209 protein-coding genes, 2 tRNA genes and 8 pseudogenes (2 of these 219 only partly in view) are annotated in these 228,457 nt (G+C 68.2%); 146 read left to right on the forward strand and 73 right to left on the reverse strand.

Features of this window, described 5'->3' with window-relative positions; all coding sequences use genetic code 11:
- Together BN1186_RS10730 and BN1186_RS10735 are read left to right on the forward strand one after the other, a co-directional pair.
- Window positions 1-227 carry the 3' portion of a hypothetical protein gene (locus BN1186_RS10730; RefSeq protein WP_040284108.1) on the forward strand. The gene continues 13 nt to the left of window position 1, outside the view, so only the last 227 of its 240 coding nucleotides appear in the window; its start codon lies beyond the left edge, outside the window; the stop codon is at window positions 225-227.
- A gap of 29 nt (window positions 228-256) precedes the next feature.
- Window positions 257-601 (forward strand): PIN domain-containing protein, encoded by a 345-nt coding sequence (locus BN1186_RS10735; protein WP_246043330.1) that lies wholly within the window; start codon window positions 257-259, stop codon window positions 599-601.
- On the opposite strand, the pseudogene BN1186_RS16085 reads toward BN1186_RS10735, so the two are convergent.
- Window positions 556-846, reverse strand: a pseudogene (locus BN1186_RS16085) (IS110 family transposase); the annotation flags it as partial. The gene BN1186_RS10735 and the pseudogene BN1186_RS16085 overlap by 46 nt on opposite strands.
- Window positions 847-1,149: 303 nt before the next feature.
- Between BN1186_RS16085 and BN1186_RS10745 the strand changes: the two are divergent.
- Window positions 1,150-1,223 (forward strand) — tRNA-Met (locus tag BN1186_RS10745).
- Between the two features lie 183 nt (window positions 1,224-1,406).
- Window positions 1,407-1,568: a transposase gene (locus tag BN1186_RS16530; RefSeq protein WP_425471523.1), complete on the forward strand. Its 162-nt coding sequence runs from the start codon at window positions 1,407-1,409 to the stop codon at window positions 1,566-1,568.
- 52 nt (window positions 1,569-1,620) lie between these two features.
- On the opposite strand, the gene BN1186_RS10755 is transcribed toward BN1186_RS16530, so the two are convergent.
- Window positions 1,621-2,788, reverse strand: a protein-coding gene (locus BN1186_RS10755; RefSeq protein ID WP_425471524.1) for an IS3 family transposase whose coding sequence is annotated in 2 segments (ribosomal slippage) — window positions 1,621-2,505 and window positions 2,507-2,788 — 1,167 coding nt in all. Because the reading frame shifts where the segments join, the coding sequence is not laid out codon by codon here.
- Between the two features lie 74 nt (window positions 2,789-2,862).
- Between BN1186_RS10755 and BN1186_RS10760 the strand changes: the two are divergent.
- From BN1186_RS10760 to BN1186_RS10775, 4 genes and pseudogenes are all read left to right on the forward strand, one after another.
- A pseudogene (locus tag BN1186_RS10760) lies at window positions 2,863-3,132 on the forward strand (transposase); the annotation flags it as partial.
- Window positions 3,133-3,896: 764 nt separating this feature from the next.
- Window positions 3,897-5,297, forward strand: coding sequence for an HNH endonuclease signature motif containing protein (locus tag BN1186_RS10765; RefSeq protein ID WP_052460066.1), 1,401 nt, complete (start codon window positions 3,897-3,899; stop codon window positions 5,295-5,297).
- Window positions 5,298-5,449: 152 nt separating this feature from the next.
- Window positions 5,450-6,661 carry a glycosyltransferase gene (locus BN1186_RS10770; RefSeq protein WP_180349068.1) on the forward strand — a complete coding sequence of 404 codons (1,212 nt, stop codon included), beginning with the start codon at window positions 5,450-5,452 and terminating at the stop codon, window positions 6,659-6,661.
- The gene (locus tag BN1186_RS10775; RefSeq protein WP_139651059.1) at window positions 6,658-8,070 is read left to right on the forward strand and encodes an ArnT family glycosyltransferase; all 1,413 of its coding nucleotides are present in this window, start codon (window positions 6,658-6,660) and stop codon (window positions 8,068-8,070) included. Before BN1186_RS10770 ends, BN1186_RS10775 begins: the two co-directional genes overlap by 4 nt.
- Here BN1186_RS10775 and BN1186_RS10780 read toward each other — a convergent pair.
- Window positions 8,060-8,707: a DUF998 domain-containing protein gene (locus tag BN1186_RS10780; RefSeq protein ID WP_052460067.1), complete on the reverse strand. Its 648-nt coding sequence runs from the start codon at window positions 8,705-8,707 to the stop codon at window positions 8,060-8,062. The two genes, BN1186_RS10775 and BN1186_RS10780, sit on opposite strands and share 11 nt — an antisense overlap.
- 122 nt (window positions 8,708-8,829) lie before the next feature.
- Between BN1186_RS10780 and BN1186_RS10785 the strand changes: the two genes are divergently transcribed.
- From BN1186_RS10785 to serA, 7 genes are read left to right on the forward strand one after another with little or no spacing between them, the layout of a single operon-like run.
- Window positions 8,830-9,828 (forward strand): LacI family DNA-binding transcriptional regulator, encoded by a 999-nt coding sequence (locus BN1186_RS10785; protein ID WP_040284112.1) that lies wholly within the window; start codon window positions 8,830-8,832, stop codon window positions 9,826-9,828.
- Window positions 9,829-9,880: 52 nt separating this feature from the next.
- Window positions 9,881-11,383: an ABC transporter substrate-binding protein gene (locus tag BN1186_RS10790; RefSeq protein WP_040284113.1), complete on the forward strand. Its 1,503-nt coding sequence runs from the start codon at window positions 9,881-9,883 to the stop codon at window positions 11,381-11,383.
- A gap of 6 nt (window positions 11,384-11,389) precedes the next feature.
- A complete protein-coding gene (locus BN1186_RS10795) occupies window positions 11,390-12,349 on the forward strand; it encodes an ABC transporter permease (RefSeq protein WP_218975467.1) in 960 nt (319 codons plus the stop codon).
- Window positions 12,346-13,155 (forward strand): ABC transporter permease, encoded by an 810-nt coding sequence (locus tag BN1186_RS10800; RefSeq protein ID WP_040284114.1) that lies wholly within the window; start codon window positions 12,346-12,348, stop codon window positions 13,153-13,155. The genes BN1186_RS10795 and BN1186_RS10800 overlap by 4 nt, the downstream gene beginning before the upstream one ends.
- The gene (locus BN1186_RS10805) at window positions 13,152-13,979 is read left to right on the forward strand and encodes an ABC transporter ATP-binding protein (RefSeq protein WP_040284115.1); all 828 of its coding nucleotides are present in this window, start codon (window positions 13,152-13,154) and stop codon (window positions 13,977-13,979) included. Before BN1186_RS10800 ends, BN1186_RS10805 begins: the two co-directional genes overlap by 4 nt.
- Entirely contained in the window at window positions 13,976-14,749 is a 774-nt protein-coding gene (locus BN1186_RS10810) for an ABC transporter ATP-binding protein (protein WP_052460068.1), read from the forward strand. Before BN1186_RS10805 ends, BN1186_RS10810 begins: the two co-directional genes overlap by 4 nt.
- A gap of 2 nt (window positions 14,750-14,751) precedes the next feature.
- Entirely contained in the window at window positions 14,752-15,990 is a 1,239-nt protein-coding gene (gene serA / locus BN1186_RS10815; protein WP_281278468.1) for a phosphoglycerate dehydrogenase, read from the forward strand.
- A gap of 3 nt (window positions 15,991-15,993) precedes the next feature.
- On the opposite strand, the gene BN1186_RS10820 is transcribed toward serA, so the two are convergent.
- From BN1186_RS10820 to BN1186_RS10835, 4 genes are read right to left on the reverse strand one after another with little or no spacing between them, the layout of a single operon-like run.
- Complete coding sequence (locus BN1186_RS10820; protein WP_040284116.1) at window positions 15,994-16,782, reverse strand: inositol monophosphatase family protein; 789 nt, start codon at window positions 16,780-16,782, stop codon at window positions 15,994-15,996.
- A gap of 54 nt (window positions 16,783-16,836) precedes the next feature.
- Window positions 16,837-17,835: a ribosome small subunit-dependent GTPase A gene (rsgA, locus tag BN1186_RS10825; protein ID WP_040284117.1), complete on the reverse strand. Its 999-nt coding sequence runs from the start codon at window positions 17,833-17,835 to the stop codon at window positions 16,837-16,839.
- Window positions 17,832-19,088 carry a 3-phosphoshikimate 1-carboxyvinyltransferase gene (aroA, locus tag BN1186_RS10830; protein ID WP_040284118.1) on the reverse strand — a complete coding sequence of 419 codons (1,257 nt, stop codon included), beginning with the start codon at window positions 19,086-19,088 and terminating at the stop codon, window positions 17,832-17,834. Before aroA ends, rsgA begins: the two co-directional genes overlap by 4 nt.
- Window positions 19,085-19,699, reverse strand: a complete 615-nt coding sequence (locus BN1186_RS10835) for a DoxX family protein (RefSeq protein WP_180349069.1) — start codon at window positions 19,697-19,699, stop codon at window positions 19,085-19,087. The genes aroA and BN1186_RS10835 overlap by 4 nt, the downstream gene beginning before the upstream one ends.
- Window positions 19,700-19,725: 26 nt before the next feature.
- On the opposite strand from BN1186_RS10835, the gene BN1186_RS10840 reads away from it, so the two are divergent.
- From BN1186_RS10840 to BN1186_RS10850, 3 genes are all read left to right on the forward strand, one after another.
- Window positions 19,726-20,424, forward strand: a complete 699-nt coding sequence (locus BN1186_RS10840) for an SOS response-associated peptidase (RefSeq protein ID WP_040284120.1) — start codon at window positions 19,726-19,728, stop codon at window positions 20,422-20,424.
- Window positions 20,425-20,439: 15 nt separating this feature from the next.
- Window positions 20,440-22,038 carry a ribosomal protection-like ABC-F family protein gene (gene abc-f, locus BN1186_RS10845; RefSeq protein ID WP_040284121.1) on the forward strand — a complete coding sequence of 533 codons (1,599 nt, stop codon included), beginning with the start codon at window positions 20,440-20,442 and terminating at the stop codon, window positions 22,036-22,038.
- Window positions 22,039-22,138: 100 nt separating this feature from the next.
- The gene (locus BN1186_RS10850; protein WP_052460069.1) at window positions 22,139-23,566 is read left to right on the forward strand and encodes a phosphoglucomutase/phosphomannomutase family protein; all 1,428 of its coding nucleotides are present in this window, start codon (window positions 22,139-22,141) and stop codon (window positions 23,564-23,566) included.
- 105 nt (window positions 23,567-23,671) lie between these two features.
- Here BN1186_RS10850 and BN1186_RS10855 read toward each other — a convergent pair whose 3' ends face one another.
- The 6 genes from BN1186_RS10855 to BN1186_RS10880 are packed head-to-tail and all read right to left on the reverse strand — an operon-like array spanning window position 23,672 to window position 30,374.
- Entirely contained in the window at window positions 23,672-25,642 is a 1,971-nt protein-coding gene (locus tag BN1186_RS10855; RefSeq protein WP_040284122.1) for an alpha-glucosidase, read from the reverse strand.
- Entirely contained in the window at window positions 25,620-26,978 is a 1,359-nt protein-coding gene (locus BN1186_RS10860) for a glycoside-pentoside-hexuronide (GPH):cation symporter (protein ID WP_040284123.1), read from the reverse strand. The genes BN1186_RS10855 and BN1186_RS10860 overlap by 23 nt, the downstream gene beginning before the upstream one ends.
- A gap of 1 nt (window position 26,979) precedes the next feature.
- Window positions 26,980-28,413, reverse strand: a complete 1,434-nt coding sequence (locus BN1186_RS10865) for an AAA family ATPase (protein ID WP_052460070.1) — start codon at window positions 28,411-28,413, stop codon at window positions 26,980-26,982.
- A gap of 28 nt (window positions 28,414-28,441) precedes the next feature.
- The gene (locus BN1186_RS10870) at window positions 28,442-29,227 is read right to left on the reverse strand and encodes a putative RNA methyltransferase (protein ID WP_040284780.1); all 786 of its coding nucleotides are present in this window, start codon (window positions 29,225-29,227) and stop codon (window positions 28,442-28,444) included.
- A 5-nt stretch (window positions 29,228-29,232) separates the two neighbouring features.
- Window positions 29,233-30,057: an SURF1 family cytochrome oxidase biogenesis protein gene (locus BN1186_RS10875; RefSeq protein WP_052460072.1), complete on the reverse strand. Its 825-nt coding sequence runs from the start codon at window positions 30,055-30,057 to the stop codon at window positions 29,233-29,235.
- The gene (locus tag BN1186_RS10880) at window positions 30,054-30,374 is read right to left on the reverse strand and encodes a DUF3099 domain-containing protein (RefSeq protein ID WP_040284124.1); all 321 of its coding nucleotides are present in this window, start codon (window positions 30,372-30,374) and stop codon (window positions 30,054-30,056) included. The genes BN1186_RS10875 and BN1186_RS10880 overlap by 4 nt, the downstream gene beginning before the upstream one ends.
- A gap of 46 nt (window positions 30,375-30,420) precedes the next feature.
- On the opposite strand from BN1186_RS10880, the gene fabG reads away from it, so the two are divergent.
- The 5 genes from fabG to BN1186_RS10905 are packed head-to-tail and all read left to right on the forward strand — an operon-like array spanning window position 30,421 to window position 34,440.
- Window positions 30,421-31,137 (forward strand): 3-oxoacyl-ACP reductase FabG, encoded by a 717-nt coding sequence (gene fabG / locus BN1186_RS10885; protein ID WP_040284125.1) that lies wholly within the window; start codon window positions 30,421-30,423, stop codon window positions 31,135-31,137.
- Window positions 31,138-31,152: 15 nt separating this feature from the next.
- On the forward strand, window positions 31,153-31,926 hold the full coding sequence (gene fabI / locus BN1186_RS10890) for an enoyl-ACP reductase FabI (RefSeq protein WP_040284126.1): 774 nt from the start codon (window positions 31,153-31,155) through the stop codon (window positions 31,924-31,926).
- Window positions 31,927-31,946: 20 nt separating this feature from the next.
- A complete protein-coding gene (locus BN1186_RS10895; protein ID WP_040284127.1) occupies window positions 31,947-32,735 on the forward strand; it encodes an ABC transporter ATP-binding protein in 789 nt (262 codons plus the stop codon).
- The gene (locus BN1186_RS10900; protein WP_425471494.1) at window positions 32,728-33,216 is read left to right on the forward strand and encodes an NfeD family protein; all 489 of its coding nucleotides are present in this window, start codon (window positions 32,728-32,730) and stop codon (window positions 33,214-33,216) included. Before BN1186_RS10895 ends, BN1186_RS10900 begins: the two co-directional genes overlap by 8 nt.
- A 9-nt stretch (window positions 33,217-33,225) precedes the next feature.
- The gene (locus BN1186_RS10905) at window positions 33,226-34,440 is read left to right on the forward strand and encodes an SPFH domain-containing protein (protein ID WP_052460073.1); all 1,215 of its coding nucleotides are present in this window, start codon (window positions 33,226-33,228) and stop codon (window positions 34,438-34,440) included.
- Window positions 34,441-34,480: 40 nt separating this feature from the next.
- Here the strand turns inward: BN1186_RS10905 and BN1186_RS10910 are convergent, their stop codons facing one another.
- The 3 genes from BN1186_RS10910 to BN1186_RS10920 are packed head-to-tail and all read right to left on the reverse strand — an operon-like array spanning window position 34,481 to window position 37,762.
- On the reverse strand, window positions 34,481-35,077 hold the full coding sequence (locus tag BN1186_RS10910) for a pentapeptide repeat-containing protein (protein WP_052460074.1): 597 nt from the start codon (window positions 35,075-35,077) through the stop codon (window positions 34,481-34,483).
- Window positions 35,070-36,038, reverse strand: a complete 969-nt coding sequence (locus BN1186_RS10915) for a bile acid:sodium symporter family protein (RefSeq protein ID WP_040284128.1) — start codon at window positions 36,036-36,038, stop codon at window positions 35,070-35,072. The genes BN1186_RS10910 and BN1186_RS10915 overlap by 8 nt, the downstream gene beginning before the upstream one ends.
- Window positions 36,035-37,762, reverse strand: a complete 1,728-nt coding sequence (locus tag BN1186_RS10920) for a bifunctional chorismate-binding protein/class IV aminotransferase (protein WP_052460075.1) — start codon at window positions 37,760-37,762, stop codon at window positions 36,035-36,037. Before BN1186_RS10920 ends, BN1186_RS10915 begins: the two co-directional genes overlap by 4 nt.
- Window positions 37,763-37,787: 25 nt before the next feature.
- On the opposite strand from BN1186_RS10920, the gene BN1186_RS10925 reads away from it, so the two are divergent.
- A complete protein-coding gene (locus BN1186_RS10925) occupies window positions 37,788-38,561 on the forward strand; it encodes a TrmH family RNA methyltransferase (RefSeq protein ID WP_040284130.1) in 774 nt (257 codons plus the stop codon).
- Between the two features lies 1 nt (window position 38,562).
- Here BN1186_RS10925 and BN1186_RS10930 read toward each other — a convergent pair whose 3' ends face one another.
- A complete protein-coding gene (locus tag BN1186_RS10930) occupies window positions 38,563-40,893 on the reverse strand; it encodes a metallophosphoesterase (RefSeq protein ID WP_074437025.1) in 2,331 nt (776 codons plus the stop codon).
- A 147-nt stretch (window positions 40,894-41,040) separates the two neighbouring features.
- On the opposite strand from BN1186_RS10930, the gene BN1186_RS15810 reads away from it, so the two are divergent.
- Entirely contained in the window at window positions 41,041-41,517 is a 477-nt protein-coding gene (locus BN1186_RS15810) for a transporter substrate-binding domain-containing protein (protein WP_218975468.1), read from the forward strand.
- Window positions 41,514-42,485: a cation diffusion facilitator family transporter gene (locus BN1186_RS10940; RefSeq protein ID WP_040284133.1), complete on the forward strand. Its 972-nt coding sequence runs from the start codon at window positions 41,514-41,516 to the stop codon at window positions 42,483-42,485. The genes BN1186_RS15810 and BN1186_RS10940 overlap by 4 nt, the downstream gene beginning before the upstream one ends.
- Window position 42,486: 1 nt before the next feature.
- Here the strand turns inward: BN1186_RS10940 and def are convergent, their stop codons facing one another.
- Entirely contained in the window at window positions 42,487-43,098 is a 612-nt protein-coding gene (gene def, locus BN1186_RS10945; protein WP_040284134.1) for a peptide deformylase, read from the reverse strand.
- Between the two features lie 93 nt (window positions 43,099-43,191).
- On the opposite strand from def, the gene BN1186_RS10950 reads away from it, so the two are divergent.
- Entirely contained in the window at window positions 43,192-44,097 is a 906-nt protein-coding gene (locus tag BN1186_RS10950; protein ID WP_040284135.1) for a tyrosine recombinase XerC, read from the forward strand.
- On the opposite strand, the gene BN1186_RS10955 is transcribed toward BN1186_RS10950, so the two are convergent.
- The 3 genes from BN1186_RS10955 to BN1186_RS10965 are packed head-to-tail and all read right to left on the reverse strand — an operon-like array spanning window position 44,094 to window position 46,691.
- A complete protein-coding gene (locus BN1186_RS10955; RefSeq protein WP_040284136.1) occupies window positions 44,094-45,767 on the reverse strand; it encodes an AMP-binding protein in 1,674 nt (557 codons plus the stop codon). The two genes, BN1186_RS10950 and BN1186_RS10955, sit on opposite strands and share 4 nt — an antisense overlap.
- Window positions 45,768-45,791: 24 nt before the next feature.
- Window positions 45,792-46,439, reverse strand: a complete 648-nt coding sequence (locus BN1186_RS10960; protein WP_342777375.1) for a M23 family metallopeptidase — start codon at window positions 46,437-46,439, stop codon at window positions 45,792-45,794.
- Window positions 46,440-46,691, reverse strand: a complete 252-nt coding sequence (locus tag BN1186_RS10965; protein ID WP_052460079.1) for a M23 family metallopeptidase — start codon at window positions 46,689-46,691, stop codon at window positions 46,440-46,442.
- Between the two features lie 297 nt (window positions 46,692-46,988).
- Here BN1186_RS10965 and rpsB point away from each other — a divergent pair, with 297 nt between their 5' ends.
- From rpsB to gdhA, 7 genes are all read left to right on the forward strand, one after another.
- Entirely contained in the window at window positions 46,989-47,972 is a 984-nt protein-coding gene (gene rpsB, locus BN1186_RS10970) for a 30S ribosomal protein S2 (RefSeq protein ID WP_040284137.1), read from the forward strand.
- Window positions 47,973-48,003: 31 nt separating this feature from the next.
- Complete coding sequence (gene tsf, locus BN1186_RS10975; protein ID WP_040284138.1) at window positions 48,004-48,813, forward strand: translation elongation factor Ts; 810 nt, start codon at window positions 48,004-48,006, stop codon at window positions 48,811-48,813.
- 98 nt (window positions 48,814-48,911) lie between these two features.
- A complete protein-coding gene (gene pyrH, locus BN1186_RS10980) occupies window positions 48,912-49,619 on the forward strand; it encodes a UMP kinase (protein WP_040284139.1) in 708 nt (235 codons plus the stop codon).
- Between the two features lie 40 nt (window positions 49,620-49,659).
- Window positions 49,660-50,217 carry a ribosome recycling factor gene (frr, locus tag BN1186_RS10985; RefSeq protein ID WP_040284140.1) on the forward strand — a complete coding sequence of 186 codons (558 nt, stop codon included), beginning with the start codon at window positions 49,660-49,662 and terminating at the stop codon, window positions 50,215-50,217.
- Complete coding sequence (locus tag BN1186_RS10990) at window positions 50,217-51,080, forward strand: phosphatidate cytidylyltransferase (protein WP_040284141.1); 864 nt, start codon at window positions 50,217-50,219, stop codon at window positions 51,078-51,080. Before frr ends, BN1186_RS10990 begins: the two co-directional genes overlap by 1 nt.
- Window positions 51,081-51,111: 31 nt before the next feature.
- Entirely contained in the window at window positions 51,112-52,236 is a 1,125-nt protein-coding gene (gene rlmN, locus BN1186_RS10995) for a dual-specificity RNA methyltransferase RlmN (protein WP_040284142.1), read from the forward strand.
- Window positions 52,237-52,352: 116 nt separating this feature from the next.
- A complete protein-coding gene (gene gdhA, locus BN1186_RS11000; RefSeq protein ID WP_040284143.1) occupies window positions 52,353-53,693 on the forward strand; it encodes an NADP-specific glutamate dehydrogenase in 1,341 nt (446 codons plus the stop codon).
- On the opposite strand, the gene BN1186_RS11005 is transcribed toward gdhA, so the two are convergent.
- Window positions 53,694-54,377, reverse strand: a complete 684-nt coding sequence (locus tag BN1186_RS11005; protein WP_052460080.1) for a phosphotransferase — start codon at window positions 54,375-54,377, stop codon at window positions 53,694-53,696.
- Window positions 54,378-54,444: 67 nt separating this feature from the next.
- Between BN1186_RS11005 and dxr the strand changes: the two genes are divergently transcribed.
- The 5 genes from dxr to BN1186_RS11030 all read left to right on the forward strand — a co-directional run bounded on the left by dxr (window position 54,445) and on the right by BN1186_RS11030 (window position 61,121).
- Complete coding sequence (dxr, locus tag BN1186_RS11010) at window positions 54,445-55,647, forward strand: 1-deoxy-D-xylulose-5-phosphate reductoisomerase (RefSeq protein ID WP_040284144.1); 1,203 nt, start codon at window positions 54,445-54,447, stop codon at window positions 55,645-55,647.
- Window positions 55,644-56,927 (forward strand): M50 family metallopeptidase, encoded by a 1,284-nt coding sequence (locus BN1186_RS11015; protein ID WP_040284145.1) that lies wholly within the window; start codon window positions 55,644-55,646, stop codon window positions 56,925-56,927. The genes dxr and BN1186_RS11015 overlap by 4 nt, the downstream gene beginning before the upstream one ends.
- A gap of 22 nt (window positions 56,928-56,949) precedes the next feature.
- Entirely contained in the window at window positions 56,950-58,092 is a 1,143-nt protein-coding gene (gene ispG, locus BN1186_RS11020) for a flavodoxin-dependent (E)-4-hydroxy-3-methylbut-2-enyl-diphosphate synthase (RefSeq protein WP_040284146.1), read from the forward strand.
- 42 nt (window positions 58,093-58,134) lie between these two features.
- Window positions 58,135-58,971 carry a GNAT family N-acetyltransferase gene (locus BN1186_RS11025; protein ID WP_074437026.1) on the forward strand — a complete coding sequence of 279 codons (837 nt, stop codon included), beginning with the start codon at window positions 58,135-58,137 and terminating at the stop codon, window positions 58,969-58,971.
- Between the two features lie 365 nt (window positions 58,972-59,336).
- A complete protein-coding gene (locus tag BN1186_RS11030) occupies window positions 59,337-61,121 on the forward strand; it encodes a proline--tRNA ligase (protein WP_040284148.1) in 1,785 nt (594 codons plus the stop codon).
- Window positions 61,122-61,143: 22 nt separating this feature from the next.
- On the opposite strand, the gene BN1186_RS11035 is transcribed toward BN1186_RS11030, so the two are convergent.
- A complete protein-coding gene (locus tag BN1186_RS11035; RefSeq protein WP_139651065.1) occupies window positions 61,144-62,085 on the reverse strand; it encodes a hypothetical protein in 942 nt (313 codons plus the stop codon).
- A gap of 103 nt (window positions 62,086-62,188) precedes the next feature.
- Between BN1186_RS11035 and rimP the strand changes: the two genes are divergently transcribed.
- The 10 genes and pseudogenes from rimP to BN1186_RS11085 all read left to right on the forward strand — a co-directional run bounded on the left by rimP (window position 62,189) and on the right by BN1186_RS11085 (window position 72,701).
- Window positions 62,189-62,674 carry a ribosome maturation factor RimP gene (gene rimP / locus BN1186_RS11040; protein ID WP_040284150.1) on the forward strand — a complete coding sequence of 162 codons (486 nt, stop codon included), beginning with the start codon at window positions 62,189-62,191 and terminating at the stop codon, window positions 62,672-62,674.
- Between the two features lie 2 nt (window positions 62,675-62,676).
- The gene (nusA, locus tag BN1186_RS11045; RefSeq protein WP_040284151.1) at window positions 62,677-63,660 is read left to right on the forward strand and encodes a transcription termination factor NusA; all 984 of its coding nucleotides are present in this window, start codon (window positions 62,677-62,679) and stop codon (window positions 63,658-63,660) included.
- Window positions 63,661-63,759: 99 nt separating this feature from the next.
- Entirely contained in the window at window positions 63,760-64,908 is a 1,149-nt protein-coding gene (locus tag BN1186_RS11050) for a resuscitation-promoting factor (RefSeq protein ID WP_040284152.1), read from the forward strand.
- Between the two features lie 106 nt (window positions 64,909-65,014).
- Window positions 65,015-65,473: pseudogene (locus BN1186_RS11055) on the forward strand (baeRF3 domain-containing protein); the annotation flags it as partial.
- A gap of 45 nt (window positions 65,474-65,518) precedes the next feature.
- Window positions 65,519-67,384, forward strand: a complete 1,866-nt coding sequence (locus tag BN1186_RS11060; protein WP_040284154.1) for an LTA synthase family protein — start codon at window positions 65,519-65,521, stop codon at window positions 67,382-67,384.
- 21 nt (window positions 67,385-67,405) lie between these two features.
- Window positions 67,406-67,669 (forward strand): YlxR family protein, encoded by a 264-nt coding sequence (locus BN1186_RS11065; RefSeq protein WP_074437027.1) that lies wholly within the window; start codon window positions 67,406-67,408, stop codon window positions 67,667-67,669.
- 160 nt (window positions 67,670-67,829) lie between these two features.
- Window positions 67,830-70,432: pseudogene (gene infB / locus BN1186_RS15815) on the forward strand (translation initiation factor IF-2).
- Window positions 70,432-70,866, forward strand: coding sequence for a 30S ribosome-binding factor RbfA (gene rbfA / locus BN1186_RS11075; RefSeq protein ID WP_040284156.1), 435 nt, complete (start codon window positions 70,432-70,434; stop codon window positions 70,864-70,866). The pseudogene infB and the gene rbfA overlap by 1 nt, the downstream one beginning before the upstream one ends.
- On the forward strand, window positions 70,863-71,741 hold the full coding sequence (truB, locus tag BN1186_RS11080) for a tRNA pseudouridine(55) synthase TruB (protein WP_040284157.1): 879 nt from the start codon (window positions 70,863-70,865) through the stop codon (window positions 71,739-71,741). Before rbfA ends, truB begins: the two co-directional genes overlap by 4 nt.
- A 33-nt stretch (window positions 71,742-71,774) precedes the next feature.
- Window positions 71,775-72,701 carry a bifunctional riboflavin kinase/FAD synthetase gene (locus tag BN1186_RS11085; RefSeq protein WP_040284158.1) on the forward strand — a complete coding sequence of 309 codons (927 nt, stop codon included), beginning with the start codon at window positions 71,775-71,777 and terminating at the stop codon, window positions 72,699-72,701.
- On the opposite strand, the gene BN1186_RS11090 is transcribed toward BN1186_RS11085, so the two are convergent.
- Together BN1186_RS11090 and BN1186_RS11095 are read right to left on the reverse strand one after the other, a co-directional pair.
- The gene (locus tag BN1186_RS11090) at window positions 72,656-73,249 is read right to left on the reverse strand and encodes a TetR/AcrR family transcriptional regulator (protein ID WP_052460082.1); all 594 of its coding nucleotides are present in this window, start codon (window positions 73,247-73,249) and stop codon (window positions 72,656-72,658) included. The genes BN1186_RS11085 and BN1186_RS11090 overlap by 46 nt on opposite strands.
- 153 nt (window positions 73,250-73,402) lie before the next feature.
- A complete protein-coding gene (locus BN1186_RS11095) occupies window positions 73,403-73,882 on the reverse strand; it encodes a GNAT family N-acetyltransferase (protein WP_052460083.1) in 480 nt (159 codons plus the stop codon).
- A gap of 148 nt (window positions 73,883-74,030) precedes the next feature.
- Here BN1186_RS11095 and rpsO point away from each other — a divergent pair, with 148 nt between their 5' ends.
- Window positions 74,031-74,294 carry a 30S ribosomal protein S15 gene (rpsO, locus tag BN1186_RS11100; protein WP_040284159.1) on the forward strand — a complete coding sequence of 88 codons (264 nt, stop codon included), beginning with the start codon at window positions 74,031-74,033 and terminating at the stop codon, window positions 74,292-74,294.
- A 69-nt stretch (window positions 74,295-74,363) separates the two neighbouring features.
- On the opposite strand, the gene BN1186_RS11105 is transcribed toward rpsO, so the two are convergent.
- Window positions 74,364-77,609, reverse strand: coding sequence for a bifunctional proline dehydrogenase/L-glutamate gamma-semialdehyde dehydrogenase (locus BN1186_RS11105; RefSeq protein ID WP_040284160.1), 3,246 nt, complete (start codon window positions 77,607-77,609; stop codon window positions 74,364-74,366).
- 254 nt (window positions 77,610-77,863) lie between these two features.
- On the opposite strand from BN1186_RS11105, the gene BN1186_RS11110 reads away from it, so the two are divergent.
- Together BN1186_RS11110 and dapB are read left to right on the forward strand one after the other, a co-directional pair.
- Window positions 77,864-80,080, forward strand: coding sequence for a polyribonucleotide nucleotidyltransferase (locus BN1186_RS11110; protein ID WP_040284161.1), 2,217 nt, complete (start codon window positions 77,864-77,866; stop codon window positions 80,078-80,080).
- A gap of 93 nt (window positions 80,081-80,173) precedes the next feature.
- Window positions 80,174-80,914, forward strand: a complete 741-nt coding sequence (gene dapB, locus BN1186_RS11115) for a 4-hydroxy-tetrahydrodipicolinate reductase (RefSeq protein ID WP_040284162.1) — start codon at window positions 80,174-80,176, stop codon at window positions 80,912-80,914.
- Window positions 80,915-80,980: 66 nt separating this feature from the next.
- On the opposite strand, the gene BN1186_RS11120 is transcribed toward dapB, so the two are convergent.
- Both BN1186_RS11120 and BN1186_RS11125 read right to left on the reverse strand, forming a co-directional pair.
- Window positions 80,981-83,359 carry a lamin tail domain-containing protein gene (locus BN1186_RS11120; RefSeq protein WP_052460084.1) on the reverse strand — a complete coding sequence of 793 codons (2,379 nt, stop codon included), beginning with the start codon at window positions 83,357-83,359 and terminating at the stop codon, window positions 80,981-80,983.
- A 105-nt stretch (window positions 83,360-83,464) separates the two neighbouring features.
- Entirely contained in the window at window positions 83,465-84,001 is a 537-nt protein-coding gene (locus BN1186_RS11125; protein WP_082031350.1) for a GNAT family N-acetyltransferase, read from the reverse strand.
- Between the two features lie 47 nt (window positions 84,002-84,048).
- On the opposite strand from BN1186_RS11125, the gene BN1186_RS11130 reads away from it, so the two are divergent.
- The 11 genes from BN1186_RS11130 (at window position 84,049) to BN1186_RS11175 (ending at window position 92,815) form a co-directional block, all read left to right on the forward strand.
- Complete coding sequence (locus BN1186_RS11130; RefSeq protein WP_040284164.1) at window positions 84,049-85,725, forward strand: ribonuclease J; 1,677 nt, start codon at window positions 84,049-84,051, stop codon at window positions 85,723-85,725.
- A 126-nt stretch (window positions 85,726-85,851) separates the two neighbouring features.
- The gene (gene rplU, locus BN1186_RS11135; protein WP_040284165.1) at window positions 85,852-86,160 is read left to right on the forward strand and encodes a 50S ribosomal protein L21; all 309 of its coding nucleotides are present in this window, start codon (window positions 85,852-85,854) and stop codon (window positions 86,158-86,160) included.
- Between the two features lie 11 nt (window positions 86,161-86,171).
- Entirely contained in the window at window positions 86,172-86,423 is a 252-nt protein-coding gene (gene rpmA / locus BN1186_RS11140) for a 50S ribosomal protein L27 (protein WP_040284166.1), read from the forward strand.
- A gap of 95 nt (window positions 86,424-86,518) precedes the next feature.
- Window positions 86,519-88,015, forward strand: coding sequence for a GTPase ObgE (gene obgE, locus BN1186_RS11145; protein ID WP_040284167.1), 1,497 nt, complete (start codon window positions 86,519-86,521; stop codon window positions 88,013-88,015).
- Complete coding sequence (gene proB / locus BN1186_RS11150) at window positions 88,005-89,105, forward strand: glutamate 5-kinase (protein ID WP_040284168.1); 1,101 nt, start codon at window positions 88,005-88,007, stop codon at window positions 89,103-89,105. Before obgE ends, proB begins: the two co-directional genes overlap by 11 nt.
- A 19-nt stretch (window positions 89,106-89,124) precedes the next feature.
- A complete protein-coding gene (locus BN1186_RS11155) occupies window positions 89,125-89,733 on the forward strand; it encodes a SemiSWEET family sugar transporter (protein WP_040284169.1) in 609 nt (202 codons plus the stop codon).
- A 28-nt stretch (window positions 89,734-89,761) separates the two neighbouring features.
- Window positions 89,762-91,003 carry a glutamate-5-semialdehyde dehydrogenase gene (locus BN1186_RS11160; protein WP_040284170.1) on the forward strand — a complete coding sequence of 414 codons (1,242 nt, stop codon included), beginning with the start codon at window positions 89,762-89,764 and terminating at the stop codon, window positions 91,001-91,003.
- A 43-nt stretch (window positions 91,004-91,046) separates the two neighbouring features.
- Window positions 91,047-91,184 (forward strand): hypothetical protein, encoded by a 138-nt coding sequence (locus BN1186_RS15585; RefSeq protein WP_180349070.1) that lies wholly within the window; start codon window positions 91,047-91,049, stop codon window positions 91,182-91,184.
- Window positions 91,181-91,849, forward strand: coding sequence for a nicotinate-nucleotide adenylyltransferase (gene nadD / locus BN1186_RS11165; RefSeq protein WP_040284171.1), 669 nt, complete (start codon window positions 91,181-91,183; stop codon window positions 91,847-91,849). Before BN1186_RS15585 ends, nadD begins: the two co-directional genes overlap by 4 nt.
- Complete coding sequence (gene rsfS, locus BN1186_RS11170; RefSeq protein WP_040284172.1) at window positions 91,836-92,222, forward strand: ribosome silencing factor; 387 nt, start codon at window positions 91,836-91,838, stop codon at window positions 92,220-92,222. The genes nadD and rsfS overlap by 14 nt, the downstream gene beginning before the upstream one ends.
- Entirely contained in the window at window positions 92,219-92,815 is a 597-nt protein-coding gene (locus tag BN1186_RS11175; protein ID WP_052460086.1) for a histidine phosphatase family protein, read from the forward strand. The genes rsfS and BN1186_RS11175 overlap by 4 nt, the downstream gene beginning before the upstream one ends.
- Before the next feature lie 134 nt (window positions 92,816-92,949).
- Here the strand turns inward: BN1186_RS11175 and hemQ are convergent, their stop codons facing one another.
- The 3 genes from hemQ to BN1186_RS11190 are packed head-to-tail and all read right to left on the reverse strand — an operon-like array spanning window position 92,950 to window position 96,001.
- Entirely contained in the window at window positions 92,950-93,663 is a 714-nt protein-coding gene (gene hemQ, locus BN1186_RS16090; protein ID WP_040284174.1) for a hydrogen peroxide-dependent heme synthase, read from the reverse strand.
- Window positions 93,660-94,736, reverse strand: coding sequence for a ferrochelatase (locus BN1186_RS16095; RefSeq protein WP_052460087.1), 1,077 nt, complete (start codon window positions 94,734-94,736; stop codon window positions 93,660-93,662). Before BN1186_RS16095 ends, hemQ begins: the two co-directional genes overlap by 4 nt.
- On the reverse strand, window positions 94,733-96,001 hold the full coding sequence (locus tag BN1186_RS11190) for a glutamyl-tRNA reductase (protein WP_052460088.1): 1,269 nt from the start codon (window positions 95,999-96,001) through the stop codon (window positions 94,733-94,735). The genes BN1186_RS16095 and BN1186_RS11190 overlap by 4 nt, the downstream gene beginning before the upstream one ends.
- Before the next feature lie 57 nt (window positions 96,002-96,058).
- On the opposite strand from BN1186_RS11190, the gene hemE reads away from it, so the two are divergent.
- The 8 genes and pseudogenes from hemE (at window position 96,059) to BN1186_RS11225 (ending at window position 104,099) form a co-directional block, all read left to right on the forward strand.
- Window positions 96,059-97,066, forward strand: a complete 1,008-nt coding sequence (gene hemE / locus BN1186_RS11195; RefSeq protein ID WP_040284176.1) for a uroporphyrinogen decarboxylase — start codon at window positions 96,059-96,061, stop codon at window positions 97,064-97,066.
- The gene (locus tag BN1186_RS11200) at window positions 97,063-98,355 is read left to right on the forward strand and encodes a protoporphyrinogen/coproporphyrinogen oxidase (protein WP_040284177.1); all 1,293 of its coding nucleotides are present in this window, start codon (window positions 97,063-97,065) and stop codon (window positions 98,353-98,355) included. Before hemE ends, BN1186_RS11200 begins: the two co-directional genes overlap by 4 nt.
- Window positions 98,352-99,176: pseudogene (gene hemC, locus BN1186_RS16100) on the forward strand (hydroxymethylbilane synthase); the annotation flags it as partial. The gene BN1186_RS11200 and the pseudogene hemC (BN1186_RS16100), both read left to right, overlap by 4 nt.
- Before the next feature lie 165 nt (window positions 99,177-99,341).
- Window positions 99,342-99,983, forward strand: a pseudogene (locus BN1186_RS16105) (uroporphyrinogen-III synthase); the annotation flags it as partial.
- 44 nt (window positions 99,984-100,027) lie between these two features.
- Entirely contained in the window at window positions 100,028-100,951 is a 924-nt protein-coding gene (hemB, locus tag BN1186_RS11210) for a porphobilinogen synthase (RefSeq protein ID WP_246043334.1), read from the forward strand.
- The gene (gene hemL / locus BN1186_RS11215) at window positions 100,939-102,222 is read left to right on the forward strand and encodes a glutamate-1-semialdehyde 2,1-aminomutase (RefSeq protein WP_040284179.1); all 1,284 of its coding nucleotides are present in this window, start codon (window positions 100,939-100,941) and stop codon (window positions 102,220-102,222) included. The genes hemB and hemL overlap by 13 nt, the downstream gene beginning before the upstream one ends.
- A 37-nt stretch (window positions 102,223-102,259) precedes the next feature.
- Window positions 102,260-103,954 (forward strand): hydroxymethylbilane synthase, encoded by a 1,695-nt coding sequence (gene hemC / locus BN1186_RS11220; protein ID WP_082031354.1) that lies wholly within the window; start codon window positions 102,260-102,262, stop codon window positions 103,952-103,954.
- Window positions 103,955-104,026: 72 nt separating this feature from the next.
- A tRNA-Ala gene (locus BN1186_RS11225) sits at window positions 104,027-104,099 on the forward strand.
- A gap of 67 nt (window positions 104,100-104,166) precedes the next feature.
- On the opposite strand, the gene BN1186_RS11230 is transcribed toward BN1186_RS11225, so the two are convergent.
- Window positions 104,167-104,481 (reverse strand): trypco2 family protein, encoded by a 315-nt coding sequence (locus tag BN1186_RS11230; protein WP_040284180.1) that lies wholly within the window; start codon window positions 104,479-104,481, stop codon window positions 104,167-104,169.
- A 255-nt stretch (window positions 104,482-104,736) separates the two neighbouring features.
- Here BN1186_RS11230 and BN1186_RS11235 point away from each other — a divergent pair, with 255 nt between their 5' ends.
- The 3 genes and pseudogenes from BN1186_RS11235 (at window position 104,737) to BN1186_RS15595 (ending at window position 107,076) form a co-directional block, all read left to right on the forward strand.
- The gene (locus tag BN1186_RS11235) at window positions 104,737-106,047 is read left to right on the forward strand and encodes an ISL3 family transposase (RefSeq protein WP_040284181.1); all 1,311 of its coding nucleotides are present in this window, start codon (window positions 104,737-104,739) and stop codon (window positions 106,045-106,047) included.
- Window positions 106,048-106,729: 682 nt separating this feature from the next.
- Window positions 106,730-106,906: pseudogene (locus tag BN1186_RS11245) on the forward strand (transposase); the annotation flags it as partial.
- A complete protein-coding gene (locus BN1186_RS15595) occupies window positions 106,849-107,076 on the forward strand; it encodes a hypothetical protein (protein WP_180349071.1) in 228 nt (75 codons plus the stop codon). The pseudogene BN1186_RS11245 and the gene BN1186_RS15595, both read left to right, overlap by 58 nt.
- 78 nt (window positions 107,077-107,154) lie before the next feature.
- On the opposite strand, the gene BN1186_RS11255 is transcribed toward BN1186_RS15595, so the two are convergent.
- From BN1186_RS11255 to BN1186_RS11265, 3 genes are read right to left on the reverse strand one after another with little or no spacing between them, the layout of a single operon-like run.
- A complete protein-coding gene (locus BN1186_RS11255; protein WP_040284183.1) occupies window positions 107,155-108,060 on the reverse strand; it encodes an SDR family oxidoreductase in 906 nt (301 codons plus the stop codon).
- A 52-nt stretch (window positions 108,061-108,112) separates the two neighbouring features.
- A complete protein-coding gene (locus tag BN1186_RS11260) occupies window positions 108,113-108,403 on the reverse strand; it encodes a hypothetical protein (RefSeq protein WP_040284184.1) in 291 nt (96 codons plus the stop codon).
- Window positions 108,400-109,656 (reverse strand): inorganic phosphate transporter, encoded by a 1,257-nt coding sequence (locus tag BN1186_RS11265; protein WP_180349072.1) that lies wholly within the window; start codon window positions 109,654-109,656, stop codon window positions 108,400-108,402. The genes BN1186_RS11260 and BN1186_RS11265 overlap by 4 nt, the downstream gene beginning before the upstream one ends.
- Window positions 109,657-109,815: 159 nt before the next feature.
- Between BN1186_RS11265 and BN1186_RS11270 the strand changes: the two genes are divergently transcribed.
- From BN1186_RS11270 to BN1186_RS11285, 4 genes are all read left to right on the forward strand, one after another.
- The gene (locus BN1186_RS11270; RefSeq protein WP_074437057.1) at window positions 109,816-110,511 is read left to right on the forward strand and encodes a M48 family metallopeptidase; all 696 of its coding nucleotides are present in this window, start codon (window positions 109,816-109,818) and stop codon (window positions 110,509-110,511) included.
- Window positions 110,508-111,371: a hypothetical protein gene (locus BN1186_RS11275; protein WP_040284185.1), complete on the forward strand. Its 864-nt coding sequence runs from the start codon at window positions 110,508-110,510 to the stop codon at window positions 111,369-111,371. The genes BN1186_RS11270 and BN1186_RS11275 overlap by 4 nt, the downstream gene beginning before the upstream one ends.
- 89 nt (window positions 111,372-111,460) lie before the next feature.
- Entirely contained in the window at window positions 111,461-112,741 is a 1,281-nt protein-coding gene (locus tag BN1186_RS11280; protein ID WP_246043303.1) for a L,D-transpeptidase family protein, read from the forward strand.
- A 48-nt stretch (window positions 112,742-112,789) separates the two neighbouring features.
- A complete protein-coding gene (locus BN1186_RS11285) occupies window positions 112,790-113,722 on the forward strand; it encodes a DMT family protein (RefSeq protein ID WP_139651068.1) in 933 nt (310 codons plus the stop codon).
- On the opposite strand, the gene BN1186_RS11290 is transcribed toward BN1186_RS11285, so the two are convergent.
- Both BN1186_RS11290 and BN1186_RS11295 read right to left on the reverse strand, forming a co-directional pair.
- Window positions 113,719-114,360: a hypothetical protein gene (locus BN1186_RS11290; protein ID WP_040284187.1), complete on the reverse strand. Its 642-nt coding sequence runs from the start codon at window positions 114,358-114,360 to the stop codon at window positions 113,719-113,721. The genes BN1186_RS11285 and BN1186_RS11290 overlap by 4 nt on opposite strands.
- Before the next feature lie 39 nt (window positions 114,361-114,399).
- A complete protein-coding gene (locus BN1186_RS11295; protein ID WP_040284188.1) occupies window positions 114,400-115,305 on the reverse strand; it encodes a DUF4192 domain-containing protein in 906 nt (301 codons plus the stop codon).
- Between the two features lie 79 nt (window positions 115,306-115,384).
- Between BN1186_RS11295 and BN1186_RS11300 the strand changes: the two genes are divergently transcribed.
- The 6 genes and pseudogenes from BN1186_RS11300 to BN1186_RS16535 all read left to right on the forward strand — a co-directional run.
- Window positions 115,385-116,311: a carbohydrate kinase family protein gene (locus tag BN1186_RS11300; protein ID WP_040284189.1), complete on the forward strand. Its 927-nt coding sequence runs from the start codon at window positions 115,385-115,387 to the stop codon at window positions 116,309-116,311.
- A gap of 63 nt (window positions 116,312-116,374) precedes the next feature.
- Window positions 116,375-118,843: a leucine--tRNA ligase gene (gene leuS / locus BN1186_RS11305; RefSeq protein ID WP_040284190.1), complete on the forward strand. Its 2,469-nt coding sequence runs from the start codon at window positions 116,375-116,377 to the stop codon at window positions 118,841-118,843.
- Between the two features lie 65 nt (window positions 118,844-118,908).
- Window positions 118,909-119,748, forward strand: a complete 840-nt coding sequence (locus BN1186_RS11310) for a helix-hairpin-helix domain-containing protein (protein ID WP_218975470.1) — start codon at window positions 118,909-118,911, stop codon at window positions 119,746-119,748.
- Complete coding sequence (locus tag BN1186_RS16110; protein WP_052460092.1) at window positions 119,745-120,302, forward strand: hypothetical protein; 558 nt, start codon at window positions 119,745-119,747, stop codon at window positions 120,300-120,302. Before BN1186_RS11310 ends, BN1186_RS16110 begins: the two co-directional genes overlap by 4 nt.
- A 118-nt stretch (window positions 120,303-120,420) precedes the next feature.
- Window positions 120,421-122,145, forward strand: coding sequence for a ComEC/Rec2 family competence protein (locus tag BN1186_RS11315; RefSeq protein WP_281278479.1), 1,725 nt, complete (start codon window positions 120,421-120,423; stop codon window positions 122,143-122,145).
- A 407-nt stretch (window positions 122,146-122,552) separates the two neighbouring features.
- Window positions 122,553-122,753: pseudogene (locus BN1186_RS16535) on the forward strand (DUF2804 family protein); the annotation flags it as partial.
- Between the two features lie 23 nt (window positions 122,754-122,776).
- On the opposite strand, the gene BN1186_RS11330 reads toward BN1186_RS16535, so the two are convergent.
- Complete coding sequence (locus tag BN1186_RS11330; protein WP_040284802.1) at window positions 122,777-123,772, reverse strand: Gfo/Idh/MocA family protein; 996 nt, start codon at window positions 123,770-123,772, stop codon at window positions 122,777-122,779.
- 73 nt (window positions 123,773-123,845) lie between these two features.
- Here BN1186_RS11330 and holA point away from each other — a divergent pair, with 73 nt between their 5' ends.
- On the forward strand, window positions 123,846-124,814 hold the full coding sequence (holA, locus tag BN1186_RS11335) for a DNA polymerase III subunit delta (protein ID WP_040284192.1): 969 nt from the start codon (window positions 123,846-123,848) through the stop codon (window positions 124,812-124,814).
- A gap of 81 nt (window positions 124,815-124,895) precedes the next feature.
- On the opposite strand, the gene rpsT is transcribed toward holA, so the two are convergent.
- Window positions 124,896-125,156, reverse strand: a complete 261-nt coding sequence (gene rpsT, locus BN1186_RS11340) for a 30S ribosomal protein S20 (protein ID WP_040284193.1) — start codon at window positions 125,154-125,156, stop codon at window positions 124,896-124,898.
- Between the two features lie 181 nt (window positions 125,157-125,337).
- On the opposite strand from rpsT, the gene lepA reads away from it, so the two are divergent.
- Window positions 125,338-127,167 (forward strand): translation elongation factor 4, encoded by a 1,830-nt coding sequence (gene lepA / locus BN1186_RS11345; RefSeq protein ID WP_040284194.1) that lies wholly within the window; start codon window positions 125,338-125,340, stop codon window positions 127,165-127,167.
- On the opposite strand, the gene hrpB is transcribed toward lepA, so the two are convergent.
- From hrpB to BN1186_RS11430, 17 genes are read right to left on the reverse strand one after another with little or no spacing between them, the layout of a single operon-like run.
- Window positions 127,168-129,651 (reverse strand): ATP-dependent helicase HrpB, encoded by a 2,484-nt coding sequence (gene hrpB, locus BN1186_RS11350; protein ID WP_040284195.1) that lies wholly within the window; start codon window positions 129,649-129,651, stop codon window positions 127,168-127,170. It abuts the gene before it with no gap.
- 46 nt (window positions 129,652-129,697) lie between these two features.
- Window positions 129,698-130,678: a malate dehydrogenase gene (locus BN1186_RS11355; protein ID WP_040284196.1), complete on the reverse strand. Its 981-nt coding sequence runs from the start codon at window positions 130,676-130,678 to the stop codon at window positions 129,698-129,700.
- On the reverse strand, window positions 130,675-132,063 hold the full coding sequence (locus BN1186_RS11360) for an aldehyde dehydrogenase family protein (protein ID WP_040284197.1): 1,389 nt from the start codon (window positions 132,061-132,063) through the stop codon (window positions 130,675-130,677). Before BN1186_RS11360 ends, BN1186_RS11355 begins: the two co-directional genes overlap by 4 nt.
- On the reverse strand, window positions 132,060-133,061 hold the full coding sequence (locus tag BN1186_RS11365; RefSeq protein WP_040284198.1) for a cob(I)yrinic acid a,c-diamide adenosyltransferase: 1,002 nt from the start codon (window positions 133,059-133,061) through the stop codon (window positions 132,060-132,062). Before BN1186_RS11365 ends, BN1186_RS11360 begins: the two co-directional genes overlap by 4 nt.
- A gap of 4 nt (window positions 133,062-133,065) precedes the next feature.
- Entirely contained in the window at window positions 133,066-133,332 is a 267-nt protein-coding gene (locus tag BN1186_RS11370) for a EutN/CcmL family microcompartment protein (protein ID WP_040284199.1), read from the reverse strand.
- Between the two features lies 1 nt (window position 133,333).
- Window positions 133,334-134,068, reverse strand: a complete 735-nt coding sequence (locus BN1186_RS11375) for a flavoprotein (protein ID WP_040284200.1) — start codon at window positions 134,066-134,068, stop codon at window positions 133,334-133,336.
- The gene (eutJ, locus tag BN1186_RS11380; RefSeq protein ID WP_040284803.1) at window positions 134,065-134,883 is read right to left on the reverse strand and encodes an ethanolamine utilization protein EutJ; all 819 of its coding nucleotides are present in this window, start codon (window positions 134,881-134,883) and stop codon (window positions 134,065-134,067) included. The genes BN1186_RS11375 and eutJ overlap by 4 nt, the downstream gene beginning before the upstream one ends.
- Before the next feature lie 10 nt (window positions 134,884-134,893).
- Window positions 134,894-135,529: a phosphate propanoyltransferase gene (pduL, locus tag BN1186_RS11385; protein WP_040284201.1), complete on the reverse strand. Its 636-nt coding sequence runs from the start codon at window positions 135,527-135,529 to the stop codon at window positions 134,894-134,896.
- 4 nt (window positions 135,530-135,533) lie between these two features.
- Window positions 135,534-135,809 (reverse strand): BMC domain-containing protein, encoded by a 276-nt coding sequence (locus BN1186_RS11390; protein ID WP_040284202.1) that lies wholly within the window; start codon window positions 135,807-135,809, stop codon window positions 135,534-135,536.
- Window positions 135,803-136,183: a BMC domain-containing protein gene (locus BN1186_RS11395; RefSeq protein ID WP_052460095.1), complete on the reverse strand. Its 381-nt coding sequence runs from the start codon at window positions 136,181-136,183 to the stop codon at window positions 135,803-135,805. Before BN1186_RS11395 ends, BN1186_RS11390 begins: the two co-directional genes overlap by 7 nt.
- Window positions 136,171-136,542 (reverse strand): glycerol dehydratase reactivase beta/small subunit family protein, encoded by a 372-nt coding sequence (locus BN1186_RS11400; RefSeq protein WP_052460096.1) that lies wholly within the window; start codon window positions 136,540-136,542, stop codon window positions 136,171-136,173. The genes BN1186_RS11395 and BN1186_RS11400 overlap by 13 nt, the downstream gene beginning before the upstream one ends.
- Window positions 136,535-138,361, reverse strand: a complete 1,827-nt coding sequence (locus tag BN1186_RS11405; protein WP_040284203.1) for a diol dehydratase reactivase subunit alpha — start codon at window positions 138,359-138,361, stop codon at window positions 136,535-136,537. Before BN1186_RS11405 ends, BN1186_RS11400 begins: the two co-directional genes overlap by 8 nt.
- Before the next feature lie 15 nt (window positions 138,362-138,376).
- Window positions 138,377-138,910, reverse strand: coding sequence for a diol dehydratase small subunit (locus BN1186_RS11410; protein WP_040284204.1), 534 nt, complete (start codon window positions 138,908-138,910; stop codon window positions 138,377-138,379).
- A 9-nt stretch (window positions 138,911-138,919) separates the two neighbouring features.
- Entirely contained in the window at window positions 138,920-139,573 is a 654-nt protein-coding gene (locus BN1186_RS11415; RefSeq protein ID WP_040284805.1) for a propanediol/glycerol family dehydratase medium subunit, read from the reverse strand.
- 10 nt (window positions 139,574-139,583) lie between these two features.
- Window positions 139,584-141,245: a propanediol/glycerol family dehydratase large subunit gene (locus BN1186_RS11420; protein WP_040284205.1), complete on the reverse strand. Its 1,662-nt coding sequence runs from the start codon at window positions 141,243-141,245 to the stop codon at window positions 139,584-139,586.
- An 8-nt stretch (window positions 141,246-141,253) separates the two neighbouring features.
- Window positions 141,254-142,039: a propanediol utilization microcompartment protein PduB gene (gene pduB / locus BN1186_RS11425; protein WP_040284206.1), complete on the reverse strand. Its 786-nt coding sequence runs from the start codon at window positions 142,037-142,039 to the stop codon at window positions 141,254-141,256.
- A gap of 8 nt (window positions 142,040-142,047) precedes the next feature.
- Entirely contained in the window at window positions 142,048-142,326 is a 279-nt protein-coding gene (locus BN1186_RS11430) for a BMC domain-containing protein (protein ID WP_040284207.1), read from the reverse strand.
- A gap of 156 nt (window positions 142,327-142,482) precedes the next feature.
- On the opposite strand from BN1186_RS11430, the gene BN1186_RS11435 reads away from it, so the two are divergent.
- Genes BN1186_RS11435 through BN1186_RS11450 form a run of 4 tightly spaced genes read left to right on the forward strand, consistent with a single transcriptional unit; the run spans window position 142,483 to window position 145,701 of the window.
- Window positions 142,483-142,851 carry a BMC domain-containing protein gene (locus BN1186_RS11435; RefSeq protein ID WP_425471498.1) on the forward strand — a complete coding sequence of 123 codons (369 nt, stop codon included), beginning with the start codon at window positions 142,483-142,485 and terminating at the stop codon, window positions 142,849-142,851.
- A 26-nt stretch (window positions 142,852-142,877) separates the two neighbouring features.
- Entirely contained in the window at window positions 142,878-143,291 is a 414-nt protein-coding gene (locus BN1186_RS11440) for a EutP/PduV family microcompartment system protein (protein ID WP_246043304.1), read from the forward strand.
- Window positions 143,279-144,598 (forward strand): PocR ligand-binding domain-containing protein, encoded by a 1,320-nt coding sequence (locus BN1186_RS11445; protein ID WP_052460097.1) that lies wholly within the window; start codon window positions 143,279-143,281, stop codon window positions 144,596-144,598. The genes BN1186_RS11440 and BN1186_RS11445 overlap by 13 nt, the downstream gene beginning before the upstream one ends.
- Window positions 144,595-145,701 carry a 1-propanol dehydrogenase PduQ gene (locus tag BN1186_RS11450; protein WP_040284210.1) on the forward strand — a complete coding sequence of 369 codons (1,107 nt, stop codon included), beginning with the start codon at window positions 144,595-144,597 and terminating at the stop codon, window positions 145,699-145,701. Before BN1186_RS11445 ends, BN1186_RS11450 begins: the two co-directional genes overlap by 4 nt.
- Window positions 145,702-145,705: 4 nt before the next feature.
- Here the strand turns inward: BN1186_RS11450 and BN1186_RS11455 are convergent, their stop codons facing one another.
- Genes BN1186_RS11455 through BN1186_RS11465 form a run of 3 tightly spaced genes read right to left on the reverse strand, consistent with a single transcriptional unit; the run spans window position 145,706 to window position 148,762 of the window.
- Complete coding sequence (locus BN1186_RS11455; RefSeq protein ID WP_040284211.1) at window positions 145,706-146,530, reverse strand: carbohydrate ABC transporter permease; 825 nt, start codon at window positions 146,528-146,530, stop codon at window positions 145,706-145,708.
- Window positions 146,527-147,441, reverse strand: coding sequence for a carbohydrate ABC transporter permease (locus BN1186_RS11460; RefSeq protein WP_139651074.1), 915 nt, complete (start codon window positions 147,439-147,441; stop codon window positions 146,527-146,529). Before BN1186_RS11460 ends, BN1186_RS11455 begins: the two co-directional genes overlap by 4 nt.
- Window positions 147,442-147,460: 19 nt before the next feature.
- Window positions 147,461-148,762, reverse strand: coding sequence for an ABC transporter substrate-binding protein (locus BN1186_RS11465; RefSeq protein WP_082031360.1), 1,302 nt, complete (start codon window positions 148,760-148,762; stop codon window positions 147,461-147,463).
- A gap of 205 nt (window positions 148,763-148,967) precedes the next feature.
- Between BN1186_RS11465 and hemW the strand changes: the two genes are divergently transcribed.
- From hemW to BN1186_RS11500, 7 genes are read left to right on the forward strand one after another with little or no spacing between them, the layout of a single operon-like run.
- Complete coding sequence (hemW, locus tag BN1186_RS11470) at window positions 148,968-150,158, forward strand: radical SAM family heme chaperone HemW (RefSeq protein ID WP_040284213.1); 1,191 nt, start codon at window positions 148,968-148,970, stop codon at window positions 150,156-150,158.
- 4 nt (window positions 150,159-150,162) lie between these two features.
- Complete coding sequence (locus BN1186_RS11475; protein WP_052460098.1) at window positions 150,163-150,714, forward strand: CDP-alcohol phosphatidyltransferase family protein; 552 nt, start codon at window positions 150,163-150,165, stop codon at window positions 150,712-150,714.
- 24 nt (window positions 150,715-150,738) lie between these two features.
- Complete coding sequence (locus BN1186_RS11480) at window positions 150,739-151,116, forward strand: GntR family transcriptional regulator (RefSeq protein ID WP_040284214.1); 378 nt, start codon at window positions 150,739-150,741, stop codon at window positions 151,114-151,116.
- On the forward strand, window positions 151,113-151,814 hold the full coding sequence (locus tag BN1186_RS11485; RefSeq protein WP_040284215.1) for an ABC transporter ATP-binding protein: 702 nt from the start codon (window positions 151,113-151,115) through the stop codon (window positions 151,812-151,814). The genes BN1186_RS11480 and BN1186_RS11485 overlap by 4 nt, the downstream gene beginning before the upstream one ends.
- Window positions 151,811-152,620 (forward strand): hypothetical protein, encoded by an 810-nt coding sequence (locus BN1186_RS11490; RefSeq protein ID WP_040284216.1) that lies wholly within the window; start codon window positions 151,811-151,813, stop codon window positions 152,618-152,620. Before BN1186_RS11485 ends, BN1186_RS11490 begins: the two co-directional genes overlap by 4 nt.
- Before the next feature lie 14 nt (window positions 152,621-152,634).
- Complete coding sequence (locus tag BN1186_RS11495; protein ID WP_082031362.1) at window positions 152,635-153,477, forward strand: DUF3097 domain-containing protein; 843 nt, start codon at window positions 152,635-152,637, stop codon at window positions 153,475-153,477.
- A 28-nt stretch (window positions 153,478-153,505) separates the two neighbouring features.
- Window positions 153,506-154,282 carry an inositol monophosphatase family protein gene (locus BN1186_RS11500; protein ID WP_040284217.1) on the forward strand — a complete coding sequence of 259 codons (777 nt, stop codon included), beginning with the start codon at window positions 153,506-153,508 and terminating at the stop codon, window positions 154,280-154,282.
- Window positions 154,283-154,285: 3 nt separating this feature from the next.
- Here the strand turns inward: BN1186_RS11500 and BN1186_RS11505 are convergent, their stop codons facing one another.
- Window positions 154,286-155,050, reverse strand: coding sequence for an MBL fold metallo-hydrolase (locus BN1186_RS11505; RefSeq protein WP_040284218.1), 765 nt, complete (start codon window positions 155,048-155,050; stop codon window positions 154,286-154,288).
- Between the two features lie 63 nt (window positions 155,051-155,113).
- Here BN1186_RS11505 and hrcA point away from each other — a divergent pair, with 63 nt between their 5' ends.
- From hrcA to tgt, 4 genes are read left to right on the forward strand one after another with little or no spacing between them, the layout of a single operon-like run.
- Complete coding sequence (gene hrcA / locus BN1186_RS11510; protein ID WP_040284219.1) at window positions 155,114-156,115, forward strand: heat-inducible transcriptional repressor HrcA; 1,002 nt, start codon at window positions 155,114-155,116, stop codon at window positions 156,113-156,115.
- Between the two features lie 11 nt (window positions 156,116-156,126).
- Window positions 156,127-157,299, forward strand: a complete 1,173-nt coding sequence (dnaJ, locus tag BN1186_RS11515; protein ID WP_040284220.1) for a molecular chaperone DnaJ — start codon at window positions 156,127-156,129, stop codon at window positions 157,297-157,299.
- Complete coding sequence (locus tag BN1186_RS11520; RefSeq protein WP_040284221.1) at window positions 157,296-158,027, forward strand: 16S rRNA (uracil(1498)-N(3))-methyltransferase; 732 nt, start codon at window positions 157,296-157,298, stop codon at window positions 158,025-158,027. Before dnaJ ends, BN1186_RS11520 begins: the two co-directional genes overlap by 4 nt.
- Window positions 158,024-159,250, forward strand: a complete 1,227-nt coding sequence (tgt, locus tag BN1186_RS11525) for a tRNA guanosine(34) transglycosylase Tgt (protein WP_040284222.1) — start codon at window positions 158,024-158,026, stop codon at window positions 159,248-159,250. Before BN1186_RS11520 ends, tgt begins: the two co-directional genes overlap by 4 nt.
- Here the strand turns inward: tgt and BN1186_RS11530 are convergent.
- Entirely contained in the window at window positions 159,229-159,411 is a 183-nt protein-coding gene (locus tag BN1186_RS11530) for a hypothetical protein (RefSeq protein ID WP_139651079.1), read from the reverse strand. The two genes, tgt and BN1186_RS11530, sit on opposite strands and share 22 nt — an antisense overlap.
- Window positions 159,412-159,435: 24 nt before the next feature.
- On the reverse strand, window positions 159,436-160,128 hold the full coding sequence (locus BN1186_RS11535; protein ID WP_040284223.1) for a queuosine precursor transporter: 693 nt from the start codon (window positions 160,126-160,128) through the stop codon (window positions 159,436-159,438).
- Between the two features lie 101 nt (window positions 160,129-160,229).
- On the opposite strand from BN1186_RS11535, the gene BN1186_RS11540 reads away from it, so the two are divergent.
- The 11 genes from BN1186_RS11540 (at window position 160,230) to BN1186_RS11590 (ending at window position 173,812) form a co-directional block, all read left to right on the forward strand.
- Window positions 160,230-160,655 (forward strand): DUF5709 domain-containing protein, encoded by a 426-nt coding sequence (locus BN1186_RS11540; RefSeq protein WP_040284224.1) that lies wholly within the window; start codon window positions 160,230-160,232, stop codon window positions 160,653-160,655.
- 150 nt (window positions 160,656-160,805) lie between these two features.
- A complete protein-coding gene (locus BN1186_RS11545; protein ID WP_040284225.1) occupies window positions 160,806-161,738 on the forward strand; it encodes a PhoH family protein in 933 nt (310 codons plus the stop codon).
- Window positions 161,735-162,187 carry an rRNA maturation RNase YbeY gene (ybeY, locus tag BN1186_RS11550; RefSeq protein ID WP_040284226.1) on the forward strand — a complete coding sequence of 151 codons (453 nt, stop codon included), beginning with the start codon at window positions 161,735-161,737 and terminating at the stop codon, window positions 162,185-162,187. The genes BN1186_RS11545 and ybeY overlap by 4 nt, the downstream gene beginning before the upstream one ends.
- Complete coding sequence (locus BN1186_RS11555) at window positions 162,184-163,425, forward strand: APC family permease (RefSeq protein ID WP_040284227.1); 1,242 nt, start codon at window positions 162,184-162,186, stop codon at window positions 163,423-163,425. Before ybeY ends, BN1186_RS11555 begins: the two co-directional genes overlap by 4 nt.
- Before the next feature lie 48 nt (window positions 163,426-163,473).
- On the forward strand, window positions 163,474-164,784 hold the full coding sequence (locus tag BN1186_RS11560) for a hemolysin family protein (protein ID WP_040284228.1): 1,311 nt from the start codon (window positions 163,474-163,476) through the stop codon (window positions 164,782-164,784).
- Complete coding sequence (gene era / locus BN1186_RS11565; RefSeq protein WP_040284229.1) at window positions 164,777-165,703, forward strand: GTPase Era; 927 nt, start codon at window positions 164,777-164,779, stop codon at window positions 165,701-165,703. Before BN1186_RS11560 ends, era begins: the two co-directional genes overlap by 8 nt.
- A gap of 173 nt (window positions 165,704-165,876) precedes the next feature.
- Window positions 165,877-167,157, forward strand: coding sequence for an ABC transporter substrate-binding protein (locus tag BN1186_RS11570; RefSeq protein WP_052460099.1), 1,281 nt, complete (start codon window positions 165,877-165,879; stop codon window positions 167,155-167,157).
- 119 nt (window positions 167,158-167,276) lie between these two features.
- Window positions 167,277-168,203, forward strand: a complete 927-nt coding sequence (locus BN1186_RS11575) for a carbohydrate ABC transporter permease (protein ID WP_040284230.1) — start codon at window positions 167,277-167,279, stop codon at window positions 168,201-168,203.
- A 3-nt stretch (window positions 168,204-168,206) separates the two neighbouring features.
- Entirely contained in the window at window positions 168,207-169,073 is an 867-nt protein-coding gene (locus BN1186_RS11580) for a carbohydrate ABC transporter permease (RefSeq protein WP_218975471.1), read from the forward strand.
- A gap of 196 nt (window positions 169,074-169,269) precedes the next feature.
- Window positions 169,270-171,006 carry a 2-isopropylmalate synthase gene (gene leuA / locus BN1186_RS11585; protein ID WP_425471525.1) on the forward strand — a complete coding sequence of 579 codons (1,737 nt, stop codon included), beginning with the start codon at window positions 169,270-169,272 and terminating at the stop codon, window positions 171,004-171,006.
- Between the two features lie 256 nt (window positions 171,007-171,262).
- Window positions 171,263-173,812 carry a DEAD/DEAH box helicase gene (locus tag BN1186_RS11590; RefSeq protein WP_052460248.1) on the forward strand — a complete coding sequence of 850 codons (2,550 nt, stop codon included), beginning with the start codon at window positions 171,263-171,265 and terminating at the stop codon, window positions 173,810-173,812.
- 4 nt (window positions 173,813-173,816) lie between these two features.
- Here BN1186_RS11590 and BN1186_RS11595 read toward each other — a convergent pair whose 3' ends face one another.
- Window positions 173,817-174,581: an isoprenyl transferase gene (locus BN1186_RS11595; RefSeq protein ID WP_246043305.1), complete on the reverse strand. Its 765-nt coding sequence runs from the start codon at window positions 174,579-174,581 to the stop codon at window positions 173,817-173,819.
- Between the two features lie 31 nt (window positions 174,582-174,612).
- On the opposite strand from BN1186_RS11595, the gene recO reads away from it, so the two are divergent.
- A complete protein-coding gene (recO, locus tag BN1186_RS11600; RefSeq protein WP_052460249.1) occupies window positions 174,613-175,335 on the forward strand; it encodes a DNA repair protein RecO in 723 nt (240 codons plus the stop codon).
- Between the two features lie 10 nt (window positions 175,336-175,345).
- The gene (locus BN1186_RS11605; RefSeq protein ID WP_040284234.1) at window positions 175,346-176,161 is read left to right on the forward strand and encodes a Cof-type HAD-IIB family hydrolase; all 816 of its coding nucleotides are present in this window, start codon (window positions 175,346-175,348) and stop codon (window positions 176,159-176,161) included.
- Here the strand turns inward: BN1186_RS11605 and BN1186_RS11610 are convergent.
- From BN1186_RS11610 to BN1186_RS11625, 4 genes are read right to left on the reverse strand one after another with little or no spacing between them, the layout of a single operon-like run.
- Window positions 176,152-176,976 (reverse strand): energy-coupling factor transporter transmembrane component T family protein, encoded by an 825-nt coding sequence (locus tag BN1186_RS11610; protein ID WP_040284235.1) that lies wholly within the window; start codon window positions 176,974-176,976, stop codon window positions 176,152-176,154. The two genes, BN1186_RS11605 and BN1186_RS11610, sit on opposite strands and share 10 nt — an antisense overlap.
- Window positions 176,970-178,664 (reverse strand): ABC transporter ATP-binding protein, encoded by a 1,695-nt coding sequence (locus BN1186_RS11615; protein ID WP_040284236.1) that lies wholly within the window; start codon window positions 178,662-178,664, stop codon window positions 176,970-176,972. Before BN1186_RS11615 ends, BN1186_RS11610 begins: the two co-directional genes overlap by 7 nt.
- A complete protein-coding gene (locus tag BN1186_RS11620) occupies window positions 178,661-179,635 on the reverse strand; it encodes a DUF8171 family membrane protein (protein WP_052460100.1) in 975 nt (324 codons plus the stop codon). The genes BN1186_RS11615 and BN1186_RS11620 overlap by 4 nt, the downstream gene beginning before the upstream one ends.
- Window positions 179,636-179,652: 17 nt before the next feature.
- The gene (locus tag BN1186_RS11625; protein WP_342777376.1) at window positions 179,653-180,720 is read right to left on the reverse strand and encodes an HAD-IA family hydrolase; all 1,068 of its coding nucleotides are present in this window, start codon (window positions 180,718-180,720) and stop codon (window positions 179,653-179,655) included.
- Between BN1186_RS11625 and BN1186_RS11630 the strand changes: the two genes are divergently transcribed.
- Window positions 180,696-181,508: a LacI family DNA-binding transcriptional regulator gene (locus BN1186_RS11630; protein WP_180349073.1), complete on the forward strand. Its 813-nt coding sequence runs from the start codon at window positions 180,696-180,698 to the stop codon at window positions 181,506-181,508. The genes BN1186_RS11625 and BN1186_RS11630 overlap by 25 nt on opposite strands.
- On the opposite strand, the gene BN1186_RS11635 is transcribed toward BN1186_RS11630, so the two are convergent.
- Genes BN1186_RS11635 through BN1186_RS11650 form a run of 4 tightly spaced genes read right to left on the reverse strand, consistent with a single transcriptional unit; the run spans window position 181,505 to window position 184,601 of the window.
- Entirely contained in the window at window positions 181,505-181,915 is a 411-nt protein-coding gene (locus BN1186_RS11635; RefSeq protein ID WP_040284237.1) for a Fur family transcriptional regulator, read from the reverse strand. The genes BN1186_RS11630 and BN1186_RS11635 overlap by 4 nt on opposite strands.
- Entirely contained in the window at window positions 181,902-182,888 is a 987-nt protein-coding gene (locus tag BN1186_RS11640; RefSeq protein WP_342777364.1) for a metal ABC transporter permease, read from the reverse strand. The genes BN1186_RS11635 and BN1186_RS11640 overlap by 14 nt, the downstream gene beginning before the upstream one ends.
- Window positions 182,885-183,637, reverse strand: a complete 753-nt coding sequence (locus BN1186_RS11645; protein WP_040284238.1) for a metal ABC transporter ATP-binding protein — start codon at window positions 183,635-183,637, stop codon at window positions 182,885-182,887. Before BN1186_RS11645 ends, BN1186_RS11640 begins: the two co-directional genes overlap by 4 nt.
- Window positions 183,624-184,601, reverse strand: a complete 978-nt coding sequence (locus tag BN1186_RS11650; protein ID WP_052460103.1) for a metal ABC transporter substrate-binding protein — start codon at window positions 184,599-184,601, stop codon at window positions 183,624-183,626. The genes BN1186_RS11645 and BN1186_RS11650 overlap by 14 nt, the downstream gene beginning before the upstream one ends.
- Window positions 184,602-184,666: 65 nt before the next feature.
- Between BN1186_RS11650 and BN1186_RS11655 the strand changes: the two genes are divergently transcribed.
- From BN1186_RS11655 to dnaG, 6 genes are all read left to right on the forward strand, one after another.
- Entirely contained in the window at window positions 184,667-184,963 is a 297-nt protein-coding gene (locus BN1186_RS11655; RefSeq protein WP_040284240.1) for an antibiotic biosynthesis monooxygenase family protein, read from the forward strand.
- A gap of 36 nt (window positions 184,964-184,999) precedes the next feature.
- Window positions 185,000-186,145, forward strand: a complete 1,146-nt coding sequence (dusB, locus tag BN1186_RS11660; RefSeq protein ID WP_139651081.1) for a tRNA dihydrouridine synthase DusB — start codon at window positions 185,000-185,002, stop codon at window positions 186,143-186,145.
- Window positions 186,146-186,223: 78 nt separating this feature from the next.
- On the forward strand, window positions 186,224-187,522 hold the full coding sequence (locus tag BN1186_RS11665; protein ID WP_040284817.1) for a citrate synthase: 1,299 nt from the start codon (window positions 186,224-186,226) through the stop codon (window positions 187,520-187,522).
- A 20-nt stretch (window positions 187,523-187,542) separates the two neighbouring features.
- On the forward strand, window positions 187,543-188,649 hold the full coding sequence (locus BN1186_RS11670; RefSeq protein WP_040284242.1) for an HD domain-containing protein: 1,107 nt from the start codon (window positions 187,543-187,545) through the stop codon (window positions 188,647-188,649).
- Between the two features lie 126 nt (window positions 188,650-188,775).
- The gene (locus BN1186_RS11675) at window positions 188,776-191,799 is read left to right on the forward strand and encodes a family 20 glycosylhydrolase (RefSeq protein WP_082031364.1); all 3,024 of its coding nucleotides are present in this window, start codon (window positions 188,776-188,778) and stop codon (window positions 191,797-191,799) included.
- A gap of 155 nt (window positions 191,800-191,954) precedes the next feature.
- Window positions 191,955-193,802, forward strand: a complete 1,848-nt coding sequence (gene dnaG / locus BN1186_RS11680; RefSeq protein ID WP_040284243.1) for a DNA primase — start codon at window positions 191,955-191,957, stop codon at window positions 193,800-193,802.
- 208 nt (window positions 193,803-194,010) lie between these two features.
- Here dnaG and BN1186_RS11685 read toward each other — a convergent pair whose 3' ends face one another.
- The gene (locus BN1186_RS11685; RefSeq protein WP_040284244.1) at window positions 194,011-194,556 is read right to left on the reverse strand and encodes a hypothetical protein; all 546 of its coding nucleotides are present in this window, start codon (window positions 194,554-194,556) and stop codon (window positions 194,011-194,013) included.
- 30 nt (window positions 194,557-194,586) lie between these two features.
- Entirely contained in the window at window positions 194,587-195,420 is an 834-nt protein-coding gene (locus BN1186_RS11690) for a sigma-70 family RNA polymerase sigma factor (RefSeq protein WP_082031366.1), read from the reverse strand.
- A gap of 104 nt (window positions 195,421-195,524) precedes the next feature.
- Between BN1186_RS11690 and BN1186_RS11695 the strand changes: the two genes are divergently transcribed.
- The 25 genes from BN1186_RS11695 to BN1186_RS11815 all read left to right on the forward strand — a co-directional run.
- On the forward strand, window positions 195,525-196,022 hold the full coding sequence (locus BN1186_RS11695) for a hypothetical protein (RefSeq protein ID WP_040284246.1): 498 nt from the start codon (window positions 195,525-195,527) through the stop codon (window positions 196,020-196,022).
- 157 nt (window positions 196,023-196,179) lie between these two features.
- A complete protein-coding gene (gene gltB / locus BN1186_RS11700; protein WP_040284247.1) occupies window positions 196,180-200,709 on the forward strand; it encodes a glutamate synthase large subunit in 4,530 nt (1,509 codons plus the stop codon).
- Window positions 200,702-202,168: a glutamate synthase subunit beta gene (locus tag BN1186_RS11705; protein WP_040284248.1), complete on the forward strand. Its 1,467-nt coding sequence runs from the start codon at window positions 200,702-200,704 to the stop codon at window positions 202,166-202,168. Before gltB ends, BN1186_RS11705 begins: the two co-directional genes overlap by 8 nt.
- A 61-nt stretch (window positions 202,169-202,229) precedes the next feature.
- Window positions 202,230-203,762, forward strand: a complete 1,533-nt coding sequence (locus BN1186_RS11710) for an aspartate-alanine antiporter-like transporter (protein ID WP_052460250.1) — start codon at window positions 202,230-202,232, stop codon at window positions 203,760-203,762.
- 504 nt (window positions 203,763-204,266) lie between these two features.
- Complete coding sequence (dnaE, locus tag BN1186_RS11715) at window positions 204,267-207,812, forward strand: DNA polymerase III subunit alpha (RefSeq protein WP_040284250.1); 3,546 nt, start codon at window positions 204,267-204,269, stop codon at window positions 207,810-207,812.
- Complete coding sequence (locus BN1186_RS11720; RefSeq protein WP_052460106.1) at window positions 207,805-208,374, forward strand: hypothetical protein; 570 nt, start codon at window positions 207,805-207,807, stop codon at window positions 208,372-208,374. The genes dnaE and BN1186_RS11720 overlap by 8 nt, the downstream gene beginning before the upstream one ends.
- Before the next feature lie 11 nt (window positions 208,375-208,385).
- The gene (hisD, locus tag BN1186_RS11725) at window positions 208,386-209,687 is read left to right on the forward strand and encodes a histidinol dehydrogenase (RefSeq protein WP_040284251.1); all 1,302 of its coding nucleotides are present in this window, start codon (window positions 208,386-208,388) and stop codon (window positions 209,685-209,687) included.
- The gene (locus BN1186_RS11730; protein ID WP_040284252.1) at window positions 209,684-210,766 is read left to right on the forward strand and encodes a histidinol-phosphate transaminase; all 1,083 of its coding nucleotides are present in this window, start codon (window positions 209,684-209,686) and stop codon (window positions 210,764-210,766) included. The genes hisD and BN1186_RS11730 overlap by 4 nt, the downstream gene beginning before the upstream one ends.
- Window positions 210,763-211,371, forward strand: a complete 609-nt coding sequence (gene hisB, locus BN1186_RS11735; RefSeq protein WP_040284253.1) for an imidazoleglycerol-phosphate dehydratase HisB — start codon at window positions 210,763-210,765, stop codon at window positions 211,369-211,371. Before BN1186_RS11730 ends, hisB begins: the two co-directional genes overlap by 4 nt.
- A complete protein-coding gene (gene hisH / locus BN1186_RS11740; RefSeq protein WP_180349094.1) occupies window positions 211,371-211,979 on the forward strand; it encodes an imidazole glycerol phosphate synthase subunit HisH in 609 nt (202 codons plus the stop codon). The genes hisB and hisH overlap by 1 nt, the downstream gene beginning before the upstream one ends.
- Before the next feature lie 84 nt (window positions 211,980-212,063).
- Window positions 212,064-212,801: a bifunctional 1-(5-phosphoribosyl)-5-((5-phosphoribosylamino)methylideneamino)imidazole-4-carboxamide isomerase/phosphoribosylanthranilate isomerase PriA gene (priA, locus tag BN1186_RS11745; protein WP_040284254.1), complete on the forward strand. Its 738-nt coding sequence runs from the start codon at window positions 212,064-212,066 to the stop codon at window positions 212,799-212,801.
- Window positions 212,794-215,142 carry an HAD-IB family hydrolase gene (locus BN1186_RS11750; RefSeq protein WP_052460107.1) on the forward strand — a complete coding sequence of 783 codons (2,349 nt, stop codon included), beginning with the start codon at window positions 212,794-212,796 and terminating at the stop codon, window positions 215,140-215,142. Before priA ends, BN1186_RS11750 begins: the two co-directional genes overlap by 8 nt.
- Window positions 215,143-215,158: 16 nt before the next feature.
- Window positions 215,159-216,676 carry a lactate racemase domain-containing protein gene (locus BN1186_RS11755; RefSeq protein ID WP_040284255.1) on the forward strand — a complete coding sequence of 506 codons (1,518 nt, stop codon included), beginning with the start codon at window positions 215,159-215,161 and terminating at the stop codon, window positions 216,674-216,676.
- Window positions 216,673-217,461 (forward strand): lysophospholipid acyltransferase family protein, encoded by a 789-nt coding sequence (locus BN1186_RS11760; RefSeq protein ID WP_040284256.1) that lies wholly within the window; start codon window positions 216,673-216,675, stop codon window positions 217,459-217,461. Before BN1186_RS11755 ends, BN1186_RS11760 begins: the two co-directional genes overlap by 4 nt.
- Before the next feature lie 9 nt (window positions 217,462-217,470).
- Window positions 217,471-218,421 carry a GNAT family N-acetyltransferase gene (locus BN1186_RS11765; RefSeq protein WP_040284257.1) on the forward strand — a complete coding sequence of 317 codons (951 nt, stop codon included), beginning with the start codon at window positions 217,471-217,473 and terminating at the stop codon, window positions 218,419-218,421.
- 98 nt (window positions 218,422-218,519) lie between these two features.
- A complete protein-coding gene (locus BN1186_RS11770) occupies window positions 218,520-219,296 on the forward strand; it encodes a YebC/PmpR family DNA-binding transcriptional regulator (RefSeq protein ID WP_040284258.1) in 777 nt (258 codons plus the stop codon).
- 19 nt (window positions 219,297-219,315) lie between these two features.
- Complete coding sequence (gene ruvC, locus BN1186_RS11775; RefSeq protein ID WP_218975495.1) at window positions 219,316-219,828, forward strand: crossover junction endodeoxyribonuclease RuvC; 513 nt, start codon at window positions 219,316-219,318, stop codon at window positions 219,826-219,828.
- Window positions 219,825-220,445 carry a Holliday junction branch migration protein RuvA gene (gene ruvA / locus BN1186_RS11780; RefSeq protein ID WP_040284260.1) on the forward strand — a complete coding sequence of 207 codons (621 nt, stop codon included), beginning with the start codon at window positions 219,825-219,827 and terminating at the stop codon, window positions 220,443-220,445. The genes ruvC and ruvA overlap by 4 nt, the downstream gene beginning before the upstream one ends.
- The gene (gene ruvB / locus BN1186_RS11785) at window positions 220,442-221,464 is read left to right on the forward strand and encodes a Holliday junction branch migration DNA helicase RuvB (RefSeq protein ID WP_040284261.1); all 1,023 of its coding nucleotides are present in this window, start codon (window positions 220,442-220,444) and stop codon (window positions 221,462-221,464) included. Before ruvA ends, ruvB begins: the two co-directional genes overlap by 4 nt.
- A gap of 90 nt (window positions 221,465-221,554) precedes the next feature.
- Window positions 221,555-221,965: a preprotein translocase subunit YajC gene (gene yajC, locus BN1186_RS11790; RefSeq protein ID WP_052460108.1), complete on the forward strand. Its 411-nt coding sequence runs from the start codon at window positions 221,555-221,557 to the stop codon at window positions 221,963-221,965.
- A 2-nt stretch (window positions 221,966-221,967) separates the two neighbouring features.
- Entirely contained in the window at window positions 221,968-223,566 is a 1,599-nt protein-coding gene (gene secD, locus BN1186_RS11795; RefSeq protein ID WP_180349074.1) for a protein translocase subunit SecD, read from the forward strand.
- A complete protein-coding gene (secF, locus tag BN1186_RS11800; protein WP_040284262.1) occupies window positions 223,566-224,714 on the forward strand; it encodes a protein translocase subunit SecF in 1,149 nt (382 codons plus the stop codon). The genes secD and secF overlap by 1 nt, the downstream gene beginning before the upstream one ends.
- A complete protein-coding gene (locus tag BN1186_RS11805) occupies window positions 224,711-225,259 on the forward strand; it encodes an adenine phosphoribosyltransferase (protein WP_040284263.1) in 549 nt (182 codons plus the stop codon). Before secF ends, BN1186_RS11805 begins: the two co-directional genes overlap by 4 nt.
- Before the next feature lie 4 nt (window positions 225,260-225,263).
- Window positions 225,264-226,349 (forward strand): potassium channel family protein, encoded by a 1,086-nt coding sequence (locus BN1186_RS11810; RefSeq protein WP_052460110.1) that lies wholly within the window; start codon window positions 225,264-225,266, stop codon window positions 226,347-226,349.
- A 49-nt stretch (window positions 226,350-226,398) separates the two neighbouring features.
- A protein-coding gene (locus BN1186_RS11815; protein ID WP_040284264.1) for a RelA/SpoT family protein crosses the window boundary here: on the forward strand, window positions 226,399-228,457 show its 5' portion. 215 nt of this gene lie beyond the right edge of the window; 2,059 of the gene's 2,274 nt are visible here — the first part of the coding sequence; the start codon lies at window positions 226,399-226,401; its stop codon lies off the right edge, out of view.

The following is a 228,457-nucleotide window of genomic DNA, read 5'->3' on the forward strand; positions in this document are numbered from 1 at the left end:
TCAGGCTCGATCCAGAAGTTGCCGCCGCGGCCGAACGCCTGCGGCGGGAGCGCCACATCGGTCTCGGCGAGGCTGTCAATGAGTTGGCAAGGGCGGGGCTGCTCCACTCGCCGCGGAACCGTGGGTTCCATCAGCGGACCGTTGAGGTTGGGCTGAAGATCGACGTCACCAATATTGGAGACACCCTTGAGTTGTTGGATCAGCTCGATGCCGGGGACGCTCCGTGATCGTCGACGCGAACGTTCTGCTCTATGCCGTGGACAGCCGGTCCCACTTCCATGGTGCGGCTCGGTCGTGGTTGGAGAAGGCCTTGAACGGGGTCGAGCCTGTCGGGCTTCCCTGGGCATCCCTGCTGGCCTTCCAACGCATCGTCACCCATCCGCGGTCTACCGCTGAGCCACTGACCGCCACCGAAGCGTGGCAGTTCGTCACCGGTTGGCTCGAGGCCGATCTGGCCTGGGTTCCCAACCCTGGCGCGCGGCACGGCGAGATCCTCGGACGGCTCCTGGCCGAGGGTGACTGCCGAGGGAGCCTCGTCACTGATGCCCATCTCGCCGGATGCAGATCTGCGATACGGCGCATCGCCAGCCCTGGCAGGTAAGCCACCTCGATGCCCATCGCGCGAGCCACCGTCACGGGCAGAGCCCCGATCGTGGCGGGCTGATCCACGATCACCAACACTGACCCATAGCCAGCGAGCTTCGCGAACACCTCCTGCAAAGCGGACTCGTCTTGCGGCAGGACCTTGTCATGCAGACGTTTGCCTGCGGTGTTGAGGGCGGTGGCGTGGTGGTGTTCCTTGCCGACATCGAGGCCGACGAACACGTCGAACCGGTCTTGGTTCATGACAGTCCTCCTTCAAGGACTCATTCTGGCCGCCCGAGTCAGGCGAAGATCGTCGGCACCCACGTTACGAAGAGACCACGCTGTCGATGCAGCGGGCCGTGTCCCTATCAGCGATCAACCCACGCCACCAGGACCCGGTGACAACACCCCCCCGGATCATCAATGACAGGGGCAGTAAGTCATGCCGGGCCTGGCGACCAGAACCCCGACCATCGGGGCTACCTAAAAGGTAACGGGCTTCAGTGGGTGTCCCCAGCCTCGATTTGAGTTCTCGGGGCCAGATCCGTATAGTTATCAAAGCGACGCGGGGTGGAGCAGTTCGGTAGCTCGCTGGGCTCATAACCCAGAGGTCATAGGTTCAAATCCTATCCCCGCTACGAAAAGGCCCTCTGACTAGGGGTTTAACCCAGTCAGAGGGTCTCTTTTTTGTCCCTGTTCGGAAAACTACCGTCTAGACTACGGTCTAGAAATCTCAGAACTACGGTCTAGTCGGTGACTAGGGCGTGTTGCTAAAGGGGTCTGGGGGTGTTTCGCGCGAGAATTGGGACGTGTCGCGCGATGTGATCTCTGACGAAGTCTGGGCACGGATCGGCCCGTTGTTCCCTGCTCCCAAACCGACGGGGCGTCCCCTGATAGAGCGACGCACGGTGGTCGAGGCAACTGCGTGGCGATTCCGGACAGGGGCACCGTGGAGGGACCTGCCTGCCCGGTTCGGGAACTGAAACACCATCTACAAGAACTTGGGTCTGCTGAAGGTTTGGTTGACCTCCGGGGTTATGCCGCCAGTGTAGCGGCGGGGTTGTAGATGAGTTCGTACTCGATGGGGGTGAGTTTCCCGAGGCGTCGTTGACGACGTTTCCGGTGGTACTTGCCCTCGATCCACGAGACGATCTCGAGGCGGAGTTCGTGGCGGGTAGTCCAGGGTTGGCGGTCGAGGACGTTCTTCTGCAGCAGGGCGAAGAACGACTCCATCGCAGCGTTGTCACCACAGGCCCCGACGCGGCCCATTGAGCCGCGTAGCCCGTGACGTTTCAGGGCTTTCAGGAAGCGTCTGGAGCGGAATTGAGAGCCGCGGTCCGAGTGCACGATCACTCCGGTGGGCCGGCCTCGGTGAGCCACGGCCATCTCAAGAGCGTTGACCGCGATCCGGGCCTTCATCCGCGAGTCGATCGAGTAGCCCACGATCCGGTTGGAGAACACATCCTTGATCGCACACAGATACACCTTTCCCTCGCGGGTACGGTGCTCGGCGAGGTCGGTGAGCCATAGTTCGTTGGGGCCGTCGGCGCTGAGCTGCCTGTTGACCAGGTCATCGTGGACGGGCGCGCCGGCTTTCTTGTACCGGGACTTGCGTTTCACAATGGTCGATTGGATGCCGGCGACCCGGCACAGCCGCCACACGCGCCGTTCCGAGAGTGTGTACCCGAGCTCGGTGATGTCGTCGGCCAGTACCCGGTAGCCGCCTTCTGGATCGTCACCGTGGAGCTGGTGCAGCACCGAGATGAGCTCTTGCTCTTCGGCCTCACGGGCGGAGACAGGCTGTTTGAGCCATTTGTAGTAGCCCTGTGTGGAGAATCCCAGTATCCGGCACGCGACCGCCACCGGCACCCTCACCGGGGCACCCGACAGCAGCCATCTCCTTGGACGTCCGGATAGATCATTGTGGGGGTGTGATGTGAGCCTGCGACAGATACGCTGCTGCGCGGCGTAGCACCTCGTTTTCCATCTCCAACTCACGGATCCGGCGCAACGCCTGGGACATGTCCTTGCGTGCCTCGGGGTCCGTGGTGGGTGTCATCCCGTGGGACTGGAACCTGGCGTCACGGACCCACGCCTGCAGCGTGGTCTTCGCGACACCCAGGTCCTTGACGACCTGCTTTTGCGGGATGCCTGAGGCGACCAACGCGACCGCCTCGCGCTTGAACTCCTCGGTGTAAGTGATCTTCGCCCATGATTGCCATCCTTTCAGCACGACCTTCTAGAAGTCATGCGGTCTTGAAGTCAACCAAACCCTTCAGCAGTCCCTCGGAGCACTGGCGCAAGATCTGGTCGAACAACCCCATCGAGCGTCTCAACCGCGAGATCAAACGCCGCGCTGACGTGGTCCAGATCTTCCCCGACCGAGGATCGGTGACCCGCCTGATCGGCGCGATCCTGCTCGAACAACACGAAGAATGGCACTACGGCGAACGCCGCTACCTGTCAGAGACCTCCATGCGACGCCTTACCGAGACCCTCCAACAACGCGCCGACCAGACCCTCAACCCCCTCCCATTGACCGCCTAGAAAAACACCACCGAAAGGGACTTGACCAGCCTCCCAGAACCGCGGTCAACGCGCGCCAACCCAACGATCCAATCCAGCCCCGATTGGCCTACGGCGGTCCCGTTGTGTCACAACCTGGGTCGCATCACTGCGAGCAGCGACCGTTCTTGGGGTGGATTGTCAGTGCTGAACCGTCGAATAGGGCCAAGGAGCATGAGGGTGAGGAGCTAGAGGTGCATGTGTGCGGATGTGATGTATGAGGAGGCGAGTGCGTTCGCGGACGGTGCGGCTGGCCACCGGGTGAGCGAGACGAAGAACAGCGAGCGACAAGAAGCGGTCCGAGCCAGGGCAGGCGCAAGCCGACTACGAACAGGAGAACCCGCCATGAGCACTACACCATCTGGATACGTTGACCTCGATGACCTCCGCACTGAGGTCGATGCCTCTTACACCGATGCGCAGTGCCAGGAGTACGCCGACGCTGAAGCTGACGCAGACACTCAGATCGCTCTAGCTGAGTTGGTCTACAAGATGCGCACCGAAGCAGGAATCAGTCAAACCGAACTGGCGCGCCGGATGGGGCTCGGCAGCCCTTCATCTCGGACTTGGAGTGAGGTGGCCGAACCCCAACGGTGGCCAGGCTCAACCGGATTTCGCACGCCACGGGTAACCGGCTCCGGCTGGTGGCTGAGCCCGCATAGGCTCTGTGCTTCTCTCAAAACTCCTTCTGTGGATAACTCTGGCTCCGTCCGGTTTTGTCAGAGTGGCCGTTTAATATCGGTTGTATGAACGAGATGCGGGCTCTGACACAGCGGTACATCGCCGCACTGTGGGACACCGCGCGCTCACAGGGAAGCGACGAAACCGCTCACGAGGTGTTGGCTGGGCTGGTCGAAGATCTGGCCGAAGCCGAGGCTCAACTGGCCGGGTTGAAGCTGCACCTGCTCCACGAAGCCCGCCTCTCTGGCGCCGACGCCGTGGTGGCCGGGGTGCGGGAATCGGTGCGCACCACCACAGCGCAGGCCACCTCCACGTTGAAACTTTCCGTCGAGTTGGGTGAGCGCTTCGAGGTGATCGGGTCCGCGTTGAACGACGGCAACATCTCACTGGCGCAGGCCGAGGCGATCGTGGCGGGGCTACGGAAACTACCTTCGCGGTTGACGCGGGCCGAGCTCGTCCGGTGTCAGGAAACGATCCTGGAGTACACCGACACCTTCGGCCCCAGCGAACTGCGGACCTTGGCGTCGCGGTTGCTGGAGATCATCGACCCGGAACAGGCCGAACTGGAGGACGCCAAACGCCTCGCAGCCGAAGAACGCGCCGCCCGGCGGGGCCGGTTCCTGCGCCTCTCGCCGGATTTTCATGGGTCGATGCGGATCACGGGCCAGTTGCCTGTGGCTGATGCCGCGCAGTTGGCTGCCCAGTTGGATGCGTTGATGCCGTCGATCTCGTCGTATGCGGAGACCGGTGAGGTCCCGGGCCCGGACGTGCGGCGTGCTGATGCGCTGGTGTTGCTGTGTCAGGGAGCGGCGAACGCCGGCACCCTGCCCGCCCACGGCGGGGACCGCCCCACGGTGCACATCACCATGGACTTCGACACCCTCGTCTCCGGGCTGGGCAGCATTGACCTGCTCGGCCATGATTCCGTGGACGGGATCTCCGCCGGTGAAGCACGGCGCCTGGCCTGTAACGCGAACATCATCCCCGTCGTGCTCGACGGAACGTCACGTCCGTTGGATGTGGGCCGCGAGAAGCGGTTGTTCACCCCGGCGATGATCGCGGCCCTTGCTGAACGGGACAAGGGCTGTGCTTTCCCCAACTGCCACGTCCCGCCGGCGTCGTGTCACGCGCACCACATCGTGCCCTGGTGGGCATGGGGACCCACCTGCGTCTCGAACGAGGTGTTGCTGTGTCCGCACCACCACAGGGTGGTGGAACCAGACCCGAACCAACCTGAAGAGTCGCAATGGCAGGTCCACCTCGACGAGGTCACAGGGCTGCCGTGGTTCACCCCACCCAGACACATCGATCCCAGGCGAAGGCCCCGGCAGAACGCCAGATTCATCCTCCACCACATCAAACTCGAACCCGCCGCTGGGACACCACCATGCCCACCCGAGAGCAGGGAGCTCATCCTCAAGGACCTGCTCCAACACGCCTCACCGGCTTGGGTGGGGAGTGACTAGGAAAGCGCTCGACTCCTCACGTCCTTCGATACACCTCGCAGCGACCTTGTCTGTGGTGCTGTTGGCTTCCCGCGAGGCACTCAGGACTCGACTCTCGGCCCGCTCATCGTCCGACATGTAACGTTGTCGCAGGTTCGTGGAAGGTGGTGCGTGTGAGGGTTGTGGTGGCGGCAATTGGCAGCCGTGGCGATGTGGCCCCGTTCGCCAACCTCGCGGCTCGCTTCGCCTCGGCTGGGCACGACGTCACGCTGATCACCCACGCAACCCTGCGGCATCTCGTGGACCCGACCATTCCGGTCAACGAGGCTGCCAGTGATCCGGGGGAGCTGATGGCCAGCCCCGCCGCGAAAGCCGTGAAGCGGGGCAACATCAGGCAGCTCAACGCCACCCGGCACGTCTTCGCCGAGTTCGTGCACTCGGCCTTCGAGCCCGCCACCGAAGCGCTCGAAGACGCCGCCGTGCTGATCGCCTCCACCTTCGCGATCGGCGCAGTCAACGAGGCGGTGCGGCGAGGGATACCGGTGGTGCGCGCCCACATGTGGCCCGAGTATCCCGAGCTGGACGGTCCCATGCCGCTACTGCCGTACGGCTGGTTGGCGCCGAGGCCTGTGGTGCGACAGGCGCGTGCCGGGCTGCGCCGCGTCGAGAAGTACCTGGGTGGCGTGCGGGGCTGGTGGCGGCGCGGCAGGCTGCATCTGGAGGCCCGCCACCCGGTGGGCCTGACGACGGCGACGCTCGGTTCCCTCTACGCCTTCAGCCCGCACCTGATCGACGAGTACCCTGCGGACGGCACTGTGACCGGCTGGTGGACGGATCCCCGCCGTGACCCTGCACTCTCCGGCCCTCTGGTGGAGGCGTTGGCGAGCGGCGACGACTGGATCTTCATCGGCTTCGGTTCCATGGCCCAAGATGATCCGCAGGCCCTCCTCCGACGGGTGGGGGAGGCGTGTGCGCAGGTGCGGGTCCGCGCCGTCGTCCAGGTGGGTGACGTGCGCGGCACGCCTCACCCCAACCTGCTCTGCGTGGGGGACGAACCCCACGATGAGCTGTTCCGCCGGGTCAAGGTGGCCGTGCACCACGGGGGAGCGGGCACCACCGGCTCCGCGGTACGTGCCGGGGTGCCGTCCGTCGTGGTGCCCCACTTCGCAGACCAGTTCTACTGGGGCCAGCGCCTGCAGGCGTTGGGCGTGGCGCCCAGGCCGGTGCCGCGGACGTTCGCCTCTGAGCGGTCCCTCGCGCGCTCGATAGGCGCAGCCCTGGACCCGGAGACTGTGAGCCGCGCGGCAGAGCTTGCGGCACGGGTGGCACCGGAGGACGGCTGCGGCCGGGCCGTCAGGCAGGTTGAAACGTGGCTCGGGCGGTGAGCCCACTGCGGGTGGCAGCGGCGCCGGCGCTCGCCGTGACGGTGGTCCTCCTGCTGGTGTCGACACGCTACGGGCTCCACTGGGACGAGCTCTACTTCCGGATGCTGCCGCTGCGTTGGTGGTATGAGGACCAACCGCCGCTGACGGTGTGGCTGAGCTGGCTCGCCGCCCGCATCAGCGACGACATCTGGGTGCAACGCCTGCCCGCCATCGCGGCCGCTGCCGCCGGGGCAGTGGTGGCGGGCATGTTCCCGCGGGCACTCGGCGCCGGGCCGGAGATTCAGCGCCTGGCGGCCTGGTCGCACGCCTTCACGGTGTACCCGCTCATCATGGGGCACATCTTCACCACCTCCGCGATCGATCTGCTCGCCTGGCAGGTCATTGTGCTGCTGGTGCTGCGTGCCACTCAGGGCCACCACAGGGCACTGGTCTGGGCAGGCCTGGTGGCCGGCCTCGCCTGCTGGAACAAGCTGCTGGTGGTGGCTCTGGTGGGCGCAATCTTCGTCGCGTTGCTGCTGACCGATCGCTGGCTGCTGCGCACGTGGGAGGCCTGGGCGGGTGCCGCCCTGTTCTTGGCGCTGGGCGCACCCCAACTCCTGGCCCAGCTGTTGAACGGCCTGCCCATGACGGAGGTCTCCTCGGGGCTGGTGGAGCGGCAGGGCACGACGGTGCGGCTGCTGCTCCTGCCCACCATCGCCCTGTTCGCCGGGCCGCCCCTCCTCCGCGTGTGGCTCACCGGCCTGATCGGGCCCTGGCGGGCGGCTGGGCGCCCGGGGCGGTTCCTGCTCCCGGTGGCGTTGCTGATCGTGGGCTTCACGTGGGTGTCGCCGTCGCAGCCGCACTACCCGATGGGCGCGGTGCTGCCGGCGCTGGCGATGGGCTGGGCCAGCCCTCACCTGCTCGCCGCTTGGGGGCACCGGAAGCGGTGGGGCATCGTCGCGGCCAACAGCGCGATCGCCTGCCTGCTGTGTCTGCCGCTGCTGCCCGCCTCAGACCCGTGGCTGTCTGCGGTCTCGAGGGTCAACCCCACCATCCGTGAGCAACTGGGCTGGGAGGACTATGCACGCCAGATCAGCGAGGAACGCACCGGGGGAGAAGGTGTCGTCGTCGATACCTACGCGCTGGCCGGCGCACTGCACCACCACGGCACACCGGCCGACGCGGCCGCGGTGTATTCCGGCCACAACGCGCTGTGGCGCCTCGGCCCACCGTCGACAGAGAGGGTGCTGCTGGTGGGCGGAGACGCGGTGAACAAGGCGGACCTGTTTGAGAAGTGCGCCCCGGCGGGGGAGGTGGTGACGCGCGCGGTGACCCATCCCCAGCTTGAGTCTGTGCCGATGCTGCGCTGCACCGGCCCCGTGGGTGGGTGGGACAGCGTGTGGCCGGAGTTCCGCAGGCTCAGCGGCTGACGGGATGCGCACGGCTGGCGACGAGTACACGCAGCGCCTCCAGCGTCAGGCCCAGGAGCAGGCACACCACGATCAACCATTCGCCGGCGCCCTGGGGCAGCAACGGGGTGGGTAGCCGGCTCTCCGCGCTGAAGAGCAGCGCCCCGGAACCCAGGATCACCCGCGCCGCCCGCCACCGTGTGAGCCAGGCGTTCTCCGGCCGGATGCCGGAGAGCAGCAGGCCGATGCCAGGAGCCACCAGCCCCAGGACTACGCCCGCCAGGTGCAGCGCGGCGGTCTCGCCGGCCGGGAAGATGCCCGCCACGAAGATGCCCACGCCCATGACGATCACGCCGCCGCCCAGTACCCGGCCCCATCGGCGGATCAGCAGCGCGCCGGCCAGGCTGAGCAGGATTCCGGTGGCCATCAGCCCTGCGTTGAACAGCCGGTAGCCGGGGGAGCAGATCCACCGGCCGCCGCGCGCCCGGCACTGCGTGTCGCCCAGGTCGCTGATCATGTTGAGGTGCCACACGTACGCCGTGTCGGGATGGCTGAGGGCCACGGTGACGCTGAGACCGAACACGACGACGGCTGCGAGGATCCCCCAGGCTCCAAGGCGCGCAAGCAAGGGCTCCCTGGTGTCCTGGTGCGTGTCCATCGCCCCTCATCCTAGGTGGCGGCCCGCGATGTCGATTCCATAACAAGGCGGTCGCGTCGCTTGACCCACGCTGATTTGCGGAGCACGATATCCGACAACTTGAACGATCCACGAAGGGTGCGATGAACAAGCCCACGCTCGCCAGCCTGGCCGCCGAGCTCAACGTCTCCCGGCAGACGGTGTCGAACGTCATCAACTTCCCGGACCGCGTGCGCCCAGAGACGAGAGCCCGCGTCCAGGAAGCCATCGAGCGTTCCGGCTACCGCCCCTCCGCCGCGGCCCGCGCTCTGCGTAACCAGCGCGCCATGGCGCTCGGCCTGCGGCTGAGTAACCCGCGCAACGGCATCAGCGGCTCCATCATGGACGCCTTCACCCACTCGCTGGTGGAGCGCGCCGACCAGCGCGGCTACCGCGTCGTGCTGTTCCCGGCCCGCACCAACGATGAGGAGGTGGACAAGCTCATCGAGCTGCGCCGCACCCTGGCCATCGACGCGTGCATCCTGACCGACACCTGGCTAGGCGACGACCGGCCCGGCCAACTGGCAGACGCGCAGGTGCCGTTCTCGGTCTTCGGCCGGCCCTGGGGAGCCACGGATCACGGCCGTTGGGCCGATGTCGACGGGCACGAAGGCGCCGCGGAGGCCGCGCGGTACCTGCGCACCCTCGGCCACGAGCGGGTCGGCTACCTCGGGTGGTCCGACGGGTCACCGGTGGGCAAGGACCGCCGCGCGGGCTGGGCCGGGGCGCTGGGGCTGAGCGCTGAGGTGGAGGCCGAACTCGCCGTCGAGGTGGACGACACCGTCGACGACGGGGCCGCCGGGATGGCGGAACTCCTGGCCAGAGGCGCGACGGCGGCGGTGTGTGCCTCCGACACGCTCTCCCTGGGTGCGTTCACCGTCCTGCGCAGGCGCGGTGCATCCGGCCAGTGCATCATCGGCTTCGACAACACCCCCGTCGCCCGCGAGCTGGGGCTCTCCAGCATGGCGCAGCCCGTCGATGAAGTGGCGGCCACCGTCCTGGAGATGGTCTTGACGCAGATCGGTGACCCGGAGGCGCAGTTCGGCGGTGTGCTGATCCCGCCGGTGCTCATCGCCCGTGATGGATCCGCGCTCAGCCAGTGACATCCCGGTTACACTATGCAAGCTTTCAGCCTGACCCCCGAAGGGATCTCACATGCCGCGTAGCCGACTCTCGGTGGCCCTCCTCCTGGCCATCGTCGCCTCGCTGATGCTGAGCGCCTGCACCCGCCCCGAGCCCACAGCCTCCGAGCAGGGCACGCTGAACATCGGCGTCACGACGCGCCCGGATGGTCTCGATCCCATCGCCGTCGCAGGCGCCGGCACCCCCTTCGTGCTGCTCTACAACGTCTACGAGACCCTCGTGAAGGTGGATTCGGACGCCAACATCAAGCCGCTGCTGGCCACGGAATGGGACATCTCCGATGACTCGCTGGTCTACACCTTCTCGCTGGACCCTGACGCCACGTTCGCGTCCGGAGCGCCCGTCGACGCTGATGCGGTGGTCGCCAACTTCGAGCGCAACCGCGGCGGGGACGCCACGGCTCAGATCCGCGACAGGTGGGGCCCCGTCGACACCATTGAGGCCGACGGCGCGGACACCGTCAGGATCACGCTGAAGCACCCGTCGCACGCCTGGTTGTACGACCTGAGCGGCCCCATGGGCATCGTCGCCGATCCGGCCGCACTGGAGACCATCAACACCACCCCCGCAGGGTCCGGCCCCTACTCCTTCGCCGAGTGGGAGGAGGGTTCCTACATCCAGCTGACCTCCAACGCCGAGTACTGGGGGACCCCCGTCACCTTCCAGGACGTGTACTTCCGCTACTACTCGGATCCCAACGCCATGAATGCGGCCATGCTGTCTGGGCAGCTGGACATCATCTCCAATCTCACCGTGCCGCAGTCGCTCGAGCAGTTCCGCGACGAGAGCCGTTTCACGGTGCACGAGGGCACCACCACCGGTGAGGTCGTCCTCGGCTTCAACCACGGCTCGGAGAAGCTGCAGGACCTCCGGGTGCGCCAGGCCATCAACCACGCCATCGACCGCGAGGCCCTCGTCGAAGCCGTCTGGGCAGGCAAGGGCCCGCTCATCGGCTCGCATGTACCGCCCACGGATCCCTGGTACGAGGACCTGAGCCAGGCCTACCCGTACGACCCGGCCAAGGCCCGGGAGTTGCTCAAGGAAGCTGGCCAGGACACGGGCCTGACCCTGCGCCTGCGAGTGCCCGTGCTGCCGTACGCCCCGCCGTCGGCGCGCTTCATCGCCGAGCAGCTCAAGGAGGTGGGCATCACCGCCACCGTCGAGGAACTCGAATGGGGTCGCTGGCTGGAGCAGGTCTACGGCAACCACGATTACGACATGACGATCGTGGCGCATGTGGAGCCCCGGGACATGAGCGCGTTCTCCTTCGAGGGCAACTACTGGGCCTACAACAACCCCGAGTACAACGCCCTGCTCGAGGAGGCAGATGCCTCCCTGACCCCTGAGGAGCAGACCGCCACGCTGCAGGAGGCCGCCCGGATGCTCTCCGACGACGCGGCCGCCAGCTGGCTGTTCCTGCTGCCCAGCATCATCATCACCACCCCGGACATCTCAGGCGTGCAGGTGAACCAGATCTCGCTCTCGTTCGACCTGACGATGCTCACCAGGAGCTGACGACACGTGGCCCTGCGGCGGGTTCTGGTGCGGGCAGCGTGGCTGCTCGCAAGCCTGCTGCTCGCCTCCCTGTTGATCTTCCTGGTAGCCAACGCGCTGCCGGGAGACATGACGCAGATCATCCTTGGCACCAACGCCGCCCCGGGCGAGGCCGAGGCGTTGCGGGAACGGCTCGGCCTGAACCGGCCGTTCCTCGTGCGCTACCTCGAGTGGCTCGGCGGCGTGCTGCGTTTCGACTTCGGCAACTCCTACATCAGCGGCCGGGCCGTTGCCCCGCTCATCGCGGCGCGCCTCGAGGTGACGCTCTCGCTGACCATCCTCGGCATGCTGGTGGCCGTGCTGGTGGCCCTCCCGGTGGGCGCCTACGCGGCCGTGCGGCGCCGTCACGCCGACGGCGCCGCGGTCTCGGCGCTGTCCCAGGTGGGCCTGGCGGTGCCGGCGTTCTGGGCCGGCATCTGGCTGGTGATCATCTTCGCCGTCCAGCTCAGGTGGCTGCCGGCCGGCGGGTACGTCTCCTACTGGGACTCGGTGGGGCGGTGGCTGACTCACCTGATCCTGCCGGTGGTCTCGCTGGCCCTGGTGCAGGGCAGCGTCATCTCGCGCTACGTGCGCTCGTCGGTGATCGAGGTCATGCAGGAGGACTACTACCGCACCGCCCGCGCCGTCGGCTGGTCCCGCTCCGGGGCGCTGCTGCGCCACGGCCTGCGCAACATCGCGATCTCTCTCCTGACCGTCATCGGGCTACAACTCGCCACGCTGCTGGTGGGCGCCATCATCATCGAACAGGTCTTCGCACTCCCCGGCCTGGGTTCCGCGCTCCTATTGGCCGTCTCGCAGCGCGACCTCGCCGTCGTGCAGGCCATCGTGCTGTTGCTGGTGTGGAGCGTGCTGGTGATCAACTTCCTGGTCGACGTGGCTTACCAGCTCATAGATCCCAGGCTCCGACGGGTGGCTGATGCCCCGTGAGACGCGCCACCCTCTACACCGGCCTCACGCTGATCGGCGTGGTGGTCCTGCTCGCCGTCGTGGGCCTCTTCTGGACGCCCTACAGCCCCACCGCCATGGTGGGCCCGCGCCTCGCCGAGCCCAGCTGGCCGCACGTGTTGGGCACCGACGGCTTCGGGGCCGACATCTTCTCCCGCATCATCAACGGCGCCAAGATCGTGCTGCTCGTGGGCATCGTCTCCGTGAGCGCCGCCGCGCTGATCGGCGTGCCCGCCGGTATCTTCGCCGGGATGAGGCGCGGTTGGGCGGGCGAGATCCCCGCCCGTCTGGCAGACATCCTCTACGGGTTCCCGGCTCTGCTGCTGGCCATCCTGTTCGCCGCTGCGTTGGGCGGTTCCACCTGGACGGCGATGCTGGCCATCTCGATCGCCACCGTCCCTGCGTTCGTACGCATCGCGCGCGCCGCCACGCTGCAGGTGATGTCGCAGGGCTACGTGGAGGCGGCCCGGCTCAGTGGGACCCCCGGCCTCTCGGTAGCTACCCGCCACGTGCTGCCCAACATCGCGCCGGTGCTGGGGGTGCAGGCCTCCGTCAGCTTCGGCATCGCCATCCTGGCCGAGGCCGGCCTGTCCTACCTGGGCCTGGGCTCCCGCGCGTCGGAACCGACGTGGGGTCGCATGCTCCGCGAGGCACAGGACTACATCTTCAGCGACCCCATCCAGGCGTTCTGGCCCGGCCTGGCCATCGCCGTGGCCACGCTGGGGTTCAACCTGCTGGGCGACGGCATGCGCGACCTCCTCGACCCCCGGCTCAGGGAGCTTCGATGAGCTATCTCGAGGTCACGGACCTGACCATCACCTTCGGCCGGCGGCAACGCACGGCCGTCAACGGCATTTCATTGAGCGTCGAAGCCGACGAGCGGCTGGGCATCATCGGCCAATCGGGATCCGGCAAGTCCGTCACCGCGCTCGCCATCATGGGTCTCCTGCCGGAGCACGCGCACGTGACCGGCTCCATCAAGCTCGACGGGCGCGAGCTCGCGGGGCTTCCCGAGCGCGAGTACCGCCGGCTGCGCGGCGACGAGATTGCCATGATCTTCCAGGAGCCCATGACGGCCTTGGACCCCACCATGAAGGTGGGGCGGCAGATCGGCGAGGTCGTCGCCCTCCACCACCGCGACCGCAGAGGCGGCATCCGCGACGAGGTGCTCACGTGGCTGGAGCGTGTCGGCATCGTGGAACCCGAACGGATCTCGGATTCGTACCCGCACGAACTCTCTGGCGGGCAGCGGCAGCGGGCGCTGATCGCGATGGCGCTGTCCAACGAGCCAGGCCTCGTGCTGTGCGACGAGCCCACCACCGCCCTGGACGTGCTGGTACAGCGCCAGATCCTCGCCCTCCTCGACGAGCAGTTGCAGGGCCGCTCCGCCATCTTCGTCTCCCACGACCTCGCCGTCGTGCGGCAGGTGTGCAGGCGGGTGGCGGTCATGCTCGAGGGCCGCATCGTGGAGGAGGGGCCCATCGAGGATGTCATCGCCGACCCCCAGCACCCCTACACCAAGGGCCTCATCGCTTCGGCGCGCATCGATCAGGTGCCGCCCGGCCACAAGCTCCCATCGGTGGCCGACTTCTACCGGGGGGAGCGGGCATGAGCCTCGTCGAGCTCCACGGCGCCGGTGTGACCTACCGCCGCGCAGGCACACCGAACGTTGCCCTGCACCCCGCCGACGTGGTGATCGGGCCCGGTGAGCGGGTCGGCGTCGTCGGCGGCTCAGGCTCGGGTAAGACGACGATGGCCCGGCTGATGCTGGGCCTGGTGCCGCCGTCCTCGGGCGATGTGCGGTTCGACGGCAGGTCCATCGTCGGGCTCAAGGAACGCGAGCGTGGTTGGCTGCGCGCGGCTGCATCGATGGTGTTCCAGGACCCCAACTCGTCGCTCAATCCCCGCATGAAGCTGCGCGACATCGTGGGCGAGCCGCTGCGCTCGCCCGTGCTCCGGGGGCGCGGCGACGTGCCCGAGCTCACCGTCGACGTGCTCGCCGCGGCGCTGGAGGGCGTGGGGCTCAGCCCCGAAATGCTCGACCGGTATCCGCACCAACTCTCCGGCGGCCAACGCCAACGGGTGGCGATTGCACGTGCCCTGATCTCCGACCCGGCGTTCCTGGTGGCCGACGAGCCGGTCTCCGCGCTGGACGTCTCCGTGCGGGCGCAGGTGCTCAACCTGCTCACCGAGGAAGTCTCGCAGCGCTCGCTCGCGCTGGTGCTGGTCTCACACGACCTGGCGATCGTGCGCCACCTGTGCGAGCGGGTGCTGGTGATCGAGCGCGGCCACATCGTCGAGGAGGGGGCGGTGGCCGACGTGCTGGACAATCCTCAGCACGCGTACACGCAGGCGCTGGTGGAGGCCACGTTGACGCTGTAGCGATGGACGGGTTCGGGCGTTCCCGGCGGGGGAGCGTAGAGTGGCCCACCGTGAAGGCACTCCTCCTTGAGAACATCCATGCAGATGCCGTGAAGTCCCTCGAAGCCAAGGGCTACGAGGTGGAGACCCGCTCAGGGGCACTGGCCGAGCGGGACCTGATGGCCGCGCTCGACGGGGTCGACTACCTGGGCATCCGCTCCCGCACGTACGTCACCCGCAAGGTGCTCGAAGGTGCAACTCAGCTGAAGTCTGTGGGCGCCTTCTGCATCGGCACGAACCAGATCGATCTGGAGGCCGCCACCGAACTTGGCGTGGCCGTCTTCAACGCCCCGTACTCCAACACCCGCTCCGTGGTGGAACTGGCCATCGCCGAGATCATCGCGATGGCCCGCAAGCTCACCGACCGCAACCGCGACATGCACAACGGGGTGTGGGACAAATCCGCCGTCGGCTCGCACGAGGTGCGGGGCCGGACCCTGGGCATCGTCGGCTACGGCAACATCGGGTCGCAGCTGTCGATCGTCGCCGAGGCCCTCGGCATGCGGGTGCTGTTCTACGACATCGCCGACAGGCTGGCGCTGGGCAACGCCCGCCGCGTCGATTCGCTCGACGAGCTGCTGGAGCAGGCCGAAACCATCTCGCTGCACGTGGACGGGCGAGAGGAGAACACCAACCTGTTCGACGCCACGAAGTTCGCCAAGATGCGCCCGCGCGCCCTGTTCCTCAACCTGTGCCGCGGCCCCGTCGTCGACCTCGACGCGCTGTACGAGGCCCTGACCAGCGGCCACATCGCCGGCGCCGCGATCGACGTGTTCCCCAGCGAGCCCAAGAGCAAGGACGAGCCGTTCGTCTCCAAGCTGCAGGGCCTCAGCAATGTGATCCTCACCCCGCACGTGGGCGGCTCCACGCAGGAGGCCCAGGTCGACATCGGCCGCTACGTGGCGGGCAAGCTCAACGACTACCAGACCACGGGCTCCACGTCGATGAGCGTCAACCTCCCCGAGGTCGCAGCCGGGCCCATCCGCGAGCGTCGCATCGTCCATCTGCACCACAACGTGCCCGGCGTGATGGCGCGGCTGAACTCGCTGCTGGCCAAGCACGAGATCAACATCATGTCGCAGACGCTGGCCACCAAGGGGTCACTGGGCTACGCGATCACCGACATCGCCGGCACCGACGTCAACGGGCTGCTCTCAGAGCTTGAGGCACTGGACGAGACGTTGCGCGTCCGCGTGCTCTGATTGTCAGGAGAGGAACTCCAGCGCGGCGTCGTGGAGGAGGCCGTTGGTGGCGAGTGCGCCCGGCCCCTTCACCCCGTCCTCGCCGCTCAGGTTGGTGAAGCGACCGCCGGCCTCGCGCACGATGATGTCCAGCGCGGCCATGTCGTAGAGCTCGAGATCAGGCTCGGCCGCCACGTCGACGCTGCCCTCGGCCACCAGCATGTAACTCCAGAAATCGCCGTAGGCGCGCGTGCGCCAGGACGAGCGCATCAGGTCGATGAAGCCCTGACCCTTGCCCGAATCGACCCATTCCGCGATGTCCGAGTACGACAGGGACGAGTCCGCGATCTGCTCCACCTTGCTGACGCGCAGCTCGGTGGCGTTGAGGATGGAGCGGCCCGTGTAGGCGCCGCCGCCCTCTGAGGCCCACCAGCGGCGGCCCAGCGCGGGGGCGGAGACGACGGAGGCCACGATGCGTCCCTCCACCTCGAGCGCGATGAGGGTGGCCCAGACGGGCACGCCGCGCAGGTAGTTCTTGGTGCCGTCGATGGGGTCGATGATCCAGCGGCGGGGCGACTCCCCGGTGTCGTCGAACTCCTCGCCGTGCACCGCGTCGCGCGGGCGGGTGCGGGCCAGGGTGCGGCGGATGGCCTCCTCGACGGCGGTGTCGGCCTCGGTGACGGGCGTCGAATCCGGCTTGGCCTTCACCCGCAGATCCAGGGCCTTGAACCTGTTCATCGAGAGCGAGTCAGCGTCGTCGGCCATGAGGTGCGCCAGGCGCACGTCGTCGGTGAGGTCCTTAGTCTGTGCCATGCAACCACCGTAGCGGTGCAGTCTGGTTTCTGCGGGTGGGCACGCCTGGGGGTCTCAACCACCGTGGGAGACGAAGGCGTCCTCCATGCGGCGGAACGAGGCGAGGCGCTCGGGGGAGAGGCGACCCTGGGCCACGGCGTCGTCGAAGGCGCAGTCGATGGCGCCGGTGGTGTGCGGGCAGCCGCGTGGGCACTCCTCCGCGATCTCGGCCAGATCAGGGAACGCGCCGACGATCGATTCGGGGGAGACGTGCATGATGCCGAACGACCGGACGCCGGGGGTGTCGATGATCCACCCGCCCTCCGGCAGCTCCATCGCGACGGCGGAGGTGGACGTGTGACGTCCCTTGCCGGTCAGCTCGCTCACCTCGGCCGTGGCGCGGTGCGCATCTGGGATGAGGCGGTTGACCAAGGTGGACTTGCCCACGCCCGAATGGCCGACGAAGACGGTGACCCTGTCCTGGATGGCCGCGCGGATCTCTGCGAGGTCCGCCTCCGGCTCCGTGACCAGGATGGGCACGCCGAGGGGTTCGTAGGCCTCCTGCAGTTCCCGGGGAGAGGCGAGATCCGCCTTCGTGAGGCACAACACCGGCTCGATCCGGGCGTCGTAGGCGGCCACCAGGATGCGGTCGATCATCCCCATCCGCGGGGGAGGGTCCGCCAGGGCGGTCACGATGAAGAGCTGGTCCGCGTTCGCGACGATGGGCCGCTCGAATGATTCGGCATCGTCATCGGCGCTGCGGCGCAGCATCGTGCGGCGCTCCAGCACCTCGACGACGCGGCTGAGCGTGCCCTCGTCGCCGCTGACGTCGCCGTCGAGGCGGACGTGGTCGCCCACGATGATGCCGCCCTTGCGGTGGATGAGGCGGCCACGCACAGCGGTGACGTGTCTGCCATCGAGCAGGCAGCGGTAGCGCCCGCGGTCAATCGAGATGACCCGGGCGACGGGGAGCTTGGAGTAATCCGGCCTGTCCTTCGTGCGGGGCCGGCTGCGTCGACGGGGGCGGTCGAACTCCTCGACGTCCCGGTCGTGCTTGTCCCACTTGCTGCTCAACCGATCAACCTCGCCCAGTCCTGCGGGAACGCCGGCATGGTCTTGGAGACGCACTCCAGATCCGTGACGGAGATCCCGGGTTGCCTGAGTGCCACGACGGCGGCGAAGTGCACCATGCGGTGATCGGCGTACGTCTCCACCTCGGCGCGCTGCAGCGGCGTGCCGCCCCTCAGCGTGAGGCCGTCGTCGGTCTCTTCTGCGGTGATGCCCAGCTTGGTGAGCTCCGCCACCAGCGCGGCGAGCCTGTCTGTCTCGTGGCCGCGGATGTGCGCCACCCCGCGGAGGGTGGTGGTGCCCTCGGCCAGCGCGCCGAGCGCCGCCACCAGGGGCGTCAGCTCCGAGGCCGTGGTGAGGTCCACGTCGATGCCGTGGAGGCGCTCCGGACCGACGAGCGTGACGCTTCCTGCGCCCCGTTCGACGGTGGCGCCCATGCGCTGGGCCACTTCGAGGAAGAGCCCGCCAGGCTGCAGGGAATGCTCCGGCCAGCCGGGCACCGTGACGCTTCCGCCCGTGGCGGCAGCCGCGGCGAGGAACACCGAGGCGTTGGTCAGATCAGGTTCGATGGTGGTCTCGCGGGCCGCGATCGGGCCGGGGGAAACGACCCAGGTGCGTTCGTCCGGCTCGTCGATCCGCACGCCGCGCTCGCGCAGCATCTGCGTGGTCATGGCGATGTGGGGCCGCGAGGGGAGCCTGTCTCCCGTGTGGCGGAGGGTGAGGCCGTGCGGCAACCGCGCCCCGATCAGCAGCAGACCGGAGATGAACTGGCTCGATTCCGACGAATCGACGGCAACCTCCCGGGCGAACTCCGCGGGCGGGACGAGGCGGAAGGGCAGGGCGTCGGCAGACACCGCCGCCCCCAACTGACGCAGGCCGTCGAGGATCGGGGCCATGGGCCGCTGCGACGCGTGGGGGTCGCCGACGAAGGAGCTGGGGCCGTCCGCGAGCATCGCGATGGGCGGCACGAACCGCATGACGGTGCCGGCCAGCCCGCAGTCGATCTCCGAGGCGCCACGGAACCGCACGGGCGGGGTCACCCGGAGCGCGTCGCCGTCAGCTTCGAGCGAGCAGCCCAGGGCGCGCAGCGCGTCGATCATCAGCCGCGAGTCCCTGGACTCCAGCACCCCGCGCAGGGTGCTGGCACCCTCAGCGAGGGCGGCCAGCACCAGCGCGCGGTTGGTCTCCGATTTCGACCCCGGGACGGTGACTTCCCCCGTCACCGGGGACAGCGCTGAGGGGAGGGGCTGAGCGGTCAAGGAGTAACGGCCTCGAGCTTCTTGCCCAGCCGCTTGGCCTGCTTGCGGGCCTTCTTGCTCAGCTTCTTGGCCTGCTTCTCAGCCTTGGCGGAGGCCTTCTTCGCGGAGCGGCTCACGTCGTTACCCAGGGCGGAGGCCTTCTTCTCGGCTGCCTTGGCGGCCTGCGCGGAGCGCCAGCTGAGGCTGGGCTTGCCCTGCAGATCCTGCGTGGCCAGCACCGCAGCACCCAGGAGGGCGCCGTTGCGCAGCATCTCGGGGCGGGCCAGCTTCTTCGCCTCATCCGAGGCCTGCTTGCCCGGTGCCGAGATGGCGAGGTTGAGCACGCTGGCCTTCGCGAGGAGCAGCGCACCGAGGCGGCGGCCGATGCCGGTGGCGAACATCACGCCACCGGCGATCTGGGCCACGCCGGCGAGGCGCACCCAGGTCTCGGCCTTCTCTGGCACATACGAGGCGACATCTGCCGGCACGACCCGCTGCAGCAGCGGGGAGACGGTGTTGGTGAATGCTTCCGCATCCGCCGCGGTCTCGGCAGGCTTGGTGACCGCCTTGACTCCCTCGGAGATGAAGTAGCTGGCGAACAGTGTTCGGGCTGCGAATCGCAAGAGGCTCATGGCCATACCCTACTAGCCTTGACGGCATGTGTGGACGGTATGCGGCGACAGCCAACCCCAGCGAGTTGGTCGAGGCATTCGAGATCTCGTTGATCGACGGCGAGGTTGCCGAGGTCACCGGCCCGCGCTACAACATCGCCCCCACCGATCTGGTGCCCGCCGTCGTTGACAGGGCCAGGGACGGTGAGGTCACCCGCAAGCTGGTGCCGCTCAAGTGGGGCCTGGTGCCGAGCTGGGCGAAGTCGCCCGACGGCGGCGCCAGGCTGATCAACGCCCGCGTCGAGACGGTCACCGAGAAGCCGTCGTTCCGCAAGGCCGCCTCCGCCAGGCGCTGCCTCCTGCCGGCGCTGGGGTACTACGAGTGGCGCAGCGAAGAAGCGCCGGGGGAGAAGAAGCCGGTCAAGCAGCCGTACTTCCTCAGCCCCGCGTCGGATCTGCTGGTGATGGCCGGCCTCTACGAGTTCTGGAAGGGGCCCGACGGCTGGCTGTCCACCACCACGATCCTCACCACGGAGGCCACCGATGATCTCGGCTGGGTGCACGACCGGATGCCCATGGTGGTACCGCGCGACAGTTGGGACGACTGGCTCGATCCCACGCTGACCGATGCCCGTGCGGCGGTCTCGATGCTGACGGCGCCGCTGGATCTGGCGCACCGGAAGGTCTCGCGCGAGGTCAACAAGGTGGGTACCGACGGCCCGCAATTGGTGCAGCCCGTCGCATGATGGAACACTGGGGCGGTGCTGCAGGTCAAGGACGTAGAGGTACGCGCAGGAGCGCGGCTCTTGTTGTCCCCCGTGAGTTTCCAGGTGATCAACGGGGACCGGATCGGCCTCGTCGGCCGCAACGGCGCCGGTAAGACGACGCTGACCCGCATCCTCGCAGGGGAGGGCCAACAGGCCTCTGGTGAGGTGACCCGCACCGGCCAGCTCGGCTACCTCCCGCAGGATCCGCGCTCGGGTGACCCGGAGCAACTGGCGCGTGACCGCATCCTCGGGGCCCGCGGACTCGACGCCGTGGTGCAACGCATGCGCAAGGCGGAGGAGACCATGTCCACCGCGGAGGGGCGCGTGCGAGAGGACGCCATGGCCGCCTACAGCCGCGCGGAGGCCGCGTTCGTGGCGGCCGGCGGTTACGCAGCGGAATCCGAGGCTGCGCGGATCGCGGCCAACCTGGGCCTGCCGGACCGGGTGCTCGCCCAGCCGCTCAAGACGCTGTCGGGCGGCCAGCGACGCCGCATCGAACTGGCGCGGATCCTGTTCTCGGATGCCGACACCCTGCTGCTCGACGAGCCCACCAACCACCTCGACGCCGATTCGATCGTGTGGCTGCGCAGCTACCTCCAGGGCTTCCCCGGCGGCCTCATCGTGATCTCGCACGACACCGAACTGCTCGACGCCGTGGTCAACAAGGTCTACCACCTCGACGCGAACCGGGCCGAGCTCGATATCTACTCCATGAACTGGAAGCGCTACCTGCAGCAGCGCGAGACCGACGAGCGGCGCCGCAAGCGCGAGTTGGCCAATGCTGAGCGCAAGGCCGGCCAGCTCATGGCGCAGGCCGACAAGATGCGTGCGAAGGCCACCAAGGCCGTGGCTGCGCAGAACATGGCCAAGCGTGCCGAGAGGCTGCTCAACTCCGTCGAGGGGGAGCGGCAGAGCGACCAGGTGGCCAAGATCCGCTTCCCGGAGCCGGCGCCCTGCGGCAAGACCCCGCTGCGCGGCTTCGATCTCAGCAAGTCCTACGGGTCGCTCGAGGTGTTCACCGCCGTGGATCTGGCCATCGACAAGGGCTCCAAGGTGGTCATCCTCGGCCTCAACGGTGCGGGCAAGACCACCATGCTGCGACTGCTCAGCGGAGTGGAGGAGCCCACCGCCGGCCGCGTCGAACTCGGCCACGGCGCCCGCATCGGCTACTACGCGCAGGAGCACGACACCCTCGACGTCGAGCGCAGCGTGCTCGACAACATGGTCTCGGCCTCACCCAATCTCGGCGACACCGAGGTGCGCAAGGTGCTGGGCTCGTTCCTATTCACCGGCGACGACGTGGACAAGCCCGCCAAGGTGCTCTCCGGTGGCGAGAAGACGCGCCTCGCGCTGGCGATGCTGGTGGTCTCCGCCGCCAACGTGCTGCTGCTCGACGAACCCACCAACAACCTCGATCCTGCCTCCCGCGCCGAGGTGCTCAGCGCCATCCGCACCTACGCAGGCGCCGTCGTCCTCGTCACGCACGACCCGGGAGCGGTCGCCGCGCTGGAACCGGACCGGGTGCTGATCATGCCCGACGGCGTCGAGGACCTCTGGTCCGACGATTACGCCGAGCTCGTCGACCTCGCCTAGCCATCCGAGGACTGCGCGATCGCGCAGAAACTCTGTGCATTCGCTCGCCGGATGCTCACCCCCGCGCAGTTGAGGGCGGCTGCGGGTCTAGGGTGGAGGCGTGGCGAGAATCAACTTTGGTACAGGCGGATGGCGCGCGATCATCGGCGACGAATTCATCCGGAGTAACGTTCGACTGCTGTGCGGGGCACTGGCACAGCGCATCAAGGAGGAGGGCGCCCAGGACAAGGGCATCGTGATCGGTTACGACCGGCGCTTCCTCTCCGATGTGGCGGCGCGGTGGGCCGCCGAGGTGTTCGCGGGTGAGGGCATCCGCACCCAGGTGATCAAGGTGGCGCAGGCGCCCACCCCGATGATCATGTGGACGGTCAAGGATCAGGACCTGCCCTACGGCATGGCCATCACCGCGTCCCACAACCCCGCGCTCTACAACGGCATCAAGGTTTTCACGGCCGGCGGCAAGGACGCCGACGAGGAGATCACCCACGACGTCGAGGCCCGGATGACCGCCCTCGAGGGTGACGGGGAGGCAGAGATCGGCCACGTCGACTACGACAAGGCCCTCGAGACCGGTCAGGTCACGGAGATCAACCCGTTCAACGGCTACATCGATTCGATCATCGCCCAGGTGGACATGCAGGCCATCAAGGACGCGAACCTCAAGATCGCGCTCGACCCGATGTTCGGAGTCTCGAAGACCTCCCTCCAGACCATCCTGATGACAGCGCGCGCAGATGTCGAGGTCATCCACGACCGGCACGACACGCTCTTCGGCGGCCGCATGCCGTCGCCCACCAACGCGACCCTGGACGCGCTGAAGCGCTACGTTCTGGACAACGACTGCGACCTGGGCATCGCCACCGACGGCGACGCGGACCGCATCGGCGTCATCGACGACAAGGGCAACTTCCTCCACCCCAACCAGTTGCTGGTGATCCTCTACTACTACCTGCTCAAGTACAAGGGCTGGAAGGGCGCCGTCGTGCGCAACGTGGCCACCACCTCCCTGCTCGACGACGTGGCCAAGCAGTTCGGCGAGGAGTGCTACGAGGTCCCGGTGGGCTTCAAATGGATCTCCGGCAAGATGCTGGAGACCGACGCCATCATCGGCGGCGAGTCCTCCGGCGGCCTGACCGTGCGCGGCCACATCTCCGGCAAGGACGGCATCTACGCCGCGGCCCTGCTGGTGGAGATGATCGCCGTCGTGGGCAAGCCCATGAGCCAGATCTACGAAGAGATCACCGGCCAGTTCGATCCCCACTACATGGCCGAGACCGATTTCACGTTCGCGCCCGAGCGCAAGCCCGAGATCCTCAACACCCTCATGGTGGAGAAGAAGCTGCCCGAGTTCACCGAGAAGGTCGTCGACGTGTCCTACCGCGACGGCGCCAAGGTGTACTTCGAGGACGGCTGGATCATCGCCCGCTTCTCCGGCACCGAGCCGCTGCTGCGCATCTTCTGCGAACTGCCGACGAAGGAGCGCGCCGAGGCCGCCTGCGAGGAGATGCGCGCCTTCCTCGGCCTCTGATCGCCGCGAGGCTGCGCCTCAGACACACAACACCGCAGGCCCCGGCGACCCATTCGCCGACGGCGGTGTTGGCCGCGCGGGACTCCGCGGGGGATGGCTCGCACATCAGCCGTAGATCCGGCTGACCGTCGCCTCCCACGGCTGCATGACGGCACCGCGCGGCCCGCCGAGGACGGGCACGATCGTGCCCCGCACCCGAGGGCGCTTGCGCGGCTTGTCCGAGGTGTTGCATTCGATCAGGAAGCGCTGCGCGCCCAGCGTGCGCTGGAAGGCGAAGTAGTACTTCTTCTGCCGGTGCACCCAGCGCAGGTCCCCGAGGGTGAGTGCCCGGTACTTGCGGCGCAGTTTGATCAGGGCCCGGTGCCAGGAGTACACCGAATCCGGATCCGCCATCTGTTCCTCCGCCGAGAAGCCAGGGGTGGTGTCCGTGCCGGAGAGCCAGGCCGCCGCTTCGCTGAACCCGCCGTCGGGATTCCACCGCATGGGGACACGCGCATGGTCCCTGGACCCGGCCAGGATCTGGCGCCAGGCGTCGGCGGGGCTCATCCCGTTGGTCAGGAGTTCGGCGTGCCGGTTGATGGACTCCACGTCGCGCAGTTGCTCCACGTTCTCGAACGCGTGGTTGGTGGCGGCCAGCTCCTGGCCCTGGAACAGGAACGGCGTGCCGCGCAGCGTGAGCTGGATAGTGGCCAGCATCTTGCCGATCGCGGTGCGCACCGCCGGGTCCTTCTCCCGGCCGCCGCCGAACTTGGACAGCATGCGCGGATTGTCGTGGTTGTCGAGGAAGAGGGGGATCCAGTCGTTGGGCCCGGTCTTGCGGTCGTAGGCGCGGTAGAAATGCTTGAGGTACCACAGCTTGTACTTGTACGTGTCCCAGCGGGTCTGGCCAGGATTGTCCAGCACGTCGAAATTGAAGATGAGGTCCAGCTCGCCGCGGCCGTAGCCGCTGAGGAGGCGGCCCAACTGCATGCCGATGCCGGGGGTTTCACCCACCATGAGGCCGATCATGTCGGGTGGCAGCGGATCGCCGAGCGACCCGTCGGGCATCCGCCGCAGGGGCGTCGACGACGGGGCCTCGCGCCGCGTGAAGCCGTCGCGTCGCAACCCGCGGAGGAACTCGTGCAGGCGCGGGCCGTAGAAGAAGTGCTCCACCCCCACGAAGCCCAGGATCTTGCCGATGAACGGGTGCCCGTCCGGCAGGCCGGGCTTCTTCGAGATGTAGTTGATCACGTCGAGGCGGAAGCCGTCGATGCCCTTGGCGAGCCACCAACTGACGATGTCGGCCACCTCGTCGCGGACCTTGGGGTTCTCCCAGTTGAGGTCCATCTGACCGTCGGCGAAGAGGTGCAGCGCCCAACGCTGCGCGTCGTCCATCCAGCCCCAGGCGGGGCCGGAGAAGAACGAGGTCCAGTTGTTCGGCGGGGTCTGGGGGTCTCCCTTCCGCAAGATGTAGTAGTCGCCGAACTCGCCGTCGGGGTCGGCCATCGCCTGCTGGAACCATTCGTGCTGGTCCGAGGTGTGGTTGACCACAAGGTCGAGGATGATGCGCATGCCCCGCTGATGGCAGCCGGCGATGAGCTCCTCCACGTCGGCCATGGTGCCCATCTCGGTCATGATGTCGCGGTAGTCGCTGACGTCGTAGCCCATGTCCACGTTGGGGGAGGCGAAGATCGGGGAGAGCCACACGCAGTCGACGCCGAGTTCGGCCAGGTAGTCGAGCTTGCCGATGACGCCGCGGATGTCGCCCACGCCGTCGCCGTCGGAATCCGCGAAGGAGCGGGGGTAGACCTGGTAGACGACGGCCTCGCGCCACCACGGCGTCGGGTCGGGTGCGCGGCCCTCGAGGGGCCGGTCGTGTTCGCTGTTGACGAGATCGATGATCATGTCCACCAGGCCCGGCCCCGTCACGGGGCGCACGAGCTTGTCGATGGCGCCGAGCGGCAGCCAGGACAGTGTGTAGATGAGGCGACGCGGCATGCCCGTCTGGAGGAACAGCTTGTCGATGATGTCGCGGCCCACCGGAGTGCGGTAGAGGTCGTAGACCGTGCTTCGCTTACCCAGCAGCTTGAATGCCATGTCTCCCCTTCAGGTCGCTGATGACGCGAGCGTAGAACTCCTCGTCAAGCCGGTATCTGGCCCGCAGGACGAGGTAGCTCAGCGTCATCAGCACCATTGGTAGCACCATCATGGCCATCCGCAGGGTGAAAGCCCCACTTTCGGAAACATCGTCGGCGGTGACAGCCACGTCGATGCCCGACGCGATCACGGTGGCGCCCACCACCCCGCTGGCGACGGCGTTGCTGAGCTTGTAGATAAACGGTTGCAGCGAGAAGGTCACCGATTCGTTGCGCCGGCCCAGTTTCCAGTGGCCGTACTCGACAGAGTCGGCGATGAACATCACCATCAGCAGTTGCATGGCGCCCTGGCCGCTGAACAGGAACACGCCCGCGACCGCCACCAGTACCAGGGAGGTGCCGGAGAAGAGGAAGAAGACGTAACCCACCAGGCACGCCACGGTGGCGACGAGGTGGATCTGGCGCCGCGTGAGCACCTTCGAGACCAGGGGGAAGCAGGCGAGCGCGGCGATCTGCGTGACGCCGAGGATGGCCGCGAAGATCGGGTAGGCGCCCTCGTCGCCGAAGATGTACTTGAAGTAGTGGAGGCCGAATGACGTGGTGATGATGTAAGCGCTCATGTACAGCACCATCGCGACCGCGACCCACATGAGTTGATCGTTGCGGACGATGACGTGGAACAGTTCCCGCAGCGGGGTCGCCTCCGGTTTGACCGTGACCTTTTCGCGGGTGAGCACCAGGGTCAGCACCTGGAACGCCAGCATGATCACCACGAGCGCGGCGGCGAGCAGGAACCAGGCCGTGCGTGCCGATCCGGTCACGCCCTCCAGCCAGTGCGTGATGGGCACGAGCCCCACCGCCATCGAGAACAGGCCGATGTTGGCGCAGATCCGGGCCACCACGCCGATGCGTTCGCGTTCCTTCTGGTCGATCGTCAGGGAGGGCAGCATCGACCAGTAGGCGATGTCGTTGATGGTGTAGGCGATCTCCCACACCAGGTACAGGACGGTGAACAGGATGACGTAGCCCCAGCCGTCGACCCCGAGGTCGAAGAACAGCACCAGGGTGGCGATGCCCCACAGCAGCCCGCCCCAGAAGATCCACGGCTTGAACTTCCCGTAACGGGTGTGGGTGTTGTCGACCACCACCCCCATCACCGGATCGTTGACCGCGTCGAAGACGCGCATGACCACCAGGATGATCGTGATCGCGCCCAGTTGGGCCCCGGTGACGTTGAGCACATCGGTGAGGTAGAACATCAGGTACATCGACACCAGCGCCCCGACCATGTCGCGGCCGAGGGTGCCCAGGCCGAAGCCCCACCGTGTGCGCAGCATGTCAGTACATCGGATGGTAGGCGCCGGTGCCGATCTCGCCCTCGGTGTCCCCGTCGGGCTCAAAGTCGTCGAAGTGACCGCCGGGATGGAGGGTGCGGTTGAGGGTGTTCTGATCGGCCAGGAGCGATTCCATCGCCTCGCGCAGGTGGCCGTCGGTGGGCTCCTCATCCTGTTCCGCCGCCAACAGCACGGAGCGGCGCATGAGTTCCTTGAAGAACGACGCGGTGAGGTGGTCGCTGCGGGCCGCCATCTCGTCGAGCACCTCGTCGGAATAGCCGACCGACCCGCAGTACAGAGCCAACAGTCGCCGGCGGGCCTCCTCGTCGGGCACGGGGATCTCGACGGCGAGGTCGACGCGGCCGGGGCGCTGCGTGAGCGCCTCCTCCAGGACGTCGACCCGGTTGGTGGTCAGCAGGAAGGCCACGTCGGCGTCGGCGTCCAGGCCGTCGAGGGCGTCGAGCACCTCGAACAGCAGCGGGTTGCCGGTGGGTGACAGGTCGCGGTTCATCGCCACCAGGTCGCAGTCCTCCAACACGACGATGGACGGCTGCAGGTGGCGGGCAATGGCCGCTGCCTGCCCGATGAACTGCAGCGTCTGGCCGGAGAGGAGGATCACGGTGTGCTCCGGCGTGGTGCTGATGAGGTGGCGGATGGTGTGGGTCTTTCCGGTGCCTGGCGGGCCGTAGAGCAGCACGCCGCGTTTGAGGTGCTGTCCGTGGCGGCGCAGCGTCTCGGAGTGCGCGGCGATGCCGCTGATGTGTCCGGTGATGCGCTCGAGCACGCCCGGCGGCAGGATCACGTCCTCGGCCGGCAGATCCGGGCGCGCGATGAAGCGGAAGCCGTCGCCCTCGGCCTCGTAACCCACCATCTCGAGGCTCAGCACCTTGCCGCGGAGCAGCGACAGTTCGGTGCCCAGCGTGGTGGCGCGTTCCAGCAGTGCGTTGGCCACGTCGGGATCGGGGCACAGCACCTCGATGACGCCGGTGCCGTTGCCGTGCATCTGGGACGCCCTGCGCTGCAGGACCGCCACGGGCTGGCCCTCGAAGGTGAACAGCCGGATGCCGAGCGACATGACCCGGCGGGTCTCGGTGGGCCCGACTGCGACGTTGGTCCAGTCGACCTGGCCTGTGCTGAGCCGCGCCCAGTTGCTGCTGACCATGTCGGCCAGGGACATGTGGTGGCGCTGGTCGCCGCCGATTCCCAGCAGTTCAGCATCGGGCCCGGCGAGATTCTCCAGGGCCACGTCGTAGTCGGCGAAGCGGTAGGGCACCACTTCCTTGCTGACGGCCGCCACCTGCGCGGGCACGATGCCGAGATGATCCTTCAACGCGTCGACGAGGTAGGGACCCTCGCCGCTGTTGTTCAACTGCGAGGCCGCCTCCGCGACCTTGTGGAACTGCTGCAGGAAGGTGCGGAGCTCAATATCGAGTGTCATGCACCCAACGGTAGGCGCGTCGGCGCGCTCATGGGTGGGTCAACGTGACGATCGAGACCGAAGTCGTACACGATGTCAGCTCGGCGACCTCCGACGGTAGGGCGTGGAAGGCGTTGGGTCCCATCGCGATGAGGTCTGACGCCTGTTCCCGGTCCAGGCCGATCTGGTACTCCTCGGTCCAGACGCTGGAGTGCCAGCCAGGGAAGGCGCCGATGATGCTCTCGACCTTGTCGGCGGCCACGTCGAGCAGATCGTGGCGCTCTCGGAGTTCTTTGAGGTGGCAGGAGGTGGGCACGGCCACCACGAGCGTGCCGCGCGGCTGGAGGATGCGCGCGAACTCCTGCGCGTTGCGGGGGGCGAAGACGCACATCACGGCATCCGCGGCTCCATCCCGGATGGGGAGTCCTGCCCACGTGTCGGCCACGATCGCGCCGGCCCGACGGTGGGCGCGCGCGGCCCGTTTCCCTGCGGCCACGGACACGTCGGTGGCCAGGCCGCGGGCGCCGGGCAGTTCGTCGAGGACGTGGGCGAGGTAGTAACCAGTCCCGGCGCCCACGTCGACGATCCGGGTGCGCCCCCGCACGGCGTCGACGATGGCGTCGGCCACCTGGTCGTAGAAGCCGTGCGAGAGGAAACGTGCGCGGGCATCCAGCATGGCGGCGGTGTCGGCGTTCTTGGGCGGGGCATGGCCGAGAAGGTTGACGTAGCCCTGCTTGGCGATGTCGTAGGAGTGACCGTCAGGGCAGATCATGGCCCTGGAGGCCTCGGTGAGGTCCTGCCCGCAGACGAGGCAGGTCAGCCAGCCGTCGAGCATGGCGGTCACTGGTCGGAACTTCGGGTGGTCGCGTCCGCTTCAGGGGTGTCGACACGCCCGCGCTCCCTCGTTCCCCGGGAGGCGGCCGGCTCAACCAGCGTGCTCTTCTTCTTGGCCTTCTTCCGGTCGCGGATGTCCCCGCGGATCAGCACGCCCAAGCCGACGACGCCGATGATCGTGAAGGCGAACCACTGCAGGGCGTAGGAGAAGTGGTTGCCCTCATCCAGCGGGGGGCGGCCGAGCGAGGTCAACTCCTCGCTGTCGGCCGGGGTGGACTCGAGGACGGAGACGTAGCCGTTGACCAGATCCAGTCCCGTCGCGCCGCTGAGGACATCCGAGTTGATGAGCCGCAACTGCCCCTCGTGCGGGGTCATGGCGTTCTCATCGCCGCGCTGGTTGCGCTGCACGAAGCCGGTGATCGACACGGTGCCCGACGGGGTGGGCGGCAACTCGGAGGTGGGGGCCGCGCCCTGCCTGGGGATGAAGCCGCGGTTGACCAGCAGGTGCTCGCCCTGGTCGGTGCGCATCACGGCGAGCACCTCCGAGCCGTAGGCGCCGTCGAGGGAGCGGTAGCGTACTTGGAACTGGTCAGGCAGGTATTCGCCGGTGGCTGAGACGCGGTACCACTGGTCCTCGTCCCCGATCTCGCCGTTCATCAGCTCCTGATAGGGGCGTACCGCCTCGGACTCGTGCGCGACGACGGTGGCGTTGCGCTCGCGGCGCTGCTCCAGGCGATCCAGCTGCCAGCGTCCCAACAGCACGAACGTGACAGCGAGCAACACTCCCAGCAGCACGATGGCGACGTAGCGGATGATCTGCTTGCGGGTCACGTCTCGTCCTCCTCGAGGGATCCGGTGAGGACCTCCCCGGTGGTCAGCGCCATGGCGTCGGTGGGTTCCGCATCGGTGGTGGCGGTGGGTGGCGGGCGGTGGTCCATGTTGGTGGCCAGCGTGACGGCCACGAGCGCGAGGATACAGGCCAGCAGCAGGGTGACCGCCTTCCACCATCCCGGCACGATCAGGAACGCGACGAACAGCGCGGTGCGTACGCCCATGGTGAGGATGTAGCGCTTCTGCCGCTCCTCCAGATCGAGACTGCGGCTGCGGGCCGCGTTGGTGATCACCAATGCGTCCTTCGTCTTGGCCATGGGCCGAGCATAGTCCCGTGGCCGGAGGGTGAGGTAGGTTGCTCCCGTGGTTGAAGAACAGGGACGAGTTGTACTGATCACCGGCGGGTCGAAGGGCATCGGCCGGGCGATGGCCGAGGCCTTCCGTGACGCCGGTTACCGCGTCGCTGCGACGTACCGCTCCGGCGGGGTGCCGGAGGGGGTGTTCGGCGTGACGTGCGACATCACGGATCAGGGCCAGGTGGATCAGGCCTTCGACCAGATCGAAGCCGAACTCGGCCCCGTCGAGATCGTGGTCGCCAACGCCGGCGTGACCAGGGACACACTGCTGATGCGGATGAGCGACGACGACTGGAATTCCGTCATCGACACGAACCTCACCGGGACCTTCCGCGTCGTGCGCCGCGCGTCCAAGAAGATGACCCGCGCGCGCTTCGGCCGCGTGATCCTCGTGTCTTCCGTGGTGGCGCTCCTGGGTTCGCCCGGCCAGCTCAACTACGCCTCCTCCAAGGCCGCGCTCGTCGGCATGGCCCGCAGCCTCACCCGCGAACTCGGCACCCGCAACGTCACCGCCAACGTGATCGCGCCCGGCTTCATCGACACCGACATGACCGCGGTGCTCAGCGAGGACGTGATCGCCGATTACAACAAGCGCATCCCCGCCGGCCGGCTCGGTAGCGTCGACGACGTGGCGCAGGCCGCGTTGTTCCTCGCCTCCGATCAGGCGGGCTACATCTCCGGTGCCGTGCTGCCCGTTGACGGCGGCCTCGGCATGGGCCACTGAGTTAGGACTGAATCCATGGGCATTCTCGAAGGCAAGAACATCCTGGTCACCGGCGTGACCATGCGCACCTCCATCGCCTACGCGGTGGTCGACATCGCCCAGCGGGAGGGCGCCAACGTGGTGGTCTCTGCCGCGGGCCGCGCCGTCCGCCCCGCCGAGCGCGCCGTCGCGAAGCTGGACAGGGTCCCGCCGCTGATCGAGCTCGACATCACCGATCAGGAGCACCTCGACGCGCTGCCGGCCATGCTGGGGGAGCACTTCGACGGCGGGCTCGACGGGATCGTGCATTCCATCGCCTACGCGGACCCGGAGAAGGCGCTGGGCGGCCAGTTCCTGAACACCGACTGGGACACGGTGGCCAACGCGCTGCAGATCTCGGCCTACTCGCTGCAGTCGTTGACGATGGCGGCAAAGCCGATGCTCAACCGCGGCGCCGGCGTCGTCGGCCTCACGTTCGACGCGCGCTACTCGTGGCCGGCCTACGACTGGATGGGGGTGGCGAAGGCCGCGCTCGAGTCGACGTCGCGCTACCTCGCCCGCTACCTGGGCCCGGACGGCATCCGCGTGAACATGGTGGCCGCCGGCCCCGTCGACACCGTGGCGAAGAAGGCCATCCCTGGGGCCTCGTCGTTCAACAACATCTGGGCGGAGCGCGCGCCGCTGTCGTGGGATGCGGGCGACGCCGTGCCGTCGGCGAAGGCCGTTGTGGCGCTGCTCAGCGACTGGTTCCCCGCCACCACGGGTGAGATGGTCCACGTCGACGGCGGGTTGCACTCCACCGGTGCCTGACGCTGGGTAGGGTTGACGCCATGGCGACGGTGGCGGAACTGGCAGGCGTGACGATCAAGCGGGGCACCAATGTGCTGCTGGACCGGATCTCGCTGATCGTCCATGAGGACGAGCGCTGGGTGGTCGTCGGGCCCAACGGGGCCGGGAAGACCACGCTGCTGCAGGTGTTGTCGGCGCAGATGTATCCCAGCGACGGCGTCGTCGGCCTCCTAGGCGAGGTGATCGGCGCGGTCGACGTGTTCGAGTTGCGCCCCCGCATCGGATTCACCTCCCTGGCACTGGCGGACCGCATCCCCGGGCGGGAGAAGGTGCGCGACGTGGTGCTCTCCGCCGCCTACGGCGTGATCGGCCGCTGGCGGGAGGAGTACGACACCTACGACGAGCAGCGCGCCGAGGACCTCCTCGCGTCGCTGCGGGTGGCGCATCTGAGCCAGCGCACGTTCGGCACGCTCAGCGAGGGCGAGCGCAAGCGCGTCCAGATCGCGCGTGCCCTCATGACGGATCCCGAACTGCTGCTGCTCGACGAGCCCGCCAGCGGCCTCGACATCGCGGGGCGCGAGGCGCTCGTCGACACCCTCTCCGAGATCTGCCTGGATGATGACTCGCCGGCCACCGTGCTGGTCACGCACCAGTTGGAGGAGATCCCGCAGGGGATCACGCACGCGCTGCTGCTCAACGACGGCAAGGTGGTGGCTTCCGGCCCGGTGGAGCAGACCCTCACCAGCGAGCACCTCAGCGCCACCTTCGATATGCCGCTGGACGTGACGCGCCACGACGAGCGGTGGAGCGCCAGGAGCCGTCGTGGGTGACTTCACGGACTGGGTCCGCGACAACCTGTGGGCCGGGTGGGGTGTGCTCGCGATGGCGCTGGCCGCCGCCGAACTGCTCACCCTGGACCTCACGCTGCTGATGCTCGCCTCCGGTGCGCTCGCCGGCGGCGTCGTGGCCCTCGTCGCGCCCGGCCTGATCTGGCTGCAGGTAGTCGTCGCGCTGGCCACGGCCGTCGCCACCCTGTTCCTGCTGCGCCCCACGCTGCTGGCCAAGGTGCGCTCCTCCAAGGGCTACCGCTCCAGCCTCGACAACATCGTCGGCTCCCGGGGGCATGCCACCGCGGCCGTCACCGGCAGCTCCGGCGAGGTCAAGGTGGACGGCCAGGTGTGGGAGGCCCGCGCCTTCGACCCGAGCATCCCCATCGAGGCGGGAGACGAGATCGAGGTGTTCGCCATCGACGGCGTGACCCTCAGCGTCTACCCCTCCAACCGTCCACTGACCCAGCAGAAGCAACGCTAAGGAAGCACCATGCCTGACGCCACACTGTTCATCCTCATCGCGGCCGTGGTGGTCGTCGTCCTGCTCCTGGCCGCCACGCTCAAGATCATCCGCCAGCAGCAGGTGGCGCTCGTGGAGAGGCTCGGCAAGTTCCGCAAGGCGCTGGAGCCCGGCCCGCACCTGGTGGTGCCGTTCTTCGACCAGATCCGCTACACGCTCGACATGCGCGAGCAGGTGGTGCCCTTCCCGCCGCAGGGCGTCATCACCGAGGACAACCTGATGGTCTCCATCGACTCGGTCATCTACTTCCAGATCGTCGACCCGAAGCGCGCCGCCTACGAGGCGCAGGACTACCGCTCCGCCATCGAGCAGCTCACCATGACCACGCTGCGCAACATCATCGGCGGCATGGATCTGGAGGCCGCGCTGACCTCGCGTGAGGAGATCAACCAACGGCTGCGCACTGTGCTGGACGAGGCCACCGGCAAGTGGGGCATCAAGGTCAACCGCGTAGAGCTGCGCGCCATCGAGCCACCGGCGACCATCCGCGACGCCATGGAGAAGGGCGCCCGAGCGGAGCGCGACAAGCGGGCCCAGATCCTGCTGGCCGAGGGCCAGCGCCAGTCGCAGATCCTGTCGGCCGGCGGCGACCGCGAGGCGTCGATCCTCCGTGCCCAGGGTGAGCGCGAGGCGCAGGTGCTGCGTGCCCAGGCCGAACGCCAGGCCGCCATGCTCCGGGCCGAGGGCGAGGCGCAGGCCATCACCAGCGTCTTCGAGGCCATCCACGCCGGCAAGCCGGACCAGGCGCTGCTGGCCTACCAGTACATGCAGATGCTGCCCGAACTGGCCAACGGCGACGCGAACAAGATGTGGATCGTGCCCAGCGAACTCAACGACGCGCTCAAGGGTCTCGGCCAGATCGCCGCGGGACAGGCGCAGGACGTGCGCGAGTACGTCTCCAAGGCGGCCGGCGAGTTCCAGCGGCCCAAGAAGGTCGACGTGCACGCCGAGATCGAGGAACAGGCCGTCAAGGACAAGCAGCGCTCCGACGAGACGGTGGAGAAGGCCATCGCCGATGCGCAGGCGTTGGAGCAGAACAAGATCGCCAAACGCCAGGGCACGGTGCCCGCGCTGAGCCAGTCGCCGACGCAGGCCCCGCCCGTCCAGCCACCGTCCGGGAGCCTGCCGCTGGGGGATCCGCAGCAGATGGAGCAGCCCGCCGAGCGCCCGGATTTCGAGCAGTGATGCGCCACGTCGGCGCCCTGCGTAACGGCTCAACCAGCGGCTAGGTCAGCTCGACGCCGAACTGGCGCAGCAGGGCGAGCGCGTCGTCGTCCGGGCTGAGCCGCAGGCCCTTGGCCTGGCAGCTGCGCAGGTCGACCCAGTAGCCGTGGCTGCCCTTCATGTTCACGTCGCGCAGATCCGCGTCGGCGAACCTGGCGCCGCTGAGGTCACAATCGGTGAAGCGGGTGCGGGTGAGCTTGGCGTTGCTGAAATCCGCATCCACCAGGGAGCAGCGCTCGAACACCCAGCGCTCGGCCTTGGCGCGCTGGAAGCTGCTCATATCCAGCTTGCAGTCGGTGAAGTGCGGCTGGCCCAGGCCGGAGGGACCCAGCTTGGCCCAGGCGACGCCCAGGAGCTTGCTGCGCTCGAACGTGCAGGAGACGAACGACGTGTTGGTGAGATCCACCATCGAGAGGTCAGAGTCGACGAAGCGGCACTCGGTGAAGCTGGCGCCGAACAGCCGGCCGTCGCGCATCTGGGCGCCGCTGAACGTGCAGCCGTCGAACTCCATGGCCTTCAACGCGGTGGTGCCCAGCGCCCCGGTGAGCGTCTCTTCGACGAAGACCTCGTCGTCGCGGAGGTCCGACAGGTCACGCATGGCTCTCCTCGTGGTGTTCGCCCAGCTTGTTGGCCAGCATGGAACTGACCAGGAGCTGGACCTGGTGGTAGAGCATCAGCGGGATGACCACCACGCCGACGGTGGCGGTGGGGAACAGCACCATGGCCATGGGCACGCCGGTGGCCAGCGACTTCTTGGTGCCGCAGAACATGATGGCGATCTGATCGGGCCGGGTGAATCCCAGCCACCGGCCCAGCTGCCACGTGAACCAGAACGTGAAGGCGAGCAGCCCCATGGTGATGGGCACCACCCACGCGACGTCGGCCCACTGCAGCGTGCGCCACACGCCGGAGGTGCGCAGGTCTGAGAACGCGCCGTAGACGATCAGCACGATCACGCCCTGGTCGAGGTACTTCAGCCGCTTCTTGTTGCGGGCCATGAAGCCGGCGGTGAAGAAGCGCGACAGCTGGCCCAGGATGAACGGCAACAGTAGCTGCAGCATGACGTTGTAGATCTGCTGGAGGCCGATGGAGCCGCCGCTGGAGCCCTGGATGAACAGCATCGTCAACAGCGGGGTGATGATCACGCCCAGCACGTTCGACGCGGTGGCCGCGACCATCGCGGCGGGGATGTTGCCGCCGGCCAGCGAGGTGAACGTGATCGAGGACTGCACCGTCGAGGGCACCAGGCACAGGAAGATCAACCCGGTGAGGATGGGCTCGGAGATCCAGCCGTCGGGGATGCCGAGCAGCGGCACCGCGAGCAGTGGGTACATCACGAAGGTGATGGCCAGGATCAGTAGGTGGAGCCGCCAGTGCTTGATGCCGGCCACTGTCTCCTCGGTGGAGAGCCGGGCGCCGTAGCCGAAGAACAGCAGGAAGATCGCCACCTTCGTGACGAGGTCCAGGATTTCGGCGGCCTGGCCGTCCAACGGGAGCAACAGGCCCAGGGCGAGGCTGCCCAGGATCGCGACGATCGTGAGGTCGAGCTTCAGCTTCATGGGGTGTCCTCCAATGTGGCGGTCAGCACGCCTCGAACGGCGTTGGTCACGGCGATCGCATCTGCACGCAGCAGGTCTGTCACCGTGAACGCCTCCTCCGTGACGTCATCGGTGCCGAGCAGGGCCGGGCTGGCCAGCACGTCGGCCCGCTGCACGCCGTCGAGGATACCGAGGCTCAGCGGCGGGGTCAGCCACCGGCCGTCGATGCGGGCGAACAGCGAGGTGCGTGCGCCCTCCAGCACCCAGGCGTGCGCATCGTATCCGACGGCGTCGAACGCGCCGCGCGCGGCCGCGGCCCGCTGGGCCTCGTCGAGATGGGCGCGGGCGGTGGTCTTGTGCCGGGCGAGGGCGTTGTCCTCCCAGGGTTCGGTCGCCAGGCGCAGCGTGATGGGGGCGACCACCTCGTCGAGGGGTGAGCGGGTCACGTCGACGGTGCCGTCGGGCCGGACCTGCAGCCGCACACGCCAGCCGCCGGGCGGCGTGTCATTCACGGCCCACCGGATCACGCCGTCGACAGGGGCGAAGCCGAGCGCGGCGGCCGACCGGTTGAGCCTGTCCTGATGGCGGGCGGCGAGCGGGGACACGCCGTCGATGACCCGCATGGTCTCGATGAGGTTGACGGTGGGGCCCACGCCGCCGGCGAACGCGGCCTTGGCGCGGCATTCGGCCCATTCATCCTCAGCGGTGGAATCGGCAACCACGCCCGAACCGATTCCGAGGCGCGCGTTGTGACCCGGGGCCCCGGGGTCGATCTCGACGGTGCGGATGGCGATGCTGAGCGTGGCGCGCCAGCCGAGCGGGCCCCCGTCGGGTTCGATGAGGCCGAGGCTTCCCGTGTAGAGGCCGCGTGGGTCCTGTTCAAGGTCCCGGATGAGTTCCATGGCGGCGAGTTTCGGGGCTCCGGTGATGGAGCCGCACGGGAAGGTCGCGCCCAGCAACCGGCCGGGCGTGGTGCCGGGGAGCAGTTCTGCGCGCACGGTGCTGGTCATCTGCCACAGCTGCCCGACGCGCTCCACCTCGAACAGGGCGGGCACGTCGACGGTGCCCGGCACGGCGACCCTGCTCAGGTCGTTGCGGAGCAGGTCGACGATCATGAGGTTCTCGGCGCGGTTCTTGGGGTCGCTGCTCAGCGCCCGCGGATCTGTGTCGGCGGGGGCGGTGCCCTTCATGGGCTGCGTGGTCACGACGCCGGCGTCGACGCGGAGGAACAACTCGGGGGAGAGGCTCAGCGTCCAGGGGGCTGCGGGCTCCGGGAGGTGGGCGAGGACCCCGTAGGCGACGGGTTGGCGTTCGAAGAGGCGGCGGTAGAGCGCCGCCGGGGCCCCGGCGAAGCGCGCGACGATGCGGTGGGTGAAGTTGATCTGGTACACGGTGCCCGCGGCGATGGCCTCCTGCACGTCGGCGATGCGGGCGGCGAACCGGTCCTCGTCCAGGTCTGCCGCGGCGTCGGTGAGCCAGCCGGCGCCCCCGGGCTGCCGTCTGAGCCCACCCTCTTCGCGCGTGGCGAACCAGTAGAGAGCGCCGCGCGCATTGCCCTGGATGCCGTGGTGGGCCTCGCCGAGGCTGTAGGGGAGCCAGGCGAACGCGTGCCAGCCATGCCGCCAGCCGTCGGCGAGCACGCCGTCGATGGTCTCCAGATCGACGAGGTCCGTGCGCTGCAGGGAGCTCAGCAAGATGCTCCGGTCGGTGTGCGCGTCGTCGAGGGAGACGAAGTGCGGTGCCATGGAGAGCAGGCTATAGCCTGAGCCAGTGCTCATCGACGTGACCGACCCCGCAGACCCGCGGCTCAGCGACTTCACCGGGTTGCGCGACTCCCAACTGCGACGCCCGGGGGAGCGGTTCATCGCGGAGGGGCTCAAGATCATCGAGCGATCCTTCGCTGCCGGTTGCCGCCCGCGGTCGCTGCTGCTGCAGCCGCGGTGGCTCGACGGGTTGCGCCCCCTGCTGGAGCGCCACCCGGAGGTGCCCGTCTACGTGGGCACCGAGACGATGATCGAGGAGGTCAGCGGCTTCCACGTGCACCGCGGGGCCCTCGGCTCGTTCGACCGTCCGGCCGAGTCCCCCTGGGACGCGCTCCTCGGTGCGCGGCGGCTGATCGTCTGTGAGGAGATCGTCGACCACGCCAACATCGGCGCCATCGTGCGGGTCGTGGCCGGGCTGGGCTGGGACGGCCTGCTCGTCTCGCCCGGGAGCGCAGATCCGCTGTACCGCCGTGCCATCAAGTCCTCCATGGGGGCCTCCCTCGAACTGCCCTGGCGCCGGATGACCGGCGACCACGACCTCGAGCGGCTGCGGGAGGCGGGCTTCGCCGTCGTCGCCTCGACGCTGTCGCCCGACGCGGTCGACCTGGCCGACTTCCAGGCACCGGAGAAGGTGGCGCTGCTACTGGGCACGGAAGGCGATGGGCTGAGCCGGACATGGCTCGCCGCCGCAGACCACCTCGTCACGATCCCGATGACAGACCGGGTTGATTCGTTGAACGTGGCGACTGCGGCGGCGATCCTGGCCTATAGCCTGCGCTGAGCTACTTGTTCGGCTTGAACATGACGATGTTGTTGAACACGAACTGGTTGCGCTGCGAGAACTCGTAGCCGCCGGCCGTCTTCGGGCTGGCCCGGTAGACGGTCACCTCCGCGTAGGTGCGGCACCCGTTGCCGCCGGTGGCGGGGGTGTCGCACTCGGTGCGCCAGTTGCGGCCGTCGGTCTCGGCCTTCCATTCGCCCGTGATGGCGAGGGGATTCTGGCCCCAGGCTGCGCGGGTCATGTACGGCAGGTAGGTGAGGTTGTTGAACGCCCAGCCGGTCTCGCGGACGAACCGGCCGTCAACGATCTTGACCACGGTGGCCCAGATGTCGGTGCGGCACCGCTCGGTCTGCGAGTACTTCTCGCAGGTGGTGTTCCAGTCGCGGCCGTTGAGGTTCTTGTGCAGGCCCGCCAGGGTGTAGGGCGCGGTGCGCTGGAACTCGGTGGGCTCGGTGGGCTCCTGCGTAGGTTCGTGGGTGGGCTCCTGCGTCGGCTCGGGGGAGGGCTCATCGGCGACGGGGACGTCCACCTCGAAGCTGATCACGTCGTCGTAGACGCGGCGCTCGACGCCCTGCAGGTTGTACTCGGAGTCGAAGGTGGGGAACAGGTACACGGGGGTGCCGGTGATCTGCGCCTTGCCGTCTCCGAGGTTCTCGATCTCGACGAGCAGGTGGCCGTAGTGCAGGCCACCGTCGACCAGCTGCGGGACGCCGTTGGCGTCGAGCTCCCACGTCTCAGGCGCGTTGCGGATGGCGCTCCACTCCGTGGCCGTGTTGAACGCCACCGGCGCGAGGTTGCCGTCCTCGTCGGTCTTCATCAGCTCGCCGCGCAGACCGTCTGCCGCCACGCCGATGTCGTAGGAGTGGAAGCCCTCGCCGTCACCGTCCTCATCCACCCAGGAACGCTCGAACATCTCGTCGTGACCCGAGAGCACCATCGAAACGCCGTACTCCTCGAACATGGGGGTGTAGGCGCGCATCGCGGTGCCGGACTGGTTGTCGGCCGGGGTGAAGTTCGGGGGCACGCCGTGCACGCCGATGGAGTAGGCGGCGTGGTGGAACTGCACGATGATGATCTGGCCCTTCTCGCGGGCATCGGCCAGCTGCTCCTCGGCCCAGGCCCACTGCTTCGACGCGGGGTCGAAGTTGGGCAGGTCCACGTCGGCCTCGGTGGAGCCGGGGAACTGCTTGAGGTAGCCCTCGACGTAGGAGTCGTAGGTGAACTCGCCCTGCGTGTCGGTGGACATGGTCTCGTCGTTCAGCCCGGTGTCGTCGCCGTTGAACGGGAGGCCGGACAGCGTGCCGGTCCTGGTGTTCTCATCGGGGCGCCCGTTGGTGGAATCCAGGGTGATGACGGTCAGCGGCCCGTGATCCGTGCGGTAGTAGGCCCCCTTGGCGGAAGGTTCCTCCGGGTTGCCGGGCTGGTCGAAGTACTGCAGGAAACGGTTGCGCGAGATGACCGCCGGGGTGCGGTCCTCATCGGTGCCGTAGCCGCCGTTGAGCGCGGCGTAGGTCTCCCTGTTGCCCAGTGAGGCGAGGATGGGGGTGCGCCCGGCGATGGTGCCGTGCTCGCCGGCGACGTAGCCGAAGAACTCGTCCCAGGCGGGCTGGTAGCCGGAGCCCTGCGTGAGGTCGCCGGCGATGATGAACAGGTCCGGGTCGTACTTCTCGATCTCGGCCATGTTGTAGCGCATGGCCTGGTCCTGGTTCATCGGGTAGCGCAGCGTGAACTCGCCGTAGCGAGTGGTGGAACCGAACTTCTCAGCCCACAGCGAGCCTGCGCCGGGGCGCTCCTCGGAGCCTTCGGTATAGCGGTTGGTGAAGCTCTGTTCCCACTCGCGGTGCTCAATGCGGCCGTACGGCTCTGTCTCGGTGTCGGAGAAGGCCGCGATGGTGATGGAGTCCCAGTCGGTGCTGGTGGGCGCGGTGCGGAAGGCCTGCGTGTGGCTCTGCCCGTCCTGCTCGACGGTGTAGCTGTACTCCGTACCGGGCTGCAGGCCCTCCACCGTGACGGAGTGCTTGTAGTTGCTGTTCGACTTCAGCCACGAGCCCTTCTCCAGCCCGGTGATCTCCTGGTCGAGCTCGAGTTGGCTGTACTCCATCAGCGGCAGGTATTCGGGGCTGCTGGTGTAGGTGGCGCCGTCGATGGTCAGGGCGCCCGGCGTGTTGAGCTCGCTGATCCAGTTGAAGGTCATCGACGTGGCAGCGGGCGCCTGCAGGTAGGGCAGCACGCGGAAGCCGGGCTCCGGCGCCCGGGCGTCGGCCTGCGCAGGCACGGCGCTGCCGGCGGCCAGGAGTGCGGCGGCTGCCAGGGCAGCCAGGGTCTTCTTCATCTCGTCATCCCTTTCGATGCTGATGCATAACGTTGTGGCGAACCTAGGGCGTGCAGGTGAACCTACGGGCAACACCGGGTCAACGTGGCGTGAATGATGCACCAGGGGGTGATGGCCCCAGGACTGAAGAGTGGCAGGATGCACTGGGTGAAGAGACATCTCGCCGCCCTGTTGCTGGTGCTGCCGCTGCTCGTGGCATGCACCGAGCCCCAGTACCCACGCGACACCGAGGGCACCCTGCTGCGGGCCACCGACGGTGAGCTCGTCGTCGGCGCGTCCGCACACCGGCCGCACATCGACGTCAGTGACGGGGGAGAAGTCAGCGGCCCCGAGGCGGAAATCGTCATGTCGTTCGCCGAGTCGATCGGCGCCGAGATCCAATGGGTCCAGGGCTCCGAGAGCGAACTCATGGAGCAACTCAAGATCGGTGAACTGGACGTGGTCGCTGGCGGACTCACTTCGGATTCTCCATGGTCGACCCACGCGGCGCTGACCCGCCCGTACGGCGCCGCCGTGGGGCCGGACGGCAAGGAACGCAAGCTGGTGCTGGCCACCCGGCTGGGCGAGAACGCCCTGCTCTCGGCACTGGAGCGGCACCTGATCGACGAGGGGCTGCAGCCGTGAGCGGACGCGGGTACTCGTCGCTGCCGCCCGATAAATCGGCGGCGCTGGACCGGGCGGTGCGCCTGCAGTGGATCTCGCTGGCGGTGATGAGCGTGGTGATCCTCGCCGTCGGCCTGGTGGCGGGCCAGTCGCAGGCCATGCGCACCGCGTTCGTGGAGGACCTGCTGGCGCTGCTGCCGCCCATCGCGTTCCTGCTCGGCGTGTGGCGGGCGGGGAAGGGGCGCTCGCCGAAGCATCCCTACGGTCACCACCGCGCGATGAGCGCCGGGCACCTGGCGGCCGCGGTGGCGCTGCTGGCCTTCGGGCTGTCGCTGTTGTACAACGGCGCCAGCGCGCTGCTCGGAGGCGAGCGCCCGCCGGTAGGTGTGATGTCCCTGTTCGGGCAGACGATCTGGGCGGGCTGGCCGATGATGGTGGTGATGTCGCTGACCGTCATCCCGGGAGTGATCCTCGGCCGGATGAAGATGAAGCTGGCCGAGGAGCTGCACGATCAGCTTCTCTCGGCGGATGCGGACATGCTCAAGGCGGACTGGACCACCGCGTTGGCCACCGTCGCGGGCGTGGCGGGGATCGGCTTCGGGCTGTGGTGGGCTGATTCAGCCGCGGCCATCGGCGTGTCGGCAAGCATCGTCAAGGACGGGTTCACCAACCTGCGAGCCGCCGTCGGGGCGCTCCTGGATGCCCGGGCGACGCCGATTGATTCGTCGGAACCCCATCCGGTCATCGAGGAGCTACGCGCCGCGGCGTTGCACGAGGAGTGGGTCGCCGAGGCCGCGGTGCGGGTGCGCGACATGGGGCACGTGTTCCACAGCGAGGTGTTCGTCGTGCCGGTGGAGGGCCGCCACCCCGGGCCCGTCAGGTTCGACGAGCTCCGGGCCCGGCTCGGAGAGGTGGACTGGAAGGCCGCCGACACCGTCGTGGTGGTGACCGGCGAGCTGCCGGAGGGAATCGACGAGGCGACGCGCTGAGTCAGGCCTCGTCGGTGGCGTCCGGCGTGGGGGCTGCGGTGTTCTTCGGGGAGACCGGCCAGTCGTCGGGGTAGCGCCAGGCGAGCTCCGCGACCTTCTTGTCGAGCTGGCGGCGGGAACGCGCCGAGAGCCGGTCACCGAAGACAGTGCCACCCAGGTGGTCGGTCTCGTGCTGCAGGCAGCGCGCCAGCAGGCCGGTGCCGTGCACGGTGATGTCGTTGCCGTAGGCGTCCTGGCCGGTGCAGGTCGCCAGGTCAGGGCGGGCGACGCTCTGGTAGCCGCCAGGGTAGGAGAGGCACCCCTCCTCGGCGGCGTCCAGGTTGCGGGCCTTGCCCTCCGGCAGCGTCACCACCGGGTTGCACACCACGCCGCGCTGGATGCGCTCGTCGCCGTCGGGGCATTCGTAGATGAATACGGACTTGCCGACGCCCACCTGGGTGGCGGCCAGGCCCACGCCCTCGGCGGCGCGCATCGTGGCCCACATGTCCCGGATCAACTCGTGGAGCTCCTCGCCGAACTCGGTGACGGGCTCTGTCTGCTTGTGCATCACCGGGGTACCCCAACGGGTGACGGGCAGAACCTTGCCGCCCTGGGTGAGATCGGCTTCAGCCATGGTGCTCCTTCACGTCTCGGTTACGACGCCCAAGTATGCCGCAATGGGTGTTGCTGCTGCAGCGGCGCGGTACCGGGGGAGAAGATGGACGGCATGGAACTTCCCCCCGGCTGGGCGGCATTGATCGAGGACTATGCCGCCCACCTCGACGCCGAGCGCGGCCTCAGCGCGCACACGGTGCGCGCGTATTCCACGGACCTGCGGGAGCTGGCCATCTTCGCGGATGTGGAGCCGGGCAGGATCACCGTGTCCCGGCTGCGGTCCTGGCTGGGGGCCATGGGCGACGACGGCGCCGCCGCCTCCACCGTGCAGCGGCGGGTCGCCTGCGTGCGGGGGTTCTTCGCCTGGGCGGCGCGCGAGGGCGTGGTGGAGACGGATCCCGCGGTGCGGCTGAAGGCCCCCAAGCGGCAGCGGCGCCTCCCCAAGGTGCTGGCGGCCGGCGCCGTCTCCGAGACGTTGGCTGCGGCCGAGGGCAGGGCGGCCGAGGCCGACGACCCCATCGCACTGCGCGACCTCGCCCTCATCGAGTTGCTCTATTCCAGCGGCCTGCGCGTCTCCGAGTTGTGTTCGCTCACCCTGCTGGACATAGACCGGGACCGCCGCTCGGTGAGCGTGCTCGGCAAAGGTGGCAAGCATCGCACCGTCCCGCTGGGACTGCCCGCCCTCCGGGCGATCGACGCGTGGCTGGGGGTGCGCGGCCAGGTGAGCACGCCGTTGAGCCCCGAGACCGTTTTCCTGGGGGCACGCGGCGGCGCGCTGGATCCGCGGGTGGCGCGCAGGGTGGTGCACGCGGCCACCGCCGCGGCGGGTCCGGGCGCCGAAATCGGCCCGCACGGGCTGCGCCACGCGATGGCAACCCACCTACTGGAGGGCGGTGCGGATCTGCGTAGTGTCCAGGAGATGCTGGGCCACGCGTCGGTGGCCACCACGCAGATCTACACCCACGTCACCTCTGAGCGCCTGCGGGAAGCGTTCCGGCAGGCGCACCCCCGGGCCTAGAGCAGCGGGGCGATCTGGTCGCGGACCTGACCGCGCAACACCTTGCCGATCATCGAGGTGGGCAGCTCGTCGACCGTCACCACGCGGCGGGGGACCTTGTAGGCAGACAGGCGCTCCTTGGCCCAGGCCCTGATCTCGGCCTCGTCGACGGGACCGCTCGCCACCACGGCGGCGACCACCTGCTCGTCGCCGCGTTCCTGGCGGACGCCCACCACCGCGACATCCTCGATGGACGGATGCTGACGCAGGACGCGCTCCACCTCGCTGGGGGCCACGTTGAAGCCGCCGGTGATGATGATCTCCTTGAGCCGGTCCACGATGGTGGCGAAGCCGTCATCGTCGAGGGTGACGACGTCGCCTGTGCGCAGCCAGCCGTCGGGCGTCTTGGCCTCTGCGGTGGCGGCCGGCTTGTTCCAATACCCCTGGAACACCTGGGGGCCCTTGACCCAGAGTTCGCCTGACTCGCCGGGGCCGACGTCGTTGCCGTCCTCATCCACCACGCGGCGCAGGGTGGAGGGGAACGGGATGCCGATGGTGCCCGTCTTGCGGGTCTCGTTGAACGGGTTGCCCATGGCGATGGGTGCGCATTCCGTCAGGCCGTAGCCCTCCACGAGCAGGCCGCCGGAGACGGACTCCCACAGTTCCACCACGTCGTCGGGTAGCGTCATGGCGCCGGAGATGGCCCACTTCACGCCGGACAGATCGATGCCCTTCTCCTTGGCGCCGCACGCGGTCTTCTCATAGATGGGCGGCACCGCGCAGTAGATCGACGGCGGATTCTTCTTCATCTCCGCCAGCGCCATGTCCACATCCGGGCGGGGGAACAACACCTGCCGGGCCTGCTTGTAGACGCCGAACGTGACGTAGAGCACCATGCCGAAGGCGTGGAACATCGGCAGCATGGCGTAGCTGACCTCGCGCCCGGTCTGCGCGCCGTGCATCCACGCCACGCCCATCAGCGCGTTGGCGTACATGTTCAGATGCGTGAGCATCACGCCCTTGGGCACCCCCGTGGTACCGGAGGTGTACTGGATGGCGCCCAGATCATCGACGGTGGGGCGCGGGTGCGACGGGTCCAGCTTGGGGCCGGAGAGCAGTTGCTTCCAGGTGAGGTCGCCCTTGTCGCCGCTGGTGAGCGCGGCGCGCTTCTCCTTCAGGGCAGGTACAGGGAGGCCCAGCAGCAGCCGCTTGACCGTGGGAAACTCCTCCAGCATGTTCACCGCCACGACGGTGGGCTTGGTGGAGACTGTGCGCAGCTTCGGCACCACGCGGTCCATGGCGATGGCCACCTTCGCTCCGTGGTCGACGAAGACCTCCTCCAACTCGCGCTCGGTGGACAGCGGGTTGTGTTCGCACACCACCGCACCGAGGCGCAGGACGGCATAGAACGCCACCAGATGCTGCGGGCAGTTGGGCAGCAGGATGGCCACCCGGTCTCCCGCGGCCACGCCCAGCTTCCGCAGCCCCTCGGCGGCATGCTCGATGCGCTCGCCGAGCTGGGTGTAGGTCATGGTGCCGCCGAAGAACTCGGTGGCCACCTTGTCACCCGCTTCGCGGCACGAGCGCTCGCACATGTCGGTGAGGGACTCGGTGGGCAGCTCGATCTGGGCGGGCACCCCGGGCTGGTAGAAGCGCACCCAATCAGGGGTGGACAGAGGCGTTGAAGTCATGGGATCCAACCTAGTGCCAACCGCTCATGGCACGAGCGTGAGGGGGTCCACGAGGCGTCCGTCCCGCCAGGCCATCCAGTGCAGGTGGCAGGCCGTGGACAGTCCGGTGTTGCCCACCATCCCCACCACCTGGCCGGCCTCCAACCTGTCTCCCGAACTGAGCGTGACGTGGGGGAGGTGGGCGTAGGCGGTGACCAGGCCTCCGCCGTGGTCGATGATCACGCGGTACCCGTAGCCCCCGTGGTATCCGGCGCTGGTCACCACCCCCGCCGCCGGAAGGCGGATCGGTCTGCCGCAGGCGGCGCCGAAGTCCACCCCGTCGTGCAGTTTGTACACGCCCGTCACGGGGTGCCGACGCATGCCGAAGCGGGACGTGACCGGGCCGTTGAGCGGGAGTCCGCCGATGGATGCCGTCACCTGGGCCGCCGCGATCGCCGGCGGGGCGACCGGCGTGGATCCACGGGGGAGGAGGCGCACCGTCGGGATCTCGAGGTAGGCGGTGGGATCCGCGTAGCGCTCGCCGTCGGTCAGGCCCCAGTGCAGGCACGCGACAGCTTCGCAGTGCCCGGCGAGGAGCGTGCCGATGCGTTGGCCCTGCTCGACCACGTCGCCCTCGGCCACCGTGGCGCGCACCGGCAGGTAGGTGGTGCGCCACCCGTTGCCGTGCTCGATCTACACTGTCTGCCGACCCGCCACGGACCCCGCGAAGTGCACGGTGCCAGCCGCCGCTGCCAACACGGGCTCTCCGTCGCGCCCGGCCACATCGACGCCCCGGTGCCCCGCTGCATAGCGGCCGACGTCGTCGAAGCCATGCAGGATCCGGCCGGGCAGGGGCGCGTCGAGGACCAGGCCTTCGGCGAAGGCTATGGGTGTGGCGGTGGCGATCAGGAACAGGGACAGCAGAAGCGTGGCGACAGTTCTCACACCATCACTGTGGCCGGTTGACAGGTGGGATCACCACGAGTTTTCTGCCCTGTGGACAACCGGACCCCGCCGTCGCGTGGCGGGGAGTGCTGTTTGGCCGTTCGGGGCGCCAGTGGATACCATGTGCACTGCAACCAATGTGTTGACATCGCATGCGCTGCGCGGGAAACCGCCGGCCGCCGCGTGGTCCCAGGTCTCCGGACGTGGGTGCGGCTGCCGGGCGCATCAGGCAAAGGCCTCTGACGAGGTCACCATAACCACCGTGTGGGCAGGGCCCACTTTGAGAAAGGCACGACCATGGCAGTCGTCACCACCCGCCAGCTGCTCGAGAGCGGCGTTCACTTCGGTCACCAGACCCGTCGTTGGAACCCCAAGATGAAGCGCTTCATCTTCACCGAGCGCAACGGCATCTACATCATCGACCTGCAGCTGTCGCTCAGCTACATCGACAAGGCTTACGCCTTCATCAAGTCCACCGTCGCGCGCGGCGGCCAGGTGCTGTTCGTCGGCACCAAGAAGCAGGCCCAGGAGGCCATCGCCGAGCAGGCCACCCGCGTCGGCATGCCCTACGTCAACCAGCGTTGGCTCGGCGGCATGCTCACGAACTTCGGCACCGTCTCCAAGCGCATCTCGCGCCTCAAGGAGCTCGAGGGCATGGACCTGACCGACACCGTCGGCTCGGGCCTCACCAAGAAGGAACTGCTGCAGCTCGACCGCGAGCGCACCAAGCTCGACAAGACCCTCGGCGGCATCCGCGACATGGGCCGCACCCCCCAGGCCGTGTGGATCGTCGACACCAACAAGGAGCACCTCGCCGTCGACGAGGCGCGCAAGCTGCACATCCCGATCGTCGGCATCCTCGACACCAACTGTGACCCTGATGAGGTCGACTACGCGGTGCCCGGCAACGACGACGCGATCCGTTCCGTCGCGCTGCTGACCCGCATCATCGCCGACGCAGTGGCCGACGGCCTCATCGAGCGTTCCTCCGGCCGCTCGGGTGAGCAGGCCCAGAGCGAGCCCATGCCCGATTGGGAGCGCGAGCTCCTGGGTGCCGACGAGCAGGCCGCTGCCGCCACCGAGGAGACCGCTGCGGCTCCCGCCGAGCAGGTGGATCGCCCCGACAACGTCGAGCAGGCTGAGGCCGCCGCCGACGCCGACGTGGCCCAGGCTGAAGCCGCCGTAGCCGAGCAGCCTGAGGCCCCCGTGGCCGAGGCGGCCGCCGAAGAGGCGCCTGCCGCCGACGAGGCCGCTGAGGCCAAGACCACCGAAGACAACTGAGCACACCACACGAGAAGACGGGAAACCACTCATGGCAATCACTGCCGCTGACGTGAAGAAGCTCCGCGACGCCACAGGCGCGGGCATGATGGACGCCAAGAAGGCCCTCACCGAGGCCGACGGCGACTTCGACAAGGCCATCGAGGCCCTCCGCATCCACGGCCTCGCCAAGCAGGCCAAGCGCGCGGACCGCGAGGCCACCAACGGCATCGTCGCAGGCCGCGACGGCGCGCTGATCCAGTTCGCCGCCGAGACCGATTTCGTCGCCAAGAACAGCGAGTTCGTGGAACTGGCCGACCAGATCCTCGACGCCGTCATCAAGAGCGGCGCCACCGACGTGGCCGCCGCCAACGCCGCTGAGCTCGCTTCGGGCGAGAAGGTGGAGGACGCAGTCAAGGAACTCGGCGCCAAGATCGGCGAGAACATCTCCGTGGCCAACGTCGCGCAGTTCCCCGGCGAGAGCCACGTGTACCTGCACCGCCGCGCCGCGGACCTGCCCCCGCAGGTCGGCGTCCTGGTGGAGTACACCGGCGACAAGGCCCTCGCCCACCAGGCCGCGCTGCAGGTGGCGGCCATGTCGCCGACCTACGCCAACCGCGACGAGGTCCCTGCTGAGATCGTCGAGAACGAGCGTCGCATCGCGGAGGCCACGGCCAAGGAGGAGGGCAAGCCCGAGGGCGCGCTCCCGAAGATCGTAGAGGGTCGCCTCAACGGCTTCTTCAAGGATGTCGTGCTCGTCGACCAGGCCGCCGTCTGGGAGGACAAGAAGTCCGTGGGCGCTGCGCTCCAGGAGGGCAACACCGAAATCGTGCGTTTCGCACGCTTCGCCGTGGGTGCCTGACCCACACGCACTGCCTCAGTGAAGTAGAGTTACGTGCGCCGCGACCTCAATGGTCGCGGCGCACGTTGCATGTCCAGCCCCAGCCCCAGGAGTTCACAGTGGGATATTCGCGAGTATTGCTGAAGCTGTCCGGTGAGGTGTTCGGCGGAGGCAAACTCGGCGTCGACGTCGAGGTGGTGGCAGATATCGCCCGTGAGATCGCCGACGTCGTGCGGTCCGGCACGCAGGTCGCCGTCGTGGTCGGCGGAGGGAACTACTTCCGCGGCGCGGAGTTGTCCACCAACGGCATGGCCCGCGACCGCGCGGACTACATGGGCATGCTGGGCACAGTGATGAACTCCATCGCCCTGCAGGACTTCTGTGAGAAGGCCGGCATCGAGACGCGCGTGCAGTCCGCCATCAACATGGCGCAGGTCGCAGAGCCCTACATTCCGCGCCGCGCGGAGCGTCACCTGGAGAAGGGCCGCCTGGTCATCTTCGGTGCCGGCTCCGGCATGCCGTATTTCTCAACCGACACGGTGGCCGCTCAGCGGGCGCTGGAGATCGGGGCCGAGGTGCTGCTCATGGGCAAGCAGGGCGTCGACGGCGTCTACGATTCGGACCCGAAGACCAACCCTGAGGCCAAGAAGTTCGACAACCTCACCTACGACGACTTCCTCACCAAGAACCTGAAGGTGGCCGACGCGACCGCCATCTCGCTGGCCCGCGACAACGGTCTGGACATGGTCTTCTTCAACCTGTCCAAGAAGGGCAACATCGCGCGGGCAGTGGCAGGCGAGCACATCGGCACCCTGGTGTCCCGCTGACCCGACAGTTACTAGAAATCCAGAGCAAAGGAGCACGTCCATGATCGCTGAGATCCAGCAAGAGGCCGCAACCAAGATGCAGCAGGCGGTGGACTTCGCCCGTGAGGACATGTCCACCATCCGCACCGGCCGCGCGCACCCCGCCATGTTCAACAAACTGCTGGCCGACTACTACGGTGCCCCGACGCCGCTGCAGCAACTGGCCACGTTCACCTCGCCCGACCCGCGCTCCATGCTCATCTCGCCGTTCGACCGCAGCGCCCTGGGCGCCATCGAGAAGGCCATCCGCGACGCGGATCTGGGCGTCAACCCGAGCAATGACGGCAACGCCGTGCGCGTCGTCATGCCGCACCTCACTGAGGAGCGCCGCAAGGAGTACATCAAGATGGCCAGGTCGAAGGCCGAGGAGGCCCGTGTCGCGGTGCGCAACCTGCGCCGCCACGCCAACGACTCGCTGAAGAAGCTCGAGAAGGACAGCGAGATCGGTGAGGACGACCTCAACCGCGCCGAGAAGGCACTGGACGCCTCCACGAAGAAGTTCGTCGACAGCATCGACGAGATCCTGAAGAACAAGGAAGCTGAGCTCCTCGAAGTCTGATGAGCACAGCTGAGGCCGCACAGCAGAAGACGTCGAGGGCGGGCCGGAACCTTCCGGCCGCCGTCGGCGTCGGTCTGTCTCTCATCGCGGTGGTCGGCGTCGGCCTGATCTGGTTGCCGTGGCTGTTCATCGTCTTCGCGGCTGTCGCACTCGGAGCGGCGGTCATCGAGGTGCACCGTGCGTTGCTGCGTAAGGCCATGCAGGCGGTGTGGGCTCCGATCGCGGTGGGCACCGTCGTCTCCGTCCTGGGCGGGTACTTCGTCTCGGTGCAGGACGTGGGCATCGAGGACACCACCTTCGTGGTGATCTGTCTGTGCGGCATGCTGATCGCCTCCCTGGTGGGCCGCCTCTTCGGCGGCGCCGAGGGGTTCATCCGCGACATCTCGGCCAGCGCACTGCTGATCGCCTACATCCCGCTGCTGGGCGTCTTCGTGCCCCTGCTGATGGGTGCCAGCGACGGGAACCTGCGGATGCTGGCCATCATCGTGGTCGTCGCCGCCTCAGACACCGGCGCCTATGCCACCGGCGTGCTGTTCGGCCGCCACAAGATGGCCCCGGCCATCAGCCCCAGCAAGACCTGGGAGGGCACCGGCGGAGGCGTCGCCCTGTCAGCCATCGTCGGCACCGTCCTGAGTGTCTACCTGTTGGGCGGCCCCTGGTGGGTGGGCGCCATCCTCGGCGTGCTGTGCAGTCTTGCCGGCACCACTGGAGACCTGGTGGAGTCGCTCATCAAGCGGGACGCAGGCATCAAGGACATGTCCAACTTCCTGCCCGGCCACGGCGGTGTGATGGACCGCCTCGACTCCATGCTCGTGGCCGTCCCCGTCGGCTGGCTCGTGCTGCACCTCGCCCTCGGCGGCTGACCCTGCCGCTGTCCCTACCCCTGAAAGCGCCATGACTGTCAAGACCCTGCCGCTCGTCTTCGAAGCCCCCCGCCGCGGGAAGCCCCCGAAGCATTGGTTCGACCTGACCATCGAAGAACGGGTGGAGGCCACGCAGAAGCTCGGGCTGCCGAAGTTCCGGGCAGACCAGATCTCCCGCCACGTTTTCGACCGCCTCGAGGACGATGTGACGCAGTTCTCGGACATTCCGGCAGCCATCCGCGGCGAGTTGGGGGAGCAGCTGTTCCCGAAGCTGCTCGACCAGGTGACGCACCGCAGCACCGATGACGGCGCCACCGTCAAGACGCTGTGGCGGCTGCACGACGGCTCGCTGCTGGAATCCGTGCTGATGCGCTACCCCAACCGCACCACGCTGTGCATCTCCTCGCAGGCCGGCTGCGGCATGGCCTGCCCGTTCTGCGCGACGGGGCAGGGTGGCCTCAAGCGCAACCTGTCGCAGGCTGAGATCACCGCCCAGGTGCTGGCGGCCGATCAGCAGATCGCCGCCGGGCTCGTCCCCGGTGCCAGCGGCCGCCTCAACAACATCGTGTTCATGGGCATGGGTGAGCCACTGGCCAACTACAACGCGGTGCTGGGTTCGATCCGCACGTTCCTGGCGCCCAGCCCCAACGGCTTCGGCATGAGCGCACGTGGCATCACCGTGTCCACCGTCGGCCTCGTGCCCGCCATCAGGAAGCTCACCGAGGAGGCGTTGCCGCTGACCCTGGCGGTGTCCCTGCACGCGCCGGACGACGAACTGCGCGACGAGATCGTGCCGATCAACACCCGGTGGAAGGTCGACGAGGTGGTCGACGCCGCCTGGGAGTACGCCAGGGTCACCAAGCGCCGCGTCTCCATCGAGTACGCCATGATGCGAGACATCAACGACCAGGTTGAGCGCGCCGAACTGCTCGCCAAGGTGCTCAAGAAGCGCGGCGACTGGGGCTGGGTGCACGTCAACCTCATCCCGCTGAACCCCACACCTGGCTCGAAGTGGACGGCGTCGCGGAAGGCGGACGAGCGGGCCTTCATCGACACGCTCGAGAAGCGCGGCGTGCCCGTGACGCTGCGCGACACCCGCGGGCAGGAGATCGACGGCGCCTGCGGGCAGTTGGCCGCCTCTGTCGATCAGGCCTGAGACGAGCCTGCCAGTGCACAGCCGGGATGACCGTCAGGTGACCCGATAGGAAAACTCCGGCCCCGTGGCCCTAGTATCGGACCCGCCGAATCACCGAACAGGCAAAAGGAGTACCGATGGATCCGAAGCTGGAGGCTGTCTTCCAGAGCGTCGTGGCGCGCAACCCTGGGGAGGCCGAGTTCCACCAGGCCGTGCGTGAGGTTTTCGAGTCCCTGGAGCCTGTGGTCAAGCGGCATCCCGAGTACCTGGAATCCAAGATGCTCGAGCGCATCTGCGAGCCCGAGCGTCAGATCATCTTCCGCGTCCCGTGGCAGGACGACAACGGCGAGGTGCAGGTTAACCGCGGCTTCCGCGTCGAGTTCAACTCCGCGCTCGGCCCCTACAAGGGAGGCCTGCGGTTCCACCCCAGCGTCTACCTGGGTGTGATCAAGTTCCTGGGCTTCGAGCAGATCTTCAAGAACTCCCTGACCGGCCTGCCGATCGGCGGCGGCAAGGGCGGCTCTGATTTCGATCCGCGAGGCAAGTCCGAATCCGAGGTCATGCGGTTCTGCCAGTCCTTCATGACCGAGCTGTACCGCCACCTGGGTGAGTACACGGACGTGCCCGCCGGCGACATCGGCGTGGGCGGCCGCGAGATCGGCTTCATGTTCGGCCAGTACAAGCGCATCACCAATCGCTACGAGTCCGGCGTGCTGACCGGCAAGGGCATCGCGTGGGGTGGCTCGCTCGTGCGCACGGAGGCCACCGGCTACGGCACGGTCGTCTTCGCCAACGAGATGCTCAAGACCCGCGGCGAATCGATGGACGGCAAGCGCGTGATCGTCTCCGGCTCCGGCAACGTCGCGATCTACGCCTCGGAGAAGGCTGCGCAACTGGGCGCCACCGTCATCGGTTTCTCCGATTCCACCGGGTTCGTGGTCGACGAGAACGGCATCGACCTGGACCTGCTCAAGCAGATCAAGGAGGTAGAACGCGGCCGCGTCTCCGATTACGTTGAACGCCGCCCCTCGGCCAAGCTGGGCAACGCCAACGGCAGCATCTGGGACGTGCCCGTCGACGTGGCACTTCCGTGCGCCACGCAGAACGAGCTCAACCTCGACCAGGCCGCCACCCTCATCAAGAACGGCGTCAAGGTCGTCGCGGAGGGTGCGAACATGCCCACGACACCGGATGCGATCCACGCGCTGCAGGATGCCGGTGTGCTCTACGCACCCGGCAAGGCAGCGAACGCAGGTGGCGTGGCCACCTCCGCGCTGGAGATGCAGCAGAACGCCTCGCGCGATTCGTGGGACTTCGAGTACACCGAGGAGCGCCTCACCGCGATCATGGAGAACATCCATGAGACGTGCGCGGAGACGGCCGATTCCTACGACGCCCCCGGCGACTACGTGGTGGGCGCCAACATCGCGGGCTTCGAGAAGGTCGCCAAGGCCATGCAGGCCTTTGGCCTCGTCTGATCAGGCCTCGTACGCGTCGAGATAGCGCCGGATCCGCTCAGGGTCCGGCGCTTCGCCGTACGTGGGCCAGAACTCCTTGTCTGCGCCCTCCCCGAAGTCGTGGATCAGGGACCAGGAGGCGACGGCGAGGTCCGCCCAGCGGTCCGCCACCCCCAGTTCGCCGACGTCGACCATGCCGACGAAGCCGCCGTCGTCATCGATCAGGACGTTGGGTACGCAGGGGTCGCCGTGGACGATGACGAGATCGTGGATGTCGCTCTGGTCGCCCACCCAGTCGGGGGTGTCGAACAGGGTGTCGGTGGCATCGAGGGAGTGGAGTTCCCCCAGCGCGTTGGCGAGGGCGCGGGCTGCAACCTCGGGCTCGCCCTCCCAGTGGATGGCGGAGCGGCCGGGCAGTCCGACGGTGACGATCAGCCACCCGTCGTCGAGCTCCTCGTAATCTGCCATGCGGGGGCTGGGGTAGCGGCTGCTGAGCCAGCTGAGCCGCTCTGCCTCGGGCTCCAGATCGAAGGGGCTCCACTTCGCGAACAGCGGCTTGGTGTCCGGCGCCACGAGGCGGGCGGTGATCCCTCCGAGCTCGTTGCGCCACACCAACTCGTCGACGCGGCGCTGGTGTGCGGCCGCCCATTTGGTGATGGCGAAGGGCACCGGCGTGCCGGGCGGGGGGACGGAGGCTTCAAGCATGCTCACGATCCTAGGCGCACCACCCAGCGGGCTGCCTGCGTGCTTGAGCCCGTGGGATACTCGGTGGGTGCGCAGCATCGTTCTCCTCGGCAGCACCGGCTCGATCGGTACCCAGACGCTTGACGTGATCGCCTCCCGGCGAGACCAGTTCCGCGTCACCGGCCTGTCAGCCTCGGGTGGGAACATCGAGCTGCTGGCGCGGCAGATCATCGAGTTCGAGCCCGAGACCGTGGCCCTGGCCAAGGCATCCGCGGCCAACGACCTGCAGCGCGCGCTCTACGCGGTGGCCGGGGAGCGTGGCTGGGCTCAGGGTGAGTACCGCCTTCCCAAGTTCATCTTCGGCCCCAACGCCTCCACGCAGTTGGCTGCCTCCGGGGCGGACGTGGTGCTCAACGCCATCACCGGTGCTGCGGGGCTGGAGCCCACGCTTGCCGCCCTTGCGGTCGGCAGCACCCTCGCGCTGGCCAACAAGGAGTCGCTCGTCATCGGCGGACGCCTCGTCACGGAGGCCGCCAAGCCCGGCCAGATCGTTCCGGTGGATTCAGAGCACTCTGCATTCGCGCAGGCCCTGCGCTCCGGGCGGGCCGACGAGGTGCGCCGCCTGATCCTCACCGCCTCCGGCGGACCATTCCGCGGCAAGACCCGCGATGAGCTCACGGATGTGACACCACAGCAGGCCATGGCTCACCCCACGTGGGACATGGGGCGCGTGATCACCATCAACTCCGCCACGCTGGTCAACAAGGGCCTCGAACTCATCGAAGCGGCACTGCTCTACGACATCGACTTCGACGACATCACCGTCACCGTGCACCCCCAATCGATCGTGCACTCCATGGTGGAATTCCACGACGGCTCCACCATCGCCCAAGCCTCGCCGCCGGACATGCGCATGCCCATCGGCATCGCGCTGACCTGGCCCGAGCGGCTGAAGGACGCGGCCCGGCCCTGCGACTGGACCACCGCGGCCACCTGGACCTTCGAACCCCTGGACAACGACACCTTCCCCGCGGTTGAGCTGGCGCGTCGCGCCGGCAGGGCGGCAGGCACCGCCCCGGCCGTGTACAACGCGGCCAACGAGGCCTGCGTCGACGCCTTCTGGGACGGGCGGATCGGGTTCCTCGACATCACCCGCATCGTGGGGGAGTGCGTCGAGGAACACCTCGCCACCGGTCACACCGCCGACGCGGACCCCACCCTCGATGCGGTCCTGGCCGCCGATGCCTGGGGCCGGTCGCGGGCCGCTGAGATCGCGGGAGCCGGCGCATGAGCGTGCTGCTCACCGTGATGTTCGCGGTGCTGTTCTTCGCGCTGATCATGGTCTCGATCGCGCTGCACGAGATCGGCCACCTGGTGCCGGCCAAGCTCTTCGGAGTGAAGGTCACGCAGTACTTCGTGGGCTTCGGCAAGACGCTGTGGTCCACGAAGAAGGGCGGCACCGAGTACGGCGTCAAGGCCATCCCGCTGGGCGGCTACGTGCGCCTTGTGGGGATGTACCCGCCCAAGCGTGACGGCGCCAGGCAGACCTGGCTGACCCGCGTGGCGGACCAGGCCAGGGCCTTCGAGTGGGACGAGATCAAGCCGGAGGACGACGGCACGCTCTTCTACCAGAAGAAGACCTGGCAGAAGATCATCGTGATGCTCAGCGGGCCGGCGATGAACGTCCTGCTGGCGTTCCTGATCTTCCTGGGCATCAACGTCTTCCACGGCACGTACCAGCCCACGCTCACCGTCGCGCAGGTCTCCCAGTGCGCCATCCCCGCCGACCGCGAGCAGCGCACCTGCACCGACGCAGATCCGGCCACCCCCGCCATCGAGGCGGGCGTGGAGGTGGGCGACCAACTCCTGTCGTTCAACGGCACCCGCCTCACCAGCTGGGAACAGATGGGCGACCTCATCCGCGCCAACCGCGACGAGCCCGCCACCCTCATCGTCGAGCGCGACGGCGCAGAGGTGACGCTCCCGACGGTCAACACCGTGCTCACCCATGTGCCGGACCGCCTGGATCCCACCACGTTCGTGGAGGCGGGTTTCTACGGCGTCTCTCCCACCAACGAGCTCACCAAGGCCGGGCCCATCACCACCGCCGCGCAGATGTGGGACATGACCAAGCAGTCCGCCGTGGCCCTGGCCAGCTTCCCGGTGCGGATCTGGAACGTCGCGGTCGACCTGGTCACCGGGCAGCCACGCGACGTCAACTCGCCGCTGTCGATCATCGGTGCCTCCCGGGTGGCCGGCGAGATCACCGTCACCGATCAGCTGGGGCAGGGCGACAAGGTGGCCTCATACCTGTCGCTGCTGGGCGCGGTGAACCTGTTCGTCGCCCTGCTGAACCTGGTGCCGCTGCTGCCGCTCGACGGCGGCCACGTGGCTGGCGCGATCTACGAGTGGCTGCGACGCCAGTTCGCACGGCTCACCGGCCGGCCCGACCCCGGTCCCGTCGACACGGCGAAGGGCCTGCCATTGACGTACCTGGTGGGCGGCTTCCTGCTACTGGGTGGGCTCGTGCTGATCGCGGCAGACGTCATCTCTCCGATCCGACTTTTCTGACGATCAGAGTAGGCTGTCGCACATGTCCTTGAACCTCGGTATGCCCGCAGCGCCTCCGCCGGTCCTTGCCCCCCGTCGCCCCACCCGCAAGATCAGGGTGGGCAAGGTCGAGGTGGGCGGCGACGCACCCATCAGCGTCCAGTCGATGACCACGACGAAGACCACCGACATCAACGCCACGCTGCAGCAGATCGCCGAGCTCACCGCCACCGGCTGCGACATCGTACGCGTCGCGGTGCCCAGCCAGGACGACGCCGACGCGCTGCCGATCATCGCGATGAAGTCGCAGATCCCTGTGATCGCGGACATCCACTTCCAGCCGCGCTACGTGTTCGCGGCCATCGACGCGGGCTGCGCCGCGGTGCGCGTGAACCCGGGCAACATCAAGCAGTTCGACGACAAGGTCGCCGAGATCGCCAAGGCCGCGGCCGACGCGGGCGTCAGCCTGCGCATCGGCGTCAACGCCGGCTCCCTCGACAAGCGCCTCCTTGAGAAGTACGGTGCACCCACCCCCGAGGCCCTCGTCGAATCCGCCCTCTGGGAAGCCTCGCTGTTCGAGGAGGTGGGCTTCCACGACTTCAAGATCTCCGTCAAGCACAACGACCCCGTCGTGATGGTGAGGGCCTACGAGTTGCTCTCGGAGAAGTGCGACTATCCGCTGCACCTCGGCGTCACCGAGGCCGGCCCTGCCTTCCAGGGCACCATCAAGAGCTCCGTCGCGTTCGGCGCGCTGCTCAGCCAGGGCATCGGCGACACCATCAGGGTGTCCCTGTCCGCCCCGCCGGCCGAGGAGGTCAAGGTGGGCCTGAAGATCCTCGAGTCGCTGAACCTGCGCCCCCGCAAGCTCGACATCGTCTCGTGCCCCTCCTGCGGCCGCGCCCAGGTGGATGTCTACACCCTCGCCGAGCAGGTCACCAAGGGGCTCGAAGGCATAGAGGCCCCGCTGCGCGTGGCCGTCATGGGCTGCATCGTCAACGGCCCCGGTGAGGCCCGCGAGGCCGACCTCGGCGTCGCCTCCGGCAACGGTAAGGGCCAGATCTTCGTCAAGGGTGAGGTCATCAAGACCGTGCCTGAGGACGAGATCGTCGAGACCCTCCTGTTCGAGGCGCGCCGCATCGCCGCAGAGATGGGCGAGGTCGGTGCACCAGAGGTTTCCGTTTCCTGACCTTGCCGCGTAGCAGGACTGTTGGGCCCTAGAGTTTCCCCCATGGTTTCTGGGCTGAAGACGATGGGCATGGGTGACAGGGAGCGGGTCGCCCGTTTCCTGGCCACCAATCCGGTGGAGAACCTGTTCCTCGCCTCGAAGGTGGACGCCTTCGGCATCGACCGACGGCGGCTCGGCGTCATCCACGGCTTCGAGCGCGACGGGGAGCTGACCTCCCTGCTGCTCGACGGCGGGACGGCGTTCATCGCGGGCTTCGACCCTGAGGCGCTGCCCGCCTTCGTCGACCAACTGGGCCCCATTCGGCGCTGCAGCTCCATCCTGGGGCCCGCCATCTCCGTCCTGGGCCTGTTCGTCGGGCTCGCGGAGCGCTACCGTGGCTCCTGGGGCGGAGTCTCGAACATCCGCAAGCGCCAGCCGCTGATGGTGCTGGACCACCTGCCCGATGTCCCGCCGGACCGCCGGGTGCGCCAGCTCACGATGGACGACTACCCGAGCTACCTCGATGCCTCGGTGCACATGTACACCGACGAGATCGGCAGCTCGCCGTTCAAGTACGGCGGCGGCTACGAGCGCTTCGTGAAGGACCGGCTGAAGCAGGGCGACGCGTACGGCATCGTCGACGCGAAGGGCACCGTGATCTTCAAGGCCGATCTGGGCCCGAAACTGGGGGACCAGGCCCAGCTCCAGGGCGTCTGGGTGGCCCCGCACCTGCGTGGCCGCGGCATCAGCACCCCGGCCTTGGCGGGGATGTTCCACCTGGCGATGGAGCAGTACCCGGTGATCAGCCTGTACGTCAACGACTTCAACACTCCGGCCATCAGGAGCTACGAGCGCCTCGGCTTCCGCGAGGTCGGAGCCCTGGCCACGGTGCACTACTGAGGCGCCTGACTGCGGCCCCGTGATTGAGGAAAGCTCCGCCGGGTCCGGGACGTAGCAGGCCGCGAGCGTGGTGGATGGAGTCGGCTGGCGACGTCCCGGTGTGCGGGTGCGGGCTTTAAAAGATAGCTCGCGGCCTGCTACGTCCCGGCCCCGACGAAAACCTTCGCCGTTGTCTGCGGTCAGGTCCGACGCGGTGGTGGTGCCAGCAGTGAAGTTGAGGAGAACGGAACTCGCACGATTCTGGGTCCGGGTGCGGCCGATCCGAACCCAACCAGCCCAGGGGTGGGCATGGCGACCTGCTCTCCGCGGTTTCGACACTGCTCGCAGAGCTCGCAGACTCAACCAACGGCGCTATTGTGTGACGCGTGATCGCCAAGCTCTCCCAGCTCTTTGTCCGCACCCTCCGCGACGACCCCGCTGACGCCGAGGTCCCCAGCCACCGCTGGCTGGTCCGTGCCGGCTACATCCGGCGCGCTGCGCCAGGCATCTACTCGTGGCTGCCGCTGGGCCTGAAGGTGCTGCAGAAGGTCGAGCAGATCGTCCGCGAGGAGATGGACGCCATCGGTGCGCAGGAGGTGCGCTTCCCGGCGCTGCTGCCGCGAGAGCCCTACGAGGCGACCGGCCGGTGGACGGATTACGGCGACAACCTGTTCCGCGTGGTGGACCGCAAGGGCACCGACATGCTGCTCGGCCCCACCCACGAGGAGATGTTCACCCTCATGGTCAAGGACCTGTACAACTCGTACAAGGACCTCCCGCTGTCGCTCTACCAGATCCAGACGAAGTACCGCGACGAGGCGCGCCCGCGCGCGGGCCTGCTCCGCGGACGCGAGTTCATCATGAAGGACTCCTACTCCTTCGACGTCGACGACGCAGGGCTGGAGGCCAGCTACCAGCGGCACCGCGAGGCGTACCAGCGCATCTTCGAGCGACTGGGCCTCGAGTTCGTGATCGTCTCCGCCATGGCCGGGGCCATGGGCGGGTCCCGCTCTGAGGAGTTCCTGGCAGTCGCGGCCAACGGTGAGGACACGTTCGTCCGGTCGCCGGGCGGCTACGCGGCCAACGTGGAGGCCGTGCGCGTCGCGCCCCCCGCCGAGACGCCCGTCGAGGATGCCCCCACGATGGCGGTGATCGACACGCCGCAGGCGGGCAGCATCGCCGCGGTGCTCGAGATTCTGAACCGTGAACTGCCGGAGCGCACCTGGAGCGGGGCCGACACTCTGAAGAACGTGCTGTTCATGGTCATCGAACCCGACGGCACGAAGCGCCCGCTGGCCATCGGTCTGCCGGGAGACCGCGAGGTGGACGCCAAGCGACTTGAGGCCGCCCTCGAGCCCGCCGTCGCCGAGCCGTTCACGGACGAGGACTTCAAGCAGTTCCCCGACCTGGTGGTGGGATTCATGTCCCCGGTCTCGATCGACGGTGCACGTGTGCTCGGCAAGGAGTCCTCGACGAAGATCGAATACCTCACGGACCCGCGCGTGGTCACCGGAACCCACTGGGTCACCGGCGCCAACGTCAGGGATCAGCACCTCACCGGCGTCACCGTCGGCCGCGACTTCACCGCAGACGGCGTCCTCGACGTCGCTGATGTCCGCGAAGGTGACGAGGCGCCAGACGGCTCGGGACCGCTCACGTTGGCCCGCGGCATCGAGATGGGCCACATCTTCCAGCTGGGCCGCAAGTACGCCGAGGCGCTGGGCCTGAAGGTCCTCGACCAGAACGGTAAGCTCGTCACCGTCACCATGGGCTCCTACGGCGTGGGCGTCTCGCGCGCAGTGGCCGCAGTCGCAGAGGCCACCAGCGACGAGAAGGGCCTCAACTGGCCGTTGTCGCTGGCCCCGTACCAGGTGCACGTGATCGCCACCGGCAAGGGCGAGGAGATCTTCGGTGAGGCGCAGCGCATCGCCGAGGAGCTCGACGCACAGGGTATGGACGTGCTCTACGACGACCGCAAGGCCAGCCCGGGCGTGAAGTTCGCCGATTCCGAGGTGATGGGCATGCCCATCATCGTGGTGGTGGGCCGTGGACTGGCCGACGGCGTGGTGGAGCTGCGCGAACGCGCCTCCGGTGAGAAGCGTGAGGTCGCCGTGGGCGACATCGTCACCGAGGTGATTGCGTTGGCAGCAGCGGGCGGCCCGCAGGCCTAGTCGGCAGGACGTTGGGTGGCGCTCACGCCAACCACCCCGGCCACCAGGTGAGGGCCGTGCCGGTAGCCTGGACCGGGACAACCTGATTACGCATGCCGATGCGCCACTGCGGATCCGCGTCTGCCGCCACCAGGCGTGCGTAACCGTTCATCACAGCCACCTCCAATTGACCCCAAGCCTCGCGCACGGCCTCCGGGTTGTCCATGGGGGTGGGTAGATCGAAGGCGGCCGGCTGCTCGGGCGCGTCTGCGCCCAGCCGCGCACGCAGGTCGTTGCGCAGCGTGCGTGCCGCGTTGAGGCGGGCGGTGCCCAGCGCGTGCAGGGGATCATCGGCGTCAATCCTGCCCAGGCCCACGCCCAGGCCGTAGATGAGCGCCCAGACGTGCCCCAGCAGGATCGGCAGGGAGGCCTCGACGGTGGTCGGTTGCAGGCCGCGCGGCGCGCCTTCGCCCTCAACGGGGGCGATGCTCTGCTCGTGCAGGCCCAGCACGGCTGTCGACATCGAGGTGTAGAGCAGGCGCACCTCGTCCGCCTCAGCCTCCCCGGCAGCCTCCTCCAGCGCGTCGACGCACTGGGCCACCGCCGCAGTGAGCCGGTTCACCGCAACGGTGGCGTCCGACGGTGGGGCCACGACCCCGATCTCCATGGGGAAGGGCTCCTGGGCCTGAGGCTCCAGCGGCTCCGGCAGCGCCAGCCTTGTCACGTGGTCCTCACACTGCGCGCGCGCCGCGATGGCCCACGGCTGCGCCTCCCAGTGTGGAGAGTCGACCAGCGAGCCGATCAGCGCTGCCAGTGCGGCCATGGAGCGGTGCGCCGCCTCCGCTTTCGTTGAGCGCGTGGGCTCCGGCGGCTCCGGCTCCGGGGGCGGCGCGGTGGCCGGATCGCCCACGATCACGGGGCTGCCGGCACACCCGGTCACGCCCAGGGCGAGCAGGGCCAGCGCGGAGCGACGGGAGAGGGGCATGCGGCCAGCGTAGTGGGCCACCAAGGATTCCTGAGTTGGCGGCACGCGTGGGTATGCTGGGTGATCACAATCAGGCCATACAACCGGACAATGGAGCACCCACATGCAAGAAGCCAAGCTGGTGGCTGTCATCGAGCCCCTCCTCGCGGAGCGCGGCCTGGAACTCGACAGCCTTGACATCACGCGGATGGGTAAGCGTTCCGTGCTCCGCCTCACCGTTGACGGCGACGGGCCCCAGGGCCGTGGCCCGCTGCTCGACGACATCGCCTCAGCATCGTCGGCCATTTCGGCCGCGCTCGACGAGAGCCCGGCGGTGGGGGACCACCCGTACACGCTCGAGGTCAGCTCCCGCGGCGTCAGCAAGCCGCTGACCGAACCCAAGCACTTCCGGCGCAACGCCACCCGGCTCGTGAAGCTGTGGCTCGCCGAGGGCGAACTGACCGGCCGGATCGTCTCCGCCTCCGACGACGAGCTCACCCTCGACGTCAACGGCGCCGAGCGGGTCGTGGCCTTCGCAGACATCAACAAGGCCGTCGTCCAGGTGGAGATGAACCGCCCCGTGGATGACGAGCAGGACGAGGAGAACTGACCATGGACGTCGATCTGGCATCACTGACGCTCATCGAGCGCGAACGCGGCATCGACCGCGAGTACCTGCTCAAGACGCTTGAGGACGCACTGCTCAACGCGTACTCCAAGACGCCCAACGCGCTGCGCGGGGTCAAGGTGGAGATCAACCGCAAGACCGGCACCGTCGCGGTGCTGGCTCCCGAGTTCAACGATGACGATGAGATCATCGGCTACTTCGACGACACCCCGGAAGACTTCGGGCGCATCGCCGCAGCCACCGCGCGGCAGGTGATCTTCCAGCGCATCCGCGAGGCGGAGGACGACCAGAAGTTCGGCCACTTCGCGGCCACCGAGGGCGACGTGATCGTCGGCATCGTGCAGCAGGACCGGGACTCCAAGGCTGTGCGTGTGCTGATCAGCAAGGGCGACCAGGAGAAGTTCGAGGCGCTCATGCCGCTGGCCGAGCAGGTGCCCGGCGAGGATTACAGCCACGGCCGTCGCCTGCGCGTCTACGTGGTCACGGTCCGCCGTGAGCTGCGCGGCCCGCAGGTGATCGTCTCCCGCACGCACCCCAACCTGGTGCGCAAGCTGTTCTCGCTGGAGGTGCCGGAGATCGGTCAGGGCGTCGTCGAGATCAAAGAGGTGGCACGCGAGGCGGGCCACCGTACGAAGATCGCGGTGCGCTCCCTGGATCCCAACGTCTCCGCCAAGGGTGCGTTCATCGGCCCCATGGGCCAGCGCGTGCGGGCGGTGACCAACGAACTGGGGGAGGAGAAGATCGACATCGTGGACTACTCCGATGACCCCACGGAGTTCGTGGCCGCGGCGCTGTCGCCCGCGAAGGTGTTGTCGGTGACAGTGGTCGACGAGCAGGCGCGTGCGTGCCGGGCCATCGTGCCGGATTACCAGTTGTCGCTGGCCATCGGCCGGGAAGGCCAGAACGCTCGCCTGGCCGCGCGTCTCACGGGCTGGCGCATCGACATCCAACCCGACGTGACTGCCTGAGAGAATCTCAGAATCGGTTTGGAATCCTCTCAGCCGGGAGTTAGCCTGTTGGGGCCGGAGCAACCGGCAGTTGACTAGTCAGAGGATTGATCTCAGCAGATGGCGAAGAAGATCTGGACCCCGATCGCCGCAGGCCTCAGCGCGCTCGCGCTGCTCGGGGGCATGGCCGTGGCCACCGCGCTGGACAAGAACGACGTGACGGTGGTGGTGGACGGGGTTGCCTCCACCATCGCCGTGCGCGAGGACACCGTCGCGGAGGTGCTCGCCCTCGAGGGCATCGAACCCGGCCCCCATGACGTGGTGCTGCCCGCTCCGGAGACTCAGATCAGCGACGGAACCGAGATCAGCATCGCCTACGCCCGGCCGCTCGAGGTCACGATCGACGGCGAGGAGCGCGAGATCTGGACGACGGCGAAGAACGTGGGCGACGCGCTGAAGATGCTGCGGCTCGACGCCGCGGATTCGAAGCTTTCCGCGTCCCGTTCGGATGCCATCGGGCGTGAGGGCCTGTCGGTCGACATCCTCACCGCCAAGGATTTCACCGTCACCGCCGCGGGCGTCGCCACCCCGGTGCGGCTCGCCGGCACCGTCGCGGAGGCCCTCGCCGAGCAGGGCATCGAGCCCGACGCTGACGACAAGGTCTCCCCGGCCCCCGAGACGCTCCTCGAGGACGGCATGGAGATCGTCTACATCAACGTCGAGGTCAAGGAGTCCATCAAGCTGGTCCCGATCGACTTCGAGAAGACCACCGTCGAGTCGGACAAGCTGCTCAAGGGCAGGCGCGAGGTCACCACCAAGGGAATCCCCGGCGAGACCCGCGAGACCTACACCGACGTCTACGAGGACGGCGTGCTCGTGTCCTCCGCGCTGGCCGAATCTGTGGTGTCCAAGCAGCCGGTCCACCAGGTGACCACAGTGGGCACGAAGGAGCCCCCGAAGCCTGACCCGGCTCCCGAGGCGGAGGCGCCAGCCACCTCGTCCGGTAGGCCCTCCTCCGGCAAGCCGCTGGACCTGAGCCGGGCGGCGATGTGGGACAGGATCGCGCGCTGCGAGTCGACCAACCGCTGGAACATCAACACCGGCAACGGCTACTACGGCGGGCTCCAGTTCAACCTCGCCACCTGGCGCTCCGTGGGCGGCACCGATTTCGCGGCCTACCCGCACCAGGCCACCCGCGAGGAGCAGATCACCGTGGCCAACCGCCTGTACGCGCAGCGCGGGTTGCAGCCTTGGGGCTGCAAGCCCTGATCCGAGGCTTGAACCGTCGGTAGGGTGCGCTCTCGAGCGACAGCGTGCGCCTGTTCGAAGGCACGCGCGCGTCCATCGGTGAGCTCGCCTTCGACGAGGACACCCCACCGCCGCTGATGAAGTGCCCACCGACCGGGACCATCAGACCCACCTGCAGAGCTCGCCGCAGAGCCGCGGGGGAGACGCGGCGAACTTCCATGGCCACGGTGGCGACTCCGACGCGGCCGCCGTCGACCTGGAGCGCTTCTTCCGCCACGTGGCGGCCGGTGTGGACGAAGTCCTCGGAAAAGGGGCCGAACGTCCGCTGATCCTTGCCGGCGTTGCCGAGCACGGCGCCACCTTCCGGTCGATCAGCTCACGCCGCAACATCGTCGAGCAGATGGTCACGGGCAACTCGGAGCACCTCAGCGCGCAGGACCTGCACGAGAAGGCGTGGCCCATCGCGGAGGAGGTGCTGCGGGCCGATGACGCCGAACTGACGGACCGCTACAACCAGCTCGTCGGCACGGGCAAGGCCTCCGATGACGTGGCCTACATCGCGACCGCCCCGGTCACGGAGCGGTAACGCCACTTTGGGGTGGAGGCCCGCGGCGATTACCATGGCTGGGCCATGACTGTTCTCCGCGCGTTCACCTCGCGTTCACCCATCGGACGCCGGCCATGGGGACGCCTCGCCGTCCTCATGGTCCCGTTCGCCGTCCTCGGGGTCTGGCTGAAGGCCATCCGGATCGACCGGTTCTTCCCGCGCGCGGAGTTCGGCGACTTCCTGGTCAAGCTGTCCTCAGACATCGCCTTCGGGCTGTTCTGGGGCCTGCTGTGGGCGGTGATCCTGCTGTACGTCCGTCGGCCACGTTTACGCTCGGTGGTGCTCTACCTGGCACAGCTTCTCACCGGGCTCGTCGGCATCTACCAGGTGCTCAACCACGCCTATGTCATGCGGACCGGCAACCCGTTGACCCCCTCCCAGATGGCGTTGGCCTTCGAAGAGGCGGAGGCTCTTTCCGGGCTCCTGGGGGCCGAGGTCGACTCACTGACGATCGGTCTCCTGCTCGGCGTGGTGCTGTGGGCGGCGTTCGCGCCGCTGCTGCTGGGCGGTCTGGTGCAGGGCGCCTTCCGGCGCCGGGCGAGCACCACCGTCCGGCGGGCCAGCCTCGCCGGCGTCGTGGTGCTCCTGTTGGCTGCCACGTGGACCGCCCCCACCGCCTCCGCAGCCTTCTCCCTGGCCCCGCCGGTGCAACTGGCCGTCTCGCCCATCCGTGAGGCGTCGGCCTACCCCGAGGAGCACGCCTCCGTCGGTCCGCTCCCGGATCCCGCCTCGACCAGGCTCGTGCCGAGGGAGGGTGAGCGGCAACGCAACGTGGTGATCATCACCCTCGAATCGCAGCGCGACATGAGCACGTTCCCCGAGACCCGCCAGCCGGTCACCCCTGTGCTCGACGCGCTGGCCGAGCAGAGCACCCGGCCCAAGCGCGGCTACACCGTGCTCCCACACACCTCGAAGTCCCTCGTCGCCATCCACTGCGGCATGATCCCGCCCGCGGACAGCGACAACACCGAAGCCGACGAGGATGGGCTCCCGCAACGCTGCCTCCCGGAGCTTCTGGTGGAACAGGGCTACGACAGCGCTTTCTTCCAGTCCGCCACGGAACACTTCGAACGCCGGCGCCACACCGTGGCCAACCTCGGGTTCGAGAAGTTCACCCCCGTCGACGAGATGGACAAGGTGGGCTTCAGCAAGGCCAACTACTTCGGCTACGAGGACGACATCATGCTCGAGCCGGCCAGGCGGTGGCTCGAGTCCAACGACGGACCGTTCGCGCTGACGTTCCTCACCGTCAGCGGCCACCACGACTACGAACTGCCGGACTATGAGCCCATCGACTTCGTGGACCGCCAGGTGGTCAACAAGTACCTCAACGCCATCCACGTGCAGGACCGCTTCGTCGGCAATGTCATCGAGTTGTTCAAGGAGATGGGCCTCTACGAGGACACCGTCTTCGTGATCACGGGAGACCACGGCGAGGGCTTCGGGGAGCATCGCCTCTACCAGCACGACAACACCATCTACGAAGAGGGCGTGCGGATCCCCATGATGATCCACGACCCGCAGCGGGCGCCGGAACTCATCGACGGGCCCGCCAACCAGCTGGCCCTGTTCCCGACCACCGTCGAAGCACTGGGCTTCGACCTGGCCGGCGACGTTGAGTACCAGCCGTCGTTCTACAGCGGCGAGCCGCAGGACCCGGTCGTGGTGAGCTGCTGGGTCCGGGGCAGGTGCACCGCCGTCTACGACGGTGACCGCAAGCTCATCCACCACTTCGGCGACCGGCGCGACGAGGTCTTCGATGTGGTCGCCGACCCCTTCGAGCGCACCGACCTCATCACGCAGACCGATGAGGAATGGATCGAGGACCTGCGAGCCAAGGCCGTGGGCTGGTACCTCGACGGCGAACGCTGGTACGGCGAGCTGCGCTAGCGGGGCACTAGGCTGAGCGCCGTGAACCCGCAACGCACCTGCATCGGCTGCCGCGCCGTCGACGATCAAGGCTCGCTGATCCGCCTCGTGCGTCAGGGCGACGTTGTCGTCGACGCGACGAACCCGCGCCTCCCCGGCCGCGGTGCCTACCTGCACCCAGGGTGCCTGGGCGTGGCTGAGCGTCGCCAGGCGGTGCGTAGGGCCTTCGGGCCCGGGGCCGAACTCGCTCCGTCAACCAGGGAGGCGATCCGGCCAAGTGGAAGCGGCGGCCCCGACACGTTATGATGGTGGGTGGCTTGCGCGGTTGCGCGGCCACATCGTTCCCCGCCCAGTAGGGCGTCAACCAGAAGGTGGGCTGAATGCTCATGACCACTCGATGAGTACCCAACGATGACCAAGTAACACTAGGTCCGTGCCTTGGAGGTCGGGCCGCTGAAGGAGAGTAGTGGCAAAGCCTCGCGTCCATGAGATCGCCAAGGAAATCGGAAAGACCAGCAAGGAACTGCTGAGCTGGCTGGGTGAAAACGGAGAATACGTCCGTGGCCCGTCCTCGACGCTGGAAGCACCTGTCGTGCGCCGCGTCCGGGAAGCGTTCGCCGCCAAGGCCGACGCCCCCGCTGAGGAGAAGCAGTCCAAGCCCGCCCCGAAGGCACCGGCCAAGAAGGCCGAGCCCGCAGGGGAGACCAAGACCGACCTGCCGGTGGCCACCCCCGGTGCGCCGGATCCCAGCGCGCTCCGCGCCCCGGCAACAACCCCTTCGCCCCCTCGCAGGGCATGGGCACGCAGCAGCGTCGTGGGCCCCGCCCCGACGGCGCACCTCGCCGCGAGGGCGGCGCTCCTCGTCCCGGTGGCACCGGTGGTCTCCCGTCGATGCCGCGCCCCGGTGGCACGGGCGGCGTGCCCGGCATGCCGCGCCCCAACCCGGCGATGATGCCCAAGCAGGCCAACCCTGCGCTCGGTAAGGCCGGTCGTGGCCGCGGCGGTGCAGGAGCCGGCGCTGGTGGCCGTGGTCGTCCCGGTGGCGGCGGCGGTCGTCCCGGCGGCGGTGCACCCGGTTTCGGTGGCCCCATGGGCGGTGGCCCCGGTGGCGGACGTCCCGGTGGCGGTGGCCGTGGCCGCGGTGGCACCCAGGGTGCCTTCGGCCGTGGCGGCAGCGGAGCGGGCCGTCGTCGCAAGTCCAGGAAGCAGCGCAGGCAAGAGTTCGACCAGATGGAGGCGCCCGCGATCGGCGGCGTGCGCGTCCGCAAGGGCGACGGGCAGACCGTCCGGCTGCGCCGTGGCGCGTCGCTGACGGATCTCGCCGAGAAGATCGGCGTCGAGCCGGCCTCCCTCGTACAGGTGCTGTTCCACCTGGGCGAGATGGTCACCGCGACCCAGTCGGTTGCCGACGACACGCTCGAGGTGCTGGGCGCCGAGCTCGATTACAACATCGAGGTCGTCTCGCCCGAGGACGAGGACCGCGAACTGCTCGAGAGCTTCGACCTGGAGTTCGGCGAGGACATCGGTGACGAGGATGACCTGGAGGCCCGTCCTCCGGTCGTGACCGTCATGGGCCACGTCGACCACGGTAAGACGCGCCTGCTGGATTCGCTGCGGCACGCCAACGTCATCGCCGGCGAGGCCGGCGGCATCACCCAGGCCATCGGTGCCTACCAGGTCGAGACCGAGGTCGACGATCAGGAGCGCCGGATCACGTTCATCGACACCCCGGGTCACGAGGCGTTCACCGCCATGCGTGCCCGCGGCGCGAAGTCCACGGACATCGCGGTGCTCGTGGTGGCCGCAGACGACGGCGTGATGCCGCAGACCATCGAGGCGTTGAACCACGCCCAGGCTGCGGACGTGCCGATCGTGGTGGCCGTCAACAAGGTCGACAAGGAGACCGCTGATCCCACGCGTGTGCGTGGCCAGCTCTCCGAGTACGGCCTGGTGCCCGAGGAATACGGCGGCGACACGCAGTTCGTCGACGTGTCCGCGGCGACCGGCCAGGGCCTGCAGGATCTGTTGGAAGCCATCGTGCTGACCGCAGACGCCGCGCTGGACCTGCGCGCGAACCCCGACATGCCCGCCCAGGGTGTGGCGATCGAGGCGCACCTCGACAAGGGTCGCGGCCCCGTGGCCACCGTCCTGGTGCACCGTGGCACGCTGCGCATCGGCGACTCGATCGTCGCAGGCTCGGCCCACGGCCGCGTCCGCGCGCTGATCAACGACCAGGGTGAGAACCTCACCGAGGCGCCGCCCTCGATGCCGGTCCAGGTGCTCGGCCTCACGTCGGTGCCCGGTGCAGGCGACAACTTCCTGGTTGTCGACGACGACCGCATGGCCCGCCAGATCGCGGACAAGCGTGAGGCCCGCATGCGTGCGGCCCAGCAGGCCAAGTCCGGCCGCCGCAAGACGCTCGACCAGTTGTTCGAGCAGCTCGAGAAGGGCGAGACGCAGGAACTGCTGCTCATCCTCAAGGGCGATGGCGCCGGTTCCGTGGAGGCCCTCGAAGATGCCCTCAGCGGCATCGAGGTGGGCGACGAGGTCTCGCTGCGCGTCATCGACCGCGGTGTCGGTGCCATCACCGAGACCAACGTGTCGCTGGCTGCCGCGTCGAAGGCCGTCATCATCGGCTTCAACGTGCGGCCCACGCCGCACGCGGCCCAGATGGCGGACCGCGAGAACGTCGACATCCGCTTCTACTCGGTGATCTACGCCGCGATCGACGAGATCGAGGCTGCGCTCAAGGGCATGCTCAAGCCGATCTACAAGGAAGAGGTCCGCGGCCAGGCGGAGATCCGCGAGGTGTTCCGTTCCTCCAAGTTCGGCAACATCGCCGGTTGCATGGTCACCGACGGCACCATCAAGCGCAACGCCAAGGCGCGTCTGCTGCGCGAAGGTGTGGTCGTGTCCGAGACGTCCGTGGCGTCGCTGCGGCGCGAGAAGGACGACGCCACGGAGGTCCGCGAAGGTTTCGAGTGCGGTATCACGCTCTCGAACTACAACGACATCAAGATCGGTGACGTCATCGAGACGTTCGAGATGGTGGAAGTGGAGCGCGACTGATGGTTGGACCCCGTAACGCGAAGCTGGCAGATCAGATCAAGGTCATCCTGGCCTCGACGATCGACCGGCGTGTCAAGGATCCCCGCCTGGGCTTCGTCACGATCACCGAGGTGAGGCTGACCGGTGACAACCGGGAGGCCACCGCCTTCTACACGGTGCTCGGCGACGACGAGGCCCACGCGGGCAGCGCTGCGGCGCTGGAATCGGCCAAGGGCATGCTGCGTTCCACCGTGGGCCAGCAGTTGGGTATGAAGTTCACGCCCACGCTCGAGTTCGTGCTCGACGCCACGCCGGAGACGGCGCGTCATATCGAAGACCTCCTCGCGCAGGTGCAGGCCAAGGACGCGGAGGCGGCGGCAGCCGCCGCCGGTAAGACGTTCGCCGGCGAGGCGGATCCCTACCGTAAGCCGCGCGAAGACGCCGAAGAAGAGTGAGTAACGCACAACCGGCCGCCACCTCGGGGCTGGTGATCGTCGACAAGCAGTCGGGGGTCACCTCGCACCAGGTGGTCGGCCGGTTGCGCCGTCTCCTGGGCACCCGCAAGATCGGCCACGCCGGCACGCTGGATCCCATGGCCACCGGCGTGCTGATCCTGGGCGTCAACCGGGCCACGCGCATGCTGGGGCACCTCGCGCTGCACGACAAGCGCTACCTCGCCACCGTGCGGCTCGGCGAGTCCTCGCACACCGATGACGCTGAGGGTGACGTCATCCCGGTGGCCGACGCCTCTGGCCTGACCGCGCAACAGGTGGAGGCCGCGGCAGCACCGCTGCGCGGCGACATCCTGCAGCGCCCCAGTTCCGTCTCCGCCATCAAGGTGGACGGCAAGCGCTCCTACGCCCGCGTCCGCGCGGGGGAGGACGTGGCGCTTCCCGAGCGGCCCGTGACGGTCTCGCGGCTCGACATCCTCGATGTGCGCGCCGCCGGGGAGTGCCTCGAGGTCGACATCGACGTGGAGTGCTCTTCCGGCACCTACATCCGGGCGCTCGCCCGCGATCTCGGCGAAGCCCTGGGTGTGGGCGGACACCTCACGGCGCTGCGTCGCACCCGCATCGGCGGCTACTCGCTCGACGACGCCGTGACGCTGGGCGACGAGGCGCCGCACCTGATGCCCATGGCGGAGGCCGCCAGGTTGAGCTTCCCCGTCGTGACGCTCACGGAGGAGCAGGCACGCGACGTCGGCTACGGCCGCGCCCTGGCCCGCCCCGTCCCTGCGTCACCCACGGGCATGCTCGCCCCGGGCGGCGACCTGCTGGCGCTGTACCAGCCCGACGGCGAAGGCAGCCGGCCGCTTGCGGTCCTGGTGTGAGGCGTGCCAGATTTGGCCACTGTGGAGACTCCCATGACTGAGACAGTGGTCGTGATCGGCAACTTCGATGGCGTACACACCGGACACCAACGTGTGCTGGCCGAGGCCGTCCGCGACGTGGATCACCCGCTCGTGGTGGTGACGTTCTGGCCCCACCCGGTGACCGTGCTGCGCCCGGGCAGCGCCCCGAAGCTCCTCAGCGACCTCCGCTCGCGCATCGACCTGCTCAAGCAGGCGGGCGCGCACGAGGTGCGCGTGATCCGCTTCGGCGACGAGGTGGCCAACCTGTCGCCGGCCGAATTCGTGGAACGCTTCCTCGCGCCCCTGCATCCCGTGCGGATCGTCGTGGGGGAGAACTTCCGCTTCGGGCGTGGCGCGTCGGGCGACGTCGACACGCTGGCAGCGCTGGGGGAGGGCCGGTTCGAGGTTCGCCCTCTGCCGTTGTCAGCCATCGACGACGAGATCTCCTGCTCCACCGGCATCCGGCAGCTGCTCGGCGAGGGGGATGTGGCCACCGCGGCCCAGCACCTGGGCAGACCCTTCCGGTTCCGGGGCGTCGTGGTGGTAGGAGACCAGCGGGGCCGCGAACTGGGCTTCCCCACCGCCAACCTCACCGTGCCGCGCGACATGATCGTGCCGGCCGACGGCGTGTACGCCGGGTGGCTGACCAACCTCGACGAGCCGGGAACTGAGCCCATGCCGGCTGCGATCTCGGTGGGCACCAACCCCACGTTCGACGGCGCTGACCATCGCGTGGAGAGCTACGTGCTGGACCGCACTGACCTGGAGTTGTACGGCGCAGAGATCGCCGTGGATTTCGTGGCGCGGTTGCGTGGCCAGGTGCGCTTCGACGGGATCGACGCGCTCATCGCCCAGATGGGCGACGACGTGGCGGCCACGCGCCGCGCGCTGGGTCAGACGCGCCAGGGTGAGAGCGCGCCGCGCAGCAGCGTCCTGTAATCCGGGCCCTCGCCGGGCGTGCCCTCGCTGAGGAGCGAATGCTCCAACAACCCGTCGAGTTCCAGCGACACGTAGCCGTGGACGGAGGCCCACAGCTGGGTGACGATCGCGCGGGGGTTGCCCTCCAGCTTGCCGGCGTCGATGCAGCGCTGCACGGTCAGCAGGAGAGGCTCTACGGTGGAACGGGTGCGCTCCAGCACCTCCTCCGGGGAGGTGTGCCGCTGGCCGAACATCACCGGGTACATCTGAGGGTTGTCCAGGGCCCACGTGCGGTAGGCCAGGCCCATGTCGCGTAGATCCGTGACGGGGTCGTCGGTTTCCGCCACGGTGGTGGCGCCGGCAAAGCTGGCGATGGCGCGCTGATAAACGGCATCGAGGAGAGCATCGCGGGAGCCGTACAGAGAGTAGATCGCCGATGTCGACGTGCCGGCAGCCTGTGTGATGCGACGCAGACTCAACGCGTCGGGACCCTCCCGCCCCACGATTGTGGTGGCCTCGTCCAGAAGCCTCTCGGCCAATGCCTCGTCATGAACTCGGGGGCGCGCCATATCGACCAGCCCTTCCTCACCTTGATCACCCAGAAATGGACAAACGGATCGATCACATCGCGTCGTCCTGAACAACTTAGCCAGGCTAGTGCATGCTTGCAATGGCGTTCGCTCAGGCTTCGGTCAGAAATCGCTCAGAGAGTGACCATGAGCTCAGCGGGCGGTCAGCGACTTCTTGTACACGGCGTAGTGCGTGCTTGCAGCTTCCTCGTCCTCGACCTGGGGCACCTCGGGATCCTCGACGAAGAGGTGCTCCCCGGTGGGGTGGTACTCCAACGAGACGTACAGCGGCACGGCCTTCTCGTTGTTGGGATCCACAGCCAGGTAGACGGCCTCATGGCCGAGCTTGCGGGCCTGATCCTCGACCCATTCGGTCAGTGCCCGGCCGGCGCCCTTGCGGCGGGCCTGCGGGTAGACCCACATGTTGCGCAGTTCGGGGGAGAAGTCCTGGGACGCGAGATCCAGCACGGCGGTGCCGAGGGGCGTGCCGTCCTCGAGGGCCACCGCGAACAGGAGGCTGCCGGCCTCCTGGGCGGCGAAGTGGTCGTCGACGAGGTTCAGATCGGGCCGGAACTGGTTGGCGCGCAGGTATTCCAGGTCAGGTTCCTCGACGCGGCGCACAGTGACTGCCATGGCGGCCTCCTTGCTCGGACAGCGGATGTGTGGCACCACCCTAGCGCGTGCTAAGGTAGCGCGGTTGCCGTAGATCGGCCACGGCCTTGTAAGAGCCCCGACAGCACCCGCAGCTGGGGCGCCGTGCAGCGAACCGAAGGAGTCCCACATGGACGCTGAAACCAAGAAGCAGATCATCGAAGAGTACGCGACCAAGCCTGGCGACACCGGTTCGCCCGATGTTCAGATCGCCCTGCTCACCAAGCGGATCGCTCACCTGACCGAGCACCTCAAGGAGCACAAGGGTGACCACCACAGCCGTCGTGGCCTGATGCTGATGGTCGGCCAGCGCCGCCGTCTGCTCAACTACGTGGCCAAGCAGGACATCGAGCACTACCGTGCGCTCATCGCGCGCCTCGGCCTGCGTCGCTGATCACAACCCACCACTCCCGAACGGGGAGGCTGCCTGAACCGGCGGCCTCCCCGTTCGGTGTTCACGGGCTCAGCCGAGCCCGTAATCGGTGCTGATGGGATGCCCGAAGCGGTGCATGGTCACCGACAGGGCCTGTTCCCGCACGTAGGGCAGGAATGCCAGCCGGCCGGGCAGCACCGGCCCCGCGTACACCGTCACGTCGATGGACCCGCCGACCGCGGCGAGGAGGTCGCGCCCGCCCAGGTACCTGACGCGGCCGCGGATGGCGCCGTCGAACGCTGCATCGGCGGTCACCTCGACGGTGCAGCCGGCGTCCTCGAGCGCCTCTCGCAGCGCCCGGTCCGGGGCGGTGCGGAACGAGAACGTCGGCGAGGCGCCGACCAGGAGAGCGGCCATCGCCTCATGGCGCACGTCGTCGCGGCCTGCCTCCTCCACCCGGACCGTGATCGGAGCCGGGCGGTACCGGAACAGGTTGCGTTCCACGGTGAGCCCGGACGGGTCGTGGCCGGTGAGGAATTCGGCCGCGTCCTCGGCGGTGGGCAGAGGCGGCCGCTGGGTGGCTCGCCAGTCGCGGATGACGGAGACGTAGTTGGGGCCGCCGGCCTTGGCGCCGGCACCCACCGCGGAGCGCTTCCAACCGCCGAACGGCTGCCGCCGAACGATGGCGCCGGTGATGCCCCTGTTGACGTAGACGTTGCCGGCCTCGATCTTGTCGAGCCAGATCCGCACCTCGTCGTCATCGAGGGAGTGGATGCCCGCGGTGAGGCCGAACTGGGTGCCGTTCTGCCACTCGATGGCCTCCTCCAGGGTGGGAGCCGCCATGAGTCCCAGGATGGGGCCGAAGTACTCCACCTGGTGGTACTCGCTGCCCGGCTGCACGCCGTCGCGGATGCCCGGCTGCCACAGCCGCTCGTCGATCCGGCGCGGCTCCAAGAGCCAGGTCTGCCCGGGCTCCAGCCTCGTCAGGCCCCGGAGCAGCTTCTCGCCGGGCGGCTCGGTGAGCGGCCCCACCTGTGCCAGAGGATCTGTGGGCCACGCCACTCGCAGGGACCGAACGGCGTCCATCAGTTGCGAGCGGAATCGTTGAGAGGTTGCGATCGAACCCACCAGGATGGCGAGCGAGGCCGCCGAGCACTTCTGCCCCGCGTGCCCGAAGGCGGAGGTCACCAGATCTGCGACCGCCAGGTCGATATCAGCCGACGGCGTGATGATCAGCGCGTTCTTGCCCGACGTTTCAGCCAACAGCGGCAGGGAGGGCCGCCAGGAGCGGAACATCTCCGCCGTCTCCGCCGCACCGGTGAGGATCACAAGTTCCACCCGCGGGTCGGTGACCAGGCGTTGACTGAGCGAGCCATCGTCGACGGCCACCAGTTGCAGCAGGTCCTCGGGGATGCCGGCGCGCCAGCAGGCCTGCGCCAGCAGCGCGCCGGTGCGGCGCGAGGCACGCGCGGGCTTGAGGATCACCGGAGAACCGGCCGCGAGCGCGGCGGCGACGCCGCCCAGCGGGATGGCGATGGGGAAGTTCCACGGCGGGGTCACCGTCGTCAGGCGCGGCGGCACGGCCTCGGCACCAGGGACCTCATCGAGTGCACGGTTGGCGTAGTAGCGGGCGAAGTCGACGGCCTCGGAGACCTCGATATCGGCCTGGTCGATGAGCTTGCCCACTTCGTCCCCGGCCACGGTGATGAGGTCCGCGCGCATCTCCTCGAGCACGTCGGCCAACCGGTGCAGGGCGGCAGCGCGCTCCGAGGCGGGCAGAGCCGCCCATCGAGCGCCGGCACTGAGCCCGCGGTCGATGACCTCCTCCACGGCGGCCTCATCCTTGAGACGGTGCTGTTCAACCAGTTCGACGCCGAGCGACGGCTCGGGCAGCCGCTGTTGGATGGCGGCGGCCCACTCCTGGTTGGACAGGAGTGCAGGGTTGGTGTCCTGCGCGTTGGCGAAGCCGGGAGCGGGGGAGGTGTGTTGCTGCCTGGCCCACACCTGCGCAACGGCATCGGTGAGATGCTCCAACGAGTCGCGGAAGCGCTGCTCCTCGAGGTCGAGGAAATCCGGGTCGTGCCCGAGACCGACGGCGCCGGACATGAAGTTCTCCGGTGCGGCGTTCTCCTCCAGGCGGCGCACCAGATAGGCGATGGCCGCGTCGTACTCGGCCCGCGGCACCACCGGGACGTAGAGGCGCAGCCTGCCGATCTCGTCCAGCAGCACCCGTTGCAGCGGAACCGCCATGCCGGAGAGCATCTCGATGTCCAGCGCATGGGTCACATCGCGGTGGCGCGCCAGTTCCCACGCGGCGGCGAGCGTGTAGATGTTGTGGCTCGCGGCGCCGGTGTGCAGACGGTGGGCCCGCTCGGGGCGAAGGCAGAAATCCAGAGCCCGCAGGTAGCTGGCGTCGGTGGCCTCCTTCGTGGGCCACACCGGGTTCTCCCACCCCCGCAACTCGGCGTTGACGCGTTCCATGGCCAGGTTGGCACCCTTGACGAGACGCACCTTGATGGGATGGCCCCCGGCAGCGACGTGCTCCTCGGCGAGCGCGTCCAGCTCGGCCAGGAGCAGGTGCGACTCCTGCAGGTAGGTCTGGACCGCCACACCCGCACGCACTCCCCGCAACTCCGGCTCGGAGAGCAGCGCGCGGAACACGTCGAGCGTCAGGTGCAGATCCCGGTACTCCTCCATGTCGAGGTTGACGAACGTGTCCTGCTCGAGCGCCACCTTGAACAGCGGACGCAGCCGTTCGACCGCCTCGTCGACGGTGGCCTCGTGCGCGAACGGCGCATGCGGACCGAGCACGGAGGAGACCTTGATGGAGACATAGTCGACGTCAGGGCGCCGCACCAGTTCCATCGTGCGGCGCAGGCGGCTGGTGGCGTGCCCCTCGCCGAGGACTGCCTCGCCGAGCAGGTTCACGTTGAGATCGGCACCGCCCCGGCGCAGCCGGGCGAGCGCCGGGCCGAGCGACCGACCGAAGTCGACGACGAGGTCGCCGACGATGGCGGTGAAGGCGCGGCGGACCACACCCAGTGACGGGCGGGCCAACGGCCCCACCGCGCTCATGCCCAACCGCAGCGGGGTGGGGAGGAAGTTCGCGGGCCGCTGCGCCAGCTCGGCGAGGTGTCGCGCGGCGACGGAGCGGTCTTCGGGCCTCAGCACCCCGTCGACGAAATCGAGGGTGAAGCGCAGGCCGCCCGGATCCTTCAGCGCGTCACCCAGAAGGGTGGCGGCGCGGGGCTCCGGGTGGCGGCGGGCCTCTTCGGCCCAGCGTCGCGCGGTGCTGATGGCGGCTTCGACAACAGGTGATGGCAACGTGGTGGACATGCCTCATTGTTTCAGGCGACCCACCGGCGTCACACGCGAATCGGCTTAACGGGTCGTGGCGGCTAAGCTGTGTAGTGACAACTTCATGTCTACACACGTTTGTTGCCGCCCAGCCAGGTGTCAGTCTGGTCCTCGGTAGTGGCTTTCGGGTGCCGGAGAGGCCCCCGCGAGCCTCGATCGAAGACCGGCAGGCGCGCAGGGCGCATCGCCCCGCTATGCCGGGTGGCGCAACCACAACTGAAAGGAGCCTGTCCGTGGAAGGACAAGGCATGCAATGTGCCGAGGCCGTTCTCGACAACGGTTCGTACGGCAAGCACACCATTCGCTTCGAGGCCGGACAACTGGCCCAGCAGGCCGACGGATCGGCCGCCGTCTATCTCAACGACGACACCATGTTGCTCTCGGCGACCACCGCGCAGAAGACCCCGCGCGACGCCATCGACTTCTTCCCCCTGACCGTCGACGTCGAGGAGCGCATGTACGCCGCGGGTCGCATCCCCGGCTCGTTCTTCCGTCGCGAAGGCCGTCCGGGCGAGGGCGCCATCCTGGCGTGCCGCCTGATCGACCGCCCGCTGCGCCCCGCCTTCGTCAAGGGGCTGCGCAACGAGGTACAGGTGGTCGTGACCGTGCTGGCCCTCAACCCTGAGGTCATGTACGACGCGCTGGCCATCAACGCGGCGTCCATGTCCACCCAGATCGCCGGTCTGCCGTTCTCCGGCCCCATCGGCGGCGTCCGCGTGGCACTCATCGAGGACCAGTGGGTGGCTTTCCCCACCGTCGACCAGGTGGCCAAGTCCGCCTTCCAGATGGTTGTCGCGGGCCGCGTGCTCGCCGACGGTGACGTGGCCATCATGATGGTCGAGGCCGGCGGCACCGAGGCCACCTGGGAGCTCGTGCGCTCCGGCAAGACCGCCCCGAACGAAGAGGTCGTCGGCCAGGGCCTGGAGGCCGCCAAGCCGTTCATCAAGGCGCTGTGCGACGCGCAGTCCGAGTTGGCCGCCAAGATGCCGAAGGAGACCTACGACTTCCCGGTGTTCCGCGACTACGAGGACGACGTCTACGCCGCCGTCGAGGAGCTCGCTAAGGACCGCGTGGCCGAGGCCATGACGATCGCCGGCAAGCAGGAGCGCGACGAGGCCACCCACGGCATCCGCCAGGATGTCCAGGACCAGCTGGCCGAGCGCTTCGAGGACCGGCTCAACGAGGTTTCCGGCGCGCTCAAGGCGCTCACCAAGAAGATCGTGCGGCACCGCACCCTCACCGAGGGCGTCCGCATCGACGGCCGTGGCACCAGCGACATCCGCACGCTGTCGGCCGAGGTCGAGGTCATCCCGCGCGTCCACGGCTCGGCGCTCTTCCAGCGCGGCGAGACCCAGATCCTGGGCGTCTCCACGCTGAACATGCTCGACATGGAGCAGAAGATCGACACGCTGGCGCCCGAGAACACCAAGCGCTACATGCACAACTACAACTTCCCGCCGTACTCCACCGGCGAGACGGGTCGCGTCGGTTCGCCGAAGCGTCGCGAGGTCGGCCACGGCGCGCTCGCTGAGCGTGCGCTGCTGCCGGTGCTGCCCACGCGCTCGGAGTTCCCCTACGCCATCCGTCAGGTCTCCGAGGCGCTCGGCTCCAACGGCTCCACGTCGATGGGTTCGGTGTGCGCCTCCACCCTGTCGCTGCTCAACGCCGGTGTGCCGCTGAAGGCCTCCGTCGCGGGCATCGCGATGGGCCTGATGAGCGAGGACGTCGACGGCGAGACCAAGTACGTCGCGCTGACCGACATCCTGGGCGCCGAGGACGCGCTGGGCGACATGGACTTCAAGGTCGCCGGCACGCGTGACTTCCTGACCGCGCTCCAGCTGGACACCAAGCTCGACGGCATCCCCGCCAGCGAGCTCCAGAAGGCGCTGCTGCAGGCCCGCGACGCCCGCCACACCCTCCTCGACGTGATGGGCGAGGCCATCGCCGAGCCCGATGAGATGAGCCCTTACGCGCCGCGGATCATCTCGCTGCGCGTCCCGGTGGACAAGATCGGTGAGGTCATCGGCCCCAAGGGCAAGATCATCAACCAGATCCAGGAGGATACGGGCGCCAACATCGCCATCGAGGATGACGGCACGGTGTACGTGGGTGCGGAGACCGGCGAGGCCGCTGAGGCCGCCGTCGCGCAGATCAACGCGATCGCCAACCCCACCATGCCGGAGAAGGGCGAGCGTTACCTCGGCACCGTCGTGAAGCTCACCTCGTTCGGCGCGTTCGTGTCGCTGCTGCCCGGCAAGGACGGCCTGCTGCACATCTCGAAGCTGCGCGCGCTGGCCGGTGGCAAGCGCGTCGAGGACGTCGAGGACGTGCTCTCCGTGGGGCAGAAGCTCCAGGTGGAGATCGCCGAGATCGACGACCGCGGCAAGCTCTCGCTGGCCCCCGTCATCGAGGAGTCCGAGGACGCCGCCGAGGATGGCGACGACGACTGATCGAACTCAGTTGAGCTGAAGGGGCGGGTCCGGTTTCCGGGCCCGCCCCTTGTTTTCTGGTTGGATGGGTGGACAGACAAGCGAGAGGTCAGCATGCACAAGATCCAGGTGGGCATCTTCGGCGTCAGCGGCAAGATGGGCAGCGAGGTGGTCCGCGCGGTCAACCGCGAGGATGACATGACCACCGTCGGCGGCGTCGACATCAATGAGCCCCGCGAGAAGATCGGCCCCGCGCAGGTGGTCGTCGACTTCACGCACCCCGATGCGGTCATGGACAACATCCGGTGGTGCCTCGAGCACGACATCCACATGGTGATCGGCACCACGGGCTTCACCGACGAACGGCTCGCAGAGGTGCGCGACCTCGTGGCGCAGCACCCCGGAGTCGGTGTGCTGATCGCCTCCAACTTCTCCATCGGCGCGGTGCTGATGATGAAGTTCGCCGCGATGGCGGCCCCGTTCTACCCCTCGACCGAGATTGTCGAGCTGCACCATCCCAACAAGGCCGACGCCCCGTCGGGCACCTCGGCGACGACGGCGCGACGCATCGCCGCGGCCCGCGCCGAGGCCGACCTGGGCCAGGTGCCCGATGCCACCGTCCACGACGACGGGGCCAGGGGTGCAGTGGTCGACGGCATCCACGTGCACGGCGTGCGGCTCCAGGGTCTGGTGGCGCACCAGGAGGTGCTGTTCGGCCAGACGGGGGAGACCCTCACCATCCGCCACGACTCGTTCGACCGCGTCTCTTTCATGCCCGGTGTGATCGAGGCCATCCGGCACGTGCTGGACAACCCCGGCCTCACTCTCGAGATGGAAGAGGTGCTGGGGTTCTGACCCGCTGAACGACGCAGCGGGGCGGGTTCACATTGGACCCGCCCCGCTGCGTCGTTCAGTGTCGGATCAGCAGCCCGTGCTCGGCAGACCGGGCCGGGAGGGACGAGGGTGAGCCGGAGCCGTGGTGCCGGGGTCGTCCGGCTCATCGGCATCGTCGCCATCGTCAACGGGCGATGCAGGCACCGGCGTGGTGGGGGCCACCGTGGGCGCCGGGCTGGTCGGTGCCACAGTGGGCTCCTCGCTCGGCTCCGGGGTCGGTTCGACCTGCTCGTTGCAGGGGAGGAAGCCCGAGCGGAGCGCCCCGGGCTGCACGCCGTCGGTGAACCACCAGACGGGGCGCTGGCCATCCACACACAGCGTGGAGGTGGCGAAGCCCTCGTTGTTGGTGTTGGGCAGGCCCTCCGGGCGGGCAAGGTGCGCGACGGCAGCTGCCTGCGTGCCGTCGAGGGTGATCTGTGCCCCGGTGCCGGAGCAGCCGTCGTCGCAGAGCGCCCACAGCAGACCGAGCTCGGCGTCCCAGTCGAGGGCCATGACGCCGCCCAGTTGGGGATCCAGTGACGCCACTTGCGTGCTGCTGCCATCGGCGTGCAGCGCGTAGGCGTAGACGCCCCCGTTGTCTTCCACGGCCACGAAGAAGAGACCGTCACCGTGCCCGGGGTGTGTCGCCGGATCGTAGGGTGCACCCGTGGTGGCGTCCCAGAGGGCACCTGCCAGCTCGGCGTCGGAGACCCACTCGACGGCCTCGATGCCGGTGTTGGCCGACACCTGGGGGAGCGAGGCGGTGAGGTCCCACTCCTGCGTGGCCACCACATCGGGCCCGGCGGCGGTGGGGTCCACCTTCAGGATGCTGTTGAAGTTCACGCCCTTGTCGGCGTTGTCGCGCTCCGAGGCGATGTAGAGGTACCCGTCGCCGGCCATGGTGATGCCCTCGGCATCCGGGCCGGCCGCGGCGGGATCATCGGCATCCTTGGCGAAACGGGCACGCTTGCCGGATTCCCAGCCCTCGGCGAAGGCCACCGAGCCGTCAGGGGCAGCGTCGAGCTTCCAGAAGGTGCCCGTGCCGTTGTCGACGGCCCAGAGCACGCCCCGGTCGCCCTCCATGGCGAAATCGAGGCCGGAGGAATCTTGGATGAACATGATCTCGGTGTCCTGCACGGCCGTCTCGGGCGAGCCGGGCCATGGGGTGTGGTCAGCGGCCGGCTCGCAGTCGTTCGCGGCGCCGGGCGTGGTGCTGCCGGTGGTGAGGAACACCCCCGTGCCGTCTGGGCACCGTCCGGAGCTCGGCACGATGTGATCGCTCCAGGCGTGCGAGTCGACCAGGGTGATGCCGTCGGGTAGGTACAGGCGAGCCATGTCGTCCTTGCCGAGGCCGAAGCTGAGCCCGGCATCGGTGTAGGCCACGTAGAAGTCACCCGGCTCGATCACGGTGCCCTCGGGGATCGCATCGGTGCGGGTGTCGTCGTTGTCTTTCAGGATGTAGCCGGAGATGTCTGCAGCCTCCGAGCCGGTGTTCATGATCTCGATGAAATCGGTGCCGGTGTTGGAGTTGGTCTCGTTGATCACCACGGGCGCGACCTCGGCCGCGGGGCAGAGGTTCTGGGCGCCCTTGGTGGGCTGGGAGGTGTCGCGGAACTCACCGGTGCCATCGGGGCAGCGCCCGATCGAGGTGGCCGAGTGCGCCGTCCACGAGACGGTGTCCACCAAGGTGGTGCCATCGGCGGCGAAGAGGTGCACCGAATCGGCGCCACCCAGGCCGAAGACGTCTCCACCCACGTCGATCACGAGCCGGTCTCCCGGCGCCACGATGGTGTTCTCGGCTATCACGAGGCGATGGGTCGGGTCCTCGGGCGAGTTGTCGGTGAGCACGTAGCCAGACAGGTCGATCGGCGCGTCGCCGATGTTCTTGAGCTCCACCCAGTCGTCCGGGGAGCCACCCTGGGACTCGACCTCGTTGATCACGATGCGGCCTGCTGCCACGGGGCAATCGTTGGCCGCGCCCTTGGTGGAGGTCACGGTGTCGACGAACTCGCCGGTGCCATCGGGGCAGCGACCATAGGTGACGGCCGCGTGGTTGTTGGGCCAGGTGTACCCGTCGACCAGGGTGGTGCCGTCAGGCAGGAACAAGCGGGCCGAATCGCCCTTGCCCAGCCCGAAGCCGTCGGCCAGCGATTCGTCGTCGGTGTCGATGGCGTAGAAGCCACCGGGCTCGACGATGCTGCCGGCCGGGACGGCGAGGGTGCGGCTGTCGTTGTCGTCCTTGACGATGTAGCCGGAGAGATCCACGGGCTCGGTGCCCACGTTCATGAACTCGATCCAGTCGGTGGCGTCACCGTTGGACTCGACCTCGTTGACCACGATGGCCGGTACATCGGCCTGGGCGATGACAGGGACCGTCGAGAGCCCTGCGATCAATGCCAGGGCCAGGATGGCTGGTGCTGCGCGCATGTGCGCTCCTTACTTCTTCAGGTACACGGCTGAGCGAAGCAGTCCGAAGTGAAGGAGCGGAGACCGGAAGGTGAACGGCAGGTGCCCGCCCGGTGGCGCAGGTGTTTACCCGGGCAGCGAGATGTCGGTGTGGAAGCGGATCATCTTGACGGCCTGGGACTCGTCGTCGGTGAGGCCCACCTTCTGATGCGCGCCATCGGGCGCCCATCCACAGCTGATGAGGAAGGCGCGTACGTCATCGGCGGCCGAGGGCACCCACATCGTGGCGACGGTGAAGCCGTCCTTGCGCAGCGTGTCGACGGCGGCGTTGATGAGACGCGACCCGTGGCCCTGCTTCCGATGCTTCGGATCCACGATGAATTCGGCCACGTAGCCGTCAGACGAGGAGAGGTCCGGGTCTCCGGACGGGCCGGTGACGATGAAGCCCGCCACGCCCGCCTCTGCGATGGCCACCAGCACGCGCAGCTGGGCCAGCGGGGGCTTGACAATCGCCTCGTGCCAGGCCCGCGTCGCCTCGTCCGCGCTCACCTCGGCGGCGCCGGCGGCGAGGAGACCGTCGTCGCTCCAGGCTCGTCTCTGGATGCGGGCGATGTCGACGGCTTCCTGGGGCAGCGCGAGGCGCACGGTGTCGATGGCAGACATGCGTGCCATCTTATGCACCCATCCGGGTTCCACTAGGGTTGGTTCCCATGAGTGAAGTGAAGACACCCCCCAAGCTCGCCCCGGGCACCCTGCGCGTGATCCCACTGGGAGGGCTCCGCGATGTGGGCCGGAACATGACGGCCTTCGAGATCGACGGGCAGATCGCCATCGTCGACTGCGGCGTGCTCTTCCCCGAGGACGATCACCCTGGCGTGGACCTGATCCTCCCCGGCCTCGACTACCTCAACAACCGCCTCGACGACATCGTGGCGCTGGTGCTGACGCACGGGCATGAGGACCACATCGGCGCGGTGCCCTACCTCCTCAAGCGACGCAACGACATCCCCGTCTACGGATCCCGGCTGACCCTGGCCTTCCTGGCCGCGAAGCTGCGCGAGCACCGCATCCGCGAGTTCGAACTCGATGCGGTGGAGGAGGGTGACATCCTCGAGATCGGCAACTACGAGTTCGAGTTCCTCGCCGTCAACCACTCCATCCCCGATGCGCTGGCCGTGTTCATCCGCACCAAGGGTGGCACCGTCCTGCACACCGGCGACTTTAAGATGGACCAGCTGCCGCTCGACGGCCGCATCACCGACCTGCGCGGCTTCGCCCGCCTGGGCGAGGAGGGCGTCGATCTGTTCCTGGTGGACTCCACCAACGCAGAGACGCCCGGCTTCACCACCCACGAGAAGGACCTCGAGCCCGCCATCCAGCGCGTCTTCGAAAGCGCGAAGGGCAAGCTGATCGTGGCCAGCTTCGCCTCGCACGTGCACCGCATCCAGCAGATCATGGACATGGCGGTCAAGCACGACCGCAAGGTGGTCTACGTGGGCCGCTCCATGGTGCGCAACATGTCGACGGCCCGTGACCTGGGGTACCTGAAGGTGCCGGCCGGGACGCTCATCGAGATGAAGGAGATCGACAGGTACCCCGACGACAAGGTGGTCATCGTCTCCACCGGGTCACAGGGTGAGCCCCTCGCCGCGCTGAGCCGCATCGCCAACCGCGACCACCCCGTCGTCGAGGTGGGCCCGGGCGACACCGTGCTGCTGGCCAGCTCCCTCATCCCCGGCAACGAGAACTCCGTCTACCGCGTCATCAACGGCCTGGTGAAGCTCGGCGCCACCGTGGTGCACAAGGGCAACGCGTTGGTGCACGTCTCCGGCCACGCCTCGGCGGGCGAGTTGCTCTACTGCTACAACATCCTGCGGCCGAAGAACGTCATGCCCGTGCACGGCGAGGTGCGCCACCTCGTCGCCAACGGCGCGCTGGCCGAGTCCACCGGGGTCCCGAAGGACAACGTGCTGGTGATCGGCGACGGCGATGTCGTCGACCTGAAGAACGGCAAGGCCAAGCACGTGGGCTCCGTGGACGCCAGCTACATCTTCGTCGACGGCTCGACGGTGGGTGACATCTCCGAATCGATCATGGACCGCCGCATCCTGGGCGAGGAGGGCTTCGTCTCCGTGATCACGGTGGTCGACCTGCACAACCGCACGATCGTCTCCGGCCCGGAGATCCAGTTCCGTGGACTGGCCGAGGATCTCAGCGCGTTCGACGAGGCCCGTGGCCGCGTTGAGGAGGCGCTGCAGGAGGCCATGCGCGACGGCGTCAACGACACGCAGCGCCTGCAGCAGGTCACGAGGCGGGCGGTGGGGCAGTGGGTCTCGCGCCGGCTGCGGCGTCGCCCGATGATCGTGCCCGTCGTGGTGACTACCTGATCAACGGGTCAGTTTGACCAGGTGGGGCCGAGGACGTACAGTGGTCCATCGGTGCTTTGCCCCCTGGCAATCGTCGGGATGGGCACCCAGAACTTTCTATCAAAGAACCAAGAAGGTAGGTCAGTCGTGTACGCGATCGTGCGCAACGGTGGTCGGCAGCACAAGGTTGCTGTCGGCGACGTCCTGGACATCGATCTGGTGTCCGAAGAGGTCGGCGGTACCGTCACCCTGCAGCCGCTGCTGCTGGTCGACGGCGACAAGATCACCTCTGATGCCAAGTCCCTCGGCAACGTGTCCGTCACGGCCGAGGTGGTTGGCGAGTCCAAGGGTCCGAAGATCCGGATCATGAAGTACAAGAACAAGACCGGTTACAAGAAGCGCCAGGGTCACCGCCAGCGGTACACCCAGGTCAAGGTCACCGATATCAAGGCCTGAGGAGACTAGAGATGGCAACTAAGAAGGGCGCGTCTTCTACGCGCAACGGTCGTGACTCCAACGCTCAGCGCCTCGGCGTGAAGCGCTTCGGCGGTCAGGTCGTCGGTGCTGGCGAGATTCTCGTTCGTCAGCGCGGCACCTACTTCCACCCCGGCGACGGCGTGGGCCGTGGCTCCGATGACACCCTGTTCGCCCTCGTCCCGGGCGAGGTCGAGTTCGGCGTGAAGCGCGGTCGTCGCGTGGTCAACGTCGTCACTGCCTGATTCAGGTACTGACACTTTCGAGAACGGCCCTCCGGGGCCGTTCTTGCTATTTTCTGGACAGGGAGCACTGTCCGCCCAACTGATTGGAGCCCATCGTGGCTATTCCCTCCTTCGTCGACCGGGTCAAGTTCACTGTGCAGGCCGGCAACGGCGGGCACGGCTGCGCGTCGGTCCACCGTGAGAAGTTCAAGCCCCTCGGCGGCCCCGACGGCGGTAACGGCGGCGACGGCGGCTCGGTGATCTTCCGCGTCGACGACTCGCTGTCGACCCTGGTGGACTACCACCGCCAGTCGCTGCGCAAGGCCTCCAACGGCGAACCCGGCCGCGGCGACAACCAGCACGGCGCCAAGGCGGACCACATCGTGCTCGACGTGCCCAGCGGCACCATCGTCACCGATGCGGAGACCGGTGAGGTGCTCGCGGATCTGACGGAGCCCGGCGCCGAATACGTGGTGGTCCAGGGCGGCAAGGGTGGCCTCGGCAATGCTGCGCTGGCCAACGCGGCGCGCAAGGCGCCCGGCTTCGCGCTGCTGGGGGAGGAGGGCGAGTCCCGCCTCGTCCAGCTTGAACTCAAGGTGGTCGCCGACGTCGGCCTGGTGGGTTTCCCCTCCGCAGGCAAGTCGTCGCTGATCGCGGCGATCTCGCGTGCCAGGCCCAAGGTGGCCGATTATCCGTTCACCACCCTGGTGCCGAACCTCGGGGTCGTCGTGGCGGGCGAGGTCACCTACACCGTGGCCGACGTGCCCGGCCTGATCGAGGGCGCCTCGGAGGGGCGGGGGCTCGGCTTCGACTTCCTGCGCCACATCGAGCGCTGTCAGGCGATCGTGCACGTCATCGACCTGGGCACCTATGAGCCCGGCCGCGACCCGATCACCGACCTCGAGGTCATCGAGGGCGAACTGGCCGCCCATGGCGGTCTGGAGGACCGGGAGCGGCTCATCGCGCTGAACAAGATGGACCTTCCCGACGCCCCGGATCTCGCGGAGATCTCCCGCCCGGAGTTGGAGAAGCTCGGACTGCCCATCTTCGAGATCTCCACCAAGACGGGGGAGGGCCTCAACGCGCTGAAGTTCAAGATGGCCGAGATCGTCGCGGCGCGCCGCGCCGCACTGCCGGAGCCCGCACCCAAGCAGGTACTGCGCCCCGAGCCTGTCGCCAGGCGCCGCGGTCCCGTGGAGGAGTTCACCATCGCGAAGAAGGGCGACGGGGACGGGGGCTTCGTCTGGCGCGTCCGCGGCGACAAGCCCGAGCGCTGGATCCGCCAGACCGATTTCAACAACGCCGAGGCCGTCGGCTACCTCGCGGACCGACTCAACCGCCTGGGCGTGGAGAACAAGCTGCTCGAGATGGGGGCGGAGGCCGGCGACGCGGTGGCGATCGGCAGTGGCGACAACCCCGTCGTGTTCGACTTCGCACCCCAGATCGACATCGGCGCCGAGAGCCTCGGCCGCCGCGGCGAGGACCTGAGGCTGGAGAGCGAGCGTCCCTCGGTCACCAGGCGCCGCAAGCTCGATGCGGAGTACCATGCCGCCAAGGCGAGCGTCGATTACGCCGTCACAGGTTTGGATCACGAGGGCGAGGATGACCATTAGGACCGCTGTCACCCAGGCCAAGCGCGTCGTCGTCAAGGTGGGGTCCTCGTCGCTGACCCTGCCGGACGGGCATCTCGACGTTGAGCGGATCTCCCGCCTCGCCGGGGAGTTGTCCCGGCTGCACATCAGCGGCGCGAGGGTGGTGCTGGTCACCTCCGGCGCCATCGCCGCCGCACTGGCACCCTTGGGGCTGCGCCGCCGCCCGCGCGACCTGGAGACGCAGCAGGCCGCCGCGGCCGTCGGCATGGGGCTGTTGATCCGGCACTACGCCGATGCCTTCGCCGAGCATGGCGTTCGCGTGGCGCAGCTGCTGCTGACGGTGGAGGACGTGCTGCGGCCCCGCACCTATCGCAACGCGCTCAACACCATCTCCCGGCTGTTCAGGCTCGACGTGATCCCCATCATCAACGAGAACGACACCGTTGCCACCCACGAGATCCGCTTCGGCGACAATGACCGGCTCGCCGCCCTGGTGGCCCACCTGGTGCGCGCCGACGCACTGTTCCTCTTCAGCGACGTGGACGGGCTCTACACCGCGCACCCCGATACCCCCGGCGCCGAGAAGCTCGACGTGGTCGACGACATCGCGGAGTTGAACGTCGACACCTCCCGGGTGGGCTCGAGAGTGGGCACCGGGGGGATGCAGACCAAGCTCCAGGCCGCGGACATAGCGACGCAGGCCGGGGTCAGCGTCGTGCTGGGGCACGCAGACGACCTCGCCCCCGCCCTGGCCGGCGAGGCGGTGGGCACATACTTCCCGGCGCGTAAGAAGCGTCGGCCCCGCCGGCTGCTGTGGCTGGCGTTCGCCGCTGAACCACGCGGCTGGCTCCATGTCGACGACGGCGCCCGCCGCGCGCTCCTCGACCAGAAGGCCTCGCTGCTGGCCGCGGGGGTGCGCGAGGTGCGCGGCACGTTCGCCGAGGGGGAGCCGGTGGAGATCATCGGCCCCGACGGCGAGCCGTTGGGCCGCGGCTTCGTCGGCTACTCCAGCAACGAACTGCTCGCCGAGGCCGGGCACTCCAGTGCCGAGCCCGGGCACCGGAACCAGCGGCCCGTCGTGCACCGCGACGCGCTCATCCTGACGGACTGATGAAGGAGAGGAAGACTGCATGATCGAGGCCTTCGGCTGGGTGGCCGCCGCACTGGGCGTCGCCTCCTCCCTCCCACAACTGGTGCGCATCCTGCGCTCCGGCACGAGCGCCGGCGTCTCGCTGACCCTCTGGCAGCTGATGACCGCCAGCACCGCTGCCTGGGCCGTGCACGGCTTCCTCGCGCGGGCGCCGCAGATGCAGGTGCCCAATATCCTGCTCACCATCTCCGGCCTGGCGATCGTCGTGTTCGTGCTGCGGGACCGCGGGCAGCGGATCCTGCCGCACCTGATCATGCCCCTGGCGGTCGCGCTGGCCCTGTCGGGGCTGAACCTGTGGCTCGGGCCCGTCTTCTTCGGCTTCGCCGTGGCGGTGCCCCAACTCGTGGGCCAGTTCGCGCAGTTGCGGGATCTCATCACCGCGCCGGACGTCGAGGGGGTCTCAGGTGGGTATCTGGGGATCCTGCTGCTGGTCCAGTCGATGTGGTTCGGGTTCGGGCTGTTCAAGCCGGACTGGGCGCTGATCATCTGCGCGGGCGGCATGACCGTCTTCTGCATCGCCAACCTCGCGGTGTACCTGATCCGACGTGCTCGGGCCCGCTCGGGCAGGGGCGTGGTCGCCGCCTCCTGAGCGCCGGTGGGTGTCCTACACTCTCGGCATGGAATTTCGTGATCAGGCCATCGCCGCACGCAGCGCAGCCGTCGAGTTGGCCACGTTGACCCGCGCCCAGAAGGACAAGGCGCTCCACTCGATGGCCGACGCCCTGGCCGCCGCAGAGGCGGACCTGCTGGCGGCCAACGAGAAGGACGTGGACGCGGCCCGCGACGCAGGCACCGAGGAGTCCATCGTCGACCGCCTCGTCCTCACCCCGGCGCGCATCGGGGGCATGGTGCAGGGACTGCGCGACCTCGCCGCGTTGCCTGACCCCGTCGGCGACGTGGTGCGGGGCTGGAAGCTGCCCAACGGGGTGTCCGTGCGCCAGGTGCGGGTGCCGTTCGGCGTGGTGGGGATCATCTACGAGGCCCGCCCCAACGTCACCGCCGATGCGGCGGGCATCTGCCTGAAGTCCGGCAACGCCGCGCTGCTGCGCGGCTCATCGTCGGCCCTCAACACGAACCGCGTCACCATCGAGGCACTGCGCCAGGGCCTGACCGACGCCGGGGTGACCCCGGATGCGGTCCACCTCATCGAGGGAGGACGCGAGGTGACGGCAGATCTGATGCGCGCCCGCGGACTGGTCGACGTGCTGATCCCGCGCGGCGGCGCCGGCCTCATCCAGGCCGTCGTCGACGGATCCACCGTCCCCGTGATCGAGACCGGCACCGGCAACTGCCACATCTTCGTGGACGAGGATGCCGACATCGACCAGGCACTGGCCATCCTGACCAACGCCAAGACGCAGCGCCCCAGCGTGTGCAACGCGGCCGAGACCCTCCTGGTGCACAGGGGCATCGCCGACGAGTTCCTGCCGAGGGCCCTCCAGGCGCTGGCAGGCGCCGATGTGACCGTGCACGGCGACGAGGCCACCCGGGCCTACTCGGCCGACGTGGTGGCAGCAGCGGAAGACGAGTACGACGCCGAGTACCTCACCCTCGACCTGGCCGCCAAGGTGGTCGACTCCCTCGACGAGGCCCTCGACCACATCCGGGCGCACACGACCGGCCACTCCGAGACCATCGTGACCCGCTCGCGCTCCTCGGCGGAGCGCTTCACCGCGGAGGTCGATGCGGCCGCCGTGCTCGTCAACGCCTCGAGCCGCTTCGTGGACGGCGGCGAGTTCGGTTTCGGCGCCGAGATCGGCATCTCCACCCAGAAGCTGCACGCCCGCGGCCCCATGGGACTGCCTGAGATGACCAGCTCCAAGTACGTCATCGAGGGTTCCGGCCAGGTCCGCGCCTGATCACGGACCCCCACCGCCCAACTGATTGCTAGGATCGCGTGCCATGAACCTTCTTCTGGAGACCGTAGCTGAAGCCCCCCTCGTGCCGAGCTGGGTCATGGGCGCCATCGTGCTGGTGATTCTGGTGGGCGTCGTGGCCTGGATCATCGGCTTCGGCTCCGGCCGCCCCAACACGCGGTGACCTCCACCGAGCTCGGGGAAGCCCGGCTGGAGCGCCCCGGGCGCTGGCGCCTGGGCGTGATGGGCGGCACCTTCGACCCCATCCACCACGGACACCTCGTGGCCGCCTCGGAGGTGGCCGCGAAGTTCCAGCTCGACGAGGTGGTGTTCGTGCCCACCGGCGTGCCGTGGCAGAAGCGGCACCGGCAGGTCTCGCTGGCCGAGGACCGGTACCTCATGACGGTCATCGCCACCGCCTCCAACCCCCGATTCTCCGTCTCGCGGGTCGACATCGACCGCCCGGGCGACACCTACACCGTAGACACCCTGCGCGACCTGCGGGCCGAGCGGGGCGAGAACACCGACCTGTTCTTCATCTCCGGCGCGGATGCCGTGCGTCAGATCCTGACGTGGCGCGGCGCCGAGCAGCTCTTCGACCTGGCCCACTTCGTCGGGGTGACCAGGCCGGGGGTGCCCATGACGCAGGACGACCTCAAGCACCTGCCCGAAGGGGCCGTGACGCTCATTGAGGTGCCGGCCCTGGCGATCTCGTCGACGGACTGCCGCGACCGCGTCCGTGCCCAGCAACCCATCTGGTACCTGGTGCCTGACGGTATCGTGCAGTACATCGCCAAACGGGGCCTCTACCCGGCCCCAGAGACAGGAGTACCCGATGACACTGACTGACGACGTTCTGGAGCCCGTGCGGATCGCGGCGCAGGCGGCATCCGACAAGATGGGCCACAACATCGTCGCCTTCGACGTCTCGGAGCAACTCTCGATCACCGATGTCTTCCTCATCGCCTCCGCCGGCAACGAGCGCCAGGTGGGCGCCATCGTCGACGGCGTGGAGGAGGCGCTGCTGAAGACCGGCCGCAAGCCGGTGCGCCGCGAGGGTGACCGCGAGAACCGCTGGGTGCTGCTCGACTACATCGACTTCGTGGTGCACGCCCAGCACACCGAGGAGCGACTGCTGTACAACCTGGAGCGGCTCTGGAAGGATTGCCCCCAGATCCCGCTCGACATCGAGCAGCCAGAGGAGGCTGCGGAGGAGCAGTGAGGATCACTCACGACACCCGGCTGGTCGTGCTGCGCCACGGCGAGACCGATCACAACGCCCAGGGCCGGTTCCAGGGCCAGGCCGACATCCCGCTCAACGACAACGGCAGGCGCCAGGCCGAGGCCGCCCGTCGGCGCCTCGCCGGCAGGGAGTTCGCCGCCGTCTACACCTCACCGCTGGTGCGGGCCAGCGAGACGGCCAGGATCGTGCGGCCGGACGCCGAGCCGATCGAGGATCCGCGGCTGATGGAGATCAACGTCGGCTCCTGGGCGGGCCGGACGTGGGCCGAGGTGCACGCGCTGATGCCCGATTACGAGGCCAAGTACGCCGACGGCGTCGACTTCCGCCGCTCCCCGGAGGGCGAGACCCTCGCCGACGTGGTGGAGCGTGGGCGGCCGGCGTTGCTGGAGATCGCCGAGCGTCACGAGGACGCCACGGTGCTGATCGTGGCGCACGGACTGTTCCTCAACCGGGTGCTGCACTCGCTGCTCGGCGTCGAGGGCCGGGTGCTCGGCAGCATCGGCAACGCCCACCACTCCGAGCTGGGTTTCGCCCACGGCGCCTGGCGGCTGCTGGCCCACAACGTCGCCTGACGGCCGCAGAGTCTTCCTCATAGCTGGCTTCACAGTCCGGCTCTGGCGCTGTTCCTTGAGCGTCCGCCAGCGAGCTTGCGAGCCAGCGGACGACGAAGGGCCCCCGCAGCCGGTTCAGCACTGACGTGCAGGGCTCAGATGCGCGGCTGGCGGTCGATCCAGTCGCCCAGCGACACGCGCGGGCCGGTGAAGAACGGCGTCTCCTCGCGCACGTGGAGGCGCGCCTCGACACCGCGCTGGTGGCGCATCGCGTCGGTCAGACGGTGGAGTTCGTCGGCCTCGAAGGCCAGGATCCATTCGTAGTCGCCCAGCGCGAACGATGACAGCGTCGAGGCCACCACGTCGGGATACTGACGCCCGGCGATGCCGTGCTCCATCAGCATCTTCGAGCGGTGCTCCTCGTCGAGGTAGTACCAGTCGTAGCTGCGCACGAACGGGTAGACGGTGAGCCAGGGGCGCGGCGCGAAGCCCGCGAAGCAGCTGGGCACGTGCGCCCGGTTGAACTCAGACGGACGGTGCACGGCCACCACGGACCAGACCGGGGAGAGGTAGTCACCCAGGGCGCTGCGCCGCAGCGCGTGGTACGCGGCCTGCAGCTTGTGCGGGTCGTCGGACAGCATCCACACCATGAGATCGGCATCCGCGCGGAACCCGCCCACATCGTAGAAGCCCCGCACGGTCACGCCGGTCTCGGTGATCTTCTGCTCGCATGACGTGAGGTCCACGTCTCCGGGCAGGGCACCGGCCAACTCGAAGACCGAGTACATGGCGTACAGCGACTGCTGGTTGATGGCCTCGAGGTCGACGTCGGTGGCGTCGCGCTCGTCGCGGCCGGGGTGCTTGCTCATCGGTGGGGCCTTTCTGGGGAGTTGGCGGGGCGGGGCAGGCTGGCGGGGCGGGGCAGGCAGCATTGCCCGGTGGAGAACTGGCAGATGGAGGCGTCTTCGGCCTCACCGCGGGCGACCGCGGCGCGGTGCAGCAGGCGGTCCACCAGCAGGGAGACGAACTGCTCGTCCGTGCCGACGGTGGCCGCGCGCTCGTAGGGCAGGCCCAGCCGCTCAGCGGTCTGCCTGGCCTCGGTGTCGAGGTCGTAGGCGACCTCCATGTGATCCTTGATGAAGCCGAACGGCAGGGCGACCACGCCGTCGACGTCCTCGCCCGGCAGTTCCTCCATGCGGTCGTTGACGTCCGGTTCGAGCCACGGCACCTGCGGCGGCCCGGAACGTGAGCAGTAGGTGAGCTCCCAGGTGAGCGGCTCGCCCAGTCCGGTGGACGCCTCGCGCGCCACGGCCTCCGCGACCCGGAGGTGCTGGGCGTCGTAGCGGTTCTCAGGCTCCCCGGTGGCGGAGGCGGCGTTCATGCCCAGCGGGATGGAGTGCGTCACGAACAGCACCCGTAGTTGACCGTCGCCGATCCGGGAGCGCAGGGCCCTGACGCCCTCGACGAGCGCGCGGGCGTTGGCGGAGACGAACGCGGGCGTCTCGGCGAACGGGTCGACCTTGTCGACGGCGATGTCCTTGCCGGCGGTGGCGCCCACGATGTCCTCGCAGTACTGGCGGCAACTGGAGTAGGAGCGGTACGCGGAGGTGGCCAGCGCCAGCACGCGGCGGTGCCCGTCCTCCACGAGTTGGTCAACGGTGTCGCCGATGTAGGGGTGCCAGTTGCGGTTGCCGATCACCACGGGCACCTCGACGCCGCGGCGGGCGAGTTCCTCGCGGACGGCGTCCATCAGGGCGGCGTTGAGTTCGTTGATGGGGGACTTCCCGCCGAACAGCATGTAGTGCTCGGAGACCTCCAGCAGCCGCTCGTCGGGGATGTTCTTGCCGGCGGTGGCGTTGCGCATGAACGGCAGCACATCGTCGGGCTCATTCGGTCCGCCGTATGAGGCGAACAGTACGGCGCTGTAGGGCTCGAGGGTCACATGGCCTCCCTGGTCGGGCTGGAATCGAGGTCTGTCAGCGCCAGGCTGGTGACCGGGCAGGACTGGGCCTCGAGGGTGTCGGCGTCGATGCCGGGGGTCTCGCCGATGCCGTAGAGCTCGGCCATCGCGCTGAGGTATTCGTCGGTGCGGCCCCGCTCAGCGGCCAGCTTGGCGCGGGTGGACGGGATGTGGAGGAGGCGCGTGGCCAGCCGGCGCAGGGCCAGGGCGGCGTCCTCGTGCGTGAGCGGGCGGTTGGGGAGCCGGGTGACCTCGTCGTCGACCAACCCCATGACCGTCTCCCGGAGGCCGACGACCGCGGGATCGACGACGCGGGAGCGCAGCTTGGTCAGCGCCTCCGCGATGCCCTCGTTGACGATGGCCTGGGCGCGGCGGGTGTCTTCGGCGATGCCGTGGCCCAGCGACTCCTGGATCGTGGCCAGGTCGACGACGCGCACGCCCGGCAGCGACGCGACCTCCGGGTCCACGTCGCGTTTGAGTGACAGGTCGAGGAAGGTGGCAGGTGAGGTGACGTCGGCTGGGGTGATCGCGTGGCTGCCCCGGCCGCGGCAGGTGACGACGAGATCTGCCGACGGCAGCGCGTCGGCCAGGGACTCGACGTGGCCGATGTCGTGGCTTTCGGCGAACTGGGCGCCGCGTCCGCTGGCGGAGTGCACCGTGATGTGCGTGGCGCCCCTGTTACGCAGCGCGGCGACGACCGCGCCGGCGTAGGCGCCGGTGCCGAGGACGAGGATGCGGGTGGCGCGCCAGTCCGGCACGTCGATGAGGTCGAGTCCGGCGCTGACCACCGAGCGGCCTGCGCCCTCGAGGCTGGTTTCCCGCGCGATGCGCCGCGACGTCTTGAGGGCCTCGTCGACGGCGATGTTGAGCGGCAGCGACGTGTGGCCGAGCCGCTGGGCCTCGCCCATCGCGCGGCGGAGCTGACCGGCGATCTCGCGCTCGCCGACCACCATGGAATCGAGGCCCGCAGCGACGCGGAACACGTGCCCGAGCGCGGCCTCGCCCAGGTACAGGTCCCAGGCGGGCGGGGTGTCGAAGTGTTCGTTGAGTGCGGCGCGCAGGTGGCCGGGCGTGGCTTCGTCGTCGGTGTCGAGGATCACCTCGACCCGGTTGCAGGTGCTGAGCACCACAGCGCCGGTCACGCTGGGCAGGTCACGTAGCCGGTCGACCACTCCGTCGACGTCGGCAGAGATGCGCTCGACCTCGGACAGGCCCTGGCGATGGTGCTGGATGGAGAAGATACGCATTGTCACGGTGGCCCCTATTCAAGCATCTTTGAGCGATAGGGCAGAATCGAGGCCACCATGAGTTCTCTGCTTACCGCGCTGAGCGGCCACCGCCCCGAACGACTCCCCGTCTGGTTCATGCGCCAGGCCGGGCGCTCGCTCCCCGAATACAAACAGGCCCGCGAAGGCACCACGATCCTCGAGGCCTGCCTCAAGCCGGAACTGGCCGCCGAGATCACGTTGCAGCCTGTGCGTCGGCACAACGTGGACGCCGCGATCTTCTTCTCCGACATCATGACGCCCCTGGTGCTGGCCGGGGTGGACGTGGACATCAAGCCGGGCATCGGGCCGGTCATCGATCACCCGGTGCGCACCGCTGCAGACGTGGAGCGGATCGTCTCCCACCGCATCGACGACGCCTCGGCCATCACGGAGGCCGTGCGCCTCGTGGTGGGGGAGCTGGGCGACGATACGGCGCTGATCGGATTCGCCGGTGCACCGTTCACACTGGCCGCGTATCTGGTGGAGGGACGGGGGTCGCGCGACCACCTGCAGGCCCGCGCGATGATGCACGCGGATCCGCAATCCTGGCACAAGCTGCTTGACTGGGCCGCGGACCTGTCCGCACAGTTCCTGGGCGTCCAGATAGACGCCGGCGCACGTGCGGTGCAGCTGTTCGATTCCTGGGCCGGAGCCCTGAGCCGCGCAGACTATGTGGACCGCGTGCAGCCACATTCGGCCAAGGTGCTCGCCGCCGTCGAGGGGCGCGTGCCGCGCATCCACTTCGGCGTCGGCACCCGCCACCTGCTCACGGACATGGCCGAGGCCGGTGTGGAGGCGCTGGGCGTGGACTACCGCACCCCGCTCGACGAGGCCGCGCGCCTGGTGCCCGGCCTTCCGTTGCAGGGCAACATCGATCCTGCGCTCCTCGCCGCCGGCTGGGACGCGCTGGAGGCGCACGCGCGAGACGTCGTCGAGCGCGGACGCCAAGCGCCCGCCCACGTCGTGAACCTCGGCCACGGCGTCCCTCCCACCACCGATCCGCAGGTGCTCACCGATCTGGTAGCCCTCATCCACGAGCTGTGAGCGGCACCAGGACTGCCGTCGTCGGCGGCGGGCTCGCGGGCCTGCTGTCCGCGTTGCGGCTGCAGGAGGCCGGTCACACCGTCGAACTGCGTGAGGCGGCCCCACACCTGGGCGGCATGATCGCCCCCGTACAGCTGGGCTCCGTGCGCGTGGACTCCGGCGCGGAGGCCTACGCCGTGCGGGGCGGGGTGGTGCGCGCGCTGTGCGACGAGCTTGGCCTCGACGTCGCCGGCCCCGCCGGCACGCCCCACATCTGGTGGCAGCACGGCACGTTCCCCATGGCGGAGGGCGTGTTGGGGGTGCCCGGTTCGCTCGACGACCCGGCGCTGGCCGTGCTGACGGATGCCGAACGCGCCCAGGTCGCCGCGGAGGCGGAGCTGGGGCCGGAGGTGGGCTCCGACGCCGTGACCATCGGCGACCTGGTGCGCGCCCGCCTCGGCGAGGCCGCCGTCGCCAAGCTGGTGGCACCCGTGACCCAGGGCGTCTACTCCATGACGCCCGACCGCATGCCGCTGAGTGCCTTCGCGCCGACGCTGCTCGACGCGCTCGCCTCCGAAGGCTCGCTGATCGCCGCCGTCGCCCACGTGCGCGGCCCCGGCAGCGCCGCCGTCGAGCAGCCGATCGGTGGCATGTTCACCCTCATCGAGACCCTCGCGGACCGGTTCCGTGCGGCGGGGGGCAGCATCCGCACCGGCGCCTCTGTGGCCTCGCTGAAGCGCGGCGGCAGCGGATTCATCGTTTCGCTGCACGGCGGCGAGGTGCTCGACGCGACCCGCGTGGTGCTCGCCGCCCCCGCGGCGGCCACCAGCGTGCTGCTCAGCCACCTCGGCCTCGACATCCCGGCGCCGCCCGTGCGCACCGCGCGCTCCGCGTTGCTGTCGGTGACCACACCGGGGCTGGCGGCCAACCCCGTCGGCTCCGGGGTGCTGCTCGCCGAGCGCGACGACACGCTGCACGCCCGCGCCCTGACGCACTACTCGGCGAAGTGGCCCTGGGCCGCGGAGACCGGCGAGCACGTGCTGCGGCTGAGCTACCCCGAACACGTGATGGCCACGCGCGCCGATGTGTTGCGCGACGCGTCGCGCTTCGTCGGCATCGAGATCGCCGAGCACGAGGTGACGGGTTTCGCCTCGGTGGGCTGGGAGTCCATGCCCACCCGCATCGACACCTCGAACCGAGACTTCATCGTGGAGACCGCGCTGCAGGCCGGCGTCGACATCGTGGGGGCCTGGCTGGACGGCAACGGCATCGCCGCGGTGGTCGGCGGGACCCAGCGGGTGCTGCGATGAGGCTGAGGCTGGGTACCCGCGGCTCCGCGCTGGCCGTGGCGCAGTCGGAACTGGTCGCCGACCAGTTGCGGGGCTTGGGGCACGAGGTTGAGCTGGTCCGCATCCGCACCGGCGGAGACGTGGCACGAGGATCGCTGACGCAGGTGGGCGGCCTCGGGGTGTTCGCGGCGGAACTGCGGGTGGCGCTGCTGGAGGGTGAGTGCGACTTCGCCGTGCACTCCCTGAAGGACCTGCCCACCGCCCCCGTCGACGGACTCACGATCGCTGCGGTGCCCGAACGCGCCGACGCACGCGACGCGCTATGTGCGCGCGACGGGCTCACCTTCGAGGAACTGCCCGCCGCGGCCAGCGTGGGCACCGGGTCGCCGCGTCGCGTCGCCCAGCTGAGGATGAAGCGGCCGGATCTCCTCTACGTCGACATCCGCGGCAACGTCGGCACCCGGCTGGCGCGCGTCAGCGGTGACGACCTGGACGCCGTGGTGCTGGCCGCGGCCGGCCTGGAGCGGCTCGGCATGACCGGGCACATCACCGACCACCTGGACATTGTGCCCGCACCCGGCCAGGGCGCCCTCGCCCTGGAGTGCCGCGAGGCGGACGCCGAGATCCGCGCCGAACTGGCGAAGCTCGACCACGCGCCCACCAGAGAGGCGGTGGAGGCCGAACGCATCGTGCTGGCCAACCTCGGCGGCGGCTGCGCCGCCCCGATCGCCGCGTACGGGCACGACGGCAACCTGGACGCCGGCGTCTACGCGCTGGACGGCAGGTCCGCCGCCACCACCCGCGTCACGCTCACATCGCGCGCCGGCAGCACCGCGGCCGAGGTGCTCATGCGTTCCGGCGCCGCGGAGGTCGCGGACCTGACCGCGTCGCGCCCCTCCCGGCTCGCGGACCTGCACGACGACTCATCGCTCTGGGGCGGCGACGCCGTCCTGGCCGGCCTGCGCATCTTCGTGCCGCGCGCCGACACCGGGGACCTGGTGGGCGCACTGCGCGCCGCCGGTGCAGAGGTGGTCGCCGAGCCTGTGCAGCGCCGCGTCCCCATCCGCCCTGAGGGCAGCTTCCGTGACGCCGACTGGGTGGCGCTGACCTCCCCGGCGACGCTCGAGATGCTCGGGGAAGTGGGACTGGAGATCCCCGCCGATGCCAAGGTCGCCGCCGTCGGGGCCGCGACCGCCGCGGCGGCGCGCGAGCACGGCGTGCAGGTGGATCTGCTGCCGGAGGGTGCCGCCAGCGCCGCGGCGCTGGCGGAGGCCTGGCCCGAAGGGGAGGGGCGCGTGGTGATCCCCGGCTCTGCGCTGTCGTCGACGGTGCTGGCCGACGGGTTGCGTGCCAAGGGCTACGCAGTCGACCAGTTCGCGGTCTACACGATGGAGCCCCTCGATGAGCTGCCCGGCAAGCTCGTCGGGGAGTACGAGCGGTGCCTGTTCGATGTGGTGGTGATCCTGTCCGGCTCCATGGGGCGCGCCGTCGACCAGCTGCTGGGATGGCAGCAGGGCGTGCGGGTGGTGGCCTTCGGGCCCCCATCGGCCGCTGCGCTGCGCCAGTTGGGCGTCGAGGTGGCCGCGGAAGCGGAGACCCAGGACGCCGCCGGCCTCATCCAAGCCATTGACCGTCTGACGAGGGGATGACCATGATCCACTTCCGCCCGCGCCGCCTGCGCACCACCCCGGCCATGCGCCGCCTGGTGCGCGAGATTGAGGTGCGCCCGTCGCAACTTGTGCTGCCGATGTTCGTCTCCGACGCACCGGGGGAGATCTCCTCGATGCCGGGCGTGCGCCGCCACGGCCTCGACGAGATCGCCTCGGCGGCTGAGAGCGCGGTGGCCGCCGGGGTGGGTGGTTTGATGCTGTTCGGGGTGCCCGCCGATGACGCCAAGGACGACCAGGGCTCGCAGGGCTGGGCGGAGGACGGCATCCTGCAGCGTGGGCTCAGGGCGGTGCGCGACGCCGTCGGCGACGACACCGTGCTCATGGCCGACACCTGCCTCGATGAGTTCACCACCCACGGGCACTGCGGCTTCCTGACGCCTGAAGGCACCGTCGACAACGATGCGACGCTGGCTGCGTACGTCTCCATGGCCGTCGCCCAGGCCGAGGCGGGCGCCCACGTGGTCTCGCCCTCGGGGATGATGGACGGCCAGGTGGAGCAGATCCGCGCAGGCCTCGACGGCGCCGGGTTCCAGGACACCGCGATCCTGGCCTACGCCGCCAAGTACGCCTCCGCGTTCTACGGGCCGTTCCGCGAAGCGGTGGCATCGTCCCTGGAGGGGGACCGGCGCACCTATCAGCAGGATCCCGCCAACCGGCGCGAGGGCCTGCGCGAGGCGGAACTGGACCTCGCCGAGGGGGCCGACATGGTGATGGTCAAACCCGCGGGCTACTACCTGGACGTGCTCAACGATGTTGCGGCCGTCTCGGACGTGCCGGTGGCGGCCTATCAGGTCTCGGGAGAGTACGCGATGATCGAGGCCGCGGCCCGGCGGGGCTGGCTCGACCGCCGTGCAGCTGTGACGGAATCGGTGACCGCGATCGCGCGGGCCGGTGCAGATATCGTGCTCACCTACTGGGCAGAGGAGTTGGCGACATGGTGGAAGTGAATCTGTTTTCCCGCGCGAAGGAGATCATCCCCGGCGGCGTTTCGTCGCCGGTGCGGGCCTTCGGCTCGGTGGGCGGTGATCCCGTCTTCATCCGCGAGGCGCGCGGACCGCACGTCGTCGACGTCGATGGCCGCGAGTACGTCGACCTGGTGTGTTCCTGGGGCCCGGCGCTGCTGGGCCATGCGCATCCCGAGGTGATCGAGGCGGTGCGCGAGGCGGCGGGCCGGGGCCTGTCCTTCGGCGCCCCGACGCTGGCCGAGGTGGAACTGGCCGAGGCGATCCGCGCCAGGGTCCCTGTGGCGGAGCAGGTCCGCTTCGTCTCCACAGGCACCGAGGCGACGATGACCGCGATCCGGCTGGCCCGCGGCGTCACCGGCCGCGACGCGATCGTGAAGTTCGCCGGCTGCTACCACGGGCACTCCGACGCGCTGCTCGCGGCGGCCGGCTCGGGCGTGGCGACGCAGGGGCTGCCCGGTTCGGCCGGGGTCACCGCTGCTGCCGCCGCCGACACCATCGTCGTCGAATACAACGACCTCGACGCCATCACGCGCGTCTTCGAGGAGGCCGGGGGCCGGATCGCCGCCGTGATCACGGAGGCGGCACCCGCCAACATGGGGGTCGTCCCGCCCGCCGCCGGCTTCAACGCGGCGTTGCGCGAGCTCACGGTGCGGCACGGGGCGCTGCTGATCCTCGACGAGGTGCTCACCGGGTTCCGCGTCGCGCCCGGCGGCTGGCTGGGGTACGACGGCGGCTACGAACCCGACATCGTGACGTTCGGCAAGGTGGTGGGCGGAGGCATGCCGCTGGCCGCACTCGCCGGGCGCACGGAGGTCATGCAACACCTCGCCCCCGTCGGCCCCGTCTACCAGGCGGGCACGCTCTCCGGAAACCCCCTCGCCACCGCCGCAGGCCTGGCCACCCTGCGCCTGGCCGATGAGGCCGTCTACGCGCACGTCGACCGGCGCTCGGCCGAGCTGCAGGCCGCCGTCGCGGAGGCCTTGACCGCGGCCTCCGTGCCGCACACCATCCAGACCGCAGGCAACCTGTTCTCCGTGTTCTTCCGTGAGGGCCGGGTGGCCAACTACGAGGACGCGAAGGCGCAGGACACCGGAGCGTTCGCGCGGTTCTTCCACGCAATGCTCGACGCAGGGGTGGCGCTGCCGCCGTCGGCCTTCGAGGCGTGGTTCCTGTCTGCGGCGCACGACGACGCTGCCATGGCCCGGATCGTCGAGGCATTGCCGGGAGCCGCACGGGCGGCTGCCGATTCGTGAGAAGCTTGGGGCTGCATAATCTTCGGAAGGATCTTTTGTGAAGCTTCGGTTGGGTACGCGTGGTTCGGCACTGGCGCTGGCACGCTCCGAGATGATCGCCGAGCTCCTGCAGGGGCTGGGGCACGAGGTCGCCATCGTGCGGGTGGCGACCGAGAGCGTCGACACCATCCACATGGCCGATGGCTACTCCGAGGGCGTCTTCGCCGCTGAGCTGCGCGATGCGCTGCGGGGTGGGGACTGCGACGTGGTGATGCACTCGGTCAAGGACATCCCGCTGACCGATCAGCCGGAGGACCTGGTCTCCGCGGCGGTGCTCAAGCGCGGCGACCACCGCGACGCGCTGCTGACCATCAGCGGCGTGCCGCTGGCCGCGCTGCCGCGCCGTTCCCGCGTGGGCGTCACGTCGCTGCGTCGGCTTGCACAGCTGCGCGCACTGCGCCCCGACCTGACCTTCGTCGATGTCGGCGGCACGTTGCAGGACCGCCTGCGCCGGCTTGAACCCGGAGACCTCGACGCCGTCGTCGTCTCGGCCGCCGGCGTGCAGTCCCTCAAGCTGGAGGACCGCGTCGCCGAGTACCTGCCCATCCTCACCGCACCGGGCCAGGGCGCGCTGGCTCTCGAGTGCCGTAGGGACGATGAGGAGACCCTCACGGCGATCAAGGAACTCGACGACGTCGAGACCCGCATCTGCGTCGACGCGGAGCGCGCGGTGCTCACGGGCCTCGACACCAACTACCTCGCTCCTGTCGGTGCGCTCGCCTCGCGTCGCGGCATCCTTGGCCTGAAGGCGGGTGTGTTCTCGATCGACGGTACCAAGCGCACCGTTCTCGAGATCGGACTGCCCACCTCCGAGTACCACGCCAAGCGCACCGGCCACAACGTCGCCGAGGCGCTGAAGGCCCGCAAGGCGGACCGGTTCATCACGGACGAGGCGTTGCAGAGCGTGAAGATGACGGCGGACCACGCCGATGACTCCACCTTCATCGAGAGCCCCGACGACGACGACCGCATCCGGGTGCTGCTGCCGCGCCAGGAGGGGCGACTGAGCCAGTCGCTGCGTGAGAACGAACTGCGGGTGGACTGCGTGCAGCTGCAGGAGGCACATCTGCTCTCGGCCGACAACATCATCGGCGACGCCGACTGGGTGGTCATCCCCTCCGGCATGACCGTGTGGGCCGTGCGCGAACGCGGCTGGGACATCCCGCAGTCGGCCAGGATCGCGACGATGGGCTCCACCACCCAGCGCACCGTGGAGGACGCGGGGCGCAAGGTCGACATCGGGCCCGAGGGCACCGCCAGCTCGCAGAAGCTCGTCGAGGCGTTCCCGCCCGCCCAGGGCGAGCAGCGCGTCGTCATCCTGTGCGCCGATCAGCTGTCCACCAAGCTGGAGGAGGGGCTGCGTCGGAAGGGTTACACCGTCGACCGCAGCGAGATCTACACCATGGCCGATGTCGAGGAGATCGACGGGGCGCTGCGCAGCCGCTGGGACGACGGCGCCTGGGACGCGGTCCTGCTGAGCCAGCCGTCGCTGGCCCACGTCTACGCCAAAACGCTGGGGCACCGCGACGACGTGCGCGTCCTGGCCTGGGACGAGGACACCGCCGCCGCGGTGCGCGAGCAGGGCGTCGAGGTGTTCGCGGTGGCGAAGTCGAAGGACACCTACGGCGTGGCGGACCTTGCGAGGCAGTTGGAACGGGCCCGCGAGGAGGACCAGTTCGAGGCGAACTCCTGATTTGTAGTTCTCCTCGGAGGTGCGCTAAAGTTCTTCGAGTCGCCGCAGGGCGGCAGCCGCGAAAGTGGCACTGGGGCTATGGCGCAGTTGGTAGCGCGCTTCCATGGCATGGAAGAGGCCAGGGGTTCGAATCCCCTTAGCTCCACAAATGAACCGGCGTTTGGCTAGGCCAGACGCCGGTTTCGCGTTCTGCGGGGTACGTTTGGGGTACGTTACGCGCCAACGCCGTACCCTCCGCCCTCCGGTCCGTTGAGGTCAATCTTTAGGCGCATGGTGCGTTCGCTGCTACGAGAGCCTTCGCCGTTGACAACCCACACCTGTACTCCGCCCTGCGCGGACTTGGTCACGGAGAGGGTCAGCTCAACCTCGGCGCGGTCAAAGAACAGCACCGGCTCGAACTCCGGGCCACCGGGATCGTAACTCCGCCGCTGGCCCACTTGGTAGTTGGCTAGGCGCAGCTCCTCGCCAAGGGCTTGCAGGACTTCGGAGAGGCCAGCAACAGCGTCATGTGGCTTGTGGTTCGTCATGCCCCATCGTCTCACTACCGGAAGGGGTGGCGGCACGCTTGCTGGAATGTAGCGATGGCCGCGTCCAAACCTGGGTCGAGCGCGAGTTCATCCGGTCCGAAGGTGACGGCTAAGGCATCAACTTGTGCGCTCACCACTTTGACGGCTCTTCCCAATTGAGGGTGTAGTCGGTGTGTCGGCGTGGCGGGTGGTGGAAAGGGTCGCGGCCTCTCGATGATGGAAGTTCTCTAAGCTGCCCATCCGAAAGACCTCGACGTGTCCAACGCTACCTTCACGGCTCCTGATCTGACGAGTTTTTGCCGGTTGGACGAGCTCGGTCTCGTGGTGACCGGGCAACAGGTCACCTCACAGCGGGCGGTGCTGGAGTGCCGGGCGGTCGAGCCGGATGACTGGTGCCGCAGGTGTGGCTGTCAGGGGGCACCGCGTGACACGGTGACCCGCGAGTTGGCTCATGAACCCTTCGGGTGGCGCCCCACCACACTGCTGGTGCGGCTACGCAGGTATCGCTGTGCAGGGTGTGGGCATGTGTGGCGACAGAACATGGATACAGCGGCTGAGCCGAGGGCCCGCCTGTCACGGCGTGCGGTGCGGTGGGCGCTGGAAGCTGTGGTGTGTCAACACCTGACCGTGGCCCGGGTCGCTGAAGGGTTAGCGGTGGCCTGGGACACCGCTAACGACGCGATCCTGGCCGAAGGTCAACGTGTGCTCATTGATGATGCCTCGCGTTTCGATGGTGTCGAGGTCCTGGGCGTGGATGAGCACGTCTGGCGCCATACCCGCCGAGGGGATCGGTACGTCACCGTGATCATCGACCTGACACCGGTCAAGAACGGCACTGGCCCGGCGCGGCTACTCGACATGGTCGAAGGCCGCTCGAAGAAGGTATTCAAAGCATGGCTGGCTGCCCGCCCCCGCGCGTGGCGTGACCGTGTCGAGACCGTGGCGATGGACGGGTTCACCGGTTTCAAAACCGCTGCCGCGGAAGAAGTGCCCCAGGCTGCCGCGGTGATGGACCCGTTCCATGTGGTGAAGCTGGCCAGTCTCGCGTTGGACAAGTGCCGTCAACGGGTCCAGCAAGCCACCCTGGGCCACAGGGGCCGGCGAGGCGACCCGCTGTATCAAGCCCGCCGTACCCTGCTGACCGGGGCCGGGCTCCTCACCGACCGGCAGACCGGCCGTCTCGATGCCTTGTTCGCCGATGACCGGCATCGAGATGTCCACCACGTCTGGGACGCCTACCAGCGGCTCGTCAGCGCCTACCGGCATCCAGACAGGGCCACCGGTCAACGGTTCCTGGTCCGGCTCATCAACGATCTGACCACCAACACCACCAGCCTGCCTGTCGAGGCCCGCAAACTCGGCCGGACCCTGAAACGCCGTGCCGAGGACATCCTCGGCTACTTCGACCGGCCAGGCACCTCCAATGGCTTCACCGAGGCCCTCAACGGACGCCTCGAACACCTCCGAGGATCCGCGTTGGGTTTCCGGAACCTGACCCACTACATCGCCCGCTGCCTCCTCGAAACAGGCGGATTCAGACCACGCCTACACCCTCAAATCGGATGAGCCACTTTGACCAAGGCGGTGGCGGAAGCGCCTAGGCGTTTTCTGGCTCTTCGGACTTGAGCGTGGGGTGAGCGTGGATCCGATGGCGGGCGTGTCTGCGGGGTGAAGGGGGTCGAGGCCCTCAAGAATCGGGGTTACCACACCGCCTGATCTTCAAGGACCTCGACGATGCCCGATCCTACTTCCTGCTGCCGTGCCGCGGGCGGCTACTGCCAGCGCTGTGATCTTTTGGTGGGGTTGCCGGGGCTGCATGTGGTCGGTGTCGCCCGCGACGAGGCGGGGACTGCTGAGGATGTGGTTGACCCCAAGACCGCATGATCCCTGGAAGGGGGTTGTGCCGGAAGGATGGCAATCATGCCGAAGATCACCTACACCGACGAGTTCAAGTGTGACGCGGTCGCGCTGGTCGCCTCTGGCATGCCGCNGCGGGGTGAAGGGGGTCGAGGCCCTCAAGAATCGGGGTTACCACACCGCCTGATCTTCAAGGACCTCGACGATGCCCGATCCTACTTCCTGCTGCCGTGCCGCGGGCGGCTACTGCCAGCGCTGTGATCTTTTGGTGGGGTTGCCGGGGCTGCATGTGGTCGGTGTCGCCCGCGACGAGGCGGGGACTGCTGAGGATGTGGTTGACCCCAAGACCGCATGATCCCTGGAAGGGGGTTGTGCCGGAAGGATGGCAATCATGCCGAAGATCACCTACACCGACGAGTTCAAGTGTGACGCGGTCGCGCTGGTCGCCTCTGGCATGCCGCACAAGCAGGTCGTCAAAGACATGGGGATGGCCAAGACCACCCTGCAGGCGTGGGTCCGCGACGCTCGTTTTCTGTCCCACGGGATGACTCCGACCGCCGATCCGGAGTAGCGCAAGGACATGCCCCAGGCGTTGCGGACGTCATCGTCTTCTCGCAGGCGGGGGCACTGCCGGAGGCCGGCCTCGAGGAGCTCATCGAGGCCGTCGAGGAACTCGACATGGCAGAGGTGCACGCAGAGATCGCCAAGCAGCAGGCCGGTGCCGCCGAGGCACAGTGAGGCGCTGATCCACTTTCAACGAGGAGCCGCCGGGTTGAGATTCCTCAACCCGGCGGTTTCGTGTGTGGTCTCAGGGCATCAGAAGACGGGGCGGCCGCCCGTCACGCCGATGACCGTCGCGGAGACGTAGGAAGCCTCCTGGGGGCTCGCCAGGAACACGAACGCGCCGGCCAACTCCGACGGCTGGCCCGGGCGGCCCAGAGGAGTGTCGACGCCGAACTCGGGCATGTCGTCGGCGTCCTTCGTGGCGGGCTGCAGCGGCGTCCAGATGGGGCCGGGGGCCACACAGTTGACACGGATGCCCTTCGGGCCCAGCTCGGCGGCCAGGTTGACCGTGTAGTTGTTGATCGCGGCCTTGGTGGCCGCGTAATCGATGAGGTCCACCGAGGGGTCGTAGGCCTGGATCGAACTGTTGTTGATGATGGAGTCGCCCTTGCCCAGGTACTTCAGCGCCTGCTGTGACATCCAGAACATGGCGTACAGGTTCGTCTTGAAGGTGCGGTCCATCTCGTCGGTCTTCAGGTCGGCAAGGCCCCCGTCACGTCGGGCCCACTGGAAGCCGGCGTTGTTGACCAGAATGTTGAGCCCACCCAGTTGGTCGGCCGCGTCGTCGACGACCTTGCGCGCGATGGCTTCCTCGGTGATGTCGCCCGGCAGGAGGACGCACGTGCGGCCCGCCTCTTCCACCAGCTTCTTCACGTCCTCGGCGTCCGACTGCTCCTCGGGGAGGTAGCTCAGCGCGACGTCGGCACCCTCGCGTGCGAACGCGATGGCGACCGCTCGGCCGATGCCGGAGTCGCCGCCGGTGATGAGGGCCTTCAAGCCGGGGAGGCGGTCCCGCCCGATCCAGGTCTCTTCGCCGTGGTCCGGCACGGGTTCCATCTGGGTGGTCAGGCCCGGGGGTTCCTGGGTCTGCGCGGGGAACCCACCCTTGTCCGTGGTGAGTGCTTCGGCTGCCTTGTCAGTTGCATGCAGATCAGTCATGCCGCCAGTCTTCCGCGCCGTAGGCGGGGAACCAACCCCCTCAGGGGTAGAGCTACTTCGGGACGAAGGTGGGGTAGATCTTGGCGAAGCTCAGCTCGTAGCCCATGCCGTGCGAGACGATCACCCCGATGCCCAGCGCGATGGCGAGCAGCACCACGCCGAACGCGAAGCCCGCCACCACCTTGGCGAACGGATGGGGCGTATGGTCGTCGACGTTCTGGTGGGCGCCGTAGGAGAGGGCGCGGATACCGAACGAGAAGATCGCGGGCAGCCCGGCTCCCAGGATCAAACCGGCGAGGAGGACGTGCCAGGCACCTTCGAGGGCGAGCCAGAGGTTGTTCATGCCTTGCTCCTGATCCTGCTCTTGCGCTTGGGCTCGACGATGGGCTGGTCAGGCAGCTGGCGCTCCGTGACCTCCTCCACCCAGTCGTCGTTGACGTTGCGATGGTCGATGCGGTTCTTCAGCGAGCGGAGGTACATCCAGGCCGAGGCCGCCAGCAGAATGAGGAAGATCACAATGGCTCCCAGGAGGCCGCCGATCGCGTTGCCGACGAACCAGACAGCCGCGCCGACGAGGCCGGCAGACGGCAGCGTGATGGCCCACGCCATCAGCATGCGGGCAGCCACGGACCAGTTCACCTTCGCGCCCCGCTTGCCGACGCCGGCGCCGAGGATGGAGCCTGTGGCGACGTGGGTGGTGGACAGCGCGAAGCCCATCTGGCTGGAGGCCAGGATGACTGCGGCCGACGACGACTCGGCCGCCATGCCCTGGGGGGAGGAGATCTCGACGAGGCCCTTGCCGAGCGTGCGGATGATGCGCCAGCCGCCGAGGTAGGTGCCCAGCGCGATGAACACCGCGCAGGCCAGCTTGACCCAGAACGGCACCGATTCGAGATCCGTGTGGATGCCGGTGGCGATCAGCGCCAGGGTGATCACGCCCATGGTCTTCTGCGCGTCGTTGGTGCCGTGCGCCAGCGAGACCAGCGAGGCCGAACCGATCTGGCCCCAACGGAAACCGCCTTCGCGGTACTTGTCCGCCACGCCCTGGGTGATCCGGTAGACCAGCCACGTGCCCACGGTGGCCACCGCGATGGCGATGAGGGGCGACATCAACCCGGGGAGTACCACCTTGCCGACCACGCCGTCGAGCTTGGTGCCGTCACCGGCCCACTTCACGCCGCTGGCACCGAGGCCGGCCATCGTGGCGCCGATCAGGCCCCCGAAGAGCGCGTGGGATGAGCTGGAGGGCAGGCCCAGCAGCCAGGTCAGCAGGTTCCAGACGACCGCCCCCACGAGGCCGGCGAGGATGATCATCAGCAGCGCCATGCCGCCGTCGCCGATCAGCTCGGGGCGGGGCGCGCCGTTGGCGTCCTGGATGTTCACCACGGCGTTGGTGACGGTGAGTGCCACCTCCACGGACAGGAAGGCGCCGACAAGGTTCAGGATGGCGGACAACGTGACAGCGGTCTTGGGCTTGAGGGCCTTGGTTGCGATGGACGTGGCCATCGCGTTAGCGGTGTCATGGAATCCGTTGGTGAAGTCGAACGCCAGTGCGGTGACGACGACGAGCGCAAGCACGATCAGTTCGGGGGACACGCGCCATAGTGTGCTACGTCCCATGCCCGATCGCGTAATCGGGGCGAGTTAACTGCCGGATGCCCCTAATGACTTCGCGTCTCAGTGAAACAAAGATGAGCTTCCGATGTCCCGGTCAGCAGTGGAGGATTATCGGATGGGGCTTCTACGATGATCCCCATGGCGACGCAACGCAACCACACCTCCCTGCTCCAGGTGGGCAGCGTGCGTGCCGAGGTCACGTACAAACACATCAAGAACCTGCGGCTGCGTGTGGTGCCCCCGGACGGCGAGGTGAAGATCTCCGTGCCCTGGGGGGTGCCTGAGGAGACCGTGAGGGAGTTCGTGCGCAGCCATGAGGCGTGGCTGGCCCAGGCAAGGGAGCGGATCCGTCGGGCGTGCCCACCGAAGGAGGTGCTGGCCGACGGCGGCCGCACCCGCCTTTGGGGGCGGTGGCGCGAGGTCCGCGTCGAGGAGGGGGCCAGGGCCTGGGCCCGTCTGAAAGGGGACCAGATCGTGCTGTCCGGGCCGGATGAGGAGGCCCACAGACGCGGCCTGGAGAACCTCTACCGCAGGGAACTGGCTGATGCGGTGCCTGTGTTGTTCGCAGAGTGGGAGCCCCGGGTCGGGCACCGCCACCAGAAGCTGAGGCTGCGCCGCATGACCTCCCGATGGGGATCCTGCAACGTGCGAACCGCGTCCATCACACTCAACACTGCGTTGGCGGAGTATCCCCCAGAGGCGCTCGAGTACGTCGTCGTCCACGAGTTGATGCACCTCGTGGAGCGCAGCCACGGGCCGCGGTTCGTGGCGGGAATGGACCGGCTGTTGCCGGATTGGCGCGCGCGCAGGCAGGCACTGAGAGGCCAACCGTGAAGGTTCTGGCGGAGGAGCGGTGGCGGCGCCGCGCGGAGGAACACCGCGCTCGGGTAGGGGCCGAACTGGCTGATGTGGTGTGGCGGCGGGATCGCGGCCTGAAACATCCTGTCGACGATTTCCTGTTCCACTACTACAACCTGCGCCCCGGGCACCTGGCCCGGTGGCACCCGGGCGTCGGCGTGAGGCTGCAAGGGGCCGACGAATTCGTGGGCCGCCCCTTCTACTCGGCCGAAGCGTCCGCCGTGCAGTTCGATGCCGCTGCCTTCCTGGCGAAGCGCGGCGGGACGGTGGGCACCGCGCAGGAACTCCTGTCGGCCACCGCGAGCCGCCCGCCGCGCTTCGGGTGCTTCGGCATGCACGAATGGGCCATGGTCTACCGGCTGCAGCCGGGGGAGACCCGGCACCCCTACCTGAAGCTACGCTTCCCGCAGGAGGAGGTGGCCCGCATCGTGGAGCAGGTGGGTTGCCGGTGCTCGCACTTCGACGCCTTCCGGTTCTTCACCGAGCCGGCCAAGCCACTCAACACCCTCCAGCCCAGCCGGGAGACACAACCGGAGCTTGATCAGCCCGGCTGCCTGCACGTCAACATGGATCTCTACCGCTGGGCAGGGAAACTGTCGCCCGCCGTCGGCTCGGAGTTGCTGCTTGAGACCTTCGTGCTGGCGCGTGAGATCCGGGTGGTGGACATGCAGGCCTCCGCCTATGACCTGAGGGAATGGGGATATGAGCCCATCAAGGTTGAGACCGCAGAGGGGCGCAGCGAGTACGCCGCACGGCAACGGGCCTTCGCTGAGCGGGCAGCAGCGCTGAGGCATCGGCTGCTGGAGGTCATCGAGGCACTCGTCACTGCGCGCTGACAGCCGCTCCGCGTGTCCCACCCGGAGGCGTGGTGAGAACTTCTATTCTGCTGGTGACCGAACCGTCCTTCCCCCTTTTGAGGTTCACCGTGATTTCTGCGCCAACGATCAGACGCGCCGCCGTGGCGGCAGTCGCCGCCCTCAGCCTGCTCGCTACGTCCTGCGCGCCCGAGGCCTACGTACCTGATGTCGCGCGGCCTGCCGCCAATCCCGGCGCCGACGCGGACACGGCGCTGGACGCCGCCCGTCCCTTGGAGAGGCCAGCAACTCCGTTGGTGCGCCCCACGCCGGAAGCCACCCCCGCACCCATGCCCACGCGATCAGCAACGTCAACTCCCGCTCCTGAGCCGATGACGAGCCCCACGCCGGCTGCTGAACCCACCGAGCCCGCGCCCGAGCCGACACAGCAGGAGGTGGGCGCTGAGGTGCAGCCGGCAGCGTCGGAGGTGCCGGAGGCCGAGGCGACGGCGCCGCCCATCCTGCAGCAGGGCGACGACTCCGATCAGGTCCGCGAACTCCAGCACCGGCTCATGCAGCTCAACTGGTTCTCCGGGCGGATCACCGGCACCTACGCAGACCAGACCCGGCTCGCCGTCGAGGGCTTCCAGGTCAAGCGCGGGCTACCGGGCACCGGGGCAGTAGATCAGGCCACCTGGGACCGGCTGCTCGAGATGACGCGCACGCCCACGCACGATGAGATGCACAACGTCCTCAAGCCCGGCCCGGCGCTCTTCGCCTCGGGCAGCACCGGTGACGCCGTCAAGGATCTGCAAGCTCGTCTCAAGCAGCTCAAGTGGTACTCCGAACTGATCGATGGGGAGTTCGGCCCCCAGACGGTGGCCGCGGTGGAAGGGTTCCAGGCCAAGCGCGAGATCCCCGTCACCGGAGAGGTGGATCAGCGCACGCTCGACAGACTGACCTCCATGTCACGCAAGCCCACCACGGACGAACTCAACAACGTGGTCGCCGCGGCCGCGCCCAAGGAGGAGGCCCTCACGCTGGACGACCGGTGCCTCCAGGGCCGGGTGGTGTGCATCTCCAAGAAGCAGCGCAAGCTCGCCTGGGTCATCGACGGAAAGGTGCACATGACCATGGACGTGCGCTTCGGGTCAGAGCTCACCCCCACCAGGGAGGGCACGTTCTCCGTCGGCTGGAAGTCGCGCAACCACGTCAGCAAGCTCTACGGCTCGCCCATGCCCTACGCCCTGTTCTTCAGCGGTGGGCAGGCGGTGCACTACTCGGCGGATTTCGCCGCACGCGGCTACAACGGCTCTTCGCATGGCTGCGTCAACGTGCGCGACAAGGAAGCGGTCGCCGCGCTGTTCGACGCGGTGCGTGAGGGTGACAAGGTGGTCGTGTACGTCGGATAGTCTGTGAACGGATCCGTCTGCGATCCGGATCCGACCGAAGGGATGCTCATGGAGCCCACCACCCTGCTTGCCATCGCTATGCAGGTGTTCAGTTCATTCCTGTTCGCCAGCGGCGCGATCATGCAGAGCCTCGGCGTCAAGAGCCAGTTCGACCCCAACGCCGTAGCATCCTCCAACAGGCTCACCATCAAGGGGCTCCTCAAGCTGTTCACGGTGCCCAAGTGGGTCATCGGCCTGGCCCTCGTCTTCACCGGGGCCGCCATCCACCTCGCAGCGCTGACCTTCGCTCCTGTCTCGGTCGTGCAGCCGGTGGGCATTCTCGCGGTCCCGTGGTCGGTGTTGTTGGCCTCCAAGATCCACAAGCACGCGATCAGCGCCAAGTTGTGGCGGGCGGTGGCCATCACCGTGCTTGGCGTGGTGGGTTTCACCGTGTTCTCATCGCTGTTCGCCACGGGGGAGAAGTACGTGAGCTTCTCTGCGATGGTGTGGTCCTTCATCGCGGTGTGCGTGATCTGTGCGGTGCTGTCGTTCTTCGCCACCCGCACCGTGGCGTGGGCGCGTGCCATCCTCTGGTCCTCGGTGGGTGCGATCTTCTACGGGTTGGCCTCGGGCTTCATGAAGGCCTCGATGAACCTCATCCAGAAGCACGATCACAGCTTCGGCAGTTGGCAGTTCATCGTCACCGTCGCGATGATGCTGCTGTGTTACGCGTTGGGTGCGTGGATGATCCAGCAGGGCTACGCCTCAGGGCCGGCGGAGATCACCGTCGGGACCATGACGACGGTTGATCCCTTCGTGGCGGTGGTGTTCGGCCTGGTGGTGTTGGGCGAAGGTATGGGCATGGGCATCGGCCCCATGATCGGCATGATCGTCACCGGAGCGCTCGCCGTCTACGGCGTGGCCATGTTGTCGAAGGACCATCCGGACGCCATCGAGGAGCGGCGCCGCGCCGAGGCGGCCATCGCCAACGCGGACGTCTAAGACCCCTTCACCGGGAGTGCGTTGAGCGCCACCCGCCCCGACGGGGTGGTCAGCACGATCGTGGAATCCGCGTTGGGCATCACGAATGTCACGTCGCCCTCGTAGGGCTCGTCAGGGCGGGCGCTGAACGAGCGCATGTCCACCGGGTCGTAGCTTTTGCGGGTCTCGTTGGTGAAGGCGAACAGGGAGAACGCGTAGTCGCCCTGCTCCACCTCGACGCGGATGCGCAGGTTGAGCTGATCCCCGTTCCACGTGTAGTTCACGATCTCGAAGATGCCGTCCCCGTTGCCCTCGAAGGGGATGTAGTTGCCCGTGCGTTCAGCGGTGGGTTCCGCCGTGGCTGCAACGCTGGGGGTGGTGGTGGGTTCCGGGTCAGACCCGTCGAAGAACTGCATGCCGATCACGACGGCGGCCACGACTGCAACGACCCCGAGGACGGCCAACAGCGGGCCCTTGCCGCGCTTGGGGGGCGCCAGTTGTTCGTAGGACGGTGGCGGGGGAGCCTGCTGGCCGAAGGGCACCCGGGGGTCGCGCCCCTGGGCGTCGTGGAACTGCTGGGGCTGCCACGCTGGATCCTGCTTCGCCCACGGCGAGTTGGGGTCGTTGCCCTGCGGCGGGGGCCACTGCGAGTTGCTCATGATGCTTCATAGCGTACTTGGCGCCGGGGGCCGCCCGCCCTATTCCTCGTCCCAGCGCTCCGGTGGGATCGCGCCCTGGTGCACGCGAGCGAGCACCAACCCGACAGGATGATCGGGTTCCATGCGGGCCACCTGCTCGAGGCAGGCGGTGGTCTGGGCTCCGTGCCCGGCGAGCCAGCAGGCGATGCCGAGCAGCGCCACCACCGTCGGCTCAGCGAAGGGCGGTGCCGTGCCCCTGGCTGCCACGAGGTTGGCCCAGATGCCCTGGGCGTTGGCCCTGCTCAGCCTGGTCAGCAGCGCCGCGCAGCGGTCCTCGTCCGCGAGGAGACATGCGAGGGTGAGCGCGTCGTCCGGCCCCACCGGCGGGTCCGACTCGGCCAGGCTGGCCAGCAGTTCCATCGCTGCCGCCGGTGTCATCCCTGCGATGTGGCTGGTGGCGTCCTCCACCGCCTGCACTGGTGGCTCAGCCCAGGTGGTCACCGGCGCGACGGCCGCGTCACGAGATTCGTGGATGTTGATGCCTTCATACACCGCCCGGGCGGCCACCGAGCTGGACTCGAAGTCGAACTCCAGGGGGCCTTCCCCGTCAGTGAGCGACCAGTAGTGGGAACCGTCGGTCACCAACGCCTCGAGCACGTTGTCTGCGCCGAAGACGTCACACAGCTCGGTGACCGATGCCCAGACGAGGTCAGGATTCTCGGAGTAGCCCAGCACGATGGCGCGCAGGTCTCCGCCCATCTGCCCGGCGGCGCCGTGCATCTGCTCTGCCACCTGGTCGAAGTGGGTGTGGAACCAGTGCACGTCGAGCCGGGCGGAGAAGGCCACGATGTTGCCTCTCATGCCCAGCACCACGACTGATTCAGTGGGATGGAACTCGAACATGAAGGACGGAAGGGCCAGAAGGTCGGTGCGGGTGGTGCCACGGAGTACAGGGATCGTCGTCATACCAGCACTCTGGCCGGTCGGGCTGGCTGATCACCACGAGTTCGCGTCGCTGTGGATAAGTTTTCGGTAGATTGCAGGCATGCGTTTCGTGGTGTGCGGAGAGGCCCTCATCGATCTGATGCCGGAGGAGCAGGTCTCGCCTGCCGAGAGCCGGTGGATCGCACGCTCCGGGGGAGGCCCATTCAACACGGCCACCGCCTTGGCCCGGCTGGGGGAGGACACCCATTTCCTCGGGCGCCTCAGCAGCGACGCCTTCGGCCGCCAACTGCGCAGCCACCTCGAGGCCGCCGACGTGCGCCTCGATCTGGCGGTGCCCACCGACGAGGCCACCTCGGTGGCCGTGGTCTCGCTCGATGCGGAGGGCCGTGCCAGCTACTTCTTCCACTTCGACCAGACGTCCAACTTCAACTGGCAGCGCGGCGAGTTTCCCCAGCTCGAAGCCGACGACTGGCTGCACTTCGGATCCATCGGCTCCGTCATCGGGCCGGGCGCCAAGCATGTGCTGGACTTCGTGCGCGGCACGGAGGCGGCGATCAGCTTCGACATCAACGTGCGCCCCTCCACGCTGCCCAACCGCTCAGAGTACTTCGCACTGGTCTCCGATCTCATGACGGCCGTGGGCAGTAACCACGGCGTCGTCAAAGCCAGCGATGAGGACATCGCCTGGCTGGTCGACGACCACACCGATCCGCTGGCCTACGCCGAAGCCTGGGCCGAGGAGTTCGGCCTGTCGCTGTTCATCGTCACCCTCGGCCCAGACGGGGCCGCCGCGGTCAGGCAGGACGGCCGCGTGATCCGCGTGCCGGGCCGCTCCGTGGGCGTGGTCGACACCGTGGGTGCGGGTGACACCTTCATGGCCGGGTTCCTGTCCGCCTATGTGGACAATCCCGAGGATGTGGCGGGTGCCCTGGACAGGGGCACCGCGGCCGCGGCCATCGTGTGCACGCGGAAGGGCGCCCAGCCCCCGACCGCGGCTGAGGTGCAGGCGTTCGTCGCCGCCGGCTGAGGGATATAGTGAGTCTCCGCGCCGTCATGGCGTGATGTCCAGTTGTGCAATCAGGAGAGACTCGTGAGCCAAGAGGCTGTGCAGTACGACAAGGTGCAGGCCCAGGAGAAGTGGCAGGCCTTCTGGGAGGAGGACGAGACCTTCCGCCCGGCAGATGACGACAGCAGGGAGCGTCGCTACGTCCTCGACATGTTCCCGTACCCCTCCGGGGATCTCCACATGGGGCACGCGGAGGCCTATGCGATGGGCGATGTCGTCTCCCGCTACTGGCGCCTGCGCGGCTACAACGTGATGCATCCCATCGGCTGGGACTCGTTCGGGCTGCCCGCGGAGAACGCCGCCATCAAGGCCGATGCGCACCCCGCCACCTGGACCTACAACAACATCGAGACCCAGGTGCGCTCCTTCAAGCGCTACGGGCTGAGCCTCGACTGGTCCCGCCGCCTGCACACCTCTGATGAGGAGTACTACCGCTGGACGCAGTGGCTGTTCAACCGCTTCTACGAGCGCGGCCTGGCCTACCGCAAGGATTCCTTCGTCAACTGGTGCCCGCAGGACCAGACCGTGCTGGCCAACGAGCAGGTCGTCGACGGCAGGTGTGAGCGCTGCAAGTCTGAAGTCACCAAGCGCAAGCTCAACCAGTGGTACTTCAAGATCACCGATTATGCCCAGGAACTGCTCGACGACATGTCGATGCTGGAGGACGGCTGGCCGGATCACGTGCTGGCGATGCAGCGCAACTGGATCGGCCGCTCCGAGGGCGCGAACGTCGACTTCACGGTTGAGGGCCGGGACGAGCCCATCACCGTGTTCACCACCCGCCCCGACACCCTGTTCGGGGCGACGTTCATGGTGGTGGCGCCCGACGGGGAACTGGCCGCCGAACTGGTCACCGACGAGCAGCGCCCCGCTTTCGAGGCCTATGTGGAGCAGGTGAAGAAGACCACCGAGATCCAGCGGCAGTCCACCGAGAACGAGAAGACCGGTGTGTGGCTGGGCGTCTATGCCACCAACCCCGTCAACGGCGAGCAGGTCCCGATCTGGGCCGCCGATTACGTGTTGGCCGATTACGGCACCGGCGCGATCATGGCGGTGCCGGCGCACGACCAGCGCGACCTCGACTTCGCTCGGAAGTTCGGGCTGCCCGTGCGCACGGTGCTGGACGTGGACGGGACCAATCCCGAGGAGACCGGCATCGCCACCGTCGGTGACGGCGCCTACCTCAACTCCGGCATCCTCGACGGGCTCACCGACAAGGCCTCTGGCGTCGCGAAGATCACCGAACAACTCGCCGCGGAGGGTAAGGGCGAAGGCACCGTCCAGTTCCGTCTGCGGGACTGGCTGCTGTCGCGTCAGCGTTTCTGGGGCTGCCCCATTCCTGTGATCCACTGCGACAAGTGCGGCGAGGTCCCGGTGCCCGACGACCAGTTGCCGGTGCGCCTTCCGGACCTGCGAGGCTCTGCGCTCGCCCCGAAGGGCACCTCGCCGCTGGCGTCGGCCACCGATTGGGTCAACACCACCTGCCCCACCTGTGGCGGCGCTGCGCAGCGCGACACCGACACGATGGACACCTTCGTCGATTCCTCGTGGTACTTCTTCCGCTACTGCTCGCCCAACTACACCGAGGGGCCCTTCAACCCCGAGGACGTGGCCAAGTGGATGCCCGTGGCGCAGTACGTGGGAGGCGTGGAACACGCCATCCTCCACCTGCTCTACATGCGCTTCTTCTCCAAGGTGCTGCGCGACATGGGCCTGGTCTCGTTCGACGAGCCCATGCTGCGCCTGCTGAACCAGGGCCAGGTCATCAACGAGGGCAAGGCCATGAGCAAGTCGCTGGGCAACGGCGTGGATCTGGGCAAGCAGATCGACGAGTTCGGCGTCGACGCCGTGCGCCTGACGATGATCTTCGCCGGCCCGCCTGAGGACGACATCGACTGGGCCGAGGTCTCACCCGGCTCCAGCCTGAAGTTCCTGCAGCGCGCCTACCGTCTCGCGGCCGACGTGGCCTCGCAGCCCGGCGTGGACTTCGCGGGCGGGGATCCCGCCCTGCGCAAGGCGACGCACAAGGCCATCGCGGAGATCACCCAGCTGCTCGACGGCGGCCGCTTCAACGTGGCGGTTGCGCGCACGATGGAACTGGTCAACGCCACCCGCAAGACCATCGACGCCGGTGCCGGTGCCGAGGATCCCGCTGTCCGCGAGGCGGTGCAGTTCGTGGCCCAGGCGTTGAGCGTGGTCTCCCCGTACGTGGCTGAGGAGATGTGGGAGCTGCTGGGCCTGCCCCCGTCGATCGCCAACAGCTCGTGGCCGACGGCCGACGCCTCGCTCACCGTCGACGACACCGTCACGATGGTGGTCCAGATCCAAGGCAAGGTGCGCGGCAAGCTGGAGGTGCCCGCCGACATCACGGAAGAGGATGCCCTGGCGGCGGCGCTGACCGATGAGGCGGTGCAGCGGTCCCTCGCGGGCCGGGAGATCGTCAAGGTCATCGCACGTCTGCCCAAGATGCTGAGCCTGGTCCCCGGGAAGTAGCGCCACTTATCCACAGTGTCCCCAACTCGTGGTGATTCGGGCCGTCTTTTGGCCACCATGGGGGTATGCAGCACACCGACGCAGAGGAGTTGGCCAGGGCTCGGCTCGCCTATGTGAGCGCGGGCCGGCCGGCCCTGGGCGCTCCCCGACGTGCGCTGGTTGAGCCCGCCTCCCCGTTGGTTGAGCCCGGCTCGCCCCATACGTTGGTTGAGCCCGGCTCGCCCCGCGAGCCGGTGTCGAAACCCCCGCAGCTGACAACCGACGTTGATCCAGAGCATCTGAGCACCCTTCTTCCCCGGCCTCCGCTGACCGTCAAACACCTCATGGTGGTGGCCGTGCTGGTGCTCTGCGGCGTCGGCGTCGCGGTGGCTGCCCTCAGCCGCAGCGCGGCCACCGAGGTCCCCATCGCGCCGGTGACCGTCAGCCAGGCCCCGGCCCCGCCGTCCAGCCCGCCTCCGGTGGTGATGCTGCGCGTCCACGTGGCCGGCGCGGTCAGCGAACCGGGCGTGGTCACGCTGCCGGAGGGCACCATCGTGCAGGACGCCATTCTCGCGGCCGGAGGGCTGGCCGAAAGCGCTGACCCGGCCGGGCTGAACCTGGCGGCTCCCGTCTCGGATGGGATGCAGATCCTCATCGGCACCGTGGGTGACCCGCTGGGTGAGGTGGTGGGGGCGGCCCCGTCGTCGGCCAGCGGCGGAGACGGTGGGCAGGGCGGCTTGGTCAACCTGAACACCGCGGGGCAGGCGGAGTTGGAGTCGCTGCCGGGGGTCGGGCCGGTGATGGCCCAGTCAATCCTGGCCTGGCGGGAAGAGAGCGGCCCGTTCACCGCTGTGGAGGACCTGCAGGAGATCAGCGGCATCGGGCCCAAGACCTTTGAGAAGCTGCAGCCCCTCGTGACGGTATGAGCCATGACTGGCGCTTGGCACCGCTGGCGCTCGCCACTTGGTCAGCGGCCTGGCTGGGCACCTTGGGATGGCGGCCGGAGCGTGATGCGCTGATCGCGGTCTTCGTCGGGCTCGTGCTGCTGATCATCGTGGCGCTGCGTGGTTCACGCCTGTGGATCGCCACTGTCATCGGCGTGTTCACCGTCACGTTGCTCATGTCCGGGCTGCAGAGCTGGCAGCGGCACACCTCGCCGCTCGCGGAACTGGCGGCGGACGGGGCCGTGGCACTGGTCGGTGTGCGGCTCCTCGCCGAGCCGCAACCCGCCGAGCGGGTGACCGTGGCGCGGGTCGAGGTGGGCTGGGTGGAGGCCCGGGGGAAGCGGGTGGAGACGCGGGTCCCGGTGGTGGTGCTCGCCAGCGGGGGCCTGGGCGCGGAGCGAGTGCGTGGCGCGGGTCGAGGTGGGCTGGGTGGAGGCCCGGGGGAAGCGGGTGGAGACGCGGGTCCCGGTGGTGGTGCTCGCCAGCGGGGACCTGGGCGCGGAGCTACTGCAGCTGACGGCTGGGGCGAGCTATGAGCTGCGGGTCCGGCTCGGCGCAGCGGAGCCCCAGGAGAGCGAAGCTGCCGTGTTCAGCCTCCGCGAGATCCGGCACCAGGTGAAAGGCCCCAACGTGGTCGACCGCGCGGTCAACGCGATGCGGCAAGGCCTCCGGGACGCGGTGGCGCACTCTCCGCCCAGACAGGCGGCGTTGGTACCGTCGCTGGTGGTGGGGGACACCTCAGCCGTCGACGCCACGATGCGCGAGCAGTTCCAGGTCACAGCGCTGACCCATCTGATGGCGGTCAGCGGCGCCAACCTCACCCTGATGCTGGGCGTGGTGCTGGCTGCGGTCCGTGCCCTCGGGTTGCGGGGCTGGAGTGTGCGGATCGCCGCGGTGGGAGGCGTGGCGGCCTTCGTGCTGATCTGCGGGCAGGAACCCTCTGTCTACCGGGCCGCGGCCATGGGGTTGGTGTCCCTCGCCGCCGTCGGGGTGGGGGTGGGAAAGCGGAGCGTCCGTGCGCTGTGTGTCGCCATCCTCGCGTTGGTGTGGCTGGATCCGTGGATGGCCCGGTCCGTCGGCTTCGCGCTGTCCGCGTCGGCCTGCGCCGGCATCGTGCTGCTCGGCCCCCACTTCGTGGCCGCGCTCTCCCGATGGGCGCCCCGTTGGGCCGCCGAAGCGTTGGCCGTGCCGCTCTCGGCACAACTGGCTACCCAGCCGATCATCACGTGGCTGAGCGACCAGGTCTCCGTGGTGGGGGTGGTCACCAACGTGCTGGCCGGCCCGTTCGTGGGCCCGACCACAGTGTTGGGCTTCGTCGCGGCGCTGCTGTGCCTGGCGCCATGGCTGGCCGCCGGCCCGGGGTGGCTGGCCGGTTGGTGCGCCCAGCCCATCCTCTGGTTGGCGGAATGGGGCGCAGCGATGCCCACCGCCGCCTGGTCCTGGAGAGGTTCCATGTCCGGGGTGCTGCTGGTGGCGGTGGGGGGCGCCGCGCTGGCGGTGGTCCTCGTCCGGGCGCTGCAGTACCGCTGGGGCGGGGCCGGTTTCGTGGCGTTGTTCGTGGTGGCCTCCCTCGTCAGGCCGGTGCCGCTGGGGTGGCCGGGGGCGTGGCAGGCCACGTTCTGCGATGTGGGCCAGGGTGACGCCACCGTGCTCAATGCGGGCCGCGGCGCCGCCGTCGTCGTGGACACCGGCCCGGAGCCAGCCGCCACCATAGCCTGCCTGGAGTCGCTGCGGATCCGCGAGGTGCCGTTGCTGATCCTGACCCACTACCACGCGGATCACGTGGGCGGCGCCGAAGCGATCGTCGACAGGTACCGGCCCGCGCTCATCCTCGTCAGGGCCGGGGAGCCCCCACCCTGGCTGGTGGCCGCGGCGCAGGAGGTGGGCGCGGAGGTGCGCAGCACCATGCCCGGTGAGCACCTGGAGGTGGGGACTGCATCGTGGACGACGGCATCTGCCTGGGAGCCGCCGGGTGGCGTCGTGCCGGAGGCGGAGGGCGAAGGATCGGCAGAGAACGATGCCTCGGTGATCGGGGTGGCCTCTGCGGGCGGGCTCCGCGTGCTCCTGGCGGGAGATGCCGAACCGGTGGGGCAGGGCGTGGCGTTGCGAGCGGCAGACCGGCACGGCGTCAGTCTGACCGCGCACGTGTTGAAGCTGCCGCATCACGGCTCGTCCCGGCAGGAGCGACGCCTCTTCGCAGCCACGGAAGCGTCGCTGGCCGTGGCCAGCGCGGGGGAGGGCAACCAGTACGGTCACCCCAGTGCCAGCGCGCTGGAACTCGCCCGCTCCATGGGCATGGACATCGCGCGTACCGACACCCAGGGCGCCCTCGCCGTCGCCCTCACAGACGGGGCGCTGACCGTGCGCGCACACCGGTAGGGGATACTGGCATCAACGTCACGACGCTCGAAGAGGAGTCTCATGCTACTCGACAAGTTGTTGGCAGATTCTGCACGACGTGGAGGTGGCCCTCGGTGGGGATCGCGTCATCAGCTACTTCGGCATGCGGTCCTTCGGCATCGGGCGACGCCCATGGCCGCACCAGGTTGCTGCTCAGCGGGGAGCCCTATCTGCCACGCGGGCCTGCTCGATCAGGGGTACTGGCCCGAAGGCCTCTACACCGCGCCTTCCGACGAGGGCCCTCGCCTACGACGTCCAACTGGCCAAGGACCTGGGCTTCGGTGCTGCGCAAGCACATCAAGATCGAGCCGTTGCGCTGGTGCCACCACTGCGACGGCCGGCTGTCCAAGATCAGCGAGGAACTGGTCTGAACCTACGACACCGAGGACTGGATGGCGCCCTGGCGGGCCACCGGTGGGCGCGTGGAGCTGACGTTCATCCCGTTCCACCTCAAGCGCTCAGCCACCGATCTCAAGATCTTCTCGGCCAGCACCCACCAGTGCTTCGGGCACTGGAGCGGCCGCGTGCTCGACGACTCCGGCGAGTGGGTCCGGGTGGCGGACGTGACCGGGTGGGCAGAGGACGTGCACAACCGCTGGGGACGGGGGGCTCAGCGGGTGGTCGGCCGGGGCTCGAGGCCGGCGGCGCGGTACATCGCGTCGATGACCCGCATCCCCGCCACGGCGTCCTCCGGGCCGGTGATCACGGGTGTGCCGTTGCACACGGCGTCGACGAAGACGGCCAACTGCGCTGCGTAGCTGGTGGGCTCGGCGGGCACCTCCACGGTGGTGGTGCCCGTCTCCGTGGTGAGGGTGAGGCTGTTGCCCTCCTGCGGCTTGACGAAACCTTCCACCTGGAGCACGCCCTTCGTGCCGGTGATCACGGCGGACTGGCGCTCGGCGTCCTCCAACAGCGAGCTGGAGACGCGGCCGCTCACCCCTCCCGGGAAACTCAGTTCGGCGCTGAGCGCCTCGTCGAGCCGGGGGTCCTCGGAGGGACGGGCCTCCGAGGAGACGACCTCGGGTTCCTCTCCCACCACGCTGCGCACGAAGTGCAGGGCGTAACAGCCCAGGTCCATGGTGGAACCGCCCGCGAGCTCCTGGTTGTAGCGGATGTTGGTGCGATCTGGCAACGTGATGTCGAAGTCCGCCTCGATCTCGGTGATCTCGCCGACGGCACCGTCCGCGATGAGCTTGAGTACCTCGGCCATGAGGCGGTGGTAGCGGTAGTGGAAGGCCTCCATCACCACCCGGTCTGACTCCGCCGCGCGGCGGGCCACCTCCTCGGCCTCCTCTGCGTTCGAGGCGAACGGCTTCTCCACCAGCACATGCTTGCCGGCGTCGAGTGCGGCCATCGTCCACTTGCCGTGCTCCGAGTTGGGCAGCGGGATGTAGACGGCGTCGATCTCGGGATCAGCCAGCAGAGCCTCGTAGGAATCGTGCACCCGGCCGATGCCGTGCTCCTGAGCGAAGGACTCGGCCCTGGAGCGGCTGCGGGCGGCCACTGCGACGAGAGCGACGTCCGGGTTGCTCTGGGCCGGCGCGATCAGCGCGCTGGGGGTGATGCCCGCGGCGCCGAGGATGCCGAAGCGGATGGGCTGGTTCATGGGTGACTCCTTCTGCCTGCCGCCCATGTTAGCGGGCGAGAAAATGTCGCAGGTTCCTGGCAGGATCAGTGCCATGACCTCTTCTCCCTTCGGCACCTCCGTCCTGATCACGGGCCCGGAACAGCTGCTCGCGCAGCGCATCGTGGCCGAGACCAGGCAACGCGCCCTGGTGGCCCATCCGGAGGCGGAGGTCAATGAGATCAACGCCTCAGAGCTCGAAGACGCCATGCTGTCCGAGGTGATCGGCGGCTCGTTGTTCTCCAGCCACATCGTCGCCGTCATCGACGACGTGGGCTCGTGCCCGCCTGCGGTGGTGGACCAGTTGGTGGCCGCGGCCGCCAACCCGCCGGAGGACCTCTGCCTGATCCTGCTTCATCCGGGCGGGGTCAAGGGCAAGGGCCTCATCGACAAGCTGAAGAAGGCCAAGGTACGGGTGGAGACTGTGGCCGCCATGAAGCCTTGGGAGGTGCCCAGCTTCGTGCTGGCGGAGGCGAAACGCCAGAAGATCCGGATGCACCAGGACGCGGCAGACGAACTGGTCGCCGCCGTCGGCCATGATCTGAGGGCGCTCGCCTCCGCCATCAACCAGCTGGTCGCAGATTCCGGGGCCAACGAGATCGACGCGGCGCTGGTGCGCCGCTACTTCGCCGGGCGGGCGGAGGTCTCAGGCTTCGCGGTGGCGGATGCCGTGCTCGCCTGCAACCCCACCATCGCCATGGAACGCCTGCGTTGGGCTCTGGAGACGGGGGTGGCGCCGGTGTTGATCACCAGCGCGGTGGCCAGCTCCTTCCGGGGCCTCGCCAAGTACCTGGATGCCCAGAAGAGCCGGCTTCGTGGCGCGGATCTGGCCCGGCACATCGGCGTGCCGCCCTTCAAGATCAAGGATTACGCCAGGGCGTCGAACACCTGGCAGGTGGGCGGGGTGGCCGAAGCCATCCGGCTCATCGCCAAGGGAGACGCAGAGGTCAAGGGAGCGGCCACGGATGCCGCCTTCGCGCTGGAGCGGATGGTGCTCGGTGTGCTGCAACAGCGACGTCGGTGACGGAGGGGACGCAAAACAGCGCCTTGACGACCGAGGGCCAAGGCGCTGTTGCTTAGACGAGCAGCAGCTTGAGGTGCTGGATCAGATGCCAGCGACGGCGGTCGCGATCTTCGACTTGCGGTTCGCGGCCTGGTTCTTGTGGATAACGCCCTTGCTCACGGCCTTGTCGAGCGCGCGGTTGGCGACGACGAGCAGCTCAGCTGCCTTGTCGGCCTCACCATCGGCGACGGCGTTGCGGACGTTGCGGATGTGGGTGCGCAGCTGCGACTTGACCGCCTTGTTGCGGAGACGGGCGATCTCGTTGGTCTTGTTGCGCTTCATCTGGGACTTGATGTTTGCCACGGGGCAGGCCTCTTTACAAATCTAAAGGGTGGGTACTCGGTCACTCTGCGTTTGCACGCGACGCTCAAGCTTACCTGAGCGCCGCCATCGCCGCCAAATCGGGGGCTGTGGGTAGCATTGTCCTTCGAGCCAGGCTCCATGAGAAGATGGCCTGTCCCTGTCCATTAACGAGGATTAGTTGATGCCCGCACCCCGTCCAGGCAAGACCGACCCGGCAATCATCCGGAACTTCTGCATCATCGCGCACATTGACCACGGCAAGTCAACGCTGGCCGACCGCATGCTGCAGCTCACCAAGGTGGTCGACGACCGGCAGATGCGCGCGCAGTACCTCGACAGGATGGACATCGAGCGCGAGCGCGGCATCACCATCAAGTCGCAGGCCGTGCGCATGCCGTGGACCAGGGACGAGAAGATCCACGTCCTCAACATGATCGACACGCCGGGGCACGTCGACTTCACCTATGAGGTCTCCCGCTCGCTGGCCGCCTGCGAGGGCGCCATCCTGCTGGTGGACGCCGCCCAGGGCATCGAGGCCCAGACGCTGGCGAACCTGTACCTGGCGCTCGAGGCGGACCTGCACATCATCCCCGTGCTCAACAAGATCGATCTCCCCAACGCCAACCCGGAGAAGTACGCGGCGGAGCTGGCGGGCATCATCGGCTGCGACGTCGACGACGTGCTGCGCGTCTCCGGTAAGACGGGTGAGGGCGTGGCGGACCTGCTCGACGCTGTCGTCGACCAGATCCCACCTCCCGTCGGCGACGCCACAGCCCCCGCCCGCGCGTTGATCTTCGACTCGGTCTACGACACCTACCGCGGCGTGGTTACCTACGTGCGGGTGGTCGACGGCGAACTCGGCCACCGCGAACGCATCCGCATGATGTCGACGCAGGGCACCCACGAGCTGCTCGAGGTGGGCGTCATCTCGCCGGACCCGATCAAGTCCGAGGCGATCGGTGTGGGTGAGGTGGGCTACCTCATCACCGGCGTCAAGGACGTGCGCCAGTCCCGCGTCGGTGACACCGTGACGCTCGAACACCGCCAGGCCACGCAGGATCTGGGCGGCTACCGCCACCCCAATCCCATGGTCTACGCCGGCCTGTACCCGATCGACGGTGATGAGTTCAACGAGTTGCGCGAGGCGCTCGAGAAGCTGCAGCTCAACGACGCCGCCCTCACCTACGAGCCCGAGACCTCAGGTGCGCTGGGCTTCGGTTTCCGCATCGGCTTCCTCGGCCTGCTGCACATGGAGATCGTGCGCGAGCGGCTCGAGCGTGAGTTCAACCTGTCCCTGATCTCGACCGCCCCCAACGTGGTCTACCGCGTGGTCATGGAGGACGGCTCCGAGCACACGGTGACCAACCCGTCGGAGTATCCGGTGGGCAAGATCGCCGAGGTGTACGAGCCCGTCGTGCGCGGCACCATCCTGACCCCGGCGGAGTACCTGGGTACCATCATCGAGCTGTGTCAGAACCGTCGTGGCGTCCAGCTAGGCCTGGACTACCTCAGCGAGGACCGCATCGAGCTGCGCTACCAGCTGCCGTTGGCCGAGATCGTCTTCGATTTCTTCGACGCGCTGAAGTCGCGCACCAAGGGCTACGCCTCGCTCGACTACGAACCAGATGGCGAGCAGGTGGCTGATCTGGTCAAGGTCGACATCCTGTTGCACGGCGACCCCGTCGACGCGTTCTCCGCGATCGTGCACAAGGACAAGGCCTACTCCTACGGGCTCGCCATGGCATCCAAGCTCAAGGAGCTCATCCCCCGGCAGCAGTTCGAGGTGCCCATCCAGGCCGCCATCGGCTCGCGCGTCATCGCCCGCGAAACCATCCGCGCCATCCGCAAGGACGTCCTGGCCAAGTGCTACGGCGGCGACATCTCGCGTAAGCGCAAGCTGCTCGAGAAGCAGAAGGAAGGCAAGAAGCGGATGAAGATGGTGGGCCGCGTCGAGGTGCCGCAGGAGGCGTTCGTCGCCGCGCTGTCGACCGGCGAGACCGGCGGCAAGTAGTCAGCGACGCTTGGTGCGCGCGGTGGCCGTCGCCGTCCACGGATCCTCCGGCCACGGATGTTTCGGATACCTGCCGCGCATCTCCGCGCGCACCTGCCCGTAGGGCCCGGACCAGAACGACGCCAGGTCCGCCGTCACGGCCAGCGGGCGGCCCGCAGGCGACAGCAGATGGAAGACGATCGGCACCCTGCCTCCCGCGACGGTGGGCGAGGCTGCCAGCCCGAAGCACTCCTGCAACTTCACCGCGCACACGACCGACGCGTCGTCGTCGTGGGCCGGATAGTCCAGGCGGATGCGTGAGCCGCTGGGCACGGCGAGGCGCTCGGGGGCCAACTCGTCAAGCCGGCCGGTCTCCTGCCACGGGACGAGCCTGCGTAGCGGAGCCGTGAGGCTGATGCCGGACAAGCGGCCGGTGCGGGCGGCCTCGGCCAACTCTGGCCCCAGCCACTCGTCGAGCCTGGCGAGCAGGGCCTGATCCGAGACGTCCGGCCATGGTCCGCTGAGGTGGCGGTGCAGCAGGGCGAGCCGCCGACGCAGCAGGTCCGCGCCGGGCGACCAGCCGATGACGTCGAGGCCCTGCCGGGCGACGACCTCGCGCACGGCGTCCGGGCCGAGTTCCTTCGCGGCGACGGGGGTTGAGGCCAGCTCGATGGCGCCCAGCGCTGTGACGCGGCGGGCCCGCAGCCGCCCGGCTAACAGTTCGCCGCGCACCTCGTTGATCAGCAGCGACTGCGCACATCGGCGGGCGGTCTCCTCATCGATCACGGCTGCGGAACGGATGACGGCCCCGGTGCCCGCGGCAGCCGCACCGCCCGCGCGGGACACGTCGCCCACCGCCAGCCACTCGGAGCCCGCGAGTTCGCGTGGCGCGGCGGCACGGGTGCCCGAGGCCAGCAGGTGCGTGCCGCCCGTCTTCCTGGCCACACGCTCCGGGTAGGCGAGCGCGACGACGGCACCGAGGCCCAGGCCTCGGCCCTCAGACGGTGCGACCAACCGCTCCAGGCGGTCAGCCTCTGACCGCCATCGCCGCGACTCCGGCGCCGTGCCGCGACGCAGCCCCCGCAGCGCGACGGCGAGGTCCCCGCCGGCATCCAGCTCCACCGCGGCCACCACCTCGGCAGCGGTGCGGCTGCCCGACAGCGGTGCCCCCTCGAGCAACGCCCGCGCCCAGCGGGGTGAGGCCGGCACGCTGGTCAGCTTCCTGCCATGCGGTGTGATGCGCCCCTCGGCGTCCACCGCGCCGAGAGTGCGTAGCAGCCGCTCGTCCTCTGCCACGGCATGAGGCGGCAGCGGGCTGGGCAACCGGAGCGACTCGCCGCGAGGCGCACCCCAGGCGGCCAGCGTGAGAAGAGCCCCGGTGAGGTCGGCAGTCTGAGTTTCGGGTGTCACCTGTGGGCGTAGGCCCTCGTAGGTGCGCTGCTCGTAGCACCGCCAGACCGTGCCGGGGCCCTGTCGGGCGGCGCGGCCGGCGCGCTGATCCGCGGAGGACCTGGCGCACCGCACCGTGACCAGCCCGGTCATGCCACGGCCGGAATCGCGGCGCGGTTCGCGGGTCAGGCCGGCGTCAACCACCACGCGCACGCCGTCGACGGTCAGGGACGATTCCGCGAGGTTGGTGGCAACCACCACGCGTGGCGGCTCACCGGGGCGGCGTCCGGACACGGCACGGTCCTGCTCCCGGGCGCCCACCTGGCCGTGCAGCTCGAGCACCTCGGCGGGAAGGCGACCCCGGAGCGTCTCCACCACCGCCCGCACCTCCCACACTCCCGGCAGGAACACCAGCACGTCGCCGTCGCCAGTGCGCTCGTGGTAGGCCCGTTCGACGGTGTGGGCGACGTGGGAGAGGAACTCCCGGGAGGTGCCACGCGGGTCCATCGGCGTGGGGCCTGGGGACCAGCGCACGTCGAGGGGATGCAACACCGCCGGGACGCCCACCACCGGGGCGGGCCGGTCGCCACCCAGCAGCGTCGCCAGGCCTGCCGCATCGAGCGTGGCCGACATCGCGACCACGGCCAGGTCTTCCCGCAACTCCCTGACCTCGGACACGAGGCCCGTGAGGAGGTCCGTGTCGAGGGCCCGTTCATGCACCTCGTCGAGGATCACGCCGCCCACCCCCTCGAGCGATGGATCCCTCAGCAGCCGGCGCAGGAGCACGCCGGGCGTGACCATCTCAATCCTGGTGGCTGGTCCGACGGCGCGCTCACCACGCACGGTGAAGCCGATGAGGTCGCCGACCGAGGTGCCCGTGAGGCTGGCTAGGCGACGGGCGGCCGCCCTCGCTGCGACCCGGCGGGGCTGCGTGACCACCACCCGGCCATCCACCAGCCCGGCCACGATCGGGGGGGCGAGCGTCGTCTTACCGGTGCCCGGGGGCGCCTCCACCACGGCGACACCGTGATGTGTCACGGCAGCCCGCAGCGCATCCACGGCCGCCGCGAACGGCAGGCCGCAGCCGTCGGCGACGAGTTCAGGCAGCGAGCGCATCGCCCCATTGTGCCGGGGTCTCAGAAGCGGCGCCCACCCACGCGTTTCAGGCAAGCAGGCCCAGGCGCCCCACGACATCGCGCTCGCGCATCAGTTCGGTGACGGAGGCGTCGATCCTGGCGCGGGACAGCGCGTTGAGGTGCAGACCCTCGACGATGCGGTGCTCCCCGCCGGCCGTCGTCACAGGGAAGGAACTGACCAGGCCTGCGGGAACGCCGTAGGAGCCGTCGCTGACCACGGCCATCGAGGTCCAGTCGTCCGCGGGCGTGCCCGCATACCAGTCACGCACATGCTCGATCGTGGCGTTTGCTGCTGAGGCGGCGCTGGAGAGGCCCCGGGATGCGATCACCCGGGCGCCGCGGTTGGCGACGTGGGGGACGAAGTCGAAGGTGCCCCACAGTTCCCCCACCCAGTCGACGGCGGGGCGGCCGCAGATCCGCGCGTGGTAGATGTCTGGATACTGCGTGCCCGAATGGTTGCCCCAGATGGTGATCCTGCTCACATCCGAAACAGGACGACCCGCGCGCCGGGCGAGCGCGGAGACGGCACGGTTGTGGTCGAGCCTCGTGAGGGCCGTGAACCGCTCCTTCGGTACGCCGTCTGCGTGCCGGGCCGCGATCAGGGCGTTGGTGTTGGCCGGATTGCCGGTGACCACCACCCGCAGTTCCGGGGCGGCTGCCGCCGCCAGCGCCCGGCCCTGCTCGGCGAAGATGGCGCCGTTGGCACCCAGCAGATCCGCACGCTCCATGCCGGGCCCACGGGGGGCGGCGCCGACCAGCATCGCGACCTCGGCCCCGTCGAAGATGCGGCGCGGGTCGTCGCCCACCTCCAGGCCGGCCAGGGCCGGGAAGGCGCAGTCGGCCAGTTCCATGGCCACGCCGTCGAGCGCCTTGACCGCCTGGGGCACCTCCAGCAGCCTCAACTCCACCGGCCGGTCCCCGAACAGGTCCCCGGCGGCGATGCGGTAGACCAACGCATAGCCGATCTGCCCGGCCGCGCCCGTGACGGTGATGCGGATGGGCCTCATCGGATGTTGAGGTCTCCGACCAGGACGCAGCGGCGGCGCCTGGCGAAGTTACGTGCCGACGTCAGGCCCTCGCCGGTGGGGCCGGCGATGGTGAAGGTGCAGTGACCCTCGCCGCCGATCCCGAGGCCGGTGTAGGACGGCCCGTTCTTGACGAAGATCGTGGTCTGGATCTGTTTGCCCATCTTCGTGAGTTTCGAGACGTCCTTGCTGTGCATCACGGCCGTGTGGCGGTTGCCGTGCTCCAGTTCGCAGGCGAGGTCGATGGCAGCGTCGACGTCGCTGGCCCGCACCAGCCCGATCACCGGCATCATCAGTTCGTGTACCACGAACGGGTGATCGCGCTGCACCTCGCACACGAGCAGCCGGACGCCGGCCGGCGGTTCGACGCCGATGGCCTCGAGGATCGCCGAGGCAGGCTTGCCGACCCACTCGGTCTTCGGCCCGCGCTCGCCGAGGATGACCTTCTCCAGATCCCTGATCTGCTCCGGCTTCAGCTCGTAGGCGCCGTGCTTCAGCATGGCGAACTTCAGCAGATCGGCAATGGCGTCGACGGCGACGATCTCCTTCTCCGAGGTGCAGGGCACGTTGTTGTCGAAGCTGGCGCCGTCGACGATGCACTTGGCGGCGTGGTCGATATCGGCGGTGGCGTCCACCACCACGGGTGGGTTACCAGCGCCGGCGCCGATGGCCTTCTTGCCGGAGCTGAGCACGGTTCGCACGATGCCGGGGCCGCCGGTCGCCACCACCATGCGCACCTCCGGGTGGGAGATCATGGCGTTGGTGTTCTCGATCGACGGGTCCGAGACCGTGACCACCAGGTTGTCGGGGGCACCCACGGCACGCAATGCCCGGTTGATGACCTGGACCTGCCACACCGACAGATCGCGGGCGCGCGGGTGTGGGCTGAACACCACTGCGTTGCCCGCCGCCAGCATGCCGATGGCGTTGCAGGTGACGGTCTCGGTGGGGTTGGTCGTCGGAGTGATGGCGCCGATCACGCCATAGGGGGAGTACTCGACGGTGGTGAGGCCGTCGTCGCCGGAGAAGGCCTCGGTGACCAGGTCTTCCACGCCCGGCGTCAGCTCAGCCGCCGCCTTGTTCTTGAGGTATTTGTGGGCCACATCTCCCATGCCCGTCTGCTGGACGGCCGCCGCGGACATGTGGTCGAGGTGCTCCGGCGTGAGCATCACCTCCCGGATCGCGGCCACGTAGCGACGACGGTCGGCCATGGAACAGCCCAGGTACTGCCGCGCGGCGGTGGCCGCGGCCTCGACGGCGGAGTTCATCTCGGCGAAGACCCCGTCGTCGCCCGAAGGCGTCTCCGCGGGTAGCTCCGCGAGCACCCGGCGGATGGTCTCTTCTATGAGTGCTGTATCGAGCTTCATGATGTCTCTCCCATGCGTTGCAGTGCTTGTTGGACGATGATGCAGTCTTCTTCGACGGTGCCCCCGGACACGCCCAGCCCGCCGACGAGTTCGTCGCCGTCGAAGAGCGGCACGCCGCCTCCGAACAGGACGACGCGGCCGGCGTTGCCGTCGGCCAACCCGGGCAGCGGCCCGCCGTCGGCGGCGAGTTCGCCGAGTTCGGCGGTGGTCTTGCGGAAGGCGGCGGAGCTCCACGCCTTGTTCTGGGCGATGTCGATCGAGGCGAGGAGCGAGCCCGCCATCCGGTGGAGGAGCACGGGGTGCCCCGCAGCGTCGACCACACTCACGACGACGGGCACACCCAGGCGGGTCGCTTCGGCCTCAGCGGCTACCGCGATGCGTTTGGCGCGGTCGAGGTCCCGGTCCTCGGGTAGCCCGGCCGTCGGCCCTGCGAGCACCTGCTCGACGGCGTCCCTGACGATCCGCTCGATCCTGGCTGTGTCGGCCCATGATTCGGTGAGCCTCGCCAGGGCGTAGATGGCGTCGGAGAGCCGGTTGAGGTACATGATGACCTCTGGCCGGACCTCCTCGACCTCGCCGAGGCGGAGCACCTCGCGCTCCGCCCGGCGGGCCACTGTGCGTGCCAGGTGGAAGGCGGCGGAGCGCTCGTCGCGCCCCGGCACGACGAAGAACCGCTGCGGCCCGGTGACGGCCAGGCAGTCGTCGATGAGGCGCTCGAGGCCGGTGATGTCAGCCTGGTCGATCCGGTCGGCCATGCGGCGGGCGCCGTCGGCGTCGCTGGCCAGTTCGGCGGCCAGCACGAACAGTCGGTGCTGCAGGGCGTGCACCCGGTCGCGCCATTCGCCGTCGGGCAGCGCGGCCTTCGCCTCGCCCAGTGCGGCGTTGGCCTCGTCGACGGTGCCGTAGGCCTCCACGCGCAGGCTCTGCTTGGCGACGCGGGATCCCCCGTAGAGGCCCGTGTCGCCACCGTCGCCGGTGCGGGTGTAGACGGCAGGCATGTCTCTACCCGATCTCCACGGCATCGACGATGCCCACCACGGTCGCGTCCAGCGGGGCCTCGCGACGGTCTGCGGCGAAGCGGGCCGAGGAGCCCTTGGTGATGATCACGGTCTCGCCCGTGCCCGCGCCCACCGTGTCGATGCAGACCTCTGGATCGCCGGTCATGGCTCCGGTCTCATCGAGGCGGCGGGTGAGGAGCAGTTTGAAGCCGACGAGCCGCTCGTCCTTGCTCGTCGAGACGACCGTGCCGGTTACCTGGGCCAGATACATGTCAGTTCCTTCGTTCAAGCACGATGTTGCGGGTGGTGGCGGCCTCACGGGCCAGGTCGGTGACGATGGCGCGGGGGGCGAGCCTGAGCACTGCGCCATCGGGCACCCCCGCCAGGCTCTCCTCGGTGACGACGCGCAGTTCGGGGGTGCGGGGGGCCGGGTCGGCGGATCCCCCCGTCACGGCGCGCAGCACCGCCTCGTCCAGGTGCTCGGCCGTGGTGAGCCGCACCCCGAAGGACCTCAGCGCGGCGAGGTTGCCGCGTAGCAGCGCGGCGTAGCCCTGGGGGATGGCGGGGAACCAGGAGCGCTTGTCCGCCGAATCGGGGCACACGGCATTGGTGGCCACCACGACGGGCTTGTTGCTCATGATGAATTCGGACACGACGTTGGAGGCCAGGCAGTCAGCGACGCCGTGGGCCACCTTGGCCGCGAGGTTCGAGGTGAGGGTCGGCACGATGAGCAGATCGTGTGACGCCACCAGCGAGGCCGCTGCCGGGGTGAGCCCGGCGTCGGCGATGCGCTGCTGGTCGAGGACCCGCTCGGCACTGGGAGTCTGGATCCAGTCGAGGCCCAGCCGGCCGCGCAGCCTGGCCAACGCATCTACGGAGGCCTCTAAGCCGAGTTGCGCGCCGGAGAACAGCACCAGGCCGTGCCGGCCGGGCGGCTGCGGGGCTGACTCCGTCAGCATCCTGCGCACGATGGATTCCACCAGTTGGCGGACCTGCTGTTCGGTCATGTCGTCCTCCGCATCGCGACCCCGAGCGGGGTGGGGAAAAGGGGATGTGTCGGCCTGTGCACGGGTTGGCCGAGCACGTCGGAGAACACCGCGGGCGCGATGGGGAAGGAACTGGAGCCTCCCACGAGATGGATCTGTTCCACCTGATGGCCACGCAGCCCCTCAGCTGCGATCGTGGCCATCTTCTCCAGGGTGGGCCGGATCAGGCCGGCCACGGTGTCGCGTTGACCGGGGGAGCGCTTGAGCCGCTCGGCTCGCTCGTACGGAACACCGAGCGCCCCGGAGATGACCAGCGTCATGTGGTGGCCGCCGGTGGCCTCGTCGATGGAATGGACCAACTGCGAGTCACGGATCACGGACACGCCGGTGGTCCCGTGGCCGATGTCGATGACGGCACCGTCGGTGACACCGAGCGCCGTGGCGGCGGCGACGGGTTCGTCGACCACCTCTTCGGGCGTCAGGCCGGCTGCCTCGAGCACGTTGGTGAACACCTTAGTGGTGCCCGCGTCGATACCCGGCGGGATCGCGACAGCGGCGGAGCGGGGCAGGTCGGTGCCGAGGCGCGCGCGGATCTCATCGACGATTTCCTTGAGGCAGGTCACGGCACCGTGCCAGTCCACGATCACGCCGTCGCGCACGACGCCGGCCTGCCGCCAGGCACCGGCCACCGGGCGGTTGCCGCCATCGACCAGGGCAAGCACGATGTTGGCCGTGCCCAGATCCACCCCGAGCCGCAGCGGGGGTTTCCCGGCGTCGACCTGCCCGGTGCGCACGAGTCGTGCGAACCGGTCGATGGGTGGGCGGGTGGTCGACATCATCGGGTCCTCAGTTCCTGCAGATCTCGACGTGGTCGCCGGTGCGGGCGCCGACGGCGTTGCCCTCGTCGGTGTCGAGGTGCAGCTCGGGCAGGTAGGAGTCCTTGACGCGGATCAGGAAGTTGTCCAGACGGGCCCCGCGTTCGCCGGGGAACCTGACACTGACTCTGTCCTGGTCCCGCAGGCCCAGCGCGCCGGCGGCCTCCGGGCTCATGTGGATGTGGCGGCCGGCGACGATCACCGCGTGCTCGAGCGAAATCCGCCCGGCCGGGCCCTCGATCTCGATGGGCGCGGCGTCGTCGAGGTGACCGGACTGCGCCATCGGCGCGTCGATGCCCAGGGCGAAGCAGTCTGTGCGGCTCAACTCCACCTGGGTGCGTGGGCGGTTGGGGCCCATGACGCGGACCCGCGCCATGGCCCCCTTCGGCCCGTGCAACGTGACGGTTTCCTCGGCCGCGAACTCGCCTCGTTGGCGGACCTCCTTCTTCACCTTGGGGGCGGCATAGCCGAACAGCGCACGGAAATCCGCATCCGAGAGATGCACGTGCCTGTTGGAGATGCCCACGATGACCTGAGAGGGGTCGCTCGCCTTGAGCCTGGCTAGAACTCTGTCGGCGATCTGGGAGATGAGGGCGGCTTCGGACATCGTCTCAGGCCTTCGGCAGCAGCTTCTCGACGTCCGCGTGCGGACGGGGGATCACGTGCTGGCTGACGAGCTCGCCGACGTTGGCGGCGGCGGCCGAACCGGCATCGACGGCGGCCTTCACGGCACCGACGTCGCCGCGGACCATGACGGTCACGAAGCCCGCGCCGATCTTCTCGCTGCCGAGCAGCTGCACGTTGGCCGATTTGGTCATGGCGTCGGCGGCCTCAACGGCGCCTACGAATCCCTTGGTCTCGACGAGACCCAGTGCTTGGCTCATGATTGCTTCCTCCTGGTGGTGGTGTTGGCGGGTGTCGCCGGCGCCGGGGCTTCTTCCCCGGCGCGTTCTGGGGTGGGTTCGGGCTCAGGCTCGTGCCCGACCGTCATGGTGTTGAAGACCATCGCCTCGATCTGGTCGCTGGGCCGGGGGATGACGAGCTTGCTCACCACGCGGCTGATGCGTGCGGCGGCTTCCGCAGCGGCGGCCACGGCGGCGTGGACGGCGCCGACCTGGCCGAGCACCTTGATGGTGACGTAGCCTCCGCCCTTGGCCAGTTCGTAGCCGACGAGGCGTACGTCTGCCGTCTTGCAGGCCACGTCCGCGGCTTCGACGCCGGCCACCAGGCCGACGACCTCGACGGTTCCTAGTGCTTCCATGGCTGGTTCCTTTCTTGGCTGAATCCCCTCAGCGGGATGCGCTTGACGATCCGGGCGGCATTGGAGCCGATGATCCGGTCTAAGAGCTGGTCACGGTTGAACCACTGCGCCACATAGGGGCGTTGCTCGGGGAGTTTCTCGGTGGTGGTCACCGCATAGTCGAGAGACACGCCGATCCCGATCCCCAGGCGCGATTCGGTGGCGGCCCCCTGCGCGAGCACCAGGGGATTCAGCTCGTCGTGTCGGGTGAGCTCCACCGGCACGCCCTCCTCCTCGATGCCGAGGAGCAGGTGCCGGAGCTGGGCATCGGTGACGGCGCGGTGCACGTGCAGGCCGATGCTGGGGCGGTTCTCAACCATGGCCGCCCCGTTCCCCGGCCCAGCTCAGCGCCAGGCCGGTGGCCACGGCGTTGCGGGGGCCTTCCGTGCCGCGGATGTTGGCGCGGCCGGCCACCACCCGGTAGTCGGCGAGCGCGCGGGTGACGAGCTGGGGGATCTCGAAGTCCAGCGCGGAGCCGCCCACCAGCACCACGAAATCGATGTCTCGCACGTTCTCCGTGGGGCTGACCCGACGCAACGCCCGCAGGGCGTTGGTGACGAAGACACGTTCCTTCGCGCGGATGCGTACCTGCCGGATGGTCTCGACGGGGAGATCGAGCTCCAGCGGCACCATGCCGTCGGGTTTGAGGACCACGACCCTGGCGTAGACGCTGGGCGGCAGCGGTTCGTCGAAGAACTGGACGGTGCCGTCCTCGTGGCGGATGTTGAAGACGGTCTCCACCTTGGCCAGTGGGTAGCGCTTGATGTCCTCGGCCGTGTCGAAGAGCTCCAATCCCAGCTCGGACTGGATCATCAGCGTGACCATGTTGCCCGCGCCGGCCAGGTGGATCGACGTGATCTCGCCGTTGGCCCGCATCACCGACGCATCGGTGGAGCCGGCACCCATGTCGAGGATGGCGATCGGGGCGGCGGTGCCGGGGGTGGTGAGGGCGCCGCGGATGGCCATGTCGGCCTCCACGCCACCGACCTCCACGGGGAGGCTCAGCTCCGAGCTCATCTCGGAGGCGATCCTGCGCATCTGCAGGCTGTCGGTCTTGACCATGACGGCGATGCCCACGGCCGCCTCCATGGAGAATTCGGACGCGATGCCTCCGGCGACTGCGCGGGGCACCTGGGTGTCGACCGCGAGCAGATCGGTGATGCGGATGTCCTTGGGCCCCTGATTGGTGAGCTGCCCCATGGTGACGCGGACCTTCTCCATCATGCCGCCCACGTTCGTGCCGGGCTCGCCGGTGATGTCGGTCAGGCCCCTGACTTTCGCGGAGGCGGCCATGATCTCGTCGGCTCCCCGGTCGACGTCGACCTCTGCGCTGCCGACGGTGCCGCTGAAGGTGAGTTTCCCGGCCGGGATGCGACGTTCCTTCACGTCGCCCTGCGGGGTCTTGATCACGACGGCGGAGCGGTTGCCTACCAGGGAGCGGGCCAGCGGCACGACCTGCTTGGTGTCCTCGGCGCTGAGGCCGAACAGGGTGGCGATGCCGAAGGGGTTCGACAGGGTCTCGACGATGCGCCCCGCCTCGGCCACCTCCACCGCCGACAGCATGCCCAGCGGCACCTTGTCGATGAGGCGCACCTCGTCGACAATGGGGATTTTCTGGTCGAGCCGGTTGTGCACCAACACACCGTCGTCGGCCTGCAGGATGGCGGCTGTGATGGTGAGTCGCCTTGCCGCATCGTTGATGCGCCGCGCGATCTCATCGAAGGCGACGCCCCGGTCGGCGACGACCACCACCGGGTCGTCACCGGTCGTGCTGCCCAGGGAATCGAGCCCGACGGTGACGCCCACCCCGATGCCCAACCCGCCGGGGGTGGCCGGGTTGTGCCCGATCATGGTGGACTCGGTGATCACCGTCTCGGTGATGGTCTCCATCGCGACATCGCCGATGACGGGGGCGGCCTCGTTGATGCGGACCTGGTCCAACTCGTGGAGCTCACGGCCCGCCTCGTCGAGGGCCACCTTCAGGGCGTGGAAGACGCCCTTGAGGTTGGCGTCGGTGCCCTTGATCCCCGTGGTGGGGATGGTGGAGCTGGCCAGGAAGACCAGTTCCGCGCCGCGACTCTCCGCCAACGCGACCTCGGTCGTCGCGTTGCCGATGTCGATGCCGGCCACTACACCCATCGCAGGGATCTCCCGTCAGTCGTCGCCGCGGAGACGCCCGCGTGCCTCGTAGACGTCGGCCGCTTCGCGGATGAAACCGGCCGAGACCTTGGCGCTGTACTTGCTCTCCAACTCGGAGGCGATGTCGTAGAGCTCCTGCTTGGTGGAACGGTACGGCCGCAGCGCATCGTAGATGGCCAGCAGCCGCTCGTCGGCCACAGGGACCAGCTCTGCAGCCCGGCGGAGGTTACGGGCCAGCGAGGGCCGCCCCGAATCCTCGGCCACCTGGGCCTGCAGCTCGAGTGTCTCCGGGGAGATCCGGAAGTCCTCGGGCTTGAGGTCGCCGGACTTGACCTTGTCGAAGGTGAGTTCGGTGAGTTTCCTGCCGCTGTTGCTGACCACCATCTCGGGGTGCTTCTCCGCCAGCGGGTACTGCGCGACGCCTACCCGGTTGCCCGAACCTGTGGAGCGCTGCGGCCCGGTGTCCGACTTCTTGAAGGTCACCTGCTCGTTGCCGAGGTTCTTCATGACCTCGCTCATGATGTTGCGGATGAGTTGCTCTTGATCCATGTCAGTGTCCTAGACGTAAGCGGCCGTGACGGCCTGGGTCTTCTTGCTGAGCTGGCACAACTTCGTCTCCTTGTTATGCAGCAGGGCGGCGATCGCCTGGTACTTCGGCCTGGCCATCTGGTCGTTGCGCACCGGCACGGGGCTGGGGGATTCGCCCTTGGCGTACTTGGCGGCGTTCTTCCCGATGGCCCGGAAGGTCTCCAGATCGATCAGCGGGGCCTGGCTGAACAGCTCGAGGTTGCTCAGCGGCGCCAGGTCGCGTTGGTGGATCACCGTCGTGCCGCGGGACTGGATGCCGATCCCGACGCCGGAGCCGGAGAGCTTGGCCGCCTCGTGGGCGACGAAGCCGACGTCGGCCGTGCGGTAGATCTTGACGATCCGGTGTGTGAGGCCCTCCTCCTCAATGCCTGCGGCGATCTCCTTAAGCACCTGGCCGTGGGGCAGGCCGATGATCGTCTCGAAGATGTCGGAGCTGAACGCCGGCGACAGTCCGATCACGACCTCCCTGGGGTCCTGACCGCGTTCGGCTGCGCCGGTCTCGTTCAGCGTGACCGTGGCGGTGGGGCTCGACGGTGGGCTCGGCGGCGGGGTGGTGCCGCCCCGTTCGGCCACGATCTCGCGGATGACCTGCTCGATCAGTGACTTGATGGCTGTCTGATCCATGACGCTCACCTCAGATGCTCTCTGGCGTGACGGCCTGGCGGACCTGTTTGATCAGTTCCCAGGTCTCATCCGACATCTGGTAGCCGGTCATGGGGCCCGCGTAGTCGTTCGGGTTGTTGACGGCGGAGTCGACGTTGAAGTTCTCGTCGAAGATCGCCGCGGTGTGCAGGTAGTCGCCGGCCACCCGGCGCTTGAGCAGGTTGAACACGGCGTTGGCCACGTCCTCGTACCCGCCCCGGGAGAGGGCCTGCGCCACGTCCATGCCGGTGATGCCGCGCTTCATCATGTCTGCGGTGGACTTCAGGTCCTCCACGACGTTGCGCTTGGGCATGTCCTTGGAGCCGTGCGCGTAGGTGGCGGCCTCTACCTCTTCGTCGGTGATCTCGGTGAGGCCGAGCTCGCGGAAGGTGGCCTGGAGCGCCTTGGCCGCCTTGTTGCGGATGGCGATGACGTCGGCTTCCAGCACGGGCCTCAGCCCACCGTCGATGTGCAGGTCGCGCTGGATGATGTTCCAGTCGTCGTAGTCTTCCGCGTCCCAGTTCGAGCCGGCGAACATGTTGTCGTAGTTCGGCGTGGAGGAGTATCCCGAGCAGATGAAGTCCGTGCCCGGCACGAACTGCATCAGGGAACGCGCCACCCGGCGCAGGTCCGAGTGCGTGAAGGTCTGGTCGTTACTGGAGGCGCATTCCAGATCGAGCATCATCGCGATGAGGTTCTCCGCCAGGATGGCGCGGACGCCCTGCGGCACCGCGGCCGGCACGCCCACGCAGCTGACAGAGCCGTTCTGGGTGCCCTGGGAGCCGGCCGCCTTGGTGATGAACTGGCAGCGGGACTCGAGGTACAGCATCGACTTGCCCTCGGCGAAGCCCATCTGCACCTCGGAGCCGGTGCCGGAGGTGAAGCGCATCTTCAGGCCTCGCGACGCGTATGAGGAGGCGAGGAAGGCCTTGGACCACGGCGTGTCGTCGCCGTCCATGAAGACGTCCTCGGTGCCGTAGACGCTGACGGTCTCCGCGTAGGAGGTCAGGCCTCGCATGCCGAGCTCCAGCTCGGTGGCCTCTTCGGACGAGCACTGGGTGAGGATGCCGGGGCGGCCGGTCTGGGAGCCGACGAGGATGCTCAACGCGTTGAACGGCGCGTAGCGCACGATGCCCAGCGTGGTCTCCTCCTCGGCGAACCCGCGGATGGCGGCCTCGGCGGCGTCGGCGGCGATCTGTACAGGGTTGTCGGCGATGTTGGTGACGTGGCACTGGTTGGCAGGCGTCCTGCGGGCACGCAGCTTGGTGGCTGCCATCATCATCTCCAGCACGCTCATCTGACTGACGACCTCGGTGAGCTTCGCCGGGGTCATGGCCGTGGTGAGTGGGATGATCGTGGAGCGTGGCACGTTGATGTCACACAGCATGCGCGCCACCTGTAGCGAGTCCATGGCCATCGCCTCTTCGGCGCGCTCCAGGTTGATGCCGTAGGTGGCCACGAAGGTGTCGATCATGTCGAACTCGTCGCGGGACTTCCCGTCGAGTTCGACGACGACGCCGTCGCGGATCTTCAGCGACGGTTTGGGGTCGTTGGGGCTGTCCATCGCGATGAGGCCGACCTCGGCCCATTCGGTGACGAACCCGTCCTGGTTGACTGGACGCTTGTCCAGCACCTCGAATCTCTTGGATCGCATGGGAAACCTCAGATGTAGGGGGTGGTCGTCGACGTGGGTTCGCTGCCCAGGGCACCCAGCAGCGCGCGCCCGACATCGCGGGCTGCGATGATCGCCTGGCGAACCGCGCCGGAGTCGCCGCTGAAGGCCGAGATGACCTCGTTGGTGTAGCTGGTGCCGGAGGCCGGGCTGGAGTAGGCAACCACCTCGATGGTGGAGGCCTTCACCGCGGTGTCGGCCAGCACGACGCCGATGGCGGCGGGCGCGCCGACGGTGATGCCGAAGCTCTTGCCCAGGGGCGCGCCGAAGGCCTTGTTCAGGGCGTAGGAGGCGCGGGCGGTGTACTGGAACTCGAGGTGGCCCGCGTCATTGCCGTAGACGTCGCCGAAGGTGCGGTCGAGCTCCTCCAGGGTGACCTCGACGGCGCGGCGGGCGTCGGAGACGTCCTCGGCGCCGAAGACGATGAGCGAGCCGTGGCCGGCGCCGCCCTTGGTGTCGCGTGGCAACTCGATGACGAGGATTTCGCAGTTGGTGGCCTTGACGGCTTCGTCAGCGGCGAAGATCTGCGGGCCTGCGCCGGTGCGGGCGCCGATGATGCCGATGGAGCGGTACCTGGATTCCAACTTCATCATCTCGTGCAGTTGGGGATCGACGTTGGCGATGACCAGGCCGATCGTGTCGCCCAACGCATTGGTGCCGACGAACTCGGTGGCAGCGGGGCGCGATCCGGTTGCGGGGGAGGTATCGGCAGGGGCCGCGTTACCCATCTTCTTCATGACCTCTGCCATGACCTTGTTGATCATTTCGTCTGACATGGGATGCCTCACTTACTCCCGGTGGGGAGGATCTTCTCGACGTCGTTATGGGGGCGGGGGATCACGTGCACGCTGACGAGTTCGCCCACCTTGGCGGCGGAGGCTGCCCCGGCGTCCGTGGCGGCCTTGACGGCGCCCACGTCGCCGCGCACCAGCACAGTCACGAATCCCGCGCCGATCTTCTCGCTGCCGATGAGGGTGACGTTGGCCGATTTCACCATGGCGTCGGCCGCTTCGACGGCACCCACGAATCCCTTGGTCTCGACCATGCCGAGTGCTTCTTGCATGTGTGAACTCCTTTGTTCGAAAGTGCCGAGTCTGGCTACTTCCTCAACAATCTAGGCAGGCTTCGGGTACACGGATGCGGCCAGGTGTTACACAATCATGCTCTAGCTCGGGGTGCCTTTGGCGGCGCGCGGGGCAGTAGTTACAGTAGGTCAAAGGTGAGAGACGAGGAAGTCATGGACGCCACGGCGAAGCAACGCATCATTCAGGAGTTCGTGCCTGGAAAGCAGGTCACGCTGGCCCACATCATCGCCAACCCCGATGAGCCGCTGTACGCGAAACTGGGGTTGACGTCGAAGACCCGGGGCGCCATCGGCGTGCTCACCCTGACCCCCGGAGAGGCCGCTGTCATTGCCGCTGATGTGGCGACCAAGGCCTCCGGGGTCGAGTTGGCCTTCGTCGACCGCTTCTCCGGATCCCTGCTCGTGGTGGGGCGCCTCACCGACGTCGAGTCCGCCGTGCGCGGCGTCGTCGAGACCCTCGAAGGGGTCCTCGGGTTCACGCCCGCGCCGCTGACCAGGACGTGAGTGTCGTGGACTCGACGCTTCTTCTCGTGGGCAGCATCGGTGCAGGGAAGACCACGTTCCGGCAGCAACTGATGGAGCAGGACATCGATTACGCCAAGACCCAGTCGATCGAGGCCTTCGACGGCGTCATCGACACTCCCGGTGAATACCTTGAGTACGGCCGGCTCCGGCGGGCACTCCAGGTGGTTGCGTACGACGTCGACACCGTGGTGATGATGCTGGATCCCACCAGCGATGGGAACCGTATCCCTCCGGGCTTCGCTATCTCGTTCAACAAGCCCACGATCGGGATCGTCACCAAGATCGATCTGGCCAGCCCCACCCAGATCGCTGCCGCGGAAGAGCAGCTTGCGCAAGCTGGTGCAGAGCGCATCTACGCGGTCGACTCCCTCTCCGGCCGCGGTTTCGACGACGTCCGGGAGGCGCTGTGCCGAACGTGACGCTGGGGGATGTCGCCCCCTACGGCCTGCACCTGCGCAATCTCGTCGACGTCACGAAGCTGCAGGGGATCCAGGACGAGTTCGCCGCTGACACGGGCCTGGCCATGATCACGGTGGATTCGATGGGTAGCCCCGTTACGCAGGCCTCCGAGTTCAGCCCGCTGTGCAAGCTGTTGCGCCGTGACCCACAGGTGCGTCGGTTGTGCTTCTCCTGCGACGCCCACGGCGGATTCCAGTCCGCCATCGAGGGCAAACCCTTCGTGTACCGGTGCCATGCGGGGCTGGTCGACTTCTCGGTGTCGATCATGATGTCCCAGCACTTCCTCGGCGCGATTCTCGCCGGGCAGGTGTTCCTCGACCGGGGGCAGGAATCGCTGGGCAGGCTGATGCAGGCGGGCGGCCTGTCCGCAGAAGTCGGTGAAGAGGCCGATGAGCTGCTGTCCAGCATCAAGGTGGTGCAGTTGTCCAAGCTGGAGTCTGCGGCCGAGAAGATCGTGAAACTGGCCAACGATGCGCTGGGCCAGAGCAACACCACCTACAACATCGGGACCGGCCTGTACCTGGGGCGGGTGCGCGCGCCCCACGACGACGAGTCGCCGCTGGCTGGCACCCGCACGCATCTGCCGCTGGTGCTGGTGAATGCCTGCCCGACGCCTCGGCTCGACGCGCAGGCGCTGGCCGCCAACCTCCAGGCCGCAGACGTCGGCGCCAATCTGGACCTGCTCACCAGATACCTTGACGGACTGTTGCCGCGGTGGAGCCAGAAGATCCACCCGTCTGAGCTCGCGGAGTACGAGGACGTGCTCATCGGGTTGGCGACGGGGGAGGGGGTGCAGGTCGGGCGCGACATCTCCCAGAGCGTCATCCGCAACAGGAACCGGCGCCGGGCGCCGCTCAACCGCTACGAGTCCCAGGTCTACTGCGAGAAGCTCCTGATCCAGCTGCACAACCTCGTCGAGCCCACGCTCCTGCCGGGTGAGCGCACCGTCGCCTCCCTGCTCAACGAGATCGAGAGGAACCCCACCACGTTCGTCACCCTCGGCAAGGCCGCCGAGTACCTCATGTGGTCCGAATCCCACTTCGCGCGTCAGTTCAAGGAACACACCGGTCAGAGCTTCATCAACTACGTCACCGCCAAGCGGTTGGAGCGGGCCAAGTTCCTGCTGACGCACACCACCAAGCCGGTGCTGCGGATCGCCACCGAGTTGGGATTCCAGCCGCCGAACTACTTCTCGCGGACGTTCAAGAAGCATGAGGGCCTCACGCCCAGCGAGTTCCGCGAGCAACTTTCGAGGAGTACACCATGAAGCAGTTCAGGCTCGGCACCGAGGTGCGTATCGGGCATGAGGCACTCGCCGCGCTCGACGAGTTCGCCCACGCGCCGGTGCTGCTGGTCACCGACGAGTTCCTCTCGACCACCCAACCCTTCGCCGGTGTGCTGCAGAGGCTGGGCCCGGAGGTCAGCGTGTTCAAGGAGGTGGTGCCGAACCCGACGGTGGCCACCATCTCGCAAGGGGTGGCACGCTATCTGGCTGCCGGGCCCGAGGTGGTCGTCGCCTACGGCGGCGGCTCGGTCCTGGACGCGGCCAAGGGGATGCACAAGGCCGCCCTCGACTCCGGCTTCGGTGCCCCCGGCGGCATCGTCGCGATCCCCACCACCAGCGGCTCGGGCTCGGAGGTCACCTCCTTCGCGGTGATCACCGATGAGCAGTCGCACGCCAAGATCCCGCTCGTCTCCACGGACATGGTGGCCAGGCTGGCGATCTTGGACCCGGACGTCGTGGTCGGCGTCCCACCCCGCATCACCGCGGACTCCGGGATGGACGTGCTGACCCACGCGGTGGAGGCCTGCGTGTCGCTGGAGGCCTGCGATTTCTCCGACGCGCTGGCGGAGAAGGCTGTGGAGCTGGTCTTCGCCCACCTGCCACGGTGCTACACCCACGGGGACGACAGGGAGGCCAGGGGGCACATGCACAACGCCTCGTGCCTGGCGGCGATGGCATTTGACAACGTGGGCCTGGGTATCACCCACAGCCTCGCCCACGCGCTGGGCGGGCGGTTCGATGTGGCCCACGGGCGGTTGAACGCCATCCTCCTGCCCCACGTGATCGAGTTCAACGCTGAGCACAGTGACCGGGCCAAGGAACGCTACGCCCGTCTGGGCAGGATCCTGGCGCCCTCCGCCACCGGACGCGCAGCGGTGACCACCCTGATCGGCGCGGTCAGGAGGCTCAACACCGCCCTTGGAATCCCCGAGCGTCTCACCGGACTCGACGTGGTGGACACGGCGGCCCTGCAGGAGCAGATCGACGCGATGGTGGCGGCAGCGGCGGAGGACACGTGCACCCGTACCAATCCAGTGCAACCTCGCGTGGACGATCTTCGCGCCATACTCCTTGCTGCTATCTAAGGAGCTACTTCAGGCCGGAGGTGGTGAGCCCCTGCACCAGGTAGCGCTGCAGGAACAGGAAGACGAACAGCATCGGCAGCACCGCGACGAGCGAGCCCATGAACAACTCCGGATAACGCACGCCCTGGCTGGTCATGAACTGGCTGAGGGCCACCTGCACGGTGCGGGTGGCGTCGCGGCCGATGAGCGTGGGCCACAGGAACGCGTTCCAGGCGCCGATGAAGATGATGGTGCTGACCGCGGCGACGATGCCCATCGAGTTGGGCACCACCACCCGCCAGAACGAGGACCACGGGGAGCATCCGTCGACCAGCGCGGCGTCCTCGAGCTCGACGGGAAAGTCAATGAAGAACTGACGGAACAGGTAGGTGGCGAACGCCGAGAACATGCCGGGGATCACCAGGCCGCGGAACGTGTCCACCCAGCCGAGTTGCGCCGTCATGATGAACATCGGCAGGAACGTGGTGGTGGCCGGCACCATCAGGGTGAAGATCGTCAGCCCGAGGAGGACCTTCGCGAGCCGGTGGGTGTAGCGGGCCAGAGCGTAGCCGGCCAGCAGGGACACGAACACGGTGCCGCCGGTCTGCAGCACGGCCATGACTGCGGAGTTGAACAGCGCGCGGCCGATGCCGATGGTGTCGTTGGCCAGCAGGTTGTTGAAGTTCGTGAGGTTGAGTTGGTCCGGCAGCCAGTGCCACTTCGCCGCGGTGATGTGGCGCTGCGTCGAGAACGCATTGCGGACCATGACGTAGAACGGCAACAGGAAGAACAGCGCCAGCGCGATGAGCACGCCGTAGCGCAGGGCCAGGAGGGTGCGGTTCTGCCTCATGCGCGCACCTTCTTCGGTTTCTCCTGGCCTCGGCCCAGCGCCCAGGTCTGGGCGAGGCCGAACAGGACGATGATCGAGGTCAGGATCATGGTGCCGGCACCACCGACGCCCAGGTTCTGCTGGCCGCCGCCGAACGCGATCAGGTACAGGTGCACCAGGGGCGGGCGCCCGTACGGCGGATAGGAGCCGATCGAGCCCAGCATGTTGTAGAACTCGTCGAAGGCCTGGAAGGCGTTGATGAACAGCAGCATGATGACCGCGACGCTGGCGCCGCGTAGCTGGGGCAACGTGATGAACCGCAGCATCCGCCAGCCCGACGCACCGTCGATGGAGGCGGCCTCATAGGTCTCACGCGGGATCTGGTTGAGGCCTGCGATGAACAAGATCATGTAGAAGCCGACCTGCAGCCACAATCGCACCGAGATCAGGGCGACCCAGTACAGGTTGTTGCCGCCGCCCAGCCAGTTGACCGGATCGCCACCGAGGCTGCGGATGAAGGAGTTGATCATGCCGAAGCGCGCCCCGTTGAAGAACACGAAGCGCCACACGATGGCCGCGATGACGTAGCTGACGGCCATCGGGATGAAGAACACGGAGCGGAAGAACGCCTGCCCGTACTTGAGGTTGCTCAGCAGCATCGCGAGGCCCAGTGAGCACACATAGGTGAGCGGCACGATGAACACCGCAAAGAGCACGAACACCTTCAGCGAATCGCGGAACAGCCGGTCGTTGAAGAGGTAGCGGTAGTTGTCGAAGCCAACGAAGCGCGTGGGGTTGACGGTGTTGCGCGCGTCGAAGAACGACAAGTAGGCGCTCCAGGCGATGGGGACGTAGACGAAGATCGCCAGACCGATGAAGAAGGGTGCGACGAACGCCAGGAACCACAGGTTGCGGCCCTGGTGCCCGCGCACCCTTCTCCACACGAGGGGGTCAGCCCTTCAGGTTGGCCAGCTCGGTGGCGGCCAGTTCCTCGAAGCCGGCGAACTCGGCCTTCGGATCCACGCCGTTCTTCACCACGTTGCTGACGGCGGCGCCGAAGGCCTCACCAAGGGCACCGGACCACATGATGTCGTTGGTGAAGCCGTTCTCGGCGACGTACTTGGCCGCGTCCGCACCGGCACCGTCGGCCAACTTGGTGGCCTGGGTCACGAGGCCCGGCTTGGCGGGTACATGGGTGCCGTAGGCGTCGGAGAAGTCGACCTGCTTGTCCTCCTGGTCGATCCACAGCCACTTGACGAACTGCTTCGCGGCCTCGACGTTCTTGCCCTTGGCGGCCACGCAGGCGCCGAATGCGCCGAACGGCACGGCCGGGCGACCCTTCGGGCCGATGGCCGGGAAGGGGACGACGTCGACATCGTCGCCGAACGCCTCCTTGATCTCCGGCAGCGACCACAGGCCGCCCCACTGGAACGCTGCCTCTTCGTTGATGAAGGCCTCAGGCGAGTACCACTCGCCGGAAGCGGCCTGCACGACGCCACCGGATTCGGAGAACTCGCGGTAGGCGATCAGCGCGTTGTAGAAGTCGTCGGTCAGGAAGGCGGCCGCAGTGCGGTCGTCGTTGAGCTGTTCGTGGCCGGATGCCCAGATGAACATCGTGCCGAGCACGCCCACGCCACCGTCGTTGCCGGCGTAGAAGCCGCCCATGTCGGCGGTCTTGACGGCGTTGGCGGCTGTGACGAGCTCCTCGAACGTGGTGGGCGGCTTCACGCCTGCGGCCTCGAGGAGCGAGGGGCGGTAGTACAGCAGTTGCATGTCGACGGTCTGCGGGACGCCGTAGATCTTGCCCTCGAACATGAACCGGTCGATCACCGACGGGTTGAAGTCGGCCAGCACCGGATCCATGATGTCGTTCAGCGGCTCGAGTTGGCCCGCGCGGATCATGTCCAGCGAACCACCCTGCTCCACCTCGAAGACGTCTGGGACGTCATCGGTGAGCAACTGCGCCGCGAGGATCTGGGCATAGTCGCCAGGGGTCCACTTCACCTCGACGGTGGCGTCGGGGTACTCGGCCGCGTAGCGTTCGACGGCCTCCTTGACCCCTGCCTCGCCGTACTCGTGGTACCACTGCTGGAGCGTGACGTCACCGCCGGGGGCGTCGGCGGTCTCGGTGGCGCCGCCGTTCGTGGGATCGGTGGCGGGGGTGGTGGCCCCACCATCGGTGGTGGGGGGCGTCGGCGGTCTCGGTGGCGCCGCCGTTCGTGGGATCGGTGGCGGGGGTGGTGGCCCCACCATCGGTGGTGGGGTCGGCGCCGATGGGGTTGTTGTCCCCACAAGCGGCAAGGGTGGCGGCTGCGGCCAGACTGCCGCCGCCGATCAACAAGGTGCGTCGGTTGAGCTTCATGGGGGCAACCTTCCCACAACAGTGGCCGACATGAGCCCCCAACACGGTTTTTTCGCTGGTGGCGGACACCTCGAGGGCACCGTCTAGGCTGAGGCGGTGGCACAACTCCCAGATGGCGACCCAGCACCGGCCGACGGCTCGCTTCCCGCCTCCGCGCTGACAGTGGAAGCGCCGCTGTCGCTGTATGTGCACGTGCCCTTCTGCCGCACCCGATGCGGCTACTGCGACTTCAACACCTACACGCCCAGCGAGCTCGGCGACCTCTCGCCCGACACCTACCTCGGCGCTGCCCACGCCGAACTCGACCTCGCGTCGCGCATCCTGGGGGAGCGCCCCGTCGAGACGGTGTTCTTCGGTGGCGGCACCCCCACGATGCTGCCCGCGGAGGCGCTCACCGGCCTCCTCGCCGCCATCGATGAGCGGTTCGGCCTGGTGCCTGGTGCCGAGGTCACCACTGAGGCCAACCCGGACACCCTCACCCCCGCCTACCTGGCGCAGCTGCGCGAGGGGGGCTTCACCCGCCTGTCGCTGGGCTTCCAATCAGCCGTCCCGGAGGTGCTGGCGGTGCTCGAGCGCGTCCACACCCCGCGTCGAGGCCTCGACGCGGCCCACTGGGCCCGCAACGCCGGTTTCGAACACATCTCGCTGGACCTCATCTACGGCACACCTGGGGAATCCATGGAGGACTGGCGCACCAGCCTCGACGCCGTGACGGCCACCCCCGTCGACCACGTCAGCGCCTACTCCCTCATCGTGGAGAAGGGCACCCGCCTCGCACTGCAGGTGCGCCGCGGTGAGATCCCGATGCCGGACGACGACGATCTGGCGGACAAGTACCTCGTTGCCGACGAAGCGCTCACCGCCCTCGGCTTCGTGAACTACGAGGTCAGCAACTGGGCACGCCCGGGTGGCGAGTGCCGCCACAACCTCGCCTACTGGCGTGGCCACGACTGGTGGGGGATCGGGCCCGGCGCGCACTCGCACATCGGCGGGGTGCGCTTCTGGAATCGCAAGCACCCGCGCAGCTACGCTGGCTCCCTCGCCGAAGGCGAGTCCCCGGCCCTGGCCCGTGAGGTGTTGGGTGACGACGACAGGCGGGTCGAGCGCGTGCTGCTCGAGTTGCGCCTCGCCGAAGGTCTCGACCTGGGCGTCCTCACGCCGTCGGAACTCGCACGCGTCGACGAGATGGTGCGGCAGGGGTTGGTGGTGCGCTCCGAGACCCATCTGCAGCTGACCACGCGAGGTCGGTTGCTTGCCGACGGCGTGATCCGGGATCTGTTGGACTGAACCCATGGCCACCTCGAGGCTGACCCCGGCGGACCGGATCACGCTCACCCGTGCGGCCCTGGGGTTGACGTGCGCGGTGCTCGTCGTGATGACGCTGCTCGGGTATCTGCCGCAGCGCAACTGGCCGCTCTTCCTCCTGGCGGTGCCCACCACCGTCCTCGATGCCGTCGACGGCGCTGTCGCCCGCCGCACCGGAACGGTCACCCCGCGCGGGTCCCGATGGGACATGGAGGTCGACTCCGCGGTACTTCTCATCCTGAGCATCGCAGTGGTCCCGCTCGCCCCGTGGGCCCTCGTCATCGGGCTGGCGCGCTACCTGTTCTGGCTCGGCGGCCTGGCACGGCCGGGCTGGTTGCGCGCGCTGCCCTTCCGACAGTCCAGGCGACTGATCGCCGCGTTCCAGGCGGTGGCGCTCGTCGTGGCGTTGGCCCCCTTCCTCCCGCAGTGGGTGGGTCCGGTCATCACCTCAGTGGCCCTGGCACTGCTGCTCTTCTCCTTCTGCCGGGACATCGTCTTTCAGGAGAGGCGCCCTTGTGCTACTGTATTAAGTACCTAATACAGTAAGACATCAGGAGGTGGCATGGAGTTCAACGCCAGCAGCCCGATCTGGCTGCAGCTGGTCGACGAGTTCACCCGCCGCATCGTGGTCGGCCAGTGGCCGGCAGGATCCCGCATCGCGGGGGTCCGCGACCTGGCGGGCGAGCTGAAGGTCAACCCCAACACCGTCCAACGCGCCCTCGCCGAACTCGAGCGGCAGGGCCTCACCCGGTCCGAGAGGACCACCGGCCGCTTCGTCACCGACGACGCGGCCGCCATCGACGAAGCACGCCTCGGGCTCGCGACCGAGGCGGCAGACGACTTTTCGCGGCGCGCGCAGGGGCTCGGCATGAGCCTCAGCGCGGCGCGGGACCTACTGGGCCGACGCTGGTCGGCCACCTCGGAAGGAACCACATCATGACTGCACCGGCGATCCAGATCGCCCACCTGACCAAGAACTACGGGGCGTTCCCAGCCATCAACGACCTCTCGCTGACGCTGGGCGGAGGCCAGATAGTCGGGCTCCTCGGCGAGAACGGCTGCGGCAAGACGACGCTGTTGAAGGTCCTGGCGGGGGCATTGACCCAGTACGACGGCGAGGTCCTCGTCCACGGCCGGCCGATCGGCCCCGAGACCAAGGCGATGCTCAGCTTCCTCCCCGACGCCAGCTTCCTGGCCGACGGCGACACCATCGAGGCCTGCATCGGCATCTACCGCGACTTCTTCGACGACTTCTTCGAGGCCAAGTGCCGCAATCTCCTCGAGTTCTTCCAACTCGACAGCGCGCGCAAGCTCAACACCCTGTCGAAGGGCATGCGGGAGAAGGTCCAGATCGCGCTGGCCATGTCGCGCGACGCGAAGGTGTTCCTGCTGGACGAACCCATCTCCGGCGTGGATCCCGCCGCCCGCGACGTGCTCCTCGAAGCCATCGTGCGCGACCTGCCCGAGGGGGCCCTGGTGGTCATCTCCACGCATCTCATCCATGATCTGGAGCCCGTACTCGACTCCGTGGCGCTCATGCGGCACGGCCAGATCCTGCTCACCGGGGACGTTGACGACCTGCGGGCCGAACGCAACCTGTCCATCGACCAGCTCTTCCGGGAGGTCTACCGCTCATGATCGCCACCCTCTTCAAGCACGAGAGCCGGCGCACCCTGCGCTGGTTCGCCCTCATCGTCCTGGCCGGTGTAGTCGTGGCCGGCTCCTCGGCGCTGCTGGCCGCGGTGCTGCCAGCGCCCCTGAACGGTCTCTTCGCCGTCCTCGGCGCCATCGGCGCCGGTGCCGTCCCGGGCATCGTGCCGATCTGGCTCGGCATCGAGTTCTACCGCTCGTCCTATTCACGAACCGGCTACCTCACCCGAGCGCTGCCCGTGAAGGGCACCACGATCTTCTGGGTCAAGCTGGCCTATGCCTACGTGCTGAGCCTGCTCTCCGTTGTGGTGGGCCTCGCCCTGATGTACGTGGCCGCCATCGGGTTCACCGTGGCCGGCGGCGGCACGGTGGGGGACCTGAACAGGAGCCTCGCCGACACGTGGGCGATCATCGTCGAGACGCCCGGATGGGTCGTAGCGATGGTGGTGGCGCTGCTGTTCCTGCTTCCGCTGCAGTGGTTGGCGTCGTACTTCTTCGCCGCCACGAGGGGCAGCGAGGCGTGGAGTAACAAACTGGGGTTGGGTGGGCCCATCCTGGTGTGGTTCCTGTTCTACTTCGCCAGCCAGGCAGCCGGCCTCCTCGGGGCCCTGATCCCGCTCCAGGTCGCGTTCGTCGACGGGGCCCTGCGCCTCCAGGCCCAGTGGCTCAACATCTTCACCATGGACGATCAGAACATCGTCCCCGTCGGCGTGTTCCTCGGGATCGCCCTGGTGTCGCTGGTGGCCATCGTCTGGGCGGCGGTGTCGTTCGACCGCAAGGCGGAGCTGCGCTGATAGCGTCGCCCTCCGTGGACAGATACTCGCGCGACGTCTTGGCCCCGGGCTGGCAGAAGGCCCACATCAAGAAGACCCGTGACGTGGCCGTCGAACTCGACCAGGTGGTCGAGTTCGACGACTTCTGCGGCGCGGTCGTCGGCTGGGAGAACGGACTGGTGGTGCTGGAGGACCGGCACGGCAAACGACGCTCCGCGCCGTTCGGCCCTGGCTTCCTGCTGGAGGGCGAACCCGTCGCCCTCCGCGCCCCGCTGCGCGGTGGGCCGGTCAAGCCCCGGTACACGGCCTCCGGCTCCCGCGTGGGTGACGAACCGGCCAAGGCGAAGGTGGCGCTCCCCAGCCGCATCTACGTCGAGGGCCGGCATGACGCCGAGCTCATCGAGAAGGTCTGGGGCGACGACCTGCGCCACGTCGGCGTCGTCGTCGAGTATCTGGGCGGCATCGACGATCTCCCGCGCATCGTCGCGGACTTCGCGCCCGAGCCGGGCAGACGTCTCGGCGTGCTCGTCGACCACCTGGTACCCGGCTCGAAGGAGTCACGGATCGCGCAGGACGTCTACCGCGCCGGCTACCGCGATACGGTCCTGATCGAGGGGCACGAGTTCATCGACATCTGGCAGGCCGTGCTTCCGGAGCGCATCGGCCGCAAGGCGTGGCCGTCGGTGCCACGTGACATCGACTTCAAGAAGGGCACGCTCAAGGCCCTCGGGCTCCCGCACGGGGACCAGGCCGACATCGCCCGTGGCTGGCAGGCGATCCTCGCCCGCGTCGAGAGCTGGCGGGATCTGGTGCCCCAGCTCAACACCAAGGTGGAGACCCTCATCGACTTCGTCACGCAGGACCACCTCGACGCCTGACGGGGCCGCGGGCACTATGGTTGGACGCATGGACACCGACGGCATCCTGGGCCTCCTTCAGCAGACCGCGGCGGAGATCATCACGCCCCGCTTCCGACAACTGGCCGATGCCGACATCAACGAGAAGCTGCCGGGAGATCTCGTCACCATCGCCGACCACGAGTCCGAGGTGCGACTCACTGAACTGTTGAAGGCCGCTTTCCCCTCCGCGGTGGTGGTGGGAGAGGAGTCGATCTTCGCTGATCCCATGCTGCTGCGAGGGCTCGCCAACGAGGACCACGCGTTCATCATCGACCCCATCGACGGCACCCGCAACTTCGTCAACGGACGCGACGAGCATGGCGTGATCCTGGCCGAGACACGAGGCGGCGTCACCACCCGCGGCTGGATCTGGCAACCCCAGACCGGGCGCGCCTACGTCGCCGAACGGGGCGCGGGGGTGAGGCTCAACGGTGCGCCCATCGAGCGGAAGCGGCACGACAGGGCGCCCCAGGGTGCCTCGTCGAAGCGCCGGCTCCGCGGCTATGACGCCGACGGGAGGCTCAGCCCGGTGGTGCGCAGCAACTTCGCCTGCTGCTTCGACTACCCGGACGTGCTGCACGGCAAGCTCGACTTCATGTACTACACGAGCCTGCACCCCTGGGATCACCTCGCCGGCTCGTTGATGGTCACGGAGAACGGTGGCATCAGCCGCACCTTGGACGGGCTCAACTACAGCCTGCTGTCGCGCTCGAAGGGTGGCCTGCTGGTGGCAGGCGACACCATGAGCTGGATGGCTGCGCAGCAGTACTGGCCCATCGACTGAGTCTCAGATGAGGGGCAGATGCCTCTTCGGCACGATGCCCTTGGCGCCGAGTTCCGCGTAGGCCTTCGGTAGCGCCACGGCCAGGGTCTCGGGCGTGAACGGCCATTCGGTGGCCGTCGCCGCGTCCTCCAGCTTGGTGCCCTGCTGGATCAGCATCTCGGTCTGCCCGTAGAGCATGGCGATCTCGGCGCGCTGGATGAACGCGAAGTCGCGGTCCACGACGGCGCCGTGGCCGGGCACGAACTTCGTCTCGTTGGTACTGGCGCCCAGGATGCCGTCGAGCACCGTGGGCCAGTTGCTGAGCGAGCCCCGATCGTCGATCTGGGGGTCTGCGCCCTCCTCCAGCAGGTCGCCGGCGAAGACCACGTTCTCCCCGGGCAGGTAGATCAGCAGGTCGCTGTCGGTGTGCGCCTCCCCGAAGTGCAGGGCCTCCACCCTGAGCCCGCCGAGGTCGACGGCGAAGGCCATCGAGAACGTGCGCGTGGGCTGCACCGAGGTGAGGTTCTCGTGCGCGATCGAGGTGACCTCACCCATGCCCGCGAGCCCGCCCACGTGGTCGTGGTGATCGTGCGTGAGCAGCACCTGCGTGACCGGCACCCCCGCCTTCTGCGTGGCCGACGCGATCAGTTCGGCGCCCTGCTCCGGGGTGTTGCCCGTGTCGATCAACATGGCGCCGTCGCGGCCCACCACCAAGCCGACGTTGACCCGGTGGGGTTCAACGGTGGTGACGAAGACGCGTTCGCTAACAGGTGCCCACTCGAGTGTCATGACTCCATCCTAGGGCGCGGTACACTGGCACTCGCCCAACCAGAGTGCCAACCGGGAGGTGACATGCTCGACGACCGTAAGCTCGATGTCCTCAAGGCCATCGTGACCGATTACGTGGCCAGCCGCGAGCCCGTCGGCTCCAAAGCACTCGTGGAGCGGCACAAGCTGGACGTCTCTGCGGCCACCGTCCGCAACGACATGGCGGCGTTGGAGGAGGAGGGCTACATCACGCAGCCCCACACCAGCGCTGGCCGCATTCCCACCGACAAGGGCTACCGGCTGTTCGTGGACAAGCTCGCCCGCATCAAGCCGCTCTCCAGCGCTGAGCGCAACGCCATCACCAGCTTCATGAACGGCACCGCGGATGTCGACGACCTGGTGATGCGCACCGTCCGCCTGCTGGCGCAACTGACCCGGCAGGTCGCCATCGTGCAGTACCCGGTGGCGCAGCACGACCAGATCCGCCACCTCGAACTGGTCTCGCTCACCCCTGAGCGCATGATGGTCATCGTCGTGCTGTCCTCGGGGCGGGTGGACCAGACGGTCATTGAGGCCCCGACGGCGGACGAGGCGCACCTGCATGCCCTACGGCTGAAGCTGGCGTCGGCCACCATCGGCAAGGCTCCGGCGGCCGCCGCGGGGGCGCTCGTGACGCTGCTGGACGGCATCTCGCCGGAGGATCGCGCCGTCAGTGCGCCGGTCGTCGCCGCTGTGTTGGAGACCATCGCGGCGGAGCCGGCGTCCCAGGTGGTGGTGGCGGGCGTACCGAACCTGGCAGGCACGGCGTTCGAGACCAACATGCGCCCCCTGCTGGAGGCGCTGGAGGAGCAGGTCGTGCTGATGCGCCTCCTGGGCGAGGCCGCCGGCGACGACGTCACCATCCGGATCGGGCAGGAGAACACCGCCCAGGGCTTCCAGTCGACTTCGCTGGTCGCTTCCGGGTACGGTGCCGATTTCGGGTCGAGCCTCGGCGTCGTCGGGCCCACCCGCATGGACTACCCGTCCACCATCGCCGCGGTGCGTGCCGTGGCGCGTTATGTGAGCAGATTCCTGATCGAAGGCTGAACGCAGAAGATATGAGCAAGGACTACTACACCATCCTGGGCGTCGATCGCGATGCCACTCCTGAGAGCATCAAGAAGGCCTACCGTCGCCGCGCCATGAAGGTGCACCCAGATGTGGCCCCCGACGATGCGGAGGCTGCTGAGAAGTTCAAGGAACTCAGCGAGGCCTACGAGGTGCTGAGTGACCCCAACAAGCGGGCCATCTTCGACCGCGGCGGGGACCCCATGTCCGGCGCTGGCGGCGCAGGCTTCTCCGGCTTCGGGGGCGGGTTCGCGGGCGGCTTCGACTTCACCAACCTTGTGGACGCGATGTTCGGCCAGGCAGGGGGCCGCGGCCCACGTTCCCGCGTCCGGCAGGGGCAGGACGCCCTGGTGCGCCTCTCCCTGGACCTGCACGAAGCGGTCTTCGGCGCCACCAAACCCGTCAAGGTGGCCACGGCTGTGGTGTGCCCCAAGTGCACCGGCAAGGGCGGCGAGCCCGGCTCGGAGCCCGTGACCTGTTCCACCTGTAGCGGCAACGGCGAGATCACCCAGATCCAGCGCTCCTTCCTGGGTGACATCCGTACCTCGCAGGCGTGCCCCACCTGCCGCGGCTACGGCACCATCATCCCGCGCCCCTGCAGCGAATGCTCCGGCGAGGGTCGGGTCCGCACCACCCGCACGCTGCAGGTCAAGATCCCGGCAGGCGTCTCAACCGGCATCCGCATCCACCTGGAGAGCCAGGGCGAGGTGGGCCCGGGCGGCGGCCCCGCCGGCGACCTCTACGTGGAACTCTCCGTCAACGAGCACGAATCGTTCCGCCGCGACGGCGACAACCTCGAGATGGTGGTCAAGCTGCCGATGACGGCCGCTGCTCTTGGCACGACCATCGACCTCACCACGCTCGAGGCCGAGTGGGAGAAGTCCGACGTGGAGGACCGGTCCGTCTCGGTCGAGGTGCCGGCCGGCACCCAGTCGGGCACCCGCATCGGGCTGAAGGGGCGAGGGGTGCCCCGGCTGCGTGGCGGCGGCCGCGGTGAGCTGGGCGTGACCCTGCTCGTGCAGACCCCCACGAAGCTCGACGACCAGCAGCGCGAACTGCTCCGCCAGCTCGCCGACGCCCGCGACGAGACCCGGATCGAGGCGGTCGCCGCCAAACCGGGCAAGGGCGGGATGTTCGGCAAGCTGAGCGAGTGGTTCTCGTGACCGACCACCTGTTCCTCGCCGAGTTCGACGAGGGCATCGCCCCCGGGCAGCGGGTGGTGGTGACGGGTGCCGAGGCCCACCACGCGACGAGCGTCAAGCGCATCTCGGTGGGGGAGTCCGTGCTCCTCTCCAACGGCGAGGGGCTGGGCGTGCGCGGCACCGTCGTCGAGGCGACCAAGCGGGAGCTGATGGTGGAGGTGGGCGAGGTCCTGTCCTCCGAGGTGGCAGCGCTGCGCTGGGGGGTGGTGCAAGCGTTGGCGAAGGGGGACCGCAGCGACCTGGCCGTCCAGATGGCCACCGAACTGGGCACCCGGCGCATCATCGCCTGGCAGGCTGCCCGTTCCGTCGTGCGCTGGCAGGGCGAGCGGGGCGCCAAGGCGCTCGAGAAGTGGCGGGCCACCGCCCGCGAGGCCTCGAAACAGTCGCGGCGATTCTTCGTGCCTGTGCTCGAGGCGGCGTCAACGGCCCAGGTGATCGAGGCCATCCGGGGTGCCGCCGTCGCCCTCGTGCTCCACGAGGACGCGGAGCGTCACATCGCGCAGGTGGAACTCCCACCGGAGGGGGAGGGCCTCGTGATCGTCGGCCCCGAAGGCGGCATCTCCCCTGAGGAGCTCGACGCGTTTGTCGATGCAGGCGCCCAGCCGGTGCTGATCAGCGACGGCGTGCTGCGCACCTCGACGGCCGGGGCTGTCGCGCTGGGTCAGCTGGAAGTGCTGGCCCGCCGATGAGCTTCTCCTTCGACGTCACCCACCGCCTTGAGGGGGCACCCGGCCGCGCCGGCGTCATCCATACCCCGCACGGCGACATCGAGACGCCGGCGTTCATCGTGGTGGGCACCAAGGCGACGGTCAAGGCCGTGCTGCCCGAGGCGGTCTCGGACCTCGGGGCGCAGGCCGTACTCGCCAATGCCTACCACCTGTACCTGCAGCCCGGCTCCAGCATCGTCGACGAGGCGGGCGGACTGGGTCGGTTCATGAGCTGGCCGGGCCCCACCTTCACCGACTCCGGTGGCTTCCAGGTGATGAGCCTGGGCGCCGGCTTCAAGAAGGTGCTGGCCATGGACACCAAGGGCATGGCGAACGACGACGTGATCGCCGACGGGAAGACCCGCCGCGCACACGTCGATGACGATGGCGTCACCTTCAAGAGCCACCTCGACGGCACCCTCCACCGGTTCACCCCGGAGGTCTCGATGGGCATCCAGCATGAGCTGGGGGCCGACATCATGTTCGCCTTCGACGAACTCACCACGTTGATGAACACCCGGGCCTACCAGGAGTCCTCGGTGGAGCGGACCCACGCGTGGGCGGTGCGCTGCCTCGCGGAGCACGAACGCCTCACCCGCGAGCGTGCGGACAAGCCGTACCAGGCCCTCTTCGGCGTGATCCAGGGCGCCCAGTACGAGGACCTGCGGCGCCAGGCCGCCCGTGGCCTGGCAGAGCTTGTGGTCGACGGCCGCAGCTTCGACGGCTTCGGCCTGGGCGGCGCACTGGAGAAGGAGAATCTGGGCACCATCATCGGCTGGATGGTGGAGGAACTGCCCGAGAACAAGCCGAGGCACCTGCTGGGCATCTCGGAGCCGGACGACCTGTTTGCCGCCGTCGAGATGGGGGCCGACACGTTCGACTGCGTCAACCCCTCACGGGTGGCCCGCAATGCGGCCATCTACACCGCCGACGGCCGCTACAACGTGAACACGGCGCGTCACAAGCGCAGCTTCATCCCCCTCGAAGAGGGCTGCGACTGCTACACGTGCACCCATTACACGCGTGCCTACCTGCACCACCTGTTCAAGGCCAAGGAGATGCTGAGCTCCACCCTTGCGACCATCCACAACGAGCGCTTCACCGTGCGCCTGGTCGACAACATCCGCCAGTCGTTGAAGGACGGCACGTTCTACGAGTTCCGCGACGAGTTCATCGGCCGCTTCTACGGCACCCGGGCAGGCTGACACACCGAGGTCCGGCTCGACTGTGCCGGAGCGCCATTGAGCAGGGCACCATCGGTGGCAGTGGTGTCCGGGTGAAGGGTGTAGAGGAAGTTGTAGGAGATCGAGTAGGCGAGGTCGCGCCAGTTGCCGATCCGGTTCCTGACCACTGCAGTGCGGTGCACGTTGCCAGTTGGCGCGCGGGCGGCTCAGCGAGCGGGCGTCTCGTAGGAGGGTTCGCGGCGCTTGACGAACGTGATCACCTGGTAGGTCACCGGCAGGAAAATGATCTCGATCAGCACCTTGTAGATGTAGCCCACCAGGATGTAGTTGAGCAGGGTGCCGCCGGTGATGATACCGGCGAAGGCGACCACGCAGAAGATGATGGTGTCGGCGGCCTCGCCCACCACGGTGGAGCCCAGGAGGCGGGCCCAGAGGCTGCCTTCCTTCGTGCGCTGCTTGAGCTTGACCAGCACCCAGGCGTTGAGCAGCTGCCCGGCGAGGTAGCCCAGCACGGAGGCGGCGACGATGCGCGGCACGAAGCCCAGGATCGCTTCGAACGCGGCCTGGTTGCCCCAATCCGCAGCCGGGGGAGCCGCGCCCACTATCAGGAACGTGATGGAAGCCAGGACCGAGACGGCGAAGCCGATGAAGATGGCACGCTTGGCCCCCTTCATACCGTAGACCTCCGCCAGCACGTCGCCCAGGATGTAGGTCAATGGGAACAGGAACGCCCCGCCGTCGGTGATGATCGGCAGGATCGGGAAGCCGAAGACCTCCACGTCGGGGCCGAACTGGATGAGCTTGACCGCCGAGACGTTGGAGATCAGCAGCAGCGCGCAGAACAGCGCCACGACGATGTCGTAGACGCCGCGCGGGCGACTCGCGAAGTTCGTGCTCATACCGGCTTCCTGGACGCTTGATGTCACCCGTGCATCATAGACACAACAGCCGTCCCGCGAGTTTGGCCCCGAACCGGCTTTCCTGGTGGCAAACTCAGGTCATGGACGACATCACCGAGACGGTTCCCGAAGAATCAGTGCAACTGGACCAGCTTCAGCCGGACGACTCGTTGATCTACCGCGGGGTCGACGACGTCCTGGACGAGGGCTACATCGCGCCGGACAACTGGTCCCCGGCCATGGGCTACGGCAACACAGCCGAGGAGATGCGCCAGGGAGAGACCCTCGAGATGCGCGTCAAGCAGGAGGAACCGGACAGGGTTGCGGCCGAGAACGAAGACTGGAACCCCAACGACGAGCCACGCGAGGTGGGGCGCGAGCGCGCAGGACGCCTCATGGCGGTCCAAGGCCTGGGCCACAGCGACACCCTGGGCGTCGACGTCGGCTACAGCGGCGGCGCGGCCAGCGCGGAAGAGGCGGCGATGCACATCATCTCCGACGATGGGGAAGATGACGCCCTCGACTAGAACCGGCTCTGTCCGCGGCAGGGCATAGACTGGGTGGCCACGGCGCATAGGGCGTCGTCAGCGCTCACCGAACGAGGAAAGACCCTGAACGCCAACTCTCTCGACCAACAGCGTGCCGTACGCAGCGTGGCGGTGCCACCGTCGATCGACATGGTCAACCTGCTCGGCCCGCGCGACGAATTTCTCCGTATCCTCGAGGACCAACTCGACGCCGAACTGCATGTGCGCGGCGGCCAGGTCACGCTGTCCGGCACGGCGGCCGAGGTGGCACACGCGGCGGACGTGATCACCGAGATGGTCACCATTCTGCGCACCGGCCAGGGGCTCACCGCCGAGACCGTCGAACGCGTCCTCCAGATGGCGGAAGACCCCACCGCCTCGGCGGCCGAGGTGCTCACGCAGAACATCATCTCCAACCGGGGCAAGACCGTGCGGCCCAAGACGCTCAACCAGAAGCGCTACGTGGACTCGATCGACCGCCACACCATCGTGTTCGGCATCGGCCCGGCCGGCACCGGTAAGACCTATCTGGCCATGGCCAAGGCGGTGCAGGCGCTACAGGCCAAGGAGGTCAGCCGCATCATCCTGACGCGCCCTGCCATCGAGGCCGGCGAGCGTCTGGGCTTCCTGCCCGGCACGCTCAACGACAAGATCGACCCCTATCTGAGGCCGCTCTACGATGCGTTGCACGACATGGTCGACGCGGATTCGGTGCCGAAGCTGCTCACATCCGGCACCGTTGAGGTCGCGCCACTGGCGTATATGCGCGGCCGCACGCTCAACGATGCCTTCATCATCCTCGACGAGGCGCAGAACACCTCCATGGAGCAGATGAAGATGTTCCTGACCCGCCTTGGTTTCAACTCCAAGATGGTGGTCACCGGCGACGTCACGCAGGTCGACCTGCCCGGCGGGACGCGCAGCGGGCTGCGGGGCGTGCAGCAGGTGCTCGACGGTGTGGAGGACATCGAGTTCTGCACCCTCACCAACCGCGACGTGGTGCGCCACAAACTGGTGGGGCGGATCGTGGCGGCCTACGATCAGTTCGAAAGCCTGGCCCCCGAACGGAAGCGCGCGCAGTGATCGACCTCAACAACGAATCAGGGATGGCGGCCGACGAGCTGGGCCTCATCGAGCTGGCCCGTTTCGCACTCGACAAGCTGCGGATCCACCCGCAGGCCGATCTGTCCATCGTCCTGGTGGATGAGGAGACGATGGCCGAGTACCACGAGCGTTTCATGGATCTTCCTGGCCCCACCGACGTGATGAGCTTCCCCATGGACGAGTTGCGCGCCCCGGACGAGGACGAGGAGCCCCCCATCGGGTTGCTCGGCGACATCGTGTTGTGTCCCCAGGTCACCGAGCGTCAGGCGGCGGACAACGGCCGCGAACCGGCCGCCGAAGCCGAGTACCTGCTCATCCACGGCCTGCTGCACCTGCTCGGTCACGACCACGCGGAACCGGAGGAGAAGGCCGTCATGTTCGGCCTCAACGACCGGATCATCGCCGCCTGGGACCTCGCGCGGAAGTGAGCGCCAGGTCTGAGCTGAGCCGTAGCCTGAGCCTGTGGGACGCCATCGCCATCGGCGTGGCCTCCATGGTGGGGGCCGGGGTCTTCGTCGTGTGGCAGCCGGCAGCGCAGGCTGCGGGCGACCTGCTGCTGGTCGCACTGGTCATCGCCGCGCTGGTGGCCTGGGCCAACGCCACGTCCTCAGCCCAGCTCGCCGCCCAGTATCCCTCCGCCGGCGGCACCTATGTCTACGGTCGGGAACGGCTCGGGCCGTGGCCCGGCTACCTCGCCGGCTGGAGCTTCGTCATCGGGAAGACCGCCTCCGTCGCGGCAATGGCTCTGGCCTTCGCCGCCTACGTCGCGCCGGACGGCTGGCACATACCCGTCGCCATCGCGGCGGTCTGGGTGCTGGTGGGCATCAACCTGCTCGGCGTGACCCGGACGGCCCAGGTGGCCAAGGTGCTCGCGTCACTGGCGCTGATCGGCATCGCCGTGGCCCTCGCCGTCGGCTGGTCCGGGCACGGATCGACAGCCACCTTCGGCTGGGCGGACATCACCGACGGACCGTACGGCGTCCTCCAGGCTGCAGGCCTGCTCTTCTTCGCGTTTGCCGGCTACGCCCGGATCGCGACGATGGGGGAGGAGGTGCGCGACCCGGAGCGCACCATCGGCCGCGCCATCGTCACGGCGTTGATCATCGTGTTGGCCCTCTACGCACTCGTCGGGGTCAGCCTGCTGACGCTGCTCGGCCCGGCACTGCTGGCCTCGACTCCCGCGCCGCTGGCGCTGCTGGTTGAAGGATCCCCGGTGGCGGCAGCAGTCCTGGTGGGCGGCGCTGCGGCGGCCATCGCCGGTGCCCTGCTCGGGCTGCTGTCCGGCATCGGGCGCACGTTCCTGGCCATGGCCCGCGAGGGAGACCTGCCCCGCTTCTTCGATCACACCCACCCCAGGACGAAGGTGCCACACCGCATCGAAGTGCTGCTCGGCATCCTGTTGACGCTCCTGCTGCTCGTGGTCGACCTACGAGGGGCCATCGGGTTCTCGTCGTTCGGCGTGCTGCTGTACTACTTCGTCGCCAACGTGGCCGCCTACACGCAGGACGAGGCGCACCGCCGCCACCACCGCGCCTGGCAGGTGTTCGGGGCCCTCCTGTGCCTCACCTTGGTGATCACGCTGCCCTGGCAGTCGATCGTGGCCGGCGTCGCCGTGCTCGCGGTGGGTGGGGCATGGCGTCTCGTCCGGCCGGCGTCGCTGCGTTAGACTCCTGCAGTCACAAGTCGTCTAGCTCGAGCGAGTTGATCGGATCCCGTGTCCCAGTCCGAATGGATTGAACTGGGCGTAGCCCTGTTGTGCGCCATTGGCGCTTCCCTGCTGGCCGCGGTTGAGACCGCGCTGAGCGTCATCACCAAGTCCCGCGCCGAAAAGCTCGTCGACGACGACGTGCGCGGCGGTGATCGCATCGTCCTGATCACCCAGGACCCGGCCCCCACCATCAACGCGGTGATGTTCGCCAGGATGGCGCTGGAGATCAGCTCCATCGTGGTGGCCACCATCGTGATGTTCACCCAGTTCCAGGCGGACTGGCAGCGGGCGCTTGTCACCATCGGCGTCATGCTGGCGGTGTCCTTCATCCTGTGGGGCGTCGCGCCGCGCACCATCGGCCGCCAGAAGCCGGAGGCCACCCTGCGCTTCTTCGGCCCGCTACTGACCGGCCTCACGACGGTGCTGGGCCCCATCGCCCAACTCATGATCTACCTCGGCAACGCCCTCACCCCCGGCAGGGGCTATGCGGACGGGCCCTTCGCCACGGAGGCGGAGCTGCGCGACATGGTGGACTTCGCCGAGGCCCAGGACCTCATCGAGGCCGGCGAATCCAAGATGATCCACTCGGTCTTCGAACTGGGCGACACCATCGTCAAGGAGGTCATGGTGCCGCGCACCGACGTGGTGTTCGTGACCCGGGACAAGACGCTGCGTCAGCTCCTTTCATTGGCGTTGCGCTCCGGCTTCTCACGCATCCCCGTGATCGGGGAGGACCTCGACGACGTGCTCGGCGTCGCCTACCTCAAGGACGTCGCCAAACGCATCCACGACTTCCCGGACGCCGAGCGGCTCGAGACGGTGGGCGACATCATGCGCCCCGCCGCCTTCTGCCCGGACTCCAAGCCCGTTAGCGAACTGCTGCGGGAGATGCAGCTGAGCCACTCGCACCTGGTGATGGTCATCGACGAGTTCGGCGGCACCGCCGGTCTGGCCACCATCGAGGACATCCTCGAGGAGATCGTGGGCGAGATCGTCGACGAGTACGACCACGACACCCCGGCTGTCACCGAGTTGGGGGAGGGGCACTACCGCATCTCTTCACGGCTCCCGCTCGACGAACTGGGCGCGCTGTTCGGGCTCCACCTCGACGACGACGAGGTCGAAACCGTCGGCGGCCTGATGGCCAAGCAGCTCAACCTGGTCCCCATCCCCGGCTCACGCGCCGTCGTGGGTGACCTTGAACTCGTCGCCGACCGCGCCGTCGGCAGGCGACACCAGATCGGCACCATCCTCGTGCGTCGGCTCAGCCCCGAGGAACTGACCCACGACGAGCCGCAGGAGAACCCCGATGACTGAGCCAACCCACCGTTCCGGCTTCGCCTGCTTCGTCGGGCGGCCCAACGCAGGCAAGTCCACCCTGACCAACGCGCTGGTCGGGCAGAAGATCGCGATCGCCTCCAGCAAGCCGCAGACCACCCGGCACGCGGTGCGCGGCATCGTCACCCAGGACAACGGGCAACTGGTGCTGATCGACACCCCCGGACTGCACAAGCCCCGCACGCTGCTCGGCAAGCGCCTCAACGATCTGGTCTACGAGACGTGGAGCGAGGTGGACGTGGTGGGCGTGTGCCTGCCCTGCGACCAGCGCATCGGCCCCGGGGACAAGTTCATCATCAACGAGATCGCCAAGCTGAAGAGGCGCCCCACCCTCGTCGCGCTCGCCACCAAGACCGACCTGGTGAGCAAGGAACGCGTCCTGTCCCACCTGGTCGACGTCGCCGCCGTGGCGGAGGAACTCGACATCCAGTGGGCGGAGGTCATTCCCTGCTCCGCAACGGCCGGGGACCAGATCGACCTCGTGCGCGAGACCCTGATCTCGCTGCTGCCCGAAGGCCCCCAGTACTACCCGGACGGCGAGATCACCGACGAGCCCACCGAGACCCTCATCGCCGAGTTGATCCGCGAGGCCGCGCTGGAGGGTGTGCGCGACGAACTGCCCCACTCGATCGCGGTGATGATCGACGAGATCATGCCCCGCGAGGACCGCCCGGAGGACAAGCCACTCACCGATGTCTTCGCCACGATCGTCGTGGAGCGCGATTCGCAGAAGGGGATCATCATCGGTCACCGCGGCTCGAGACTCAAGGAGATCGGTACCACGGCGCGCGAGCAGATCAACCGCCTGCTCGGCACCCGGGTGCATCTGACGTTGCACGTGAAGGTGCTCAAGGAGTGGCAGCGCGACGCCAAATACCTCAACCGGCTCGGCTTCTGATCCGCCGAGCAGACCCGCGCGGGGAAAACGCGCAGCGGTGCTGCGCATTCCTGTGTTAACGGTAACTATTTGGTCACGACGTGGTGTCCTTAGGTCGTCAGCCAGCCGGTTGTTCCTAGTATGAGTCGCAACAACCGCCCGGTTGACCTTGACATTTAAGGAAAGGAACACACGTGAAGAAGCGTGTTTACAAGCTCGGCGTGGCCGCCATCGTCGGCGCCTTCGCCCTGACCGCCTGCGGCGGCGACGGCACGGACAGCGGAACCGACAACGGCGACAACGGTGCCGCCGAGGTGGCACCCGCTGATCTCGAGACCACGATCAAGATCCTCGCCCCGTCGTACTCGGACAGCTCGCAGGCTGACTGGGACCGCGTCACCGCCGCGTTCAACGAGGAATACCCCAAGGTCACAGTCGAGCTGCAGATCGACGGCTGGGAGAACTTCTCGCAGACCGTGCAGTCGCGCATCCAGGCCAACGACTACCCGGACATCCTCAACGACAACGCCTTCGCGTCGTCCGCGGATGCGGATCTGCTGTACCCCATCGATGAACTGCTGAGCGATGAGACCCTCGCCAACATCGACGAGACCCTGATGGCCAACGGTAAGGGCCCCGACGGCACGCAGTGGGCCGCTCCGGACATCGCCTCGGCCCGCATGCTGGTCTACAACACGGACCTCTTCGAGCAGGCCGGCATCGCCGAGCCGCCGAAGAGCTGGGAGGAGCTCGAGGCCGCGGCTGAGAAGATCACCGCCCTCGGCGACGACATCTATGCCTACGGCATGCCGCTGGGTGCGGAAGAGGCCCAGGTCGAGTCCTCCCTCTGGGTGTGGGGTGCCGGCGGTAACTGGGATGAGGGCGAGAACCTCGTCGCCAACTCCGATGTGGCCGTCGAAGGCTTCACGCAGATGAAGAAGATGTACGACGCCGGCTACACGCAGCCCAACCTCGAGGACAACCGTCAGGACACCACCGACCTCTTCGCCGCCGGCAAGCTCGCCATGGCCATCGGCCACGGCCAGGTTGTGAGCGACGCTGAGGCCCAGGGCGTCAACGTGGAGCTCGCCCCGGTCCCGTCGAAGGACGGCGAAGGCGTCGCCATCGGTGTGACCGACTTCATCGTTGCGTTCAACAACGACGACGCGGCCCGCAAGCAGGCCACCGGCGCGTACCTGGACTACCTCTACTCCGACGAGCTGTACGAGCCCTGGTACAAGGGCACTGAGCTGCTCCCGGTGACCAAGTCCATCATCGAGAAGGCCAAGGGAGAGGCCGAGGGCAACGAGGCCGCGTTCCTCGACGCCCTGTCCGTCGTGAAGTTCCAGCCCGTCGCCAACCCGGCGTGGGACACGCTGCAGACCGCTCTGCAGCAGAACGCCTACAAGATCGGCACCGAAGAGCCTGCCGCTCTCCTGGAGCAGATTGAAGCACAGGTCGCAGCCCAGAGCTGATCGACTTTCGTGACGAGACGGGGTGGCACGGGCAGACCGTGCCACCCCGTACCCACGCGGTAACCCCAAACCCAAGAGAAGAAGGGACGACGACGGTGTCGTTGACAGCCACCCCACAGATGGTGGAGAAGACAAAGAAGCGGAAGATCTCCGGCGGATGGGAAACGCTTCGAGCGCTCCCGTGGCTGCTGCCGACCCTGATCCTGATCGTCGGGGTCGTGCTCTACCCGGCCGGCCTGATGATCTACACCTCCTTCTTCAAGTACAACAACAAGGGCATCCTCCGCAGCCCTGATCCGGTGGGTCTCGACAACTACATCGGCAAAGCCGGCGCCCTGACGTTCCCCGGTGTGCCGATCACACGCATCATGGCCAACACGGTGCTGTGGGTCATCGTCGTGGTCATCGTCACGGTGCTGCTCAGCCTCCTGTTGGCCCAGTTCCTCAACAAGCCCTTCCGTGGCCGCAAGCTGTTGCGTCTGTTCATCATCCTCCCCTGGGCCTGTTCTGTGGTCATGACCGCCACGGTCTTCCGCTACGGCCTGCAGCAGAACGTCGGCCTGTTCAACCGGCTGCTCGTGGATACCGGCATCCTCGAGAGCGCGCGCGCCTGGACGAAGGACCCCACCTCGGCGTTCTGGGTCGCGGTGTTCGTGGCCATCTACGTCTCGCTGCCCTTCACCACCTACACGATCCTCGCCGGCCTGCAGGCCGTCCCCTCCGACGTGCTCGAAGCGGCGCACGTCGACGGCGCCTCGGCTCCGCAGCGGTACTGGCACATCGTGCTGCCGCTCCTGCGCCCCGCCATCGCGGTGGCCGCCCTGATCAACATCATCAACGTGTTCAACTCCCTGCCGATTCTGCGCATTCTGCAGGAGACCCCCGGCTACCACAACGGCCACATCACCACCACGTTGATGTACGAGTATCAGAGCGCTCTGGGTCCCGGCGTGTCTTCGGCGCTGTCGGTGCTCAACTTCCTGTTCTGTCTCGTCATCATCGCGATCTACCTGATCATCGTGAAGCCCACGAAGGAGGTGGCCTGAGCCATGGCGAAGGTCAAGTCTGAACACAAGATCCGCGGCGGCATCAACAAGCAGCCCAACCTCCTCGGGATCATCATCGGCTCGATCGTGATCGTGTTGTTCTTCGGGTTCCCGTATGTGCTGATGTTCATCACGTCCCTGAAGACCCGCCTCGAGGTCACGGCCATTCCGCCGTCGTGCTTCCCGTCCGAGCCGCGCTGGCAGAACTACATCGACGTGTGGTCCTCGGCCGTCAACCCTGCCTCGTCGCTGCTGGCCACCACCGTCATCGCCGTGGGCGCCACCCTGCTCGTCCTCGTGGTCGCCACGCCGGCCGCCTACTACATCGCGCGCTTCCGGTTCCCGGGCCGCATGATCTTCCTGCTGCTGGTGCTGTGCACCCAGATGCTGCAGCCCACCGTGCTGGCCGTCGGCCTGTTCCAGGAGTTCAAGGGCTGGCACGGCTACGCGGTGTGGGGCGCGCTGATCCTCATCAACGGCGCGTTCAACCTGTCGTTCGCCATCTGGATCATGCAGGCCTTCTTCGCCTCGGTGCCCAAGGAGGTCGACGAGGCGGCACTCATCGACGGCCTGGGCCGCCTGCAGACGATGTTCCGCATCTCGCTGCCCCTGGTGTGGCCCGGCATCGTGACGGCCATCGTGTTCGTCTTCGTGAACTCGTGGAACGAGTTCGCGGCGGCACTCATCCTCGTCCAGCAGAACGACCTGCAGCCCCTGACGGTGTCGATGCCGCGCTTCCTGGGCCTCTACATCCAGGACTGGCAGTACCTGTTCACGGTGGCACTCGTGGCCATCGTCCCGGTGATCATCCTCTTCTCCATCATCGAGAAGCGCCTCATCGGCGGCCTGACGGCCGGCTCGGTCAAGTAGTAGAACCTCACGGCGCCGTGCCCGCGGACATGTCTTCCGCGGGCACGGCGCTCGGTGTATCGTGACGCACGTGGCACTGCACAACCTGCTCCTTGGCTGCCGCAGCGAGGCCCAGAATCTCTGAGCCGGAACTCCTCGCTGCGGTGCTTCCACGTGTCTGGCGAACCCCACCCAGCCCAGGAGACATTCCATGACCATGATCAATCACCGCCCCCAGCCGAAGCCTGTCCAGCAGCCCACCGGCATGCCGGTGCACCGCTACACCCCGTTCGTGCCCGTCGACGTACCGGACCGCACGTGGCCCGCGCAACGCATCGAGAAGGCGCCCCGCTGGCTCTCCACGGATCTGCGCGACGGCAACCAGGCGCTCATCGACCCGATGACCCCCTCCCGCAAGATGCGGATGTTCGAACTCCTGGTGGAGATCGGCTACAAGGAGATCGAGATCGGCTTCCCGTCCGCCTCCCAGACGGATTTCGACTTCGTGCGGCAACTGATCGAGGAGGACCGCGTCCCGGAGGACGTGACCATCTCGGTGCTGACCCAGGCCAGGGAGGACCTGATCAGCCGCACGGCCGAATCCCTCATCGGCGCGCACCGCGCCACCATCCACATGTACAACGCCACCGCCCAACTGTTCCGCGACGTGGTCTTCCGCATCTCCGAGGAGGAGTGCGTGCAGATGGCGCGCCGCGGCACCGAGATGGTGATGAAGTACGCGGACCGGCACCTGCGCGACGTGGAGTTCGGCTACCAGTACTCGCCGGAGATCTTCACGCAGACGCCCACGGATTTCGCCGTGGAGGTCTGCAACGCGGTCTCCGAGGTGTGGCAGCCCGGCGAGCGCCGCGAGATCATCTTCAACCTGCCTGCCACCGTCGAGCGCTCCACGCCCAACACCTATGCGGACCAGATCGAGTACTTCATCCGCAACGTCAAGCACCGCGAGCACGTCGCGGTATCCCTGCACCCTCACAACGACCGCGGCACCGCAGTCGCGGCCGCCGAGCTGGGTCAGATGGCGGGCGCGGACCGGGTCGAGGGCTGCCTGTTCGGCCACGGGGAGCGCACCGGCAACGTCGACCTGGTGACGCTGGCCCTCAACCTGTACACCCAGGGCGTCGACCCGCAGTTGGATTTCCATGACATCGACCACGTGCGACGCACCGTCGAGTACTGCACCGGCCTGCCCGTGCATCCCAGGCACCCGTACTCAGGTGACCTGGTCTACACCGCCTTCTCCGGCTCCCACCAGGACGCCATCAAGAAGGGCCTGGAGCACCTCGAGCGCATCGCCGACGAGGCCGGCAAGTCGGTCACCGACATGCCCTGGGAAGCTCCGTACCTGCCGATCGACCCACACGACGTGGGCCGCACCTACGAGGCGGTCATCCGTGTCAACTCGCAGTCCGGCAAGGGCGGCATGGCCTACCTGATGAAGTCCGAGTTCAAGATGGACCTGCCCCGCCGGCTGCAGATCGAGTTCAGCCGCGCGGTCCAGGAGCGCACGGAGACCACCGGCAGCGAGATCACGCCGCAGGAGATCTACGAGGTGTTCGTCGACGAGTACCTGGGCGAGGGCCCATGGGAACTCACCAGCGCCGGCACCACATCCAGCAACGGCAGCTTCGTCGTCAACGCCACCGTCAACGGCCCGCACCGCCGCGGTGTGGAGATCCAGGGCGAAGGCAACGGCCCGGTCTCGGCGTTCGTCGACGGCCTCACCCAGGCCGGGGCCACGGTTCGAGTGCTCGACTACGCGGAGCACGCGCTGGACTCCGGCGGGGACGCTCAGGCCGCGGCCTACGTGGAGTGCGAGATCGGTGAAGGGGACGCCGTGGAGGTCCTGTGGGGCGTCGGCATCGACCCGAGCATCACCAGCGCCTCGATGAAGGCGATCCTCAGCGCGCTGAACCGTCACCGGGACAGCTGAACAGTAGGCCTGCCTGAGAAGGCATGAGATGAGGGGCCGGTTTCCAATGGAAACCGGCCCCTTATTCATGGGGTGTTACAGGATGGACATCACGGGGCGTCGCTCGCGCGAGCCGTCACCTCCCATCCGGGGGTGCGATGAAGCCTCGTTATGCGGCGTCGGTCTGGCCCCCAAGGTCTTATCCGCCTGCGGCAGGGAGGACAGGACGTGTCCGGGTGGCATGGCCGGGTGGTCCACCACCGCTATGGTGGGCGTCATGCCCAAGCTCACCGATCCCGTCCCCGGTGACGCCGATTCCCTCTACGCCCACTTCCTCTCATGGGCCGAGGACCAGTCGATCGCGTTGTATCCCCATCAGGAGGAATCCGCGATCGAGCTGTTCTCCGGTAACAACCTGATCCTGGCCACACCCACCGGATCCGGGAAATCCATGGTGGCGCTCGCCGCCCACTTCGCCGCGCTGAATACGGACCGCGTGAGTTTCTACACCGCACCCATCAAGGCGCTGGTCAGCGAGAAGTTCTTCGCGTTGTGTCAGGTCTTCGGGGCGGAGAACGTCGGCATGGTGACCGGGGACGCCTCAGTCAACGCCGATGCCCCCATCATCTGCTGCACCGCCGAGGTGCTGGCCAACATCGCGCTGCGTGAGGGTCGGGCCGCGGACGTGGGGATGGTGATCGCCGACGAGTTCCACTTCTACTCGGAGCCGGATCGCGGCTGGGCCTGGCAGGTTCCCCTGTTGGAGCTCCCGCAGGCGCAGTTCCTGCTGATGAGCGCCACCCTCGGCGAGGTCGATCGCCTCATGTCCGATCTCAGCGAACGCACCGGGCGCTCCACCAGCCTGATCGATGATGCGGAGCGGCCTGTTCCGCTGATCTTCGAGTGGTCCCTGACCCCGTTGCAGGAGAAGGTCACAGACCTGGTGCAGGAGCAGAAGGCCCCTGTCTACATCGTGCACTTCACGCAGGCCGACGCATTGGAGCGGGCCCAGGGACTGCTCAGCCTCAACTTCATCACCAAGCACGACGCGGAACGCCTCCAGGAGGAGATCGGTGCCTTCCGCTTCGGGCCGGGCTTCGGGAGGATCCTCTCCGGGCTCGTGCGCCGCGGCATCGGCGTGCACCACGCGGGCATGCTGCCGAAGTACCGCCGCCTCGTTGAGCAGTTGGCCCAGACGGGCCTGCTGAAGGTGATCTGCGGCACCGACACCCTGGGCGTGGGCATCAACGTGCCCATCCGAACGGTCCTGTTCACCGGATTGAGCAAGTACGACGGCAACCGGGTGCGCCGCCTCCGGTCCCGGGAATTCCACCAGATCGCCGGCCGTGCCGGGCGCGCGGGATACGACACCGTCGGCTTCGTGGTGGTGCAGGCCCCGGAGCACGTGATCGAGAACGAGCGGGCCCTGGCGAAGGCGGGCGATGACGAGAAGAAGCGACGCAAGGTCGTGCGTCGCAAGCCACCGGAAGGCTTCGTCGGCTGGAACGAGGAGACCTACGACAAGATCATCGTGGCCGAGCCGGAGAACCTCATCTCGCGGCTCCAGATCACCCACGGCACCATCCTCAACCTCGCCCAACGCCCCGGCAACGGCTACGAGGCCATGGTGCGGCTGATCGAATCCAGCCACGAGACGAAGGACCGCAAGAAGGCGCTGCGCCGCCGGGCGCTCGCCCTCACCAAGGCGCTGTTCACTTCCGGGGTGCTGGTCAAACTACCTGAGCCGGACGACACCGGCAGCTGGTGCGTGCTGGGGGAGGGCGTCAGCGAGAACTTCGCGCTCAACCAACCGCTGGCCCCCTTCGCGGTGGCCTCACTGGACCTCCTCGATCCGGATTCACCCACCTACCACCTGGACGTCATCTCCGTGATGGAGGCGGTGCTGGAGGATCCCTTCCAGGTGCTGTTGGGGCAGCAGCACCAGGCTCGCGGCGAGGCCATCGCGCAGATGAAAGCCGACGGCATCGAGTACGACCAGCGCATGGAGCTACTCGAGGACGTGACGTGGCCCAAGCCGCTGGCCGAGTTGCTGGAGCACGCATTCGAGATCTATGCGCAGGCCCATCCCTGGGTGGATCCGACGGGCCTGTCGCCGAAGTCCGTGGTGCGCGACATGTGGGAACGCGCGATGAACTTCACCCAGCTCATCTCGTTGTACAAGCTGCAGCGCAGCGAGGGCACCGTGCTGCGGTATCTCACAGACGCCTACCGCATCCTGCGCCACACTGTGCCGGACGAGTACCGCACCGAGCAGTTCGACGACATCGTCGAATGGCTGGGGGAGACGGTGCGCCAGACGGACTCGTCGCTGCTGGACGAGTGGGAGTCCCTGACTGATCCCGACAAGGTGGCGAAGGCGGCCGAACGTGCCGCGCTGGGCGCCCCACCGCCGCCCCCACGTCCCGTCACCGGCAACGAGCGGGCCTTCACCGCCATGATCCGCACCGCCATGTTCCGGCGCGTGGAACTCATCGCGGCAGACCGGTGGCAGGCGCTGGGTGACCTGGACGCTGCCGCAGCCCAGCTGACCGAACCCCCGATGGACGTCCTGATGGACGCCGACGCCTGGGATGACGCGCTGGCAGCCTACTGGGACGACTACGACGACGTGCTGCTCGACGGCGACGCACGCGGCCCGGACCTGTTCCGCCTGGAGAAGGGCGGCGCCGTGTGGAAGGTGACCCAGGTCATCCACGATCCTGACGGCAACCACGACTGGCGCATCCGCGCCGAGGTGGACCTACCGGCCAGCGACGCCGCGGGCTCCGCGGTGGTCCGCACCACGGAGTTTGCCCGGCTCGGCTGACGGCTCAGGCGCTGCCGAAGCGACGCTCCCTGTTGGCGTACTGCTCGACGGCGGCCCACAGGTCGCGTCGGTCAAAATCCGGCCACAGCCTGTCGAGGAAGATGAACTCCGCGTACGCGGACTGCCACAGCAGGAAGTTCGAGATGCGCTGCTCGCCGGAGGAGCGCAGGAAGAGATCGACGTCCGGGATCTCGGGTTCGTCGAGGAACTTCTGGAACCGGTCCTCGGTCAGACGGTCAGGGTCCAGCTTGCCGTCGCGCGCCAACCTGGCGATCTCGCGTGCGGCGTCGACGATCTCCGCGCGGCCGCCGTAGTTGACGCAGAACTGCAACGTGAGCGTGGTGTTGTCCCGGCTCATCTCCTCTGCGACCTCGAGCTCCCTGATCACCGAGCCCCACAGCCGGGGGCGGCGGCCGGCCCAGCGGATCCGCACGCCGAGGTCGTTGAGTTCGTCACGGCGACGGTGGATGACGTCGCGGTTGAAACCCATCAGGTAGCGCACCTCATCCGGCGAGCGTTTCCAGTTCTCCGTGGAGAAGGCGTAGGCCGACAGGTAGGGGATGCCCATCTCGACGGCGCCGTGCACCACGTCGAGCAGGGACGCCTCGCCCATGGCGTGGCCCTCGGTGCGTTTGAGTCCGCGTTGTTTTGCCCAGCGCCCGTTGCCGTCCATCACGATGGCTACGTGCCGGGGCAGGGACCCCTTCGGGAGGGCGGGCGGTGTGGCGCCGCTGGGGTGCGGGGTGGGTCGACGGCGAGGCTCGGTCACCCGATGAGCGTACCGGCCTATGATCGAAGGCGTGCCCACCTACCGTGACGAAGCAGTGGTGTTGCGGTCCCACCAGCTCGGTGAGGCGGACCGCATCATCACGTTCCTGACGCGCCGCTACGGCAAGGTGCGCGCGGTGGCCAAGGGTATCCGCAAGACGTCGAGCCGCTTCGGGGGCCGGTTGGAGCCGTACTGCCAGGTGGACATCCAGTTCGCCGAGGGTCGGGGCTCGCTGGAGGTGGTCACGCAGGTGGAGGCGCTGCACGTCAGCCGTCTCGCAGGCGACTACTCGCGGTTCACCGCAGCCGAGGTCCTCGTCGAGACCGCGGACCGGCTGGTCGCGGAGGAGGGCAGCCCCTCCCTCCAGCAGTACAGGCTGCTGGCCGGGGCGCTCCGTGCACTGGAGGATCCGGCGCGGCCCTATCCCTTGGTGGTGGACTCGTACCTGCTGCGGGCGCTGGCCGTGGCCGGCTACGCCGTCGCGACGACGCGGTGCGCCGGCTGCGACAACGCCGAGGTGCGTTGGTTCTCCCCCCAGGGTGGCGGCGCAGTGTGCACCGCGTGCCGCACCTCGGGCTCCGCCCCACTGGACTCCGACGACGCCGCGCACCTGGGCGCGCTGCTGGCAGGCGACTGGGCCGTGGCCACCGCCACGGACGGCGCGACGGCGCGCAGGGTAGACGGCATGGTGGTGGCCTACGCCACCTGGCACCTGGACCGGGCGCTGCGGTCTCTGCCGTACTTCGAGAGATAGGCTCTCAGCCATGGCGAGACTCCTGGCGACCGACGTCGACGGCACGTTGCTCAACCCTTCCCACGAGATCACGGACCGCACGAAGGCGGCCTTCGCCGCGGCCAGGAGCGCTGGCATGGAGGTGATCGTCATCTCGGGGAGGCAACCTTATTCGATCGCTGTGATCGTCGACGGCACCGCCCTGGACGGTGACGCCATCGGTTCCAACGGCGCGGTGGCGATGGACCTGACCACCAGAGAGGTGCTGTTCGAGGAGGCCATGGAGCTGAGCGCCCAACGCGAGATCGTCGAGCGGATGCAGGCGCTGTTCCCAGGCCTCAGCCTCGTCTCTGTGCGCGACGGCGGCGACACCTACGTCGCGGAGCACGGCTACAGCGGAATGCAGGACCCTGGCGCGAAGGTTGCCCGGTGGCCGGTCGATCACCGGTTGGGGACCAGGGAGGATGTGCTGGCTGAGCCGTCCTTGAAGTTGGTGATGCGCGACGACTCGGTCACCCCCGAGGACCTGCTCGAGGCAGCTAGGCGGTTGGCGGTGCCCGGCTGCCACGCCACCACGTCAGGCGCGCCATTCCTCGAGGTCGGTCGCGCGGGCGTCACCAAGGCCAGCGCCTTGGCCAGGTACTGCGCGGACCGCGGGATCGACCAGAGCGACGTGGTGGCCTTCGGCGACAACATCAACGATCTGGAGATGTTGCGCTGGGCAGGCTTGGGTGTCGCGATGGCCAACGGCGAGCCCGAGGCCCGGGCGGCGGCAGATCACGTGACGCTGAGCAACGCCGACGACGGGGTGGCCGTCGTCATCGAGGAGCTCCTGGCTCAGCGGTAGATCGGCCAGGCCTGTCCGGCCGCGAAAGCGCCCACCACCAGAACCACCGTCACCGCCAGCATCAGCCAGTCCACCATGCCCATCTGGAGCTGGCCGAGGCGTATGCTCCGGCCCCGGCCGTCGACGGTGGCGTACGTGAAGCCCCTCGTCTCGAGGGCCTCGACCGTCGTGCGGACGTTCTTGGCGGTGTTGAGGAAGATCGGGTAGAAGCTGAGGATTGCCATCTTCGCCCAGTGCACGACGGTGCGCCAGCCGAGGAAGCCACGCTTCTCAGGCGGCGCCATGCGGAGGCGGAAGCCGTCGAACACCGTGTTGAACTCCTCCACCATGATGGGCAGCATCCGGTAGCCGTAACTCACGCCGAAGGCGAACAGCTCCGGCATCTTGAAGGCCAGCAGGGCATCGGACAACTTCTCCGGGTCGAGGGAGACGAACGCCGCCATCGACGCCATCGAGATGATGCCCAGTTTCAGGTTGACCACGCCCAGCGCGGCGAGGGTACCGAGGTTCCCGCCGAACATGAGGGACACCAGGATCAGGTAGAAGATCTCAAAACCGATGCCGATGATGAACAACCCCAGAACCAGGGGACCGACGCGGGCCAGGAACACGCCTATGGCGGCGATGACGAAGAGCGCACCGAGCACTGTGACGTTGTGGGTGAACCACGGCACGAATGCCATGATCAGGTACCAGACCAGCACCGCCCGGGGGTCCCGGCGCGAGAACATCCCGCCCCTGGTGGCATAGGCGGTGCGGATCAGTTCGAGCTTGACCCACTCGACCGACAGGACATCGCGTTGCTTTCTCAGCATGGCACTCTCTCCCTGGACCTGAGGCATTCCAACAACTCGACCACGTTGAGCGGCGGCTGCTGCAGCCCGAGCGCGAGACCGAGTTCGGCCACCTGTGGTGGGACCAGCCGGACGCGGGCCAGGAGTTCCGGCTGTGAGAACAGCTCGCGCGGCTCGAGGTCCGCGGCGATCCTGCCGTGCTCCAGCACGATCACCCGGTTTGCCCAATCAGCCACGAGGTGCATGTCGTGGGTGGCCACGACGGCGCACGAGATGGCGTCGGAGAGGTCCACCAGCATGGCGGTGACCCCTTCCCGGGAGGCCACGTCGAGCGAGGAGGTCGGCTCATCGAGCAGAAGGACGCGGGGCCGCATTGCCAGACCGATCGCCAGGGTGGCCCTGCGTTGCTGTCCACCGGACAGCGTGCGGCCGTCCCGCAGGGCGAAGGCGCTGAGGTTGACGCGCCCGATGACCTGCTCGACGAGCTCCTGCCATCCCTCCATCCTGCGGCCGGAGGGGAACAGCGACACATCGCCGCGCACGGAATCCTTCAGCAGCATCTGCTGGGGATGCTGATAGATGTACGCGGTGGTCCCGGCCAGCTTGCCCGGGGATTTGGTACGGGTGTTGATCCCGTCCACGGTGACCTCACCCGCGCGTGGCACGAGGATGCCGGACAGGAGCTTGAGCAGTGTGGTCTTGCCTGACCCGTTTCCCCCGACGAGGGCGACACGGTCCCCCGCGTGCAGGTCCAGGTCGATGTTGTCCAACGCGACGTGGAGGTTGCCGCCGACGCTCCGGTAGGAGTGCTGAACGCCGCGTGCCGTTGCCACGACAACGCTGGCGGGCCGGTGGGTTGGCGGCCGTGGCACATCCTGGGCGGTGATGCCGGCCGCGTGGAGCGCTCCGACGGCCGAGGGGATATCCCGCGGGACCTGGCCCAGGCCGGCGCCGCGGCCCACCTGGATGACCTGTGGGGCGGGGATGCCGTGGCGCGCCAACTCATCCGTCCGGTTGACGGCCTCGTCGACGGGAAGGTGCCACACAGGCGCGCCGTCGGCCATCAGCACCACCGACTTGGCGTACTGGGCGATGAACTCTGCGTGGTGTTCGATGGTGATGATCGTGAGCCCCAGCTCCGTATTGAGGCGTTGGAGGCTTCGGTAGATGTCGTGGGCCCGGGCGGGATCCAGTTCGGCGACCGGTTCGTCGACCACGAGGATCCCCGGCCGCAGGGCCAGGACGGCAGCCAGGGCCGTGGTGTGTGCCTGCCCGCCTGAGAGCTGCCACGTGAAGCGCTGCGCCAGTTCCGCCAACCCGAGCGAGTCGAGCACCTCCGCGGTGCGTTCCGCATGGTCCGAGTGCCCGAAGTTGATCGGCCCGAACGAGATTTCGTCGCGGACGGTGGGGCGCACCAGCTGGTTCTGGAGGTCCTGGTAGACGTAGCCGACCTTCGCCGAGAGCTCCGCCACGGACGACGAGAAGGTGTCCACGCCGTCGACGTGCACGGAGCCCGCGAAGTCGCCTGCCCAGTAGTGGGGCACGAGCCCGTTGAAGGTCTTGCAGAGGGTCGTCTTCCCGGAACCGTTGCCCCCGACGATGGCGACGAAATCGCCACGCTTGATCGTGAGGTTCACATTGCGCAGCGTGTCGACCTCAGCCCCCGGGTACCGGAAGCTGAGGTTCGACGCCTCGATGATGGCGCTCACGAGTGGATGGGCTCCTCGCTGCGCTCGCGCTCCGCCATGGCGACGGCCTCGTCGGCCTCTGCCTGAAGGCGGGCCTGGGCCCCGGGATCAGGCGTGCGGCCCTTGCGATAGGCGACATAGGCCAGCTCGAGGACCACGACGATGGCGCCCACCGAGACCCACAGGAAGCTCGTGCCGAACTGGTCCAGGAAATCCGGTTCCCATGCTCCGATGTTGAGGTCCCACGCCTCGATGAAAGCGAAGAAGGCCGCGGCGATGGACAGCACCACCGCGACGGCGACGAACCAGCCGGCCCTGGGCGCCTGGCCGGGGATGGGTTCGCCAGGCACCCGGGGACGCATCCCGAGCAGGGGCTCGATCTTGCCGTGCAGGGCGGGGATGAGCCACATGGCGGGGATCGCGCCGAAGAGGATGCCTGACATCACGATGTCGACGCCGAAGCCGATGCCCTCGAGGAACAGAATCGATTCGGGGAGTCCCTCGACGTACTCCGGGTCTTCCAGAGCGAGCCAGACCTTCGCGAGGTCGACGATCGCCGAGAGGAACTTGTCGATGACGTCCACGAGGATGGCGCCGATCCAGATCTGCGTGCGGGAACGGGGGTTGCGGATCAGCGAGCCGGCGATGTACAACGCGAGGAACATCTGGATGTACCCCTCCACCTCGGAGAGGCCCGAGAAGTCGCCCATGAGGAGGTCGACGAAGACGATCTCGCCGAGGGGTGCGCCGAGTGCGGCCCAGAACGGGGAGAACAGCGCCACCATCGCGAGGGGCACGAAGACGAAGTAGGCCACCGAAATGTCCACGGGGCCGATGGTCACGTCGGGGATGATCTCGAGGATGATGTTGGCCAGGCCGAACAGCGCCATGGACAGCACGAAGATCATGAGCTTCTGAGGGGTGCGCAGCTCGGTGGTGCCGGAGCCTGAGGTGCGCAAGGTACCTGCGCGTCGATACTCGGTGGGGGTCATGAGGGGGTCCTTTCGGGTCAGCTGGCGATTGCTTCGCGGAGGGGGTGGAGATCGTGCAGGTCCGTGACCACCTGGGTCGCGGTGCCGTCGGCCAGGGCGGCCTCGAGCTCACTGGCTGGGGTGGATCCGCCGGTCAGCAGCACACGGTGCGCAATGCCGACGGCGAGGGCGCCGGCAGCGTCGTTGCGGGGTTTGTCACCGATGAAGATCGTGCGAGCCGGATCAGCGTGGGCAATGGTCAGCGCCTCCAGGAAGATTCCGGGCTCCGGCTTGCGCAATCCCATCTCGTCGGAGCAGACGTAGGCGGAGATGTAGGGGGCCAGTCCATACCGGGCGCACGAATCCCGCACCGCCCGGCCGGAGACGGTGTTCGACACGACGACGACGGGGGTGCCTTCCTCGGCGAAGCCGCGCAGCAGTTCGCCCATCCCTGGCCGGCACGTCCGGTCGGACTTCACATTTCCGTAGCGTGCGGCCAGGTCGTCTGCCTCCGCGCGGAACCAACTATGGAGTCCCCCGTCGAGCTGGTCAGCGACAGCCTCCCAGAACTCGCGGTGCGTCACCTCTCGCAGAGGTTCGCCCGCCTCGCGGTGGGCGGTGAGGCGCGCCTCCTTCCACGTCTTGAACGCGGCCCGCGCCCGTGCGAGAGCGTCGCGCAACTCCTCGATGGAATGGTCATCCCGGCGGGCGCGGCGCAGTTGCAGGGCAAGGTCAGCGAGGAAGCTGGTGAGCCCATCCGTACCAGGGGCGGTTTGCGAGATCACGCCGCCATGGTCGATGAGCACCGCAGGGCCGCGGGGCACTTCGACAACCGGGCTCGCGGGCAGCGCGGTGGGGGAGCGGCCTGCCACCACCTGCGTGAGCAGTTCCAGCACGCCGCGCGGGTCGTCGAAGACCGCATCCGGCCGGTGGGTGACGGCGAAGGGTGGGTTGTCCGTATGCTTCGAGCGGGTGATCAGTACCGCGCCCACCCCGGCACGCCGGCCCGCCGCGACATCGCGATCCTGAGTGTCACCGACGTACCAGGCGCGCTCCGGGGAGACGCCTAGGGCCTTTGCAGGTGGCAGAGGAGATCGGCTACCGATCCAATCACTGGGCCCGCTCCCTGGTCGCCGGCCGCACTGGCCTCATCGGCGTGCTTCTGAACGAACTCGGTAACCCCCACAACACGGATGTGGTGGAGGCGGTCGAGGATGTGGCCGCCCAGGACGGGCTGGGGGTTGTCGTCAGCCATGGCAGGCAGGATCCGAGCATCCTCGCTCAGCGGCTGCAGGCCATGCGCCAACTGGGCCTCGACGGCTTCGTCGTCGTGTCTGCACACGTCCCCGGCGGGGAGCTCCGAGCCGCGGCCCAGCAGGCGCCCACCGTCGTGATCGCCAATCCCTATGAGCTTCCGGAGAACGTGAGCCAGGTGCGCAATGATGACGCCTCAGGGGCCCGGCAGGCTATGGAGCACCTGCTGGCCAGGGGGCACACAAGGATCGGCTTCCTGGCCGCCTCAGAGTCGCGTACCACGCGCGTCCGCGCCCAGGCCTACGAGGACGTGATGGCGGAGCATGACCTCGAGGCCAGCGTGTGGCGGGATGGTGCCGCGGTGTTCACGGGCGAGCGCCCGTCAGCGGTATTCGCCTCCAATGACAGGGCGGCCGCGAGGCTCTTGGGGTCGGCTGCTGACAAGGGTGTGGACGTCCCAGGGGAGCTGGCCATCGTGGGCTACGACGACGCGGAGCTGGCCAGTGTGGTCCGGCCCCAACTCACCACGGTGGCCCAGCCGCGGGCAGCCATGGGCCAACGGGCGATGGAGATCCTGTTGTCCGGCGCGGTTGAGCGGGTGGTCGTGGAGCCGACGCTGGTGGTGCGCTCCTCAAGCTAGTTGGAGCAGTTGCGGCACAGGCCGAAGATCTCCAGCTCATGGCCCGCATCGGTGAAGCCGTGCTCGCGGGCGATGTCGGAGGCCCAGTGCTCCAGCGCCTCCGGGTGGATCTCGATGGAATAGCCGCAGGAGCGGCACACCAGGTGATGGTGGTGGCCCTTGGAGCAGGAACGGTAGGCCGCCTCACCTTCCGGGGTGCGCAACACGTCGACCTCATCGGCCTCCGCCATCGACTGGAGGGCCCGGTACACCGTGGCCAACCCCACCTTCGCGCCCTGCTCGCGCAGCAGGTCGTGGACCTGTTGCGCGGTGCGGAACTCCTCGGTGGATTCCATCAGGTCGCGCACCGCGGCACGCTGCCAGGTCTGGCGGGTGGCGGGGGTGCGGGGCGTCTCAGTGCTCGTCATAGTGGTCTCCATGGCGCGCGTGGCGGTGGCCGTCGTGAACGTAATCCAGATGGTCGCCGTGTTGGATCACCTTCACGCCGGGGAGCTCGGCGTGCCGGTCGTCGTGGCTCTCCGCAGCCTGATGCGGATGCTGCCCGTGGTCCTCGATGTAGGGGATGAAGCGGTCTGTCCGCCGCAGCTTCCCGCCCACCAGCCAGGACAGGCCCAGGAGCGCGATGGCGGTCACCACGATGGTGGCGCCGGTGGCGGTGTCGAGGTAGAACGAGCCGATGGTGCCGCCCACGGCAGCCACGGCTCCGATGCCCATGGCGCCGAAGAAGGAGGCCGTGAAGCCGACGAAGGACTGCTGCGCGGTGGCCACCGGGATCACCATGAGGGCGCTGATCAGGAGCAGGCCCACCGTGCGCATGGACACCGTCACGGTCACCGCCGCCAGCACGACGACCAGCAGGTTCAGGGCCTTCACGCGGATGCCCAGCACCTGCGCATACTTCTCATCCACCGAGACGGCGAAGAGCCTGGGCGCGAGCGAGATGGTGATGGCCAGGATGATCACGGCCAGCCCTGCGATGAGGTAGATCTCGTTCTGGTTGACCGAGGTGAGGGAGCCGAACAGGAACGACGACAGCCCGGCGGCGCCCTGCCCCGCGATCCCCGCCATGAGGACGCCGGAGGCGAGGCCGCCGTAGAAGAGGATGGCCAGTGCCAGGTCGCCAGAGGCCTTACCGTGCTGGCGCAGCAACTCCACCGCCACCGCGCCCACGACGCAGGTGATCACCGCGATCGGCAGGGGCGCGGTGCCGGTCAGCAGCGCCAGGCCCACGCCCATGATGGCGACGTGGCCCAGCCCGTCGCCCAGGAGGCTCATCCTCCGCTGCACGATGAATGTGCCGATGGCGGGGGCGATGAGGCCGCTGAGGAGAGCGGCGATGAGGGCGCGCTGCATGAACGGCAGCGCGAGGACGTCGATCATGCGAGCACTCCCGAGATGGGGTCGACCACGCCGAACGTCGACGGCGGGTCCAGATCTGGTGCGCAGGCCTGGGCCGACGGGTGGTCCTCCTCCACGACGCGGCCGTCGCATAGCGTGACCGCGCGGTCGAGGATGGGCGCCATGTAGCCGCGCTCGTGCAGCACCACAAGCAGAGCCAGCCCGTCGCCGCGCAGCGTGCCCAGCAGGTCGGCCATGCCGGCCTGGCTGTGCAGGTCGACGCCTGCCAGCGGCTCGTCCATCACCAGCAGGTCGGGCTGTGCCGACAGCGCCCGGGCGATGAGCACCCGCTGCTTCTGGCCTCCGGAGAGCGCGCCGAACGGCCAGGTGGAGCGGTCGGCCAGGCCGACGAGCTCGAGGGCCTCGTCGAGGGCTGCCTTGTCCCGTCGGCCCAGCCACTGGAAGGCCTTACGGTGCGCCAACCGGCCGGAGGCAGCGATCTCGCGTACCGTGGCGTTGGGCACGGTGATGGCGGAATGCTGCGGCACGTAGCCCACCCGCCACCATTCATTGAAACCGGGCAGGTGCTCGCCGAACAGTTCCACTGTGCCGCGCTGGTACGGGGTCAACCCGAGCAGGGTCTTGACGAGGGTGGACTTGCCGGACCCGTTGCCGCCCAGCAGAGCGACGGCTTCTCCGCTGTCGACGTGGATGCTCACGTCCCGGAGGATGGGCATCCCATCCAGGGAGACGTAGAGCCCCCGTGCGTCAAGGGGGTCAGCTGCAGTCATTGGCGCTCCTCAGAGCCTCGAGATTGGCGCGCATGATGGAAGGGTAGTCGGTGCCGGCCGACTTGTCGGTGACGCCCTCCAACGGATCGAGCACCGCCGTCTTGAGGCCGAGGTCTCCGGCAATGGACTTGGCCACCGCATCCGATGTGAGTGTCTCGAAGAAGATGGTGGTCACTTCGTGTCGCTTGGCTTCGTCGTGGACGGCCGCGATCCGGGCCGGGGAGGGCTCGCCGTCGGGATTGATGCCGGAAATGCCGATCTCCTCGAGGTTGTAGCGCTCGGCCAGGTACTGGAAGGCGGCATGCGTGGTGATGAACTCCCGGCGCTCACACGTGGCCAGCCCGTCAGCGAACTCCTTATCGAGGGTCTTGAGCTCCTCGACGTTGGATTCGGCGTTGGCCCGGTAGGTCTCGGCCGCGTCAGGATTGACCTCCGCCAGCTTGTCAGCGATGGCGGTGACGACCTTGCCCATCCGCTCCGGATCCTGCCAGAAGTGGGGGTCAAAATCGCCGTGGTCGTGGGCGTCGTGGCCCTCTTCCTCGTGACCTTCCTCCTCGTGGCCCTCCTCGCCGTGCTCGTCGTGGGAGTGCCCCTCGGCGACCGGGGCGAGATCGGCGGCGTCCGCCGTGTTCAGGATGGGGCGGTCGCCCGCCTGGGCCACCGCGGCGTTGACCTCGGGCTGGAGCTTGTCCAGGTAGACAATCAGGTCCGCGTCGCTGAGGGAGGCGATCTGCTGCGGCGACAGTTCCATGCCGTGGGCGTCAGCGCCCGGCTTGGTCAGGACGTCGACGGTGCCGTCTGTCTCGCCCATGACCTGTTGCGTCGCCCACTGGAGTGGGTAGAACGAGGTGATGACCGTAGGGCCGTCGCCGGGGGACCCTTCCTGAGAGGGTGCCCCGCAAGCGGAGAGTGCGATTGCCAACAGAGAGGCTGCCGCGATGGTGCTACGGAAGATGACGTTCATGAGAACCATTATCATTCCGGTGTCGGCTGGAATCAAAATGCGGCGGCCCCGGATAGGGTGTGGCCATGCTCGCCATCAGCCGCTTCGACTCGCCGGGCCCCCGCTTCTCCGACGAGGCCGCCTCCGCCGTCGAGTGGTGGTCCCAGCGTCCCGGCTGCCTGGGGATCGAGCTGGTGCAGAACCTCGACGAGCCTGAGTTGTGGGCCATCGTCTCCCGGTGGGAGTCGGTGGGCGCCTACCGCCGCTCATTCAGCGGCTACGACGCGAAGGTGATCCTCACCCCGCTGCTGTCGCGCGCCATCGACGAGCCCAGCGCCTTCCTGCCTCCGGAGGAATTGGGGGAGAACATCCCGCGAGCGTAGGCTGTTCCAGCCCCTGATCCCGACGCGAGGATGACCATGACCATCGCCCCCCTGCGCCTGCACGCCCCGAGCCGCCGCGACGCCGTCGTCGTCGAGCTGCCCGTCGTGCTCGCGCCGATGGCGGGCGTGACCAACGCCGCCTACCGGCAACTGTGCCGCGAGCAGGGCGCCGGCCTGTACGTCTGCGAAATGATCACCTCACGAGGCCTGGTCGTGGGGGACCACAAGACGCGCGACATGCTGCAGTTCGACCCGGGGGAGACGACCCGCTCTGTGCAGCTCTACGGCGTGGATCCCGACGTGATGGCCGACGCGGCGCGCATCCTGATCCGCGACCACGACGTGGACCACATCGACCTCAACTTCGGCTGCCCCGTGCCCAAGGTCACCCGCAAGGGCGGCGGCGGGGTGCTGCCCTACAAGCGCGAGCGCCTGCGGGCCATCGTCCGCGAGACCGTCCGGGCCGCCGATGAGTTCGGGGTGCCGGTGACCATCAAGACGCGCATCGGGATCGACGATCAGCACGAGACGTTCCTCGACGCCGGCCGCATCGCCCAGGAGGAGGGGGCGGCGGCCATCGCGCTGCACGGCCGCACCGTGCAGCAGGCCTATTCCGGGGAGGCGGACTGGTCCCGCATCCGGGAACTGGTGGAGGTGGTCGACATCCCCGTGCTCGGCAACGGCGACATCTGGGAGGCGGAGGACGCCCTGCGCATGATGGCCGAGACCGGCTGCGACGGCGTGGTCATCGGTCGCGGCTGCCTCGGCCGGCCGTGGCTGTTCGGCGACCTCGCCGCCGCCTTCAGGGGAGAGGTGCTGCGGCTGCGTCCCAAGCTCGGCGAGGTGGGGCGGATGCTCCTTCGCCACGCCGAACTGCTGATCTCGATCATGGGACCGCGCGGCATCGTCGACCTGCGCAAACACATGGCGTGGTACTTCAAGGGTTACCCGGTTGGCGAGCTGCGCCGGCGCTTCGCCATGGTCTCCTCCCTCGAGGAGTTGCGCGGGTTGGTTGCTCTGCTGGATGCGGATGCCGAGTTCCCCGTCAGCGAGTTGGGCACACCCCGTGGGCGCCAGGGATCCCCGCGTGGCAAGGTCGTTCTCCCGCACGGCTGGTTCGACGACACCTCCGGGTGCGAACTGGATCTCTCCGCGGCGGAGCTGGACGTCTCCGGGGGTTAACGGACCCCCCTGAGGGGTGGGGCGCCGCCGTCGATTAGGTTAATGCGCAGCCAGCCCGCCCCATGCGGGCTCTGGACCATGGAGGTGCCCATGCAGGAATTTGCCACCATCACCATCGACGGCGTCGAGCACCAGCTGCCCATCGTCACCGGTACCGAGGGTGAACGTGCCATCGACATCAGCCGGCTGCGAGCCGACACCGGCCTGATCACCCTGGATGACGGCTATGCCAACACAGGCTCGGCCAAGTCGGCCATCACGTTCATCGACGGGGAGAAGGGGATCCTGCGCTACCGCGGCATCCCCATCGAGGACCTTGCGGCCCGCTCCAGCTTCATCGAGACGGCGGAGCTGCTGATCTTCGGCGAACTGCCGGACGAGGAGGAGCGGGCCGAGTTCAGGACGCTGCTCACCGAGAACTCCGCGTTGCACCGTGACATGCGCAAGCACTTCGAGGGCTTCCCGGTCAACGCGCACCCCATGAGCATCCTGTCTGCCATGGTCAACGCGCTGCAGGCCCACGACATGCCGGAGCATCGCTTCACCGATGAGAACGGCTTCCGCGAGGCCGCAGCCAGCCTGCTCGCCAAGACCCGCACCATCGCGGCTGCCTCCTACAAGGCGCACGTGGGCCAACCCATCGCCTACCCGCGCTACGACCTCAGCTACGCCGAGAACTTCCTCCACATGATGTTCTCGGTGCCGTACCGCGACTATGAGGCCACCCTGGAGGTGGCCCACGCGCTGAACATGTTCCTCGTGCTGCACGCCGATCACGAGCAGAACTGTTCCACCTCGACGGTGCGCATGGTCGCGTCGTCGGGCGCCAACCTGTACGCGTCGCTCTCGGCAGGTGTCAACGCGCTGTGGGGGCCGCTGCACGGCGGCGCCAACATGGGCGTGATCGACATGCTGGAGAAGATCAACGAGGGGTCCTGGACGGCCAAGCAGTACGTCGACCGCGCCAAGGACAAGAAGTCCGGCGTCAAGCTGATGGGCTTCGGCCACCGCGTCTACCGCAACTTCGACCCGCGGGCCCGGATCCTCAAGGACGCCGCGCACAAGCTGCTCGACACCATGCACATCAAGGACCCGCTGCTGGACATCGCCCGCGAGGTGGAGGAGGCGGCGCTGGCCGACGACTACTTCGCCTCCCGTCGCCTGTACCCCAACGTCGACTTCTACTCGGGCATCATCCTGCGCGCCATCGGTATCCCCCTGGACATGTTCACGGTGCTGTTCGCCATCGGGCGGACACCTGGCTGGATCGCGCACTGGAAGGAAGTCACCGACGACCCGACGCAGCGGATCTACCGCCCCCGCCAGGTCTACACCGGCCCGCAGTTGTCGGAGTGGGTGCCGCGCGCCAGGCGGTAGCCCGGTTAGGCTGGGGCCTGATGAACGAGATCCTGCCCCGTACCAAGCTCTGGGCCCACACCATGCGCGGCCACGGCGACGAGGTGATCACCGCGCACCGGTCGTCGACGGCCAGCGTCAGCCCGCGCCCGGCCAGGCGGCGCGAGCAGCGCGAGGAGCTCGAGCGCGAACTGTTCGTGCCGGAGGCGTCCTTCGCCAGCGGCGCCGGCAACCGCGCCCGCGACGAGGAACCCGACGCGTTCCGGACCTGCTTCGAACGGGACCGGGACCGGATCGTCCACTCGGCCGCGTTCCGCCGGCTGGCGGGCAAGACGCAGGTGGTGGTCTACCCGACCGACCACCAGCGCACGCGGCTGACCCACGCCATCGAGGTGGCGCAGTGCGCCATAGCCATGGCGCGTGGCGTCGGCGTCAACGTCACGCTGACCGACGCCATCGCCCTGGGCCACGATTGCGGTCACGGCCCGGGCGGGCACGCCTCGGAGGACGCGTTCGACGAGTTCATCGAGGGCGGCTACGACCATGGGCCGTGGGGCGCCGACGTCGTGCTCGAACCCCTCAACCTCACGCTGGAGACCCTCGACGGCATCCGCAACCACTCCTGGTCCCGCCCCGCGCCGGCGACTGTGGAGGGGGAGATCGTCAGCTGGGCGGACCGCATCGCCTACTGCGCCCATGACCTGGAGGACGCCGTCTACGCCGGCATCGTGGAGCTCGCCGAGTTGCCCGAGATCATCCGGGAGGTGGCCGGCACCACCCGACGCCAGCAGTTGGCCACCTTCATCAACGCGGTGATCGACACCACAGCCCAGACGGGCACCGTCGGGATGGACCCGGTCACGGCTGAGGCTCTGGCTGAGCTGCGCCGCTTCAACTACGAACGCATCTACACCAGGCCGGAATCCGTGGCGCAGTCGCTGACGGTGGTGGCGGTGCTGCGTGACCTGGTGAACTTCTATCTGGACAACCCGAGGGCGCTGCCGCAGGAGTACCACGCCGAGGATCTGGTGCGTGGGGCGGTCGCCTACGTCGGGGGCATGACGGACCGGTTCGCGTTCGAGCAGGCCCAGCAGCGCCTCGGATGGGACCCGAAGAAGCTGCCCCGGGGGATCGGCCGGGGCGCCTGACAACCGTCATCCTGCGCGCATTTCCGCTGCGCAACTTGCCCCTACCGCCCCCGTGCTCTGGACTTCCGCCCGGCATCTGGCGAGGATGAATCAGAGCCCAGAATCTGTTCACGAGGGAGTGTTCGAGTGCGAACGACAATCATCAGGGCGGTCGCCATTGTGGCGGCACTGGCCCTTGCCCTATCGGTGGGGGCCTCGGTGTTCCTCACCCCGTCCGCCAGCGCCGCGACGTCAGTCCGGCTGGCCACCAACGGCGCCCCGGCGTCGATCCCCGGCCTGCCCGAATGGAACGCCGGCTCCGGCACCTTCCGGTACGGCACCTCCACCGCGGTGGTCGCCCCCGCCACGCTCTCTGACGTGGCGGGCCCGTTCGCCACGGAGTTGGGCGCCGCGCTGGCCACCGATGTCCAGGTGAAGACCAGCGCCGCCGCGGGCGACGTGGAACTCGTGCTCGACGCCACCCAGACTGAGCTGGGCCGCGAGGGCTACCGCATCGAGGTGGGCGAGACCATCAGGATCACCGCCGCTGACCGGGTAGGCGCCTTCTACGGCACCAAGACCGCCCTCCAGTGGGCCGTGCTTGCCGGCACCAGCCAGACCATCCCCGCAGGCTCCGCGGTGGACGTGCCCGAGTACGAGATCCGCGGCATGGGTATCTGCGCCTGCATCATCCACATCCCCGTGGAAACCCTGGAACAGGTCATCGAGCAGATGGCCTACTACAAGATGAACGAGCTGTGGCTGGAGATCAAGGTCGAATCCGAGAGCCTCCCCAAGTCCAACTACTGGGGCTACTACACCGTCGAGCAGGCGCAGCACCTCACCGAGTTCGCCAAACAGCACAACATCCGCATCATCGCCGAGGTCAACTCGCCCGGCCACATGGGCCCCTGGATCACCGAGTACCCCGAGCTCCAGCTCACCCGCGAAGACGGCTTCAAGGAGCCCACGCGCCTCGACATCAGCCGGCCGGAGGCACTGACCACCCTGCAGACGCTGTACGACGAATACATGGAGGCCTTCGACACGCAGGGCTACTGGCACATGGGCGCCGATGAGTACATGTTCGGCGTGCCGGGCGGCGTGACCCGCTTCCCGCAGCTGCTGGAGGCCGCCAAGGATAAGTTCGGTCCCAACGCCACCGAGCAGGACCTCTTCATCGACTTCATCAACCAGATGAATGCCTACGTCAAGGCCGACGGCCGCACGCTGCGCATCTGGAACGACGGCATCCCCGTCAACTACAACATCGCCAAGCTGGACACCGACATCATCGTCGAGCACTGGCAGTACGACGCGGGCGCCGGCATGGTGGGCCGCTCCGCACAGACCCTGCTGTCCGAGGGTCACGACATGGTCAACGCCAACAAGAGCCTCTACCACGCCCGCCCCAGCGGCCTGTGGAAGCAGCCCTCGCAACTGTGGGCCGAGAACTGGACCCCGATGGACTTCGTGGGCGAGCCCCGCGTGGACGACTCCGACACCCCCGGCAAGGTGCTGGGCGGCAAGCTGACGCTGTGGCCCGACGACGGCCCGGCCATGACGGAGCGCCAGCAGCTCACCGTCGTGCAGGAGACCTGGAAGTACACCGCTCAGGCCACCTGGGGCAGCACCCGCCCCGTGGAGACCTACACCGAGTTCAAGTCGCTCGGCGAGGAGTTGGGTCGTGGTCCGCTGACCGACACCGTCAACTGGCGGCCGGTCCCCGGCGCCACCTACGAGATCAGCGCAGACGGCAAGTTCCTCACGGCGGGCGAGACCGTCACGATGGGTGACGACGCCCATCGCTGGACGCTCAACCCCACCTCAGACGGCTACTACACGCTGCAGAGCGCGGCGGGCACCTGCCTCGACCTGGTGGGCGGCACCGCGCTGACGCTGCGCACGCCCTCCGAGTTCGGGCTGGCACCCACCGCCCGCGCCTGCGACCCCGGCCGCAACCTGCAGAAGTGGTGGCTCAAGCCCGTCGACGGCGGGTTCACACTCACCAACGCCATCTCGCAGCTCCCGCTCGTGGTGGACGGCACCTCGATCGCGCAGCAGGACCCCAACAAGGCTGAGGCGACCGTCTTCACGCTGACCGGCACCGGCATCTGCAGCACGCTGCCCACCAGCCCGGTGGCCGTGACCCGCGTCTCCAGCGAACAGAACAACTCCGAGGAGGTGGCCCTGGCCACCGCAGCCATCGACGGCGACCGCGGCACCTTCTGGCACACCCAGTGGGATCCCTCGGAGGTCGCCCACCCGCACGAGATCGTCTTCGACCTCGGGCAGGAGATGGAGGTCTGCGCCGCCATGCTGACCCCGCGTCAGGGCACCAACACCGGCGCCGTCAACGGCCAGATCAAGGACTACGACATCTACGCCACCAACGACGCGACGGTTGCCGCCGGCACCGATCTGGCGGCGTGGGGCCAGCCCGTGGCATCCGGCTCGCTGCCCAGCGGCTTCCAGGATAAGGTCGTCGAGTTCGACCCCCCGGTGGACGCCCGCTACCTGATGCTCGTGTCCAAGTCTGAGCAGGGCGGCCTGGCCTACACGACGCTGGCAGAGTTCACGGTGGACGCCACCGTCGTCGAGCCCGAGCCCACCGTGACGCCGACGGTTGATCCCACGGATGACACGACGGAGGAGCCCACGGTGAAGCCGACGGTGACCCCCACGGTCGATCCCACGGACGACCCGACGACGCCTCCGGTGAAGAAGTACGTGCGTACCGCGCCGTACACGCTGCCGGGTCTGCACAAGGGCCTCAACGGTCGCGACTGGAACACCAGGTGTGAGCCGTACTCGCGGACGGAGCGTTGCCGAACGGACATCTGGGCGACCATCGTGGTGATCGAGGATGGTCAGTTCGTCCGTAAGGACGGGTGGACGTTCAACAACCTCACCTACCTGCCGTTCATGACCCGTGAAGCCTGGGGTGCCAACCCCCTCGCAAACACCGGCGAGTGGACCGCCACCACGGATCAGCGCAAGTGGATGACCGAGTGCGATACTGAGCGCACCGGCCGCAACGGTTGCCGTTCCTACACCTTCGTGACGGTGTACAAGGCCACGGCGAAGCCTGAGGGCGGTTACGTGTTCTCGCAGAACAACGAGTGGGTGTTCAACAACATCGTGATGTTCGGAGGCCCCGAGCTGCGATAGCGGTTGGTTGAGCCGGTCGCGTCCGAGCTTGCGAGGACCGCGACCGTGTCGAAACCCCTGAGGCGTCCCCAGCACCTGAATGAAGGTGCTGGGGACGTTCCTTGTGATTGAGGTGACAGCTCGGCTGCGGGGGGGACACCGGCTAGAGTTGCCCCGTGGCTGGGCGGATCAACGAGGAGGACATCGCAACTGTCCGCGAGCGTGCCCGGATCGACGACGTGGTACGCGACTATGTCATGCTGCGCAACGCCGGATCAGGCTCCTTCAAGGGGCTGTGCCCGTTCCACGACGAGAAGACGCCCAGCTTCACGGTGACCCCGTCGCGCGGCTTCTACTACTGCTTCGGCTGCGGCGAGGGCGGCGACGTCATCAACTTCCTCATGCGCCAGCAGAACCTGGGCTTCGTCGAGGCCGTGCAGATGTTGGCAGACCGCTTCCAGATCGAACTGCGCATCGACGACGACGGCTCGCCCGGCCAACCACCCGGCCTGCGCAAGCGCGTCCTCGAGGCCAACGAGGCCGCCCAACAGTTCTTCGCCGACCAACTTGAGTCCCCGGAGGCGATCGAGGCCAGGCGGTTCCTGCACGGCCGCGATTTCGACCGCGCCGTGTCGCAACAGTTCATGGTGGGATACGCCCCCCGCCACGGCTGGGCGCTACACCAGACGTTGAAGGCCAAGGGCTTCACCGACGACGTGCTCAAATCCGCGGGTCTGATCCGCGACGGCGGGCGCGACTTCTTCACCGGCCGAGTCCTGTGGCCCATCCGCGACTCCGCCCAGGCCGTGCTGGGATTCGGCGCGAGGCGGATCTACGACGACGACCGGCTGCCGGCCAAGTACATCAACACCCCTGAGTCCCCGGTCTACAAGAAGTCCCACGTCCTGTACGGGCTGGACCTGGCGCGCCGAGCGATCGGGCGCAAGCAGCAGGCTGTGGTGGTGGAGGGCTACACCGACGTGATGGCCGCGCACCTCTCCGGCGTGGACACCGCCGTCGCCTCCTGCGGCACCGCCTTCGGGGAGGATCACGCCCGCCTGCTGCAGCGGCTCATGGGTTCCCATGGCGGCCTGCACGGCGAGGTGATCTTCACCTTCGACGGCGACAAGGCCGGACAGGCCGCGGCCCTCAAAGTGTTCAAGGGCGATCAGAACTTCATCTCCCAGACCTACGTGGCCATCGAACCCACGGGTCTCGACCCGTGTGATCTGCGCATGCAGGAGGGAGAGGCCGCCGTCCGCGAACTCGTGGCGCGGCGCATCCCGTTGTACCAGTTCGTGATGAACAATATCGCCAAGAGCTACGACCTCGACCGGGTCGACGGCAGGCTCGCTGCGGCCCGGGAGGGCGCGGAGTTGATCAGCGCCATCCGGGACCAGTCGCTGGTCAACCAGTACCTCCGGGAACTCGCCGGGGTGCTCGGCATGGACCTCGACGACGTGCGCAGGGAGGCAGCACGCTTCAGCCGCCGCGGCGGGGGAGCGGGCCGTGACCACGCGCCGGAGCCGCCGCCCGAGGAGGCGCTGGAGCCCGCCGTCGAGTCCGCATGGCCCAACCCCACTGACCCCCACCTCAGGCTGGAGCGCGATTCGCTGAAGCTCATGCTCCAACACCCCGTCACGTTCGACACCGCCTGGAACTCGGTGGAGGAGGAGGACTTCACCCACCCCGGCTACCGGGCGGTGTTCCGCCTCCTGGCCAGCGTCGAGTTCGGCGAGAACTGGACCGACAGGGTGCGTGCCGGTGCCCCCAACGACCTGGTGGCACAACTCGTGGTGGCGCTCCTCGTCGAGCCGCTGCTGCGGGAACCGGATGAGACATATTCGCTCATGCACACTGCGAGGCTGCGGTTGAAGCGGGTCACGCGGCAGATCGCAGATCTCAAATCCAAGCTGCAGCGCACAGATCCGCTGGAGGACCCCAGCGGGCACCGTTCGCAGTTCGCCCACCTCACCGAGCTGGAGATGAAGCGCAAGCAACTGCTGCAGGTGGGCCTAGCCTGAGGCTGTCCGCCATTCAAGACGGGCTTTGCTTTCGCTCACCGACTCTGCTCATATTCTCTTGATGTCGAGACAACGTAGTCTCGCCGACCTTCAGGAGAACCATGTCCCAAGGCCGTATGCTCGTGTGGACTTCGCCTGGTTCCCGCCGAAATGGAGGTGCGCTCGATGACCGGAGCGGGCGCAGGCGGAGCCATCGACCACTGACGGGTCAGGCCACCGCCGCGAGGATCGCGTTGTTCACCTTGGCGGAGCGCCCGTAGTCGACCAGGGTCGTCGGCATCGCGGGGTACCCCAGCACCGTCACGACGGTGTGCCCCGGATGGTCTGCCGACGGTCGTACGTCGATCAGATGCGTGCTGCCCCACGAGAGCAGATCCATGCCCTTGCCCGCGGTCAGCGTGGTGGGGCCTGACTGGTGGAACGGGATGGCGGAGAACTGGAGGTGCTGGCAGGCGGCGGCCCACGCGTCGCCTGCCGGCCGCATCGTGTGGATCTGGGCGTAGGAGACCACCGTCTTCGGGGCCGGACCGGTCTGGCTGATGCCGCGCTGGATGAGCCACATGATGCCGAAGACGAGGCCGAGGACCACCACGAAGACGAGCAGCGCGAGCAGCCCCACCATGGGGTCGATGAGGAAGAAGGCGCCCACGGTCAGCAGTATCACCGCCAAGGCGATCCCTGAGTAGAGCCGGATGGCCTTCTTGCGCTTGTCCTGCACTGCGGCCAGTTCGGCGGCCAGAATCTGTCGGTCCATACCGAGGATGGTAGTGCGACAGGGGAGCAGTCATCCGGCGACGACCCGCGCGTCCCGGTAAGCCGCAGCCGTCGTCGTGCGTTCGCCCGCGAGCAGGTTGCGTGCGGCCTCCAGCGCCTCCTGTTGCCAGCGCGACACCGTCGAAGGCGACGCGTGCATGATCTCCGCGATCTGCGCGAGGGTCCGGGCAGGGCCCTTCAAACCGAACCGCAGTTGCAGCACCTGCCTGTGCCGGGGGAGGAGGAGCGCCAGGAAGTCGACGCTGGTCTCCGCCGTGTGCTCGTAGCCAGAACCCTCGGCCATCAACTCCACGTCGAGGGCCACCAGCTTGATCCTGCCGCGCTGCGTGGCCGTGGGGGACAGGCCGGTCCTGCGGACCACGGCGTCGACGGCGGATTCGGAGGGCTCCACGCCGTGCGATTCCAGTTCCCGCAGCACCTGTCGCGCCGAGCGTCGATCAGCGCGGCTGACGGATGGATGACCTATCCGGTGCCGGGCCCCGTCGGCCATTTCCCGCACGAGGTACTCGTGCACAAAGGTGGTGAATCGGAAGCTGCGGGTGTGGTCGAAGCGTCTGATGGCTTCGGCCACCGCCACGCAACCATCCTGGAACAGGTCATCCTCCGGCAGCCCCGAGAGATAGGAGGCGCGACGGGCGTACTTGATCGCCATGCGGATGCCCACCCAGGCGAACCGCTCGGCGGCCCAGCGCCCGCGCTCAACGACCTGCGCCAGCCGCGTGTCCTGGGATCCTTCATCGATCAGGTGCGCCGCGTAGAGCCCGGCCTCGACGGCGCGGGCCAACTCCGCGTCCTCGCCGGGGCCGATCGTGACATGGGGGAGTTCGAGATCTGGAATCATCATGGTCACCAGCGTGGTGGCCCAACCGCCCGCGGTCCGGTGCTCACGGGCGATTGTGGATAAGTATGAACGGACAACACTTCTTTTCCACAGGGCACAATGGGGCCATGGCCTTCTTCACCCGTCCCACCCGCGTCGACTTCGGCGGCCTTGAAGCCCACCTCGGTAGGAAACCCGGTGTCCTTGCCCACGGGGTGGGTGACAACGCCGTGGTGCTCGCCGTCACCCGGGAAGAGTTGGCGTTGCAGCGCGACGGCCAGTGGTCGGTCTGGCGGTGGGAGGAGGTGGCAGGCGGCTCCTGGAACGCGGAGACCGCCACCTTCCAGTGGCGCACCATGGACGGGGAGCGTCACGAGACGCACCTCTCCGAGGAGAACCGCGTGCCGGAGGCGTTCCGCGAGCGGGTGTTGGCCTCCACCCTCGTGCAGACCGTCGTGGACGCCAGCCCTCGGGGCGTGGTGCAGGTGATCGGAAGGCGTGACCTGTCTCCGCAGCCGGAGACCCACTGGTACGCGGTGCCCTCGGGCGGTGCGGACCTCAACGATCCGCGCACCCGCGCCGCGGTGGTCGCCGAGACTGATCGGCTCCGCTCCGAGTACTTCTGAGGCCCCTGCGCCGGTTTTCGTTTCGGTTGCGTTACAAGCTTTTTACGCTCTGTCGCACGGGCCCGAAACGCGTTGCCGGACGCCTCGGGCGGAACCTACTGTTTCTCACGGCCACCGGGAGCCGGTGGTGGCATGCCCAGCACCCAGGAGGTCCGCGATGAACAGAAGTGTGTTCCCACACCGCGAGAAGGTCGGCCTCTACGATCCCGTCAACGAGCATGACGCCTGCGGCGTGGCCTTCGTGGCGCAACTCGACGGCGTGCCGCGGCACAGCATCGTCGCCAAGGGCCTGGAGGCGCTGCGCAACCTGGACCATCGGGGCGCCACCGGTGCCGATGAAGCCGCCGGCGACGGCGCGGGCATCCTCGTCCAAGTGCCCGACGCCTGGCTGCGGGAGGTCGTCGACGCCAAGCTGCCCGAGGCGGGGGAGTACGCCGTCGGGATGGCCTTCCTGCCCACAGACGCCGCTGAGCGGGCCACCGCGAAGGAGCAGATCGCCGCCATCGCCGACGAGGTGGAGCTCGACGTGGTGGCCTGGCGCGAGGTCCCCGTGGAGACCGGCACGCTCTCGCCGATCTCGCTGGGCGCGATGCCGCACTTCGAGCAGCTGATCGTCAAGGGCCGGGAGGACCAGGCGGGCATCGAGCTGGACCGGTTCGCCTTCGTGCTGCGCCGCCGCGTCCAGCACGAGGTGGGTGTCTACTTCGCGTCGCTGTCCTCGCGCACCCTGGTCTACAAGGGGATGCTCACCACGGATCAGCTCGAGGAGGTCTTCCCCGATCTGCACGACGAGCGCATCACCTCCGCGTTGGCGTTGGTGCACTCCCGGTTCTCCACCAACACGTTCCCGGCCTGGGAGTTGGCCCACCCGTACCGGATGATCGCCCACAACGGCGAGATCAACACCGTCCGCGGTAACCGCAACTGGATGCGGGCCCGCGAGGCGCTGCTGACCAGCGACAAGATTCCAGGCTCGCTCAGCCGGATCTTCCCGATCTGCACCCCCGATGGCTCAGATTCGGCCTCGTTCGACGAGGTACTCGAGCTACTGCATCTGGGCGGGCGCTCCCTGCCCCACGCGGTGCTGATGATGATCCCCGAGGCGTGGGAGCAGCACGAGGAGATGGACGAGGCCCGCCGCGCCTTCTACGAGTTCCACTCGATGATCATGGAACCCTGGGACGGTCCCGCCTGCATGACGTTCACGGATGGTTCCGTGATCGGCGCCTGCCTCGACCGCAACGGCCTGCGCCCGGGACGCTACTGGGAGACGGCCGACGGCCTGGTGGTATTCGCGTCCGAGGCCGGCGTCCTGCCCATTGAGCCCGCAGACGTCGTCCGCAAGGGCCGCCTCCAACCCGGACGCATGCTGCTGGTGGACCTCGAGCGTCACGCCGTGGTCTCCGACGACGAGATCAAGGGCGAGCTGGCCGCCGAGCATCCCTATGGGCAGTGGGTCGCCGAGCACAAGATCCTGCTCGACGAGTTGCCCAGCCGCGCCCACATCGTGCACTCGCACGCCTCCGTGACCCGGCGCCAGCAGGTCTTCGGGTACACGCACGAGGAGCTGCGCGCGCTCATCGCGCCGATGGCCAACGCCGGCTCGGAGGCCATCGGCTCGATGGGCACAGACGCCCCGATCGCGGTGCTGAGCAGCCGGCCGAGGCTGATCTTCGACTACTTCAAGCAACTCTTCGCGCAGGTCACCAACCCGCCGCTCGACGCCATCCGCGAGGAGCTCGTGACGTCCCTGACCGCCAAGATCGGCCCGGAGCGCAACCTCCTCGAGCCGGTGCCGCAGGCCGCGCGGATGATCATGATGAACAAGCCCATCCTGGATTCCGAGCAGCTCGCCAAGATCGTGCGGCTCGGGCAGGACGACGACGTGCCGGGCTACACCACCCACGTGGTGCGCGGCCTCTACAAGGTGGCCGGCGGGGGGCGTGCGTTGGCGCGCAAGATCGACGAGATCTGCGATGAGGTCTCGGCCGCCATCCGCGGCGGCGCCCGGGCGATCGTGCTGTCGGACCGCCACTCAACGGCGGAGCTCGCCCCCATCCCCTCGCTGTTGCTGACCGCCGCGGTGCACCACCACCTCGTGCGGGAGAAGACCCGCACGCAGGCAGGTCTGGTGGTCGAGGCCGGTGACGTGCGCGAGGTGCATCACGTGGCGCTCCTGCTGGGTTACGGCGCCGCGGCGGTGAACCCGTACCTGGTGTTCGAGTCCGCAGAGGACATGGCCAGGCGGGAGGTCTACGTGGACGTGACCCCTGAGCAGGCCATCGCCAACGTGACCAAGGCGCTGGCCAAGGGCGTGCTGAAGGTGATGAGCAAGATGGGGGTCAGCACCATCGCCTCCTACACCGGCGCCCAGATCTTCGAATGCGTCGGCCTCAGCCACGATGTGGTGGAGCGCTACTTCACCGGCACCACCAGCCGGCTCGGCGGGCTCAGCCTCGACGACATCGCCGCGGAGATCAAGGCGCGCCACCTGCAGGGCTACCCTGCAGACGGCATCCCGCTGGCGCACCGCGACCTCCTCGTGGGCGGGGAGTACCAGTGGCGCCGCGAGGGTGAGCCCCACCTCTTCGACCCCGAAACCGTCTTCCGGCTCCAACACTCAACCTCGACCGGCGACTACGCAGCCTTCAAGCGCTACAGCGCGCTGGTCAACGACAACTCGGCACGGATCATGACGCTGCGCTCGCTGATGGAGTTCGCAGCCGCCGAGCCGATCAGCATCGACGAGGTGGAGCCGGTCAGCGAGATCGTCAAGCGGTTCTCCACCGGGGCCATGAGCTACGGCTCCATCTCGATGGAGGCCCACCAGACGCTGGCCGTGGCCATGAACCGCCTGGGCGCGAAGTCGAACACGGGCGAGGGCGGCGAGGACTCCGAGCGACTCCACGATCCCGCGCGCCGCTCCGCCATCAAGCAGGTGGCCTCCGGTCGCTTCGGCGTGACCAGCGAATACCTCACCTACGCCCAAGACATCCAGATCAAGATGGCCCAGGGTGCCAAGCCGGGTGAGGGCGGCCAACTGCCGGGGCCCAAGGTGTACCCGTGGGTGGCGAAGACCCGCCACTCGACGCCGGGCGTGGGCCTCATCTCGCCGCCGCCGCACCACGACATCTACTCGATCGAGGACCTCAAGCAGCTCATCCACGACCTCAAGTGCGCCAATCCCTCGGCCCGCGTGCACGTCAAGCTCGTCTCCGAGGTGGGCGTCGGTACGGTCGCCGCGGGGGTCAGCAAGGCCAAGGCCGACGTCGTGCTCATCTCGGGCCACGACGGCGGCACCGGCGCCGCGCCGCTCACCTCGGTCAAGCACGCGGGCGCACCCTGGGAACTCGGCCTGGCCGAGACGCAGCAGACCCTGCTCCTCAACGGCCTGCGCGACCGCATCGTCGTGCAGTGCGACGGGCAGCTCAAAACCGGCCGCGACGTACTGGTCGCCGCCCTGCTGGGCGCGGAGGAGTTCGGGTTCGCCACTGCGCCGCTGGTGGTCTCGGGCTGCATCATGATGCGCGTGTGCCACAAGGACACCTGCCCCGTGGGCATCGCCACGCAGAACCCCGAACTGCGCGGCAAGTTCCACGGCGACCCGGATCACGTGGTCAACTTCTTCGAGTTCATCGCGCAGGAGGTGCGCGAACTGCTCGCACAGCTCGGCCTGCGCTCCATCGAGGAGGCCGTCGGCCGCGTCGACCTCCTTGAGGTGGGTAGGGCGGTGGGCCACTGGAAGACACGGGGCCTCGACCTGGCACCCGTCCTGCAGCGGATCGAACTGCCCGACGGCGCCAAGCCGCACCGCACGACCACGCAGGACCACGGCCTCGACGCCAAGCTCGACGTTGAACTGATCCGCTTGGCGGAGCCGGCGTTGACCCGAGGCGAGCAGGTTCGCCATTCCCTGGCCGTGCGCAACGTGGACCGCACGGTGGGCACCATGCTGGGCCACGAGGTCACCAAGGCGACCGACGGGCTGGGGTTGGCGCCCGGCACGATCGAGTTCACGCTCACCGGCACCGGCGGGCAGAGCTTCGGCGCGTTCCTGCCCAGGGGGGTGACGCTGCGCCTCATCGGCGACAGCAACGACTACTTCGGCAAGGGGCTCTCCGGCGGGCGGCTGATCGTCACGCCGCCCTCGGACGTCTCGTTCGATCCCGCGGAGCAGATCGTGGCCGGCAACGTGATCGCCTACGGCGCCACCTCGGGCCAGCTGTTCCTCCGCGGCAGGGTGGGCGAGCGGTTCTGCGTGCGCAACTCCGGCGCCACCGCCGTCGTCGAGGGCGTGGGTGACCACGGCTGCGAGTACATGACCGGCGGCGAGGTACTCGTGTTGGGCGGCACCGGCCGCAACTTCGCCGCAGGTATGTCCGGCGGCGTGGCCTGGGTGCTCGACCTCAATCCGCTGCGCCTCAACACCGAACTGGTAGACCCCGTCGACCCGGCTGACGGCGACATCGCCCGCATCCGTGAACTGCTCGCCGAACACCGCGAGGAAACGGGCTCGCTGGTGGCCGACGGCCTGCTGGCGCTCGCCGACGACGAGCTGAAGCTGCGCTTCACCAAGGTGGAGCCGCGCGACTACGCCCGCGTCATGGCCGTCCAGGCGACCGCACTGGCCGACGGCGCCGACGAGACAGAGATCACCGAGATGATGATGGAGGCCGCTCATGGCTGATCCGAAGGGATTCATGACCACTCCGCGCGAAGTGGCCGCACGCCGCCCCGTCGAGGAGCGGATCAACGACTGGAACGAGGTCTACCCGGGCACACCGGGGCGGGCGCTGCTGCCCATCATCGGGAAGCAGGCGGGCCGCTGCATGGACTGCGGCATCCCGTTCTGCCACAACGGCTGCCCCCTGGGCAACCTCATTCCCGAGTGGAACGACCTGGTGTGGCGCGACGAATGGCAGCCGGCCCTGGAGCGCCTGCACGCCACCAACAACTTCCCCGAGTTCACCGGAAGGCTGTGCCCCGCGCCGTGCGAGACCGCCTGCGTGGTGGGCATCAACCGGGATGCGGTGACGATCAAGAACGTCGAGGTCGCCATCATCGACAAGGCGTGGGACGACTCGCGCGTCGTGCCGCAGCAACCCGAATGGCACACCGCCAAGACCGTGGCCGTCGTCGGCTCCGGCCCGGCGGGCATGGCTGCCGCTCAACAGCTCACCCGAGCCGGGCACACCGTCGTGGTCTACGAGCGGGCCGACGCCATCGGCGGGCTCATGCGCTACGGCATCCCGGAGTTCAAGCTGGAGAAGTCGGTCCTCCACCGCCGCATCAAGCAGATGGTGTTGGAGGGCACGCAGTTCAAGACCGGGGCGGAGATCGGCGTCGACATCAGCGGCGCGGACCTGCGCGACCAGTACGAGGCCGTGGTGCTGGCCATCGGCGCCACCGCCGCGCGCGACCTGCCCGTCCCCGGCCGCGAACTTGCGGGAATCCACCAGGCGATGGAGTACCTCCCGCAGGCGAACCGGGCTGCCCTGGGGCAGGTCGTCGAGGATCAGATCACCGCCGAGGGTAGGGACGTGGTGATCATCGGCGGCGGCGACACCGGCGCCGACTGCCTGGGCACTGCCATCCGGCAGGGCGCCCGTTCCATCACGCAGTTGGAGATCATGCCGATGCCTCCAGAGGCTCGCCCCGCCGGGCAGCCGTGGCCGACGTACCCGATGACGTTCAAGGTCTCCTCGGCGCACGAGGAGGGCGGCGAGCGCGTCTACGCGGTCTCGACCAACCGCTTCGTCGGCGACGACGAGGGCCGCGTCAGTGGCCTCCAACTGGTGGAGGTGCGCTTCGAGGCCGGCAGGTTCGAGCCCGTGGGGGGTACGGAGCGCGAGATCCCGGCGCAACTGGTGCTGTTGGCCATGGGTTTCACCGGCCCCCAGCAGGCCGGCCTGGTGGAGGAACTGGGGCTCGCCCTCGATGCGAGGGGCAACATCCAACGCGATGAGTCCTACGAGACCTCCGTCCCCGGCGTCTTCGCGTGCGGCGACGCGGGTCGCGGCCAGTCGCTGATCGTGTGGGCCATCGCCGAGGGTCGCTCCGCTGCGCGCGGGGTCGACGAATACCTCAGCGGCTCGTCGAAGCTGCCGCGCCCGATCGGCCCCGAGGTGCGCCAGTTGCTGGTCTAGCGGGGAGGACTACCCTGAGGTCGTGCTCGATCTGCTGCTTGCCTCCCCTCTCCTGACGATCATGCTCGTGGTGGCGCTCGGCGCCGCCGTGGGCATCATCCCGTTCGGCCCTCTGCGGTTCGGGGCAGCGGGCGCCCTGTTCGTCGGTCTCGCGCTCGGCGCCGTCGAACCGGCGCTGGGGGAGAACCTCGGCAACATCTCGACGCTGGGCCTGGCGCTGTTCGTCTACACCGTCGGCGTCGCGGCAGGGGAGACGTTCTTCGCGGACCTGCGGCGGCAACTGCCGCTGATGGGGCTGGCGATCGGGGTGGTCGCTGTCGTCACGGTGCTGGCCATCCTGGCGGGCCGGGCATTCGGGCTCAGCCCGGGGATGATCGCCGGCGTTCTGGCCGGCTCCCTGACCTCAACCCCGGCGCTGGCCGCAGCCACGGAGGCCACGGGCAGCGCGGACGCCGGAGTCGGCTACTCGCTGGGCTACCCCGTCGGCGTGGTGCTGGCGATCATCGTCGTGGCCATCGTCGTGCCACGCAAGTGGCCGGGCCGCAAGGACGAGCCCTCGGCCAACGCAGAGGGCATCGTCGCCGAATCCGTCGCGGTGGACCGCACCACGCCGCTGCGCGGGGTGCCGGGCTGGTCCGACGAGGCGATCAAGATGAGCTACCTGGTACGCGACGGTCACACGCGGGTGCTCTCGCCCGGCGAAGACCTCCAACCGGGGGACCGCGTGCTGGTGGTGGGCTCTCCGAAGGCCGTGGGCAGGGCGATCGACTTCCTGGGGACCCGCATGGAACAGGAACTCACCACCGACCGCGGTTCCGTCGACTTCCGCCGCTTCGTCGTGTCGTCGGACCACGTCGCCGGGCGCTCGGTGGCGCAGCTCAACCTGCCGGGTCGCTTCGGGGGCGTCATCACCCGCGTGCGTCGAGGCGACGCCGACCTGCTGGCCAAGGATGACCTGGTCCTGCAGCCCGGTGACCGGGTCCTCGCGGTGGGCCCGCAGCGCGATCTTGACACGATCGGCACCTTCTTCGGGGACTCGGAGCGCAAGGTCTCCGAGGTCGACGCCCTGGCGCTCGGCCTCGGCCTGGTGCTGGGCCTGCTGCTCGGCTCGGTGGTCATCCCGCTGCCGGGCGGCATCGACTTCTCGCTGGGCCCCGCTGCCGGCCCCCTGGTGGTCGGCATGATCCTCGGCGCGATGCACCGCACCGGCCCGCTGCTCTGGTCGATCCCGTTGTCGGTGAACCTCACCATCCGGCAGCTCGGCCTCCTGCTGTTCCTCGCGACGGTGGGCCTGGCATCGGGCCCCATGTTCGCCGAGCAGGCCCTCACCGGCACCGGCGTGCGCGCAGGCGCCCTGGCCGCGGCCATCGTGGCCGCCTCGGCGATCGCCTTCATGGCGGGCACCCGCACGATGGGTCTGTCCGCCCCGCGCGCCGCCGGGGGCTTCGCCGGCTACATCGGCCAGCCCGCCATCCTGGCCTTCGCCAACGAGCGCGTCGACGACGACCGGATCGAGGCCGGCTACGCGGCACTCTTCGCCCTGGGCATTATCGCCAAGATCCTCGCCGTCCAGGTGATCGCCGCACTCGACTGACCCATCGGCTGGCCCTGAGCGTCGCGCCCCGCGACGCTGGTTGAGCCTGCGAGCGCAGCGAGCAGTGTCGACACCGCTGCAGCATGTCTGCTGGTGTAACCACCGCCCGGGTCGCTGTGGGGAAGGGGCTGGGTCCCCGCTCACACCCCCAGCGCCCTAGAGCATCAGCCCGGCACCTGTGGTCAGCCTCAGCGTCAAGGAGTGGCCGGGGGCGGGGGGATGCAAGTACGCGCGCCGAGCCCGGACCCCACCCAGGTAGTTGTTGCCCGACAGTGTCGACCACCTTCGGAGTACCCCGCCCCCGGACACGACGGCAACAACAGCGGCCACGGTTTCGGCAACACCCCACACCATCCTGAGGGTGTGGCAACCAGCTGTGGCTGAGGTGCTCAATGCGCTGCGGGGGCCGTTCGTTGTTCGCGCGGGCGCTCACGCTCAGGGACCGGACGGCGGGAGCAGGTATGGTGGGTGGCTGTCGGTCGGTTCAGTGGAGGTTGGTTGTCAGTGGCTGAGAATTTCGTACACCTTCACTGCCACACAGAGTTCTCCATGCTGGACGGTGCCGCACGCATCCACGATCTGTTCAAGGGCGCGGAAGAGATGGGGATGCCCGCCCTCGCCATCACGGACCACGGCAACCTCTACGGCGCCTACGAGTTCTACAAGGCGTCGAAGAACTACTCGGTCAAACCCATCATCGGGCTCGAGGCGTACCTGACGCCGCGCACGCACCGCTCGGAGCGCAAGCGCGTCCAGTTCGGCGACGGCACCGGCGACGACGTGGCCTCGAAGGGCGCCTACACCCACATGACGATGTGGGCCGCCAACAACGACGGCATGCACAACCTGTTCCGCCTGTCGACGCGCAGTTCGCTGGAGGGTTTCTTCTACAAGCCGCGTGCGGACCGGGAACTGCTCAACCAGTACGGGAAGGGCCTCATCGCCACCACCGGCTGCCCGTCGGGCGAGGTGCAGACGTTCCTACGGCTGGGCCAGTACGACAACGCCCGGGCCGCCGCCGCGGAGTTCCGCGACATCTTCGGCGAGGGCAACTTCTACGTCGAGTTGATGGATCACGGCCTCGACATCGAGACCAGGGTCCGCAAGGACCTGCTACGACTGTCAAAAGACCTCAACCTGCCGCTGGTGGCATCCAACGACCTCCACTACGTCCATTCCCACGACGCGGACGCCCACGACACACTGCTGTGCGTCTCGGCCGGCTCGCGCAAGGCGGAGACCAACCGCTTCAAGTTCGACGGCAACGGCTACTACCTCAAGTCCGCTGAGGAGATGCGCTCCCTGTTCCGCGAACTCCCGGAGGCGTGCGACAACACCCTCGCGATCGCGGAACGCATCGAGACGTCCTTCGACGAAGGCATGGGCACCTACATGCCCAAGTTCCCGGTGCCCGAGGGGGAGACCGAGGACACCTGGTTCCACAAGGAGGTCGAACGCGGGCTCCACGAGCGATACAAGGGCAACATCTCCGCCGAGGTGCGCGAGCGCGCCGAGTTCGAGACCAGCATCATCGCGTCGATGGGGTTCACCGGCTACTTCCTGGTGGTGGCGGACTTCATCACCTGGGCCAAGGAGAACGGCATCCGCGTGGGTCCCGGCCGTGGCTCGGGCGCCGGCTCGATCTGCGCCTACGCGCTGCGCATCACGGATCTGTGCCCGCTGCAGCACGGCCTCCTGTTCGAGCGCTTCCTCAACCCGGAACGCGTCTCGATGCCCGACTTCGACATCGACTTCGATGATCGCCGCCGCTCCGAGGTGATCCAGTACGTCTCGGAGAAGTACGGCTCGGACAAGGTGGCCCAGATCATCACCTACGGCTCCATCAAGGCCAAGGCTGCGGTGAAGGACGCCGCCCGCGTCCTCGATATGCCGTTCGCGATCGGCGAGCAGATCTCCAAGGCCATGCCCGCAGATGTGATGGGCAAGGGCGTGCCCCTGAACGAGCTGTTCAACGAGTCGCACAAGCGCTACGCCGAGGGCAACGAGTTCCGGGAGCTGTACTCCTCGTCGCCGGACGTGCGCACCGTCGTCGACACCGCCAAGGGCCTCGAAGGGTTGAAGCGGCAGTGGGGCGTGCACGCCGCCGGCGTGATCATGAGCTCCGATCCGCTCATCGACATCATCCCGCTGATGAAGCGCGAGGCAGACGGCGCCATCATCACCCAGTTCGACTACCCGGGCTGCGAGTCCCTCGGCCTGATCAAGATGGACTTCCTCGGGTTGCGCAACCTGACGGTCCTCGACGATGCCGTGCGCAACATCAAGCTCAACCGCGACTTCGATCTCAACCTCGACGACCTCGTCGAGGACATGACGGACAAGGCCTCCTACGACCTGCTCGCCAGCGGCGAGACCCTGGGCATCTTCCAGCTCGACGGCGGCGGCATGCGCACACTGCTGCGCCAGATGCAGCCCGACAACTTCGAGGACATCTCCGCGGCCCTCGCGCTGTACCGGCCGGGCCCGATGGGCGCCCAGTCGCACACCAACTACGCGCTGCGCAAGACCGGCCTCCAGGAGATCGTCCCGATCCACCCGGAACTCGAGGAGCCTCTCAAGGACATCCTGGACACCACCTACGGCCTGATCGTCTACCAGGAGCAGGTCCAGCAGATCGCCCAGCGCGTCGCCGGCTACTCGCTGGGCAAGGCGGATCTGCTCCGCCGCGCCATGGGTAAGAAGAAGAAGGAGGTCCTCGACGCCGAGTTCGTGCCCTTCTCCGAGGGCATGCGGGCCAACGGCTATTCCGACGGGGCGATCAAGGCGCTGTGGGAGATCCTCGTCCCGTTCTCCGATTACGCGTTCAACAAGGCCCACACCGCCGCCTACGGCGTCATCTCGTACTGGACGGCCTACCTCAAGGCCAACTACCCGGTCGAGTACATGGCCGCGCTCCTGCAGTCGGTGCGCGACGACAAGGACAAATCGGCGATGTACCTGGCCGAGTGCCGGCACATGGGCATCGAGGTGCTCCCGCCTGACGTCAACTCCTCGGAGGTGATGTTCACCCCGGTCGGCGAGAACATCCGCTTCGGCCTGGGCGCCGTGCGCAACGTCGGCGACAAGGTCGTCACCGCGTGGGTGGAGGAACGAAAGAAGCTGGGACCTGCCGAGGACTTCTACGACTTCCTCGACAAGTCGCCGCTGCTGATGTGCAACAAGCGCGTCATCGAGTCCCTCATCAAGGCCGGTGCGTTCGACGAGATGGGCCACACGCGTCGAGCGCTGATGGGCATCTTCGAGAACGCCGTCGACTCGGTCATCGACCTCAAGCGCAACGCCGAACACGGCCAGGACGGCTTCGACTTCGGCTTCGACACGGGCAGCGACGACGCGTCCTCGGCGCTGCGCGAGGTGGTGCCCGAGGTGGAGGAGTGGGACCGTCGCACCAAGCTGGCGTTCGAGCGCGAGATGCTCGGACTCTACGTTTCCGATCACCCCCTCAACGGCCTCGAACACGTGCTGCAGTCCAACTCCGAGCGCTCCATCTCCTCCGTGGCCTCGACGGAGGGCTACCGCGGCCCCACGAAGGTGTGCGGCCTGATCACCTCGGTGAACAGGCGGGTCAACAAGGCCGGCAACATCTGGGCGATCATCACCGTGGAGGATCTCACCAACTCGCTGGAGGTCACGGTATTCCCGCGCGTCTACGACCAGGTCGCGCAGTACCTGGAGCCCGACACCATCGTGTCCGTCTCAGGCATCGCCGAGGACGGCGAGGACCGTGGCCGGATGCGGGCGCAGCAGATCATCACCCCCCATGTCAGCGCCGAGGGCAACGTCGGGCCGCTGGCGCTGTCGCTGCCTGCAGTGCGCTGCACACCCGGCGTGGTCAACCGGCTCAAGGGCATCCTGGCCCAGTACCCTGGTGCGGCCGAGGTGCACGTCAACCTGCGCACCGGTTCCAAGATCAAGACGTTCCGGCTCGGCGACGGGTACCGGGTGGACCTCACATCGGCGCTGTTCGCCGACCTGAAGGCCGTGCTCGGCCCGTCCTGCGTGGGCATGGGAAGGGGTGCTGATGTCTGATGGCCTACTGGTGGTCTCCCGGCGCAGCCAACTGGTGGAACTGTGGGACAACGACTGGTGGCGGCTCATCGTCTTCGTCGCCGGCTCCGTGGTGCTCGGTGCTCTCGGCGGCCTGCTCTGGGCCCGGACGGCGCCGAGGCCCAGGTACCTGATCCAGGACGACCTCACGGCCTCGATCTCCGAGCGGGGGCAGGCCTCGATGATCGCAGCCGACGCGAGCTTCACGCTCATCACCGGCATCGTCGGGCTGACAGTGGGGCTCGCCGGCTGGTTCCTGCTGTACCGGCGCGGTTGGTTGGTCATCATCGGCACCCTGCTGGCCGCGACACTCGGTGGGCTCATGACCTGGCGACTGGGCCTGGCGGTGGGGGCCTCGGGGTTCGCGGAGCGGCTCGCCGCCGCGTCTCCCGGGGACGTCGTCGCCGTGGACCTCGAGTTGCGTTCCCTCGCCGCGTTGATCGTGGCCCCCTTCGCCGCCATCACGCCCGTGATGCTGCTGGCCGCGTTCTGGCCGGAGCCCACCGATGAGCAGCCCGCAGAGGAGCCCGCGCCCACGCACTAAGATGGGTTACCGTGCTGCGCAATCTTGATTTCACCGGGGTCGATGGCCCCTACCGTTCGCTGTTGCCCCGTGGAACCTTCGACGTGGATGCGGCTCTCGACGTGGTGCGCCCCATCGTCGACGCCGTCGCCATCCGGGGTGAGGAAGCGCTACGCGAGCTCTCGGAGCGGTTCGACGGGGTCACGCCCGAGTCGTTCAGGGTGCCGGCCGAAGCACTCGCCCAGGCGGCGGCCGAGCTCGATCCGGTCCTCGCCGACGCCTTCACAGAGTCGATCCGTCGCCGCAGACAGGTGGCTGAGAGCCTCGAACTCGACCCCGCACCGTCGCCGGCCATCCTCGCCAACGGTGCCCGCGTGGGGCTGCGCAACATCCCCGTCGACCGCGTCGGCCTCTACGTGCCTGGAGGCCTGGCGCCGCTGGCGTCGTCGGTGATCATGAACGTCGTGCCCGCCCAGGTGGCCGGCGTGGCCTCGATCGCGGTGGCCTCGCCCCCGCAGAAGGAGTTCGGCGGCCTGCCGCACCCCAACATCCTCGCGCTGTGCCACATCCTCGGCGTGGACGAGGTCTATGCGGTAGGTGGGGCCCAGGCCATCGCGATGTTCGCCCACGGCGTGGAGGGGCTGTGCGAGCCGGTCTCGCTGGTGACCGGTCCCGGCAACATCTACGTCGTGGCAGCCAAGCGCCTACTGCGCGGCATCGTCGGCATCGACTCCGAGGCCGGCCCCACGGAGATCGCGATCGTGGCCGACGACACCGCGAAACCCGCCTACGTCGCCGCGGACCTCATCTCGCAGGCTGAGCACGACCCGCTGGCCGCCTCGGTGCTGATCACGCCCTCGGCTGCGCTCGCCGAGGCCGTCCAGGCCGAGCTTGCCCAGCAGGTCGACGGGCAGGCCCATGAGGACCGGATCCGCACCGCGTTGACCGGCGAGCAGTCGGCCATCGTGCTGGTGCGCGACCTGGATCAGGCCGTGGCTGTGGCGGACGCCTACGCCGCCGAGCACCTCGAGATCCAGACCGCTGACGCCGAGGCCGTGGCGGCCCGCATCCGCAACGCCGGCGCCATCTTCGTCGGCGACTACGCCCCCGTCTCGCTCGGCGACTACTCGGCCGGCTCCACCCACGTGCTACCCACCGCCGGCTGCGCCTGCCACTCATCGGGCCTCACCGTACGTTCTTTCATGCGCACCGTGCACGTGATCGGCTACACCGAGCCGGCCCTCCTGGCGATCGCCGACGGCGTCGAGGCCTTCGCCCACGCGGAGAACCTCCCGGGGCACGCCGCCGCCATCAGCGTGCGGAGGCCACGATGATCTCCCTGGGCGACCTCCCGCTCCGCGCGGACCTTGTGGGGGAGGAGCCCTACGGGGCGCCGCAGCTCGACGTCCCGGTGGTGCTCAACGTCAATGAGAACCCCTACCCGCCGTCTCCCGCCGTGCGGCAGGAGATGGCCGCGGCCGTCGTGGCGGCAGCCGGCACCTTGAACCGCTACCCGGACCGCGAGGCCCGCGCCCTGCGGCAGGACCTCGCGGAGTACCTCGGCCACGGGCTCACCGCGGACCGGATCTGGGCGGCCAACGGCTCCAACGAGATCATGAGCCATCTGCTGACGGCCTTCGGCGGCCCGGGCAGGAAAGTGCTCACCTTCACGCCCACCTACTCGATGTACCCCGAGTACGCGCGCAACACCTGCACGCAGTACGTCACCGTTGAGCGCCGCGCGGATTACACGCTCGACGCGGGGCTCGTGCTCGACGCGATCGCTGAGCACCGGCCCACCGTCGTGCTCATCACCACGCCCAACAACCCCACCGGCACCACCGTGCCCCTCGAGGTCTTCGACGAGGTCTGTGCCGCCACGGACGCGATTGTGGTGGCCGACGAGGCGTACCAGGAGTTCTCCAGCGGGCCCAGCGCCCTGGAACTGCTCGACAGGCACCCACGCCTCGTGGTCTCCCGCACCCTGAGCAAGGCGTTCGCGCTGGCCGGCGGTCGCGTCGGCTACCTCGCGGCCGCCCCCGCGATCGTCGACGCGTGCCGGATCGTACGCCTGCCCTACCACCTCAGCGCGCAGACGCAGGCCGTGGCACGGGTCGCGCTGGCCCACGCCGATGAGATGCTCGCCCGCGTGCGGGAACTTGCCGCCGAGGCGCGCTCGTTCGAGGAGTGGGCACGGTCCCACGGGTACGGCGTCATCGAATCTGAAGCCAACTTCTCGCTGATCGGGCGCTTCCCCGATCGTCACCAGGTCTGGCAGCGGCTGCTGGACAGGGGCATTCTTGTGAGGGAGACCGGTCCCGCCGGTTTCCTGCGCGTCTCCGCCGGCACGCCGGAGGAGATGGCCACGCTCAAGGACGCCCTGACAGACCTCAACCCCGAAAGGCTCCCATGACCCGCACCGCCACTGTTGAGCGCACCACGAGCGAATCGAGCATCACGGTCTCCATCGATCTGGACGGCACCGGCACCTCGCAGATCTCCACGGGCATCGGCTTCTACGACCACATGCTCACCGCACTGTCCAAGCACTCCCTGATCGACCTGAGCGTCAAGGCGGAGGGGGACCTGCACATCGACGGTCACCACACCATCGAGGACGTGGCGATCTGTCTCGGCCAGGCGCTGAAGGAGGCGCTGGGCGACAAGTCGGGTATCCGCCGCTACGGCCACGCCGTCGTCCCGCTCGACGAGGCTGTGGCAGAGGTCGTGGTCGACGTCGCAGGCCGGCCCTATGTCACCTGCCAGGGGGAGCCCGAAGGCCAGATCTACGCCCTCATCGGCGGCTCGGGCGTGCCCTACGCCGGCTCCATGACCTACCACGTCTTCGAGGCGCTCGCCCTGAACGCGGGCCTGTGCCTGCATCTGACGCTGCGCTCCGGCCGGGACCCGCACCACATCGTCGAGGCGGAGTTCAAGGCCCTGGCCCGCGCGCTGCGCGACGCCGTCGAGATCGACCCGCGTCAGCAGGGCATCCCCAGCACGAAGGGCGCGCTCTGATCCGGCGGGTGGGGCTGCTCGACTACGGCTCCGGCAATCTGCACTCTGCGGCCCGCGCGTTCCAGAACGCGGGGGCTGATGTGATCGTCTCGGCGGACCACGGGGACCTGCTCACATGCGACGGGCTGCTCGTGCCCGGCGTGGGGGCCTTCGCTGCGTGCATGGCGGGGCTGCGAGCGGTAGGCGGCGTGGACCTGATCCGGGGCTGGGCGGAGGCGGAGCGCCCGCTGCTGGGCATCTGCGTGGGCCACCAGATCCTCTTCGACGCGGGCCACGAACACGGCGACGGCAGCACGGGGGTGGGGCTGTTCGACGGGGAGGTCACCGCGCTCGCCGCCCGCCGTCTGCCGCACATGGGCTGGAACACCGTCTCGGCACCGGAGGGCTCCCGCCTGTTGGCCGGGCTGGCGGGAGAGAGGTTCTACTTCGTGCACAGCTACGCCGCCGCCACCGGCCCGGCTGATGCGCTGATCGCCAGGGCCAGGCACGAGGATGCTGAGTTCGTCGCGGCCATCGAGAGCGGCTCGGTCTCCTCGACGCAGTTCCATCCGGAGAAGTCCGGCCGCGCCGGTGCCCGGCTGATCGCCAACTGGCTCGCCACCGGTTAGCCCGTCGGCCTGAAGCAGGGTGGGCGTCCATCGGGGCTGCGCGCGGTATCGCCCCTGCTCCCCGACGGGGTAGGGTTGTGCGTCGTGGAGAAGCTTCAACTGTTGCCAGCCGTCGACGTGCACAACGGCCAGGCCGTTCAACTGGTGCAGGGCATCGCCGGCACCCAGAAGGAATTCGGCGATCCGCTGCAGGCCGCACTCAGGTGGCAGGACGGTGGCTCCGAGTGGCTCCACCTGGTCGATCTTGACGCGGCGTTCGGGCGCGGGAACAACGGCGAGGTCCTCAGGGAGATCGTGAGCCAACTGGACCTCCAGGTGGAGATGTCCGGCGGCATCCGCGACGACGAGTCCCTGGAGCGGGCGTTGGCCACCGGCTGCCGCCGCGTCAACATCGGCACCGCCGCGCTGGAGAATCCCGAATGGTGCGAGCGGGTCCTCGCCGAGCACGGGGACAGGATCGCGATCGGCATCGACGTGCGCGGCGAGAACCTCGCCGCCCGTGGCTGGACCACGGAGGGTGGGCCGTGGCACGAGGTCGTCGACAGGCTCGCCGCCGCCGGCTGCGAGCGCTTCGTCGTCACCGACGTCAACTCCGACGGCATGCTGACCGGCCCCAATGTCGACCTCCTCCTCGAGGTCGCCGAACGGAGCGGGAAGAAGGTCATCGCCTCGGGCGGGATCGCCACGCTCGACGACCTGCGGGCGCTCCGCCATCACGTCGACCGCGGCGTCGAGGGGGCCATCGTGGGCACCGCGCTGTACGTGGGCCGGTTCACCATCGAAGAGGCCCTCGCCGTGGCGGAGGGTGCCATCGATGGTTAAGGCTCCCGCCAGCACGTTCGGCCCGGTGGATCCCACCAGGGTGCACGTGCCGCCCCTGCTGACCGGCCGGATCAAGGACCTGCTCGCCGGCAGGAAGATCGCCATGACGGGCGTGACCGGCTTCATCGGCGAGCAGTTGCTGTGGAAGGTGCTGGCCGAGTGCCCCGACACCACCACCGCGGTGCTCGTCCGCCGCAAGGGCTCCATCACGGCCGAGGAGCGGGTGGCCTCCCTCCTGAAGAAGAAGATCTTCACCGACATCGTCAAGGACGCCGGTGGCGTCGAGGCGCTGATGGACGCGCGCGTCCAGGTGATCGAGGGCGATCTGCCCAGGGTGCCGGATCTCCCGCGCGACATCGACGTGCTGGTCCACTGCGCCGGCGACGTCTCGTTCGACCCGCCCATCGACCAGGCGTTCATGACCAACGTGGTGGGCACCAAGGCGCTGCTGACGAAGCTGCGCGAATCCTGCTCGGACGAGGACGGCAACCTGGTGCGCGTGCCGCACTACGTGCACGTCTCGACGGCCTACACGGCCGGCCGTCGCCGCGGGGCCATTGCCGAGGCCGCCCACGTGCACAACATCGACTACGAGGCCGAGACCGCCGCTGCGTTGGCGATGGCCGAACACATCGAGGCCCGCTCGCGCAGCGCGGAGCAGCTAACGGTGCTGCGGAAGCAGGCCGAGGCGCTGCACCGCCAGGCCGGCTACCTCACCACCTCAGAGGACACCGAGCGCAGGCGCCAGGAATGGGTCAAGCAGGAACTGGTCTCCGCAGGCACCGAACGGGCCCGCTCGCTGGGCTGGACGGACGTCTACACCTTCGCCAAGGCGATGGGCGAGCGTGTCGTGGCGGACATGACCCACGACATGCAGGCCTCGATCTTCCGGCCCGCCATCGTCGAGTCATCGCTGAAGTACCCGCATCCGGGCTGGATCGAGGGCTTCAAAATGGCCGATCCGATCATCCTGGCCTACGGCCGCGGCCAGCTACCGGAGTTCCCCGCCTCACCCGATGCGGTCATCGACATCATCCCGTGCGACTTCATCGTCAACGGCATCATTGCCGTGTGTGCGACCCAGCCGACGGTGGGGGAGCCGGAGTACTACCACGGCTCCTCGGGCGCCCGGAACCCGCTGACGTTCCGCGGCATCTACGAGCATGTCCGCAGCTACTTCAGCAAGCATCCCTACACCTCGGGGCAGGGCTCCACGCCCCTGGCCACCTGGAAGTTCCCGGGCGCAGAGCCCATCGAGAAAATGATGTGGGTGGCCGACAAAGGCCTCAAAGTGGGCAACAAGCTGCTCAGCTACGCGCCGCGCGGCAAGAAGACCCGCGCCATCGCGACGAGCTTCGACAAGACCGCCAAGACGCTCAGCTTCCTGGGCAAGTACCTCACGCTCTACGGCGAATACCTCCAGTCCGAGCTGCACTTCGTCGACGACAGCACACTGGCGCTGCACAACTCGCTGCACGAGGATGACAAGGAGAACTTCGGCTTCGACTCGGCCTCGTTCGACTGGTACCACTACATGGAGGAGGTGCACATCCCGGCCATCACGGATCCGGTGCGCCGCCTCGAGGCCGCGCGTAAGCGCCGCAAGGCCCGCGCAGCCACCTTCAAGGAGCTCAAGCCGGCCGAACCCGGCACGGTGCTGGCCGCCTTCGACCTCGACGGCACGGTGATGGCCACCAACGTCGTGGAGACGTACCTGTGGGCCCGCCTGCCGGAACTCAGCCCCGTCCGGCGGCTCGGCGAGGTGGCCAGCCTCGCCATGCAGTTGCCGCTGTATCTGGGCGCCGAGCGTCGTGACCGCGGCGTCTTCCTCCGCTCCATCTACCGGCGCTACGCCGGAGCAGATCTCGCGGCGCTCGAGGCATACGTCGACGAGAAGCTGGCCCCGCTCATCCTCGACCGGATGTCGCCGGACGCGATCCGTCGCATCCGGGAGCACCGGGACGCGGGCCACACCACCATCCTGATGACCGGCGCCGTGCGGCCGCTCACCCGCCCGTTCGAGGGCCTCTTCGACACCATCGTCGCGGCCGAATTGGCCACCGACGATTCGGGGCGTTGCACCGGCTTCCTCAGCGGGCCGCCCATGGTCGGCGAGTCGCGCTCGGCCTGGCTCAACCACTACGCCAAGCTGCACGACGTCGACCTGGCGGCCAGCTACGGCTACGCCGACAGCCACGTGGATCTCCCCATGCTCAGCACGGTGGGCAACCCCGTGGCCGTCAGCCCCGACATCGGGTTGATGCGCGCCGCCAAATCCAAGGGCTGGTCGATCGTCGAGTGGCCGGAGATGTCGCCCCTGCCGCGTTGGAAGATGTCGTGAACGGAAAGGAAAACTGATGGCTCGTCCCGGTTTCGTACTCGAGGTCGACGACAGGACCCCACCGCTCATGACCCCCTCGGGGGCTGACCTGCGGTTGGAGCGTCTCGGCGTCGGCACCAAGGTGGTCTATCCCGCAGATGCCGTCGCCTCCAGCGACCCCGCCGGGCTGATCGACTCGGCGCTGAGCGCGCCGGTCAACGCCGAACCCCTCGCCAGCCTCCTGAACCGTGACACCAAGCTCACGTTGGTGATCGCGGACCGCGAACTGCCGCTGCCCCGCCCGGAATTCGACCCCCGCCGCACCCTGGTCGAGCGTGTGCTCGAGACCGCGGCGCGCCTCGGGGTCGACGACGTCGAACTCGTCATCGCCAACGGTCTGCGGCAGCGCTGGACGCCCGCGCAGGTCACCGCCATCCTGGGGGACCGCGTGGCCACCAGCTTCCTCCCGGACGGGCTCATCACCAGCCACGACGTCACCAGCGACGACCTGGTCACCGTCGGCGAGATCGACGGCGCTCCCGTGCGGCTCAACCGTCGGGTGGCCGAGTCTGATCTGGTGGTGATCATCGGGCTCGCCACCGGCCTGCAGGCGCACTGCGCCATCACCGAGGGCCTCACGGACCTGGCCACGATCAACCGGCTCTTCGGCGCCGACGGCTCCGATGCGGCGCGCGACTCGGTCATGGCACTGGTCGCGCAGAAGGTGCGTGGCTTCGCCCTGACCGCTGTGCTGGGCCAGCCACTCCTGAACCGCAACATGCGCTTCATCTCCAAGCGCGAATGGGAATGGAACCTGGCAGACAAGCTCGCCTACACGGCAGCTCGCCAGGTGATGGCCGCCATGCCCCGCAACGGTGCGTCGTTCCTGCACAACAGGATGACCGCCGATTACGCGATCATTGACGTCGTGGCCGGCCAGCCGGCCGCGGTCCGGAGCGAGGCCGCGATGGTGTGGCAGGCCGGCAACTCCGTCGAGGTCCAGGGTTCGGCTGACGTGCTCGTGACCCCGGTGTGGGGTGCCGCCATCGAGGAGGACCCGTCCGGCTCACCGCTCGATGCAGCCCACCACGCCTTGGTGCGGTGCGCGGGTGCGCACGCGGGCACGCCGTACGCGCGTGACGGCGGGGTGCTGATCGGGTTCCATCCGCTCCCCAACAAGTTCTCCAACCGCCGCCAGTCCGCCGCGGCAGATTTCTTCGCCAAGGTGCTGCCCGTCAGCACTGATCCCTCGACGATCGCGGCGGAGATCGAGCCCAAGGCCCTGGCCGACGAGTGGTACCTGGATCTGTACCGCAAGCAGTTCGCCCACCACCCGCTGCGCGTCTACCACCAGTGGTACCGCACCGCGGAGGCTGCGGCACGCTTCAACGACGTGATCTGGGTGGGAGGGGACCGACGCAGCGCGGCGCTGATGGGGCACCGCGCCGCCAGCACGTACGCCGACGCCCTGGAGATCGCCTCCGGAACGGTGGGGGAGCAGCCCGCCATCACCTTCCTGCGTGGCCCCGGCCTGGCACTGGGCGACGTGCGATGAGCAGGGACCTCCCGTCCTGGGCACAGCCCAGACTCTCGAAGCCCAGGCCCAAACTGACCTGGCCCCGCGACGCGCTGCGCTTCCTCGCTGGCCTGCCGGCCCGCCCGCCCGCCGGAGCCCCGTCCGCCGAGCGTCACCACGCCGAGCGCGGGCCACGTACCCAGTTCCCGCAGGGGCACTTCACGCTCGCGCTGCTGTCACTTCGCTTCGACATCGAACTGGTGGGCCTCGACGCGCTGCACGGCCTGCGCCAGCCCTTCGTCTTCGCCGCGAACGAACAGGGGGTGCTGGACCATCAGATCCTGCGCATGGCGCTGCCGTCACGGATGCGACCGGCTCACATGGGCCTGTCGAAGGCCCTCGCCCGCGGCCGCAACGTGCTGGTCTTCACCGACGATCCGCCGCCCGGCAGGCTCGTCGGAGACTTCTCGCAGGTGCCCGCGGGGCTCGCCAACCAGCACGACGTGGCTGTGGTGCCCGTGGGGCTCGTCGGCACGTTCAAGCTCAAGGACATCCTGAAGCTCCCGCTGCGGACCAAGCCGAAGGTCTCGATCCGCTTCGGCGCACCCGTCTACGTCCGTGGCCGCAGCCTGACCGAGGCGACAGCGGAGCTGCAGGACCGCGTCGAACAGCTCGTGCACGAGGGTGAACTGTCCTGGTGGACCGTGGAGCAGCGACGCCAGGGCCACCGCGAGCCCGAGGCGGTTTCGCCGAAGCCCCGCTGGCACCGGCTGTGGGTGCAAAGTGCGCCCAAACCCGAGGATCGACAGCGCATCTGGCGATAGGGTGGAGCCATGGACGCCTACGTTGAACCGCACTTGACGTGGCGTTTCCTTGAGCCCGGGGATGCCGCGGAGGTTGAGGAGTTCCGCCAGCAGCTCGACGCTCTGGACAACTCCGTCCTGTCCGGCCTGGCCAGCGCGATCACGGATTCGGAGCTGTACATCGGCCAGGACATGGCCGTGGGAGGCTGGGACGCCTACCACTCGCTGTCGGCCTTCGGCGTAAGCTATCTGGCCGACACGGACCCGGTGCGCATCTACCTCATGGGGGGTGTGCACCCGGTGCACCGTCACCAGGCGATCGGCACGGCGCTGTTCCGCTGGCAGGTGGACAGGGCCATCGCCTGGCGCGACGAGCACCGGCCCGGACAGCAGTTGTGGCTGGGCTGCTACAGCGACATGAGCCGTCCCGGCACGCAGAAGGTGGCCAGCCACTTCGGCTTCACCACCGAACGGTTCTACTACGACCTGCAGCGCGACCTCACCGAACCGGTCCGGCTCCATCACGTCGACGGGCTCACCTTCGCGCCGTTGGACGTCTCCATGACCGACGAGGTGCGCGTTCTGCACAACCACTGCTTCGCCCTCATGGGCGGTCGCGACGTCACCGACGTCGACTGGAGGGGGCGGCTCGACGAGGAGTCCTTCCGCTACGCCTGGTCCGTCGTCGCGCTCGACGGCGACCGCGTCGTCGGCTACGCCATGAGTGGCCTGGACGAGGGCGGCGAGGGTGACGCGCCGGCCGGCTGGACGGAGCGGTTCGGGGTGCATCCCGAGTACCGGGGCCGCGGAGTGGCGCTGGGGATGCTGTCGCGGTGCCTGCAGGCGATGGCAGACTCCGGCTGCACGGAGGCCGGCATCGGCATCGACACCGCCGACGGCGCCGGCATCGAACGCTTCACGGGCGAGCTCGGCTACGACATCCGTGACGCCGTGGCCCTGCTGTCGCGCCTGGTCGACTGAGCCTGGCCGGCGTGCGCTGCGCGCCGGGCCGACCGCGTGCCTGTAAGCTTCCGGAAGCACAGATTCCAAACCCCGAGCAGAGAACAGGTGGGATACCTATGGCGGGTCATTCCAAGTGGGCCACGACCAAGCACAAGAAGGCCATCATCGATGCCAAGCGCGGCAAGCTCTTCGCCAAGCTGATCAAGGGCATCGAAGTGGCCGCCCGCATGGGCGGCGGTGACCCGGCAGGTAACCCCGCCCTCGAGCTCGCCATCCTGAAGGCCAAGAAGTCCTCGGTGCCCAACGACAACATCGACCGCGCGGTCAAGCGCGGCTCCGGGGCCGAATCCGGTGGGGCTGATTACGAGACGATCATGTACGAGGCGTACGGCTCGGCCGGCGTCGGCCTGCTGATCGAGTGCCTCACCGACAACCGCAACCGTTCCGCCTCCGAGGTGCGCGTCGCGGTCACCCGCAACGGCGGCACCATGGCCGACATCGGCTCCGTGCAGCGCGGCTTCACCCGCATGGGCGTGGTCACCGTCCCCAAGCAGCAGGCTGACCGTGAGGTCTCCGAGGACGAGATCCTCGAGGCGGCACTCGACGCCGGGCTCGAGGAGGTCTCCGACGAGGGCGAGACGTGGGCCGCCCGCTGCGACACGGCCGATCTCGACGAGGTGCGCAAGGCCATCGAGGCGGCGGGCATCGAGTTCGACTCCGCCGAGATCGAGTTCGTCGCCACCTTCGAGACCCCGGTCGACGACGTGGAGGTCGCCAAGCGCGTCTTCAAGATCATCGATGCGCTGGAGGACTCCGACGACGTGCAGAACGTCTACTCCAACCTGGACCTGACGCCCGAGGCCGCCGCCGCGCTCGAAGCCTCCGAGGAGTGACCCGGAGGGCATGCGCGTCATCGGCATCGACCCCGGCCTGACCCGCTGCGGCATCGGCATCGTCGACGGCACCGTCGGCAGGCCCCCGAAGCTGGTGGCTGTCGGGGTGGTCCGCACCCCGTCGGGGCTCGACGTCGCCAGGCGTCTCGTCGCCCTCCAGGACGGGCTCGCCGAGTGGTTCGACCAGTACCAGCCGGAGGCGGCCGCGATCGAGCGCGTGTTCGCCCAGCACAACCTCAACTCCGTGATGGACACGGCCCAGGCCGCCGGGGTCGCGGCGCTGACCGCGGCCCGGCGGGGCCTGCCGGTGGAGTTCCACACGCCGTCCGAGGTCAAGGCCGCCGTCACCGGCTCGGGGTCAGCAGCCAAGGCCCAGGTGGGCCTGATGGTCACGCGCATCCTCCGCCTGGCCGAGGCTCCGAAACCCGCCGACGCAGCAGATGCGTTGGCCATCGCCGTGACCCACGTGTGGCGTGGGGCCGGCACCAACCGTTACGCCGCGGCCGTCGCGGCAGCCAAGGGGAAGCGATGATCGCACAACTCACCGGCACCGTGCTCACCGCCGGCGCCACCGAATGCGTGCTCGATGTCCACGGGGTGGGCTACCTCGTGTTCATCACGCCCAGTACCGCCGCCGGGCTGCGCCCCGGCGAGGTCGCCACGCTGCACACCTCGATGGTGGTGCGCGAGGACTCCATGACGCTCTACGGCTTCCTCGAACCGGGGGAGCGCGAGGAGTTCCTGCTGGCGCAGAGCGCCTCCGGTGTGGGGCCGAAGGTGGCGCTGGCCATCGTGTCGGTCCTCACCCCGACGGACCTGCGTCGGGCGGTGCAGACCGAGGACGTCCGGCGCCTGACCACGGTGCCGGGCATCGGCCCGAAGGGCGCGCAGCGGCTCATCATCGAGCTCAAGGACAAGGTGGCGGCGCTGGGTCTGGACGAGCCCGCCGCTCCGGATGCCGCCACCGAGAAGCCGTCGGCCGACGAGCTGTGGCGCGTGCAGGTCAGCGACGGCCTGCAGTCCCTGGGCTGGTCCGCCCGCGACGCCGAGGCAGCCTGCGAGAACGTGGCCCATCTGGTGGAAGAGGACCCTGACATCCCCATCGGCAAGCGTCTGCGCGCAGCACTGAACTCCCTGGCGAAGCGATGACGGACCACGCCGAGACCGATCCCCACGCGCAGTTGGAGGAACGCGACTACGAGGCGGCCCTGCGCCCCAAGACGCTCGCAGAGTTCGACGGGCAGCCCCGGGTGCGTGAGCAGTTGGGTCTGGTGCTCGACGCGGCCCGGCACCGGGGGACCACCCCAGATCACGTGCTGCTCTCCGGCCCTCCCGGGCTGGGGAAGACCACCCTGGCCATGATCATCGCCGAGGAGATGGGCACAGGGCTGCGCATCTCGTCGGGGCCGGCCATCCAGCACGCGGGAGATCTGGCGGCCATCCTCTCCGGCCTGGATGAGGGGGAGGTGCTGTTCCTCGACGAGATCCACCGCCTGTCGCGGCCCGCCGAGGAGATGCTGTACCTGGCGATGGAGGATTTCCGCGTCGATGTGATCGTCGGTAAGGGGCCCGGTGCCACCGCGATCCCCATCGAGCTGCCTCCCTTCACCCTGGTGGGGGCCACCACACGCGCCGGCATGTTGCCGGGCCCGCTGCGGGACCGCTTCGGGTTCACGGGACAGCTGGACTTCTACGACCCCGCGGACCTGGCCGGCATCGTCACGATCTCCGCGGCCAAGCTCGGCGTCGACATCCACCCCGATGCCACCGATGAGATCGCGCGCCGCTCGCGGGGCACGCCGCGCATCGCCAACCGGCTCCTGCGGCGGGTCCGCGACTTCGCGCAGGTCAAGGGCCACCCGCAGGCGGACCGCGGCGTGGCCCGGGCGGCGTTGGAGCTCTACGAGGTCGACGAACGCGGCCTGGACCGCCTCGACCGCGGCGTGCTGACCGCGCTGTGCAACCTGTTCGACGGCGGCCCGGTGGGGCTTTCCACCCTTGCGCTCAGCGTGGGGGAGGAGATCGAAACCGTCTCCGAGGTCGCTGAGCCCTTCCTCATCAGGGAAGGGCTGTTGGTGCGCACGCCGCGCGGCCGAGTGGCCACCAGGGCCGGCTACGCACACCTGGGCTTGAGGCCTCCGGCCCAGAACCCCGCCCTGTTCGACTGAGCGTTTCGGCGCTCGCGTACGGTCGGTACGGAGATTCTGACGGCCTCCGCTATTCTGAGCGGTGGCCCACCTACCTTCGGAGAAAGCCTTATGGACTTCATCATCATGATCATCGCGATGTTCGCGCTGTTCTATTTCCTGATCATCCGTCCGCAGCGCAAGCGGATGCTGCAGCACCAGGAGATGCAGTCGCAGCTGGCGCCCGGCAGCCGCGTGCTGTTGACCTCCGGGATGTTCGGCACCGTCGTGCATGTCGGTGAGCGCCAACTCATCGTCGAGCTGGCGCCCGGCGCCGAGGTGACCGTCCTCAAGGGCAACGTCGCGCGCCAGGTCACCGCGGATGAGGAGGAGTTCGAGTTCGACGACGCTCCCGCCGATGCGCTGGCCACCGAGGCCGTGATCTCCGACGAGGAGCTGGAGCAGATGTACAGCTCCGATGACACCACCCCAGACCCGTACGCCGATGAAGCGAACCCCAACCGCACCGAGGATCCCAAGTAACCGTGGCAACCCAAGCTAAGAGGTCACGCCCAGGCGTCGTCCTCCTCGTATTCCTGCTGATTCTGGCAGGCCTCTTCACCATCATGGCGGCCACGAAGACGTGGACGCCCAAGCTGGGCCTGGATCTGCAAGGCGGCCAGACCATCACGCTGACCGCGACCAACAGCAACGTCAGCCTCGAATCCCTCGAGCTGGCGCGCGACATCATCCGCCAGCGCGTCGACGGCCTCGGCGTCGGTGAGGCGAGCGTCGCGGTCCAGGGCGACCGCAACATCGTCGTCTCCGCCCCCAACGTTTCCCGCGACGATTTGGTTGAGCTCGTCGGCGCCACCGCGCAGTTGGCCTTCCGGCGGATCCTCAACATCGGGGCTGGCACCGGCCCGGCCACGGACCCCTCGACGGTCGGTGAGGACGCGCTACCCGGCCTGCCGACCGCTCCGGCCGAACCCACCGAGGCCGGCGAGGACCCGCAGCCGCTCGACACCTCCGCGGCGATCAACTACCAACCCACGCAGGCAGATCTCGAATACTTCGAGGCCTTCCAGTGCGGCGACGAGACCCACGAAGACCCCACGCGCGCGCTGGCCGCCTGTGACGACACCGGCATCCAGAAGTACCTCCTGGGCCCCACCGTCATCCGCGGCCAGGAGCTGGACACGGCCTCCTTCGGCATCCCGCAGGGCGAGCTGCAGTACGCCGTGACCCTGGCCTTCAACTCCACCGGCACCGCCCAGATGTCGGAGCTGACCGGCACCCTCGTGGGCCAGCCGGAGCCCAACAACATGTTCGCCATCGTCCTCGACGGCATCGTGGAATCGGCTGCCACCGCGCAGGACCGCATCGTCAACGGTGAGGCCATCATCCGTGGCGGCTTCACCGCCGAGTCCGCGGCTGCGCTGTCCAACGTGCTGAAGTTCGGTGCGCTGCCGATCAGCTTCGAGCCCTCCCAGGTGGAGACCGTCTCGGCGACGCTGGGCGGCGAGCAGCTGCGCGTCGGCCTCATCGCGGGCCTGATCGGCCTGATCTTCGTGGCCCTGTACGCCTTCATCTACTACCGGGCGATGGGCATCGTCGTGGTGGCCTCCGTACTGGTGGCCGGCCTGGCCACCTACGCCCTGATGGTGCTGTTGGGTACCACGATGGGCGTGGCGCTTAACCTGCCCGGCATCGCCGGTGCCATCGTCGGCATCGTGATGACGGCAGACTCCTTCGTCATCTACTTCGAACGCATCAGAGACGAGATCAGAGAGGGCAAATCCCTCAAATCGGCGCTGCAGTCCGGTTGGGCGAAGGCGCGCAGCACCATCGTGATCTCCGATGCTGTGCAGCTTCTCTCGGCCGTGGTGCTGTTCATCCTGGCCGTCGGTAGCGTCAAGGGCTTCGCGTTCATGCTGGGCCTGACGACCATCCTCGACCTCATCGTGGTGTTCTTCTTCACCAAGCCCATGGTGGAACTGCTGGGCCGCACGAAGTTCTTCGGCCACGGCCACAAGTGGTCCGGTCTGAATGCCGAGCACATGGGGGTCTCCCGTGATTCCCTTCTCGGCCGCCGCTTCCGCCGCGCCTCCGCCGCACCGTCGACCACCCCGCAGGAGGCGTGATGTCTGAGCCCACCGCTAAGAAGCAGAGCTTCGCCAACCGCCTCTACACGGGGCAGTTGTCCTACGACTTCATCCGTCACCGCAAGTTGTGGTTCATCATCTCGGCCGCCATCATCGCGCTCAGCCTCCTCGTGGTGCTGATCCGTGGCCTCACGCTCGGCATCGAGTTCCGCGGCGGCACGGACTTCCAGGTTCCCATGGAGGTCACCGCCACCACAGTCGACGACGTACGAAGCCACACCGGCGAGTTCACTGTCGACGAGTTGGACCCGCAGGTCTTCTCCCTGGGCGAATCCCAGATCCGCATCCAGACGCGGTCCCTGGATCCTGGCGAGCTTGCCACCACGCGCGGTGAGATCGCCGAGATCGCCGGCGTCGCACCTGAGGACGTGACCTACAACGCCATCGGCGCCTCGTGGGGTAAGGAGATCTCCCGGCAGGGCATCATCGCGCTGGTGGTGTTCACCGTCCTGGTGATGCTGCTGATCGCGTTCTACTTCCGGGATTGGAAGATGTCGATCGCCGCCATCGTCGCGGTGTTCCACGACCTGATCGTCACCGTCGGCGTCTACGCGCTGGTGGGCTTCACCGTGACGCCGTCCACGGTGATCGGTGTGCTCACGATCCTCGGCTACTCGCTGTACGACACGGTGGTGGTCTTCGACAAGATCCGGGAGAACACCAAGAACATCGAGGACACCAACCACACCTACTCGGACATGGCGAACCTCGCCACCAACCAGGTGATTGTGCGGTCGCTGAACACCACGCTGATCGGTGTGCTCCCCGTCCTTGCCCTGTTCATCGCGGGTACCTTCCTGCAGAGCGGCCCGCTGGCGGACCTCGGTCTGGCCCTGCTGGTCGGCATGATCGCCGGTGCCTACTCGTCGCTGTTCATCGCCGCCCCGCTGCTGGCCTGGCTCCGCGAGCGCGAGCCCGCCATGGTGGAGCACCGTGAGCGCCTCGAGCGCCGCAAGGCGCGCTCCGAGGCCAAGGCGGCCCACCGCAGCCCAGTCGCAGGCAGCGATGCGGCCTACGCCACCGTCGACGCCCCCAGCGCAACTGTCGCCCCCGCCACGAGGATGCCGGGGGAGCGTCGCGAGCGACGCACCGGCGGCACCCGCGCCGAGCGTAAGAAGAGGAAGTGACGCCGCAGGAGTCGGCTGCCCGCCGCGCACTCGTCGGGGAGCTGATCGTAGACGTGCCCGACTTCCCGAAGCCGGGCGTGGTGTTCAAGGACATCACGCCGCTGCTGGCCTCGGCGAAGGGATTCCAGGCCGCCATCACCGAGCTGGTGACCACCGCGCCGAAGCACATCGACGTCGTGGTGGGGATGGAGGCGCGCGGGTTCATCTTCGCCGCCCCCGTCGCCCTCGCCTTGGGCGCCGGCTTCGTGCCGGTGCGCAAGCCGGGCAAGCTGCCCGGGGAGACCATCAGCCACTCGTTCGAGTTGGAGTACGGCTCGGAGACCCTCACCATGCATCGCGACGCCATCCGTCCCGGGGCGAGGGTGCTCGTCGTCGACGACGTGCTGGCCACCGGCGGGACGGTCGGTGCGACGGCTGAGTTGCTCAAGGAGATGGGCGCGGAACTGGTGCACGTCTCCGTGGTGATGGAGTTGAGCTTCCTCGGCGGGCGGGAACGCCTCGCGGAGCGGGGCATCGACAACTGCACCGCTCTGGTGACAGTCTGAGCCCATGGCGAAACTGCAGGCAGGCGGGCGCGGCGGCGTGCTGTCGCTGGTCAGCCTCCCACGCATCTCCACCTCGCCGTTCAAGGAGCTCGCCCGACGCGCGCTCCTTGCCCTCCTGCTGCTCCTGATCTCCACGCTGCTGGTGTGGATCGACGGGGACGCCTACGTTGACAACACCGCAGGCGACGGGATCAGCTTCGTCGACGCGCTGTACTACTCGACGGTCACGCTGACCACCACCGGCTATGGGGACATCACCCCGCTGGCCCCGCACGCGCGGCTCATCAACGCACTGGTCATCACCCCTGTCCGTGTCGCCTTCCTGGTGCTGCTGGTCGGCACCACCATCGAAGTGCTCACCAAGGAGGGCAGCCGCAGCATCCGCGACAGCCTCTGGAGGAAAAAGATGCGCAACCACATCGTCGTGATCGGATACGGCACCAAGGGTCGCAGCGCGGTCAACACCCTGCGCAGGCAGGGCGAGAAGGCCGAACAGATCGTGGTCATCGACGCCTCGGCCGCGGCCGTCAACGAGGCGAATCTCGACGGCCTGGCGGCGTTCCAGGGCGACGCCACACGCCGGCGGCTGCTGCGCCGCGCCGAGGTCGCCAAGGCACGGCAGGTGATCATCTCGTTGGACCGCGATGACGCCTCGATCCTCACCACGCTCAACGTGCGTCAGATCAACCCCACGGCGGGCGTGATCGTCTCGGTGCGGGAGCAGGACAACGTGGCGCTCGTGCGGCAATCCGGGGCGTCCTCGGTGGTCACCAGCGCGGAGACCGTCGGCCGCCTCCTGGGCCTCTCGGCGATCGGGCCGGACCTGGGCGCCATCATGCAGGACATGCTCACCGGCGCCGAGGGCCTGGAAGTCCACCAGCGCCTGGCCGAGGCCGACGAGGTGGGCAAGCCCCCGTCGTCGGTACTGGGGGAGCGGGTCATCGGCCTCATTCGCAACGGGACGCTGCGCCGCTTCTACGACCAGACAGCCACCCGCATCGAGACGGGCGACGAGTTGATCGTCGTGCGCCGGGCGCACCCGCCGGTGTCGAAGGAACTGCTGCGTACCGACGACGAGGACGACGACTGAGCCGAGACCCCCGGCGCCGGGTTGCCGCGCGGCACTAGACTCATCTGGTATGAGCGATGATCTGCACGGCGGAGCGGCCCGGCTGGTGACCGGGCCGGAACAGCCGCGCCTGAGGATGAGGCACCGGCTTGCGCGCCTGGGCGCGGTCCGCCCTAAGTCCGCCATCCTGGATCCGCTCAACCGCATCGTACGGTCCAACCATCCCCGCGCAGATCTGGCCGTGATCGAGCGCGCCTACCGCGTGGCCGAGCGTTACCACGAGGGCCAGTCCCGCAAGTCCGGGGACCCGTACATCACGCACCCCCTCGCCGTGGCCACGATCCTGGCCGAGCTCGGCATGACGGAACCGGTGCTGGTCGCAGCCCTGCTGCACGACACCGTCGAGGACACCGAGTACTCGCTCGAGGAGCTGAGGGCCGAGTTCGGCGACGAGGTCGCCCAGATGGTCGACGGCGTCACCAAGCTCGACAAGCTGACCTACGGCGAGACCGCCAAGGCCGAGACCATCCGCAAGATGATCATGGCCACCAGCGAAGAGGTGCGCGTCCTCGTCATCAAGCTGGCCGACCGCCTCCACAACATGCGCACCCTTGGCTACCTGCGGCCGGACAAGCGGGTGCGGATCGCCACCGAGACCCTCAACATCTTCGCGCCCCTGGCCCACCGCCTGGGCATGAACACCATCAAGTGGGAGCTCGAGGACCTCTCGTTCGCCACCATCGAGCCGAAGGTCTACGCCGAGATCGTCGAGATGGTTGCCCAGCAGGCCCCAGGCAGGGAACGCTACCTGCGCGAGCTCATCGCCCAGTTCCAGAAGCTGCTCGCCGAGGCGAAGATCAACGCCACCGTGTACGGCCGGCCGAAGCACTACTACTCGATCTACCAGAAGATGATGGTGCGCGGCCGCGACTTCAAGGACATCTACGACCTCATCGGGCTGCGCGTCCTCGTGAGCGACATCAAGGACTGCTACGCGGTGCTCGGCGTGGCGCACGCGGGGTGGAAGCCCATCCCCGGCCGCTTCAAGGACTACATCGCCGGGCCGAAGTTCAACATGTACCAGTCGCTGCACACCACGGTGCTGGGGGAGAACAACGAGCCCGTCGAGTTCCAGATCCGCACCCATGAGATGCACCGCCGGGCCGAGTACGGTGTCGCGGCCCACTGGAAGTACAAGGCGGACCTGCGCGACGGCGTCAGCCCCGAGGAGGCGGGCCTGCGGGCCATGCACCAGCTCGGAGTGATGAGCAAGGAGACCGAGGACCCCAGCGAGTTCCTCGATTCGGTGCTCTTCGAGATCAACGCCGACGAGATCTACGTGTTCACGCCCAAGGGCGAGGTCATCGCGTTGCCGGTGGGCGCCACCCCGGTGGACTTCGCGTTCGCCGTCCACACCGAGGTGGGCTACCGCACCATTGGCGCAAGAGTCAACGGCCGCCTCGTCGCGCTCAGCACGCAACTGCAGCAGGGTGACAAGGTGGAGGTCCTCACCTCGAAGGCGGAGGGGGCCGGCCCCAGCCGCGACTGGCTGGGCTTCGTGGTCAGCTCCCGCGCCCGCCAGAAGATCCGGCAGCACTTCTCCCGCGAACGCCGCGACGTGGCCATGGAGCAGGGCAAGGAGACCCTGGCGAAGGACCTTCGGCGCGCGGGCGTGCCGATGCAGCGGCTGCTGACGCTGGAGAACCTCACGGCGGTCGCCAACGCGTTGGGCTACAAGGACGTGCCCTCGCTGTACATCGCCATCGGCGAAGGTCAGCTCGGGCCGCAGGGCGTCGTCGAGAAGCTCGTGCAGCTGCACGGGGGCGAGGACGAGACCGTCGACACGGTCACCGAGGACGTGGTGGTCAAGCAGCACCGCCGTCCCATCACCGACGGGGCGCAGATCCTCGTCGATGGTGACGACTCCGTGACCGCCAAGTACGCCAAGTGCTGCTATCCGCTGCCCGGCGACGAGATCGTGGGCTTCGTCACCAAGAGCGAGGGCGTCTCCGTCCACCGCCGCGACTGCAGCAATGTGCCGTCACTGATGAGGGAGCCGGAGCGGATCGTGCCGGTCGCCTGGTCCGGGGGCCACGAGGCGGCGGCGTTCACTGTGACGATCCAGATCG

It is taken from the genome of Tessaracoccus massiliensis (assembly GCF_000826065.2).
GTDB classification, from domain to species: Bacteria; Actinomycetota; Actinomycetes; order Propionibacteriales; family Propionibacteriaceae; genus Arachnia; species Arachnia massiliensis_A.

What these genes read in the sequence shown, in the direction of transcription:
- BN1186_RS10765 (WP_052460066.1), top strand. Translation starts at nt 3,897, where the DNA reads ATGAACGAGATGCGGGCTCTGACACAGCGGTACATCGCCGCACTGTGG.
- BN1186_RS10780 (WP_052460067.1), bottom strand. Translation starts at nt 8,707, where the DNA reads ATGGACACGCACCAGGACACCAGGGAGCCCTTGCTTGCGCGCCTTGGA.
- BN1186_RS10785 (WP_040284112.1), top strand. Translation starts at nt 8,830, where the DNA reads ATGAACAAGCCCACGCTCGCCAGCCTGGCCGCCGAGCTCAACGTCTCC.
- BN1186_RS10790 (WP_040284113.1), top strand. Translation starts at nt 9,881, where the DNA reads ATGCCGCGTAGCCGACTCTCGGTGGCCCTCCTCCTGGCCATCGTCGCC.
- BN1186_RS10805 (WP_040284115.1), top strand. Translation starts at nt 13,152, where the DNA reads ATGAGCTATCTCGAGGTCACGGACCTGACCATCACCTTCGGCCGGCGG.
- BN1186_RS10810 (WP_052460068.1), top strand. Translation starts at nt 13,976, where the DNA reads ATGAGCCTCGTCGAGCTCCACGGCGCCGGTGTGACCTACCGCCGCGCA.
- serA (WP_281278468.1), top strand. Translation starts at nt 14,752, where the DNA reads ATGGACGGGTTCGGGCGTTCCCGGCGGGGGAGCGTAGAGTGGCCCACC.
- BN1186_RS10820 (WP_040284116.1), bottom strand. Translation starts at nt 16,782, where the DNA reads ATGGCACAGACTAAGGACCTCACCGACGACGTGCGCCTGGCGCACCTC.
- BN1186_RS10835 (WP_180349069.1), bottom strand. Translation starts at nt 19,699, where the DNA reads ATGAGCCTCTTGCGATTCGCAGCCCGAACACTGTTCGCCAGCTACTTC.
- BN1186_RS10840 (WP_040284120.1), top strand. Translation starts at nt 19,726, where the DNA reads ATGTGTGGACGGTATGCGGCGACAGCCAACCCCAGCGAGTTGGTCGAG.
- BN1186_RS10855 (WP_040284122.1), bottom strand. Translation starts at nt 25,642, where the DNA reads ATGGCATTCAAGCTGCTGGGTAAGCGAAGCACGGTCTACGACCTCTAC.
- BN1186_RS10860 (WP_040284123.1), bottom strand. Translation starts at nt 26,978, where the DNA reads ATGCTGCGCACACGGTGGGGCTTCGGCCTGGGCACCCTCGGCCGCGAC.
- BN1186_RS10865 (WP_052460070.1), bottom strand. Translation starts at nt 28,413, where the DNA reads ATGACACTCGATATTGAGCTCCGCACCTTCCTGCAGCAGTTCCACAAG.
- BN1186_RS10870 (WP_040284780.1), bottom strand. Translation starts at nt 29,227, where the DNA reads ATGCTCGACGGCTGGCTGACCTGCCTCGTCTGCGGGCAGGACCTCACC.
- BN1186_RS10880 (WP_040284124.1), bottom strand. Translation starts at nt 30,374, where the DNA reads ATGGCCAAGACGAAGGACGCATTGGTGATCACCAACGCGGCCCGCAGC.
- fabI (WP_040284126.1), top strand. Translation starts at nt 31,153, where the DNA reads ATGGGCATTCTCGAAGGCAAGAACATCCTGGTCACCGGCGTGACCATG.
- BN1186_RS10895 (WP_040284127.1), top strand. Translation starts at nt 31,947, where the DNA reads ATGGCGACGGTGGCGGAACTGGCAGGCGTGACGATCAAGCGGGGCACC.
- BN1186_RS10905 (WP_052460073.1), top strand. Translation starts at nt 33,226, where the DNA reads ATGCCTGACGCCACACTGTTCATCCTCATCGCGGCCGTGGTGGTCGTC.
- BN1186_RS10910 (WP_052460074.1), bottom strand. Translation starts at nt 35,077, where the DNA reads ATGCGTGACCTGTCGGACCTCCGCGACGACGAGGTCTTCGTCGAAGAG.
- BN1186_RS10915 (WP_040284128.1), bottom strand. Translation starts at nt 36,038, where the DNA reads ATGAAGCTGAAGCTCGACCTCACGATCGTCGCGATCCTGGGCAGCCTC.
- BN1186_RS10920 (WP_052460075.1), bottom strand. Translation starts at nt 37,762, where the DNA reads ATGGCACCGCACTTCGTCTCCCTCGACGACGCGCACACCGACCGGAGC.
- BN1186_RS10930 (WP_074437025.1), bottom strand. Translation starts at nt 40,893, where the DNA reads ATGAAGAAGACCCTGGCTGCCCTGGCAGCCGCCGCACTCCTGGCCGCC.
- def (WP_040284134.1), bottom strand. Translation starts at nt 43,098, where the DNA reads ATGGCTGAAGCCGATCTCACCCAGGGCGGCAAGGTTCTGCCCGTCACC.
- BN1186_RS10950 (WP_040284135.1), top strand. Translation starts at nt 43,192, where the DNA reads ATGGAACTTCCCCCCGGCTGGGCGGCATTGATCGAGGACTATGCCGCC.
- BN1186_RS10955 (WP_040284136.1), bottom strand. Translation starts at nt 45,767, where the DNA reads ATGACTTCAACGCCTCTGTCCACCCCTGATTGGGTGCGCTTCTACCAG.
- rpsB (WP_040284137.1), top strand. Translation starts at nt 46,989, where the DNA reads ATGGCAGTCGTCACCACCCGCCAGCTGCTCGAGAGCGGCGTTCACTTC.
- tsf (WP_040284138.1), top strand. Translation starts at nt 48,004, where the DNA reads ATGGCAATCACTGCCGCTGACGTGAAGAAGCTCCGCGACGCCACAGGC.
- frr (WP_040284140.1), top strand. Translation starts at nt 49,660, where the DNA reads ATGATCGCTGAGATCCAGCAAGAGGCCGCAACCAAGATGCAGCAGGCG.
- BN1186_RS10990 (WP_040284141.1), top strand. Translation starts at nt 50,217, where the DNA reads ATGAGCACAGCTGAGGCCGCACAGCAGAAGACGTCGAGGGCGGGCCGG.
- rlmN (WP_040284142.1), top strand. Translation starts at nt 51,112, where the DNA reads ATGACTGTCAAGACCCTGCCGCTCGTCTTCGAAGCCCCCCGCCGCGGG.
- gdhA (WP_040284143.1), top strand. Translation starts at nt 52,353, where the DNA reads ATGGATCCGAAGCTGGAGGCTGTCTTCCAGAGCGTCGTGGCGCGCAAC.
- BN1186_RS11005 (WP_052460080.1), bottom strand. Translation starts at nt 54,377, where the DNA reads ATGCTTGAAGCCTCCGTCCCCCCGCCCGGCACGCCGGTGCCCTTCGCC.
- BN1186_RS11015 (WP_040284145.1), top strand. Translation starts at nt 55,644, where the DNA reads ATGAGCGTGCTGCTCACCGTGATGTTCGCGGTGCTGTTCTTCGCGCTG.
- ispG (WP_040284146.1), top strand. Translation starts at nt 56,950, where the DNA reads ATGTCCTTGAACCTCGGTATGCCCGCAGCGCCTCCGCCGGTCCTTGCC.
- BN1186_RS11025 (WP_074437026.1), top strand. Translation starts at nt 58,135, where the DNA reads ATGGTTTCTGGGCTGAAGACGATGGGCATGGGTGACAGGGAGCGGGTC.
- BN1186_RS11035 (WP_139651065.1), bottom strand. Translation starts at nt 62,085, where the DNA reads ATGCCCCTCTCCCGTCGCTCCGCGCTGGCCCTGCTCGCCCTGGGCGTG.
- rimP (WP_040284150.1), top strand. Translation starts at nt 62,189, where the DNA reads ATGCAAGAAGCCAAGCTGGTGGCTGTCATCGAGCCCCTCCTCGCGGAG.
- nusA (WP_040284151.1), top strand. Translation starts at nt 62,677, where the DNA reads ATGGACGTCGATCTGGCATCACTGACGCTCATCGAGCGCGAACGCGGC.
- BN1186_RS11050 (WP_040284152.1), top strand. Translation starts at nt 63,760, where the DNA reads ATGGCGAAGAAGATCTGGACCCCGATCGCCGCAGGCCTCAGCGCGCTC.
- BN1186_RS11060 (WP_040284154.1), top strand. Translation starts at nt 65,519, where the DNA reads ATGACTGTTCTCCGCGCGTTCACCTCGCGTTCACCCATCGGACGCCGG.
- rbfA (WP_040284156.1), top strand. Translation starts at nt 70,432, where the DNA reads ATGGTTGGACCCCGTAACGCGAAGCTGGCAGATCAGATCAAGGTCATC.
- BN1186_RS11085 (WP_040284158.1), top strand. Translation starts at nt 71,775, where the DNA reads ATGACTGAGACAGTGGTCGTGATCGGCAACTTCGATGGCGTACACACC.
- BN1186_RS11090 (WP_052460082.1), bottom strand. Translation starts at nt 73,249, where the DNA reads ATGGCGCGCCCCCGAGTTCATGACGAGGCATTGGCCGAGAGGCTTCTG.
- BN1186_RS11095 (WP_052460083.1), bottom strand. Translation starts at nt 73,882, where the DNA reads ATGGCAGTCACTGTGCGCCGCGTCGAGGAACCTGACCTGGAATACCTG.
- rpsO (WP_040284159.1), top strand. Translation starts at nt 74,031, where the DNA reads ATGGACGCTGAAACCAAGAAGCAGATCATCGAAGAGTACGCGACCAAG.
- BN1186_RS11105 (WP_040284160.1), bottom strand. Translation starts at nt 77,609, where the DNA reads ATGTCCACCACGTTGCCATCACCTGTTGTCGAAGCCGCCATCAGCACC.
- dapB (WP_040284162.1), top strand. Translation starts at nt 80,174, where the DNA reads ATGCACAAGATCCAGGTGGGCATCTTCGGCGTCAGCGGCAAGATGGGC.
- BN1186_RS11120 (WP_052460084.1), bottom strand. Translation starts at nt 83,359, where the DNA reads ATGCGCGCAGCACCAGCCATCCTGGCCCTGGCATTGATCGCAGGGCTC.
- BN1186_RS11125 (WP_082031350.1), bottom strand. Translation starts at nt 84,001, where the DNA reads ATGTCTGCCATCGACACCGTGCGCCTCGCGCTGCCCCAGGAAGCCGTC.
- BN1186_RS11130 (WP_040284164.1), top strand. Translation starts at nt 84,049, where the DNA reads ATGAGTGAAGTGAAGACACCCCCCAAGCTCGCCCCGGGCACCCTGCGC.
- rpmA (WP_040284166.1), top strand. Translation starts at nt 86,172, where the DNA reads ATGGCAACTAAGAAGGGCGCGTCTTCTACGCGCAACGGTCGTGACTCC.
- proB (WP_040284168.1), top strand. Translation starts at nt 88,005, where the DNA reads ATGACCATTAGGACCGCTGTCACCCAGGCCAAGCGCGTCGTCGTCAAG.
- BN1186_RS11155 (WP_040284169.1), top strand. Translation starts at nt 89,125, where the DNA reads ATGATCGAGGCCTTCGGCTGGGTGGCCGCCGCACTGGGCGTCGCCTCC.
- BN1186_RS11160 (WP_040284170.1), top strand. Translation starts at nt 89,762, where the DNA reads ATGGAATTTCGTGATCAGGCCATCGCCGCACGCAGCGCAGCCGTCGAG.
- BN1186_RS15585 (WP_180349070.1), top strand. Translation starts at nt 91,047, where the DNA reads ATGAACCTTCTTCTGGAGACCGTAGCTGAAGCCCCCCTCGTGCCGAGC.
- rsfS (WP_040284172.1), top strand. Translation starts at nt 91,836, where the DNA reads ATGACACTGACTGACGACGTTCTGGAGCCCGTGCGGATCGCGGCGCAG.
- hemQ (WP_040284174.1), bottom strand. Translation starts at nt 93,663, where the DNA reads ATGAGCAAGCACCCCGGCCGCGACGAGCGCGACGCCACCGACGTCGAC.
- BN1186_RS11190 (WP_052460088.1), bottom strand. Translation starts at nt 96,001, where the DNA reads ATGCGTATCTTCTCCATCCAGCACCATCGCCAGGGCCTGTCCGAGGTC.
- hemE (WP_040284176.1), top strand. Translation starts at nt 96,059, where the DNA reads ATGAGTTCTCTGCTTACCGCGCTGAGCGGCCACCGCCCCGAACGACTC.
- hemB (WP_246043334.1), top strand. Translation starts at nt 100,028, where the DNA reads ATGCGCCGCCTGGTGCGCGAGATTGAGGTGCGCCCGTCGCAACTTGTG.
- hemL (WP_040284179.1), top strand. Translation starts at nt 100,939, where the DNA reads ATGGTGGAAGTGAATCTGTTTTCCCGCGCGAAGGAGATCATCCCCGGC.
- BN1186_RS11230 (WP_040284180.1), bottom strand. Translation starts at nt 104,481, where the DNA reads ATGACGAACCACAAGCCACATGACGCTGTTGCTGGCCTCTCCGAAGTC.
- BN1186_RS11255 (WP_040284183.1), bottom strand. Translation starts at nt 108,060, where the DNA reads ATGACTGATCTGCATGCAACTGACAAGGCAGCCGAAGCACTCACCACG.
- BN1186_RS11260 (WP_040284184.1), bottom strand. Translation starts at nt 108,403, where the DNA reads ATGAACAACCTCTGGCTCGCCCTCGAAGGTGCCTGGCACGTCCTCCTC.
- BN1186_RS11270 (WP_074437057.1), top strand. Translation starts at nt 109,816, where the DNA reads ATGGCGACGCAACGCAACCACACCTCCCTGCTCCAGGTGGGCAGCGTG.
- BN1186_RS11285 (WP_139651068.1), top strand. Translation starts at nt 112,790, where the DNA reads ATGGAGCCCACCACCCTGCTTGCCATCGCTATGCAGGTGTTCAGTTCA.
- BN1186_RS11290 (WP_040284187.1), bottom strand. Translation starts at nt 114,360, where the DNA reads ATGAGCAACTCGCAGTGGCCCCCGCCGCAGGGCAACGACCCCAACTCG.
- BN1186_RS11295 (WP_040284188.1), bottom strand. Translation starts at nt 115,305, where the DNA reads ATGACGACGATCCCTGTACTCCGTGGCACCACCCGCACCGACCTTCTG.
- BN1186_RS11300 (WP_040284189.1), top strand. Translation starts at nt 115,385, where the DNA reads ATGCGTTTCGTGGTGTGCGGAGAGGCCCTCATCGATCTGATGCCGGAG.
- BN1186_RS11310 (WP_218975470.1), top strand. Translation starts at nt 118,909, where the DNA reads ATGCAGCACACCGACGCAGAGGAGTTGGCCAGGGCTCGGCTCGCCTAT.
- BN1186_RS16110 (WP_052460092.1), top strand. Translation starts at nt 119,745, where the DNA reads ATGAGCCATGACTGGCGCTTGGCACCGCTGGCGCTCGCCACTTGGTCA.
- BN1186_RS11315 (WP_281278479.1), top strand. Translation starts at nt 120,421, where the DNA reads ATGCGGCAAGGCCTCCGGGACGCGGTGGCGCACTCTCCGCCCAGACAG.
- BN1186_RS11330 (WP_040284802.1), bottom strand. Translation starts at nt 123,772, where the DNA reads ATGAACCAGCCCATCCGCTTCGGCATCCTCGGCGCCGCGGGCATCACC.
- holA (WP_040284192.1), top strand. Translation starts at nt 123,846, where the DNA reads ATGACCTCTTCTCCCTTCGGCACCTCCGTCCTGATCACGGGCCCGGAA.
- lepA (WP_040284194.1), top strand. Translation starts at nt 125,338, where the DNA reads ATGCCCGCACCCCGTCCAGGCAAGACCGACCCGGCAATCATCCGGAAC.
- hrpB (WP_040284195.1), bottom strand. Translation starts at nt 129,651, where the DNA reads ATGCGCTCGCTGCCTGAACTCGTCGCCGACGGCTGCGGCCTGCCGTTC.
- BN1186_RS11355 (WP_040284196.1), bottom strand. Translation starts at nt 130,678, where the DNA reads ATGAGGCCCATCCGCATCACCGTCACGGGCGCGGCCGGGCAGATCGGC.
- BN1186_RS11360 (WP_040284197.1), bottom strand. Translation starts at nt 132,063, where the DNA reads ATGAAGCTCGATACAGCACTCATAGAAGAGACCATCCGCCGGGTGCTC.
- BN1186_RS11365 (WP_040284198.1), bottom strand. Translation starts at nt 133,061, where the DNA reads ATGCCTGCCGTCTACACCCGCACCGGCGACGGTGGCGACACGGGCCTC.
- BN1186_RS11370 (WP_040284199.1), bottom strand. Translation starts at nt 133,332, where the DNA reads ATGTATCTGGCCCAGGTAACCGGCACGGTCGTCTCGACGAGCAAGGAC.
- BN1186_RS11375 (WP_040284200.1), bottom strand. Translation starts at nt 134,068, where the DNA reads ATGACCGAACAGCAGGTCCGCCAACTGGTGGAATCCATCGTGCGCAGG.
- eutJ (WP_040284803.1), bottom strand. Translation starts at nt 134,883, where the DNA reads ATGTCGACCACCCGCCCACCCATCGACCGGTTCGCACGACTCGTGCGC.
- pduL (WP_040284201.1), bottom strand. Translation starts at nt 135,529, where the DNA reads ATGTCCGAAGCCGCCCTCATCTCCCAGATCGCCGACAGAGTTCTAGCC.
- BN1186_RS11395 (WP_052460095.1), bottom strand. Translation starts at nt 136,183, where the DNA reads ATGGAAGCACTAGGAACCGTCGAGGTCGTCGGCCTGGTGGCCGGCGTC.
- BN1186_RS11400 (WP_052460096.1), bottom strand. Translation starts at nt 136,542, where the DNA reads ATGGTTGAGAACCGCCCCAGCATCGGCCTGCACGTGCACCGCGCCGTC.
- BN1186_RS11405 (WP_040284203.1), bottom strand. Translation starts at nt 138,361, where the DNA reads ATGGGTGTAGTGGCCGGCATCGACATCGGCAACGCGACGACCGAGGTC.
- BN1186_RS11410 (WP_040284204.1), bottom strand. Translation starts at nt 138,910, where the DNA reads ATGGATCAAGAGCAACTCATCCGCAACATCATGAGCGAGGTCATGAAG.
- BN1186_RS11415 (WP_040284805.1), bottom strand. Translation starts at nt 139,573, where the DNA reads ATGGATCAGACAGCCATCAAGTCACTGATCGAGCAGGTCATCCGCGAG.
- BN1186_RS11420 (WP_040284205.1), bottom strand. Translation starts at nt 141,245, where the DNA reads ATGCGATCCAAGAGATTCGAGGTGCTGGACAAGCGTCCAGTCAACCAG.
- pduB (WP_040284206.1), bottom strand. Translation starts at nt 142,039, where the DNA reads ATGTCAGACGAAATGATCAACAAGGTCATGGCAGAGGTCATGAAGAAG.
- BN1186_RS11430 (WP_040284207.1), bottom strand. Translation starts at nt 142,326, where the DNA reads ATGCAAGAAGCACTCGGCATGGTCGAGACCAAGGGATTCGTGGGTGCC.
- BN1186_RS11450 (WP_040284210.1), top strand. Translation starts at nt 144,595, where the DNA reads ATGAAGCAGTTCAGGCTCGGCACCGAGGTGCGTATCGGGCATGAGGCA.
- BN1186_RS11455 (WP_040284211.1), bottom strand. Translation starts at nt 146,530, where the DNA reads ATGAGGCAGAACCGCACCCTCCTGGCCCTGCGCTACGGCGTGCTCATC.
- BN1186_RS11465 (WP_082031360.1), bottom strand. Translation starts at nt 148,762, where the DNA reads ATGGTGGGGCCACCACCCCCGCCACCGATCCCACGAACGGCGGCGCCA.
- BN1186_RS11475 (WP_052460098.1), top strand. Translation starts at nt 150,163, where the DNA reads ATGGCCACCTCGAGGCTGACCCCGGCGGACCGGATCACGCTCACCCGT.
- BN1186_RS11480 (WP_040284214.1), top strand. Translation starts at nt 150,739, where the DNA reads ATGGAGTTCAACGCCAGCAGCCCGATCTGGCTGCAGCTGGTCGACGAG.
- BN1186_RS11485 (WP_040284215.1), top strand. Translation starts at nt 151,113, where the DNA reads ATGACTGCACCGGCGATCCAGATCGCCCACCTGACCAAGAACTACGGG.
- BN1186_RS11490 (WP_040284216.1), top strand. Translation starts at nt 151,811, where the DNA reads ATGATCGCCACCCTCTTCAAGCACGAGAGCCGGCGCACCCTGCGCTGG.
- BN1186_RS11500 (WP_040284217.1), top strand. Translation starts at nt 153,506, where the DNA reads ATGGACACCGACGGCATCCTGGGCCTCCTTCAGCAGACCGCGGCGGAG.
- BN1186_RS11505 (WP_040284218.1), bottom strand. Translation starts at nt 155,050, where the DNA reads ATGACACTCGAGTGGGCACCTGTTAGCGAACGCGTCTTCGTCACCACC.
- hrcA (WP_040284219.1), top strand. Translation starts at nt 155,114, where the DNA reads ATGCTCGACGACCGTAAGCTCGATGTCCTCAAGGCCATCGTGACCGAT.
- dnaJ (WP_040284220.1), top strand. Translation starts at nt 156,127, where the DNA reads ATGAGCAAGGACTACTACACCATCCTGGGCGTCGATCGCGATGCCACT.
- tgt (WP_040284222.1), top strand. Translation starts at nt 158,024, where the DNA reads ATGAGCTTCTCCTTCGACGTCACCCACCGCCTTGAGGGGGCACCCGGC.
- BN1186_RS11535 (WP_040284223.1), bottom strand. Translation starts at nt 160,128, where the DNA reads ATGAGCACGAACTTCGCGAGTCGCCCGCGCGGCGTCTACGACATCGTC.
- BN1186_RS11540 (WP_040284224.1), top strand. Translation starts at nt 160,230, where the DNA reads ATGGACGACATCACCGAGACGGTTCCCGAAGAATCAGTGCAACTGGAC.
- BN1186_RS11545 (WP_040284225.1), top strand. Translation starts at nt 160,806, where the DNA reads ATGGTCAACCTGCTCGGCCCGCGCGACGAATTTCTCCGTATCCTCGAG.
- era (WP_040284229.1), top strand. Translation starts at nt 164,777, where the DNA reads ATGACTGAGCCAACCCACCGTTCCGGCTTCGCCTGCTTCGTCGGGCGG.
- BN1186_RS11575 (WP_040284230.1), top strand. Translation starts at nt 167,277, where the DNA reads ATGGTGGAGAAGACAAAGAAGCGGAAGATCTCCGGCGGATGGGAAACG.
- BN1186_RS11580 (WP_218975471.1), top strand. Translation starts at nt 168,207, where the DNA reads ATGGCGAAGGTCAAGTCTGAACACAAGATCCGCGGCGGCATCAACAAG.
- leuA (WP_425471525.1), top strand. Translation starts at nt 169,270, where the DNA reads ATGATCAATCACCGCCCCCAGCCGAAGCCTGTCCAGCAGCCCACCGGC.
- BN1186_RS11590 (WP_052460248.1), top strand. Translation starts at nt 171,263, where the DNA reads ATGCCCAAGCTCACCGATCCCGTCCCCGGTGACGCCGATTCCCTCTAC.
- BN1186_RS11605 (WP_040284234.1), top strand. Translation starts at nt 175,346, where the DNA reads ATGGCGAGACTCCTGGCGACCGACGTCGACGGCACGTTGCTCAACCCT.
- BN1186_RS11610 (WP_040284235.1), bottom strand. Translation starts at nt 176,976, where the DNA reads ATGCTGAGAAAGCAACGCGATGTCCTGTCGGTCGAGTGGGTCAAGCTC.
- BN1186_RS11620 (WP_052460100.1), bottom strand. Translation starts at nt 179,635, where the DNA reads ATGACCCCCACCGAGTATCGACGCGCAGGTACCTTGCGCACCTCAGGC.
- BN1186_RS11635 (WP_040284237.1), bottom strand. Translation starts at nt 181,915, where the DNA reads ATGACGAGCACTGAGACGCCCCGCACCCCCGCCACCCGCCAGACCTGG.
- BN1186_RS11640 (WP_342777364.1), bottom strand. Translation starts at nt 182,888, where the DNA reads ATGATCGACGTCCTCGCGCTGCCGTTCATGCAGCGCGCCCTCATCGCC.
- BN1186_RS11645 (WP_040284238.1), bottom strand. Translation starts at nt 183,637, where the DNA reads ATGACTGCAGCTGACCCCCTTGACGCACGGGGGCTCTACGTCTCCCTG.
- BN1186_RS11650 (WP_052460103.1), bottom strand. Translation starts at nt 184,601, where the DNA reads ATGAACGTCATCTTCCGTAGCACCATCGCGGCAGCCTCTCTGTTGGCA.
- BN1186_RS11655 (WP_040284240.1), top strand. Translation starts at nt 184,667, where the DNA reads ATGCTCGCCATCAGCCGCTTCGACTCGCCGGGCCCCCGCTTCTCCGAC.
- dusB (WP_139651081.1), top strand. Translation starts at nt 185,000, where the DNA reads ATGACCATCGCCCCCCTGCGCCTGCACGCCCCGAGCCGCCGCGACGCC.
- BN1186_RS11665 (WP_040284817.1), top strand. Translation starts at nt 186,224, where the DNA reads ATGGAGGTGCCCATGCAGGAATTTGCCACCATCACCATCGACGGCGTC.
- BN1186_RS11670 (WP_040284242.1), top strand. Translation starts at nt 187,543, where the DNA reads ATGAACGAGATCCTGCCCCGTACCAAGCTCTGGGCCCACACCATGCGC.
- BN1186_RS11685 (WP_040284244.1), bottom strand. Translation starts at nt 194,556, where the DNA reads ATGGACCGACAGATTCTGGCCGCCGAACTGGCCGCAGTGCAGGACAAG.
- BN1186_RS11690 (WP_082031366.1), bottom strand. Translation starts at nt 195,420, where the DNA reads ATGATGATTCCAGATCTCGAACTCCCCCATGTCACGATCGGCCCCGGC.
- BN1186_RS11695 (WP_040284246.1), top strand. Translation starts at nt 195,525, where the DNA reads ATGGCCTTCTTCACCCGTCCCACCCGCGTCGACTTCGGCGGCCTTGAA.
- gltB (WP_040284247.1), top strand. Translation starts at nt 196,180, where the DNA reads ATGAACAGAAGTGTGTTCCCACACCGCGAGAAGGTCGGCCTCTACGAT.
- BN1186_RS11705 (WP_040284248.1), top strand. Translation starts at nt 200,702, where the DNA reads ATGGCTGATCCGAAGGGATTCATGACCACTCCGCGCGAAGTGGCCGCA.
- BN1186_RS11710 (WP_052460250.1), top strand. Translation starts at nt 202,230, where the DNA reads ATGCTCGTGGTGGCGCTCGGCGCCGCCGTGGGCATCATCCCGTTCGGC.
- BN1186_RS11720 (WP_052460106.1), top strand. Translation starts at nt 207,805, where the DNA reads ATGTCTGATGGCCTACTGGTGGTCTCCCGGCGCAGCCAACTGGTGGAA.
- BN1186_RS11730 (WP_040284252.1), top strand. Translation starts at nt 209,684, where the DNA reads ATGATCTCCCTGGGCGACCTCCCGCTCCGCGCGGACCTTGTGGGGGAG.
- hisB (WP_040284253.1), top strand. Translation starts at nt 210,763, where the DNA reads ATGACCCGCACCGCCACTGTTGAGCGCACCACGAGCGAATCGAGCATC.
- BN1186_RS11750 (WP_052460107.1), top strand. Translation starts at nt 212,794, where the DNA reads ATGGTTAAGGCTCCCGCCAGCACGTTCGGCCCGGTGGATCCCACCAGG.
- BN1186_RS11755 (WP_040284255.1), top strand. Translation starts at nt 215,159, where the DNA reads ATGGCTCGTCCCGGTTTCGTACTCGAGGTCGACGACAGGACCCCACCG.
- BN1186_RS11760 (WP_040284256.1), top strand. Translation starts at nt 216,673, where the DNA reads ATGAGCAGGGACCTCCCGTCCTGGGCACAGCCCAGACTCTCGAAGCCC.
- BN1186_RS11765 (WP_040284257.1), top strand. Translation starts at nt 217,471, where the DNA reads ATGGACGCCTACGTTGAACCGCACTTGACGTGGCGTTTCCTTGAGCCC.
- BN1186_RS11770 (WP_040284258.1), top strand. Translation starts at nt 218,520, where the DNA reads ATGGCGGGTCATTCCAAGTGGGCCACGACCAAGCACAAGAAGGCCATC.
- ruvA (WP_040284260.1), top strand. Translation starts at nt 219,825, where the DNA reads ATGATCGCACAACTCACCGGCACCGTGCTCACCGCCGGCGCCACCGAA.
- ruvB (WP_040284261.1), top strand. Translation starts at nt 220,442, where the DNA reads ATGACGGACCACGCCGAGACCGATCCCCACGCGCAGTTGGAGGAACGC.
- yajC (WP_052460108.1), top strand. Translation starts at nt 221,555, where the DNA reads ATGGACTTCATCATCATGATCATCGCGATGTTCGCGCTGTTCTATTTC.
- secF (WP_040284262.1), top strand. Translation starts at nt 223,566, where the DNA reads ATGTCTGAGCCCACCGCTAAGAAGCAGAGCTTCGCCAACCGCCTCTAC.
- BN1186_RS11810 (WP_052460110.1), top strand. Translation starts at nt 225,264, where the DNA reads ATGGCGAAACTGCAGGCAGGCGGGCGCGGCGGCGTGCTGTCGCTGGTC.